Raw genomic sequence first — 229,572 nt, 5'->3', positions numbered from 1 at the left:
CGAATAAGCAGTATAATTTAGGTGGCCTGAAAACCTCTTACGCCATCATTGAGAATGACGAGCTGCGCAAGATCTTCCGCGACCGCCTGACGAAAAATTCCATCACTTCGCCGACGGTGTTCGGCATCCTCGCGCTCGTTGCCTGTTACAACGAGGGCGAGGAATACACCCGCGCGCTGACGGGCTATCTTGGGGAAAATTATCGTTACGCCCGCGAGTCCATCGGGACCCGGATTCCCCGGCTGTCCTACATGGAGATGGAATCCTCCTATCTGCTGTGGGTGAATATTCGGAAAACGGGGATGGACAGCGACACCTTTACCCGCCGCCTTGCAAAGGAAACGGGCGTGCTGGTGGAAAGCGGGAACAATTTTGTCGGCAACGGCGAAGGGTATATCCGCATCAATCTGGGAACGCAGTTCCGAAACGTAAAGGAAGCGTTTGCGCGGATGGAAAAATTCGTCGGCAGGGTTTCTCTGTAATGCGTAAAAGGCCGGGACAACAACGGAAAGGGGTCATTGACTTGGGACCGCTGAAACTCATTGCTCCCTGCAAGGATTATCTTTGGGGAGGAACAAAGCTCAGGACGGAGTACCGCCAGCAAAGCGCCGCGCAGAAGCTGGCGGAAAGCTGGATGCTCTCCTGCCATCCGGACGGACTGTCCGTGATTTCCGGGGGAATCTTCGACGGAATGACGCTGAAAGACCTGATCGCGCAGGAGGGACGGGGGATTCTGGGAACAAACTGCGGCCGTTTTGAGCAGTTTCCGGTGCTGGTTAAGCTGATCGACGCGCAGGACCGTCTGTCCATACAGGTCCATCCCGACAACGAATACGCTCTGGAGCACGAGGGCGAATACGGCAAGACGGAAATGTGGTATATTCTGGAAAACGAGCCGGGCGCCTATCTTTACTACGGTTTCCGGAAGGAAATCAGCAAAGAGGAATTCGCCGGGCGAATCCGCAATCAGACATTGACGGAAGTGTTAAACAAAGTGGAAGTCCATCCGGGCGACGTGTTCTTTATCGACGCGGGAACGCTTCACGCGATCGGCGCGGGGATCGTCCTTGCCGAAATCCAGCAGAATTCCAACACGACCTACCGCATTTACGATTATGGAAGGGTCGGTGCGGACGGAAAACCGCGCGCGCTGCACGTGGACAAAGCGCTGGATGTCACGCAGCTGAAACGGCCCGTCCGCTCGGCGAAGCCGCAGGGCGAACCGGTGAGGGACGGGGACTGTGTCAGAACGCTGCTGGCGTCCTGCCCGTATTTTACCGTATCCCGGATTGCGCTTTCCGGTGAAACGGCAATGACGGCCGACACCTTTAGCTTTCAGTCGCTGCTGTGTGTTTCCGGCGAAGGAACGCTTTGCCGTGAGGAAGAAACGCCGGTTCCGCTTCAAAAGGGAGACAGCCTCTTTATCCCCGCGGGGATGGGCGGTTATGCGCTGAAGGGCAGTCTGGGATTTTTGCTTACCACGCTCTGAACGATTCCTGAACCGTATAGAAAACCGCCGCCGGGATTTGTGATATGCTACCCCCAGATAGGACAGTGAAATAAAAAAGCACTGTTCTTCAGTCTGGGGGTAAAATTATGCCGAATAGGAAGAAGACAACAGCCGAAGAAAAGATCCGTATTGTAGAATTGTATTTGTCAGGCAAAATTGGATACAGCGAAGCAGGAAAACAGGCGGGAGTAGATTGCAAGACGATTGCGCGTTGGGTCAGTCGGTACAAGACGGAAGGGCCTGCGGGGTTTCTGACCCACGGACACGACCGGGCATACGGCAAGGAAACGAAACTATCGGCAGTTTTGGATTATCTTGCTGGGAAAGGTTCTCTTCAGGAAATCTGCGAAAAGTACGGAATCCGTGATACCCGGCAGCTCAGGGATTGGCTGAGGGTATATAATTGTCATGAAGACTTCAGGATACATACGGGAGGGAGTCGCATGACGAAGGGCCGGGATACAACCGCGAAAGAACGGATGGAGATCGTAAAAGCGTGTATCGTCAACGGGAATGATTACGGCGGTACAGCGCTTAAGTATCGAGTTTCTTACCAGCAGGTTTACACCTGGACGAGGAAATACCGAAATATGGGCAGGGCGGGGCTGGAGGACCGGCGGGGACACCGGGCCGGGACGCTTCCGAGCCGGACGCCGGAAGAAGAACTCAGAGACAAGGTTGCTCAGCTTGAACGGAAAAACTATGATCTGGAAATGGAGAACGCTCTGTTAAAAAAAGTGAAGGAATTGGAGAGGAGGCGACGTTGAGCTTCATCAGGCATCCGGCGGCTTACGGCGCGGTAAGCACGCTGTCTGCGGAACGGGTATTCCCTGTTTGGAAACTCTGCGGCTTTCTGCACATCACGCGCTCGGCGTATTACAGATGGCTGAAGCACCCGAAAAGCAGCCGCGAGTTGGAAAACGAACTCATCGCAGGCGAGGTCGAGAAAATCCATAGCCTGCATACGGATATGGGATACCGCAGAATACGGGATGAGTTGGACAGGCATCATGGCATTCATGTCAACGACAAGCGAGTACTCCGCATCGACCGTGCACTTCATATTCAGTCCAGCGTCAAATACCGTCGGCACGGGTGCACAAAAAGTGCGGCATCGCCGGAATACATTGCCAAAAACTATTTGAACCGCAAATTTTATGCGGACGCTCCGAACCGAAAATGGTTGACCGATGTAACGGAATTCAAGTATTTCATCGGCCCGGAAATCCGCAAGGTTTATCTGAGCGCTATTCTGGACTTGTACGACCGGCGCATCGTTGCCTATGCCGTAGGCGATCATAATGACAACAGGTTGGTATTCAATACGCTGGATGCTGCCGTGGCCGCTAATCCGGACGCACACCCGCTATTTCACAGTGACCGGGGGTACCAGTATACCAGCCGTTCTTTTCACTCGAAATTGCATGCCGCCAAGATGAAGCAAAGCATGTCCAGAGTGGCGCACTGTATTGACAATGGGCCGATGGAAGGCTTTTGGGGTATCCTCAAACGGGAAATGTACTATGGACGCAAATTCACCGACCGGAAACAGATCACGCAAGCCATTTCAGAGTATATTTACTTTTACAACTACCGGCGACTGCAGCGCCGATTGTCTGTTATGACACCCATGGAGTTCCATGCACAGTACGCAAAAGCTGCGTAAAAATTGCTGCCCGCCGGTTCCGGCGGACAGCAGTCCTAAAAATCTTTTTATTTTTTCATTGTCCTCTTGACGGGGTGCACACCATTGCTCCCGACGGCGGTTTTTTGCATGTTCCGAAAATTTCTGTACGGCGGTCAACCGGGGTCGCTTTCTTTTTTCGGGGCTGTCTGCAAAACATTCTTGATTTGCGGAATACTGAGTCCATCCTCTTTTAATTTTTTAATCCATTGGGTTCTTTTCACGGTCTCTTCTCTTCGATACCTTCTGGTCAGGTTTTGCTCAGCCTGTTCAAACGGCAGCATGTTTTCTTCCGTGTAAAACTTGAGCGTACTGTAGCGGCACCCGGTAATACGCACCAGTTCACCGATGGAGACATATTCGGAGACCAGGATAGCATCCATAGTACGTTGTCTCGACATGATTTTTTACTCCTTCAAAAAGGGAGGCGGGGCATCAGGCGGACTCCGTGAATCGGAACCCTCCCGTAAATCGCCTGCGGAACTGCCTTATAAACCAGATTGTCTATTTTAATGATCGGAACCGCCCCGGTCTGTAGTACCGTGAATGTATGACCGTATAATTTCAGCCGGTTTTTAACGTCCTCCAGCCTTTTGTCCGAACCGGAAAACCAGGCCTCCGTATCAATAAAAACCGATTGAGAGCGCTCAAGAACAGGGTAAACAAAATTGATACCCGCAGCGAAAGGTCTTTTAAAAACTCTTTTTTTCCAATGCAGGAACTGCTTGACCGCCAGCTCTGCGCCGCGGCGGATACGGATAGGGTATAAGGCTTTCGCAAGAGGATTTTGGTGATAGAGCCCGTTCATTCTGACAGCGACCGTTTCCAGGTCATTGAGGGAAAAGAAGTCGCTGAAACAGCCGCTTTCACGCAAAAGCCAGAGCATACAGACGGTTTCATCCGTTACAGGACCGTTTTCCAGAATTTCCGCCTTTACGTTTTCTGTAATTGCCGCGTATTCCGGAATGTTGCTGCGATATTCCATATACGGGACCCCGGCAGAATCGAAATACAGGTCGCAGCCCAGCAGATTCGGAATCTCTTCGATCAGGTCCTGACTTCTCAGGGAATCGGCGACGTTCTTTTCCAGCTTTTTTAACCTCTTGCCGGACAGCGCGGAAGCCGCTTTCAGGCACTGTTTCAGGCTGAAAGCCCGTGAGGCATTGACTTTTTTATGCTGAATCGGTTCCAGGACAGCTTGACGGTATCCTTCCGAATCGGGGAAAGCGATATTCTGTAAATCCACCGTATTCCAGCCCTTGTCCGTGTGATTGTCCAGAAGCACTTCCAGAATTATGGAAGCGGCCATGCATCGGAGGGCCACCTTTTTTACAGTAGTCAGGTAAAGGCTGTTCTGTGCATTCAGCGCGATCATCGAAAAGCTCTGCGTTAACTTCAAATCCTTCACAAGAAGTCCCCCTATTTATGAAATAGCTGAATTTTACTTACTACTTACTACTTACTACACTATCTTATTCCGGTTTTTCGTATTTGTCAATCTTATCTTTAAACATATTTTATTTGATCGGCAAACTTCTCGGCATGACCAGTAATTTTGCTTATGAAATTTAAAATGATAATCTATGAAGATGTTTCCGCAATAGTAAGAGTCTAAAAAAATTTTTTATATTAAATTTTTAATTTCCTATTGTTTTTTGTACAGGTTTGATATATGATAAAGAAAAGATCGAAATACGAAGGACGATGCACCGTGTCAATAAAAAAAAATCTGGACATGATTGTCTATGAGAAAATAAAAGACAGTCTGATCAGCGGGGAGTATCTGCAGGGGCAGAAAATTTTTGTCGACGAACTGACGGACAAATACGGCGTAAGCCGTACCCCCGTCATACAGGCGGTTAAATTACTTGCGAACGAGCGGATTCTTGAAGTGAAAAGCAACGGGCGCATCATCGTTCCCCAGTACGACGATAAGGAGATCACCGATATCTGTAAGGCGAGAATCCTGATTGAACGATTTGCCGTCACGGAAATATGCGATAGAAAAGACGGTAACGCTGTGGAATCCCTGACTCAGCCCGCACTTCTGTGCGGCGAGTATGTTAAGCAGGGGGAATACGTGAAATCCTGTAAGGAAGACCTCAACTTTCACAAGAAAATGGTGGCTTTGGCGGGCAACGACTGCATTACGGACGTCTACGACTCCATTCAGGGCAGGTTCCTGGTCGCCAGCTACCTTACTATGAATTCCGCAAGCCGAATGCAGGGAGTTGCGTCCGCCGACCATATGGCCTTGCTCGCCTATCTGAAACAGTTTGATGAAGAAAAGGCTATTGCTTTGGTCGAAGAACATATTTTAAGTATTCGCGGCCAACTGCTGGAAATTCGTAAAAAGTCCGGCTTTCCAAGCGTCAATGAAATGTAAATAGAAAAATAAAACATCCCTCCCCAATCGGGAGGGGTTTAAAAAAATAAATAAAAAATTTTTTATTTAAAATTAAAAATAAAGTTATTGCTCGATCTGGCTGATTTTGGGCCGTTTTCTCTGCGGCGGCCCCGGAATTCAGCTTTTGAGATATTACATGGATTTACACCAATTGATCCAGAAATAGGAGGTCACAGAATGTTAGACGGTAACAACATTCAGGTGGGCGCTGGAAGATATGCCCAATGCCACGGCGCGCTGAAGCAGATCGGGCAGGAAGTATCCTTCTGCGGTAAAACAGCCTACATAGTAACTGATTCAACGGTTTGGAGCAAAACCGGCCATATTGTAAAGGAAAGCATGGAAAAAAGCGGAATCCGCTTTACGGTCGACGAGTTCGACGGGCCTTCCACACAAAAATCCTTTGAGTGGATCGCGAAAAGGCTGCGGGACACCGGCTCGGAAGTGGTTGTCGGTCTGGGCGGCGGCAAGGTGATTGATATCGCCAAGGGGGCGGGAAATCTTACGGACAGAAAAATCATCACGGCGCCCACTTCCGCCGCGACCTGTGCGGCCTACGCGGTCCTTTACGTAACCTACGGCGAGGACGGTTCCGTTGCATGCAGCCAGTTTTTAACACATGAAATCAGCGCGGTGCTGGTGGACCTGGATTTTGTCGCCGACGACTGCCCCGCACGCTACCTTGCTTCCGGCATTGCGGACGCAATGGCCAAAAAACCGGAATTTTACTTTACCATGCTCAATCTTGGCGCGGAGGGAATGACGGCAACTTCGGAAGTCGCCACGGGGATCGCGGACTATACCTATAAGAACTATATCAAAAAAGCGCTGCAGGCGATTGAAGACGCGAAAAACAGAGTGGACAGCGCACTGCTCGACGATGTGATCTGTATGAATATCATGCTGACCGGCATGGTCTCCGATTTATCCACCGGAGGAAAGCAGCTGGCCATTGCCCACAACTTCTACGACGCCGTCTGCTGCCTGCACAGGGAAGCGAGAAAAAATTTCCTCCATGGAGAGATCGTCGGCCTGGCCATCCCCCTGCAAATGGCTGTCAACGGTTCGCCTCAGAAGGAGACCGACGAAGCGAAAACCCTGCTCGCCGCCATGGGGATTCCCACCCGGATTGAGCAGCTGGGGATCGACTGCACGCCGGAAACCGTGCGGGAGCTGATCGATTATACGCACCGGAAGACGATCCCGGAAGATAAGGCCCTCTATGAAAAAATCAAGGAATGTATGAAGGTCATTATGTAACCTGTTTTGTTATGAAGGTTGATTCATAACAAAATGCGGATAAATGAAAGGAGATTACCTATGAAAAAAACCAGATTAGTAGCATTTGTTCTGGCATTTTGTATGGCCCTGAGCCTTGCGGGCTGCAACGGTTCTTCTGCCCCCACGGATTCCTCCGGCGCGGCCAGCGCGCAGACCTCCGCCGGTTCAGGTTCCGCGTCCTCCGGCGACACGATCAAGATCGGCCTGATTGCCATGCTGACGGGCGCGAACCCCCTCAACGGACTCAGAATGCAGCAGGCGGTTCAGCTCGCGGTTGATGAGTACAACGAAAAGGGTGGCTTGCTCGGGAAAAAGGTGGAACTTCTGACGGAGGACGACCAGACTTTGCAGGACATGGCGGTCACCTGCGCCAATAAGCTGATCAGCGAAGGGGTCGTAGGGATCGTCGGCCCGCACAGAAGCACGAACGCCATGGCTGTGGAACAGGTTGTGGCTTCCGCCGGGGTGCCGACCTTAACCGGAGGGACAACGCCGAAAATTTCCCAGCTCAACAATAAGTTTTTGTTCCGCTGCCGTGCGTCCGACGCGGTTTTCGCGGAGGTAGCCGCCCAGTATGCGGTTGAAAAGCTTGGCTCGAAAAAAGTCGGCATGTTTTATAATAACGATGAGTTCGGCACCGGAGGCAACGAGGTGGCAAAGGCCTATTGCCAAAAAGCGGGCGTAGAGTATGTTGAGGAAGGTCATAACACCAATGATAAAGACTTTACCGGCCAGATCATGAAGATGAAAAACGCAAAGGTGGACACCGTTCTGATATGGACCCATGACCCTGAGCTTGCCATTCATGCCCGCCAGATCAAGGACCTGGGGCTCAATGTCAATGTTGTCTGCTCACCCGGAATCACCATGCCGCAGGTGATTGAAATGTGCAAGCCCGAGCAGATTGAGGGTTGGTACGGTGTGACGGATTTCGTTTCCACCAGCACGGTCGATGTGACCAAGACTTTTGTCAAGAATTTTGAAGCAAAGTACAATGTCCCCGCGGAGCTCTATTCCGCTTCTTATTACGGGGCGGCCGTTTCTCTGCTGGAAGCCATCAAGACCGCCGGCTCAACGGACAGAACCAAGGTCAGGGACGCGCTTGCCGCTACCAAGGACCTGCAGGTCCCGGTCGGCACTATGACAACGGATGCGACCAACGACATGGTCCATGAGGTCCACGTTGCGAAGATGGTCAACGCCGAGCCCGTCTATCAGGAAACGGTAAAACTGCAGTAACGTTACCCGGGAAGGAGTTTATATGCCTCCCTCACATCGTTTATGGCGGGGAGGCATATAACGATGATCCGCATGTAGAAAAGGAGTGCAAGCCATGTTGGCAATATTGATTCAACTTTTGGTCAGCGGGATCGCGCTGGGCTTTATCTATGCTTTGGTCGGCATAGAATATACACTCGTCTGGAACTCTACAGGCTTGCTTAATTTCAGCCATGATAAGCTGATTACCCTGGGCGCATATATTTTCGGAGGAACTCTGGTGTTGGGGCTGGGCCTTAATTCCTGGCTGTCGGTGATCATCGCGATGATCGTCTCCGGTATCGTCGGGGCGCTGGTCGCATCCACCATCTTCAACCCGCTGAGAAACATGCGTTCCACCATTTTCGCCGTCATGGGCACAATTATGCTTGGCAGAATTCTTTACGAAGCCACCCGTCTGATTTGGGGGCCGATTCCCTTTACCGTCCCTAACTGGCTGACGGGAAATGTGATTATCCATGACATCAGCATTACAAAGGCAAATCTTTACATCTGCATTGTCTCCATTATTGTCGTCGCCTGTCTGCAGACCTTTCTCACTTTTACCAAAACCGGCAAGGCCATGCGCTGCGTCGCACAGAACAAAAAAGCGGCGGCGCTGATGGGAATCAACGTGTCCCAGAACATCTGCATCACAACAGGAATCAGTTCCATTATCTGCTGCATCATTGGTATGCTGATTATCCCGCTGTTCAACATTGATGTGAATATGGCTTCCATGATCGGGCTGAAGGGCTTTTCAGCCGGCGTGATCGGCGGGTTCGGATATATGCCAGGCGCCATTCTGGGCGGCCTGATTATCGGAATTGTTGAAAATCTTTCCGTTGCGGTTTTGCCCGCGGTGTATAAGGATGTCGTATCCTTTGTTCTTCTCATTTTGTTCTTACTGATTCGTCCCGGCGGAATACTGGGCAAGAGAGCATGAAAGGGGTGGCGGTATGACAAAATCAAATATCACAAAACTGGCCGGCATCGTTTTATTGGGCATCTTCACGCTGTTGGTGCCCGTATTTGTCAAAAACGATTATTATATGCTGGTGATCAACCGTCTTCTGATCAACATCGTCATTGTGCTGGGACTGAATTTTATCACCGGCCTGACCGGCCAGATGAATCTGGGGACAGCCGGCATCTTCGCTCTGGGGGCCTATACCTCCGCGCTGCTTTCCAAAAATCTGGGGATTTCCCCGTGGCTCGGGATGCTGGCCGCGGTTTGCATGGGCCTTCTGATCGGCGTTGGCCTCGGCTTTCCAAGCCTTCGCATCAAGGGCGTTTATCTGTCCCTCACCACCATCGGCTTTGCGGAAGTGGTCAGGCTGCTCTGCGCAAACCTGAACGATGTTACCGGCGGCACGCAGGGACTGCGCCAGATTCCCCCCTTTTCCATTTTCGGGTTCAAATTCAACACACAGCAGAGCGTGTATTACCTTTTTCTGATGATTGCCCTGATCGCCTTTTTCATCGCGTGCCGGATTACATACTCCAAGTGGGGCAGGGTGTTTAAATCCCTGCGCGACAATGTGGAAGCGGTGGAAATGTGCGGGGTGAATATCGCGAGCGTAAAAATCAAGGCGTTTACCCTTGCCGCTGTGTTCGGTTCGATAGGCGGCAGCATGTACGCGCATTACATGGGTTATATGAATCCATCCACCTTCAATACGGACCTTTCCGCCAACTTCGTCATCATGCTGATGGTGGGCGGTATCGGCTCCGTGGTCGGCAACGTGGTGGGTGCGGTGATCGTGACCGCCCTGCCGGAGGTTTTAAGGTTTTTGGGGACTTACTATCAGCTGGTTTTCGCCACCATTATCGTCCTCGGCGCGATTTTTCTGCCGAACGGCTGGGGCGACGGGATCAGAAGGCTGTGCCGCTGGCTGAGAAAGAAATGTGCGGGACGAAAAACACAGCAAGGCGGTGCGGAAAATGAGTAGTTTATTGCAGGTCAGCAACATTATAAAACGTTTTCAGGGACTTGTGGCGGTAAACGATCTGTCGCTCACCATGGAACACCGTACGATCCACGCTCTGATCGGTCCGAACGGAGCCGGAAAAACCACCACCATCAACTTGATTACGGGCGTAACTCCACTCACCTCCGGCGAGGTACAGCTGGACGGAAAGACCATTTCCGGGCTTCCCACCTTTCAGGTGGCCCGTTCCGGCATCGGCAGAACGTTTCAGAACATCAAGGTGTTCCCCAGCATGACGCTGCTGGAAAATGTCATGGTCGGCGGGCACGAGATAGCACCCATGGGAATTTTGAAGGGCCTGTTCAACATGCGCGGCGCGCAGAAGGAAGAAAAGCTGCTGAAGGAAAAAGCGGAGCAGATTCTTGACTATATCGGCATGTATAAATGGAAGGACGAGCTGATGGAAAACCTGCCCTACGGCAGACAGAAAATTTCAGAGCTGGCCCGCGCCCTGATGACCGGCCCGAAGCTGATCCTTCTGGACGAACCGGCGGCGGGGCTGAACCCTTCGGAGCGTTCGGAACTGGTCAAGGTTATTATGAAGGTATACGAGGACGGAACCGACTTTTTCCTGATCGAGCACAATATGGACGTTATCATGAAGATCAGCAGCAAAATTACGGTGCTGAATTTCGGCTCAAAAATCGCCGAGGGGACGCCGAAGGAAATCCAGAACAACGACGAGGTCATCAAGGCGTACCTGGGGCGCAAATATCAGGCACAGAGCCGGAACTAATACGGCGGGAGGTGTGAAGATTGCTTAAAATTAACGGAATAGACGCTTTTTACGGCAAGGTGCAGGCGTTACATAATATCTCCATGGAAATCGGTGACGGGGAAATCATTTCGATTATCGGTTCCAACGGCGCGGGAAAAACGACCCTGATGAACTGCATTATGGGAGTGGTAAAGGCCAGAAACGGCACTATCGAGTACCGTGGCGAAAATATCACGGATAAGAAGACCCACATGATTATGCGTAAGGGGATCGTATACATCCCGGAGGGACGCGAGGTGTTCCCGAACATGACCGTGCTGAACAATCTGGAAATGGGCGCGTATTCAAAAACGTTTTCCAAAAAGCAGCTGAACGAGCATCTTGATTCCATGTATGAGCTCTTTCCCAGGCTGAAGGAACGCGCCGGTCAGAAGGCCGGAAGTCTCAGCGGCGGCGAACAGCAGATGCTGGCGATCGCGCGCGGACTGATGAGCGACCCGCTGCTGCTGATGTGCGACGAGCCGTCTCTGGGACTGGCGCCGGTCATTGTGGACGATATGTTCAACGTATTGGTCAAGGTCAATAAAATGATGAATATCCCGATTATTATCGTGGAGCAGAACGCTTATATGGCTCTGAGCGTTTCCAACCGCTGTTATGTGCTGGAAAACGGTCTGGTCACCGCTTCCGGCGACAGCGACACGCTCCTGAACAGCGACGAAATCAAGAAGGCGTATCTGGGCGGCTGACACGCCGCCCGGGTCAAAGGAGAACCGACGATGTATATTGATTTTCCCGAAGTCCATCTGACGGTTCAGGGAATGGAGCATGTCGTCATCCCGAAAATGGTGACCATCCGGCAGAAATATGATGCCGGTAAGATTACGGATCTCGCACGGCACATCCGTTTCCAGATGGAGAACAATCTGGAAAACAGGGAGCGTTTCCGCGGCAGGCGGATCTGCCTGACCGTGGGCAGCCGGGGAATCCCCCATCTGGTGCTGATACTGAAAAGCGTCTGCGGTATTCTGAAAGAATGGGGGGCGGAGCCGTTCCTTGTTCCCGCAATGGGGAGCCACGGCGGTGCGACCGCCGAAGGCCAGAGGGAATTGCTTGCGGGGTACCACGTCACGGAGGAATCCATAGGGGTACCCATCCTTTCTTCCATGGAGGTGGTCCGGTACGGCGAGCTGCCGGACTGAACCCCTCTTTACTGCGACAGAAACGCATGGGAGTCCGACGGGATCGTCGTGTTCAATAAAGTCAAGCCGCACACGAATTTCAGGGGAAAGCACGAAAGCGGGATGGCGAAGATGATTGCCATCGGGCTTGCAAAGCATAAAGGGGCGTCCATGTTCCATATGGAGGGGTTCGGACGCTTTGCGGAACTGATCCCCAAAATTGTGCAGATATTTCTGGAAAAGGCCCCCGTCGTTTTTGCGGTCGGAGTGGTGCAGAACGCATATGACGAAATCTGCAGTCTGGAAGTCTGCGAAAAGGAAGGGCTCCTTCAAAAGGACGCGGAACTGCTGGAGGTCGCCAAAAGGAGGATGCCCAAATTCAAATTCGGGGACTGCGACGTCCTCATCCTTGACGAAATCGGAAAAAATATCAGCGGAAACGGCTATGATCCCAATATTGTGGGGAGGAATACCTCCGAAGGGTTTCCCGGCGAATTCCACGCCAAAAAGCTGTTTATCCGCGGACTGACGCGGGAAACCCATCACAATGGCAGCGGGCTGGCAATGGCGGATATTTCTACCCGCCGTTGCCTGAACGAGGTCGACTGGGAGCCTACCTGGATAAACGCCGTCACCGCGACGGTGCTTAACGCCGGGCGTATCCCGATGTACGCCAACAATGACCGGGAAGCCTTGCTCCTCTGTATCCGGACCTGCAACGGGACCCGCTTCGACCGCGTCCGTATCGCGAGAGTCAGAAATACGCTTTCTCTGGACCGGATTCAGGTGTCGGAAGCGCTGTATGAAGAAATCCGGGACAGGGAAGACGTGGAACTGGCCGGCGGTCCGGAAGAAATGCAGTTTGACGAAAAGGGTTTTCTTCTTTGAGCGGGTTGGACGTTGGATAATACAAAATAAAAAATTTTTTATTTTAAATTTATTTATTGACATGGATATCTGAAAATGCTATGATAAATACATCCTAAGAAAGTTAATGAGTGAGTGTACATGTCAGTAAAAAAGAATCTGGATCTGATTGTAATCGACAAACTGAAGGACTGCATTATCAACGGGGAATGGGTCCCCGGCCAGCAGCTGTTTATCGACGAGATTGCCGAACAATACGAAATAAGCCGCACGCCGATCATTCAGGCGGTCAAGGCGATGAGCGTGGAAGGAATGCTGACGCTTACCAACAGCGGCAAGGTTGTCGTTCCGAAGTTCACCCGGGAACAGATTTATGATATCTGTGCGGTAAGGCTCCTTCTGGAAAAGTTTGCAATCAAACAGATCTGCTCCAATGAAAGCATTCGCATCACGGAACTGACCCAGATTGCCGACCGATGCGCCTGTACGCTGATTGAAGGCAAAATCGCCGAGTCGCGCAAGCTGGATATGCTTTTTCACAAACAGCTTGTCAAATGCGGAGGAAACGAATGTCTGGACAGCGTCTACGTAAAAGTGCAGGGCCAGTTCGAAGTGTCCAGTTACCTGATAGCGCCGCACGGAGAGGATCAGCAGTCCATCGCGGTCGACGAGCATTTTCAATTGCTCCGCACATTAAAAGTTTACGATTACAAGGCGGCGGAGGAAGTGATTGACTTCCATATCAACACGGCCGCCGAAAAAATCGTCAGCCGCCTGAGCGACAGGGAGTAACAGCGCCGCAAAGGCGCAAACCCGTGCGGGCGGTATATCAAAAATCCAGGTGGCGGAAGCCGCTTCATTTTTATAAAATTAAAAATTTTTTATTTTTAATTTTAAATATGTAATTAATCAGCAAGCAGAGAGGCTGATTAAAAATAAAAAAGGAGAGCAACACAATGAAAAAAATCAAAAAGGCTTATGGCTTAACTCCGGCATCCATGACAATCTGGAACGCAGACCAGACCTACAACAAAAAGGGCATGGAAAAATACCTGACCTGGCTTCTGGACAACGGCGCACAGTCCATTTCCGTGTGCGGCAGCACCGGTGAAAACATCGCGATGAATATGGAGGAGCAGAGGGAAATTATCGCTCACGTCGCAAGCTTTCTCGGCGGTCAGGTTCCGCTGGTCTGCGGCACCGGCAGATACGACACGCTGAACACCATCAAGATGAGTAAATTTGCTCAGGAGCAGGGCGCCGACTGCGTCATGGTGATTCTTCCGTTCTACCTCAATCCCCACAAGAAAGCCGTTTTACAGCACTTCCGCGATCTGAGAGCCGCCCTCGACATCGACATCATGATCTACAACAATCCCTGGTTTGCGGGCTACGAGCTCAACCATAACGAAGTACAGTCGCTGGTCGACGACGGCACCATCCAGTCCATTAAAGCCGCCCACGGCGACCCGAACAGAGTCCACGAGCTGAAGTACTACTGCGGCGACAGGCTCAGCGTGTTTTACGGCCACGACTACTGCGCAATGGAGGGCCTGCTCGCCGGCGCGGACGGCTGGCTGTCCGGTTTCCCGGCGGTTCTTCCCAAACAGTGCCGCGCGCTGCTTGACGCCTGCAAGGAAAAGAATGTTGACAAAGCGATCGCCGAGCAATATAATATGCAGGATTACATAGACTACTTCTTCAACGACAAGGTCAACGGCGTTCCGCACTGGCAGGAAATCTGCAAATATACGCTGACCGCACAGGGCTTGGACGTGGGCCTGCCCCGCAAGCCGCTGGGCGATCTGGATGCGGAAAACAAAAAGAAGATCGAAAAGCTTCTTGCAAACATGAAATAAGCTTTCCTTTGTCTTACAGACGGCCTCCCCTGAATACGGCCGGAAAAATTAAAATCTGACACGGCAATACCGGCACCGCTGAAAATCGCGCGTGCCGGTATTTGATTAAAGGAGATATTTTTATGAAGGTGCTGAATTTCGGATCTCTCAATTACGATAACGTGTATTCCGTCGAGCATATCGTTCAGCCGGGGGAAACCATCTTTTCCACCAAACTGGAGCTGTTCTGCGGCGGAAAAGGGCTGAACCAGTCCGTGGCGCTGGCCAGAGCCGGGGCCGAGGTCTGCCACGCGGGGATGGTGGGGCCGGATGGGGAACGGTTGCGGGATGCCTGCCGCGAAAACGGCGTTGACTGCCGGTACATCCGCACGGTGGATCGGAGAACCGGTCACGCGGTCATTCAGGTGAGCGGGGCGGGTCAGAACAGCATTGTCCTGTTCGGCGGAGCTAACCGGCGGAACACAAAAGAATTTGTAGACGAGGTTCTGGCGGACTTCGGAGAGGGAGACCTCGTGCTGCTGCAGAATGAAATCAATCTTGTCGACGATATCATTGACAAGGCCTATGAGAAAAAGATGCAGATTGCGCTGAACCCGTCTCCGTTCGACAGCTCCCTGTCCGTATGTGATTTCCGGAAGGTATCTGTTTTCCTCATTAATGAAATTGAGGGAGCGCAGATTACGGGAAAAAAGGAGCCGGAAGAAGTGATGAAGGAGATGCTGCGCCGTTATCCCAACGCAAAGGTGGTCCTGACGCTCGGAAAAGCGGGCGTTATTTATGGAGATCAGGCGCACAGATACGCGCACGGGACCTATCGGGTGGAGGTGGTCGACACCACAGCCGCGGGAGACACCTTCACCGGTTATTTTTTGGCGTCCTATCTCAACGGAAACACCATTCCGGAAGCGCTGCGCGTCGCGTCCGTCGCGTCGTCCATGGCGGTGTCGAAAATGGGTGCGGCCGACTCCATTCCTTACCGCGAGGATGTGCTGAAATCGCGTTTGGAACCGGTGTGCGGATGAAAAAAACCATGGAAACGCGAGGGACTGTTGCGAAACAGTCCCTCGCGTTATTGGATATATGATTAATTACAAAGCGGGGCGTTCCTGTTTCGGAATGCTTCCGTTTTTTTCTGATACTTCGAGCTGCTTTTGAATCGTTCCGAACTCCCGCAGGAAAGCAAGCTCGTTTTCCGGCACTTCCGAGTATCTTCTGATCCACCTTCGGAAAGCGGAATCGGAAATATCGTACCCGCGCACGGGCCCTTCGGGGCGGGGGTCGATATACTGCAAGGAAATGGGAGCCCCTTCTATGGGGGCGTCCTGCGTTTTCAGAATGAGATAGCCCTTTTGAACCGCGTAATTGACGCCCGGCTGAATGACGCCGTTGACAAACAGATTCAGATAGGCGCTTTGCTTCGGGCCCGGAATGCCTTTGTCGCCGTACATCAGCAGCTGATCCTGACCGGTATAGATCTTTTTCTCGCTGGAGCGGGCGTTGAACTGATACGTTTCCGTCTTGAAAAGATGGCCGTCCGGGTCCCTGATGACCAGCGCCTCCAGAATGACCAGCTGTCCTTTTTCGGGAACGTCCGTCGTGGTCAGTTCCAGAAGCCCTTTGCGGACGATATAGTTTCCGGTCGGCTGCAGCACACCGTTGACATAAAGATTGAAGTACGAGACCTCTTTCGGGTCGGGGATGCCCCGGCCGCCGTATTTTTTCAGTTCATCCCCATTTGTGAAGATCCTTTTCGTGCCGTCGGAAACAGCGTTGTACTGATCGTTGACGACCGTCATCTTCTGATTGGAGTCGTTTCGGAGGGTGACGAACAAAATCATCACCGCCTGCCCTGCGGCGGGCGCGTTTTTCGTTGTCAGCTGCAGAAGGCCTTTTGTGATCACGTAGTTTTTCTTTGGCTGCAGAACCCCGTTCACAAACACGTTGCAGTAGGAGACTTCCCGTGGGGACAGAATCCCCCTGTCACCGTATTGGGTGAGTTCGTCCTGATTGGTGTATGCTTTTTTGACTCCGTCCGATAAAGCGTTGTACTGGTAAATCTCCGCTTTTAAGGTCATGCTCTGATAATACAGGGAGGTTCCGCTTTTGAAAAGGACAGAATCGTAGATTCTGTCGGCATGGATGCAGACCGCGCTTTTTACCGTAAGGGAAGAATCCACCTCCGGAATCCGGAGGTTTACTTTTAATCTGGAATCGACGGCGGTGTCGATATAGATAAAAATTTTGACCCGGTCGGTACCGGCGCCGCTTTTGGGACAAACCGGCACGGCACAGCAATGAAAGCTGCTTACCGCAAAATGGAGCAGAGTCCCTTGGGGCGCGTAAAGGGAAATACACCGGATGATGCTGAACGGAAGAGGGGCCGACATCGTGCTCCCGTCCAGAGACACAGTGACGAAGCCCTCCAGCAGAACGGTCACAATGCTTTGGACGGCTGTTTTCCCGTCCGGGAGCCTGATCTGCTCCTGAGGACGGTCATTTTGGGACGATAGCTCCGTATAGCGAACCGCGCCCGGTTCATATGGGTTTAAGGCGTTTCCGTTTTTATCCGTTAAACGGCAGGTAATCAGGGGGAATTTACTTTTTAACATAGGATTCACTCCATTTTGCAAACGCCGACATTCTCCAGGGGAATTACTTCTATTTTTTATGTGGCGGAATATATTATAGAATAGCGGTAACTTTGTCAGGAGGAATAAGATGAACTTCAATGGGAAAAGAATTCTGGTTACCGGCGCGGACGGTTTTATCGGTTCCCACCTGACGGAAGGTCTGGTCAGAAAAGGAACCTGTGTCCGCGCCTTTGTCTGTTACAATTCGTTTAACTCCTGGGGCTGGCTCGACCAGTCCCCGGCTGAGATTAAAAGCAGTCTGGAAGTGCTGGAAGGGGACATCAGGGATCCTTACCGGGTGAAACAGGCAATGGAAGGCTGCGACGTTGTTTTTCACCTGGCCGCTTTGGTAGCGATCCCTTATTCATATTATTCTCCCGGTGCATATATTGACACGAATATAAAGGGGACCTTTCACGTTTTGCAGGCGGCGCGGGAGCTCGGGACGGAAAAAATCATCCACACGTCGACCAGCGAGGTCTACGGGACGGCCCGGGCGGTTCCCATACCGGAAACCCATCCTTTGCACGCGCAGTCCCCCTACGCCGCGTCAAAGACCGGAGCCGACCAGCTGGCTCTTTCTTTTTATGATTCCTTTCACACGCCGGTCGCCGTCGTCCGTCTGTTCAACACCTACGGACCCAGACAGTCGGCCCGGGCGGTCATCCCGACCGTCATCACCCAGATCGCCGCGGGCAAACGGAAAATCCGCCTCGGCTCCCTGACCCCCACCCGGGATTTCAATTATGTCCGGGACACGGTGCGGGGATTGACAGAAGCCGCCGAGTGCGACGCGACGGTCGGCGAGGTCGTCAATATCGGCAGCAGCTACGAGGTTTCCATAGGGGAAACGGCGCGGCTCATCGCGGAGGTGATGGGGGCCGAAATCGAAATAGAAACCGACCCCGAGCGGGTGCGCCCACAAAAAAGCGAGGTGGAGCGCCTTTGCGCGGATACCGCCAAAGCAGCCGGGCTGTTCGGCTGGAAGCCGGAGTACGCGGGCAGGGAGGGGCTGAAACGGGGACTGAAAGAGACCGCGGAATGGTTCAGCGATCCCGAACATCTGAAGCTGTATAAGACCGACAGGTATAATCTATGAGTACGGCAAAAAACGAGGACCTTTCGGCGATCCTTTCCGCGCTGAAAAAAGTGCTGGACGGGGCGGAGAAGCCCGTTCCGCTGCACGAGCCCTGCTTTCGCGGCAGGGAATGGGAGTATGTGCGGGACTGCCTCGACTCGGGCTTTGTGTCGTCCGCGGGAAGCTATGTGGACCGGTTTGAAGAGCGGCTCGCCCAGTTCACGGGAGTGAGGCGCGCCGTGGCGGTGGTCAACGGGACGGCCGCTCTGTATCTGTGCCTCAGGCTGGCAGGGATCGGGCGGGACGACGAGGTGCTTGTCCCCGCGCTGACCTTTGTCGCCACGGCGAACGCGGTGTGCTACTGCGGGGCCATCCCTCATTTTATAGACAGCGATCCGGATACGCTGGGGGCCGACCCCGCGAAGCTGGACGCCTATCTTGCGAAAACAACCGGCCAGAAGGACGGCTGCTGCCGCAACCGGATCACCGGACGGCCGATCCGGGCCGTGATCGCCGTGCATACGTTCGGCCATCCCGCCGACCTTGACCCGCTTTCAGAGGTGTGTAAAAAATACCGGCTGGAGCTGATCGAAGACGCCGCGGAGTCCCTGGGCTCCTATTATCAGGGCGTCCACACCGGAAATTTCGGAAAGCTTTCCTCCCTCAGCTTCAACGGCAATAAAATCGTCACCACCGGCGGGGGCGGGGCCGTCCTGACGAACGACGAAGAACTCTCCAAACTGGCCAAACATATCAGCACCACCGCAAAGCTGCCACACCGGTGGGCTTTTCTCCATGACTGCGTCGGGTATAATTTCCGGATGCCGAACATCAACGCCGCGCTCGGATGCGCCCAGTTGGAGCAGCTGGACGGGTTTATCCGAAAGAAACGGGCGCTTGCCGAAAAATACCGGCAGGCTTTCTCGGATGTCCCCGGGATTGCCTTTTTCCGCGAACCGTCCTACGCGAAGAGCAATTACTGGCTGAACGCCCTGCTTCTTGACCGGGAGGATATGGCCCTTCGCGACCGTATCCTTTCCGAAACCAACCGGCAGGGAATCCTGACCCGCCCGGCCTGGACTTTAATGAGTGAATTACCGATGTTTCAGGACTGTCCCCATATGGATTTGTCCGCGGCGGAAAGCCTGGAACAGCGGATCATCAACGTTCCCAGCAGCGCCCGTCTGGGGGAAAGCCCATGAGCGCCGCCGTGCGCCGAATCTGCATTGTTACGGGGACGCGGGCGGAATACGGGCTGCTGAATCCCCTTTTAAAGGAACTGGAACAAGCGCCGGAATTTCAGGTGCAGCTAATCGCGACGGGAATGCACCTGTCGCCGGAATTCGGGCTGACATACCGGGAAATTGAGGAGGACGGCTTTTCCATCGATAAAAAGGTGGAGACGCTTCTGTCGAGCGATACCCCGGCGGGAATCGCCAAGTCCGTGGGGCTCGGCGTGATCGGCTTCGCGGACGCTTTCTCGGAGCTGAAGCCAGACCTGTTGGTGGCGACGGGCGACCGCTACGAAATGCTGGCGGCGGCCCAGGCCGCGCTCTTCGCGAAAATCCCCATCGCCCATATCGGCGGGGGGGATACGACGGAGGGCGCCTTTGACGAGGCCATCCGGCACAGTATTACAAAGATGTCCCAGCTTCATTTTGTAACCAACGAAGAAGCTGATCGGAGGGTCAGGCAGCTGGGCGAGGACCCGTCCCGTATTTACAATGTCGGCAGCCTTGGAATCGACCGGATTCTTTCCCTGCCCAAAATGAGCCGCGCTGAGCTGGAAAAGTCGCTTCCCTTCCGGTTTCTAAAAAGGAATCTGCTGATTACGTTTCACCCCGTCACGCTGGACGCCGAAAGCTCCGGGGAGCAGTTCCGGGAGCTGGCGGCGGCCCTGCACAGCCTCGGCCCCGACGTGGGGCTGATCTTCACAAAGCCGAACGCCGACCCGCAGGGGCGGGAAATCATCCGCCTGCTGGACAGTTTTGCGGCCTGCCATCCGAATGCCGCCGTGTTTCCGTCCCTGGGGCAGCCGCGCTATTTCAGCCTGATCGCCCAGGCGGACGCGGTGGTGGGAAACTCCTCCAGCGGGATTTACGAGGTCCCATCCTTTCATAAACCGACGGTCGACATCGGCGACCGTCAAAAGGGCAGGCTTTTTGCTTCTTCCGTTATTCACTGCGCTGCGAAAAGGCAAGAAATAGAGAAAGCGGTTCGGGCCGCGTTTACAAAAAACTGCTCGGACGCGGTCAATCCGTACGGCATGGGCGGCAGCGCGCAAAAAATCGCCGGAGCGCTCCGGTCCGTTCCGGATTATCTGCGCCTGCTGAAAAAGCATTTCTATCAGGCGGGGTGTGCGGAAATCCGGCACGGGGAATCCGGGCTTTCCGGACTGGGAGGAAACAATGGGGACTCTTGAGATCATTCCTTTTGAAAAGCGGGAAAACTGGGACGCAATCGTCCGTTCGTTCCCCCGGTACGACGTGTACTATCTCAGCGGATATGTTTCCGCTTTCCGCTATACGGGGGACGGCGATCCGCTTCTGCTTTCTTATCGCGGGGAAAAGATGCGGCTTTGCTACGTTGTGCAGCAGAGGGATATCGCCGGGTCTCCCCCTTACGGCCAAATTCTGGAGCAGGGGCGGTACTTTGACTGGTCGACGCCCTACGGCTACGGCGGTCCGCTGACAGACGGCTTTGACGGGCGGGAGGTCGGGGATTTTTTCAGGCAGCTCAAGGATTACTGCCGCTCGGCCCGGATCGTGTCGCAGTTCATCCGTTTCCACCCTCTCCTTCAGAATCACAGGATTTTTGAGGGAAGCTGCGAGCTGTGGAAAAACAGGCAGACCGTTTTCATCGATACTTCCGATAAGGCCGTCATCGACGCCAATCTGGAATCGAGGTGCCGGGGCGCTGTTCGTAAAGCGCTGAAAAATCATATCCGGATTGAAAACGGCCAAAATGAGGAAGCGCGGCGGACCTTTGTCCGGCTGTATTACGATACCATGCACAGAAGGAATGCCGCCGGCTATTATTATTTCAGCGAGGAATTCTTCAACGATTTTTTTACCAATATGGCCGACTGCTGCCGCCTGTTTTACGCGGTACTGGACGGTGAAACCATCTGTTCCGCAATCATCCTGTGCTGCAACGGACGGATGCACTATCATCTTTCCGCGGCGCAGAGGGACTCCCTTTCTTTGTCGCCCAATAACCTGCTGCTTTACACGGCGGCGTGCTGGGGGGCTGAAAACGGATACCGGCAGTTTCACCTCGGCGGCGGTGTAGAGGCGCAGGACAGCCTGTTTCTATTCAAGAGATCCTTTCATAAAAAAGGCCTGGCGGATTTTTATATCGGGCGGAATATTTTTTGGGAAGAAGCCTATCGGGAGCTGCTGGATATCCGCGCGGCTTCGGACAAAGACTTCCGCCCGGACAACGGCCGACTGATCCAGTACCGGGCGTAACGGGGGCAGGGCAAATGAAAAAAACACTGATCGTGGCGGAAGCGGGCGTGAACCATAACGGCAGAATCGATCTGGCCTGCCGGCTGATTGACGCCGCCGCGGAGGCCGGGGCGGACTATGTAAAATTCCAGACCTGGAAAAGCGAAGCGATCATATCAAAATACGCAAAGAAGGCGGCGTATCAGAAAGAGACCACCGGCCCGGAAGAATCCATGCTGGACATGGTCAGAAAGCTGGAACTGCCCTTTGAGGATTTCCGGCGGCTCAAGGACCACTGCGACGCGGCGGGGATTGGTTTTTTGTCCACTCCGTTTGACACGGAAAGCGCCCGGTTTTTATCCTCCCTGGGCATAAAAATCCTCAAGATCCCTTCGGGCGAGATCACGAATCTGCCGCTGCTGGAAACCATCGCCGGGCTGCCCGGCTCTGTTTTTCTGTCGACCGGCATAAGCGAGCTCTGGGAAATCCGGGACGCCGTCTCCGTCCTGCAAAGGAACGCGAAAAAAGATATTACGGTGCTGCACTGCAACACGCAGTATCCGACGCCCATGAGGGACGTAAACCTGCGCGCCATGCAGACCCTGAAAGAACAGCTGGGGCTGCCGGTGGGACTGTCGGACCATTCGCAGGGAATCGAGGTTCCCATTGCCGCCGCGGCGCTCGGGGCCCGGGTCATCGAAAAGCATTTCACGCTGAGCCGCGGGATGGAGGGCCCCGACCACCGGGCGAGCATTGAGCCGGATGAGCTTTGCAGGATGGTCAGGGACATCCGCAATATCGAGCAGGCGCTCGGCAGCGGGGAAAAGCATGTGACGGATTCCGAGAGGGAGAACCGCGGCATCGTCAGAAAGAGCATCGTCGCTTCCCGCAAGATTTTCAAGGGAGAGGTGTTTACCGGGGACAATATCACGGCGAAAAGGCCGGGGACGGGGATTTCGCCGATGCGCTGGTATGATGTTCTGGGAGCGAAGGCCGTCCGGAATTTTGAGGAAGACGAAGAGATTGAGTTTTAGGCGGGAGCGGATTTTACGGCCGTATTCGGAAAGGAAATTTGCGATGAAGCTTCTGGTGATTGGTCTGGGCTCCATGGGCAGAAGGAGGATTGGACTGCTCTTAAACCACTTTGACGGCATCACGGTATGCGGGGCCGACATCCGGGAAGAGAGAAGAGCCCAGGCCCAGGCGCTTTTCGGCATTCCCGTTTACGCGGACGCTTCCACGGCGGCCGAACGGGAAAAGCCGTACGCCGCTCTAATCTGCACTCCCCCGGCCGGCCACAGCGCCGTCATTCTGGACTGCGTGAAAAAGGGACTGCACATTTTCAGTGAAATCAATTTGCTTTCGGACCGGTATGAGGAGATTTTGCAGGCCGCAAAAGAGCACCGGGTCAAACTGTTTTTATCCTCCACCCTGCTTTACCGGGGGGAGATCGAAAAGATCAGGGACTGTGTTCTGAAGCAGCCGGAAAGGGTGAATTACCGGTACCATGTCGGCCAGTACCTGCCGGATTGGCATCCGTGGGAAAACTACCGCGATTTTTTCGTGAGCGACCCGCGAACCAGCGCCTGCCGGGAGATTTTTGCGATTGAACTGCCGTGGATTCTGCATACCTTTGGGAAGATAAGGCGGGTTACGGTTTTCAAAGACCATCTCTCCTCGCTGGAGCTCGGGTACCCCGATAATTATTTTGTTGTGCTGGAACATCGAAACGGGAACAAGGGCATCTGGATCGTGGATGTCGTCTCCAGAAAAGCGGAACGGAACCTTCTGGTCTATTCGGAAAAGCTGCACCTTACCTGGGACGGAACGCCGGATAGCCTGTATCAATATAATATAGAGGAAAAAAGGACGGAGAAAATAGAGACCTGCTCCAGCGTGCTCAGGGATGAAAAGTATGCGGAGACGATCACGGAAAACGCTTATCTGAAGGAGCTCAGGGTATTTGTCGATAAAATAACCGGCGGAAAAAACAGGGAACGGTATACCTTTGAGGAGGACCGGAAAACCCTGCGGCTGATCGACAGAATCGAGGGGACAGGGCCTTGAAGGTCTGCTTCTGCGGGCTGGGTTCCATAGGAAAACGGCACCTCTGGAATTTGACCGCCGTTGCCCGCGGGCGGAACCTCCCGCTGGAAATCTACGCGCTGAGAAAAACCGGCGCGGCGCTGGACCGGGAAACGGAAGCGCTTCTCGCCGGACAGCTTTTTGGGGAAGAGGAGCTCGACAGCGATTATGACATCGCCTTCATCACCAACCCCACCAGCCTGCATTATGCCGCAATCCGGGCAATGGCGGGCAGAGCAAAGCATCTGTTCATTGAGAAGCCGCTGTTTGACGGCGGGGATTACCGGCTGGAAGCCCTGCACCTGAACCCCCAGGGCGTGTATTATGTCGCGGGGCCGCTGCGGTTTTCGCCCGTGATTCAAAAGCTTGGGGAAATTTTACCCGGAGAACAGGTTTACAGCGTCCGGGTCATCTGTTCCAGCTATCTGCCGGACTGGCGGCCGGGCACCGACTACCGGCTGGTGTACAGCGCAAAAAAGGAGCTGGGCGGCGGCGTCGCGCTGGACCTGATTCATGAGTGGGATTATCTGGTCGCCCTGTTTGGCTTTCCGCAAACGGTTTCCAGTGTTTTGGGGAAATATTCGCGCCTTGAAATCAATAGCGGGGACCTGGCGGTCTACCTTGCCCGGTACCCGGATAAAGCGGTCGAGGTGCATCTGGACTATTTCGGCAGGGTGCCGAGGCGCGAAATAGAGCTTTTTACCGAAACCGGCACCATTACCGGCGATCTTTTGGCGAACACCGTCTCGTTTACGGACGGCAGGGAACGGCTCCGCTTTGAGGAAGAGGAAAATGAAAGCTATCTCAGGGAAATGCGCTTTTTTATCGATCATATTTGCGACAGAATTCCGTACAGCAATCTTCGCCGCTGTCAGGCAATTTTAAATATTGCTTTGGGAAAGGAGGTCCCATGAACATTCTGATTACGATCTGCGGCAGAGCCGGTTCCAAAGGAATTCCAAATAAAAACATGCGGCTCTTTTTCGGGAAACCGCTGATCGATTATTCCATAGCGGCGGCCTGTCTTTTTAAGAGAAAGCACCGTTTTGATACGGTGGACGTCTGTGTCAGCAGCGACAGCGACCAGCTTTTGAAAATGGCCGAACCTTACGGCCCAATCTGCATCAAAAGGCCGGAGGAGCTTGCCCTGGATGTGTCGCCCAAGCTTCCGGCCATCCGGTACTCGCTTCACGAGATGGAGCAGGAATCCGGAAGACAGTACGATTATGTCGTCGATCTGGATATCACGTCGCCCTTCCGCAAGACCGCGGACATCGAATCCGCGCTGGAGAAAGCCGTGAGAAATCCGGATACGGATGTTGTTTTCTCCGTGGTCCCCTCCAGAAGAAACCCCTATTTCAATATGGTGGAACAAAGGGAGGGGGAAATGAGGAAGGTGCTGGACGGCGGCTTTACGGCGCGGCAGCAGGCGCCGAAGGTCTACGACATGAACGCGTCCATCTACTGCTACCGGCGAAACAGCCTGTACAGCAGGCTGAAGCTGTCCCCCCTTGACGGAAAATTCGATGTTTTCCTGATGCGGGACACCGCGGTGCTGGACCTTGACTGCGAGGACGACTTCAATCTTCTGGAAATACTGGCGTGCTATTTCTTTCAGGAGGAGTTCAAAGAGCTGTACGACTATGTCAGCAGGATGTAAGGCGGAGGAAGATCCGACGACAGGCCCTGTCACCAAAAATGCCCCGAAAAATATAATGGAAACAGAGATTCCGGCATATAATGAACAACCGTTTATTAAAAATACTGCACGGACAGGGGCACGCCATGAACGACTGGGAAAAAATACGAATATCACCGGATACAAAAATTCAGAAGGCCATTGAAATCATCGATGCGAGCTCCCGGCAGATCGCCGTGGTAACGGACCGGGACGGAAAATTGCTGGGTACGGTTACGGACGGGGACATCCGCCGGGGCATCCTGAGGGGTATTCCGCTGAGCTGCCCGGTGGAAGACATTATGAACCCCCATCCGGTTACGATTCCCGAAATGAAGGATCAAACGAGCATCCTGAATATTCTGAAAGTCAATAAGCTCCGGCATCTTCCCGTAGTGGACGGCGCGGGCCGGGTAGTGGGGGTCGAGTGGATCGACGACCTAATTCAATTGTCCAGAAACGAGAACTGGGTCGTGATCATGGCGGGGGGAGAGGGGAAACGGCTCGGCCCTCTGACGGACTGCTGCCCGAAACCGATGCTGAAAATCGGCGGCAAACCCGTGCTGGAAACCATTTTAAACCAGTTTATCAAGCAGGGATTTTATCAGTTCTGCCTTTCGGTCAACTACCTGTCGGAACAGATCCGGGATTATTTCGGCGACGGTTCCAAATGGGGCGCGGAGATCCGGTATATTATGGAAAAGGACGTGATGGGGACGGCGGGCTCTTTGAGCCTGTTTCCGGTAAAAACAGACCGGCCGGTGCTTGTCGTCAACGGGGATATCCTGACAAAGCTGAGCTTTGAGCAGCTGCTCGATTTTCACCTGAGCCGTCGGGCGCGGGCGACCGTCGCCGTGGCGACCTACGATTTTCAGGTCCCGTACGGGGTGGTGAAAGTCAATAAAGACAGGCTGATCGGGTTTGACGAAAAACCCGTTTACGCCAGCTTTATCAACGCGGGGATTTATGTGCTGAACCCCGAGGTTTTGAGCGGCATTCCGAATGCCTATTTTGACATGAACCGTCTGCTGGAAAATATGCTGAAAAACAAGGAACCGGTCTGCATTTTCCCGATTCGGGAATATTGGATCGATATTGGAAAGCCGGAGGATTTTCATCAGGCAAATCTGGATTTTCCCGGGGTGTTCCGATGAAACGCGGCCGGTCCGCAAAGGGGAGCCCCCGGTTACGGAAACGACGGGAGGGAGCATATGAGAATCAGGGAAAATTTTCACGATGGCTGTGAGCTTTATACGGAGGAACTGCGCAAACGGACTGCGGACCTATTTCGGCAAGCGTTTCAGATTACGGAAATGAAGCGGCTGCTGGCTGAAATACGGAAGCAGTCCGTTTTGCTGCGGGAGGTATTTCTGACGGAGGAGGAAATGGAGGAAGAACAGAAAACAGCGGATGATTTCGACGCCAAAATGCGGGGGACGGTCTCCTTTACCCTGAACAATCTGGAAACGTACCAGCAATCCGCCTGGAAAGAATTGATTTACAAAGGAGACGTCGGCCATGAATGAGTTCACTCCGCTCTGTGAGCGGAACGGCCGGTTCCGGGAATCCCTGCGTTCGTCCGTCGGTCATTTCAGAAAGGGAGAGGACCGCTCCGGCTTTGACGAATTTCTGAACAGCCTGGATGATCTGGAAAGCATCCTCGATTATTTACAATGCGTGGGAGAACCCGAAATAGAACTGGAGGAATTGCTGGCGGCCCTGAAAGAACTGCCCGCGTATCTGCACGGGCAGGATGTGACCGCCCTGACCGACGCGCTGGAATTCGCGGTTTATCCGCTGACTGAGAAATGGATCGGGGGTGTGACGGAAAATGACGATAGCCCCAAAAGATAAAACAAGGGAGACGTATGAAAAAAATCTGCGGCTCCTGGCTCCGTGGATACAGGACTCCCTGGCGAAAATAGAGGAAGAGGAGCTGTGGCGGAAAATAGAGGTTCGCTACAACGGGGAGGGACTCCCCGTCTGCCGGTATCATCAGGGGGAGAAAAGCTTCCGGATCACGGGCGCGCGGCCCGCTGAGGAAGCACAGCAGTGGTACGCATCCCTCCGGGAGCGTGAAACGGGTTGCATCTTTCTGTACGGCAGCGGCTTCGGCTATCCGCTGTTTGAGGTGTTCGCGCAAAAAAGGCCCAACACGCTGGTGATCCTGTTCGAGGAAGACCTGTGCCTTTTTAAAGCGATGCTGTATTATTTCGACCTGACGCCGATCATCGAGACACGCAAAATCATGATTTTCATCGGTGACAGCGGCCATTTCGCCAGGGCCTTCGACCAGCTGTTCCTCAGCATTGTTTTTTACAGCTGTACTTATCCCACCCCTGCCTTTACCCTTGCCGCAAGGCGGAATTTCAGGGAGCAGTATCTGAAAATCCACAGGTATGTCTATGCGAGGCTATCCCTGTTTACATTCTATACGGGAAACGACCATATGGACAATCTGATCGGGTTCTGCAACCTGCTGGGAAATGCCGGGGAAGTGCTCCGCAACCCGTATTTAAGCTGTCTGAAGGACCGGTACAAAAATGTTCCCGCGTTCATTGTCGCCAACGGTCCGTCGCTGGATAAAAATATGAAACAGCTGAAAAAAATCCGGGGGAAAGGGCTGGTGATCTCGGTGGAGTCCGCCATCGTTCCGCTGATGAAAAATCACATTGAACCGGATATCCTGACCATCATTGAGCGCACTCCGGAAACCTATACCTATCATTTTGAAAACAGGGATTACCCAAAGGACATGGCCTTAATCTGCCTCGCGCTGGTCGATCAAAGGGTTTTTCCCTCCTTCCCCGGCCCCCGGATTCCCGTGTTCCGGAAAGGGGAGGCCTTAAACGACTGGTTCAACCGGCACCTTGGGGACGAAAGCGCGCTGGAAGCGGGCGCCAATGTGTCCCACCTCGCTTTGGAGCTCGCCGCGTATCTGGGCGCGAATCCCGTCGTGTTTGTGGGGCAGGATTTTGCCTACGGCCCCGGGGGCGCCACCCACAGCAGGGGCGCGGCCTACAATGAGGAAAAAGGGAAAAAAGCGAAGGAAATCTTACAGGCGATGCCCGTCGTCTATGTGGAAGGAAACAACGGCAGGAAGCTTCCCTCCAACTGGCTGTGGTCGGATTTCAAATTAGGGCTGGAAATGAAGATCGCCGCCCATCCGGAAATCCGTTTTCTCAACGCCACGGAGGGCGGGGCCAAAATAGAGGGAACGGCCTGCGAAAAGCTGAGTCAGGTGATTCAGGAATACTGTACGCAGCCCATTCCCTGCCGTATGAATGAATTTATTTTGGAGAATAAGGAAAAGCTGTCTCTTCCCGAAAGGCGGGAACGTCTTGCGCAGTTTATCACGGCGGTGGAAACCTATGCGGGCCTGTACAGGAATCTGGTCGGGGAGGCGGTCGGCGCCCGGCTGGACTGCAAAAGGATGGTCCGGCTGAACGAAGGGGAAGACAGCGAAAAATACCGCGCGCTGCTTGACCGGACATACCGGAAAAATTGGGAGCGGTATCAGCTCTTTCTTTCGGACGCTATGTACCGCTGCTTCCTGCAGCAGGTTTTCTTTGTCTATTATTATCTGATGAACCGGCTGGGACCGCCGGATACGCCGGAGAAGATCACAGAGGTTTTCAAGCTGCAGTATAATTTTTTCAGCCATCTGCAGGTTGTCTGCCAGAGTGTCTCGGTCCATCTGGAAAACGCTGTGGAGGAACTGAACAGGGTGCTGGATGAACTGGAAAACGAAACGGAGGGGGCGGAAAATGAACAGCCTGAATGACCTGCAGCGGAAACTCGGACTTTTCCTGAAGGAGCCGGAAAATCCCCGGCTCCTCAACGGGATCGGGGTGCTGCTCTATCAGATGGAGGATTGGGAAAATGCCGGAAGGTATTTGAAAAAGGCATATGAGCTGGACCCGTCCGATCAGGATATCCTTTATAATTACGCAGCCCTGCTGGGCACCCGGTTCCGGTGGAAGGAAGCCGCCGCCGTCTATGGGGCGTATCTTGCGCTTTGCCCTCATGATGAAGAGGCGATCGAAAAGATGGGGGATTCCTTCTATCAGCTCGGCGAGTACGATTCGGCGGCCCGGACGTATAAACTGCTCCGGGAAACGCGGAAAGGAGCGTCCTGATCATGGAGGAAGGAAAACGGCTGAGCCTGTGCATGGTTACAAAAGACGATGAGGAATTCCTTTCCGCGTGCTTTGAAGAGCTTCAGGGTGTCGCCGACGAAACCATTGTCGTCGATATCGGTTCCCGCGACGGGACGGCCGCGCTTGCCCAAAGGCTCGGCGCGAAGGTTTATCAGATGAAATGGGGGGACAGCTGCGGCGAAGCGAAAAATTTCTGCCTTGATCACGCAAACGGAAGATGGGTCCTGTTCCTGCAGCCGGGCGAAAAGATCCGCGAAGAGCACGTGGAAAGAATCCTTCCGCTTCTGGACAATCCGAACGTGGAAGGGTATCTGTTTCACGTGAACAATCCCTCGGAGGAACATTCCGTTTCCTCCCCCGTACAGTCGCTCCGTCTGTTTCGGAACCGCGGGAAATACCGCTTCCGGTACCGGTCGTTCGAGCAAATTCCGGATGAGCTGCTCGGCGCGCTGGAACTGGCTCCCGTTACGGTTGTACACAGGGATGATTCCGTGCTTTCCAGGGAACTCGATATGCGGGTCCCTCTCCTTTCAAAGGATTTGGAAGAGCATCCGCAGGACGGCTATGTACAGTATCTGGCCGGCATCGAGCTTCTGAACCGCCGGCAGTACGGGGAAAGCGTTCCGTATTTACAGGCTGCGTACGCCGGTGCGAGCTTCGGGGAGCTCTTCGCCCCCCATTTACTGAAATGCCTGGGCTGGGCTTATCTTTGCCTGCGGCGGTATGAGGAAGCGCTGAAAATCCTGAACGAGGGCGTTGAAAACTTCCCTTTTTACTCGGATTTTTTGATTCTGCGCGCGGAACTGCACAAACAGCTGGAACGGTATGGGGAAGCGTTTCAGGACCTGAAAGCCTGTATGAAAATCAGGGAGCAGCCCGATACCTGCGTGCCGGGGCCGGAGATCGACAGCGCCGTTCTGTTTGAAACGCTGGGAGAGCTCCATGAGCGGCTGTGCAACGACCGTCAGGCGCTGCGCTGTTACTGCAGGGCCTGTGAGCGGGACGGTGCGGATGACGGCCTTCTGTATTCCGTCGGGCGGCTGGCCCAAAAGACCGGTTCGCCGGAAATCATGGAAAACCTGTGGGAACAGTCCGTCCGGCAAAAAAATCCGCAGCGGCTGATGATACTGACGGATATTCTTTTCCAGCAGCGGGAGTATCCGAAAATTCTAAAAAATATGGAATGCCTGGAATCGTTGCTGGGAAAAGGGGAGCAGACGGAAAGCATCCGCCTTTCCTGCAGCCTGATGCTGGGGGACGCTATAGAGGATTTTTCGGCCGTTGACGGGAACAGCCCTTTTTACAGCGAGCTTTTGCTGCGGCGGATAGAAAACTGCTGGTTTCGCGACGATTGGCCGCAGGCACAGCGGCTGCTTCTGGAAATGGACGGCGTGCAGGAGATCGACGCGCCGTTAAAGTCCCTGTTCCGGCTGATTCAGGACCTGTTTACCGGAAGGCAGACGGGGACCCGGGCGCTCGGGCAGCCGGAGGCTGAAACGGCGGTCCGGCTTCACAACCATCTTCTCTGGCTGGGCCGGCAGGAAAAAGCGTCGGTCCTTCTGCCGCTTTTGCTTGCGTCGGCGGACGGGGAAGGTATGATGAGCCTTGCGCGGGAATGGGCGCGGCAGGACCGGTTTCCAATGCTCCGGACAATTTTCGGTCATGTTTCCGGTGAAGAACAGCAGATCGCGTTCAAGCGGCAGGTCATAGAGCAGCAGCTGTCCGACGGCCTTCTGGAAACGGCGAAAAAGGTGATGCAGCTGGGCAAACCGCAGTCCATAGGGGATTTGGAGTATGTGCTTTGGGCCAGATTCTTTATGGAGAAGCTGGGAAAATGGATACGGAGTTTGCGGGGAGGGACGCAGGAGAGCGAAGAAGGCGAAGCTTTCCCCGCACCGGACCGGCCGGACGATGCGCTGTTACGGTTTTATCACAGCTTGGATCCGGCGGCGAAATCGGGCGAAGGCGCTTCCGATGAGGACGATGCAAACCTTGCAAACGGGGAGATACACAATCGAATCGGGGATTTTTATGAAAGACAAAAGAAAGAGGAGATGGCCCTGTGCGCTTATCTGCGGGCGCTGCAACGGGATTTCCTGAACGAATACGCACAAAAAAAGGTGAAGGCGCTGTTTAAAGAAGCGCCGGATCGCTTCCGTGACTTTCTGGAACAGACGGAATGGGTGCCGGAAGGAGAATGGTTCTGCCACCGGGAGGAGTTTGTCTACTTCGTTTACGGGTTGATCCATTTCCAGAGCTGCCTGTTTGAACAGTCCTATGCATTCTTTTCCCAGACGGCTGCGGGGGAAAAGAGTTACCCCGCCGCGCTCGCCTACCGGGCCGGGATTCTGTGGCTGGAAGGAAAGGAAACGGAAGCCGTAGCCCTGCTGGATCAGCAGGGGAGAACGGCGGAGCTGATTCGGCTGCTCGACCGGATATGCAGAAGCTATGTTTTGTGCAGGCTGGAGGAAGGACGCCGGAAATACCCGTACAGCGAACGGATATCCAGAGAGAGGGAAGAGATACGCAATGGATAATGAAAAGGATGCGTGGTAAAACGCATCCTCTTCGTGCCTGCGAAAGCGGAACAAGGGGGGGCGGCTGTTCGGTGGGGAAAGCCGTGTACTCCGTTTAGCCGGTGATGGAAGTGACCGGCGCGAAGTTGGTTACACCCAAAGTAATGGGGGAACTGGCCAGAATGGTGACCGGTGCGGTGAGCGCGGCGTTGCCGATGGTAATGCCGGCCGCGGAATCGACGGTGTACATACCGGACTGAGTCAGTGTGCCGTTGATGAATAACATATAGAAACCGTTGTTATCGGTTGCGGTCGTTATCTCGGCTACCGTGGCGCCGTCGTCATCCACCAGACTGCCGGGCGCTATGGTGTAGGAAACAGTGGAGGTGATGGTGATATCCGCAGAGGTTGTTCCAAAATACCTCGACTGTGTCGGCACTGTTTCGGTTGCACCGGCCATAACCAGTTTGAATAACTGTAATGCCATTGATATCCTTCTTTCTTTTTTCAGTGTCAATTTCCCGTTTGCGGGCGGTATCCCGTGTCAGCGGCTGCAGGACCGGGCGGGGGCTTGGGCTTTCCATGCGGTTGGGCAGAAAATATCCTTCTTAATCCCTGCCGCCCGTGTTTCAGGGTACATGACACTAAGCTATATATATAGTATGCGGCGGGCTTTTTGCAGGGAACCGCAAGATGATTTCGACGATAGGGGGAACGAAAATGGACAGCTTTGACCCGGCATGGGAAGAGATTTTTCAAAATCAGGAATGGGGCAGGTACCCCGGCGAAGAAGTCATCCGCTTTGTCGCGAGGAATTTTTACAAAGGCGACCGGGCCCGGATAAAACTGCTGGACGCCGGCTGCGGAACGGGGGCCGTCACCTGGTACATGGCCAGAGAGGGCTTTGACGTTTACGCTTTCGACGGTTCGGAAACGGCCGTCCTTAAAGCCAGGGAAAGAATGCGGGAGGAGGGGCTGCGCGCCCGTATCTGTGTCAGCGATGCCGCCGGCATGCCCTATTCCGATTGCTTTTTCGACGGTTTGGTGGACTCGGCCATGATCAACGGCAATACGGTCCAAAACATAAAAATGATTTTACAGGAATGCTTCCGCGTGCTGAAGCCGGGCGGAAAATTCTTCTCCACCGGCCTGTTCAAGGAGGGAATGACCGGCTACGGTACAGGGAAGAAGCTGGAAGAAAATACTTACCGGGAAATTACCGCGGGGAATCTGGCCCACAGGGGCACGGTCCATTTTTTCGGGGAGCAGGAGATTCAGGCTCTCTGGTCGGAAGCCGGATTCCGGAATATTGTCATTGACTCCATCGAAAGAACCGAGCAGGGCGGGCAAAACAGGATATGGTATTATCTGGCGGAGGCCGAAAAATAACCGCTCCGGCGGCAAAGAAACAACCCCCTCTGCGGACAGTGGCTGTCTGTCCGCTTTGGGGGTCGTTCCTTATTTGCCTGGAAGAGTTTATGACTTCAATTTATGTCATGAATGATTGGAGCTTTCAGATTTCGGGAATCCCCTCCAGCGGCTCCGTGGGGCTGAGGCGGGGAGCGTCCATTGCGGGACTGGCCACAATGATCGTAACCGGCGTGTCGTCCTGCGCCACGGCGACGAAATGGGCCTTGCCGGGATGGATGACGATTTGCGTGCCGGCGGGGACTCTGACGAGCTGGACGCTGTCCATATCGATCTTTCCGTCTTTTATGTCAGCAAACGGCATGATGGCGGTCCCCTGCACAAAATAGAACATTTCGCAGTCCTCATGGTACTCCAGCTCCGCAAAAACCGGCGTATGCTTCCAGATGTTCAGCACGCCGCCCGCCAGTGTGCTCTGTTTCATACCGGCGCGCAGGGTCGTCGCTCTCCACTCAAACCAGTTTTCCCGGTAAACCTGCGCGGCCCCGGGCATCTGGACGTCTACGCCCCTGACCAGGCCGGGGGCAATCTCCTGTATTTTCTGTTTTCTCATTGCGAAACTCTCCTTTTTATTTCATCCGGTTCTGCTGAAAGCCGGATGAGTTCAATCTGTATAAGGCTTTTCTGTCACAGCGTTTTTTTCATACTTTCGGGCTGCAGATTCTTCAGCATTTTCAGGTAATTGATGCGCGAATTGGCGACGTGGACTCTCATCTCCTCCACAGCGGTTTCCACCTGATCGTTTACCATTGCGTCGTACATTTTGCGGTGTCCTTCCTGCGCGTTCAGGCCTTCCCTGTGGCTTTTGAAGGACTCGCGGCGCAGTTCCCGCTGCAGCCAGTTGATATTGTCCATGATGTTCAGGATAAACTGGTTCCGGCTTGTCTCTAAAATTGCCTTGTGAAATTCATAATCGGTTGTTTCCATGACGCTTGGGTCGCCCGATTCCACCGCCTGCTCGAACGCCAGCAGCTTATCGTGTATTTTTTCCATGTCCGCGGGAGTCGCCCGTTCCATCGCCAGCTTGATCGCCAGCGGCTCCATTGCGCCTCTCACGTTGACAAAGTCGGTGATTCTCGTTTTATTCTGCTCATACCAATCCTCGGCGTTTTGCTTTTCGTTTCCGACGGGATTGATGATGAACACGCCTTTGCCGCACAGCACCTCTACGATTCCTTCCGCCTCCAGCACGCGGATCGCTTCCCGGACCGCGGAGCGGCCGATGTTCAGGATTTGTCCGATTTCCGCCTGTGTCGGCAGCCGGTCGCCGATCTGATAGCCTTCGGTCTGTATCAGTTCTTTCAGTTTTTCTACTGTCTGGTCAGTTACAGACACCTTGTGAATGGGTTTCATATTCCTCACTCCCTTTGCTGCAAAGCTTCCTTTTATCGTATTTGGGCGGCTCTCACTGTGTTTGTCAGCCGTCCGATCTGTTCGATTTCCACATCCACCGCGTCGCCGGGACGAATGGGCCCTACGCCGGAAGGGGTTCCCGTCAGAACGACGTCCCCCGGTTCCAGAGTCATGATCCGCGAAAGGTAGCTGACAAGCTCATACGGCTGAAACAGCAGCTGGGACGTGTTGGAGTGCTGGACCAGGCGGCCGTTCAGATAGGTCCGTATTTCCAGATTTGCGGGGTCGGCCTGCGTCTGGATGCAGGGGCCCAGCGGCAGAAAGGTATCAAACCCCTTCGCGATGGTCCACTGCCCGTCCGCCGGCTGATAGTCGCGCGCGCTGACGTCGTTTGCGCAGGTGTATCCCAATATGTATTCCGCCGCGTTTGCCTTTTTAACCTGTTTTGCCTTTTTCCCGATCACGATCGCCAGCTCGCCCTCGTAATCCACGTGGGAGGAAATGGCGGGATACTCGATTTCCTGCTGCGGCGCGATTACCGCAGTGCTCGGTTTCAGGAACACGACCGGCGATTCCGGCGTTTTTGCCCCGGATTCCGCAATGTGGTCCTTGTAGTTCAGCCCGATGCAGACCGCCTTTCCCGGCATGACCGGGCTTAAAAGCCGGACCCGGCAAAGCGGAACCGTTTCCCCGGTTTCGGAAAAGCCGCTCCCGATATCGCCCTTCAGGCGGCGGACGGTCTGTTCTTCCAGGCTTCCGAATTCCGTTTTTTCTTCAAACTGGTAACGGATCAGTTTCATAATGCACCATCTTTCCTTTATCCGCCAAGATACGCTTTTTTGATCGTCGGGCTGTTCAGCAGTTCCTTGCTGTTTCCGCACTGCACCATGTGGCCCACTTCCATGACATAGGTCCTGTCGGAAATGGACATGGCCATAAATGCGTTCTGTTCTACGATGATGACGGGGATTTTGCGGACCTCGTGGATTTTTACGATCGCGTCAAACATTTCGCTGACGGTAACTGGGGCAAGGCCCAGAGAAGGCTCGTCGAACATAATGAGCTTCGGGTCGGACATCATTCCTCTGCAAATGGCAAGCATCTGCTGTTCGCCGCCGCTGAGGGTGCCCGCCAGCTGCTTGGAGCGTTCCTTCAGCCGGGGGAAAAGGGCGTAGGATTCCTCAATGTTTTTGTTCAGTTCCGCTTTGGAAAATTTTCTGTTAAATGCGCCCATTTCCAGATTTTCAAGCACGGACATTTCGGGAAAAACCTCGCGGCCTTCCGGAACATAGACGATTCCCCTGTGAACGATCTTGTGGGCGCGGACATTGCCGATCTCCTCGCCCATGAATTCGATGGAGCCGCTGCTGGCTTTGTTCAGCCCGGCGATCGCTTTCATCAGCGTGGACTTTCCCGCGCCGTTGGCGCCGATGATGGACACGATCTCTTTGTCGTTGATCTCCATGGAAACGTCGAAGAGGGCTTGCACTTTCCCGTAAAATACGTCAATCTTATTAATCTTTAGCACGGTTCAACCTCCTCCTTTAGGCTTTCTCGGACTGGTATCTGTTGCCCAGATATGCCTTGATGACTTCCTCGTTGTTCTTAATCTCATCCGGCGTACCCTCTGCGATTTTTGCACCGAAGTTCAGAACGGTGATCCGGCTGCAAATGTTCATGACGACGTCCATGTTGTGTTCAATCAGGAACAGGTCGATGCCAAGGTCGAAGGTTTTCAGCATGATATTGACGAACTCCACACGCTCGGAAGGATTCAGCCCGGCCGCGGGCTCGTCGAGGAAAAGCAGCTTGGGGTCCATCATCAGCGCGCGGCCCAGCTCGGTCATTTTCTGGCGTCCGTACGGCAGCGACGAGACTTTTTCGTCCTTCAGGTCGTACATGCCGATAAAATCCAGAACCTGCTTTGCTTTTTCCTCCACCTGTTTTTCTTCCTGCCTGCTTTTGGCGGGATCGACCAGAAAGCGGAGAATGCCGGCGGGCATCATCTGGTGGCCGCCCACCATCAGGTTTTCCATCACCGTCATGGAGGTGAACAGCTTCAGGTTCTGGAACGTCCTTCCGATCCCCAGCCGGGCGATCTGGTGGGTGGGCATTCCGCTGATTTCGGTGTCCCCATAGAAAATCCGGCCGCTCGTTACCGGAAAAGCGCCGGTAATCATGTTGATGGTCGTGGTTTTTCCGGAACCGTTCGGCCCGATCAGCGCGTGGATGTTCCGCTCAGCCATTTCGAAGGACAAATCGCGTACCGCGACCAGCCCGGAAAAGTTTTTTACAACATTTTCAGTTCTTAATATTGTCTTCATTTGGCGATCCTTCCTCCCCATATTTCCCGGGCTTTCTTAATGGAATGGAATATATCGAAATGCCTTTCCTGCCTTTCCGATTTTTTGAAAAGCGACACAATGCCGTACGGCAGGAACACTGCGAAAATCAGCGTGATAATACTGAAAATCAGCCAGTAATAATTCTGCATAAAGCGCAGGATTTCCGGCAAAAGGGTTACCATGACGGCGCCCAGTATGTTTCCCGCTACGGAGCCGATGCCGCCGATCATCATCATAACAAGGTAGTTTACCGACAGGTCCTGATTGAACGCCGTCGGATTGATGTAGCCCATCATGTGGGTATACAGGAAACCGCCGATACAGCCGTAGACGGCCGCCATTGTGAAGGCAAGGATTTTCAGGTTTGCGACGTCGATTCCGCACGCTTCCACCGCGTCGCTGTTGTCGCGGATGGCTTTGAAGACCCTGCCCCATTTGGAGGAAACGATTCTTGCCGCCGCGATGGCCATAATAATGGTAAGAGCGAAATAGAGGTAATAAATTTTAAACGGCGTGTTGAATTCAAACCCGAACAGATTCAGGAAAGGGATGTTCTGAACGCCCTGGGAGCCTCCCGTAAAATCGATGGCGTTGGTGAGAATCAGCCTGACGACCTCGCTGAAGCCGATCGTGGTCAGCGACAGATAGACGCCCTTTACACGCAGGCTGGGGTAGCCGAGCCCTCTTCCGATCAGGAAGCCGATCACAATGGCAATCGGGAAGCCGAGCCAGACCGGGGTGCCCAGCTTGGTGCACGTCAGCGCGGAGCCGTAGGCGCCAAGCGCGAAAATGCCCGCCGTGCCCAGATTCATCTGGCCGGTCAGGCCGGTAATAAAGTTCAGGCCCATGACCACAATGATATTGACAAACACCTGATTCATCAGCTGCTGATGGTAAAGGTTGCTGTCGAACAGGGGGAACGCGACCAGCAAAGCGAGGATTAGAGCCATCAGCGCAATTTTAACTTTTTTCATATCCGGCATGCTCCTTTCTAACGCAGGTTTTTCCGGTGTCCCAAAATGCCGGACGGACGGACCAGCAGGAAGATGATCATCAGCACGAAGCCGACACAGTCCTTATAAACGGCCGGAAGCACGATGGTGCTGAAATTTTCCAGGACGCCAAGGAAAACGCCGCCCGCGATGACGCCGGGCAGATAGCCGAAGCCGCCGATGACGCCGGAGGAAAAGCCCTTGAGCCCGATCATATTCGCCATGGCGGTATCCACCGTGAACAGCGGGATGACGAGCATGCCGATGACCGTACATACCAGGGAACTGAGCACGATGGTAAACACGATGTTCTTGCTGACGTCAATTCCCATCAGCGTGGCGGCTTTTTTGTTCTGCTGTACGCAGCGCATGGCCTTTCCCGTTTTGGTCGTCTTGAAGAAAATCTGCAGCGAGGCGACCAGCAGAGACGATATGACAATGATCCAGACATTGACGCGGCCGATAATTATGTTTCCAATCTGATAGGTTCCCGTCAGATAATTCGGAAGGGTGAAGGGAATGGGCCCCCAGATCAGACGCACCAATTCCGAGATGATCCGTCCAAGCACGACGGTGCCCATAACGGCAAAAATAGGAGAGGCCATGCTGCGCAGGGGATTGAAAATCCCGACCGCCACCAGCACGCCGAAAAGAAACATTACCAGCAAGGACGCGAGCACCCCCAGGGCCGGGGGAAGGCCCATCCGGATTACGAAGGTACCCGCAAAGATGTAGGCGCTCAGCATAATGAATTTGTCATGGCTGAAATTCAAAAGACCGGTTGAATTCCAGACCAGAGTGTATTCGATGCCGACCAGAGCATAAATAAAGCCCATGGCAACGCCGCTTACGATTAATTGCAAGACGCTTTCCAGCATTGTTTTTTTCATCTTCTTTCCGTATTGTCATAAAAAATCCGCCTGTTGCTGCGGCGCAAGATGCAACAACAGGCGGGAAGTGCACTTACTTTACGTCGACAGAAATCGTCTTGATAACCTGAGGAACCTTGCTCTTGATCTGAACCAGCTTGCACTCGTGGATCAACTCGTTGTTGCTGTCGGCATGATATGTACCGGATAATCCGGAAACATCCTTGGTGCTGGCCAAAGCCTCGCGGATTGCTTCCCTGTCGGCTTTGCCGGCGCGGGTGATCGCGTCCGCGATCAGGTAAGTGACGCTGTAGTTGTTGCCCGCGTACTGATCCGGGGCAATCCCGTATTTTTCTTTAAAACGTTTTGCAAAATCCTGCACTTCCTCGGACGGATCGGTAATTACGAAGTCGCATACGCTGTAGAAGCCTTCGACGGCCTTTTCGTCGATCAGGTCGAGCACCTGCTGCGTGGAGGTGGCGGTGGAGGTGATGACAGGCTTGTTCAGGTTAAGCTCATAGAACTGACGCGCTGTCAGCGCGGATTCCGCGTCGTCCGTCCAGGAAATCACGACGTCGACATTTTCGTTTTTCAGCTTCATGATCTGACCGGTCAGGTCCTTGTCGCCGGAGTTGTGTCCTTCGGAAACGAAGGGGACGCCGACCTTGGTAAGATAGGCTTCGATCACGCCTTTGCCGCCTACGCCGAAATCGTTGTTGTTGTAGGAGATTCCGACTTTTTTGGCGCCCAGGTCCTCCACCGCGTATTTCGCGGCGACTTCCGCGGAAATCGCGTCGCAGGGCCTGATTTTAAACAGATATTCGTTGCCGATGGTTCTCAGCTTCGGGCTGGTTCCCTGTGACAGGAACGGAACCTTCGCCTTTTTCAGGGTATCGCTGGCCGCCATGACGCTGCCGCTCAGGTGGGGCCCGATAATGGCGACCACGTCGGGGTTGCTGGCCAGCTTGTTGACCGCGTTGATAACGACGCTCTGGTTCGATTGGTCGTCCGCGACCTCAATCACCAGCTCCTTGCCCAGCACGCCGCCCTTGGCGTTGATTTCCTCAACCGCCATTTTTACACCCTGCAGCGTTCTTTCGCCTGCCATCGGGATGCTTCCGGTGATACCTGCGGAAACGCCGATGGTGATTTTGCCGTCAAACTTCTGCTCTGCAGCGGAATTTGCCGTGCTCGGACTGCCGGAAACGTCCGACGACTGTGAATTGCCCGCGCACCCATAGGAAAATGTCAAACATAATGCCATTACCAAAGCCGTGATCTTCCTGAACCAACTCTTGCTGATGGTGGTTGCCCCGTGTGCACTCATGGTTTCGACCTTTTTCATTGTTTTTTTCTCCTCCTAAAATAATACTGAATGGGATCCTCGAAGACCTTCACGCCGATTTGTAAGATCATAAAATCATATGATTGTCTGATAACATATGTAAATTATACGAGAGTAAATTCCATCTGTCAAGAGTGTTTTTAAGTTAATTATATATTTATTTTTAATCTTTTAATTTTTTTATGTGCAATATTTTAAATCATCTGTAAGGAGATCTGACAAAAAATGCAAATTTGGCTTAAGATCATGAAGTTCTTAGTTGCTTTTTTCTTTCAAACATTTTATAATTATTTTTAGTAATACGTTTCCTGTATATTGAGAGGAGTGTTCTGCCGTATGCAGCCAATCACAAAGGTTTCCATCACGGACAAAGTGGTCGAAGCTATTAAAGAATATATTATTACCGGGAACTATTCTTCCGGGGATAAGCTCCCTTCCGAAAACGGACTGAGCCAGCAGCTTCAGGTGGGCCGTTCCACCATTCGGGAAGCCCTTCGCATTCTGCAGGCGATGGGGTATGTGGATATTCAGCACGGGAGAGGCGCGTTTGTCGCTCAGCCGCGCGACATTACCGCCAGCATTGCAAAGAACTGGTTTTCTGTGAACAATTATAAAATTGCGGACATCATGGAAGTACGCCTTGCGGTGGAGCAGATGATGGCAAAGCTCTGCGCCACAAATATGACGGACAGCGAGCTGGCCAGCCTGATGGAAATCCACGAAAATTTTGTGCAGGCCATTCATACCGGACAGATCAACCAGATCATTATGTACGACGAATATTTTCACGCCGGCATCGCGAAAGGCTCGCACAATCCGCTGTTTATCACCATTAACGCGCAGATTTCCGATGCGCTCAGGTCCTACCGCGCCCACTCGTATTCCATTCCGGAAAACCGTACGCACGCGGTGAAGCCTCACCAGGATATCATTCAGGCACTGGTCAGGCACGACCCCGCCGAAGCCTCCAAAGCAATGGAAACGCACATCCTGATCGCGCTGGAAGATATGTCCATGCTGGTGCAGGGGCAGGACAGTTCGGAGACCGCGCACGAGGCTTTTAACAAATAAATCCGGATTTTATCAATCCTGTTTTTCATAAAAGGGTTGTAATTTCCCGATATTGATGGTATTATTTTTACAATCATAGATTGTCTGATATCAGTCAGTATGCTCAACGAACAATGTTACAATACAGAAGGAGTACGGATTTATGAATAATCGGGAAGCGATCCAACTTGGCGCGGGGCGGTACATACAGTATTACGGCGCTTTGGACGAAATCGGCGCCGAAGCTTCGTCCATCGGCCGGAAAGCCTATATTTTAGGCGATGAAACCACACTGGCCAAGGTAATGAAGAAAATGGGAATGAAGCTGCAGCAGGCCGGGGTGGACTATGCGGTAAAGGCATTTGACGGGCCGGCAGTGGATGCAAGCTTTGAACAGATCGCTCAGGAGGTCCGCGGGAGCGGCGCTGACGTTATCATCGGTGTGGGCGGCGGCAAAACCATAGACATTGCAAAAGCCGCCAGCGACCTGACGGACGTGAAGATCATTACGGTCCCCACTTCCTCCGCCACCTGCGCCTCCTACGCCGTCCTTTATGTCGCTTACAATGAAAACGGGTCGGTCAACGGAAGCCGGTTTATGCATCACGAGGTCAGTGCGGTCATTGTCGATCTGGAGATCGTCCAGGACGACTGCCCGCCGCGCTATTTCGCCTCCGGCATCGCGGACGCGATGGCGAAGAACCCGGAAATCATGTTTACCATGATCCGGCTGGGAACCGCCAACAACCGTGCCAATACCGACGCCGCGACGGTCGTTGCGAAATACACCTACGACAACTATCTGGAAAAGGCGCAGAAGGCCTATGAAGCCTTCGTAAACGGGGAACACTGCGATCTGGTGGAAGACATCGTTTGCTGCAACATCATGCTTACCGGGCTGGTTTCCAACCTTTCCACCGGCGGCAAGCAGCTGGCCCTTGCCCATAACTTTTACGACGCGGTCTGCTGCATGTACAAGGAGGTCCGCCGCCAGTATCTGCACGGAGAGCTGGTCGGCCTGGGAATCCCCCTTCAGTTGGGAGTCAACGGGGTTCCGCAGAAGGAGATCGAAGCAATCAAAAAATTCCTGGCAAGTATCCATGTCCCGGTCACTTTGGAAGAAATCGGAATTTCCACGGATGACGCGACTTTGGAAAAGCTGACGGATTATATCCTGAACGCTACCGACAAGGACGATCTGGAGCTCCGCAGGGCGATCCGCGCCAACCTGAAATACATGATGTAACCTGCCGGTCAAGCTGCTTTCTTCTTTTGTCTCCCTCGAACATCCCTTCCGGTAAACGGAAGGGATGTTTTACGCTCCGTCCGCGATGCGGGCAGGGCATGTGAAAAAGCTCACCTCGCATCGGATGACGGATGGCGGAAGCCGTGGTCACAGTATGCGAAAGGTGAGCTTTATGAATAAAATCAGGAACATATCGGTTCGGGGATAAAAATAGAAAGGGGAGTTATGTAAGGATTGTGCCGAAGAATTATTGAATGAAACCGGCCTCTCTGAGAGCGGTTTCAATTTTTTCCTGATCCTGCTCCGCAATATGGGTGATCGGGGAACGGGGATAGCCGGGGTTCCTGCCCAGCAGACGGAGGGCGTGCTTAATCCGGATGGGGAACTGGTTTCCGGCGATGGCCTGCCAGGTGGCGTACATCCTGTTCTGCAGCTTTAGAGCATGGGCGTTGTTTTTATTCTGCACGTCGTTCCACATTTCCACACAGATCTCGGGGAATACGGTCAGAATAGCGGAAATAGCGCCGTCCGCGCCGAGCTCATAGGTGGAATACAGCATGTCGTCCGTCGCGCTGAATATTTTGCCGCGGCTGCCGTTTACCATCTTCATTTCGTAAAATGCCATAATGCCGCCGCAGCTCTGCTTAATGCCGATCACATTCTCAATGTTGAGCAGACGGCTGAACAGGCGGGCGGAAATGGTGTTCTGGGGGACGACATTGTAAATGACGATCGGTAAATCCGCCGCCTTGGAAACAGCCTCGTAAAAACTGTAGTTGCCTTCGTCGTCCGGGACAAGCACATTATAGGAAACCGGGGTAACCATCAGCGCGTCCGCGCCCGCAGCCTTTGCGGCCAGCGCGCCTTTGACGGCCGCCCTGGTGCTGTTGCGGATAATTCCGGCCACAATCGGGATGTCCCTGTCGATCGAACGGATCAGTTCGATCATGCGGACCAGTTCCTCGTCGGTCACAGCGGCTCCTTCGCCGGTGCTGCCGCCGGGGCTGATTCCGTGAACGCCCGCTTTCAGTAAAAATTTGATTTCCTTTTCAACAAGTGCCTCATCCAGCTCGCCGTCTTTTGTAAAGGGAGTGATGAGCGGAGCGATAATGCCATAGAGCTTCTTCTCTGCCACTGGAACTTCCTCCTAATATCATAATCACATGACATCGGACGAATCTGGCCCGCTTTATGCCGAAAGCGGTAACCAACAAGCATAACAATATGATTGTAATATTGTCTGACAATTAATCTTGTGGTTATTATACTTTACTATGCAAAGTCTGTCAATAGAGAAAATCGCCCGCCGCTAAAATAATTTTCCGCGGGCCGTAGCCTATTCTGACATCATCGTTCCCAAAAGCGCGTGCATGTCGGACTCGATCGTCTGCAGATGCCTGATCAGAGTATTGACGCTTCCCTCGACATTCCTTTCCTTCATCTGTTTGAGAATTTCGGTGTGGTAGGGAAGGGCGTTGCTGTAGACTCCGCTGTCAGAGAAGGTGTAAGCGCGGAACTGGCGGAACAGGTTGACCAGGCTCTTGCTGATATTGATGAGCAGTTTATTGCCCGACAGCTTCATGATCTCTTCGTGAAAAGCCTCGTCCAGCAGCAATAGCTGAGCCGCGTCCTTTTTGTCGACGGCCTTGACGAACGCGGAATGAATCGCTTCCAGCTCCCGGTACTTCTCATCCGTCAGCTTTTCTACCGCAAGGCGCATGGCAATCGGCTCAATTCCCTGGCGGACCTGGATATACTCCTGAAAGGTGGCGCGGTTGGCGACAAACAGCGGCTTGCTGTTTTCGATCTTCTTTTTCCAGTCGGCGACAAAGGAACCCTTGCCGGATTTCAGCTCCACATAGCCCATGGCCTCCAGCACTTTGAACGCTTCGCGCAGGGTCGGACGGCTGACATCCAGCTCCTTGCACAGCGCTGCTTCGGGTGCAAATTTTTCTCCCGCTTTGAAAGTTCCCATGATAATCTGTTCTTTGATGGTGTCCACAACGGTGTCCGTTAATGAAATTCTTTTGATTTGTTCCATTTGCTGCATCTCCGTATCATTAGCTTCGGATATGCAACCAGTATACAAATTGCTCAAAAATCTGTCAAGCTAATTATTTTTTTGAAATAATGATTGACATTTTTGTTTTCTTGTATATACTGAAGTTATGACGTCAGACAATCTTACAAGGTGATGATTTATCGAAACGGTCTTCATGCCGGAAGGCTGTTCAATAAAACAAAGAAGGAGTTATTCAAAATGACAAGAAAAGAGTTTACAGCGAAATATGGCCAGATTCTTCTTCCCCTGGTAACCCCTTATGATGAGAACGAAGAAGTCAACTATGGCAGATATGCCGAGCTGATTGAATACCTCATCGCCAACGACCTCTGCGATTCCTTTATCGTAACCGGCACCACCGGAGAAGCTTCCCTTCTGACCTTTGACGAGCGCGTCAGGCTGATGGAGACGGCGGTGAAGACCGTCGCCGGCAGAAAGCCCGTCATCGCCGGTACCGGCTGCGCTTCCACCAAGGAAACGATTGCTCTGACAAAAAAAGCGGTTGAGTGCGGCATCGACCTGTGCATGGTAGTCGCTCCTTTCTACAACAAACCCACACAGGAAGGCATCTACAACCATTACAAAGCGGTGGCGGAAAGCACAACGGCCAATATCCTGCTCTACAATATCCCGATTTTCGTAGGGGTCAACATTGAAGCGGAAACCGTCGCAAGGCTGGCAAAATTCGATAACATCATCGGCATCAAGGACGAAGCCGGCATCAACCCCACCCAGATCACGGACTATTTTATCGCTACCGGGAAAGTCGATCCCAATTTCGTTATTTTCAACGGCGACGACATCATGCTGCTCCCCACCATCGTACAGGGCGCCATGGGCGTTGTCAGCGGCGGCGCGCATATTTTCGGCCACGAAATCAGAACCATTATCAAAGCGTTTGAAGCGGGCGATCATGAAAAGGCCAAGGATTTGTTCGTGCCCCTTTATAAATTCTGCAAATCCTGCGGCCAGAACGGAAGAATTCTTCCCAACTCCATTATGCGTCCCGCCATCGAGCTGGTTACCGGAATCAAGGTCGGCCCGGCCAGAAAACCCCTCGCTCCCATTACGGAGGAGGAGAAGAAGGTTCTCATCGACACCCTTACTTCCATCGGTGTAAAAGTGAAAGCATAGCCGGTTCCGCGATGACCGTTCAGCTGTAGGGAGGAGAAATATGAAAAAGAAACCCAAAATTTTGGTGGTTGGCAGTTTCGTCATGGACCTGATTGTCAGCACGAAAAAATTCCCGAATTCCGGGGAGACGGTTCTGGGAAAAAGCTTTCGCACCGCTCCCGGCGGAAAGGGCGCGAACCAGGCGGTGCAGGCGGCCCGGCTGGGCGCCGAGGTCACTATGGTGGGCAAGGTGGGGAACGACGATTTCGGAAAGCGGCTGATCGGCTCCTGCGAAGAGTCCGGCATCCATACCGGATTTGTGGCGACCGACCCGGAAGTATCCTCCGCGGTTGGAAACGTGCTGCTGGAAGTCGGTGACGGCCGGGCGGCAAAAAACAGGATTATTGTTGTTCCGGGCGCCAATATGACCATTGTCCCCGGGGAAGTCGGCTTCCTCAGGGAAGCCGTCAGCCAGTACGACATGGTCGTCCTGCAGCTGGAAATTCCGATGAGCATCAATGAGCTGGTGGCGAAATATGCCTTTGAAAAGGGCGTCCCGGTGATGCTGAATTCGGCTCCGTCCGCTCCGCTTTCTGAAAAACTGCTTTCCCGTCTGGCGTATATCTCCCCGAACGAGCACGAGGCGGCCGACCTTACGGGCATTCAGATCCGCAGGGAAGGCAGCCGGGTGAACCAGGACGACCTGAAAGCGGCGGTCGGTTCCCTGCTTTCCAGGGGCGTGAAAAATGTGGTGATCACGCTCGGCAGTGCGGGAGCCGTGATTGCCAATCAGAACGAATTTATCTATGAACCGTGTGCCGACGTGGTGGAAGTAAAGGATCCGACCGCCGCGGGGGACTCCTTTGTCAGTGCCTTTATCACCGGCGTCTGCGCGGGGTTGAAGCATTGGCAGGCGCTTCATTTCGCGAACTATACCGCGGCGCTGACCGTTTCCGGAATGGGTGCTCAGCCTTCCCTGCCGCACCTTTCGGAGGTTGTTGAACTGATGAAGCGGGAAGATCGGACGGATTTTGATTTTTCTCTGCTGGAAGTCCTTAAATAAACCCGAAGGGAGCGAGATACCTATGATTAAAAAAGAAAGCCGGGAGGCTTTGCAGGCTTTTGTCAGTGTGGCGAAAGAGGAATTTGACGGGTTTGCCGGGACGATTACAAGCGATGGATATGAAAAAGCGGTGGAATTGATTCTGAATGCGGAGAAGAACGGGAACCGCGTACATATCACGGGGATCGGCAAGCCGTCCCATGTCGCGGCGTATATGGCTTCCCTGCTGTCGTCCACCGGTACGCCGACCTATTTTCTGCACGGCACCGAAGCCGTGCACGGCTCCTGCGGCCAGCTGGTTGCCGGGGATGTGGTAATCTGCATTTCCAACAGCGGCGAAACCGGGGAACTGAAATCCACGGTCACAGCCATCAAAAATAACGGCTGCAAGGTGATTTCCGTAACGGGAAATCTGGAATCCTGGCTTGCTAAAAAGGGCGACGCCTGCCTGTTCGCCGGGGTCGGACAGGAGGGCGGCCCGCTGAACCGTGCGCCGCGCCTTTCCGTCCTTGCGGAAATGGTCGCCCTTCAGGGCCTGAGCGTAGTGCTTCAGGTCAACCGCGGAATCACGCCTAAGGATTATGTGAAGTGGCACCCGGGCGGAACCCTGGGCAGCCTGAGAGAAAACGAGAAATAAGGGGGAACAGCTATGTTAAAAACAGCCTGTATTCATCCGGAAATTATGCGCCTTCTTTCTCTGTGCGGCCACGGCGACAAGATCCTGATTGCCGACGGCAACTATCCGCTCGATTCAAAAAGCGGGAGTGCGGCCAAGGTTTATCTGGGCCTTACCAGCGGGATGCCGGAGGTAACTCAGGTGCTGAAGGTGCTGGGGGAAGTCGTCAATTTTGAAAAAGCGGAAGTCATGACCCCCGAGGGGGAACAGCCGCCGATTTTCAGGGAATTCAAAGAACTTCTCGGCGGAATGGAACTAAGCGGCCTGGAGCGGCACGCGTTTTATAACGCCTGCTGCCAGCCCGACGTCCGCCTTGCCATATTCACGGGGGAAAAACGAACGTTTGCCAATATTCTTCTTACGATTAATGTTGCTTGAATCTTAAAGAAAAAGGATGCCTGCCGCGGGAGCAACCCGCGGCAGGCATTTTGCTTTATATTCCTGAACTGCGTTGCAATCCAAAAGTTCATGCGGTAAAATATACAAATACCTTTTAATACGACAAAATTATCCATTTTAAATGATAAGAATGGAGGGGACATCCTTGCAGGAGATGAACAGAAAAGCTGTGCAGGCGGCCAATGATGAATGCCTAATGAACGATTTTGTCCGGCAGAACGAATCGTTTATCCTGAGATGTGCCTCCTTTACCGTTCACCGCTATGTTTCCAAAAGTGATGATGAATGGTCCGTCGCTCTTTTGGCTTTTTCTCAGGCGGTTCAGGATTATTCGCTGGATAAAGGCGGCTTTGTCGGGTTTGCCAGGATGGTGATCCGCCGAAGGCTGATCGACTACCTGCGCACGCAGTCCAGACACAGCGCCGAAACCGCAGTCAGCCTCTCTGTCCTTGATTCCGACCCGGATGATGAGAATGAGGAATCTGCGGTTGGAAAAGCTGTTTTTCAGCGGGCCGGACAGCTGCCGGACGATTCTCTGAAACTGGAAATTGAAGCCGCCAATCAGGTCTTTTCTTCCTACGGCTTTTCTTTTTATGATTTGATTTCTTGTTCTCCCAAGGCGGAGAAAACGAAAAAATCCTGCGCGAAAGCAATTGCGTATCTGATACGCAGCCCCCTGTTGACGAACGATCTGAGAAATTCAAAATACCTGCCTTTGAAATCAATTGAAAAGGACACAAAGGTGCCCCGAAAAATATTGGAACGCCACCGAAAGTATATAATAGCGGCGGTAGAGATCATGACCGGTGATTATCCCTTCCTCGCAGAGTATATGCGGTTCGTTCGAGAGGAGCTGGACAGATGAAAGCGGTTATTGTGGAAATCAGGGGGTCTTATGCCGCTGCTCTGACGGACGAAGGCTGTATCATCAAAGTGAAAAATCGTCATTACGCGGTTGGGCAAGAGATCGAGATGAAACGGGGATTGAGGAAACCGGGAAAAATCGCTGCGCTGGCATCGGCGGCAGCGGCTGTTGTCATTGTGTCCGGAGCGGGTGTGTGGGCCTATTGCACGCCGTATTCTTATGTCAGCCTTGATGTAAATCCGTCCATAGAATATTCTGTCAACAGATTTAAGAGGGTGCTGAGCGCAGAGGCGGTCAACGGCGACGGCGAGGAGATTATCCAGAAACTGGATTTAAAGAATAAGACCATTGACGAAGCAATTCGGGATACGGTCGGGGAAATTGGCAGGACCGGTTATTTCAGCGCCGAGGATCCAGATGAAATCCTGATTGCGGCCTCCTGCGAAAACGAACAGAATTCCCAAAAGCTGGCGGAGGGGCTGCAGAGTTCTGCTAAACAGGCAGTAGAAGATACAAACACACAGGTCGAGGTGGAGGCCGTCGGCGTTGGGTATGGGCAGGTGCAGGAGGCCCGGTCCCTGGGGACAACTCCCGGAAAATTGAATTTGGTACAGAAGCTGCAGACAAGCGTGAACAGCCCGGAAAGCGTGGATATACAGGAATGGCTGAAAAAACCGGTAAAGGATATCAGGAAGGCAATCGAAACGGCTGAACAGGAGTCCAAAACCGGGGACGGTCAGAATAAAGACCCGACGGGTACTGCTTCCCGCCGCGGTGCCGGTACCTCTTCCGCGTGGCCGAAGATCTCCGCGGAGGGAACTTCTTCCCGGGCGGACGGCAGGTTTAATATTCATCAGGGCCGGTCCGGGACAACAAAGGGCGCGGGGTTAACATCCAATGGAAAATCCTTCGCGGCAAAAAACGGAAATAGCCGGTCAGGGACAGAGACAGATGATAAAGTAAAATCGGCGGGAGAGCCGGCGGGAAATAAAAACAACAGGCCGAAGACGGGCTCGGGCGCCAGTTCCAAGGGCAATGAGCGGTACGATGAGGCGGGCAGGGGAAACAGTGAACAAAAGAAAACCGGAAAATCCGGCGCAGCGTGGAATGGGAACGAAAGTTTCAGAAAATCCGGCAAAAGCAGGAGATAAAGCCAGCCACTTGAAAGGCAGTTTTTGGGTGTTCCCTGCAGACGACCCCAAAAAATTCTTGTTCCGGTCCGAATTACTATAATAGCGGAAAATTTATGGGGGAAATCTGATGAAATATCGTGTTTATTTATGTGTAAAAATGCAAAGCGATAAATGGGTCACCATAGGCGGAGATCATAGCATCTTATGGGACCTCCGCAGTCTGATTGAGGCTTCAAGCGGCTGGACGGTTCTGAATCAGGAAGACATAGGGCCTGCGGATTCCTTTATTCCGCGGCTGGAAAAGGGAATTCTGGAACTGACGCAGCACACAGAGGCCTATCGTAATTATGAAATTTCCTATGGAATTGGTACCATTGATGACGCGTTGGATTTTTACACGGAACTGTTAAAGGACTGCAAAACGCATCCGTTTACGGAGCTTTACGGCTGCATCGTCGCTTAATCCGTATGGGCTTTGGTTCGTATCGTTCTGCCTGAGGCCCTGTTTGATAAAATAGCCCTCCCGGCATTCTGACTGCTGGGAGGGCTATTATCATACCTGAGTTTATTTTCTTGTATCAAACGCCGGATTGAAAGCATAGAAATTCTTCGAATCAAGCTGATCGGTAATGATACGCAGGCCTTCGCCGAAACGTTGGTAATGAACCACTTCCCGCTGGCGCAGGAACTTAATCGGGTCACGGACGTCCGGGTCGTCGGTAAAGCGCAGGATATTGTCATAGGTGGTGCGCGCTTTCTGCTCTGCTGCAATCCTATAAAAACAACTTTGCGCTAAAAGTTCCAATGGATTTCAATAGGAACATCCCTTGTACCGGAAATTCGTTTGCCGATTGATAGGTAATCGATCAATGTATCAACGATCTCCCTGCTGAGGCGTTCAACGCTGGTGTATCGCTCGATCAACTGCCGACGGTTATCACCCGTTTCCGTTTTTTGATCAATTTCGGACAGCCGCCTTTGACCGTCAGCTACAACATGCTCCAACCGCTCTTTTTCAGCGGTGAAACTCTTTGAATATTCCACGAAATCGCTTTCTGTGATAGTGCCCCTCACTCTGTCCATGTACAGATCGCGAATTCCTTTTGCATACTCTGCAATCCTTTTCCCATAGACTGCAATATCGGCAAGGATACGGGATTTTTGTTCCTGCAAATGATCGCAAAATTTGATCCGCTGCGATAATTCGTCCTTGTCAAGATATTCTGCTGTCAAACGATTCAGCTCGGAAATGACAGTTTGCTCCAATTTATCAACGGAAATAAAAGAGCCGGTACAAGCATCCTTTGCTACATGGCGGTTTGAGCACTGCAGGTAGTGTTTCCCACGGTTTTTAGAGGAACGCATGATATAACCACAGTTCGCGCAGCGGGCTTTTCGTGCAAACAGTCCGATTGTACCTACATCGAATGGTTTCGCTCTTTGTGCGATCAGAGCTTGCACTTTATTCCAAAGTTCCCTTTCTATAATTGGCTCATGTGTTCCTTCGACCCTATACCATTCTTTCTTCGGCCGAGGCTTGTTCTGCTTGGTTTTGTAGGATACGCTGCCGTATTTTCCCTGTACCATATTGCCGATATAGATTTCGTTTGTCAGCATATCTGAGACAGCAAAGTATTTCCAAAGAGTACTGTTTTTCATTTTTGGCTGTTGATAACGCAGCCCATGTAAACGCTTATATTCCGTTGGATTGGGTATGCCCCTGTCGTTGAGCATACGAGCGATGGCTGTTTTACCATACCCCTGTGAGAAAAGAACGAAAACTTCCCTGACCACGGCAGCGGCTTCCTCATCAATGATGAGGTGCCCCTTCCGCTCCGGGTCTTTTTGATACCCATAGAGAGCAAAAGCGCCGATATGGAAACCGTTTTTCCGTCTGTTAGTCAGAACACTGCGGATATTGTCAGACATATCCTCCAGATACCACTCATTTACAAGCCCGTTGATTTGCCGGGATTTCTTATTCCCTTTATTAGCGGTATCCGCATTATCGACTATGCTTACAAAACGGATACCCCAAACGGGGAATAAGCCGTGAATGTATTTTTCGACTAATTCCAGTTCGCGGGTAAATCGTGATTGCGTTTTACAAAGGATAATATCAAATTTATGCTGTTGCGCGTCCTCCAATAGGTGATTAAACTCCGGACGTTTTCTATCCGCACCTGTGTAATCGTCATCGCTGTAAATATGATAGATTTCCCACCCCTTTTCCATAGCGTATTGAATCAGCATGGACTTCTGATTCTGGATGCTTTCGCTGTCGTCCGTTTCAGCATGCTTGTTTCTGTCTTCTTCCGATAAGCGGCAATAGATAGCTGTTTTCATATCTTCATATCTCCATAGAGACAGAACAAGCCATTTCTTATATTTTATTTACCAGTATAAGCAAATGGCCTGCATATTACCGCTTTTCGGTTGTTATCCTTTTATTTTTTTCAATTTGATTGATAACCTCAATCCACTTTTGTGTGAATTGTTCTTTTAATGTCGTGTTCCCGCCGCTTTTGAAAACACTTTTGCAAATTACCTGCGTTTCCTTTTTTCCCATTTTATCACCATGCCTTTCGATACAGCTTATGTCCCTTTGCTTGTACGGTATGCTGCATTTAAAGGTCAGAGATCGTAGCAGTCCGAAATTTGTTTAGCTTCGGAAAAAACATTGTAAACAGACAAAAGCTAACTTTGTTTTATGCCTTGACAAGCTAACGCTTATTAGCTATACTTAAAGATAGTATTTAATAGCTTTACTGCAAGGGGAAAAACATAATGAAGGCAGCCTTTCATCTTGAATCGTATTTGACCGACGGAGTTGAAAATATCGTATCGGGTATTCTGAAAGCAACTCTGTGCAACCCAAAAGAGAGTTGTTTTATGGCGAAGTATGCCGCGCAGAGTAAGCGGTCCATCAAACTACGGCAGGCAGCGCGAAAAAATGGACAGCATATTCCGCCGTTTCTGATTGCAAGTATCACTACACAATGTAATTTGCATTGCAAAGGCTGCTACGCAAGAGCCAACCATAGCTGCTATGACCAAGATTCAAACGAAAATGCCCAACAGCTTCTGCGAGCGGAACAGTGGGGAAGCATTTTTCAGGAGGCAGCCGATTTAGGGATAGGGTTTATCCTTCTGGCCGGCGGTGAACCCTTTGTTCGACGCGATGTGCTGGAAACAGCCGGAGAGTATACAAGTATTTTGTTCCCGGTCTTTACAAACGGAACGATGTTTGATCGGGACTATCTGGAACTGCTGGATCGGAAACGGAATTTAATCCCGATTGTAAGCATTGAGGGAAATCGCGAGACGACGGATGCCCGACGTGGGGCCGGGATTTATCAACGATTGCGTACCGCGCTGCAGGAACTACATAACAGGCAGCTGTTATTCGGAGCTTCCGTCACGGTGACAAAACAGAACCTGATGGAGGTTTTATCGGATTCTTTTATCGACGAATTGAGCGCCAACGGCTGTAAAGCAATTATTTATGTGGAATATGTTCCTGTAGATCATCGGACCGCTGATTTGGCGCTGGATGACGAAGCCAGAAAACGGATGGCCCAGAGACTTGATGCTGTCAGGGCCAGCCGTTCGGATATGTTAATGATTGCTTTTCCGGGAGATGAAAAAAGTTCAGGAGGCTGCCTGGCAGCAGGGCGGGGATTTTTTCATATCAATGCATTTGGAGGGGCGGAGCCCTGTCCGTTTTCTCCGTACTCGGATGTCAATGTTTCTGATACCTCTTTGCAGGAATCCTTGCAATCTCCCTTTTTTCAAAAGCTGCGGCAGGGCTACCTGGTGCGGGAGCATACCGGCGGATGTGCCCTCTTTGAACAAGAGACACAGGTCAAGATGCTACTGAAGGAGTCAACATGACAACAAAAGAAAAAATTATCGAAGAGGCCCTGACGCTCTTTTCCACAAAAGGCTACAAAGGAACCAGCGTAAAGAATGTTGCGGATGCGGTAGGAATCAAGGGCAGTTCACTGTATAAGCATTTTAAAAGCAAAAAAGAGATTTTTGACACGATAGTGAAAGAAATGCAAAACCGTATGTCCGGACTCTCTCCTGTGGCCGGGCTGGCCTCAGGGGACTGCAAGGCAGAAGCAAATGCATATGGAAAATTGAACATTGACGGTCTCCGGACTCTTAGCAGACAAATTTTTTTGTTTTATCTGAAAGATGATTTCATTTCACGCTTTTGGAGAATGGCAATGATGGAGCAGTACCACTCTCCAGAGATCTACAAAATTTATCACAGAATATTTATGGAAGAAAGCATTACTTATCAGGCAAATCTATTTCGTGAAATGACACGACAGGGGTATTTTATTTCGATTGATCCTGAAATAATGGCAGTAAGCTTTTATTCTCCCATTTTCTTTTTGCTTACTAAATATATGGGAGAGCCGGAGAAAGAAGAAACTGCACTGATATTGCTTGATAAGCAGGTCGAAGAATTTTGCAGAATATATTGGAATCCAAACAGGTAACATAGCTTTGCATTCTATGAAACTGCAAGCAATACGATAGATACGGACTGGCAGATGCTGATCCGTTTTTCTTATTAAATAGTTACCCCCGGCTGTGCCGGGGGTAACTATTTGCAAAATTTAATTTCAATTTCATATTGACATTTTTCGATTTGATGCATATAATAGTCATATCGAAATTTATAGATTTGAGGTGCCGGCATGGAAAACTATTCGGAATATACAAAAGTATTTAAGGCGCTGGGGGATCCCAAAAGAGCCATGATTGTAGATATGCTTTCCTGTGGGGAGCTCTGCGCCTGCATGATTTTAGAAAAATTTGAGATGTCCCAATCCACTCTGTCCCATCATATGAAGCTCCTGTGCGAGTGCGGGCTTGTCAAGGGCAGAGAAGAAGGCAAATGGACGTACTACTCGTTGGACTCCGATACCATCAGCAAAACAAAACAATTTTTCTGCGCCATTACCTCCGATAAGGAAAACTGTATCTGCAAGGGAGTTACAGGCTGCTGTAAAGGATGCGATAACCATTGAGCGAAAGAAAACGTTGGGACCGGTCTGTTTGAAAAATTCCTGACCCTTGGGTGACGATTGGCTCATGATCTGCCCCGTGATGCCGGCTGCGACGGTTGAAATGCAGGCTGCGATTCCCCTTATGCTCTTGTTGGTGCGGTTTATTATCAAGGCCCGCCGCCGATTCCCGGAATTAAAATCCCAATAAATCTTAGAATGGAGTTGTCTGTTATGAAAAAAATGGAAATATTTGAACCGGCCATGTGCTGCTCCACCGGCCTTTGCGGAGTAGGCGTCGATCCCGAACTGCTCCGTATTTCCGCTGTGCTGAATACGTTGAAAAATCATGGGATTCCCGTCGGACGCTACAATCTGAACAATGCGCCGATGGAGTTTGTCAACAACAGAGCAATCAATACGTATATCAATGCCCATGGCCCAAAGGGTCTCCCGGTTATCATGTTGGACGATAAAATTGTCATGGAAGGCAGATACCCAACCAACGAAGAATTTACAAAGCTGCTCGATCTTCCTGAAGAGCTGCTGGCAAAACAGAGCAAGCCTGTAAAGGTGAAAATCACCCGGAAAAAATCAGGAGACTGTGGCTGCAAGGGGGGCTGCTGCTGATGGAGCTTTTTCATCCCTTGACGATTCCCCTGACGAAATACCTGTTTTTCACCGGGAAGGGCGGCGTCGGTAAAACCAGCATCGCCTGTGCCGCCGCAGTATCGCTGGCAGACAACGGAAAGCGGGTGCTGCTGATTAGTACCGACCCGGCCTCAAACCTGCAGGATGTATTTTCAATGGAACTGACGAACAAAGGAACGCCCATCCCCGGCGTACCGAACCTGATTGTGGCAAACCTTGACCCCATACAGGCGGCCGCCGAGTATCGGGAAAGCGTGATCGCGCCTTATCGCGGCAAGCTGCCCGCGCCGGTGATCTCCAATATGGAAGAACAGCTTTCCGGCTCCTGTACTGTGGAAATTGCGGCGTTCAATGAGTTTTCCGGCTTCATTACAGACGGTAAGGCGCAGCAGGAATACGACCATATTATTTTCGATACGGCCCCCACGGGCCACACCCTGCGGATGCTCCAGCTTCCGTCCGCATGGAGCAATTTTATCAATGAAAGCACGCACGGCGCGTCCTGCCTGGGACAGCTTTCCGGGTTGGAAAGCAAGAAAGCGGTTTACAAACAGGCTATGGAAACGCTGGCAGACGAAAACCTCACTACGCTGATTCTCGTCACCCGTCCCGAAACTGCGCCGTTCAAGGAGGCGGAACGGGCCTCCGGCGAGCTTTCCGCGTTAGGAGTATATCATCAAGTTCTGATTGTCAACGGCGTGCTGACGGAATACAGCGACGCTTTGTCTTTCAGCCTGTATGAAAAACAACGGGCAGCTCTTGCCAAGATGCCGGAAGGCTTACAGGTGCTCCCAATCTATATGGTGCCCCTGCGGGCCTATAATGTCACGGGACTCGCCAATGTGCGTGCCTTGCTGAATACCGACCATGTGGCCACATACAAGGAAACGCTGAACGCCGCCCATGTCCCCGCGCTGAACGTCATCATAGACGAACTGGCGGCAGGCGGCAAGCGTGTCATTTTCACAATGGGAAAAGGGGGCGTGGGCAAAACCACCGTCGCCGCCGCGGTCGCGCTGGGACTTGCGAAGCGCGGAAAGAAAGTCCACCTGACCACCACCGACCCCGCCGCGCATCTTAAATTTGTGCTGGACGAAACCAGCGGTGTTTCCATGAGTCATATTGACGAGGCCGAAGAATTGACGAAGTATCAATCCGAGGTGCTTGCCAAAGCCCGCGCGTCGGGGATGAGCGACGAAGATATTGCCTATGTGGAGGAAGATTTACGTTCCCCCTGCACCCAGGAAATCGCCGTATTCCGCGCCTTTGCGGAGGTAGTGGAAAAGGCCGACGATCAGGTGGTGGTAATAGACACTGCTCCTACGGGTCACACTCTGCTTCTGCTGGAATCCACACAGAGCTATAACCATGAAATCGAACGAACCAAGGGTGAAATCCCCGAATCGGTAAAGCGGCTGCTGCCCCGGCTGAAATCCGACGAAACCGAGGTCGTCATTGTTACCCTGCCCGAAGCGACCCCCTTTTACGAGGCGCTGCGTCTGGAAGAGGATCTGAAGCGGGCGGGAATTGCCGCAAAATGGTGGATAGTCAATCAATCTCTTTATGGTACGGACACCACCGACCCCATGCTGGCGGCAAAAGCGGCGAGCGAGGTGGAATGGATCAACCGTATTGACGAACATGCGGACGGTAAATTTGCGCTGATTGCGTGGAGGGCCGAAGAAGTCAAAGGCGACCGCCTGTTAACGCTGTGAGGAGGAAAAGATGGTAAAAGTTGCATTTATCTGTGTCCACAATTCCTGCCGCAGCCAGATCGCCGAGGCGCTGGGCCGGAGCCTTGCCGGAGATGTTTTTGAAAGCTATTCGGCGGGGACGGAAACAAAGCCGCGGATCAATCCGGATGCCGTTCGCCTGATGAAGCGGCTTTATGGGATCGACATGGAAAAAACACAGCGTTCAAAGTTGCTTTCCGAAATTCCTCCGGTCGATATTGTCGTTACGATGGGATGTAATGTCGCCTGCCCATACCTTCCCTGTCAGCACAGGGAGAACTGGGGGCTGAACGATCCGACGGGAAAAAGCGATGAAGAGTTTGTTAAGGTTATCAGGCAGATTGAAAGCAATATCCTGTCTCTTAAAGAACGGCTGAATGCTTTGTAAGACACAGCATAAAAACAAAATGGAATCAAAGAACCACCGTTTTCTCACCTTGAAAACGGTGGTTCTTTGACAAGATGGATGGCCCCCGTAAACCGGGGGCCATCCTTTATGCGGAGAATGCCCGGAGATTCCGGATCTGGGGCTTTAATGTCCCGTAGCTCCATGCCTGCTCGCTGCGGCTTTTGCTGTTCGGGTCGTTCACCAGAAAATTCCCGTTCTTATGGATTAGTCCGATTGGAATGATGTTTTATTTTTTTCCAATTACTATAATTGACTTAGTTGATAAAATACGATAAAATAATAATAACAGATTAAAAATAATAATAAATTAAAAGAGGGAGCGTATGTTTGTACAAGAGCGACAAGATGCAATTTTATCGATAGTCAATGAAAATGGAAAAGTTCTGGTCAAGGATTTAAGCCAGCAATTTGATGTTACAGAAGATTGCATCCGTAAAGATTTAGCTGTTTTAGAGAAAAAGAGTTTACTCAAACGAGCTTATGGCGGAGCTGTTTCTATAAGAATCAACTCACATCAAGGCGATGTGGCTCAGCGAAGAAATGAATATATTCAGGAAAAGCGTGTGCTGGCACATAAGGCTTTAACACTCATTAAAGAAAGGGATACCATATTTTTAGATATTTCTACTGCTAACGTTGAATTGGCTAAGCTTTTAATAGAACAAAATATGAATGTTACGGTCGTTACTAATATGGTTGATGTGATCATTGCACTCTCTGCCCCATGTAACGTTAGCTTGTTTTTTATTGGAGGATCTTTCAATCGTGGAAGAGATGGTTTTATCGGCAGCTCATCTATTGGGCAGATTTCTCAATTACGCTGTGATTTGGCTTTCATGGGAACTGTAGGGGTTGATTCCTTCAACGATTCTGTTTACACATATGTTCCCGATGATGGTCTCACCAAAAAAGCAATTCTTCGTGTTAGCCGTCAAGCTTACTTATTGGTTGAAAAGCGCAAATTCAATATGGAGGGAAATTTTAAATACGCCGAATTGGAGGACTTCCAAGGTTTGATAATAGACGACACTCCAGATGCTGCCATTCTTGAAAAACTGAAGCATTATGAAATTGAAGTTTTATGAATCAGAGCAACTATTTAAGCATTTGATAAGATGGGGAAAGGGCTTATAGGCCCCCGCACGGGAGTTTATAAGCCCTTTCCATGTCCTGTTCTTATTTGGAAGTGTATCTTCTACTGAAACTTAAATTTGAATCATTTTTATTCTAACTCGCTAAGCGGGATATCCCCCTGCGTGTTTTTCCAGTCCGTATGGAAATCATCGACAGCTTTTTTAATGGCGGCCATTCCAAATGCCTCATGTAACAGGGCAGGTTGTACGGTAACCGTATGGGCGCCGGCCTGCAGAGCACTTGTAACTTGTGCTGTGTTTTTAAAGCTGGCGGCCAGAATTTTAGTAGAAGCCTTATTTTCATCAATCATTTGGCGAAACGCTGAGATTGTTGCACAGGAATCAATATCCATGTTTTCCATTCGGTTATAATAGGGAGCTATGAAATCCACTCCGGCGGCGATTGCCATAAAGCCTTGTAATTTACTATAGATGGCAGTAGCGGTCACCCCCACGCCTTCCGTTTTTAGTATCCGCATTGCCTTAAGACCTTCTTCCGTAGTCGGCACCTTAATGTATACCTTTTGGTCGACATGTTGGAGAATCGCATGCGCATCCGCAAGGATTTCATCGCAGGTCTCTGCAATCACCTGCATATGCAAGGTCTTGGCTTCACCGATTATCTGACGGATTTTACGCATATGCGGGAACACGTCAATTTTCCCTTCTGCTTTCAGGATGCTCGGATTACTGGTTATCCCCGAAATCGGAAAAATGGCGCTGTATTTTTTTATAGCGTCTAAATTTGCACTGTCGAATAGAAATTCCATCTTGATTCCTCCATGAAATTGATTTTCATTAAATTACTATTGCTTATTATTTATTTTTATAGTATTGAATAGAACTTTTCAATATAAAATATTCAGTTTCAAACCTGATTTTTCCTTTTCAGGCGATTTCAAAGGGTAATTTCAGGGGTACGACCGTTTAATCTGCCTTAAGCCCCACGGAGTAACGGAATGCCTCATAATCGATGAACACTGATTTGTATGCTTTTTACAACGCAAGAATATCTTTCTCAAAAAATTGGATCAAAGAATCCATCAGATCGGCTTCATCTTCCCCTTCAACCCGGATGGTGATTTTTGAGTTGTAGCTGACCTGCATGGACAAAATGCCCAATATGCTGTGGGCGTCTGCTTTCACATCACCCTTTATAAGGGTTACGGCAGAATGGTATTTCTTTATCACCTTAAGTAAGGCTGATGCTGGACGGGCATGTAACCCTTCTGCGGCGAGAACAGTAAATTCTTTAGTTAGCATTGATATTTTCCTCCAGATACTTTTTGATTTCAATTGAGCTTGAAAGCGTCATTACATGCTCATACAATTCTTTCGCCCTGGAAAACGCTGTTTTTCTGATGACATCTTTTACATAAGGCACATTGGAGGCGCTCACAGAAAATTCATCAAGGCCCATGCCCAGCAAAAGTACCGCCGCCATTGGGTCGGATGCCATCTCGCCACACATGCCGACGGGGATGCCTGCCCTATGTCCCTCCGTAACGATATTACGCAACAGACGCAGTACCCCCGGGTTAAAGGGCGTATAGAGATTGGCAATCTTCTGATTCATTCGGTCGACCGCCAGCGTGTACTGGCAAAGGTCATTGGTACCTATGGAGAAAAAGTCTGCCTCTCCTGCAAAAACGTCAGCGGCGGCAGCAGCGGATGGAATTTCCACCATCATGCCTGTTTTGATATGATTGTTGTAATCCTGGCCTTCTGTTGTAAGTTCTGTTTTGCATTCTTGGAGTAACTGTTTCGCTCGGCGTAGTTCACTCATCGCGCAAATCATCGGGAACATAATCCGCAGATCACCATAGGCGGATGCCCGAAGAATGGCACGAAGCTGCGTTTTAAAAATTTCGGGATTATCAAGACAGAAACGGATGGCCCGGTATCCCAAAAATGGATTTTCTTCCTTGGGCATAGCGAGATAGGAGAGTCTTTTGTCACCGCCTATATCCAGTGTTCGAATGATAACCGGTTTTCCATTTGCTCGCATGGCGGCCTCGCGGTAAGCCTCAAATTGAGACTCCTCGTCGGGTGCGCTCGTGGAATTCATGTATAGGAACTCCGTGCGAAACAGGCCGACACCCTGCGCGCCGGCAGGTTCAATTTTATTGGCTTCCAGCGGCTGCGCAATATTAATTACGATTTCCACTTTGCGGCCATCCGGCGTCACTGCGGGCAAATTCCGCAGCTTTTTCAGGCGGGCAAGGTTTTCCCGGAATGCAAGTCGTTTTCGGGTATATTTCTGAATCAGCTCTTCATCCGGATTGACAAAATATTCTCCGGAACTTCCGTCGATAATAACAAAATCGCCATCGGAAACACTTCCGCACACTGCACCGACGATAGCTGGAATCTCCATGCTTTTGGCTAAAATGGCAGTATGTGAGGTAGGGGAGCCAATCCGGGTTAAGAAACCCAAAACATGTTTTCTGTCCATGGCAATGGTTTCGCTGGGGGTCAGGTCATTTGCGAAGATGATAACGTCACCCGGAAGGCTGGAAAGATTCACCCTCCGGACACCAAGCAGGATACCCGCAATCCTGTTACCGATATCTCGAATATCGCCTGAACGGGCGGCGTAATATTTATCCTCCAACGCCTCAAATGAAGCGGCCATTTCACCGGAGGCGCGCAGAACGGCGTCAGGGGCGCTGTTTAACGAAAATTCGATATAATGATAGATCTTTTCCAAAAATAAGGGATCTCGGCTGAGCTCAATATGGATTTCAAGCAAATCCGCAGAAGTTGGATTGACCGCTCTGTCGATTTTGTCAAGCATCTGCTCCAATTCCGCCACGGCCGCTGTAATTGCTTCGTCAACCCTCTTTTTTTCTTTTTTCACGTCATTGGTGGTAATGATTCTTTCTTCGGGTTTAATGGGCTTTGTCTGATAGACCAGCGCCCGGCCAAGTTCGATTCCTTTTGAAACACCGATTCCTTTTTCCATAAAAGCTATATTCTCCCTATTCAACGGGCAGCGCACGCTGTACGAATCATTCAACTGCTCCCCGAACTAGTCATTTTGGACTGCCGGAACACAAAACCCCGCAGTTCAAAGCATGGTTACGATTCTTTTCTGTCTTTTAAAAATGCTTCAACTTTATCCAATATTGTATTTGAATGCTTAATCAGGTCGTCAACCCTGACCTTAACGACAGGCAGACCGGCAAATCGATCGGTATCCTTTATCCCCATATCTTTCGTAAGAATCACAACATCCGCTTTTTTCACATCGTCCATCGTAATTTTATTTTCTGTTCCAATGGAACCCTGTGTTTCAATCTTAATTTCTATGCCCCTGGCCTTTGCTTCTTTTTCCAGTGCTTCCGCAGACATATAAGTATGCGCTACTCCCGACGGGCAGGATGTTACCGCCAAAATTTTCATAATTTATGTTTCCTCCTTTAATAATCGAAACAGCAGTTGATAAATTAGGGATAGATATACGCATTTATCTGTATGTATTTACAACAAATGCGTATATCCATCATTGATAAAGCTCCCATTAAACAAAGATATTAGCTTACAAAATGCTTTTTATGAAATGTCCAGTTCGATTTCGTTATCCTGTTTCCCATCGGCTCCTTGCAATTTTGTTTTCTCCGTAACCTCTTTCTTTAGAAGATTGACCATGAAAGCCGTAATTGCGACGCCTACAAGGGTACCAATTATATAGCCCAACCTTCCCGATGCAACCGGCAAGACAATCCAGCCTCCCCATGGTGCCGGATTTTGCGCTCCAAGCAGCATTGCCACAACGGACCCCGCACATGAGCCAACCATAATAGACGGAATAACCCTTAGGGGATCAGCGGCTGCAAAGGGGATGGCGCCCTCCGTAATTCCGATGAGTCCCATCAGGATTCCGGCTTTTCCGGCTTCCCGCTCTTCGCTGGTGTACTTCTTAGGCCTTAAAATGGAAGCTACGCCCATACCGATCGGCGGAACACAGATAGCAACACCGATACACGCCATGATCTTGAGTGCGATAGGGGTTGCCATATTGGTTGTCGGATCTATCGTCCCAACCATTGCGACGCCAAAACTGTACGCGACCTTATTTACCGGTCCACCCATATCAAATGCGATCATCAGGCCAAGAATTACAGCCAGCAATAAAGCATTTCCTGTGCCCATGCTATCCAGTCCGGATTTCATGGCAACCATCAGCGCGGCAATAGGTTTCCCAATGACCCATTCCATCAATCCTCCGATGACAAACGTGCCAACCAACGGAATAACAAAAATCGGCATCACGGAACGCATCACGGGAGGTACTTTAATCTTCTTTAAATAGAAAACAAGAATACCCGTAAGCAGGCCGGAGACAATGCCCCCGAGAAAACCCGCGCCAATCTGCGATGCCAGATAGCCGCCGATTATACCTGGAGCAAGGCCGGGTCTGTCCGCCATTGAATACGCAATAAAGCCGGAAAGGATCGGAACCATCAGCCCCAATCCGGCAGAGCCAATTTGGAATATGTCGTATAATATAGTGCCCTCTGTTGGGACGGCTGCAGATCCAAACAGTAAAACTGAAAGGGCCAGAAGGACGCCGCCGGCAACAACAAATGGGATCATGTAAGAAACACCGCTCATCAAATGCTGTTTGGTGTTTTTCATCAGTTCCTTCAGATCATTCATAAAAACTCACTCCTCAAAATGGTTAAAATTTGATTAAATGGCTATGTGCTGTAAACTCTTCCTGCAAATAATTTATGTAGACAAGTCCGCCAAGTGTCTGCAGTACAACTGGCACTAAAACTGTCTAACCCCTCATTTCTCCCTTCCTCTAAACTTCTCCGATTAATTTTAGAATTTCCTTTGGGGTCTTTGCTTTTGCTATTAATTCACGGAATTCCTCGTGCACAAGTTTCCGTGAGATTGAAGCCAAAATCTGAAGATGTCTGTCTCCTCTGTCTTTGTCAGGAATGGCAAGAAGAAAAATCAGTGAAGCCTTTTCTTCCTCGTCCCATTGGATTTCGTTTTTCAAATGGGCGAACGCAACCGTAGCGGTTTTCACGTTATCGGTCTTTGCATGCGGTGTTGCAACGGAAAAACCCACGCCAGTCGAGAATTCCTTTTCCCTTTCCAGTACCGCAGACACATATGCCTCTTCATTTTTGATACGGCCCGCTGCGTACATCTTTGAAGCAAGAAACTCGATTGCCTCCACCTTGTTTTTTACATCAACGTCAAAATAAATAAGATTTTCTTGGATTAACGCTTCCATAGCATATTCCCCTTTTTATTCAAAGCAGTGTTCCTCAATGATTTTTTTGATCTCGTTCTTAGTTCTTGCCCGCCTCAACAGATCCATGGTGTGTCCATCACTGGTGAGCTGGTAAAAAGCTTTAAAAAATGCTTTCGTGTTTTGTATGTCACCAAAATTCAGTGCCAAAAGAAATATGATGTCCACCGCTTCTCCGCCCCAGTCGATACTTTGATTGAGGAGCGCAAGGGCAATGGCCGGCCGTTTTACAAAGCTCGACAGTCCGTGAGGAATTGCAATTCCCTGGCCAAGGGCCGTGGAACCCATTTGCTCACGCCTAAGGACATCCCCGTGAAATCCATCAATAACGCAACCGCTCTTTTCCATCCTTTCGGTCATCGACCTCAGAATTTTTTCCTTTGCCTTTCCATCGACATCCAAAAAGATCAGATCATCCTTCAGAATGTCCAGTATGGTAATTTTCTGTCCCTCTGCGCCCTCCTCAGCCTGCAGTTCAAGACAGGCCTTTTTCAGCCTATGGATATCATCCTCGTTCAGCACCGGAGAAATCTCCACGGTGGGTCTGTCGCATTTTAAGGATGAAATAGTAGTGACGACCAGCATGGGATTCAGAAGGTCCAGTTTGTGCAGTTCAGAAAAGCTCAGTGTGGACAGAACGTCAATATTGTGAAGGTGATCCCCGATTTTTCTGGCGAGAATCTGCGAAGTTCCAAAGCCGGAAGAGCAGACAATTACCGCTGTCACCTTTTTTTCGGACCGCACAACCGCCCCTCCCACAAGAAGGGCAAGAGATGCCAACTCGTTTTCAGTTGGGAACTTACCGACTTCCTTTTCGTAAAGTCCACCCGCCGCAAAGCAGGCGGAAAAAATAGCGGGGTAGGTTTTTTTGATATTCTCACGGAAAGGGTTCTGCAGGTCTATGCCATATCGGACACGCACCAGCGACGAACGCTCGAACATGTACAGCGATTTCAGCAGCAGCTCGTCTTTTTCAAAATCCAGCCCTACGATGTTGGAGAGATAAGCGATAAGCCGTTTCGTAAAGGCCAGAATTCCCGGATTGGCCTGAGAGAACAACTCGTCTCTTCGTACGGTGGAATTCTGATACTCAAGACAACATGTCACCATCTGCAAAAATTTCTGTTCTCCTTTCGGAAGCTTTAGCGCTTTGACGTACACCGAAAGATAATTGAGAATATTTGGCCGGTCAGCAGGTACGTCTTCGATTTCATCCTCCGCTACGAGAAAGCCCAATGATATGCGCTTTTCCATTACAATCAAATATTCCAGCAGCGTTTCAAATCCACTGTCCGTAAGATCGCGCAAAGTGTTTTGATCAGCTTCCTGAATCAGTGCGATATAATAATCCACATCGCAGTTCCTGTAACATCCATACAGTCTCTGATAGGTCTTCAAGCTGAGACGGTAGTCCAGCGTCTTTTTTGGAAGTTTTACCGACTTCTTAAAGAACTGCCGGTTGATTTCAACGATGGCACGGCGGATATCCAATTCCGCCCCAGTTAAGAAAATACCGGCACCTGCTTTTTTCTGCACCGAAATGCTGAACCTCGACAGCCATTGCTGCACTTGCTTCAAATCGTTCTCTACTGTATTCTTCGATACGCCAAGATCATCCGCAAACAGGGAAAGCGTGTATGTCGTCCAGTTGTTTAACAACAGTTCAATAATGTAGCCGGTGCGGTACTGTGCGCCATAATGCGGTTTTTCTATCCGGGCCAGCATTTGCATCAACTCATCCCTGCGGTTTCCGGCATTGACGCTGATGCCGACTCCTGGCTTATTGATCACCTCGATTTCGTTTTCCGCACAGAATTGATACACTTCTTTTAGGTAAGTGCCGACTGTACGTTCGGAAAGTTCTAAAATTCCGGTGATCTTCTTCACCGTGAGCGGCATTTTGTCGTTATTGAGTAAAAGACTGAAAATTTTTGCCGCTTTGTCGGTCATTACCTTATGCACTCCTCTCCCATATTGTTATTCTATTGTTATTTTGTACAGTTTTCAACCAGACGCTATCCCCATTTTTGCAGTATCCACTGCAAAACATTTCGGACACTATCTTTATTTCGGCTAAAATGCCGATCTTATAATCATTTCTTTGTTTTTAAACTAAAGCGGGCGGCTGGCCAGCCGCCCGCTGATTGTATACCAAAACCACGCGTTAGACGTGTGGTTCGGTAAAAATTATATTAAAGAATATCTGACAGAGGTAAGGTTGCGTTCCGCAATTGATGAGATGCGTTATTCCAATAAGGGATGTATCCAAATCGCTGTCAACAGCGGGTTCTCAGATCAAAAGGGGTCGATATCGCATTAAAGAAGAAATTCGGAATAAGCCCAAACCAATACCGGAAAGAACTGGTAAGCAAGGCAGGCCGATAATAACGGACTCTCCGTTATTATCGGCCTGCCTTTATAAGGTTTTCAGATTTCTGGAAATTCCACGATCCAAAGAGGTGAAGAGACAATCCTAACATTTGAAAGTTATTGACTCCCTGTTTCTAAAGAATGCCTTAGAAATAACAGTCGAATCCATTGTCCAGAAAAACCTGTTGAAATTCCTGAAGGTCCGATTCATGTAAAGCAGGTACTTTATGGAGGAAATAGGGCATGCACAGAAATTCGTATTTTTTCTCTCCAAACTGATGAAATGGTAGCAGGTTTACCCGGTTTGCTCCCGCTTTTTTTAGTACCCGGCAAAAGCCGGATGCATCATTGAGAGAATTGTTGAAGTTCGGGATAACCGGAATGCGAACAATGACCTGTTTTCCCGCCTCAACGGCTGTGCGCATATTAACGAGAATCTGCTCGTTTGGCACGCCAATAACCTCCGCGTGCCTTTTGCTGTCATAATGCTTGCAGTCAAACAGGTACAGGTCAAGGAGCGGCATGAGTTGAGCAAAAGTTTGCGCACCGGAAAATCCGGTTGTTTCAATAGCGGTATGGATATTTTCCGATTTTAAAGCACGCAGCAGCTTCTCAGCGAAACCTGCATGCATCAGTGGCTCACCACCTGACAATGTCACGCCGCCACCCGATTCTTCATAAAAGGCTTTGTCCTGCAGACAGATCTGAACGACTTCTTCAACCGTATATAGCTTACCTGACAGTGTTAACGCCTGTTGCGGACATTCGGCTACGCAGGTTCCACATCCAGTGCAGTTATTATTGGATACAATAGTCCCTTCCTGTTCGGAGAGTGCGCCATATGGGCAAACCTGTACGCAATGCAGGCAGTGAATGCACTTCGTGCGATCCCACATGATCTGTGGTACAGCGCTTTGTGATTCCGGGTTTGAGCACCAGGGGCAATGCAATGGGCATCCTTTAAAAAAAATATTTGTGCGGATACCGGGGCCATCGTTGGTGCTGAATTTCTGAATATTAAAGAGAAGACCTGTGTTTTGCATATCATTCATCCTCTTATGTTAAAGCTGACCTGTACCGCGCGTGTGGCGGTTTCCAATGCGGCAATCACCTGATCACACCAGGTATCGAATTCAGCATCCTCCGTTTGACATTCGGGATGCGCCCGCATGTAATGTACGGCTTCGGTTAGACCATCCCTCATCCCGACTGCAGCGTGAAAATCCGGAACGAGGCGTTTAATTTTTGTGTTGTCGAAAATAAGGGTATTTGCTTTATCACCCAGTAAGGTCCCTCGTAAATCGTAAGTGGAACAAGCTGATAAGAAATCACTGGAAACATGGATTGCCTCTAATGGGACATCGAGAGCGTCGGCAAGAATACCATAAATTTGATCCCAAGTCATGCTTTCGTCACTTGTGATCTGTACCGCCTCGCCAATGGAATGGGGGTTGCCCATTAAACCTACAAATCCTTTTGCAAAGTCTGAACTGTGTGTCATCGTCCAAAAGGATGTGCCGTCACCGTGAATGAGAACAGGTTTATGATCCAACATCCGTTTTAAGGTCTGCCAGCTTCCTTTTTTCCCATGTATTGCTACAGGAACTTTCCGTTCGCAATAGGTATGAGAAGGTCTCACAATCGTAACTGGAAAACTTTCTTTCAGATATCGCTCCATCAGATATTCCTCGCCTGCTATTTTATCTCGTGAATATTGCCAGAAGGGGTTGCCGAGAGGCGTTTCTTCATTCACCAGATAATGAGACGACGGCTTTTGATAGGCGGATGCCGTGCTGATATAGATAAATTGCTTCGTACAGTCTCTGAAAAGCCGCCAGTCACGTTCGAGATCAGGGACGCCGAATGCTATAAAATCCGCTACCACATCGAAATGTGTATTCCGGAGGAGCGCTGCGGTTGCAGCCTCATCACGAATGTCACCTTTTAAAAAGTGCGCAGCTTCAGGGGCAAATTCGGATTTTCCGCTGCGAGTAAGCAAGGTCAAATTCCATCCTCGATTAACCGCCAACTGACTGACAGAGGCACTGATGATTCCGGTGCCTCCTATAAAAAGAGCACGCATAAAGAAACACTCCTTCCAATTAACTGTTCGACTATTATTCTAAGCCAAGATGTTTTATTTGTAAATAAAAATCATTCAAATAAAATAAAATTTATTACCAACATAAAATATATTATTGACATTGTACAAAAATATCTATAATATAAGATTGAGATTTATATATGAAATAAAGTTAATTACATTTGAAATTTACCGGCTGATTGGGGGTGCGAATTAGCCATAGACATTACTGGTAAAATAGCAACTTGTGATGTTTTACCGTTCCAATGTGGCATCATTGGTGTGATGCATAGACTGAAAGGGAGGTTGTTACAAAATGGAAGAATATTCTATTGGTATTGATGTAGGCGGGACGAAAATAGCCTATGGATTATTTGACGGCAGCAGAAATTTAGTCAAGAAATATCGCACTCAATCGGACGCTTCGCTGAGTTCCGAAGCATTTTTTGACAATATAGCACAAATGATCCAAAAGATGATGGAGGACAATGCGCTGACGAAGGATGCGTTGCGTGGTATTGGAATTGGCATGCCTTCCTATATTCTTTACGAGGAAGGGAGAATCATCAAAACTACAAATCTCCCCAAGATCCATGACTTTCCAGCAAAAGAATATCTTTTTACAAAATTGGGTGGAGATGTGCGTATTCTGTTTGACAATGATTCACACACCGGCGCGCTGGCAGAACATCGTTATGGAGCGGGGCGTGGATTTAAGCACATGCTGTATTGCCCTGTCAGTACAGGAATCTCGTCCGGTATCATTATTAACAATGAACTCTTCCGTGGACGCTATGGATGGGCCGGTGAGAGCGGACATATGATTGTCACACCTGGAGAAGGGATAGAATGTGGGTGTGGTAACAAGGGATGCCTGATGTCTTACTGCTCAGGTTCCATGATTGTGAAACACATACAGCAGAGAATCAAAGCAGGGGTCAAAACAATAATGGTAGAGCTCGCGGGCAGCGCTGATAAGATCACGCCGTATACCATACAGATTGCTTTCGACCAGGGGGACGATTTGGCCAAATGGGCATTGGAACAAATGGCGCAGTATATGGCTGTGTGGACTTACAACTTATATGTAACTTTGAACATCAATTGTTTTGTGTTTGGTGGAGGATTGCTAAAATTTGGCGACCGCCTGTTCCCGAGAATTCGCAAACTATTCGATGCATATAACAAAAATAAGATGACGGTTTATTTTAAGAAGGCGGAGCTGGGTGACGACTTCGGTATCATTGGCGCAGCAGAATTGTTGTTTCAGTAATTGCTGATAGCCGTAAGATCCGCAATACCTAACAAAAAATTCATTTTCAGAGCACAGGATTTTCGTTGAATGATTATGGGGTATAAGAATAATATGCATTCCGGCTACACTGGAAAGCACTTCGGCATACCTCGTCGTTGATTTTATATGCAAACATAAATTAGTGTAAATGAATAAAATATTTTTACATATGAAATATAATATGCTGACAAACGCAATTTTGAATTTATAATGAAACTATCAAAAGAGATAAAAACTGCGCGGTTGTGGTGGGCGGTACCTCTATGGCCGGTGGGATCGGAGGAATTTGGCAGTCTGCTATCGGCGTGTTGTTCTTTTCCGTAATTGAGTTCTCACTTAACAACATGGTCCCCAACGCTTATGTGATTATGTTGATCGAAGGCCTTGTAATTGTCGCGATTCTATTTGTTGACAGCTATGACAACAAGCGCAAAAGAGAGCGGGTGTAAGCAGATACCTTAGGAACGTACCCAAAATACTTTCCCCGGAAGAGGCAAATGATTTTTGTTGTTGTAAAGTTCGATATATCGGGATATATTCTTTCAAGCTTGCTCAGGGCTGCCATAATGGGCATCCTGAACAAGCTCTCTTGCTTTGTAATTCCGTCACTTCATAAACATATAAAAAGTGCGTTCCCATGGCACGGAAACGCACTTTCGCCAACTGGTCATATTCGTTTATTCAGCGGTGCAGGGTAGCATCACTGATGTCAAGCTTATATCATTTCCAATCGAAAAATGTTAGTTGTTATGCGGCACCGTGAGTACGGTCACTCCTTGTTTCTCCAAATTCCGCTGTATCTCATTGGGTATATTCGTGTCGGTAATAACTGTTTTGATCCGATCTGTCAGTTGCAGCGGAACCACGCCATGCCGAATGAATTTCCCGCTTTCGGTTAGTACAATCACTTGCTCCGCCTGAGGCGCCATATCACGGACCGCCTGTGCACGCAGATGGTCGCTGTTGGTAAACCCAATTTGTGCCGTGTAGCCATCCGTGCCAATGAACAGTTTGTCCACGCAAAAGTTTCCGGCGCATTGCTTTACCATCGGCCCCACCATTACCTGAGATTCGTTTTGGTAAACGCCGCCAAGCAGAATAACCTTGGCTTCAGCTCTGAAACGCACATAGCCCGCAATAAAAGCACTGTTTGTAATAATCGTCACATCGCGCTTACTGCCTACCAGTTCTTCTGACAGCAGCGCACAGCAGCTGCCGCTTTCAATCATTATCGTCTCACCGTCATGTATCAGTTCATTAGCTTTAGCGGCAATCAAGCGCTTGGTCTCATAATGATAGGCGATGCGCCCGTTGATATCATCGGAGCTGCGCAGCACGGCATAGCCATGTTCACGCCGGATAATGCCTTTGCTTTCTAATGCATCAAGGTCCTTGCGCACCGTCACTTGCGACACGCCAAGCTTCTCTGCCAGCACAGTAACTTCGACTCGCTTTTGTTCCGTTAGCAATTCAAGAATTTCGTTTTCGCGGCCCTTCATTATATTTCACCTCTCTATTATGTTACTATACTTTCTTTTTGAAAGCAACCTTTATTATTTCACTTGAAATAATAAAGGGCTACATCGTAATTATTGAGAAAGTAATTTCCTATCGTGTTAGAGTTCGCTAAATTTATCATACCTTCTCCAGGTTACCTCGCCTTATCAGAATTCCTCCATACATAAGCTGGACACTGTTTTTAGGTAAATATTTATTGCTGGTTTTAATTGAGTTGATCCAAGAACCAATCTTATGAATAAAATATTATTACGAATGAAACTACAATTAATTACAATCATAGAATTTCGCTTGACAAAGCAGCTTTAATATGGTATAAATATTTCATAGAAAAGATTTTATATTTCAAATGAAATAATGCATAAGACGAGCAATTTTTGTTCTATGGCATCGATGTGGGCGTGCAAAAGCTACTTTGCCCTTTAATGAAAACCCGCGGGCATCGGTGCAAATAAACTTTTGCTTTGGCGATGATTTGCATCTACTGAAAGGAGCCTATTTATGAGCTATTTTGGAGAACTGACACCCCGCATGGATGATTTCCGCGAGGGACTACTCAACGCAAAACCCCGGATCTGCGTGGAACGCGCGCTGATCACCACGAAAACGTACAAAGAGAATCAGGATCAGCCGCTGGCCATCAAACGTGCCTTGATGTTGAAAAATGTACTCGCTGGCATGAGTATTTTTATCGAGCCGCAAACGCTGATCGCCGGTAACCAGGCTTCCTCTAATCGCAGCGCCCCCATTTTTCCCGAATATGCAATGAAGTGGGTCATTGACGAGTTGGACCAGTTTGAGCATCGGGATGGCGACGTTTTCTATATCACGGAGGAAAACAAACAGAAGCTGCGCGATATTGCTCCATTCTGGGAGCATAACACCCTGCTGGACAGGGGCCTCGCCGCATTTCCGCCTCACAGCAAGCTCTACTATGATCTTGGCATTATTAAATCGGAGGGCAATATTACTTCCGGCGATGCTCACTGCGCGGTCAATTACGGTCAGATGATGAAGGTCGGGTTAAAGGACTATGCGCGCCGGACAAAGGAAAAGCTGGACGCGCTGGATCTGACTGACTACCGGAATATCCATAAAAGCTATTTCTACCGTGCTATTCTGATCGTCGTAGATGCAGTTCGCGATTTTGCCAAACGCTATGCTGACCTTTCCGAAACTTTGGCAAATAAGGAGCCGGACACCGCGCGTAAGGCGGAACTGTTGGAAATGAGCCGGATCCTGAATAAAGTGCCATATGAACCTGCTGAAAGCTTCCGCGAGGCGGTACAAAGCCTATGGCTGGTGCATCTCATTCTGCAGATCGAATCTAACGGCCACAGCCTTTCCTACGGCCGAATGGACCAGTATCTGAACCCCTATTATGAGGCTGACCTCAAAGCTGGCAAAATCACCGAGGCGGCCGCCGATGAGCTGATGTGTAATCTGTGGCTTAAAACCTACACCATCAACAAGATCCGCTCTTGGAGCCATACGCAGTTCAGCGCAGGCTCTCCGCTCTATCAGAACGTCACAGTCGCTGGTCAGACGCCGGATGGGAAAGACGCCACTAATCCCATGTCCTGGCTAATTCTGAAAAGTGTAGCGCAATGTCATCTGACTCAGCCGAACCTGACGGTGCGTTACCATCATGGATTATCGGATAAATTTATGCATGAGTGCGTGGAAGTTGTTCGCTGCGGTTTTGGCATGCCGGCCTTCAATGACGATGAAGTGATTATCCCCAGTTTTATTGCCAACGGGGTAAAGCCGGAGGATGCCTATAATTACAGCGCTATTGGCTGCGTGGAAACAGCGGTGCCTGGGAAATGGGGTTATCGCTGCACAGGGATGAGTTTTCTTAACTTTCCCAAGGCCCTGCTCATTGCTATGAACGACGGCGTGGACCCGGCTTCCGGTACAAAGCTATGTGAAGGTATCGGCCATTTCCGTGACATGAAATCGTTTGACGAAGTGCTGGCTTGCTGGGACAAAGTCATTCGCGAGATGTGCCGTCAGTGTACCATCATTGATGCGACCTGTGATATGGTGCTCGAACAGGATACGGCGGACATCCTGTGCAGCGCCTTGACTGACGATTGTATCGAGCGCGGCCTGAACATGAAAGAAGGCGGTGCAGTATACGACTTTATCAGCGACTTGCAGGTGGGTATCGCAAACCTGGCAGACAGCTTGGCGGCCATCAAGAAAGTCGTGTTTGAAGATAGGTCTGTCACTCCCGCTCAACTGTGGAGCGGATTGCAGGCGAATTTCGTGGGACTTGAAAACGAACGCATCCGGGCGCTTTTACAGGATGCACCCAAGTACGGCAATGACAACGATTATGTGGATCAGCTTGTGGTGGATGCCTACAACACCTACATCGACGAGATGAAGAAGTACCATAACACTCGCTATGGACGCGGCCCAATCGGAGGGATCTATTACGCTGGAACCAGTTCCATCTCTGCCAATGTTCCACAAGGCGCAGGAACGCTGGCAACACCCGATGGCCGTAAAGCGGGCGAGCCGCTGGCAGAAGGCTGCAGCCCCAGCCATGCCATGGATAAGAATGGCCCGACGGCAGTATTTAAGAGCGTGGCGAAGCTTCCCACCGAGGAAATCACCGGAGGTGTGCTGCTGAACCAAAAGGTCACGCCACAGATGCTGGAGAAAGAGGAAAACAGGGATAAACTGGTATCTTTGCTCCGTACCTTCTTCAATCGCCTGCACGGCTATCATGTCCAGTTAAATGTGGTAAGCCGGGAGACGCTGCTGGATGCGCAGGCTCATCCCGAAAAGCATCGCGATCTTATTGTGCGCGTGGCTGGCTACAGCGCCTTCTTTAACGTGCTTTCTCGTCAGACGCAGGACGATATCATTGAGCGCACGGAACAAACCTTATAACGACGATGAATGAATCTCCGTTTTGGAGATAAGGAGGAATCAATTATGTATGAATTATTACTGGACACTGCAAACCTCACCGACCTCACCGAATACCTTATCAAGTGGCCCGTGGCAGGGGTAACCTTGAATCCCAGCATTCTGAAAAAAGAGGGCAATATTGATGTTTATTCACAGCTTGCCAAAATCAAGAAATTGTGTGGTGCTGACCGAAGCCTGCACGTACAGGTTGTGTCAAATACTACAGAGGCGATTGTGGAAGAAGCACACCGTATTCTTGACAGACTGGGGCGTGATGTATATATCAAAATTCCAGTCAGCGCCGCAGGCTTGCCCGCTATTAAGCAGCTGGCAGACCAAAATATCAATATTACCGCCACAGCCATTTATTCGACATTACAGGGGATTATGGCTGCACTGTCCGGTGCGAAATACATCGCCGTCTATTACAATCGCATGGAAAACAACTGCACAGACCCCAATGCCGTCATTCGGGAAATCCGTAGCTTCATTGACGGCAGTGGCAGCGAAGCCAAGATTTTAGCGGCCAGTTTTAAGAATGTCGGCCAAGTTACCGCCGCTTATGCCAGCGGTGCTCAAAGTGTCACGGTAGGTGTTGATATCATCAAAAGCGGACTTGGCATGGCAAGCATCGACAGCGCAGTAGAGGGATTCGCGAAAGATTTTGAAGCTATTCATGGGTCGGGACAAACCATGAAAACTATCAGTGAATAAGAATTAAGGCGTTTTCGACTTTTTGGTTCCCCTGATAGTAAAAATGTGATGGACGATGGAGTTGATCCGCCGGCCATCACATTTTTATTTTTGGGGAGTTGGTTTTTCTCCCTCCCGGCCACTACAGACCATGCTTGGGCAGATTTTCTTCTAAGGGGGGGGGGATGCCTTTAAAGGCATCAGAATGAATGTTGGGTCTTCACGGAATCAACTACGAGGTTCTTCACGCCTCCTCTGCGGGCAGCTTCATAAAAACGTTCCATTTGCGCTTTTGTGTAAGGCCTGGGATTCTCTGCAAAGCAGAATTTCTGTTCTACCAGATCGTACTTTCCTCTGGCGAGTGGATTGTAATTGAGCAATTCGTAGCGTACCTCCGGGTCGATACCGCTGATAAAACGGGCAATATCCTCTATGTTTTGTTCCGTCGCGGTGAATGCTGGAATCAGCGGGGTGCGGATGATCCTCTCCGGTCCGGCCTGTGTCAACAGGGTTCTTATGTTTTCAAGGATTCCATTATTGTCTACGCCGGTTGCTTTCCTGTGCGTTTCTCTATTCAGGACCTTCACATCGGCAAACACCATGTCCAGGTATGGCAGCACCGCCTGTAATCGGGAAGGCGCTGTGAACAGAGAGGTCTCAATAGTCGTATGGATTTCCTCTTTTTTCAATGCCTGCAACAGCGCCCGTAAGAATTGAAATTGGGAAAAAGGCTCTCCGCCGGAAATAGTCACTCCACCGCCATAGCGAAAAAACGGGAGATCCGCTTTTATGCGTTCCACAACCTCCCGAACCGTAACCAACTCACTGTCTGGCGCAAGAGCTCGGGCAGGGCACACATCCGTGCAGCGCATACAGAGGTTACAATGAGTTCGGTCGATCTTGATTCCTCCTTCATCAACCGGGGAAATAGCATGCTCCGGACAAGCTGATACACAGGTGAAGCATCCGATGCATTTGTTTTTGAAATAAAAAAGATGTGCATCGGGACTGATACCCTCGGGGTTCTGGCACCATCGGCAACGTAATGGGCACCCTTTGAAAAACACCGTTGTTCGGATGCCGTCGCCGTCATGCACCGAAAACCTACGAATGTCAAAAATACGGCCTTCCTGTTCCACCAAATTCATTCTTCTCCTTTAAATATCACCATAAGAAGTTCTGGCGATGATTTCATTCTGCAATTTATCCGCCAGCTCGGTAAAATAAGCGGTGTAACCCGCCACGCGCACCGTCAGGCCGCGATATTTTTCGGGCTCTTTCTGGGCGTTAAGCAGATCCTCCCGGCGCAGTACATTGAACTGGACGTGAGGAATCTTCAAATCCACAAAAGTGCGTAACATCTGTGCGAATTTTTTACGGCCGGTTTCGGTTTCGAAGAATTCCGGAAGAAATTTCATGTTGAGTAGTCCTCCGTTGCTGGCAAACTCACTGGGTAAGCGAGAAACGGATTTCAGTACCGCCGTCGGGCCGTTCACATCTCTGCCATACACCGGTGACATGCCGCCGTCCGCCAAAGGTTCCCGCGCTCTGCGGCCATCCGGAGTTGCTCCCACATTTTCCCCCATGGGAACATGTGCGGAAACGGTGTACATGCCCGTATGGTAGCGGCCACCGCGGTAATTGGTGTACTGTTCCAGATTTCTTCGGAAAAATCCGGCCCATTTGGCGCCGATTTCATCTACCCAAGGCACGTCATTGCCATACTTCGGCGCCCGATTGAGCATAAAAACGCGGAGTGGCTCCTCTCCCTCGTAATTGTTTCGCAGAGCCGCAAGCAGCCTCTTCGTATCGACGCGCTTTTCATCATATACGAACTCTTTCAAAGCGGCCAGAGAATCCGCTACATTAGCCAATTGGATCATCTGAATACCTGATAAATTGTAAACCGCACCACCGGCAGTCACATCCATTCCACATTCCATGCAGTCGTCAATAACGGACGAGAGGAAAGGTGACGGAAGAAGGTCTATATGCGCTTGCTCCACGACTTCGCAGGCCTTTACCATACGGTCAAGGAAATACAAAATGGTCTTTTTGAACGCTTCTTCCAGTTCCTCATAGCTTTGGAAAGTATCCAGACCGCCAAAATCCGGACCGAGCCGCTTGCCCGTCAGCAGGCAGAGGCCGTGATTCATCGTAAGTTCCAGCGCCTTATTCAGGTTAAACATGGCGGCGTCGCTCCAGCCGAGGTTGTTTCCCTGCGTTGTCAGCTCCACGCAGCCGACAACGGCATAATTTAGCGCATCCTCTTTCGAAATGCCCAATCGGGTAAGAGCAGGAATAACCGCGTTATCGTTGAAAAACTGAGGCATGCCGCTGCCGCGTGAGACGACATCCACCGCCGCCAACAGTAAATCTTCGGGTGTACCTTCATGAAGGCGTACTGAAAGATTAGGCTGGGGCAGACCAAGCCTGCGCTGCGCGGCGAGAAAGAGCCAGGAAAGCGCATTAGTGCTGTCGCTGCCGTCCTGGTTCTGGCCTCCGATGACAATATTGAAGCCGATAGGAAAACCGGCAAAATATTTGGCGCTGCCGGAGTTCCTCAGATATACGATCTCATTGAATTTGAGAAACAGGCAATTCAGGATATCCTGTGCCTTGCTTTCCGTCAGAATGCCATGTTCCAGGTCCCTTTTATAATAAGGATAGAAAAGCTGATCCATTCTTCCGGGAGAAAAGGAAGAAGCGTTGCTCTCCATATGCAGGAGAACAAACAGGAACCATTCGGACTGCACTGCTTCATGAAACGTTGAGGGTGGACGTTTGGCGATGTTTTCGCAATTCCGCGCCACCAGAAGCATATCAGCCCTAATATCTGCGCAGGTCTCCGTTTTTACCTTTTCCCGCATCAGCTCGGCATAACGTCTGATAAAACGGACCGCACCCGACATTACAATGGAAACAGCTCTGTAAAAAGCCTTTTTTGTGCCCTCCGCCGTCTTCTCTCTCTGGAGAGCTTCTTTCCGGAGCTCCGCGGGACCCATAGTAAGCCATTTTCTGCTGTCTGGACAGATATGCCCTTGCGCATGATCCGTCTGATTGATTTTGACAACCTTCGAAATTGCAGATATCTCGTCGCCATAACGCGCATGGACGACGTCTTCCAGGGACCTGCCCTTCCAGTAGGGGGCGATCTCGTTTTCGTATACTGCGATATCCGCTTCATTCACGTCAAACTTATCCTGCGGGCGGGACGGAAGAGTCCGGAACTCTTTAGAAATCCAAGAACTTCCGCCCTCCGGGGATACGACGCCATAGCGTACACCGCGCGTACGGTTGCCCACAATAAGCTCCTCGTTTTCTACGCCGATTTCGAGTCTTTCCATCGCAGCTTTTAAGGCTAACGCCCGTTTCACAATAACGGGTTCGTTTTCGTATTTCCGATATATTTCGGTAGTGATTTCCGCCTGTTCTATCGAAACATATCTTTTTTGCGAAAGCATTTTTTTCTTGAGCAAATCCACTCTGTCCATCATGATTCCTCCTTAGAAGAAAAATAGTACATTTCTTAATTTCAATATACATTAATATAGAACGATTGTCAACAATAAAGAACAATAAACTTATCCCTATGTCTATCCAATCAAATAGGCATGCTTGTACTTGAATAAAAAGGCTGACGAAATTTCCAGACACCTTTCCAGATGGATTTTAATCAGCATAAAAGACCGGCAAAAGAACGGTATGTCTTTAGATGATCGGATACCAATAAAGGATGGCCCCCGGTTTACCGGGGCCATCCTTTATGCGGAGAATGCCCAGAGATTCCGGATTTGGGGCTTTAATGTCCCGTAGCTCCACGCCTGCTCGCTGCGGCTTTTGCTGTTCGGGTCGTTCACCAGAAAATTCCCGTTTTCATATCCGTATAAAACAATAAAGTGTCCCACCGTTGTGAAGTCGCCCGGGCGCAGGCTGCAGATAATCGGGTGCCCCTGCGCAAGCTCTTGGGCCATGAGGCTTTCATTCAGAGGGATTTCCCGGGAGGAAAGGCCCAAATCCTTCGCTCCCTTGGACATCAGCGTCCAAAGCGTGCTGCCGGTTGCATCCAGATATCCGTTGTTCTCGCTGAATTCGGCGACCGCTTTGGGGTTTAAGGCGGTATTTCCCGTCAGTCCGACGGCAACCATGGAAAGGCAGGTGGGTCCGCACCCGTCCAGCGCAATGATTCCGTCCCCGTAGGGAGCGTACCCCCAATCTTCGTCCCACTGCATCAGAAGCGGAATCCGGCCCCGCCGATCCTTTTTGGAAAGGTCGATGTTCTTGGCCGAAGTGCCTTTTTTCTCCGGATAATCCAATGTGAAATCGAGAAGCTCCGGGTTTCGGGCCAGCGATTCAAGAAGCCTTTCGGGGTAATGCCCCGGATTTTGCAGGATCGGTCCGGCCTTTGGGTTCTGTGCCGCCATGGCCTGCAGCGTCTCCGCCGTCTCTTCGGGAATGGTTCCCGCTTCCAGCCCGGCGGAAGGGGAGTACTGTGATGCGGACTTGTCTGAAAAAGCATCCCGCTCCAGCGGGATCACCCTGAAATGTACCAGCAGGGCCGCCGCTGCCAGAAGAATCAGCAGCAGGAAAGGATACTTCTTTCGCGGCCTCTTATATTGATATTCTTTTCTGTTCCGGTTGTCCAAATTGAAACTTCCCTTCTTAAGCATATTTCCATAAAGGCATAATACATTGCATTCCCGGGGATGCTTCCACGGGACTTGAGCGGGGATAGGTTCCTAGCCAATTGATTTATTATATCAGATGAAACTGTTTTTTGTTTTAAGAAATTTTGACAAATTTCTTACGAAAATCTTATATTTTTATCGGAAGAACAGCGATGGATTCCGTGCAGACGATAGAAAGGCCTCCGTCTGGTCAGCAAACGGAAGCCTTTCCCTTCGGTTATATTACAAAATGTATTTGCGTTATTTTACGGGAATCTCCACATCACCCACAGCGATTTTTTCGACCTTGTCAAAATCCAGCGGCGTACTGAATTGATAAGTTATAGTAGACTTTTCTTTTTTTCCGGTTCCGGGGCCTGGGAGAATGTTCTTTTGCTACCGTCCTTGAACAGGATCATCAAATTGGGGGTCTCGGGAATCGGACCGGTATTATGGTTTTAGATTGCTATAAACGATATTTACAGAAAGAGACGAAATTTCAACCGTCTGTATGGTGCAATAATTCTCTTTGAAATGTGTTACTTTATCCATCTCGACTTTTTTCGTAAACGTATTATAATTCAGCTTTAAATGAAACTTCCATTCCAACTCTGCAAACGGGCGGAGGGTTAACTTTCCGGTTGGCATGAACAGACTTTTCAACGTAAGATCGATTTCTCTGCTTCAATAACCCTATCAATATGGCCGATTATGATGGCAGAGAGCCTATAACCCTGACATGTATTGGCGTTTATTTCTTGGTCACGGCGGTCATAACATTATGGACTGCTGCAGTAGTTTCTACTCCTCAATTCCAAAACTCATGGAACCAGATGTGTACAGCGATTTCTGGGGGAATAAGCAGAGGTTTGGGTGCTATGGGTGAGTCGATGAGCGGGACAATTAGTTGGGCTTCATCGCAGGCAAATTCCATAGCAAAAAGTATAAGCGATAGTTTTGCGCGGACAAAAATAAGACCTAAATACAGGAACAATTATGAAGTGCATCATATAGTTGCGAAGGCTGCACCAAATGCTGCCTATGCGGCCAGAATACTGCGAGAAGTTTTACCCAGAGGGGTAGAAGATTCGGCCAACAAACTGCTTATAAAAACTGGACTTCATCGCAGAATTCATACAAATACTTATTATGGATGGGCTAATAGCGTAGTGATTAGTGCTTATAATGCGGCAAATGGTAACATTGCTCGACAAAGAACCAATGTATATGGAGCGTTAACAACTATTAGATCGTATGTGCTATCTTTAGATGCTGTATCTCCATATTAAGGGAGGAAGACATTGACTAATAAATTTGATTTTGTAAGCGATATGAATAGTCTTGAGGAGTATCTGAAGTCATCAAAAAACATTAAAATTTGCGAGCCATTCCAAAGGGAATGTCAACGCTTTACTAAAATTGCAGAAGAATATAAAAATAAGGCATCTTGTTTATGCAATCTAGCTGAAGAAAAGGTTGTTAGAGAAGAATATAGTGTTAAGGGAGAAGTGCTCCATAGAGGATATTATTCTCCCAGCCCTATTATTGACATCGTTATAGGAAATTGTAATAGAGGAAAATTGCTGAAGCGGTTAACCACAAGTAGTAAGGTTGTTTTTAGTTATGGATTTGATAGATTAAACAGGCTGATTCTTGTTAAAAATAAAACCGACGATTCCATATCAACAACCGAAGTTATAGAGTATTATCAGAATATCGCTTTGGGAATTACTTTTTCTCCTGATTTTTTAATAACACAAATATGTGAAGAAATATATGAAGACAATAAGATAATGTTTCTTTCACAGGCCTCTTTTGCTGCTGGAAGCAGAATATTTAATTTGCATCATGAAGCCTTTACTTATGGCAGCTTAGGGATTAGAAGCAGTGATTTCTATATATATAACCCCGATATGCCACTGCTTCAACATCAACAATACCATTTCCAACATGATGATGAAGGATATTTGTCTAAGTATACTGTTACTGAATTTCAGGGTGAATCTGTTTGGGAAGATCATGTGTTTGATGTCAGAATCAAACGAAAAATATAGTATTTGTTTTCTCCCACAGTCGTCCCAAAAGGCAGGCTATGGGATTACCCTTTTAACCTAAGCATGAGAAAGGTCAAACACGTAAAAATCGAGATAAGGGAGGAGAAAAAGGCGATGCAAGAAGAAAACCAAATCCAAACAAAAGAAATCCAAGATGATAATTTATTGACATGTTTAGCAGTTTTGAATAGAGATAAAGAGATTGTGCTTATCTATACGAATGCAGAACAGACACAAAATTTTTCGGCAGGGGTAATATCTGAAATATTTGATAATGAAGTTATAATAAGCCACTATCTTCCAAATGGTAAATATGATGGGTATGTTGTGAAACAAATCTCAAATATTTATAAAATTGAAACAGATTCAAAATACGTTAAAAAAATAAAAATATTAGGAAAAATTAACAAAACAAAATATGATCAGTTATGCCGAGTTCAGGGAAGTGGGTTTTTAACTTTATTAACGTATGCTCATGAAACAAAAAAAGTTGTTACAGTTGAACTAATTAATAGTGGCAACAATGATGCAACTGGATTTGTTCAACAGATTAACGATAAATACTGTATCATATTGATGCTTGATGAGTACGGGGAAAATGATGGCGTATCTATGTTTAATATTGAAGATATTTCACACTTATCTTGTGATGGGGATGATGAAATTGTACTCAAGCAATTACATGATGCATTATACGACAATCAAACTCAATGATATGAATTTACGATTCTGATGGTAAAATAAACACAATGTCAGCCTCAATGCGCCGCAGGATCGCTCCGTCACGAATGCCCAGTTTGTTCCGAAGGACATTTGAGTCCTTATAGCAGTAGGCGGACAGCCTTGCGGCTCGGCGTCATCTTTTCCGCCGCATGGGTTGCGAGAGAGTATTTTACGCTTTCTTTTGCTTTTGATTTCATAATATCCGCCTCCAATCTATTTTAGTATTGTATCGCATTTCCGGTTCCATAATCAAGATATCCCGGCAATTCATAATACGATGTGCACATACCCGACGTACTGGAAGTAGATCGTGCTTTTATCTCATTTCTGGGCGTTTCGCGACTCTGTTTTTATCGTAGCAATCCATTGACATGAAAAAATAGATGTAGTATCATATATTTATTTGATACTACATCTATTTTTGGGCGGGAAGTGTGAAGAATGGACAGTACAAGGCGGCAGATTACAAAAATTGCGCGCGAAGTAAGCAAATTTACCGTGCGGATGCTGAAAACAGATGGCGTCGGTACGGCGGAGTATGATTTTATCCACGCGGTGCGGAAGAACCCCGGCATCACGCAGGCGGCGCTGCGGGAGCTTTTCACACTGGACAAGGGCGCGGCCGCGCGCCGCGCGGCAAGTCTGGAAGCCAAGGGCTATCTCATCCGCAAACCCAACCCGGAGGATGGGCGCAGCCAACTTCTATACGCGACGGAAAAGGCGGACAGCCTGAAAAACTCCAAAGCCTCCGTGGAGGCGCTGTATTACGAATGGCTGGAAGAAGCGCTCACCCCGGAGGACAATGCGGAATTCTGCCGTATTTTGAATACGCTCTACGACCGCTCCAAGGCCGAGAGCCGGGCGGGCTTTCCCCACCTGACCCAGCGCTTTTTTGAGGGGGCGGGCAAAAATGAGCCGTCGGCGGATTGAAAAGGTCCCGCATCCGGACCGCATCTGGTCCTACTTCCGGCTGGAGGCAAGGCCGCTTGCGCTCGTCACGGTCTCCGGCATCCTCTACAACGTGGGAATGGTGGCCGGGCCTTATTTCGAGGGGCAGCTTGCGCAGTGCCTGTTTGACATCATGAAGGGCTACAAGACTGTGTCCGCCATGGTATCGCTGGCGGCGGTGTATCTCTCCGTGATCCTGTTCGTGCAGGCCATGCGGGCGGTCAAACGCTTCGGCGTGCGCCGCTTCGCCAACGACACGAGCCGAAATATGCGCCACATGCTTTACAACAGTCTTGTCCACATGAGCCGGGAAGAACTGGAAAAAGAGAACCTCGGCTCCGTCATGACAAAAGCTGTGGCTGACGTGGACGCGTGCGTGGAGGGCATGCGGAAATCCACCACCGAGGTCTTTGACACCGGCGTGGTGCTGGCGGCGTATACCGTCATGCTGTTCTTTTATGATTGGCGTCTGGCGCTGCTCTCCTGCGCGTTTACGCCCTTCGCCTACCTCATCGCCGGACACCTGAAGGGACGGGTCGCCCAAAGCAACGCCGCCTATAAAAAAAGCGCCGGACGCTTAAACGGGGCCACAATGGATCGTGTCTCCAACGCCGTGACCTATCGGGTCTACGGCTGCGAGCAAAACCGGGACGCCGCTTACGAGGTGCGGTTGGGCGACTATGAAAAAAGCGCTGTTGCGGCGAATCTCTGGGAAAACACCATGCAGCCGCTCTACAACATCATCTCCATGTGCGGCGCGGTGCTGATTTTGTATCTGGGTGCGCGGAACGTGCTGGGCACGGGGTGGAAAAGCTGGGACATCGCCGCCTTCACCACCTTCCTCTCATGCTTCACAAAAATGGCTCTCAAATCCTCTCATGCGGCCAAGCTCTTCAACGCCGTCCAGAAGGCCCAGGTGTCCTGGACGCGCATCAAGCCGCTGATGAAGGAATACATAGGGCTGGACGCCGTATCCCCGCCAGATGCCGCAAGATCAGCCGAGTTGACGCTTTCCGGCGTGTCTGTGGGCTGGCCGGATGGAGAAACCGTACTGCGGGATGTTTTCTTCTCTGCCCGCCCGGGGCAGATCATTGGGGTAACGGGGCCTGTGGCCTGCGGAAAATCCACGCTGGGAAAGGCATTCATCGGCGAAGTCCCTTACTGCGGCAGCATCCGTGTGGCCGGGCGGGAGCTCAGAGATCTGAGCCACCGCAAACGCAGTCAACTGATTTCCTACATGGGGCACGAGCCGGAACTGATCAGCGATACGCTGGCGGAGAATATCCGGTTGGGAGAGCCGGGAGAAATTGAGCCGCTTTTACGGACGGTGTGTCTGGACGAAGAGGTGCGACAGATGCCGCAGGGTGCCGATACGCCGGTGGGCAGCGGCGGCGTGCGTCTGTCCGGAGGGCAGCAGGCCCGTGTGGCGTTGGCCAGAACGTTATATAATTCCCGCAGCGTTCTTGTGCTGGACGATCCGTTTTCCGCTGTGGATCAAGGTACGGAGCAAACCATACTGAAAAACCTGCGGACGCTGGCGGAGAATAAAATCGTGATTCTGTTCTCCCACCGGCTGTATCAGTTCCCCACATTTGACCGGGTGCTGTTTTTATGCGGCGGCAGGGGCGTCTTTTCTACCCATGAGGAACTCATGCAGGAGAATCCTGATTATGCGGAGCTTTATTTGGAACAGGTGAATGGGGGCGGCGGACATGAAGCATGAAAAGAGCCTCGGCGCGGTGCTGCGCCGAGTCGTTGCCGCATCCACGGCGACAAGTGTTTTGACCGTATTTGTCATCGTGCTGGCCGTAGTAACGGCACTGTTTCCGCCGCTTGTTCTTGAGCGGGTGGTCAATGACCTTACGGCTGGTCGGGTAATTGCTCTGAGTCTGGCGCTTTCCTATCTGGGGTTTATCGCCCTGTCCGGCTTGCTGGAATCCGGGCAGAACGTGATGATAACCGTATTTGGTCAGAAAGTCACCCACGGCTTGCGCAGTGCGCTCTGCGCCAAACTCCACCGTTTGCCTGCGGCCTATTTCACCTCCCACGAAGCCGGTAAAATTGCCTCCCGCTTCGTGAACGATGTGGATACGGTGGACTCTCTTTTTACGGACGGAATTGTCAGTATGTTTGCCGACGGTTGTAAGGTGGTCAGCATTCTGATCGTGATTTTTTACAAGAGCACGGGGCTTGGCTTTCTGATGCTGCTGGTTACGCCGCTGCTCTTTGCCATGACGCGCCTGTTCCAGAAGCGGATGCTGAAGGCGCAGCTTGAAAACCGTGTGGCTGTAAGCAAGGTGAACAATCATATACCCGAGACAATCCGCAACATCCGTATGATCCATGTGCTGCTCCGGGAAAAGTACATGGAACAGCGCTACGACGATTACATCGGCGAGAGCTACCGCGCAACCGACAAGTCCAACCTCTATGATTCCATCTATTCGCCGATCGTTATTTTTGTCAGCTCCTGCGTCATCGCCGTGATGATGGTCTGCGCCGCCATGGGAGGGGGTATCCGCACGTTCTTCGGCATCAGCGTGGGCACTGCGGTGGCTGTGATCGCCTATGTAGGCCAGGTGTTTGCGCCGCTGGAGAGCCTCGGCATGGAAATTCAGAACATCCAGTCCGCCGTGGCCGGAGTGAAACGGATCAACGAGGTTCTGGCCGAGGCGGAACGGGAGGTGCCGGACGATTCCAACACAGGAAAAAGTTCAGAAGCGGCTCCCATTGTCTGCTTCGACCATGTACGTTTTGGATATGGTGATGACAGCGACGTGCTGCAAGATCTGAGCTTCACAGTGAGCAAAGGAGAAGCGGTTACGTTTGTCGGCCGAACAGGCGCGGGCAAGAGCACCGTCTTCCGCCTGCTGTTGGGGCTGTACCGACCGCTTGAGGGGCGGGTGCTTATTAAAGGATCGAGGGCTTCCGCCATTCCGGACGAAAAAAAGCGTCGTCTGATCGGCTATGTGGAGCAGTCCTTCCATCTGGTAGAGGGCACGGTTGCGGAGCAGATTTCGCTGTTTGACCCAGCCGTTGCTCGAAAGCAGGTTGAAAATGCGGCCAGACTGGTGGGACTGCATGAAAGTATCCTTGCCCTCCCGGACGGATACGATACGCCCGCTTCGGAAGCTGCCTTTTCGCAGGGGCAGTTCCAGCTTCTCTCTATTGCGCGGGCCGTTGCGGCCTCGCCGGAGATTCTGCTGCTGGATGAGATCACCGCGAATCTCGACAGCAACACGGAACAGCGCGTACTTGACGCGCTGGAGCGCGCCGCCAAGGGCCGGACAGTGCTCTCCATTTCTCACCGTCTGCAGGAGCGTGTCAACGGTCAGCGGATAATCCGGGTCGGCGGTCAGTCGTAACCGTTTAAGAAATCAGGCCTTATTTGCCGCTTAAGTCCTATTGTGATAGGGTAACTGCTCGTTTCTCTTATATAGTCGCTCCCATAAGGCAGAGGAAAAAAGCTGGGCGGATCGTCAGGCATACGAGCAGGTCAAATCAGATTATTTGTCCTGGTTGGACAGGCAGCTCAGCTACGCCAAGCGGATTCATATTGATAACGACAGCTTTCTGGAAGAACCCTAAAGCGCAAGAGAGGGAGCGGTAATGACCACTCCCTTAACGCTGCGGCTAACGCTATCCTCAGATTATTTTCTTGCGTCTTACCATCTCGGAAATATATAAAATCAGTTCTTCAGGCGTAGGGATATCTTTTTCGCATGGGACTGCGTCCCAAAACACCTTGACCTTCGGATCGGTGCTGCACAGGCCGTTCAGCATGGCAATCTAATCTGCTTTCTTACGTATTCCATTGAAACGCCGTCACGCTCGGCGATTTTCCTAATGGAGAAGGGCCTCCGTCTGGTCAGCAAACGGAAGCCTTTCCCTTCGGTTATATTACAAAATGTAGTTGCGTTATTTTAAGGGAATCTCCACATTACCCACCGCGATTTTTTCGACCTTGTCAAAATCCAGCGGCGTACTGAATTGATAAGTCATACTAATGCCTACAAAAGAATTGCTACGAGTAAACTAACTGATTTGGTTAGAAAGAGTTATTATTAATTTTTAGAGCGCAGATGAGAAATCATTTGCGCTCTCTTTTATGGAGGGATTATTTCGCCCGGAGCAAGAACCGTCTTAAACTCCCGCTACTTTCACATTGCCCGAGCCGGCGAGAAAGCGGACGAAAAACATGTCATGACAAAGGATGTCGTTATGAGCCTTGTAAATTACGTTGGAATGCGGGAAAGTGTGGAGCTGACCGCTGGGCAATAAAAAAACACCTTCGTCAAAAGGTGCCTTCATTCCCGTATTCGGTTTTGGATAAATCCTTGAGCATGTTCAGTATAGCATGTGGGGATTTACATGTGAATCGCAAAACTTTTCACTTTCATTTCTTTTCACGCCATTTTACTGCCATCCGGATTGTCGGGGAAGAACTTTTCCAAAACCTCCATACAGACTTTCTAAAAAGTAGAGACATAAAGTACCGGGCTCGTCAACACCGATTCAAACTTTTGGGGTGCAGCTCACTACAGGGGTAACTATTATAATATTTTTTATTAATTTACCTTTAAATACGGGTATTCCACATTGATATACTGTTCGTTTTCGTTTATTATAAATCTTAATGAAATCTTTATATGTTTTTTCTTTTTTTGTAAACTGAGAATATCAGGTAATGAAGACACTGAATTTGGGGGTGATATATTGGCTAATCAGGCGATAGAAACCATTCGTCAGGCCGAGCGTAAGTCTCAGGAGCTTGAGCAGCAGACCGCTCTTCGGGCAGAGGAAGTCATCCGCTCTGCGAAAGAACGGGCTTCGGCTTTGACCGAAAAAGCTGTGTCCCGGGCACGGGAACAGGCGAAAGAGGAATTGGAGAATGCCCATCGGCAGGAAACGGACGTGTTCCGGCAGGCTCTTGAACAGGCCGAACAGGAGATCGCCGCTCTGCGCGAAACGGTCAGGGAGAGGGAGGCACAGACGGTACAGACTGTTTTGTCGGAGCTGATCTGATTTTATTTTGATAAAAGGAGGGATTGCATTATGGCTGTGGTGCCCATGCAGCGAATAGAATTGTGCGCTCTGAAAAAAGATCGTAAAAAAATACTGGAAATGCTGCAGCGGCGTGGAATCGTTGAAGTCAGCAACGGGCCGGACGAAGACGATGTCTTCCGGAAAATGGATACCGCTCCGGCCCGGGCGACACTGGAAAAGGGAATTTCGGCTTCTCGGGAAGCGTTAAGCATTCTGAACCGTTATTCGCCGGAGTCAAAATCTCTGCTCTCTGCTCTGGAAGGCAGGCGGGTAACGACGGTTGAACATTATGACTCTTTTGCAAAGCAGCGCGAATCCATGCTTCAGCTCGCGTACCGGCTGAATACCCTTTCGGAGGAAATCGAAGAAAATCAGGCGGAAATTCCGAAGCTGAAAATTCAGATGGAGGCCCTTGCTCCCTGGGAAAGCTTCGATCTGCCGCTGAATTTTTTCGGGACGGGCAAAACAACCGCTTTTGTTGGGGGTTTGCCGCCCGGGCTGGAGCAGGAGGCTTTGGAGGAACAGCTCAGTGGTTCGGGGGCGGATGTCGTTTCCGTGGAAATCGTAAGCAGTTCTCCGGAGCAGACGTGCGTGATGGTCCTCTGTCTGCGTGCCGGCGCGCGTTCGGTAGAAGACCGGCTGCGGGAGCTGGGGTTTGCGAAGCCCGCCGTCGTCCCGGCCGTACCGCCCGCAGAACAGATCAAAAAGCTCCGGGGCAATATTGAAGAGCTGACGCAAAAAGTCAAGAAAGCGCAGGATGAAATCAGGAGCCATGGCGGCGCGCGGGAAGATCTGAAATTCATGCTGGATTACTATACCATGCGGCTTGAAAAATATGAAGTTATCAGCCGGCTGAATCAATCGCGGCGTACTTTCTGCCTGAAGGGCTATGTGCCGAAGCGGGAAACCGGCGCTCTGGAAGAGAAACTGGCCGCGAATTTTCCTGTTACAGTCGCTTTTACAGACCCCTCCGAAGAGGAGGACGTGCCGGTTCTGCTGAGCAACAACGGTTTTGCCGCGCCGGTCGAGTCGGTGGTGGAAAGCTACAGCCTGCCCGGCGCCGGTGAGGCCGACCCTACGGCGGTCATGTCCATCTTTTACTATGTGCTTTTCGGCATGATGCTTTCCGACGCCGCCTACGGAGCTCTTCTGACCGTTATCTGCGGAGTTTGTCTTTCGCACTTCAAAAATATGGAGAAAAGCATGCGGAATACGCTGAAAATGTTCTTCTTCTGCGGGATCTCCACCGTCTTCTGGGGTGTAATGTTCGGCAGCTATTTCGGCGATGTGGTGGATGTGGTCTCCAAAACGTTTTTCGGAACCCGCCTGACGATTCCGCCGCTGTGGTTCGCGCCATTGAACCAGCCGATGCGGATGCTGATGTTCTGCTTTGTCGTTGGTCTGGTTCATTTGTTTACGGGTCTCGCTATGAATTTTTATCAGCTGGCGCGCGCCGGAAAATACAAAGATGCTCTTTATGACGTCGTATTTTGGTACTTACTTCTGATCAGTCTGATGATTCTTCTCCTTGGTCAGAAGATGTTTGCAGATATCGCGGGTGTTTCTGTCGCGATCCCGTCGCCGCTGAGCAGCGCGGCCTCTTATACCGCAGTCGCGGCTGCGGTCGGTATTATCCTGACCGGCGGACGGGAGTCCCGGAACTGGTTTAAGCGTATTCTCAAAGGTCTGTACAGCCTTTATAATATTACGGGTTATCTGAGCGACGTACTGTCCTATTCCCGGTTGCTTGCGCTCGGCCTTGCCACCGGAGTCGTCGCCACCGTCATCAATCAGATGGGAAGCATGGTCGGAGGAAACGCGGTCGGTGCGGTGGCATTTGCAATCATCTTCCTTTTGGGTCACACAATGAATATCGGGATCAATCTGCTTGGTGCCTACGTCCATACCAACCGTCTGCAGTTTGTGGAGTTTTTTGGGAAATTTTATTCCGGCGGAGGCCGGAAGTTTCATCCGTTCGCTGTAAATACTCAATATTTCAAATTCAGGGAGGATCATAAAAATGGATAAAATGGGGATTGCTTTTGCTCTGCTTGGTGCAGTTTTGGGTGCTTTGATGGCTGGTGTCGGTTCCGCGCGCGGTGTCGGTCTGGCAGGGGAAGCCGCCGCCGGTGTTGTCACGGAGGATCCCGGTAAATTCGGTAAAGTCCTTGTCCTGCAGCTTCTTCCGGGTACACAGGGCATTTACGGCCTTCTGGTAGCGTTTATTACTCTTTCCCAAATCGGCGTTCTGGGCGGCAACGCGGACATATCGCTTACAAAGGGGCTTCTTTATTTTCTTGCCTGCATGCCTATCGCCGTTGTGGGTTACTGGTCCGCGCTGCGGCAGGCCCGCGCCGCGGTCGCCAGCATTGGTCTGGTTGCCAAACGCCCGGACCAGTTCGGTAAAGCCATGATTTTTCCGGCGATGGTAGAGACATATGCCATTCTTGCGCTGCTGGTCTCCATTCTTGCGGTTTTCGGGATCGGCGGAATCAATGTTTGATAGGAGAACTTGTCAATGACAGGATTAGAGAAAATCGTCCAGGAGATTCTGAACGAAGCGGAATCCGCCGCCGGGCAGGCCATCTCCGCGGCGGAGCGGGAAGTAGCCGGCATTGAGGAAGAAGCCGGGAAATCGTCCGGCCGGCAGGCCGAAAAGATCGTCCGGGGCTCCAAAGAGGCTGCTGCGGAAATTCTGAAACGGGCGCAGTCTTCGGCGGAACTGAAAAAACGGCAGAAGGTGCTGCAGGCCAAGCAGGAGATGATCCGTGACGTTATCGGAAAGGCCCGTCGGACCCTGTCCGAGCTGCCGGATGACTCCTATTTCGATGTGATTCTGAAGGTAGCCGCCAAAGCCGTCCTGCCACAGGAGGGAGAAATGATTCTCTCTCCGGAGGATCGCAGCAGGGTACCGGAGGGCTTTGCCCAACGGCTGGAAGAAACGGCAAGGGATAGGGGTGGTTCCTTGAAAATTTCCGAGGAAACCCGCAATTTAAGCGGGGGATTTGTATTGGTTTACGGCGGTGTTGAGGAGAACTGTTCCTTCGACGCCTTATTTGCAGCGGAGCACGAGCGGCTGACCGACCGGGTCAATGAGCTGCTGTTTCGCTGAAAGCAAAGGAGGGTGATCTGATGTCCGACACGCAGTACGCTTATGCGGTGGCGCGTATTCGTTCAAAGGAACTTTCTCTGCTGAACGCACAGGCACTGGAACAGCTTCTTTCCGCCAAAGACGAGGAAGAGTGCCTTTCACTGCTCCACAGCAGGGGCTGGGGAGACTCGGAAAGCTACGACAGCCCGGAAAAGATGCTAAAGGCGGAGAGGGAAAAGACGTGGGCTCTATTAAAGGAGTTGCTGGATGACCTGTCCGATTTTTCGGTGTTTTTCTGTGCGAACGATTACCATAACCTGAAAGCCGCCATCAAGGCTGTCTATTCAGGCACGGATCCGCAGGGGATTTTTCAAAGCGGCGGAACGTTGGAAACGCAAACGGTCCTGCAGGCTGTCAGGGAGCGCGACTATTCGCTTTTGCCGGAACCGATGCGCGCCCCGGCACAGGAGGCTTTTGATGTGCTCCTTCACACCGGCGACGGCCAGCTGTGCGATTTTATTCTGGACAGGGCGGCTCTTCTGGCTGTGAAAAGTGCGGGAGAAGGTTCCAAAAACGAGCTTATGCGCGAATACGCGGAGATGACGGTCGCCGCCGCGGATATTAAAGTCGCCGCGCGCGCCTGCGCTACCGGAAAACCGTATTCGGTGATCCTTCGCGCCCTGGCGCCGTGTGATTCTGTGAATATCGAGGAGCTTGCACAGGCCGCCGCGCAGGGAGGAGAGAAGCTTTATCAATACCTGCGCTCCACCCCCTATGCACAGGCGGAAGACGCGCTTCGGGAATCGGTATCCGCGTTTGAGCGCTGGTGCGACGACCGGATCATGCGGGCGATCCGTCCGCAGAAATACAATCCGCTCACCATAGGGCCGCTCGCGGCTTATTTCCTCGCACGGGAAAACGAAATCCGTGCGGTGCGCATTATTTTGTCCGGCAAGCGGAATCGGCTGCCGGAGCAATCCGTGCGGGAAAGGTTAAGGGAAATGTATGTATAAGATTGCAGTGATGGGCGACCGCGACAGCGTTTATGGTTTTGCGGCCCTTGGACTTGACGTTTACCCGGAGGCGGAATCCATACAGGCTGCGAAAACCCTGCGCAGGCTGGCGGAAAGCGGATATGCGGTCATTTATATAACAGAAGCGCTCGCCGCCGCGCTGGAACCGGAAGTCGACCGGTACCGCGCGCAGCGTGTCCCCGCGATTATTCTGATTCCCGGCATTTCGAGAAATACGGGAGCCGGAATGGCGCATGTCCGCAAATCGGTGGAACAGGCTGTTGGTTCCGATATTATCTTTAACGATGAAAACGAAAAGAGCAGGTGACAATATGAGTAAAGGGACAATCCGGAAAGTCGCCGGGCCGCTGGTCATTGCGGAGGGAATGCGCGACGCCAACATGTTCGACGTTGTGCGTGTCAGCGATCAGCGGCTGATCGGCGAGATTATAGAAATCCATGGGGACCGCGCCTCCGTACAGGTTTACGAGGAGACCTCCGGTCTGGGTCCGGGAGAACCGGTTGAATCCACCGGGGCCCCGCTGAGTGTGGAGCTTGGGCCTGGACTGATCGGCAGTATTTTCGATGGGATTCAGCGCCCGCTGGACGATATTATGAAAGCTTCCGGCAACAACCTGCACCGCGGTGTGGAAATTCCCGCGCTCAAGCGCGAAGTAGCGTGGCATTTTGTTCCCTGCGTTTCCGCGGGAGACGAAGTAGCAGCCGGAGACATTCTGGGCACCGTGCAGGAAACGGAAATCGTGGTACACAGGATTATGGTTCCCAACGGTGTGAGCGGAACTGTCTCCGGTATTTCGGAAGGCGATTTTACCGTAACGGATTCTATTGCGACTATACGCTCTGCCGACGGAGAAGAACATGCGGTGCCGCTTATGCAGAAATGGCCGGTCCGTGTAGGCAGGCCGTATCTGGAAAAGCTGTCGCCCGAAATGCCGCTCGTCACCGGACAGCGCGTGATCGACACGCTGTTTCCCATTGCGAAGGGCGGTGTGGCGGCGGTCCCCGGCCCGTTCGGCAGCGGAAAAACCGTTGTGCAGCATCAGCTGGCCAAGTGGGCGGAGGCGGATATCGTTGTCTACATCGGCTGCGGGGAGCGCGGCAACGAAATGACAGACGTTTTGAATGAGTTTCCCGAGCTGAAGGACCCGAAAACGGGTTATTCGCTGATGAAGCGCACCGTCCTGATCGCAAATACCTCCGATATGCCGGTTGCCGCCCGTGAAGCTTCTATTTATACGGGCATTACGATCGCGGAGTATTTCCGTGACATGGGATATTCCGTGGCGCTGATGGCGGACTCCACCTCACGCTGGGCGGAAGCGCTCCGTGAAATGTCCGGCCGTCTGGAAGAGATGCCCGGCGAAGAAGGCTACCCCGCTTATCTGGGCAGCCGTCTGGCGCAGTTCTACGAACGGGCGGGCCGGGTACGCTCGCTTGGCCACGCCCCGAGAGAGGGCGCGCTTTCGGTCATCGGAGCCGTTTCGCCTCCCGGAGGCGATATCTCAGAACCGGTTTCCCAGGCAACGCTCCGTATCGTCAAGGTGTTCTGGAGCCTTGACTCCGCGCTGGCGTACCGCAGGCATTTTCCGGCGGTCAACTGGCTGACCAGCTATTCCCTTTATGTGGACGCAATGGAAAAGTGGTTTAACTCCCATGTGCATCCCGACTGGATGGAGCAGCGAAGCCGGATCATGCGTCTGCTTCAGGAAGAGGCCGAGCTGCAGGAAATTGTGAAGCTGGTCGGTATGGACGCCCTTTCCGCGCCGGACCGCTTAAAGCTGGAGGCCGCCCGTTCCATCCGTGAGGACTTTCTGCATCAGGACGCTTTCCATGAGGTGGACACCTACACGCCGCTGGAAAAGCAGTACACCATGATGAAGCTGGTGCTCGAATATTATCAGGAAGCCGTGGAGGCGCTGGCGCGGGGTGTTTCCGCCGACAAACTGGTCTCTATGGCGGTGCGCGAGCGGATCGGCCGCTTTAAATATATTCCTGCCGACCGCATGGAGCAGGAATACAAGGATATTCTGCAGGTTATGCACAAAGAAATCCAGAGCCTTGAGCAGAAGGAGGAGTACTGATGCCGAAGGAATACAGAACTATCCAGGAAGTGGCCGGCCCTCTGATGCTGGTACAGGGCGTGGAAAATGTAAACTATAACGAATTGGGCGAAATCGAGCTTGCCAACGGGGAAAAGCGCCGCTGCAAGGTGCTGGAAATAGACGGCGGAAACGCGCTGGTACAGCTGTTTGAAAGCTCGACCGGCATCAACCTGAGCAACAGCCGCGTGCGCTTTCTGGGCCGCAGCATGGAACTGGGCGTGTCGCGGGATATGCTCAGCCGCGTATTCGACGGCCTTGGCCGTCCTATCGACGGGGGGCCGGAAATACTGCCGGACCGCCGCATGGATATTAACGGGCTTCCCATGAATCCAGCCGCGCGCAATTACCCGCAGGAATTTATCCAGACCGGGGTTTCCGCCATCGACGGGCTGAATACGCTCGTACGCGGGCAAAAGCTGCCGATCTTTTCGGCCAGCGGTTTGCCTCACGCAAATCTGGCCGCCCAGATCGCCCGTCAGGCAAAGGTGCGCGGTACTTCGGAACCGTTTGCCGTTGTGTTTGCGGCCATGGGTATCACCTTTGAGGAATCCAACTTCTTTATTGAGAGCTTCCGGGAAACGGGCGCGATCGACCGTGCGGTACTGTTTGTAAACCTCGCGAACGACCCCGCCGTCGAACGCATCGCGACCCCCAGAATGGCCCTTACCGCAGCGGAATACCTTGCTTTCGAAAAAGATATGCACGTTCTGGTCATTCTGACCGATATTACCAACTATGCGGACGCCCTGCGCGAGGTCTCCGCCGCGCGGAAGGAAGTCCCCGGCAGACGCGGGTATCCCGGATATATGTACACCGATCTTGCCTCGCTTTATGAGCGCGCTGGCAGACAGAAAGGAAAACCCGGCAGTATTACGCTGATTCCGATTCTGACCATGCCGGAAGATGATAAGACGCACCCCATCCCGGACCTTACCGGGTACATTACGGAAGGACAGATCATCCTCAGCCGCGAACTGTACCGCAAGGGCGTTACGCCGCCGATCGACGTTCTGCCGTCGCTTTCCCGGCTGAAGGACAAAGGAATTGGCGAAGGAAAGACACGCGCCGACCACGCGAACACCATGAATCAGCTGTTCGCCGCCTATGCGCGCGGAAAAGAAGCAAAGGAGCTCATGGTCATTCTGGGCGAAGCCGCTCTGACTGACATTGACCGGCTTTACGCGAAGTTCTCCGACGAATTTGAGAAGGAATATGTGTCCCAGGGATATCAGGCCAACCGTGATATTGAGGAAACGCTTGCCATCGGCTGGAGGCTGCTCTCCATCCTTCCCCGCAGCGAGTTGAAGAGAATTAAAGATGAATTTCTGGATCAATACTACGGAAAGTAGCCGTCCGGAAAACACTTGCAAAGGAGGGCTCACTTTTGGCAACTGTTCATGTAAATCCAACGCGAATGGAACTGACCCGTTTGAAGAAGAAGCTAATCACGGCGCTGCGCGGGCATAAGCTTTTGAAAGACAAACGCGATGAACTGATGCGCCGCTTTCTTGATCTTGTTCGGGAAAACAAAACGCTTCGGGAAAAAGTGGAGCAGGGGATTGCGGCGGCCAACCGGAATTTTGTGCTGGCGCGGTCCGTCATGTCGGATGAAATTCTGAATGTGGCGCTGATGACCCCCAAACAGGAGGTCACCTTGGAACTGGAGACCCAAAATGTGATGAGTGTGGAAATTCCAAAATATCACTACAAAACAAGGACATCCGACGCCAATGATATTTATTCCTACGGGTATGCCTTTACTTCCGGCGATCTTGACTCGGCGGTAAAGTCCCTGTCCGACCTGCTGCCGGATATGCTCCGGCTGGCGGAATGTGAGAAAGCCTGCCAGCTGCTCGCGGCGGAAATCGAAAAGACCCGGCGCCGGGTCAACGCCCTTGAGCATGTGATGATTCCGGAAATGCAGGACAGCATCCGCTACATTACGATGAAGCTGGACGAAAACGAGCGCAGTACCCAAATACGCCTGATGAAGGTCAAGGACATGATGCTGGAACAGGCACATCATTACAAAGAAAAGCTTGGATAAGAAGCATATTAAGGCTTTTACAAACAAAGTGATAAAATTGATAAGATTAATGCGCATTCAGAGAAAGTCTGAATGCGCATTAATACTTCGAAATTTAGCGTAGCAGGGGGTATGCTCATACCCTGTACATGAATAACAAGACACATGCACATGCATTTTATCAATAACTTCAATAAGGTACATGTGGTCTAAACACCTGTTCTGCTTATGACAAAGGTGTATCAGTTTTCATTCCCAGACGGCAAAGTTTGCATGAGGGCAAAGAAATGTTCAGGCTCACCGGTACTGAAATATTCATACCAAGCTTCCAGTGTGTTTGATTGAAAAACGCCTAAATGTTCAATTATTTGTTTCGCCCACAACAAGGCTCCGGTGCAACTTGCAGTAATCAGGTTGTTATCCTCCACAGACGGCTTGTCTATATAAAAGCTTTGCCCTTTATAACAGGGAGAAACCATTTCAAAAAATCCCGCTCCATTACTGGTATGCGGACGCTTATCCAGTATTCCAAAGTTCGCAAGCGCAGCGGTAGCCCCGCATATTGCACACACCGTAGCGTCTGCAGAGAGAAGCTCGCTTGCTTTTTCGATGATCGCGCCATGCTTTGGGTCGTTCCACGTATCTGCGCCCGGTAATAGCAACATGCTTGTTTCACTCACAACAATATCATCCATTAAGCAATCGGGCACGATTGTCAGCCCGCCCATTGTATGGATCGGCTCTTTGGAATAACTGACCGTTTTGAGCGATACACGCTGCGCGCCCTTTTTAAAAAATCGACCAGAATTCAGCTCCGAAGTTACGTACCCCAGTTCCCAGTCGGCTAAAGTATCAAGAACGTAAACATAGATCGTAAACATATAGTTCCTCCGTTTTCATTGTTATATTGATTTGTCTGCGTCCTTATTGTACTATGTAATTGTTGACAGCGTTGTGGAAACAATGGGAATGATGAAAAGATTATTTGAAAGGCGGCTGTCAGATGAAAGTAGACAGGCTTGTCAGCGTTATTATGATACTCCTTGATAAAGAGCGGATAGGCGCACAGGAGTTAGCAGATATGTTTGAAGTTTCGCCCCGCACAATCTACCGTGACATAGACACGATCAACATGGCGGGCATTCCTATCCGCTCAACCCCGGGAGTTGGCGGCGGCTTTGAAATTATGCAGAAATACAAAATTGATAAAAAAGTTTTTTCGACTTCCGACCTTTCCGCTATCTTGATGGGACTTTCCGGCCTTTCAAACGTGATACGAGGTGATGAACTGGTAAACGCCCTTGCGAAAGTCAAGAGCTTTATCCCCGCCGACAGAGCAAAAGACATTGAATTAAAAGCAAATCAAATCTATATAGATTTAAGTCCGTGGATGGGTAACAGAAACATACAACCATATTTAGAAATTATCAAAACAACACTGCAGGAAAGCAAGCTGCTTTCGTTTGAATATGCAGACCGCTACGGGAATAGAACCTCACGAACAGCCGAGCCATATCAGCTTGTATTGAAAAGCAATCATTGGTATTTGCAAGGGTATTGCCATAAAAGAAATGATTACCGCTTATTCAAGCTATCCCGCATGTCAAGCCTGCAAATGCAAGAGGAAACTTTTACACCGCGAGATTATCAAAAACCGACTTTAGACTTCGCTGATATTTTGGAATCGATGCAAACAGAAATTAAAATCCGTATTCATAGATCTGTGATGGATCGGGTACTTGATTTTTGCTCTTATGAACACTTTTGGCCAGACGGCGATGAGCATTACATTGTTCGTTTCCCGTTCATAGAGAACGATTACTACTACAATATTCTTTTGGGTTTTGGGGATAAATGCGAATGTTTAGAGCCGCTACATATCCGCACAGAAATGAAGCGCAGGATATACGATATAGCTGCCTTATACGAAAACTAAAACACGGAGTTTATTCTCATATTCAAAAGATACCGCCCATACCGATGTTCCAAATCCCGGTTTGTCGAGCTTCCGCGATTGCAAATCCTACGTTTTGGAAGATCGTCTCGGCGATATCATGATCGAACTGTACGAAGCGGCTGAAGAAATAAAGAAGGCTCGTGAGGCCCGCGAAGAAGCGGAACGCAAGCGACAGGAGGAAGAACTTCGTGAAGAAGAGCGCCGAAAGCGCTACAATGTTGAGGTCGACCGAACCCTCGCACTGACGAACGCTGAGAAAAAGAAATTAGAGTACAAAGGCTATTGGTGGTGACCATATTGTTCTGCTCGAGGTGAGACAATGCGTTTATGGACAGTACAGCCCAAAGAATTGTACGAAAAACTGAAAACTGAAAAAGTGCTACACTGTGAAACCGCCCTTTTTTTACGGTTCGCAGTTACCGTTTTCAACGTGTCTTACTTATGTCTCCTGCGTTTTGAAGTCATCCTCCGTACATTTCCGAAGAATGCTTTTCACTTTATCCAGCGAAAGCGGAACCTTATCTTCCGAAAAATACTCAATATTCACGATTTCCACAACAGCGGAATGGTCGTCTTTTCCCACGGGAACAACTACCAGATCGCCGACGGAAAGCGTATCGTCGTCAGTGAGGTAGTAATAGCTTTTGCCGCTGTCTTCAAATTCAACACTGCAAAAAATATAGTCGCCGGTTTTGCGCCTTGCTTTCCCGTACACGGAGGGGTTAAGGCTTTCACCGAGGCCGTAGAAACGAATGAAGTCGGAAATACGCTCCGCCAGCTCCGGCCAGTCTTCCGGCAGGCCGTTTTTATCGTATGTGCCGCGGATGACAAGTTGCGGCCGCTTATAAAAGTCTGCGGTAATTTCATAATCTTTCGTTTCGTTGGGGTCTGTCACGACATCCGGGCCGTTGCCAATAATATGCTCGAACAAGCTGTCGGCATCAAGCCCATCCAGCAGGTCGGAAACGCCGCCCGGAACAGAATACTTGTGCGAGATGACGCAGCCGGAACCGACCCGCTGGGTTTGCTCGATGGTTTCCGTCTCCCTGTCGATGATCAGCTGCTCGGAATAATCCCAGAGGCAATATTCTGCTGTGTCGCTGATGGGCACCTTGGGCCTGATTTTTGTCACCCGATGGTAGTTCAAGGCGATTCTGTCCACTCTGTCCGGCTTGCAGTTCCCGTCAAACAAAAATAGATCCGGCATATCCAGCGTGCCGCGGATGAGATCGGACAGATCGACGCCGTCAACGTCAAAATTGCAGCAAAGAGAGCCTTCGAACCGATACGGCTTTCCGTCTGTATTGGTGATAATCATCTCCCAAGTCCCGATATCAGTTGCAAATTCGGTCTGATACTCATTGCTGAAATATGCGCCGACCGCATTCAGAATACGTGCGGCGGCGTCCCGCCCGATACTGAAACCCTTTGTGCGCCCGCGTTCATACCTCCCGCCGCCCTGACCGTAATTGTAACCGGAGAACCACACCCGGCCGTCGGCGGCGATGGTGAGATGCTGCTCCACTTCCTTGTACGGCGCCGGGAAGAGGCCAAAGCCGATGTTATTTGACTCGATCCGTATCTTTTGGACTTGTCCCCGAAATACAAACGGACTGGCTCCGTCCTCTGAGGTCAGAACGATCAAACGGGAGAAAGCAAGAATGAACCACGGACGGTTTTTATCGGAAAGCAGAGATTCTCCGTAAGACCAATGGGTAATATACCTCCACTGTGAAAAAATCGCCGAACCCAAAAGGTCAATGTCGTCTACTTGCCCGATCATTCTATCCAATGACTCATAATCTTGAAACGCATTCGCATCCGGAAACGCATTCTTGAAAGAGTGTCCGCAGTCCATTTCAAAGCCGAGAGAAAAGCACTCTTCGGAAAAGCCTTCCGCGACTTCATGCTCGGTCGTTTTCTCACCGCGATACTTTTCAAACCACTTGATCGCAAATTCGTAAATTTCTCGTTTTGTTGCCACCGGAGCGCCTCCTCTATGAAAGCCATTTTCTCTGCTTGAACCATCGCTCAGCCCGGAAAGGCATATTTGTTTCTTTTTGCTATGACTGCTGATCTGTTGCTGTAAGAATCAGTAATTCAGTTTTCTTCGCTGATTTTCCCAATCCGAAATAACTGTCAGAGCATTGGAAAGCGCGCCTGCACCAATCGCCAGATCCCAAGAAATGTGTCTGAGGGAACTTCCATACGACAGATGCGCAAATATTTCACGTATCATTACGCCGCCTTTCAGTTTACTCAGACTCGGAGGTACAAGTTGAATTGGCTGCTCCGCGAGAAATGTTTCTGCCGGTAACCGAAGACAGAGCTTGCTTTCTGCGCCAGTACTTTCCTCACCCCGGACAATGATAATGAATTCTATTGGGAAATTAGCAGCGGTGATAAAATCATACATGATTCTATACCAATCAAATCCAGCCGAAAAGATACGGAAAAACATTTCTTTAGTTGACGCATCCGTATGATACATACCACCATAGCGAGCCCGCAGAAACTCTTGGTTTAGTTCAGCGGCAACCTCGCCGCACAAGGCGGCTAAATCCAGTTTTTCTGTGGGAATTGCCTTGATTTCTTCTGCGTGTGCTTTGACAAATTCCTGCGACAGGGGGCAATCGGGCTTTTGAAAAAGGGAGTCAGGCGCATTAGAGATAACATCGCCGTCAACAGAAACAGAAGTTATCCATGCTGCGATCGTTTCCAGCGCAAGCTGCTGGGATTCCTCATGCCGTGTATTGGCATACAGCCATTCCGCCGCAAGTAAAGTCTCGCCCATATTTTCGGGGTTCGCGCAAATATACTGTGGGCAAGGAAAGGCCTTGCCGTCATTGCGAATCATCCATGCGGTATTCATTCGTTTACCTCTTCTTTCTATCAGAAGTTGTGATTTATTACAAAATTAGCCGGCAGTGATCTTTTCGGGTAAATCATCAACCGCATCAAGGCCGTTTTCATAAACGATTAAATCATCGCCAAGCTTTGTATGTATTGCCTCAAGTGATTTACGGCTATTGGTAGAATTGCACTTCCCATAAACCAGCAGTTTGGTACGTTTATATAGTGAAAGCTTTCCCGAATAAATCTCACAACCGAAAATCTCTCGCATAATATCAAAATAGTCTTGATAGGCAGTAAGAATTTGATCCTCTCTTGCCGCCAGATTTGCATCATACTTTTCAAGCTGCTTTGCAATTTTCAAGCTGTTATACAATTCGGGTTCAGATTGTCCCGTAAATCTCCGTTTGATTTCCGGATTTCCGGCATCCTTTGCTTCGATAAAGTAGAGCATACCGGTGTCCTTGTCAAGAAAAAGCAAATCGACCTGTGTATTGTTATAAATTTTTTTATTTTCTATGTAAAGACAGGGGAACCCAACCTCAACATCCAATAAAACCATACTGGGAGCCGGTTGGACATAGGGCGTAAACTTTCTGTAAAGCGTGGAGAGTTCTGCGCGTTCCCTGGAGTCACCGCTCGTCTTTTTCGCCCATGAGTCGCTCTCTTCTTTTCTCTTTCTATAAGCATTCTGATCCATACTATCCAAAAGCAGCTCACCACTGGTGTTTCCTTGAAAGGCATAAATTCGCGAACCCTGGTAATAAAAGTGAATTTCTCCACCATATCGGAGAGCCGGGAACACCTCTCCCCGTTCGACATCTTCTTTCAGCAGTCTAAACCAAGGCATTTTCTGTAATTGCTCAATTCCTTTACGCCGATCACATGCCGTTTGATAAAAAGAACGCTCAAACTTTTTCATATTAACAACCCCAGTATGTAAGATATTATGACAAAAGTTTATCATATTCTGCAAAAAAAGCAATCTGTATCGCGCCATTACGTGTGTCTGAAGATAGGAAACAGCCTGTGGTATACTCCCTTCAAAAGCTAATGATTTTTGCTATTGGAGGATATCAAATGATGGACAATCCCTTTGCGGCGTACAGCACAAAAATATTCACCGTATTTCTTTGGGCATACAACGATTGTATGTGCGAGCGGTGTGATCCTTCATCTTTTTTCTGCGAAGTATATGATCGGATGGAGCTTGCCGTTCAGGCGGGAAAGGAGGAGCTTACCCGTCAAATCGAACGGCTGAAAGAAGAATTCACCGCAGATCAAAACAAATCATTCGATGTTTTTGTCAAGGACAAGGTTAATTATTTGTTTATGGTCAAAGAGCAATATCCCAAACGCGTGTTGTTTTCAGATCCCAGTAATGACATAGAAACCCAAGAGCGGATCAAGGAATGCCAAAATTGGAGCAGGCAGTTCATCTGTTCCAGCACCCCTTTTCCAATCACACCGGAAACGGATCTGTATCAGCTTTGCAGCCAGCAGAGCGAATACATAGAGTACCGGCTCGATTATACCGGCGCTTTAATCAGCCGTTTAGAATCGAGAGGCGGGGGCGGATATTATCGCATGCCCTCGGATTACGAGGAAGACGCCGGAGTGAAATTCGCGGTCGGACAGGTCGTTCGCCTGAAAAACGAGCCGAAAAAACTTTATTTGGTGGCCGCGAACGCAGGACGCCTTTGCGATGCTAAAAATGTGTTTACATGGGAAAATGAATATCTTTTATATCCCTTCGAACAAATCGAATGCGATTGTATACCAGACTATGATCATATTCATGAGAGTGAGCTTGAAGCGCATGATGGTCAGGAATACAGCGATTTACAGAAAATGCAGCTTCAGTTTCTTCAGCAATATTTGTAGGGGTTGTGCAATGAAGGATAAATTTTGCGACAATACGTATGTCTTTTATTAGTAAATGTGGTATGATAAACTCATAACAGCAAGGAGGAAAACCTCATGGAATTGACCAAGACCTCCCGCATTCTTTCCGTCTTTCATTTATTCCGGTATTGCAGCGAGGTTTGTTTCCAAGAAATCACCGATTTACTGCCGGTCAGCGAAAAGACCGTTTCACGGGATATTCTGCTGCTTAAGCAGGCGGGGGTCTTGCACATCCGCTACTCCAATAAGAGAAAGGCGTTTGTTTTAACCGATACGCAGTTTCATGCGCCGCAGTTTCCTGAAAACAAAACGCGCAAATTGTACCTTGAAAAAATCATACGGTTATGCACATTAATGGTAGAGATGGACGGAGCAAATCCCGTGGTTTGGTACCGGGAGCATTACCCGGCTTTATCAGACCGCACACGGCAGCGGGACTTTGCCGAGCTTTTCAAAATCGGATACCATATCCGCTACATGCCGGCGGACCCTTGGGGCGAACCCGGTCATTATGATTATGAGATTCCAGACACCTATGGCTTGGAAACCTTTAGGAGGAGATAGTATGGATCATAGAAAAGAGTGCCGTATTTACACAATGACCGGAGAAGCTGTCGGCGGGTTCCTTTCCGGCAGCCACGTTTACCCGGATTCAGAAGTTGATCTATATCATGAATTTTTAAGTCTCTATTTGCTGCAGATAGAATCCGGCGGAAAATGGGGCTTGATGAACGTTGAGACCAATGAACTTGCGATTTCCCTGCAATTTGACTATATCCACCCGATGTTCAGTGCTAAGAACCCTCCAAAAACCAACCATGCAAAAACGAGCCACGCTGTAAAAAATGCTTTGCACGGATATATCAATGTACTGGGAGAGACGGTAATTCCGTTTGTGTATGAAGATGCCTGTCACTATGCTTCTTCAAATGGATATTTTGCGGTCAAACGTGGAAAATGGGGGGTGGTGAATAGGGAAAATGAGCCGATACTCCCCTTTGTTTTCGATAGAATTGACCTGGATAGCTGTTTTGACCGCTATGCAGGGGGGCTTCAGCCTTATGCAGGAATCAGCGCCATTCGAGATGGATACATGGTTCTGTTCGATATGGATGGTGAGATATTGGAGGATCATCTGACCGCCCAGCCATGCGGATATAGTACGCACGGGTTTGGAGATTATATGCTGCTACAGCGCAAGCGAAAATTCGGCGTGGCCTGCCGGGATGGACGGCTCATTACCAACATTACGATGCTCAAACGGGAAGCCATGCATTTGATTCGGAAATTGGAGGGAGCTTGCTGATGAAAGACTTATCCTACTTTTCCGCAAGGCTGCCGTGCAGTCATGAAGAAAAAGCTGAATGTCTGCAAACCATAAGAAAGCTCAGCCATTTTCTTATGGTGGCGCGGGCAGACGGTTTTTTAGCTCTGGAGCCTTTTCTGGAGCAGGAAACAGACCCGCTGATGAAGGCTTGCTTGCTGGACATTCTGGACGGACTGGATGGCGCGGAACTGGAACAACGCTTTGAAGGTTATCTGGCAGCAGGTGATTACCACGGCAAGGCTTGTTTGCAGGCAATGATCGTGTTAGAGGGATTTTTGCTTCTGCAAGCCTGCCAGACACCGGAGGTTTTGTGGACGGAAATGCAGGGCTACTTTGGTGCGGATTTCGCAGAGGAGTACCGAAAGGCCTCCCTGCGGGAGCAGGAAATGAGAAAGCAGTATGAAGCGAATCAGACGTAAAATTGAGGGAGAAAGGCAATGCTGACAAAAAGGAGAGTAGTGAATGTACATAAAAATTCATCGTGGAACAGCACAAATCGGCGGAAACCTGATTGAAATCGGAACCGATCAGACCAGAATTTTGTTTGACGTGGGAGCCAACCTGCCGCCTCTTGACGGAAAAGGAGCAGAAGATTCTATCGAAATAGAAGGACTTACTTGCGGCAAATCTGCGTTTGACTGGGTGTTTCTCAGTCATCATCATAACGATCATTGTGGGCTGGCGGATCGGATTTTGCCCGGCATTCCGATTCTTTCGGGAGAAGAGACCCACCGTATTTTGGATGTGATCTCCGACTTTACCGGTTCGCCCCGCCCGGAAATCCATCTTCATTTCAAAAGCGGTCAGCCGATTCAACTGGATGATATACGGGTAACACCGATTGGGGTAGAGCATTCTGCAGCAGATGCCTATATGTTTTTGGTTCAGGCGGATGGGAAGAGCGTGCTTTATACCGGGGATTACCGGGCAGCGGACTCTATTCCCACACAAATCCGGCAGTTGCTTGGGGGACAAAAGCTGGATCTCCTGATCAGCGAGGGAACCAATGTCCGTATAGAAAAACAGGGCAGAAACGCCCCGCAGAACGAAAACCAGGTGGAGCAGCGTGCCTGCGAGTTGATGAAGCAATATGAGGGCACAGTGTTTGTCCTGTGTTCCTCTACGAATGAAGAACGAATCCGCGCGATACACCGGGCGGCAAAGAGCGCCGGACGAGCTGTATGCGAGGATTTGTTTTTAACGGCGGTTCGCACGCAAAGGGAGGAAAATACCCTGCGCTTTGTAGCACATTATACCAGCGAGGAAAAAACGCCGCGTACATACGCCTATTTTCAGCGTTATTTTGAACGGCGTAAACTCCTGGGCGCAGAGAGCCTTGCAAAGATTTCGGGGAAAAAGGTGATTTTTGTGCGAACCTCTATGCTTCCCTTTTTAAAGAGCTATTTGGCTTGCCGCCCTGATGAAAAAAATCTGCTCATCTATTCCATATGGCAGGGATACCGGGAAACTCGCCCTGTCAAAGACCTGCTGGCCTTTTGCGGCACTCATGGAATCGAGGTAGCAGACCTGCATTGCAGCGGACACGCTTACCGAAACGCCATACAAGAGTTGATTGGCGTACTCAATCCTCAAGCGCTGATTCCCATTCATTGTGAAGCACAAGACCGGGAGCAATTCAAGGCACTTCATCCGAACTGCCTGATGGTACGCGATGGCGAAAGATGGGAGGTATCAAAATGCTGGAAGGCTGGCTTGCAATTTTATCAGTGATTGGTGTCGTATCGTTCGGTGTGTATTATAATTCATGGTTACAGCGTACCCGCGGGTGCTCCGCGCTCACTTTTTGGCGGGTGATCGGCGGCATTGCAGACTTGGTTTTGTGGCTGGCTGTGCTTGATGCCGACAGCACCATGCATGGGATTATTCTGTTCCTGATTGCGGCGGGCATTTTTCTTCTGCTGTTTTTAGTGAACTACCAGGACTCCAAAAGCGTACTGCACGCTTTTCTCATGACACTGTGGCTGATTTTAATTGGCGGAGCTATCACATGGCTTTTGAGCGCATTGAGCAATCGGAGCAAAAAACACTGAGCAGCGACAGGAAAGCCCACCCCTCGGAAAGAAAGATCAGAGAAGACGAAGCGGGAAAGCTGGCGGATTATTTGCGCCGGAACGCGGTAAAATCTGTAGCGGTTTGCGTCCATTGCTGTGAAAACGAAACACTGGACGAAGTGGCCATGATGCTTTCCCCTTTTTCCGCTTTGCCGGGCTTTTCATGGGAGGCGGTTCGGCGTGATTTCGTGTCTGGAACGAACAGCTACATGGTAGTTCGCTATGTTTTATGACATGAGAATACGAATATGAGCCTTGACATTTATTCCGGTTGTCCAAATTGCAACTTCCCTTCTTGAGTATATTTCTGTAGCGATATAATCCATTGCATCCCCGGGGATGCTTCCGCGGGACTTGAGCGGGGATAGGTTCCTAACCAATTGATTTATTATATCAGATGAAACTGTTTTTTGTTTTAAGAAATTTTGATAAATTTCTTACGAAAATCTTATATTTTTATCGGAAACGCGAATTGTTGACTCCATTAATTTACGGATTCGGATTGTGGCGGAAACGGCTTGTCCTATCATAAATTTTTTTATAAGTCGTTCTTTCGCAATCGCAGCATCTGCGGCAAGGTCCTCGTGAATATCGGTGATCGGGTCGCCCTTTACCTGTAAATAAGCAGCGGTGAACGGAGTTCCGCTGGAATCGGCGGGGTAAACCCCGGTTGTATGATTCACAAAATATGCGTCGAATCCCCCTTCTTTGATCTGCTCTTCCGTCAGATTTCTGGTAAGCTGGTGGACAATGGTTCCGACCATTTCCAGATGAGCGAGCTCTTCAGTCCCGATATCTGTCAAAATTGCTTTCAACTCCGGATACGGCATGCTGAAGCGCTGGCTCAAATAGCGCAGCGAGGCTGCCAGCTCTCCGTCCGGACCACCGTACTGGGCGATGATAATCTGCGCCAGCTTCGGATTGGTATTTTTGATATTGATCGGATACTGCAGGTTCTTCTGGTAATTCCACATTATTTGTTTCCCCCCTTGTTAACATCCCACGGCCATGGGTTGCTGATCCATGCCCAGCGGCTGGTGTCTGAACTGTTCTGATTCATCGGCCCGTAGGCCGCTTCGTACTGTGCGGTTAATTCCTCTGCCATCCTGCGGTATTCCTCTTGCTGCTTTGCTGCCTTACAATCGCCGGGATGGGTGTCCAAAAAAATATGAAGCTCCCAGGTCGCAAAACGGTAGGCGTTAATCCTGCGCATCAGCTTTTCCTGTTCGCTCATTTCCTCCTGCCTCCCAAAAACGGTTTGTCAAGCTCAGGGAAGATGGTTCCCATCTCCAGCCCTTTTTCAGGAGTGTAAGTGGAATTGAATTGTTGGAATGGAACATAGGCCATTGCTACGACCGGCATCGCCGGAAGGGGAGTCGGATTCATTTCACAGCCCTGTCCGTCCATATCCATCATATTATCTGTCATTGTTTTTCTCCTCTCGTGAGCATTGGTATTATCTCACAATATATTATGTATTAGGATTTCAAATGGTGTAATTGCTTATTTCGTAACTTGACATTTTCAATACACGGGATTAATATTAGCTTACTAACAGTTAGTTTCCTAATTGACAGGAGGAGTTTTTATGCCGGTTACGCTGCATATGGCAATCCATCGGGTATTTCACGCGCAGAAAAATGTGACGCGGCCCGGAATGGCGAAAATCGGCCTTTCGCCCGGACAGCCGAAAATTCTGAACCACCTTTCACGGCAGAACCACTGCATGCAGAAGGATATTGCTTCGGCGCTGGACATTGAACCAGCCACCGTGTCGCAGATTCTGAACAATATGGTGCAGGCCGGCCTGATCCGGCGGTCCAACCCCGCGGAAAGAAGAAGGGCGGAGTCGGTATCCATAACGGAAAAGGGCCGTGAATATCTGGAAAAATGGCAGCAGCTCTGTAAGGAAATCGAGGATGTGTCCATGAAAGGGTTCACGCGGGAGGAACAGGAGCAATTTCTGGATTACCTCTATCGCATGTATTGGAACCTGACTGGGAAAGAGATTGAATAAAGGCCTGTTTCGCCGTTTGGAGGGGAATGAGTGTTAAACCGTTTTTTCATTTATTTTGATAAGTATCGCAGGCATTTGATTGGCGCAGTCGTCTGTGTCGTTTTGGAAACCGTATTTGAATTGGTAATACCGCTCATTATGGCCGATATTATCGACGTGGGCGTTGCCAACCGTGACACGAACTATATCCTGCGGAAAAGCCTTACCATGATTGGCTGCGCGCTGATTTCTCTGCTCCTGGGCGCGCTGTACGCACATCTGGCAGCCAGAGCGGGCCAAGGCTTCGGAGCGGAGCTGCGAAAAGCGGAATACCGCAAGATACAGGACTTCTCTTTTTCCAACATGGATCATTTCAGCACCCCGTCGCTGATTACCCGCCTTACCAGCGACATCACCATTTTACAGAACGCAATCTGCAATGGGATCCGGCCGATGGTCCGTAGTCCGGTCATGTTGGTGATGGCGCTGGCTATGACGATTAGGATGAGCGCGAAGCTGGCGGTGGTTTTTCTGACAGCGATTCCCGTGCTGGCCATCTGCCTGGCCCTGATTCTCCGCAAGCTTCGTCCGATGTACGGAAAGATGCAGAAGGCGCTGGACCGGGTGAACTCCATTGTACAGGAAAATCTGACGGCGATCCGTACGGTAAAATCCTATGTGAAGGGCGACAGCGAATGCCTGAGATTCAAAGCCGTCAACGAAACGTTCCGGGCTTCCTCGGAAACGGCCTTCCGCTACGCGGCCCTGAACATGCCCTGTTTGCAGCTTGTCATGTATTCCACCATTCTGTGCATCCTCTGGTTCGGGGGAAACTTTATCCACACGGGTACCATGCAGGTGGGACAGCTGACCGGATTTTTAAGCTATGTTCTGCAGATCCTGAATTCGCTGATGATGATTTCCAACGTATTTCTGATGCTCAGCCGTTCCATGACCTCCGCTTACCGTATTGCGGAGGTGCTGGACGAACCGGTGGGAATCACCGGCGGCACAGGCAGCGGGACGGTGGAGCATGGAAGCATCGACTTTGAGCATGTGTACTTCAAATATCAAAAGACGGCCAGGGAATATGTGCTGTCCGACATCAGCCTGCATATCGGCGCCGGTCAGACGGTGGGCATCATCGGCGGAACGGGCTCCGCGAAATCCTCGCTGGTACAGCTGATTCCCCGGCTTTACGACGTTACCTCCGGCAGCCTGAAAATAGACGGCCGCGACGTAAAGGAGTACCCGCTTGCGCATCTGCGCGACGCCGTGGGCATGGTGCTGCAGAAAAATACCCTTTTCAGCGGGACCATCCGCGAAAATTTGAAATGGGGCAATGAAAACGCCACCGACGAAGAGCTGGACTGGGCGTGCCGGATCGCCTGCGCGGACGAATTCCTTTCCCGGATGCCGGAGGGCTACGACACCGACCTCGGGCAGGGCGGCGTGAATGTTTCCGGCGGGCAGAAGCAGCGGCTCTGCATTGCCCGCGCGCTGCTGAAACGTCCTAAGGTGCTGATTTTTGACGATTCCACCAGCGCGGTGGACACCGCCACCGAGGCGAAAATCCGCAGAAGGCTGGCGGAAAACCTGAAGGATACGACAAAGATCATGATTACCCAGCGCATCAGCTCCATTGAAAACGCGGATCTGATCGTGGTGCTGGAGGACGGGAAAATCAACGAGGCCGGCACGCATGAAAGCCTGCTGGCGCACAATCCGATTTACCGCGATATTTATGAATTTCAGCGGAAGGGGGCCACGGCGTAATGGCGAGAACAACGCTGTATGAAAAGCCCAAGGATATTCGGAAAACGCTGAAATTCCTCCGGCGCTACCTGAAAAAGCACGGAACCGCTCTGCTGCTGATTACCGTCATGGTGGCCGTCAGCGCCGGGGCGAACGTTTTCGGCACCTATCTGCTGAAACCGGCCGTCAACGACTACATTCTCCCCGGGGACATCCGGGGGCTTATGAAAATCCTGATCTTTATGGCCGCCGTTTATTTCGCAGGCGTGGCCGCGTCCTACGGATATTCCCAGCTGATGGTAAAGATCGCGCAGAAGATCGTACAGGAAATCCGCGACGACCTTTTCCGTAAGGTGCAGACGCTGCCCCTGAGCTTTTTCGACGCGAAGACGCACGGCGAACTGATGAGCCGGTTTACAAACGATATCGATACCATCGCCGAGGCCCTGAACAACAGCCTTGCGGTGCTGATCCAGAGCTTCATCGTCATCGTCGGCACGTTTACGGTGCTGATTATCCTGAATGCCGAGTTGTCGGCGATCGTGCTTCTGTCCTTCCTCGGCATGTTCCTGTTTCTGCGGTACAGCGGAAAGAAAAGCCACGCGTATTTTTCCTGCCAGCAGAAGTTTATGGGCAGGCTGAACGGCTTTATGGAGGAGATGGTGGAGGGGCAGAAGGTCGTCAAGGTTTTTAATCGCGAGGACAAAAACTTTGAGGAATTCTGCGACCGCAACGACAAGCTGCTGGATGCCGCCACGGGCGCGCTGACTTATTCGGGGCTTCTGATTCCGGTGGTGGTCAGCATTTCCTATTTCAACTACGCGCTTTCCGCCTGTATCGGCGCTTTCTTTGCCATTGCGGGCAGAATCGATCTGGGAAGCCTTGCCTCCTACCTTGTTTATGTCCGCCAGACGGCGATGCCCGTCAACCAGTTCTCCCAGCAGCTCAACTTTATTCTGGCCGCCCTGTCCGGGGCGGAGCGGATTTTTGAAGTCATGCAGGAAGCGCCGGAAACGGACGACGGCAACGTAACCCTTGTGCGTACCGCGGAAGGGAAAAACGGCGAGCTGAAGGAATGCGTGGAGCGCACGGGCCGGTGGGCCTGGCGCGTGCCGGACGCGGACGGGACCGCCCGGCTGGTGCCTCTTTTGGGCGACGTCCGTTTTCACGATGTGGTGTTCGGCTACGTTCCCGGCCGTCCCGTTTTGAAGGGAATCAACCTTTACGCGAAGCCGGGCCAGAAAATCGCCTTCGTGGGCTCGACCGGCGCGGGAAAGACGACCGTTGCCAACATGATCAACCGTTTTTACGACGTCACCTCCGGAAGCATTACCTACGACGGGATCGACGTCCGGAAGATCAAAAAGGACGACCTGCGTCATTCGCTCGCCGTCGTTTTGCAGGATACCCATCTGTTTACGGGCACGATCGCCGACAATATCCGCTACGGCAATCCGGACGCGGACAGGGAGCAGGTGATCAGGGCCGCCAAGCTGGCGAACGCGGACTCCTTTATCCAGAGGCTGCCGGACGGCTACGACACCATGCTTTCCGGCGACGGCGGAAACCTGAGCCAGGGCCAGCGCCAGCTGCTTGCCATCGCGCGCGCCGCGGTCTCCGACCCGCCGGTGCTGATTCTGGATGAGGCGACCAGCTCCGTGGACGCCCACACGGAAAAGCTGATTGAAACCGGCATGGATCACCTGATGGAAAACCGGACGGTTTTTGTCATTGCCCACCGGCTTTCCACCGTGCGCAACGCCAAGGCCATCATCGTGCTGGAAAACGGCGAAATTCTGGAGCGCGGCAGCCACGAGGAGCTGATTGCCCAGAAAGGGCGGTATTATCAATTGTACACCGGTCAGTTTGAATTGTCCTGAGAGGTCCGACCCCAGATTTCGGCTGTTTCATAGACCGGCATATCCTCCAAATCGATGCGTAAATGCGAAAGAGCCCTGCTTGCGTGAGTGTACGAAAGCAGGGCTCTTTCGGGCATTTTCCGGCTCTTGAAAAATTCTTGCGGAAAGAATAGAATTTAAGAAAAGAAACGGCTGAGGCCGCGGAAAGGAGACGTCATGAAATTTTTAATTGTTCAGGGAGATATTACAAAGCAAACGGCAGATGCTATTGTAAACGCGGCAAACACTTCCCTGCTGGGCGGCGGGGGAGTGGACGGGGCCATCCACCGCGCGGCGGGGCCGGAGCTTCTCAGGGAATGTCGGACCCTGCGCGGCTGTGAGACCGGAAAGGCGAAAATCACAAAGGGGTACCGCCTTTCCGCAAAGTACGTCATCCATACGCCCGGCCCGGTGTGGCGGGATGGAAAAAGCGGCGAACCGGAGCTGCTGGAAAGCTGTTACCGTTCCTGCCTTGCGCTGGCGGAGGAATACCGGTGCCGCACGGTTGCGTTTCCTTCCATCAGCACGGGCGTTTATCGTTTTCCGCCGGAACTTGCGGCCCAAATCGCCGTAAGGACGATTCTGGAATTTCTGGGCGGGAGCAACGCTGTGGAAACGGTCACCATGGTCTGCTTTGACCCGGCAACCAAGGCGGCGTACGACCGCGCGCTGGCGGCCGCCTTACAGGTAGCATTGTGAATTTGGAAAGGGGGATGTTTTATGTCGATTGCAGGTGCGTTTATTATGCCGCACCCTCCCATTATCCTGCCGGAGGTGGGGAAAGGGGAGGAACGGAAAATTCAGAGGACCGCCGACGCGTGCCGGGAGGCCGCGGGCAGGATCGCGGCGCTGAAACCGGATACGGTGGTAGTGACTTCGCCGCATTCCGTCCTGTACGCGGATTATTTCCATATTTCTCCCGGTGAGCGCGCCCACGGGGATTTTGCGCGTTTCGGCGCGCCGCAGGCCGCCGTCGACGCCCCGTACGACAGCGAATTTGTACGGGCGCTGACCGACGCGGCCGGGAAAGCGGGATTGCCCGCCGGAACCTTTGGCGAGCGGGAAAAATCCCTTGACCACGGCACCATGATCCCGCTCCGCTTTTTAAACGAACGCTGCGCCGACTATCGGCTGGTGCGCATCGGGCTTTCCGGGCTGCCTGGGCCGGACCATTACCGGCTGGGAAAATGCATCGCCCAAACGGCGGAGACCCTGGGGCGGAAGGTCGTTTTTATCGCGAGCGGGGACCTCTCCCACCGGCTCAGAGAGGACGGGCCCTACGGCTTTGCAAAGGAAGGCCCCGAATTTGACAGCCGGGTGACCGACGCGATGGCAAAGGGGGATTTCCTGCGCTTCCTGACTTTTGACCCCGATTTCTGCGACGCGGCGGCGGAGTGCGGGCTGCGCTCGTTTATCATCATGGCGGGCGCGCTGGACGGAAAGGCCGTCCAGCCCGAATTGCTTTCATATGAAGGGCCGTTCGGGGTCGGGTACGGCGTCTGTGCTTTCCGGATCACCGGAGACGACGAAAGCCGCCGGTTTGATTCGGCCTTTGAAGCTGAAGAGAAAAAAAGACTGGAGCTGATCCAGTCGCAGGAGGATGAATATGTCAGGCTGGCCCGGCTGTCGCTGGAAACCCATGTCCGGACAGGGAAAAGGGCGGAGCTTCCCGCCGGGCTGCCGGAAGAAATGCTGCGTCACCGGGCGGGGACTTTCGTGTCGCTGAAAAAGAACGGGGAGCTTCGGGGGTGCATCGGCACCATCGGGCCGGTGACGTCCTGCGTAGCGGAGGAAATCGTAAGGAACGCGGTCAGCGCCGGCACGGAGGATCCTCGCTTTGCGCCCGTGACGGAGCAGGAGCTGCCGAGCCTTGTCTACAGTGTGGACGTGCTGGCGCGCCCGGAACCGATCGACACAATGGAGGAACTGGATGCCGGGCGCTACGGCGTCATTGTCACCAGCGGGTACAAGCGCGGACTGCTGCTGCCGAATCTGGAAGGGGTCGATACCCCGGAGCGGCAGGTGTCCATCGCCATGCAAAAAGCAGGGATCCGCAAAGGGGAGCCCTGCTCTCTGGAACGGTTCGAGGTGGTGCGCCACAAATGAAAACCATCTGTGCAATCTGTCCCCATCACTGCGCGCTGGAGGAAGGGCAGACCGGCCTTTGCCGCGCGCGCAGAAACAGCGGCGGCAAAGTGATTTGTGACAACTACGGAAAAGTGACCGGCCTTGCGCTTGACCCCATCGAAAAGAAGCCGCTGCGCCGGTTCTGCCCCGGCGGGAAAATCCTGTCCGTCGGCAGCTACGGCTGCAACCTGCGCTGTCCGTTCTGCCAGAACAGCTCCATTTCCATGGCGGACGGGGAACACGCGGAAACCGCCGCGGTTTCGCCCGCGGCTCTGGCCGAAAAGGCGGAGGAGCTCGTGCCGCGCGGGAATATCGGCGCCGCGTATACCTACAACGAGCCGCTTGTCGGCTATGAGTTTGTCCGGGACTGCGCCGCCCTCGTCCGGGCGCGCGGGCTGAAAAATGTCGCCGTGACCAACGGCTGCATCTGTGAAGAGCCGCTGAAAGACCTGCTCCCGCTGATCGACGCGGTGAATATCGACCTGAAGGGCTTTACCGAACGTTTTTACCGGATGGTCGGCGGCGACCTGAAAACGGTGATGCGCGCGATTGAGCTGTCGGCACAAAGCTGCCACACGGAAGTGACCACTCTGGTGATTCCCGGGGAAAATGACAGCGACGGGGAAATGGACGCGCTCTCCGGATGGCTTGCTTCAGTGGATGCGGAAATCCCGCTGCACGTCACCCGGTTCTTCCCGTGCTTTCAGATGACCGACCGCGGCCCGACTCCGGTGGAAACCGTTTACCGGCTGGCGGAAATCGCCCGCGGGCATCTGCGGTACGTTTATGTGGGAAACTGCTGACCGGCGGTGCCGTTAAGGAGTCCGCCCCTTCCACGCGGGCAGCTTCGCCAGCGTTCTGACCGCCAGCTCGCGGGCGGCTTTTTCGTCGATCCCCTGTGTGCGGATCAGGAACCGGACGGTACCCTCCAGCTTTTCCGGGTAGGACTGCATGGAACCGTCCGGTCTGGCACAGTAAATGCAGTAATCCCTGCTTTCGTCCTGCAGGGGATAATCGGACGGCTTTGTCATGGGCATTCCGCAGGCAATACATGTTTTCATATTTTTCACACCTTTCGATCGCTTTCATAGGCTTCCAGCGCGGGGATCAGGCAATGGGTGATTCCCTGTACGCCGGATACGGTCATTGTCATCAGAATCGTATCCCTGATTTCGTCCCGCGATGCGCCGGCCATTCTGGCCATGGGAACATGAGCGGCAACGGCTTTGGCGTCTCCCTGGGACGCCTTGATTCCGATATAAATCAACTGCCGGGTTTTGGCGTCGAGCGCACCGGAAGAGACCGCCCTAATGAGTCCGTCAAACGCTTCGGAGACCTGGGGCGCCTCCTCTTTCAGTACTGCAAACGGGTTTTGATTGATCATGCCGGTTACCTCCTTTTATAAATATCGACATTCAGCTTGCGGAGCTCCCGTTTTCCGAGCTCCGTCAGGGAAAAGACGGTCGCTTTGCCGGCGTCGCGTTCAAACCATCCCAGTTCCAGCAGCCGCGAAAAAAGCCGGTTGCCCAGCGTGCCGCCAAGGTGCCCGTAACAGGATTTTGCTTTCAGCATTTCCGGGGAATGTTCGTTCATTGTCTTCAGCTCCTTTTTGTTTGTGCCATTTTCAGATAGCTGTCGATCAGCGTTTCGCCGTACCTGTCGATGACCTTCCCGCCGGGGGCGAACAGGTCCGCGTTGGCAAGATAGTGGTGGATCAGCCCCAGCCATAGATTGAAAAGCAGGGAAACAGGCATCCGGAGGATTTTTCCGGCTTCCATTTCCCGCTCCGCTGCACGGCTGAAATGCAGGGAGATCACGGACTGCAAAGAAATCCAGGCGTCCCGGGCCTGTGTGGGAAGCTGACGGTTTTCCGTGACAAGCGCGGTGTAAAACGGCTCGTATTCCCGAATGCCGTCCAGGTGGGCGCGGAGCACTTCCCGCAGGGTTTGGCCGGAATCCGCAAGCTCATGTGTACGCTGTGCTGTTTTCCCGACATACACTTCGATCACTTCCGCCATGAGGGCGTCCAGCGACGGGAAATGAACGAATACCGTGCCGTGGGAAACTCCCGCTGCCCCGGCGATGTCGGAAATTCTGGTGCTGAGAAAGCCGCGTTCGGAAAACATTTCAAAGGCTGTTTTGATTAAAAGCTCCCTTGTCTGCTCCTTTTGCAGCTGGCGGGCTGTTTTTTTCATTTCAATGACTCCTGAATCAGTGAATTTACAGTCATTATATAGCCGCAAATGGATTCTGTCAAGCAGGCAGAACACTTTTAAGCCCCTTTTCTTGACTAATCTGCAAAATTGCCGTAAAATTTATGGCAGTACGCCGCTGATCGGCAAAACCGGAGGATGATAACCTTGCGTTCGATACGAATTGACCCCGTCCTGTATACGTCAAAGCCCGCGGATGAACGGCTTCCGAGAGAGACGGCGGTCTATGACCTGCTTGGCAGGCTGGAAATCCCTTATACCCGCATTGACCACGACGCCGCCGGTCATGTGGACTTCTGCGACGAGGTAGGGCAAATCCTCGGGGTGGATATCTGCAAAAACCTGTTCCTGTGCAACCGGCAGAAAACGGACTTTTACCTTCTGATGATGCCGGGCAAGAAGGAGTTTCGAACGAAAGATCTTTCCGCGCAGATCGGCAGTTCCCGCCTGTCTTTTGCGGACGCCGAACGCATGGAGGAATATTTGAAGGTCACGCCGGGTTCCGTCAGCGTGATGGGCCTGATGAACGACGCCGGAAAGCGAGTCCGGCTCCTGATTGACCGGGAGGTGGCGCAGTCTGAATATTTCGGGTGCCATCCGTGCATCAATACCTCCAGCCTGAAAATCAGGACGGCCGACCTGCTTGAAAAATTCCTTCCCTTTGTGGAGCATGAACCGGTCTTTGTCACACTGTAATTTTGCAATCTGCCTGTGTATCACATAAGTGAAAAAAATTCACATTATAAAATTTCATGAAATCCAACCGCACCCGGAACGGCCTGAAAACCCGTCCGGGTGCGTTTTTTATGCGATGTTTTCCCTCTGAAAATTACGGCATGCCATTCTTTGTAAGCGATAAAAAACATTTCAAAAATTAGCCTGAACAGTACCATTTTATCCTGAATATTACTGTGATATAGAGTGATTTGAATGGAGGGCAACCATGAGGGGTATCGATGTCAGCAAGCATAACGGCACCATTGACTGGGGCAGGGTGGCGGCTTCCGGAATCGAATTTGTAATGGTCCGCGCCGGATACGGAAACCGGATCAGCCAGAAGGACCCAAAATTTGAAGAGAATGTCCGGGGTGCGCTTTCCCACAGTCTGCATGTCGGCGCATACTGGTTCAGTTACGCGGTGTCCGCGGCGGACGCTCAGACCGAGGCGGAGGTCTGTAAGAAGGTCCTTGCGTCCTATAAAGGGAAGCTGGACTTTCCGATCGCGTTTGATTACGAGTACGATTCGATCCGCTACGCAAACGAACAGGGCGTCGATCCGGACAATGCTCAGATCGACGGCATGGGCCGCGCGTTTCTGGAGCGGATGAAGGCGGACGGATGGTATGCCGCGCTTTATACGAACAATGATTTCATCCGGTCCGGCAGATTCAGCGCGGCTACTTTAAAGGCCTATGACGTGTGGCTCGCCGATTACAGCGGGGAGCCGGATTACCCCTGCGCCATCCGGCAGACCGGCTCGACGGGAACGGTTCCGGGCATCGGCGGAAAAGTGGACACGGATGAGTCCTTCCAGAATTATCCGGCCATCATCCCCGCCGGGGGCTATAACGGTTATCCGGTGCAGGTCAGTACCATTGTGGAGATCGATACCACAATGGATATTTCCTACGCGCACGGGACGTACTATGTTGTAAAAACCGCCTCCCCCCAGCCGGTGACTCTTACCGCCGGGACGGGCGGGGTCGCGGCCATCGTGCCGTTCCCCCGCACCGGGAACATTCAGCTGTTTGCGGTGGTGGCCGTGGGACAGTCCGGACAGGAGACGGGGATCTATACCTCCGTATCCGGCGAAAAGCCCCTGCGGCGATTCAAGTTCAAAATTCAGTAGAGAGGGGATAAGAAATGGAAAAATGGAAAGCGGCCGTGATCGCGATATTCGCCGCGCTGTCCGCATGGCTGGGCGTGCTGGCCGTTCCGGTGCTGCTGCTCGCAGCGGTAAACGTCATTGACTACGCTACCGGCCTGGCCGCGGCGAAATTCCGCGACCAGAAGATCAGCAGCTACAAAAGCTTTCGCGGGATTGCGAAAAAGATAAGCATGTGGCTTCTGGTGGCGGTGGGCGCAATTCTGGACTGCCTGCTTGCGTATGCGGCGCAGCGGGCCGGAACGGAGCTGCATTTCGGCTTTGCTGTCGCGTCGCTTGCCGCGGTGTGGCTGATCTGCAACGAGGTCATCAGCATTCTGGAAAACATATCCGATATCGGCGTGGCGCTGCCGCCGTTTTTGATGAAAATAGCGAGCGCCTTAAAATCACAGGTGGAAAGCAAAATCGATTAGAACCGTTTATAACAGATCAGGCGCAGGCCCCGGAGTCCGAAAGGACCACCCGAAGCCCGCGCCTGTTTTTTTGTCCGGAAAGTCTTTTATAAGGCACAGTCCTTACTTACGACTGCTGAAAGCAGTAGAGGGAGTAAGACGACTGTGTGCCGGACGCGGAGGACCCGGTGTCACCGCCGTATTCGGACGGGTCAACGAGCACCGCATTTTCCTTCACATAGGAGGTGATTTCGGAGTTGGAACCTCTCGCCATACCGCTTTGCTCCGACACAAGGAAGTAGGTGACTTTCCCTTCGCTGACCAGCTGTTTCAGCTTGTCGAGAGTCAGCGCCTCATCGGATCCCAGAAAACCGCCGTAGGCGACCGCGGGCAGCCCCGTGTCCACGATAAAGGCCGCGACGTCGTTCGCTTTCTGGCCAACGACCAGATAGCTGCCTTCCCTGTAATGGGCTACCAGATAGTTTTCAAGGGCGAGGGTATTACTGTCGCTTACGGTGAAGGTCTCCTGGTTCGGCGTCATGCCCAAAGTCTCTTCCGTCGAGGCAAGCTCCGGCCCGGCGTAGGGCATGGTCACGTTCTGGGGAACATAGAGCACCGCGGTGAGCGACCAGTAGAGCGGCCCCGCCAGCACGGCGGCCAGCATACATCCCGCCGCGGCAAAAAGCGTAAGCCGTTTCGGGCGGAAGAAAGAAAGGAGCATCAGAATCAGCGCGGCGGAGCCGGCGACAACCATAATGGGAATCAGCCATGTCCTCAGATCGGAGTAGCTCCACACATACCACCCTTCTATGGCGAAGGCCGCAAGAAAAGAGATGGGGAGCAGCCATTGCCTCCAGCCGGATTTCGAGCGGTAAGCTTTCAGCATTTCAACAAAGCCGATTCCGACCGGCGCGGCGATTCCGGGCGCCAGCATGCACAGGTAATACCGATGGTAGAAACTCGCAAAGCTGAAGAAAATCAGCATGGTAACAAGCAAGAGGACCCAGAAAAGCAGTGCGCCCTGCCGGATGTCCGGCCTTTTCAGGCTCCATTTCCGCAGGGAGGCCGCAATGCCGAACAGAGCCAGCACGATCAGCCAGGAAGCCTGACCGTACATGCTGTCGGTCCACAGCCGCAGCACGCCCGCGGTGCCGATGTCATTGCCAACCGCGCCCCGTGTCTGGCCGCCCCGCGCCATCCCGCCGGTCCGGCCCGTGCCGTCCTGCCCGTTCATGGACGGCGGCGCGCCGTTGCCCGTGCTGCCGTCCCGGGAGCGGTTCGGCGCCCCCTGTCCGTTTCCGTCAAAACGGCCGCCGCCCTGGAAACCGCCGTCGGTCCCGGTTCCGCCAAAGTTTCCGTCCCCGCCGCCGTAAATCCGCTCAAGGCCGTTATGGCCGACGATCAGCTCCATGACCGTGTTGTCCGTAGAGCTGCCGATGTAAGGGCGGCTTTCGGACGGATACAGGTCCACCGCGATCACCCAGGCAAACGATACGGCGGCGACGATGACAAGGCTGATGACGCTCGCCAGAATCCGACGCCAGACCTTTTCTCTGGAGAACAGGAGATAAACGATACCCATTGCCGGAAGGATCATATAGGCCTGCAGCATTTTGATGTTGAAGCCCAGCCCTACAAACAGGGCGGCCGCAAACAGGCTGTGCCATTTTCCGGTCTCGATTCCTTTAAAAAGGTACCGGACCGTAAGGAGCAGGACAAAGACGAGCTGCATATCCATAGTGTTGTTGCGCGAAGCCACGACGACGGCGGGGGTCAGCGCAAGGACCAGAGCGGAAATCAGACCCGCCGGACGGCCGGAATATCTGGAGACCAGAACGTACATCATCAGGCACGCCCCGGTTCCGGCAAGCGCCTGCGGCAAAAGCATCGCCCAGCCGTGGTAGCCGAATACCAGCACGAAAAGCGCCTGTATCCACAGGGCAAGCGGCGGCTTGTCGACCGACACCATCCCCGCCGGGTCAAAAGAGACGAAGAAAAAATTATGAAAGCTCTGCGTCATGCTTTTGATTGCGGCCGCGTAGTAGGCGTTTCCGTATCCCAGCCGGGAGATCGCGTAAAAATTCAGTCCGAAGGACAGTGCGGCAATCGCCGCCAGCGCGTAAACGTATCGGTATTTTTTCTGAAAGGGGCTTCTGATAAAGTCCCTGAAAACCCGTAGATTTTTCATACTTTCCCTTCACAATCCAATCCATGTTGATACTGTTTAGGATATCCTGCCGCTGTGACCGGAAGGTGAAGCCGGGTTGAATTTTTCGTGAGAGTGCTGATTCAGGGGAAACTCAGCCCTCGCTGTCGTAATCGTCCAGAAAGCTGTGCTGCTTTCCGCCTTTGCGGTAGCCGATGACCGTTTCCAGATTGACGTTGTGAATGCTGTGGAAGATATTCTGATCGATGTGCGGGCTGGTCTTCCGGAACTTTTTGATCAGCTCTTTCATCTCCTGCCGCTTGGAAACGCCGCCGTTGTCGCCCAGCACGCAGTTTTCCGTAAACCGGCAGGCGCACTGGATGAACTGAAGGTCGTTGTAGCGCCTCCAGGCAAGGATGTCGGCCTCCTTGACCCTGTACAGCGGGCGGATCAGCTCCATCCCGGCGAAATTGGTGCTGTGCAGCTTGGGCATCATGGTTTTGATTTCCGCGCCGTACAGCATGCTCATCAGAATCGTTTCGATGACGTCGTCAAAATGGTGCCCCAGCGCGATTTTGTTGCAGCCCAGCTCCTGCGCCTGCTTATACAGGTGCCCTCTGCGCATTTTGGCGCACAGGTAGCAGGGCGACTGTTCCGTTTTTGCCACGATATCAAAGATTTTTGTCTCAAAAATTCGAATCGGAATCCGGAGCGCTTCGGCGTTGTCGACGATCCGCTGCCGGTTTCCCTGATTGTAGCCCGGGTCCATCACCAGATATTCCGCCCCGAACGGAAAATCGCTGTACTTCTGTAAATGCTGGACGCATTTCGCCATCAGCATGGAGTCTTTTCCTCCGGATATGCACACCGCGATCCGGTCGCCCGGCTGAATCAGACGGTAGTCCTTAATGGCCGCGATGAACGGAATCCAGATTGCCCTGCGGTATTTTTTGATGATACTGGTTTCCACCTGTTGATATTTTTCCATATTGTCCCTCTATTTTACAAATTGCCGGTAGCATTCGTCAAAGGCCTTCAAAAAAGTCCCGATTTCCTCCTGCATGGTCAGGTGGCTCAGGCTGATGCGCAGGGTCGAGAGCGCCGCGCGCCGGTCCTTTGTCAGCGCGTAGACCGGGCGGGAAGGGGTGTTTGCCGCGCAGCAGGCCGATTTGGTGGAAAGGCAGATGCCCCGCCCGGCCAGCGCCGACTGAAACTGCTCCGCCTTCGCTCCCGCAATACTGATATTCAGGATGAACGGGACGGATTCCTTTGTACTGTTGATGCGGACCCTGGGGTATTTTTTGAAAGCGTCCCGCAGCTGCCGGTTCATGCCCGACACCGTTTCGTAGCGTTCTTCCCCGTTTTCCACCGCCGTTTTGAGCGCCTGCGCCGTGGAGGCGATCAGGCCCAGCGCGGGGGTGCCGCTGCGGAACGGGGTGATGCTTGTCCCGCCGTGAATCTGCGGCTCCAGCAGCACGTTTCCCTTTTTCACCAGTACGCCGCAGCCGTTCAGCCCGTAAAATTTGTGGGGCGCAAAGGTCATTAGGTCCACGTTTTCTATTTCCAAGGGAATTTTTCCCGCCGCCTGCGTGGCGTCCACATGGAACAGGCAGCGGGGATAGCCGGACAGGGCTTCGGCGATTTGGCCGATCTGCTGGCGGATTCCGATTTCGCTGTCCACATAGCAGACGGAAACCAGAATGGTGTCGTCCCGCAGAAGCTCTTTCAAATGCTCCAGGTCCACAAGGCCGTTTTCATCGATGTCCACATATTCGATCTCAAAGCCGCGGTTCTGCAGGGCCGCCATCGCCCCGTTTACCGAAGAGTGTTCCAGCCATGTGGTAATAATGTGTTTGCCGTATGCCTGATACTGTCCGGCGGCGCCTTTCACGGCAAGGTTGTTGGACTCGCTTGCGCCGGAGGTATAGATGATCTCCTCCGCTTTTACATGCAGGATGCCGGCGATCTCCTCCGTCGCCCTGTCCAGCCGTTCCTTTGCCGCCAGCCCGAGCGGGTGGGGCGAATTCGGGTTCGCAATATACTCCCGCGTCACGTCGCAGAACGTCCGCAGGGCTTCTTCGCAGGCCGGTGTGTTGGCCGCATAGTCAAGATAAATCATAAAAGTCCTCTCTTCTTCCAGGTGCGCAATTTCTCGACGCTTGACAAGTTTTTACACTTTATACACGTTACTATAGTAACACGGATTTCATTTTTTTCAACCGGATATTTCCCCCGCTCCTTCGGCAGAAAGCGCTTTCTTTCGACGTCGTTTTTTCCGGGAGCATAAAAAACGGAAGAGAAATTCTTCGTTTTATGAGGACGCGCGGGCAGATGTATTTTCACAAATCTCTCTATTTTACATATTTTATACCAAAGGCGAACTATTTTTACTGCGCACATGTCCCTTGAAAAAATGAACGCAAAGATGAGGTGATACCGTTGGACGTACTCCGGGTTCAGAATATAGAGGCGACTTATCAGGCGGAAAACGGAGAAATAACCGCTCTGGACAATATCAGCTTTGTTGTGGAAAAAGGAGAATTTGTCAGCATTGTCGGGCCAAGCGGCTGCGGAAAGTCCACCTTGCTTTCAATTATCGCCGGCCTGTTGAAACCGACTGCCGGCGAAGTGTTTGTAAACGGAGAAAAAATCGTGGGGACTTCTCCCCACATCGGGTATATGCTTCAGCGCGACAATCTGCTGGACTGGCGGACCATTTACAGGAATGTGCTTTTCGGCCTGGAAGTAAGGAAGATGCTCTCCCCCGAAAACAGGGAAAGGGCGGTCCAGCTTTTAAAAACCTACGGGCTCTATGAGTTCCGGGATAAATATCCGGCGCAGCTGTCGGGAGGAATGCGGCAAAGAGTGGCGCTGATCCGCACTTTGGCGATCAATCCCGATATTTTATTGCTGGATGAGGCTTTTTCCGCATTGGATTACCAGACGCGGCTGACTGTAACCGACGACGTCTACCGGATTTTAAAAAAGGAAAAGGTTACGACCGTCATGGTGACGCACGACATTCCCGAAAGCATCAGCATGGGCGATAAGATCATGGTTCTGAGCGCCCGGCCCGCCCGGGTAAAGGAAATCCTTGAAGTCGATTTTGAGGACGAAAACAGAACGCCTCTGAGCTGCAGAAACAACCCAAAATTCAGAGTGTATTTCGATCATATATGGAAAGAGCTGTCAGCCGATGAATAAACCTGTCCTTTCTCAAGAGCGTACAAAATACCTGAAGAAAAAAAAACGCAGGAAGCAGATGATCCGCTTCTGTCAGATCGCCGTTCTGGTCATTTTTATTGCCCAATGGGAAATCACCGCAAGGCTGGGCTGGATCGACAGCTTTATTCTGAGCCAGCCGTCCCGCATCTGGCAGACCTTTCTGAACATGGCGCAGAACGACCTGTTCCTGCACATGGGCGTAACGGTTTATGAAACGCTGGTTGGCTTTCTGCTGGGGGTCGTTTTCGGCACCCTTTTGGCGATTGCCCTGTGGTGGAGCAGCTTTGCGTCCAAGGTGAGCGAACCGTATCTGGTGGTTTTGAACAGCCTGCCGAAAATCGCGCTCGGCCCGGTGATCATTGTGATCGTCGGCGCGGGGACGAGAGCCATTATTTTTATGGCTCTGGCCATTTCGCTGATTGTCACCGTGCTGGAAATGCTCAACGGATTCCGCCATACCGATAACGAATATATCCGGATGGCCGCGACCTTCGGCGCCAACAAAAGGCAGATTTTTACGAAAGTGGTCTTTCCCTACAATATTTCCACTTTATTCAATTCTTTGAAAATCAATATCGGACTTTCCCTGGTGGGCGTTATTGCCGGCGAATTCCTTGTGTCAAAGGCCGGGCTGGGCTATCTGATCGTCTACGGCGGCCAGGTTTTCAAGCTGGATCTTGTGATGGCCAGCGTGATTATTCTCTCCGTTGTTGCGGCGGTGATGTATGAGGCGGTGGCGCTTCTGGAAAAGCTGGTCCTGAACTGGTACGGCCATTAAAAGAATACCGTAATCTGGTACAAAGCAGATTATTCGATAGGAAAGGGGAATTTCCCCGAATACAGTTTACGAAAGGGGTCAAGAGTATGAAGAAGGTGTTGAAATGGTCCGCCGCAGCACTCTGCCTTGCAGTCATGCTGGCAGCGGTCGCGGGATGCGGGAAGGCCGCGACGGAAAATAAGGAGAAGGTAAAAGTAAGGGTATGCGAAGTGACTCACTCCGTTTTCTACGCGCCGCAGTACGCGGCAATCAACCTCGGATTTTTCGCCGAGGAAGGAATTGACCTTGAACTGGCCACTGCGGAGGGAACCGATAAGGTGATGTCGACGGTCCTGTCCAACAACGCCGACATCGGCCTGGCCGGGCCGGAGGCCGCCATCTATGTTTACAACGAAGGAAAGGCGGACAGCGCGGAGATTTTTGCGCTGGTAACGCAGCGCGACGGTTCTTTTCTGCTCGGACGCGAGCCGGACCCGAATTTTACCTGGGATAAGATCCGGGGCAAGGTAGTGCTTCCCGGCAGAAAGGGCGGCGTGCCGTACATGACCCTGCAGTATGTCATCCGCAAAAACGGGCTGGACCCGCAGAAGGACACCAAGCTGGACGACAGCATCCAGTATGCGCTGATGGGGCCGGCGTTCACCAACGGCACAGGAGACTATGTGACGATGTTTGAACCGGCGGCTTCCCAGATCGTAGCGCAGGGAAAAGGATACATCGTCGCTTCCATCGGCAAGGAAAGCGGGGAGATTCCCTACACGGGCTACTGTGCCAAAAAGAGCTATATCGAAAAGAATTCGGACCTGATCGCCCGTTTTACAAGGGCGGTCTACAGGGGACAGAAATGGGTCTACTCGCATACCCCAGAGGAAATCGCGAAGGCAATCGCGCCCTCCTTCCCGGATTCGGACGTCAAGCTGCTGACCACGGTCGCGAAGAACTATAAGGATATCGAGGCGTGGAGCCCCAATCCGATTTTAAAACAGGAAGAATTCTCCCTTCTGCAGGAGGTTATGACCCAGGCCGGCGAGCTGAAACAAACGGTACCGTACGACAAGCTGATCAATACCTCTTTTGCCGAGCAGGCGATCAAAGACGTAAAATAAGCGGAAGCTTCCGCGGGGCCGTTTCGGCGTGATGCTGAAACGGCCCTGTTTTTCTGCCGCCGTGAAATATCTTTCAGGAAAAATAAGGGACAGAGTATTTAAATTTACCTGCATCTTTCCGTCCGCACTGCTATAATATTGGACATGGAATATTGCATACGAGCATTTTGCAGCACCTCCGCCGGGGACGGGAAACGCCTGTGACCATTACGGACAGGCGGCCGAAAGGCTGCCGGGCCGTTTCGATGGAATATGAAATTGGAGGGAATGTTATGTCCTATCGTACCGTGTTGAATGAAACGTCTTATTTTGGCCCGGGGGCCATCGCGGAGCTGGCTCCGGAGGTAAAGAACCGCGGCCTGAAGAAGGTGATGCTTGTTACCGACAGGGATCTCATCAAATTCGGGGTCGCCACGCGGGTAATGAAGGTGCTGGACGACGCCTCTGTTTCCTACGAGGTGTTCGATAACATCAAGGCGAACCCCACAATCCGGAACGTGCAGGACGGCGTGAAAGCCTGCAAAAAGATGAAGGCGGACTGCCTGATCGCCGTGGGCGGCGGCAGCGCCATCGACACCAGCAAGGCCATTGCCGTGATTATGACCAATCCCGGGCACGCGGACGTCCGCAGCCTGGAGGGGGCCGTGCAGACAAAAAACAAGTGTCTTCCCATTCTGGCTGTTTCCACCACCTCCGGTACCGCCGCGGAGGTGACGATCAACTATGTGATCACCGACGAGGAAAAGCACCGTAAATTCGTGTGCGTCGATCCCCATGACATTCCCGTGGTCGCCGTTATCGACCCCGAGATGTCCGCCTCCATGCCGAAGGGCCTCTGCGCCGCGACCGGGATGGACGCGCTGACCCACGCGATCGAGGGATACATCACCAAGGGTGCATGGGAGCTGACCGACATGATGCACCTGAAGGCGATCGAAATCATTTCCCGCGCGCTGCGCAGCTCCGTGGCCGGAGACCCGGAGGGGCGCAGCGAGATGGCCCTGGGCCAGTATGTGGCGGGCATGGGCTTCTCCAATGTGGGCCTCGGCATCGTGCATTCCATGGCGCATCCGCTCAGCGCGCTGTACGATACGCCCCACGGGGTGGCCTGCGCGACCATCCTGCCCACCGTGCTGGAGTACAACGCGGAGTGCACCGGCGAGAAATACCGTGAAATCGCGCGCGCGATGGGTGTGCAGGGTGTGGACGACATGACGCAGGCGGAATACCGCAGGGCGGCCATTGACGCGGTCAGGCAGCTTTCCAGGGATGTCGAGATTCCGCAGAAGGTCTCCGAGGTGGGCGTCAGGGAAGAGGACATCCTGTTCCTTTCCCACTCCGCCATGGCGGACGCCTGTACGGGCGGCAATCCGAAGGACCCCACGGTGGAGGATGTTATCGCCCTCTATCAGTCCATGATGTAGGCGCTTTTCCAGCGCTTCAGGCAGTACGCTCCGGTGAAAGCCGGATTCATCAGCGCGGCCGGAGTTTTCCGGCCGCGCTGATTTGCTGTTTTTGTAAGACGGCGGAAAACCTTTGCAGAATCCGGCACCTTTTAAATTTACTGGGAATTGGTTTGTTTTGTGTTATGGATACATTTTGCTCCATGATAGTATATATTAATAGGATTTCCATTTTCGTTTGAAAAGAAGGATTTTTGTGAAACTGGTTGATTTGGAGCAATCCAACGGCAAGCTGATGCGGATCGTGCAGGAGATTGTACCGGGCAAGCAGATTACCATGGCGCATGTGATCGCGAGCCCCAATACGGTGATCTATCAAAAACTGGGACTGGACCCCAGAATCGACTATGCCAAGGCGGCGATCGGCATTCTGACCATGTCCCCCAGCGAAACCTCCATTATCGCCGCGGACATCGCCCTGAAAAAATCCGGCATCGATATCGGCTTTATAGACCGGTTCAGCGGCACGCTGATTATTACCGGGAAAATATCGGACGTGACCACCGCGCTGGAGGCCGTCCTGGATTACGCGGAAAACGTCATGGGCTTTACCGTGTGCAATCTGACGAAAGCGTAGGCGCGGGATGAAAAAAATCATGCTGGTGGGCAGGACCGGCTGCGGAAAGACAACCCTGACGCAGGCGCTCAGGGGAGAAAAAATACGGTACCATAAAACGCAGTATGTCAACCGTTACGACGTCATCATCGACACGCCCGGAGAGTACGCGGAGAACAGGGAGCTGGCGCGGGCGCTGATTATTTATTCCTATGAGGCGGACGTGGTGGGCATGCTGCTGAACGCCAGGGAGAATTACTCGCTGTACAGCCCCAACATCGTGGCGGGGGCGACCAGAGAGGTGATCGGGATCGTCACGCAGATCGACACCGAGGGCGCGAGGCCCGATCTGGCGGAAAGCTGGCTGAGGCTTGCGGGTTGCAAAACGGTCTTTCACGTCAGCTCCGTAACGGGGGAAGGCATCCCGGACATTTTAAACCATCTGAGGGAACCCGGCGACGTTCTGCCGTGGGAAGAAGGTCTTAATTTTGCAGGAAATCAGTCTTGATTTTACCTGTGGGTCAGGAGGAGAAAAATATGGACAAAATGCAGAAAAAAATACTGATTCTGGCGGGGGACTTTACAGAGGACTACGAGGTGATGGTTCCTTTTCAGGCCTTGGGCATATTCGGGCTTCACGCCGAGGTGGCGTGCCCGGGCAAAAAGGCCGGGGAATCCATCAAAACGGCCATCCATGACTTTGAGGGCGACCAGACCTACACGGAAAAGCCGGGGCACCGGTTTGTGCTCAACGCCACCTTTGCCGGCCTGCAGATCGAGGAATACGCGGGGCTCTATCTGACGGGAGGGCGGTCCCCGGAGTATCTGCGGCTGAACGACGAGGTGCTGGACATTGTACGGTATTTTATGAAGCTGAGCAGGCCGGTGGCAGCCATCTGCCACGGGGTCCAGCTTCTGACCGCGGCGGACGTGGTGCGGGGCAGAAGGCTGACGGCGTACCCGGCGGTCCGGCCGGAAGTGGAAATGGCGGGGGGGATTTATATCGAAAAGCAGGCGGACGAATCGGTTGCGGACGCCAATCTGGTGACCTCGCCCGCGTGGCCTGGAAATACGGCTATCCTGAGGGATTTTGTCGGTTTGCTTGGAATTTCGTTTTCCTCTTAAATGTCGGATTTTTAGGAAGAAAAGATTTTTCTGTAAAATAAGAAAGGCTTTGCAGACGATAAAATGCCAAAAATTTTATCTATATTTCATAAAATGTACCTGCTTTAAAAAACATTTTGGTTTCAATTTTACATTTTTTGGGTTTGGATAGTATTGTGCGGTCAAGCAGACGCGGGTATATAATCAAACAAGAAATCGGACTTCGGTGTTTAAAAATTCGTCGATCAAATTTTTTTAAGGAGGTATTTAAAGTGATAGAAAAAGGATTTTCCAAACCAACGGCAAGGGTTGAAAAGCTAAAGAAAATGATTTTGGACGCAACCCCTTATGTTGAGTCGGAAAGAGCGGTTCTGGTTACGGAGTCTTATAAGGAAACGGAAGGACTTCCCCCGATTATGAGACGCGCCAAGGCGGACGAGAAGATCTTCAACAATCTTCCCGTTACCATCCGTGACGACGAGCTGATCGTCGGCGCCATCACCAAGCATCCCCGCTCAACGGAAATCTGCCCCGAATTTTCCTTTGACTGGGTCGAGAAGGAATTCGACACCATGGCCACAAGACTGGCGGACCCGTTCGTGATTCCGAAGGAGACCGCCCAGAAGCTGCACGAGGCCTTCAAGTACTGGCCCGGGAAGACGACAAGCGAGCTTGCTTCTTCCTACATGTCCCAGGAAACAAAGGACTGCCAGGCGGCCGGCGTATTTACGGTGGGCAATTACTTCTACGGCGGCGTAGGCCATGTGTGCGTGGACTACGGCAAGATTTTGGAAAAAGGCTTCCGCGGGATCATTGCAGAAGTGGTCGACGCCATGATGAAGATGGACCTGTCGGACCCCAGCTACATAAAGAAGCAGCAGTTCTACAACGCTTTGATTATTACTTATAACGCGGCCATCAATTTCGCCCACAGATATGCCGACGAAGCAAGAAGGCTGGCCGCTTCGGAAACAAACGCCACAAGAAAGGCCGAGCTTCTGCAGATCGCCGCCAACTGCGACAGAGTGCCGGAAAACGGCGCCCGCAATTTCTACGAGGCCTGCCAGTCCTTCTGGTTTATCCAGAGCATGATGCAGATCGAGTCCAGCGGACACTCCATTTCTCCCGGCCGCTTCGACATGTATATGTATCCGTATCTTGCCGCGGACAAGAATATCTCGAAGGAATTCGCGCAGGAGCTGATCGACTGCATCTGGATCAAGCTCAACGACGTCAACAAGACCCGCGACGAGATTTCCGCTCAGGCATTCGCCGGCTACGCGGTGTTCCAGAACATCGGCGCAGGCGGCCAGACCGAAGACGGGCTGGATGCCACCAATGACGTTTCCTACATGATGATGGAAGCGTGCGCGCACACAAAGTTGCCGGCGCCTTCCTTCTCCATCCGCGTGTGGCAGGGAACCCCGGACGAATTCCTCTACAGAGCGTGCGAGCTTGCCCGTCTCGGGCTGGGCTTCCCCGCAATGTACAATGACGAAGTCATTATTCCGGCGCTTGAAAACAGGGGCGTATCCCTGGAAGACGCCCGCAACTATTGCATCATCGGGTGTGTCGAGCCGCAGTGCCCGCACAAGACCGAGGGCTGGCACGACGCCGCGTTCTTCAATGTCGCCAAGGTCCTGGATATCACCATCCACGGCGGCAAGGCCGGCGACAAACAGCTCGGTCCGGTCGTCCCGGATATGAGCCAGTGGAAATCCATTGACGAGTTCTACGATGCATTCAAGAAGGAAATGTCTTATTTCGTACGGCATCTGGCGGAAGCCGACAACTGCGTCGACCTGGCCCATGCGGAAAGATGCCCGCTCCCGTTCCAGTCGGCTATGGTTGACGACTGCATCAAGCGCGGCAAGTCCGTACAGGAAGGCGGAGCCATTTACAACTTCACCGGCCCGCAGGCGTTTGGTATCGCCGATTCCGGCGACTCCGTCTATGCGATGGATAAGCACGTGTTCCGCGACAGGGACATCACCGCCGCCCAGCTGAAAGAAGCTGTGGACGCGAACTTCGGCCGCCCGGTCGGCGCCAAAGCCGGCGGAGCGGATCCCTGCAGCAGCACGGCGGATGCCCTTACGGAGCAGAAGATCTATGAGGCCGTCAGAAAGGTCCTCGGCAATTCCAGCAATATCGATATGGCCGACCTGCAGAAGATGTGCGGCGTAAAGGATTCCTGCGCGACCTCCTCCTGCAGCGGCGACTATGAGAATATTTTCAGACTGATGGACAACACGGAATGCTTCGGAAACGATATTGACGAAGTCGATATGGTTTCCCGCAAGATCGCCAGAATCTACTGCGAAGAGGTTCAGAAGTACACCAATCCGCGCGGCGGCCAGTTCCAGGCGGGCGTATACCCGGTATCGGCCAACGTGCTGTTCGGGAAAGACGTCGGCGCGCTGCCGGACGGCAGACTTGCAAAGCAGCCTTTGGCGGACGGCGTGTCGCCCAGACAGGGCAAGGACGTAAAGGGACCCACCGCGGCACTGAATTCCGTCGCCAAGCTGGACCACTTTATCGCGTCGAACGGAACACTGCTGAACCAGAAATTCCTGCCCTCCGCGCTCGCAGGGGACACGGGGCTGCAAAACTTCGCCTCCGTTGTCAGAAGCTACTTCGACCACAAGGGCATGCATGTGCAGTTCAACGTTGTTGACAGGGATACCCTGCTGGCCGCCCAGAAAAACCCCGACCAGTATAAGGACCTGGTAGTACGCGTTGCCGGATACAGCGCACAGTTTGTCGTGCTGGCAAAAGAAGTGCAGGACGATATCATCAGCCGTACGGAGCAGACCTTCTGATTGCGGTGATATTGCTCCCTGCGCTGATGAAATGTAACTAAGGGAGTTGTAGGTGGTGGATTCTATCAATTATAGCGCATCGGGACTTGTCTTCGACATACAGAGGTTTTCCGTACATGATGGTCCTGGTATCCGCACGATCGTATTTTTAAAAGGATGTCCTTTGTCATGCCAATGGTGCTGTAATCCTGAATCCCAAAAGCTGAAACCGGTGATTACTTATCAGAAAATGCGTTGTATTCATTGTGGAAGATGTATCAAAGCCTGCAGGCAGGGAGCGATCGATCCAAACAACAAGGGCCTGATCAACCGGGAGCTCTGTATTGGATGCGGAGAATGCGCCAATGTCTGCCCCACGGGCGCGCTGGTGCTGAAAGGCGCCGCAATGACCGTGCAGCAGGTGGTGCTGGAGCTGAGAAAGGACGCGACGACCTACCGGCGCTCCGGCGGCGGAATCACCGTTTCAGGAGGGGAACCCCTGGTGCAGTCCGATTTTACAATGGAACTGCTCAGGGCCTCCAAAGAACAGGGATGGCATACGGCAATCGAAACGACTGCGTATGCGGCCGGCGAAGCGATCGAAAAGGTGCTTCCCTATGTGGATTTGGCCCTGATGGATATCAAATCAATGAATCCTGAGGTGCATAAAAAATACACGGGGGTAAGCAACGAGCTCATTCTGCGAAACGCCGTCAGGGTATCCGAAATCACCCAGACAGTGATCCGGGTCCCCACCATCCCCGGGGTAAACGCCACGGAAGAGGACATTCTCGCAATCAGCAGGTTCGCGAAAACATTACACAATATCAAGACAATCCATTTGCTGCCGTATCACACCTACGGGGAAAACAAATACGAGCTTTTGGGCAGGGACTATCTGATGAAGGATGTGAAGACACTGACTCCTGATAAGATACAGGCATTAAAAACCGTGGTTGAAGAGCAGGGCTTCGAATGTATTATTGGTGGTTAAAAAATTTAATGAAACGGAGGATAGGCAATGGACCAGCAATTAATCAATAAGGTAGTGCAGCAGGTTGCCGATGAACTGAAAATAAAACCTGAGGAAAAAGCAGCGGAAACCGGTACACCTTGCAGTTCACTGGGAGTGACAGAATTTGTGGGTACCTCTGTAGGCGATACGATCGGATTGGTCATCGCCAGCGTGGACCCGATGCTTGTCGACGTGATGAAGCTCGGTAAATACCGTTCAATCGGGATTATCGGCGGCAGAACGGGGGCAGGCCCGCAGATTATGGCGGTGGATGACGCCGTCAAAGCAACCAATACGGAAGTGATCACGATCGAGCTGCCCAGAGATACGAAGGGCGGGGCCGGTCACGGCGACTTGATCTATATCGGAGCGGAGGATGTTTCGGACGCGAGAAGAGCGGTGGAAATCGCCCTGGCCAGCCTTCCGAAATACTTCGGCGATGTTTACGGGAACGATGCCGGACATCTGGAATTCCAGTATTCGGCAAGAGCCAGCCAGTGCCTTGAAAAGGCGTTCGGATCCCCTCTGGGCAAAGCGTTCGGCATGACCTGCGCGGGCCCCGCCGCGATCGGCACGGTTCTGGCGGATGTGGCCGTCAAGGCGGCGAGTGTGGACGTGGTCTGCTACAGCTCTCCGGGCAACGGCGGAACCAGCTACTCGAACGAAGTGATTCTTATCTTTACGGGAGATTCCGGCGCCGTACGGCAGGCGGTCAGAGCGGCCAGAGATGTCGGTCTGAAGCTGCTTGGCGCGTTGGGCTCCGAGCCAAAATCAACCACTCATCCATATATTTAACACTAACGCTACAATGAAGGAGGTTTACACATGAACTCTGATGCACTGGGTATGATCGAAACACATGGACTCGTACCGGCAATTGAAGCAGCCGATGCCATGGTCAAGGCGGCGAACGTCACCCTGGTCGGCTACGAAAAGATCGGTTCCGGACTGGTAACGGTTATGGTACGCGGAGACGTCGGGGCCGTCAAGGCCGCGACGGACGCCGGAGCGGCTTCCGCCAAAATGGTCGGCGAAGTGGTCTCCATCCACGTCATTCCCCGTCCTCATTCGGACACTGAGAAGATTATCCCTCATATGGACTAATTCATCACCACTCAATTCTTCTTCCACACGTGACGGTGTAGGGCGTTAATGGTACGGAAGGGTCGGGGAAAGCTCTTCCCTGATTCCTTCCTATCATGACCGCCTTTTCATTAGTCCGGATAAAAAGTTTTGGAAAGCAAAGGAGGGGTACCGTGGAAATCAATGAAAACAATCTGTATCAGATTATCTTAAAAGTGATACAGAAAATGCAGGCTGAAAATTTGCTGCCCAATTCCTCCGTACCCGGACAGAAATTGTATGTCATCCTTACCGAAGGATGGAGAGAGGAATACCGTTCCCTTTTTGAAAAGCTGAAGGACCGGCGCGAATACCGGGTCGTTACGGTGGTTCCCCCTTCCATGACAAACGACTATCACATGAAAAAGCTCAGGGAATGCCAAGGCTGCGGCACTGTCCTCAGGCAGGAGGAAGCCGATCTGGCAAAGCTGTCGGACGGCACGACCGTTTTCCCGGCCGCTCCGAGAGAGCTTGTAGTCAAAACCGCGCTGTGCATCGGCGATACCTTCGAGACAAAATGGGTACAGAGCTGCATGGCGAACGGCCAGAAAATCGTGCTGCTGAAATCGGGTCTGGAACCGCTTACGGGGAAGGAACCCGCGGCGTATGCCGCCAGAATACGGGAATATTACAAAATCATCGCTCAGTACGGCATTGAAATCAAAGAGGAACTTTTTGACGGAGAACCGGTTCCAAGAAATCCCGGGATCACACGGGTCCAGCCGACGCCGCGCGCGGGAAGCGGGCACAAAGTGATTACGGAAGGCGATATCGACAGATTTGCGCAGGAAGGACGGATCGTGCTGCGCCCGGGTGATCTTCTGACCGCTCTGGCGAAGGAGAAGGCGTCCCGGCTGGGCATTGAAATCGTCAGACAGTAATTTGAAAAATGGAAAATCAGGTAACGAAATTTGATTTTGTTTACATTTTATATATTTTCAGAAGAAAAAAAGAAGTAAGGTGACAAAATGAAAAACGCATTGGGGTTAATAGAAATACGGGGACTGGCAACGGCCGTTTTAGTAGCGGACACCATGGTGAAAACAGCGAATGTGACGATTATCCAGATCGAAAAAGCAAGAGGACACGGCTGGATTACCGTGAAGATCACTGGCGATGTGGCAGCCGTAAACGCCGCCGTCAGCGCGGGCAAGCAAGTCGGCGAGACCTTCCAGCACTATATTTCTTCCAAAGTGATTCCCAGACCTGCGGACAGCGTTGAAAGAGTATTTTGTCAGACTGAGAAAAAAGAGGATGAAAAAACGCCGCCGGATCAGCCGGAACCTCCCGCGCCGAAGCCGCCGAAGCCGCCGGAGCCCGAACCCGAACCGGAGCCGGAAGTTCCTGCAGCGCCGGAAATTCCGGAAGCGAAGCCGGAAGAACCTGTTCAGGAGCCCCCCACGGCACCGCAAACGGAAGAAACTGTTCCGCCGGAGCCCGCACAGGAAGCGGCTGCAGTTCCCGCGCAGGAAGCCGTCCTGACGGAGCCGGAAACGGTTTTGCCCGTGGAAGCAGCCCCTCTGCCCGGACCGGAAGCGGTTGTCCCGGCAAAGGAAATCCCCGCGCCGGTGCCGGAGACGATTCAGACGGAAGCAAAAACGGAGAGGAAAGCCCCCGCCAAATTCCCGGCGGAGGAAGAAAAGCCGCAGGATCCGCCCGCTGTTTCCCCAGGGAAGGAACCGGCCGTTTCCCAGCCGGAAGTCAAAGCCAAACCGTCCGGCAGAACGGGGACGAGAAAATCCACGGCAGCGGGAAGCACCGGCCCCAGGAACACGGTAGTGAAAGAAAAGGGGACATCCAAACAGCCGCCCAGAAAGCCAAGGGCCAAAAAAGAGAAATAATCCTTAGGAACTAAGGTCAGGAAAGGATTGTGATTACCATTTATATGGCAAAAGTGGTGGGTAATGTTGTTGCGACGCGGAAGGAAGAATCCCTGGTCGGCTTTAAGCTGATGATTATTCAGAAAATCGATTCCCAGAAGCGCAACATCGGCTCCGAAGAGGTTGCCGCCGATTATGTGGGGGCGGGCATCGGGGAGTATGTCCTGGTCTGCTCCGGGTCGGCCGTGCGTGTTCAAAAGCATAATGTCTCCGTTGACATGGCCATTGTAGGCATTATCGATACGATGGATATTTAGGCTTTGCTTGTAAAATCAAGAGTCTTGTCTTATTCGGCTAAAATCGCGTCTGACCGCGTCAAAAATGCTCGGCATACGGGCAGGCTGAGCCTGCATGCACATTTCGCATAAGGTTCCTTTGAAGCGTATTCAAAACGAGGCGTACAGAAACCTGTATGGAATAAGCTGCGGTCGTGGGCGCCGTAGGCGGGGTAAGACACTTTGTGTCCGGAAATCCGTCGATTTTTGATTTATAAACAAGGCCAAGAAACAGGCAGTGTCATATCCTGAATTTATTTAACTGAAAGCCTGAGGAATCGGGCGAAAGAGAGGTTAAGATGAATACTGCACAAATTGGAGAATTGGTGAAGAAATACCTGACCTGCAGCGATACGGTAAGAAGCGGGGTCTTCCGTTCGGTGAATGATGCTGTTGCGGTAGCCCAGGGGGCCTACGCCCAGTATTCCAGGTTTACGCTGAATGAACGTCAGGAAGTCATCGACGCGATAAAAGAAGAGCTTTTGCCGCTGGTGAATATGATCGCTGAAATGGCGGCGGAAGAAACCGGAATGGGCAATGTCGAAGATAAGGTCAAAAAGCTCCTTCTGGCCATTCGGAAAACGCCCGGCGTGGAGGATTTGATCACCGAGGTGAAAACGGGAGACAGCGGGATGACCCTGTATGAACTGTCCTCCTACGGCGTCGTCTGCGCCGTGCATCCCTGCACCAATCCGTGCGCCACACTCATTAACAATACCATCGGCCTGCTGGCCGCGGGCAACGCCGTCGTGCATGTCCCGCACCCCAGAGCCATCAAGGTTTCCCAGTTCGTAACGGAAATGATCAACGTCGCCATCCGTGACACCTGCGGCATCGACAATCTGGTCGTCACGCTGGGGGATACCTCCATGGCGGTGACCCGCGAGCTGATGACGCACCCCGATATCTCCATGGTGGTGACTACGGGCGGCAGCGGCGTTCTGAGAGAGGCGCTTGCCAGCGGCAAAAAAGTGATCGGCGCGGGGCCGGGGAATCCGACCGCCATCGTCGACGAAACGGCCGATCTGAAGCAGGCGGCAAGGGATATCGTCGAGGGCGCTTCCTTTGACAACAACGTCATGTGCATCTCGGAAAAGAGCATCGTCGTCGTCGCGGCTGCCGCGGATGAATTTGTGGAAGAGCTTAAGAAAAACAACGTTTACTATATCCATAACGAGGAAGAAATGCTGAAGCTGACCTCCGTGACCGTCACACAGGACATGGGCATCAACAAAGCGTTTGAAGGCAAAAGCGCCAATGAAATTTTAAAGGCGGCCAAAATCCCCTGCAGTGAAACCGTCCGGCTGATCGTGGTCGACACCATTCAGCATCATCCGTTTGTCACGCTGGAAATGCTGATGCCGGTTGTCCCCCTTGTCAGGGTGGCCGACTTCGACGAAGCGCTGGAAACCGCCTTTGAAATCGAACAGGGGTTCCGCCACACCGCGACCATCCACTCCCAATCCATTGAGCGGCTGAACCGGGCGGCAAAGAAAATGCAGACCTCCGTCTTCGTGAAAAACGGCTCTTCCCTGGCCGGGATCGGCTACAAAGGGGAGGGCGACACCAGCTTTACCATTGCGACAATCACCGGGGAAGGAACCACGACCGCAAGACATTTCGCAAGAAGGAGAAGATGCACGCTGATGGACGCCTTTACCATTCGTTAGAAAGCGGGGATGAAATTGGAACGTATCTATCTGAGAACCAAAATTTATTACGGGGAAAACTCGCTGGAACATCTCGCGGCCATCACGGGAAAAAGAATCTGGATCATCTGCGACCGGTTCCTGATTGAAAACGGGAGCATCCGGAAAGTGCTGGAAGTCATCGACAACAGCAACGAGGTAAAGCTGTTTAACGGGGTCCTGCCCGATACGCCCCTGACCGTCATCGGGAAAGGGGTCGCGATTTTCAAGCAGTTCCGGCCCGAGGTCATGATCGCGTTCGGGGGAGGCTCCGCCATCGACACCGCGAAGGGAATCCTCTATTTTGCGCGGGAGATGAAGATAGCCGCCGGCGTGCCGCTGATTGCGATTCCGACCACAAGCGGAACGGGCTCGGAGGTAACGGCCGCAACGGTCGTGGTGGACCACGAAACCAAGAAAAAACATATCTTTTTCGACGACAGCATCTATCCCGACGAAGCGATTCTCGACGCAAAGCTGACACTGTCGCTTCCGCCGGAAATTACGGCGAACACCGGCATGGACGTCATGACCCACGCGATGGAGGCCTATGTGGCCAAGGGCTCCAGCGTTTATACGGACGCAATGGCCGAAAAAGCCGTGGAGCTGATTATGAGATCGCTCCTGCAGTGCTACCGCCACGGCGGCGACGAGCAGGCAAGGGTGGAAATGCTTTTGGCTTCCAGCCTCGCGGGCATCGCGTTCAGCATCGCGGGACTTGGCATGAGCCACAGCATCGCGCATCAGGTGGGGGGAACCTTTCATATCGCGCACGGACTTGCAAACGCCCTTCTGCTCAATGAAGTGATTCTGTTTAACAGCCTGGACGACCGGGTCGCGGCCAAATATGCGCAGATGGCCTACCGGACGGGGATGGTGGAAAGAAGCGCCGACCCCAAGCTTGCCGTAGCGGTCCTTCTCGCGTGCATCACCTCCCTGAAGAAGCTGATGAATATGCCGCTTACCCTCAGCGAGTGCGGCGTGTCGCAGGAGAATTTCGACCAATATGTCCATTATGTGGCCCAAAATGCGGTGCAGGACGGATGTACTCCGATGAACCCAAGGGGAATAACAGAGCAGGATGTCGAAACATTATTGAAAAAAATACACTAAAAATCCCCAAAGTCAAAGAATATATTATATAATATGGGCAGTGTGGTATATTAGAGTAGTATATTCTTGATTTAGGAGGTTGCTTTCATGGATGAGTTCTTAAATACCAAAATTAAAGATTTGGTGCAGGATGAAGACAGTGTGTTCAATAATTTCGATATCAACCATCTTTTTGGGAAAGAGAAGTTAGAAGATATCCAGGAAAAGATTTCCAAAGCGACGGGTCTGGCGTTTGTCACGGTGGATTTTAAGGGCGAACCGGTCACGGAAATGACCTCTTTCACCGAATTCTGTCAAGAAATCAGGAGGAATGAAGGAGAAAAACGCCTTTGCTGGTCCTCTGATGCGTTCGGCGCGATCCAGGCCGCGGTGACACAGAAAACCTCGGTGTATTTCTGTCCCTGCGGGCTGATGGAGGTCGCCATTCCGATTATCGTCCGGGGGCACTACCTCGGAGGCTTTATCGGGGGGCAAATCCGGTGCAACGACGCCCCTACGAATGTATGCAGGCTGGAAACCGTGATGCACCACGCGGAGGATTATAAAGTCAGCAAGAGCAACCTGTTCAATAAAATACAGGAAATGTCCTACGAACAGTTTGTCAATATAGCGGACATGATTTCTCTGATTGTCAACCAGCTTGGCGAAAAGGAACTGTCCAGGCTGATGCTCAAGGAAACTTTAAACAAGGAAATGGAAAACCTGAGTGAGAAGCGAAAAAGAATGGAACTGGAGTACAGCCTTAAGAACGCCGAGCTGACCGCGCTGCAGTCGCAGATGAACCCCTCCTTTTTATTCCGGTGTCTGAACTCCATTTCCAATCTGGCGGTCATTGAAAAGGCCCCGAAGACCAATGAAATGGTGACGCTGTTCGCGGAGTTCTTACGGTATAATCTTATCAATACCCAAAATTCCATCTCCGTAGCGGATGAAATGGAAAATATTGAACGGTATCTGAAAATACAGAAGGTCCGGCTGGGAGAGCGGCTGAACTATTCCATTGGCATTGCGGAAAATATACATATGCAGCGGATTCCGAAATTTATCGTTCTTCCCTTTGTGGAAAAGGCGGTTTTTTACGGGATTGACCAAAAGCGGGAAGGCGGCACCGTACGGATTTCGGTTTCTTATAGGGACAGCGACGTGGCTATTTCCATAGAGGACAGCGGTCTGGGACTGAACGAGGAAAAAATTTCGCAGAGGTTCAAATCGTATAAAGAAGGCGGTTACGAAGGAGATACCATAGAAACGGGGATCTCCAGTATCAGACAGAGGCTGGTCAGTTCCTTTGGCCCGCAGTACGACGTTGTTATGCAATACAGCGAGAAAAGCGGAACAAAGTGTCTGATTAAATATCCAAAAAACTTTGATGAAAAGGTACTGTAAATGTATCGGGTAATGATTGCTGATGATGAAGAACTGATGAGAGAAGCCATGCGGATCATGGTGTCCGACGTGAGTGGCTTTACTGTCGTGCGCACTGTTGCCAATGGAGAGGACGCCGTAGAGGTTTGCAAAACGGAAAAAATCGATATTGTATTTATGGATATTATGATGCCGGGGATCTCCGGGATCGAAGCGAGCAAACAGATTTATACGAGCAACCACAACATTACGATCTATATTGTTTCCGCCTATAACAATTTCGAGTTTGCACGCGAGGCTTTGAAAGCGGAGGTCCGGGAATATATTTCAAAGCCGGTTACCGGGGCCCTTATTAAGAGCCTGCTCGACGGCTATTCGGAATCTCATAAAAAATACGGAAAGCAGACGGACTCCCTTTTCTCCATCCTTAAAGAAAAAGATTTCAAAAAAATGTACTACCGGATTCCGCAGATTGTGAATGAAATTTACTCCGATACGGGCAGTGACCCCGAACAGCTGAAAGCCACGTTTATGAAGCTGGGACAGAGCCTGATGAGCATGCTGGACTGGCTGAATGAGGAGCAGATAAAATGCGAAGAGCTGTTCCCGATGACGGAGGTTCTGCTCTCCGAAAAAAAGAGCCTGGAATTCTGGCTGTTCAATGTCATGAATTACATTTTCCAGCAGGTCAGCATTAAAAAGTACAAGGTGCTGGAATCCGTGTTCCGCTACATCGATGAAAACATCAAAAAGGATATCGGCCTGAACCAGATTGTGGACCACTGCAATATCAGTCAGGGGTACCTGAGCCGCATCTTTATGCAGCAGATGGGAGTAAGCGTCATTGAATATCTGCATATGCGGAAGCTGACCATCGCAAAAGGGTATTTTTCCTTTACCGACCTGAACATTATCGACGTCGCGTTCCGCCTTGGCTATAACGAGAGCAGCTATTTCAGCAAGGTCTTTAAAAAATATGAACATGTGACCGTGTTCCAGTATAAAAAATCGCTGGCTCTGGAACAGGACAACGCTTTGAAATCAAGGTAGGGAAGAGAGAATGGATGAGTATTTGGTAACATCGGAATCTGTCACGGAAGGGCATCCGGACAAAATATGCGATCAGATTTCAGATGGGATATTGGATGCGTATCTGGCGGAGGACCCGGAGTCCCGGGTAGCCGTGGAGACCATGATTTCACCCGGCACGATTATGATTGCGGGCGAGGTAACGTCCGAAGCAAAGGTGGATGTTCCCGGCGTCGCAAGGGAAATCGTGAAAAAGATCGGCTACACGCGTCCCTGTACCGGCTTTGACTGCCAAAACGCCGTCGTTCTGACCAACCTTACTTCCCAGTCGCCGGATATCGCCCGGGGAGTGGATTCTTCACGGACGGCGGATTGCGGAAAAAAAGTTTTCGGCGCGGGGGACCAGGGGATGATGTACGGCTACGCGTGCGACGAAACGGAGCACTACATGCCGGCGACCATCGATCTGGCGCACCGGCTGGTTATGAAGCTTGCGCAGGTCCGAAAGGACGGAACCGTTCCCTGGCTGTACCCGGACGGGAAAAGCCAGGTGACCATGAAGTACGGCGCAAAGGGAGAGCCCCTCTGCCTTACCGGGATCGTCGTGTCCGCGCAGCACGAGGCGGACGTCGGCTATGAAACCGTATACAACACCATTTTACATAAAGTCATCCAGAGCGAGGTAGACCCCAAATGGATGAACGGCGAGACCAAAATCTACATTAATCAGACCGGCCGCTTCGTCATCGGCGGCCCGGCTGCGGACGTAGGGCTGACCGGCCGCAAGATCATGGTCGATACTTACGGCGGGGTCGGAAAGCACGGCGGCGGCGCCTTTTCCGGGAAGGACCCGACAAAGGTGGACCGTTCGGCGGCCTATATGGCCCGCTACGCGGCAAAAAACATCGTCGCGGCTAAGCTGGCCGGAAGATGCGAAGTGGCGCTGGCCTACGCGATCGGCATGGCCGACCCCGTTGCCGTCACCATCAACACGTTCGGTACGGAGCGGATCAAAAAGAAATATATTGATTCCGCAGTCAGGCAGACCTTTTCCTTTTCCGTAGCCGATATTTTGGAGCAGCTGAAGCTTCGGAAACCGCAGTTTTTAAAGACCGCGGCGTACGGGCACTTTGGCCGGGAGGACCAGGATTTTCAGTGGGAAAAGCTTGACAAAGTGCAGCTGCTGCAGGAAAAAGCAATTCAATCGGCCGCAAGGCTGATTTGTAATTGACCGAAGAGCCGATTTCTATTTTTTTGAACAATCTTTCCAAAGGAGGCTTCCCCTATGAGGAAATACGTTCCGCCCAACCAAATCAACCGAAGTCCGGCAGACCGGGACTGAACAGAAACCGGCAGATCAAGCAGAAGGTGGCTGATACAGAGATGCAAACGGATGTCCTTGAAACAATTGCAAAACTGGTCGTTGAAAAGATTCAGAATCTGGAAAACTGCAAAATTCCGGTTGGCGTGTCAAACCGCCATGTGCATCTGAACCAAAGCGATCTGGAAAAATTATTCGGCCCGGGTTACCGGCTGACGCATATGAAAACGCTGAAGCAGCCCGGTCAGTTTGCGGCAAAGGAAACGGTCAATATCCGCGGACCGAAGGGTGAATTTCAGAATGTGCGTATTTTAGGGCCCTTGAGAAAAGAGAGCCAGGTCGAAATTTCCCTGGCCGACGGGTTCCGTTTGGGGGTCAAGGCCCCGATCCGGGAATCGGGCAGGCTGGACCATACGCCGGGACTGGAGCTGATTGGGCCGAAAGGAAGCGTTACGCTGCCCTACGGCACCATTGTGGCGCTCAGGCACGTTCATATGACCCCCGTGCAGGCGGCGAAAATGGGCGTAAAGGATAAGGAGATCGTGGAGGTGGAGACCTGCGGGGAGCGCAGATGCGTTCTTGGAAATGTCCTTGTGCGGGTTTCCGAGAAATCCTCGCTGGAAATGCATGTGGATTTGGATGAGGCAAACGCGTGCGCGTTAAAGAATGACGACTTCGTCATTCTGCGAAAGATCAAAGCGCCGGACCCCCGCGCATAAGCGGATGGAGCAGGGCGTGTCCTATATTGTGCTATTGATGAATAAGGGGTGGAAAATCGATGGATATAGATGCGAATTTAATTGAAAAAATGGTCAAACAGGTACTGAACGAAATGGACGCGGGCAAAGCCAAAGCGGAAAAAACCGCCGCTCCCGAAATAAAAAAGGAAGAAAAAGGCGGTTCCTGCGGAATTTTCAATACCATGGAAGAGGCGATCGACGCCTGTGACATCGCCCAGAAGCAGTACTTGTTCTGTTCCATGGCCGAAAGGCAGAAATATGTCCAGACCCTGCGGGACGTGGTCCTGAAACAGGAGAATCTGGAACTGATCTCCCGGCTGGCCGTGGAAGAAACCGGAATGGGAAATTATCCCCACAAATTGATCAAAAACAGGCTGGCCGCGGAAAAGTCACCCGGCATTGAGGATTTGGAAACAACGGCCCTGTCCGGAGACGACGGCCTTACCCTCGTGGAATATTGCCCGTTTGGGGTCATCGGCGCGATTACGCCCGCGACCAACCCGACGGAAACCATTATCTGCAATTCCATAGGGATGCTTGCGGCGGGAAATTCGATTGTGTTCAGCCCGCACCCGAGGGCAAAGGACGTTACCATCAGGCTGGTCACCATGATCAACAGGGCGCTGGAAGAAGCCGGCGCGCCGAAGAACCTGATCGTTACCGTCATGGAGCCGTCCATTGAAAATACCAACGTCATGATGAAGCATCCGAAAATCAGGATGCTGGTCGCGACGGGCGGCCCGGGAATCGTCAAGCTCGTCATGTCCACCGGGAAAAAGGCCATCGGCGCCGGCGCGGGAAATCCGCCCGTCGTGGTCGACGAAACCGCGGACGTCAAAAAGGCGGCGATCGATATCGTCAACGGCTGCAGCTTTGACAACAACCTTCCCTGCATCGCGGAGAAAGAGGTCATCGCGGTCGACCGGATCACCGACGAGCTGATCCGCAGCATGAAGGAAAACGGCGCCTATCAGGTGACGGATCCCGCCGTGATCCAAAAGCTTGCCGATCTGGTCAGGAAGGAAGGCGGCGGGCCCAAAACATCCTTTGTCGGCAAGAGCGCCGTTTATATCCTTGATAAAATCGGGATTCAGGCCGGGCCGGAGGTCAAGGTCATCATCATGGAAACGCCGAAGGACCATCCGTTCGTGATGGAGGAGCTGATGATGCCGATTCTTCCGATCGTCCGGACGAGAAACGTAGACGAAGCGATCGACCTTGCCCTCATCGCGGAAAGGGGCAACCGCCACACCGCTATGATGCACTCCAAAAATGTCGATAAGCTGACCAAGATGGCAAAGCTTTTGCAGACCACCATCTTTGTCAAGAACGCCCCGTCCTACGCGGGCATCGGAGTGGGCGGCGAGGGCCACACCACCTTTACCATCGCGGGGCCGACCGGCGAGGGCCTGACCAGCGCGAAATCCTTCTGCAGAAAACGCAGATGTGTTTTGTCGGACGCGTTCCACATCAGGGATTTTTCCAAAGGATTATAAATAACGACCCAACATGGAATTTAAAATATGCTGAAGCGGGATTAGTCTCACCGGCAAACAAATCACAGATAGAATCCGTTGGGGGCCGCGGCGTTCGGTTAGGCTGCGGCCCCCAACCGCAAAGGAAACCTGTTCCGCTGCGTGATGTTGATTGTTTCAGGAGTCTGACCGGCAAGAGCGGTTTTAAATGAGAAGCATGAAAAAGCGGAAAGGCGGCCTGTATATGATGGATTTAGACAGAGTGGACAGCTATATGGCGCGGGTGGAGGAGTCCGAGACCAAAACCTTTCAGCCCGTCGGCGATAAACTGAAGGTCGGCGTCGACCTCGGCACCGCGTACATCGTCCTCGTCGTTCTGGACGAAGAAAACAATCCTGTCGCGTGTGAAAAAAAGGCGGCGCGTGTCCTGAGGGACGGCGTTGTCGTGGACTACCTCGGAGCGCAGCGCATTGTCAAGGAGCTGAAAGCGAAGCTCGAAGAACGCCTGGGCAGGGAGCTTGCCCACTGCGCGATTGCCATGCCCGCGGGGACCCAGTCCAGCACCAAAACCCACGTTTATGTGGCGGAGGGCGCGGGGCTGGAGGTGGTCAACGTGCTGGATGAGCCGACGGCGGCGAATTCCGTTTTTCAGATCAGCGACGGCGTTGTCGTGGATATCGGCGGCGGGACGACCGGGCTTGCCATCTTCAAAGACGGCAAGGTGGCCGAAATCGAGGACGAACCGACGGGGGGAACCCATCTGACGCTGGTTCTGGCGGGGAATATGCATATTTCCTTTGAAGAAGCCGAGCAGATCAAGCTGGATTACGCCCGCCACCGTGAAATTTTTCCGGTGATCAAGGCCGTTCTTGAAAAAATGGCGGCGATTGTCAACAAGTACATTCAAAAAGACGATACACAGGCAATCTATCTCTGCGGAGGAACCTGCTGCATGACGGATATTGAAAAGGTGTTTGAGAAGGAAACGGGCATTCAGACGATCAAACCCCATTATCCGTTCCTGATTACTCCGGCGGGTATCGCGATGAACTGCGAAAGCAGGTAGAAGATAGGAGGAGCTATGGACATTCAGGGGGGAAACCATACAAGGCCCGGCCTTCTGATATTGACGCAGAAGCATGACCAAAGCACCGGGTGCCACCGGATGCTGGAGAGCGGCCGGCTGACGGCCCGCTACCGGACGGAGTGCGCCCTGAAGGACGAATACGGCTGTTCCGTGGACGAATTTTCGGCGGTCGTTCTTTTCAACCTGACGAACGATATGCTGGTCCGGATCGCGGGCGGAACGGAGGACACTCCGTATTCGAAAGCGGCGGTTCAGGCCATTTTGAAGGGGAAGACCGTCTTCGCGGTCGAGGAAGAAGTCGAGCTGTTCGATTATAAGAGGACGGCCCCGGCGGTTTATTACAACATGATGCTGGAGAAGATCCATTTCCTGAAAGAATCCGGCGTGATTTTCTGCCCGCTGAGTCAGCTGGAAGACGGCGTGCTGGGCGAGACGACGGACGCGGCGCCCGCCGAGGCGCCTGCCGCGCAGCCGGGTCCGCGGCGGAAACGGCCGGGCGGAACAGGACGGGAAATTGTGACGGCAAGGGATTTGGCCCTGCTGAACAACGACAATATTCTTGTCATGCGGGTGGCGGCCGACAGCATCATTTCTTCCGAGGCCTGGGACTATGCCCGGGTCAACGGGATGCGGATCATCCGGGAATAATGAAAGCAGGTCTGGAATGTTTTATTTAGGACGGTGATACCATGAATCTGACAGAAGCGATCAAGGACGCCGGCGTCGTCGGAGCGGGCGGAGCGGGTTTTCCCACCCATGTGAAGCTTTCGGCGAAAGCGGACTGCTTTATTATCAACGCCGCCGAGTGCGAACCGCTGATCGAGACGGACAAATATATTTCCCGTACTTATCCCGACAGGATTGTCGAGGCCGCGCAGGCCGTTTCCGCCCATCTGGGCGCAAAGCGTACGGTGATTGCCCTGAAAAGAAAATATACGGCGGAGATCGCCGCGCTCAGGGGCGCGATTGAAAAAGCGGGAGCGCCGGTCGAGCTGTTTGAAATGCCCGCTTTTTATCCTGCCGGAGACGAGCAGGTAATGGTGCAGCTGATCTGCGGAAAATCCGTCCCGGAACGGGGGATTCCCCTGGATGTGGGAGCGGTCGTGGACAATGTGGGCACGATGCTCAATATTTACGACGCATTGCAGGGCAGGCCGGTAACGGACAAATATCTGTCCGTTGTGGGGGAGGTCAGGGAACCGGTCCTTCTCCATGTGCCTGTGGGGACCCCCGTAACCGAATGCATTGACAAAGCAAAGCCCACTGTTTCCGATTACGATATCATTCTGGGCGGGCCCATGATGGGGAAGGTGTTTACGGACCCCGTCCGGATAAAAGAACTGAGCGTTACCAAGACGACGGGAAATATCATCGTCCTGCCGAAGGATCATTATCTGATCCGCCGGGCGACCATGCCGCTCCGCCGCATCCGGCTGCAGGCAAAAAGCGCGTGCGTCCAGTGCAGGATGTGCACGAGCCTTTGCCCCCGGAATCTGATCGGCCACAATATGAAGCCGCATCTTGTCATGCGCAGCCTCTTCCGGGAGCCCTTTATCACCGATAACGAGGAATATCAGAAAGCCTTCGGAACGGCGGTGAACTGCTCGGAATGCGGCGTCTGCGAGATGTTTTCCTGCCCCATGGGGCTGTCTCCCCGGAAGGTGAATATTTATCTGAAGGGCCGGCTCAGGGAACGCGGCATCAAGGTGGAGCAGAACAGGAATCCCGTTCCCAGCGAGGCTGCCCGGTACGGCCAGGTGCCTACCGGCAGGCTGGCGGCCCGGCTGAATATTATGGACTATTACCGGCTTCATGCAAAGGAATGCTGTGAGCTTGCCCCGGAAAGGGTGTTCATTCCTTTCCAGCAGCACATTGGCAAACCGGCTGCTCCGGTCAAACAGGTCAATGACCGCGTCGCAAAGGGCGAGCTGCTGGCTGCGGCGGCGCAGGGCGGATTGTCCGCGAACATCCACGCGAGCATTGACGGTGTGATAGAAAAAATCGACGGGACCGGCGCGGTCATCCGTCGGAGCATGGAGGAGTGAGCAGCATGAGCAAGGCAATCGGTATGATTGAATTTTCCAGTATTGCCAGAGGAATTGAAACAAGCGATTATATGATCAAGGCCGCGAACGTGGACCTGCTGAAAGCGTCCACCGTCTGCCCCGGCAAGTATATTGTGCTGATCGGCGGGACGACCGGGGACGTCAAGGTTTCCATGGCCGTGGGAGAGAAGTACGCCGGAGAGTATCTGGTGGATACCCTGCTGATTCCGAACATCCACTCCCAGCTGATTCCCGCGATCTGCCTGACGAACCAGGTGGAAAATCCGGGGGCGGTCGGCGTGCTGGAGTTCTATTCCGTCGCTTCGGCGGTAACGGCCGGGGATGTGGCGGCAAAAGCGGCGAACGTTACGCTGATTGAAATCAAGATCGGTTATTCCATCGGCGGAAAAGGCGTGGTCGTCCTGACCGGAGACGTGGGGGCCGTGCGCACCGCCGTGGAGGCGGCAAAAAAGCAGTGCGAGCTTCTGGTGCAGACAACGGTGATTCCGAAGCCGTCTCCCAAGCTTTACGAAACGCTGCTTTAGTTTCCCATCGTTCCGTTCCCTTTCCATTCGCAGCATCAACAAATACATCCTTTTTTTAATCTTTCAGGCTTGAATCCATCTTTGTGCCCCGCGGAAAGAAGCCCTTACTGGAAAGATTGACCACGCCGGAAGGCTTGGACGATCTGCAGTCGGGCTTCTTTTTTTGTGAAAATTGTAAAAATTTCACATTAATATTCTTGCAATTTAACAACAGCGAAAGCGTTTTATGCTATTATATAGAAAATAATGGCAATTGTTTGTTCAAAAGGTAAATTTCAATCGATCCGTTTAAGCAACTCACAAATAATGGAAGCAATCCTGACGGCAATGGAAAAGCATCCGGGAAAGTGCTTTGTCAATAGCCGTATATTTAGGAAAAGACTGAAAAGGGGATTTCAAAATGACAAAAAAACATTCGCTGCACCTGAAAGGGAAATTGGTCCTGTTTATCGGAGGTCTGCTGCTTAGTTTGATCGTGGTGCTGTCCGGTATTTCCTATCTCTGCATGGACCGGGCGTTCAATCTTTCCATTGCCGCCACCAAACAGGCGTATGACAAGGAAATCAAGGTCGCGGTTGAAAACATCATCAGCGCCCTGAATGCGAACTACCAGAGCTATCAGGACGGGACAATCACGGAGCGGCAGGCGCTTGACAATGCCAAAAAAATTGTCCGGGATACCCGCTATAACAACGGGGAAGGGTATTTTTGGGCGGACGAGGCCAACGGGCTGTGCGCGGTGCATATGAACAAGGAATATGAGGGCGCCATGCGCTATGACGCCAAGGACTTGGCGGGCAATTATTACATACGGAATGTGATTGCCGCGGGCGATCAGGACGGCGGCGGATATACCGAGTTTTATTTTACCAAGCCCGGACAGCAGGGAACGTTCCAGAAGCGTGCCTTTACCCAAAAATTTGAACCCTACGGCTGGTATGTCAGCACGGGAAATTATTATGACGATATCAACAAGGCGGTGGCCAGCCAAAACCAGCAGAAAATGTGGTCCCTTTTCATTCTGCTTCTGGCCAGCGCGGCCCTTGCCGTCTTCGGCATGCTGCTGATGTACCGGTGGGCGGGAAAGATCACCGGGCCGATTCAGAACGTTACCAAACGTCTGCACGGCCTTTCCTTAGGCGACGTTCAGTCTCCGCCTTCGCCGGTCGTCATGACGCAGGACGAGACGGGCGTGCTGACCCAGGCGACGGAACAGCTGATCGTCATGATGCGCAGTATTGTTCAGGACATTACCGACCATTTGCTCAGAATCGCCCAGGGGGACGTCACCTCCTCCGTCGAGCAGGAATATATCGGGGATTTTATACCGATCAAAGAGTCCCTGCAGACCATTTATACCTCTTTGAACCGGACGCTGGCAACGATGAACGAATCCGCTCAGCAGGTGAAGTCCGGGGCGGATCAGGTTTCCTACGCTTCTCAGGCGCTGGCTTCGGGCGCGTCGGAACAGGCCGCCACCATTGAGGAGCTGTCCCAGTCCACCGCCAATGTGTCCGAGCAGGTAAATCACAACGCCTCCAGCGTCGATCAGGCGACGGATTACGTCGTTCAGACGGTTTCCAGTATTGAGGAAAGCAACCGCCACATGGGGCAGATGCTCTCCGCGATGAACGAGATGAAGGTGTCCTCGGACCAGATCGGCCAGATCATCAAGGCCATCGAGGACATTTCTTCCCAGACGAACATTCTGGCGCTCAACGCGGCGATTGAGGCGGCGCGCGCGGGGGAAGCCGGGAAAGGTTTTGCCGTTGTCGCCGATGAGGTCCGCGTTCTGGCCGCAAAGTCCGCCGAGGCGGCAAAGCAGACATCCTCGCTGATCAACGCTTCGATCCAGGCGGTGGGGGACGCCTCCCAGACCGCCGAAAATACGGCGGCGGAGCTGAGCAGGGTGACCGAAACCGCCGAACAGGTCAAAATTTCCATTGAAGAGATTGATAAAGCTTCTCGGGAGCAGGCTGCGGCAATCGCTCAGATCACCCAGGGCATCGAACAGATTTCCGCGGTGGTACAGACAAACGCAGCGACCGCGCAGGAAAGTTCCGCTTCCAGCGAGGAGCTTTCCGCTCAGGCGGCGATTCTTCACGATGAGGTCGGCCGGTTTCAGCTGGCGGGTGAGACGTCCGATTTATAAATGATATCAGAAGGAGCCGGTTTCCATGGAAACCGGCTCCTTCTTTGTCTGTAAAATACGTGCCTGACGTTGCCCTTTCCATTAAAAATAACGATTAGTATTATTGTGATTAAATATACATACAGTCAATTATCTTAAGGAGTATTATTAATATTTTCTAAATCAGAACGGAGATATCTGGAAGCGCTTTGTTGATTTTCAACAAAACGGCAGAGCATATTATTTCGTTATTAACGAAATTGATTCTATATTACAGAATTCGATTGACTTTTCCTGAATCTTATTCTAAAATATAGCCGTCTGAAAGTTTGCTTTTTAACATATCATATCTATGCTTTTAATGTTTTACAGAAGGAGATTTTGCAATGACAGGCGAAACGGGCGTTTTCGTACAGTCTGTTGTCCGTGCGCTGGATATTCTGGAGTGTTTTGACGGACAATTGGTTGAGCTTGGAATTTCCGAAATTTCAGATCAGATGAAATTAAGCAAGAGCACCGTTTACGGGCTCGTGAATACATTGGTCAGCAAGGGTTATCTGGAACAAAATGTGCAGACAAAACGGTACCGTTTAGGCATAAAGCTTTTCGAACTGGGCAGTCTGGTATATAAACGCATGGATTTGCGCAACGAAGCAAAGCCGTTTTGTGAAGAGCTGGTCAGCAAGCACAATGCTACGGTCCATCTGGCCGCCCATTATGGGGATGAAATCGTCTATATTGATAAGGTGGATGCCCCGGGCGCCATGATCGTCTATTCTCAGACCGGTAAACGGGCCCCGATGCACTGCACGGGAGTGGGAAAGGCGATTCTTGCGTTTTTGGGCGACGAGGCGCTCAGGCGTCTGTTTGTGAAAGGGAATCTTGAGCAGTATACGGAGCATACCCTTACCTGTTTAGAAGATTTAAGTCGGGAAATGAATCATGTGCGTTCCTGCGGTTACGCGATCGACAACGAAGAAATCGAAACCGGCCTGCGCTGCGTGGCGGCTCCTATTTTCAATCACCTGAACCAGCCGGTTGCGGCAATCAGTGTATCGGCCCCTACGGCAAGACTGCCGATGGAAAATATCGCATCCATCGCAAAGGATGTGCAGAGCTGCGCGCTACAGATTTCTCAGAGGCTGGGTTATAGATAGCCCGGCATGAGATTTTTCTAAAAAATATTATGAACGGTGTTCGTTTATAACGAATGCCATTCTTGAATTAATAAATACGAACGATGTTCGTTAATGACGAAAATGGAGGAGAGTATGGAAGATATCCGGGATATTATATTCAAAGAAATCGCTGACAAGGAGTTCCGGGCCCTGCTGATCCCCGAGCGCGACGGATGCCTGTCCGGCGCGGAGGAGGCGCAGCGGCTGACAGGGGAAATCGGCGCAAAGCTCAGACTGTTTCTACACGAGGGGGACAGCATAAAGACGGGAGAACCAATCGGCGAAGTGCTCGCTGCCCCGAAAATCATGGCTATGGCGGAAGAAAGAGTCATTGGAACACTCTCCAAATTTTCCGGTATCGCTACGGCCTCGCAGAAAGCCGTCCGGCTGGCGCAGGGGAAAATACGGATTGTGTCCGGGTCCTGGAAAAAGATGCCTCCTGCCATTAAAAACGGTGTACGGCAGGCGATTACCGCGGGTGGCGCTTCCTTCCGCATCAGCAGTACGCCGATGGTCTATCTCGATAAAAACTATATCCGTATGCTCGGCTCCATTCCCGCCGCGCTGGAAAGCGTGCGCGGCTGCGGGGATCTAACGAAGGTGATTCAGATAAAGGGTAAAGAGAATTCCATTGAGGAAGAAACGAAGCAGGCAGTGGAAAACGGCTGCAGCATCCTGATGGTTGACACGGGCAATCTGGAGGATGTGGTCCGCTGCACCAAAAAGGTCGGGGAGATGGGGATGAGCGGAAAGCTGCAGATTGCTTTTGCGGGCGGCGTCAGGCTGGAAGATATTCCGAAATTCTTTGATTACGGAATAGAGATGCTCTGCATTGGGAAAGAAATTGTTGACGCGCCGCTTCTGGATATCAAGATGGATGTCCAGCTGCAAAAAATTGAGACGGAAAGAGGATCCTGAAAATGGGCTTGAATCTGCTGGAAAAAACGGAGCTCTGGGTCAATCATATCAGACTCGATCATGTGAACCTGACCCTGCTCGCAAAAACCGTGGCGGATGTGCTTGGGCTGGAGAGCAGCAAGGTGCTGGTGGTCGACGTCCGCCCGGACCATATCACGCTGGACATTATGGAGAACGATATTCCCACCGAAAACATTGTGGGCAAGGAGCGCGCGCTGCTGGAAGCGCTTGCGAAGCTGGACGGTGTGCATCTGACCGCGGATTCCTGCATCCATTCCAATGGGATTCTGGGACTGATCTGCCTGGAAGGGGAGAACCCCGCCAGGATGAGCCAGAAGGTCGATAGCATGGTGGATGAAATGAGGGAGCGCATTGCCAAACGGGCGATCATCTTCCCGACCGGCTTTGAGCTGAAGCAGAACCTGATTGAAGATACCAACACTCCCTATCTGAAAGAGCTTCTGGAGTCCGAGGGCTATCAGGTGACCGTCGGGGATGTGATTGAAGATGATCTGGACGACATGGAATATAAGCTGTCCGACGCGGTCTCGCGCGCGTTCGGGCTGATTATCACCACCGGCGGGGTCGGCGCCGAGGATAAGGATAAATCGGTCGAGAGTATGCTCAGAATCGATCCGCAGGCGGCAACGCCTTATATTGTAAAATTCCGGCAGGGAACCGGGCGGCACGTCAAGGACGGGGTGCGCATTGCCGTCGGAACGGTCGGGCCGTCCATGCTGGTATCCTTCCCCGGACCGAACGACGAGGTCAGGCTGGCGGCGGGCGTGCTGCTGGAATGCCTGAAGAATCATGACGGCAAAGAGGAAACCGCTCAGAAAATCGCCGCGGTGCTGGCGGAAAAGCTGATGAAAAAGTCTTTCCACCATGAACACTACGGGTATGATCATCATTCATAAAAAGGAGTAAGATTTATGGACCGCAAAAAAATTGCTCGGGACTTATTTGAGGCAGAAAAAGAATGCCGTCAGATTGCGATGCCTACGGCATCCAATCCGGACATGACCGTCGAAGACGCCTATGCCGTTCAGCTTGAAAATGTGGCGAAAAAAGTTGCCGCGGGGGAAAAAATCATCGGCATGAAAATCGGTCTTACCAGCAAGGGCATGCAGAACCTTCTGCATGTAAATGAGCCGGATTACGGCCATCTGACCGACAAAATGCTGGTACTGGAAGGGGAAGCCTGTCCCATTGACGAGCTGATCCAGCCGAAGGTCGAGGGTGAGCTTGCCTTCTGCCTGAAAAAGACTTTACGCGGCCCCGGCGTGACCGTCGCCGACGTATACAATGCCACGGAGTACGTGGTTCCCGCGATTGAAATTGTTGACAGCCGCATCAAGGACTGGAAGATTACCCTTCCGGACACCATTGCGGACGATGGTTCCAGTGCAAGGTTCATCATCGGCGGACGCATGACTCCCATTGCCAATGTGGATATGCGCCTGACCGGCATGACGCTGGAAAAGAACGGCGAGCTTGTGAACAGCGGTACCTGTGCCGAGGTTCTGGGCAACCCCGCGGCTTCCGTCGCGTGGCTGGCAAATAAACTTTCTGCTTTTGACATTGAACTGAAAGAAGGAAATATTGTAATGGCGGGCGCATTGACCGCCGCACAACCGGCTGCAAAAGGCGACAGCTTTACTGTGAGTTTTTACGGCATGGGCAGTGTGACAGCCAAATTCAAATAACATTCTTGAAAGGAAATGAAAATGGAGAAAATTAAGGTAGGCATCATTGGTCCCGGCAATATCGGGTCCGACCTGATGTATAAGGTTATGAAGAGCAAACATCTGCAAATGCATATGATGGCCGGCATCGTAGAGTCCGAGGGCATCAAAAGAGCTGCAGGGCTGGGCTTTAAAACATCGCTGAACGGCGTTGACGCGGTAGCCGCGGATCCGGATATCAAAATCGTATTTGACGCAACCAGCGCGAAAGCGCATTTACATAACGCGCCGATCCTGAAAGCTGCCGGAAAGATCGTCATGGATATGACCCCGGCCGCGGTGGGACCCTATGTGGTCCCCTGCGTCAACCTGGACCACCTTGCCCACGTGGATAACTTCAATATGGTGACCTGCGGCGGGCAGGCGACGATTCCGATTGCCTATGCCATCGATAAGGTGGCGGATTCGTCCTATACGGAGATCGTCGCGTGCCTTTCTTCCAAGAGTGCGGGTCCCGGAACCCGTGCAAACATTGACGAGTTTACCCAGACGACGAAAAAAGCGCTCGAAATCGTCGGCGGCGCGGACAAAGCCAAGGCGATTATCGTTCTGAATCCCGCGGAACCGCCGCTGATGATGACGAACACCATTTATTCCATTGTAAAGAATCCCGATGAAAAAAAGATCATTGAATCCGTGCACGAATATGTGAAAAGGGTTCAGGCCTATGTGCCGGGCTACAAGCTGCGTGTCCCTCCGGTGATCGATGGAAACAAGGTTACCGTGATTGTACAGGTTGAGGGTGCAGGCGACTTCCTGCCGAAATATTCCGGCAATCTCGACATCATCAATCAGGCGGCAACCGCCGTTGCAGAAAAAGTAGCAGAAAATCTGCTGAGCAGGGAGGGCTAACCGCTATGGAAAAAAGGAAAATTAAGATTGTAGATACCACGCTGCGTGACGGAAGCCATGCAGTCAGCCACAGCTTTACGGTGGAACAGGCCACCGCGATTGCAGGGGGACTGGACAAGGTGGGCGTCAGCCTGATCGAACTGAGCCACGGCGACGGCATTGCGGGCTCCTCCATCAACTACGGGATGTCCAAGGTCCCGGAAATGGAACTTCTCAGCGCCGCGAGCAAAGTGGTGAAAAACGCGAAGCTGACCGTTTTGCTGCTCCCCGGCATCGGAACCATTGAAGACCTTCAGGAAGCAAAGGACAACGGCGCGCAGGCCGTCCGTGTCGCCACCCATGTAACCGAGGCGGATATCGCCATTCAGCATATCAAATACGCAAAGAGCATCGGTATGATGGCGGTGGGCTTTTTGATGATGTCCCACATGGGTTCTCCGGAAAAAATTGTCGAGCAGGCAAAGATTTTTGAGGAATGCGGTGCGGACTACATCAATCTTGCGGATTCCGCCGGACATATGGTGCCGGACGACGTCCGCGCAAGAATCAGCGCGCTGAAAAATTCCATTGGGATTCCGATCGGGTTCCATTCCCACAACAACCTCGGCCTTTCCGTCGCAAACTCTGTTGCGGCTGTCGAGGAAGGTGCTTCTTATATCGACGTCACCTGCCGCGGGCTGGGCGCGGGCGCCGGAAATACGCAGAATGAGGTGCTTTGCGCGGTGCTTGACCGCCTTGGGTACGACACCGGCGTTGACCTGTACGGCATTATGGATGTTGCCGAGGAGATCGTGGAGCCGATTATGCAGCGTCCGCAGGTCGTCAACACGGCTTCCCTGATGCTCGGTTACGCAGGTGTTTACTCCAGCTTCCTGCTCCACACTTACAGGGCGGCGGAAAAATTCCATCTGAATCCCCGTGATATTCTTGTCGAACTGGGCCGCCGCGGGATGGTCGGCGGACAGGAGGACATGATTATAGACGTAGCATTTGAACTTTCTCAGCAGAAAACCCGGTAAAAAGGAGATGAGGGAGAAAAGCACTCTACTTCCAGAAGGAGGCAATTGATTGGATGAATCCAGACAAAACCGTATTGAAAAGGTCCGCAGTCAAGAAAACAGAAACAGGAGAGGAGAGGTTTAACGGATGAAAAGAGTGACTCTTTTGGCCGAAGTGCAGCAGGACGTATGTCGCGGCTGTAAGGTTTGTGAAAAAGTGTGTCCTGTTTACGCCATTTCGGTAACCGACAGAAAAGCAAAAGTAAAAGAGGACGCGTGCCGCGGCTGTACCAACTGTGAATCCCGCTGCCCGTTCCACGCGATCAAAATGGTGAAGAGGGAGAAACCGTTTACCATCGGGGTGGATGCTTCCCAATACGATTCCGGAAAAATCCGCGAATTGTGTGAAAAGGCGCATCTGAATCCGGAGCAGGTCATCTGCTACTGCGTAGGCGTTCGCGCCGAGGAGGTTGCCGCGGCGATTATGGCCGGTGCCAAAACCCCGGACGAAATTTCTTCTGTGACGGGAATCCGCACAGGCTGCACCATCGAGTGCATTCAGCCGCTGCTCCGTCTGATTCAGGCGGCGGGAATCGAGCTGAAGCGCGACGAAAACGGCTGGCAGTGGTACGGCGTAACGCCTACCGCATGGACGCTTCCCGAAGATGTTGTACAAAAGTACAATAAGAGAGGGTTCTACTTCGAAGAGGATAAACAACTGCTGGACCGCGTTGTGCACACAAATCCGAAAGGGGAGGAAAAGAAATGAATTACACGGAATTGATGCATGAACCCATTAAGCCGATTTTACCGAAGCCTTCCCAGTACGGCATTGACCCTTCGCTGGTGAAAGCGCGTGTTTCCGAGATGCCGGGAATGGTATCCCTTTATCTGCGCGAGCTCTTCCCGGACCTTCCTCCCGTGCTGCTGCCGGGCGGCCCGGACGCCATCAAAAACGTCCGCAAAGCGGCGGAAGAGGCCCTGATGAAGGTCGACATGAGCATGATTAAGCCGGAGCATTCCGTGAATGTGCTGGCTTCCCACCATGGCTTTACCCTGTTTGGCGGCGAACCGTACGCCGAGCTTCTGAAAGCGATCAGGGATGTTGTGGAAAAGAGAACCGGATGCAGGGACATCCGCCTGCGTGCCGGCGTGGGCATGCGCTTCCGCGAGACGGAGGAATACATCAAACGGTACGGCCTTGATACCTATTATAACGGCAAGGCGATCGGCGTTGCCCCGATTGACGAAGGCATTCCGATTGAAACCGAGATCGGCACCCTGTACGGAATCAAGAAGGTCTACGACGCCGACTGGATCATCCACGCGCATCACACCGACGTGCGTGAGGTGCATTTCCACAGGCAGGTAGACAAGGCTGTAAAGCCGTTCGGCATGTCCTATGCCCGCTGCGAAACCCGCAGCACCTATCACCAGAACCTCGGCCCCCGCGCGGCAAATTTCACGGCCCGTGCGATCTTTGAATCAAAATTCGTCCAGAGCAAATTCGCCTTTGCTGCTTTCCTCAACTGCGGCCCCCACGGCGTCATCGGCGCGGACTGCGACAACGATCTTTATGCGCTGAATGACCGCGCAACCTTTGTCGGCTGCCAGCTGTACGGCAAGATCATGACGCTGTTCGGTGAAATTGACAAATGCATCGCGGTTCTCGACTTCCCCTGCCCGGTGCCGTATGTTTTCTCCGCAGGCGTTATCTACGCCAACTTTACCGGCGCGAACACGGACCTTTACGATATGGAAAGCCCGCTTCCGCCCTACACCTGGTACACCGAGGCGTTCTACCGCAGGAACGGTCAGCCCCTGCTGGAGGAAACGCCGCCGATGAACCCGGCTATCAGGATGTGCGTGCACAACTATGCCTGGACCGGCTATCCGTCCGAGTTCTTCTCCAAGAATATCCCCACGGTGGTCGTCGGGGAGGAACAGGGAAAGCTGTTCGACACCGACTCCATGAATATCGGTTATATGGATTATGCGGTCACCGCAAGATCCACTGAACAGGCGATGCAGTTCGCTTACAATGTCACCGGAACGGATAAGGTCATCATCTTCGATGGAGCAATGGGCGGCATGAACGTCAGCGAATCCCTTGCAAAGCTCCTGATTGAAAAAGCACCCGAAGTCAGCGAAAGGGTTGACAACGTGTTGCTGCCGAAGTGGCTTAAGCAAAGAGGCGTCGATATTTCCATTTTAAACAGAAACAAATAATAATTGGATGAGGAGAAATGATTTATGGCGTCTGTAAGTAGAGGATTGTCATTTTTTGAAAAGGGTCCCGGCTTTGGTTCAGGATTATCCGATCTGGGCAAAAATCTGAATTCCAAGACAATTACCGCGGGTGTTGTCGCAGCAATTTTCGGATGCACCGGCCCCGCGCTGGTCACCATCAAAGCCAGTACGACGGCTGGCTACACCACGGAGCAAACTGTCTCCTGGCTTTTCGGCATTTATGTTTTAGGCGGTTTAATCAGCCTGGTTATGGGCCTTTATTACAAAATTCCGATCGTCGGCGCGTATTCCATTCCGGGCGCTTCCATGCTGGGGGCTGCTCTGACCGGCTTCACCTTCAATGAAGCCGCCGCTTCTTTCATCATGGCCGGTATTATCGTCCTTCTGCTCGGTGTCACCGGCCTGATGGGCAAGGTTATGAAATGGCTTCCGCTTCCCATTGTCATGGGGATGATCGCGGGCTGTATGCTGCGGTTCGGTACGAGCATCGTGACCTCTACCGGGGAATCCCCGATTGTCTGCGGCGCGGCCTTGATCGGTTTCTTCTTCGTCCCGAAGCTGATTAAGAAATTCCCGCCGGTGCTCGCGGCTTTGATTTTCGGCATCATCGCCCTGCTGGCCACGGGCGGCATGGCGGCCAACGCTGTTGACCTCAAGTACATACCGCCGCAAATTGTCGTTCCCAAGTTCAACATCGCAACAGTTCTGTCCGTTTCTGTTCCGCTCGCCGCGCTGGTAGTCGGAGCGGAAAACGCCCAGGCGGTCGGCGTTCTGATGGCACAGGGGTATAAAGTGCCTGTCAACGGTATGACCATTATCAGCGGGATCGGCGGTATCCTTTCCGGTATGTTTGGCGCCCACAACGCGAATATCGCGGGCCCGATGACCGCGATCTGTTCGTCGGAAGAAGCCGGCGAAAATAAGGAAGGGCGCTATGCGGCAGGTATTGTAAACGGTGTTTTGTTTGCTTCCTTCGGCCTTTTCGCAAGCTTTGCCATGGCATTTGTCAAAGCAATCCCCGCTTCTCTCATTAACGTTCTCGCGGGCGTCGCGATGATCAACGTTCTAATCAATGCGTTTCAAGACGGTTTCGGAAGCAGAAAGTTCAGAATGGGCGCGTTTGCCGCGCTGGTCATCGGTGTCAGCGGCGTCAGCATTTTCAGCATCGGTTCCGCTTTCTGGGCTTTGGTAGGCGGCGTTGTCGTTTCTCTGATCTGTGAGAAAGCAGATTTTGACACTCAGGAAGCAAAATAATCAGTGATCCTAAGTTAATAATAGTAATATTAAGTAAGGAGGGGGCCGGTCACGCCCCCTTCCTGCGATTTAATAGGGAGGAGAAGTGTAATGGAAGGAATTGTTGTAGGCAGAATTACCGCGCTGCAGCAGGAGCTGCAGAAAGCTGATCTGGACGCGGCGGTCATCATGGACAGGGAAAACCTGATTTACTTTGCCAATGTGGATGATATTGAAGGAGGTTCCTTGATTATTCCGGCGAAAGGGGAACCGAAGATGCTGTGCCTCTGGCTGGAGGCACGCCATGTGCGCGACCGGTCGGGCCTGGAAGTCATCCCTTATTTCTTTCCCAAGGACAATGTCAGCCAGAAAACAGCGGACATGATTCTGGAAATGGGCATCCCCAACCCAAAAGTCGGATTCACGCGTTATTTCATCAGTCTGAAGGATTACCAATGCCTGCGGGATACCGTCCCCGGCATCTATTTCGGTGATATCGCGACAATTTGCTATAAAATCCGCTCTGTTAAAGAGGAGCAGGAGATCGAGTATATCAAAAAGGCCGCACGGTTTGTCTCCATCGGCATGCGGGCGGGAATCGAGGCCGTCCGTCCCGGCGTAAAGGAGACGGAAATCCTTGCGGAGGCGGAGTACGCCATGCGCAAGGCGGGTTCGGAAGGCAGCACGTTCCGTATGCAGGTGCTGCGTCACGACCGCCAGCAGCTCGTACACCCTTACGCGGGAGACTATGTGATCGACAACAATCAGCCCGTGGTCATTCATCTGGGGGCTTCTTACAAGGGCTATGCCGCCAAGATGTGCCGTACGGTCTTTTTGGGCGACGTCGCGCCGGAGTCGGTGGAAATCTACAAAATCCTGATGGAGGCGCAGAAGGCCGCCATGGAGGCGATCAAACCGGGCGCGGTATCCGGCGAGATTTACGACAGGGTGTTCAAGGTCATCCACGACCACGGCTACGCCAGAATGTTTATGGACCATATCGGCTACGGCGTGGGAATTCGCCAGTCGGAATTTTACCCGATTCTGGGCAGGGGCCTTGACCATGTGCTGGAAAAAAATATGGTGGTGGACGTTCTTCTGCCGACTCTGTACGATCCGAAATTCGGCGGTCCGCGTATAACGGATACGGTGCTGGTGGAAAATGCAGGCGCTGTGGCTCTGACAGATCTAAACGAAGGCGCATCACGCCGTTATGGAGATATCCTATGCAGATAGTAGTGATCGACGGCCAGGGCGGCGGAATGGGCAGAAGCATTGTGGAACGGCTGAAAGACGCGCTGCCCGAAGCGGAAGTGATCGCGGTGGGTACCAACGCGCTGGCTACCTCCAATATGATGAAGGGCGGAGCAAACGCCGGGGCAACCGGGGAAAACGCGGTGGTTTACAACTGCGCCCGCGCGGATGTCATTGTCGGCCCGCTCGGGATCATCCTTCCGAACGCCATGTACGGAGAAGTTAGCCCGAAAATGGCGATGGCGGTGTCCGGCTGTTTGGCGGACAGGGTGTTTTTGATCCCCGCTGTAAAAAGGCATGTCCATATTATCGGAATGCAGGATAAGACCATTTCGCAGTATATCGACGAAGCCGTTACAGAGATAAAAAGGCATTGCTGCGGCAAACCGCCCGGCCGGTAAGGAGCAAAAAGAGGGTACCGAATCTATGATTCGGTACCCTCTTTTCATGCGTATTTGGCATTCCGTTTACTTTCCGGGATAAGGCGGGTATAATAAAAAGAAAAGCATGCGCCGCTCTACAGCGGCACACGTACGGCAGAATGGCTTTTCAGTTTGATCAAGAGGAGGACGGCAGATGCTGATAGGGACGGCACAGATTACGCTTTACGCGCCGTGGGTGCATTCGTTGAAAGAAAAGCGCATGGTGGTAAACAGCCTTCTGGCGAAAGTGCGGAATCAGTTCCATGCGTCCGCCGCCGAAATCGACTGTCAGGACGTCCACCAGACGATCGTCATCGGCATCGCCTGTGTGGCGGGGACCGCCGCGCTGGCGGACAGCGTGATCGACCATGCGGTGAATTTCATTGAAAGCAGCACCGAGGCGGAAATCACCGATGTGCTCAAAGAAATCAGGTGAACAAAATGCGTCTTTTTATAGCGGTTAATTTTCAGAACGAAGTGAAGGACAGCCTGTGCGGCTGTATCGAAAGGCTGAAAGAAAACTCGGTACGGGGGAATTTCACCCGGCGTGAAAACCTGCACCTGACTCTAACTTTCCTTGGCGAGACCCCGCGGGCCGATTCGGCAAAGCAGGCGATGGACGCGGCTGCCGGGGTGCCTTTTGAGCTGAGGATCGGGGGCTTTGGGCACTTTCGCCGCGGCGGGGACATTTATTGGGTCGGCGTTGAGCACAGCGCCGCGCTCACGGCCCTTCAGGCAAGCCTGTGTACGGAACTGCGCAGGAAAGGATTTTCCCTTGAAACGCGCGAATTCAAACCGCATCTGACCCTTGGCCGTGAGGTTTCGCTTGTTCCGGGCTTTGACCGGGAAGCGTTTGCGCGGGCAATTCCTCCCATGCACATGCGGGTGGAAAAGATCAGCCTGATGAAGTCGGAACGGCTGAACGGGCGGCTCACCTATACGGAGATTTACGCAAAGCAGTTGGAAAATAGGTGAAATCCCGCAGGCTTTACAGGAGTGTGTCTATCAGCAGATAGACATTCAGGCCGGTTACCGCGATTCCGACCGCCCAAAGCATCGCGTTGTGGAGCGGCGTGTTTTTGTATTCGCCCATCACCTTCCGGGAGGAAGTCAGGTACAGCTGCAGGAAAATGGTGATGGGAAGCTGAATGCTCAGCAGCATCTGGGAAATGAGAAGGCCGTTGAACGGGTCGCTGATGAACAGAATGGCCGCCATGGCGGCAATCAGGGTCCCCAGTACGCCGATGCGGGTGTGCCTGTCGCTGATGCTGTAGGGCTCGCCAAACATGCCCGCCAGAATGCTGCCGCCGGTCATTCCGGCGGTAATCGACGAGGAGAATCCGGCGAAAAGCAGGGCTACGGCGAAGATGACGGCGGAAGCGTTTCCGATCAGCGGCGTCAGCAGCGTGTGCGCCTGGGAAAGCTCGTCCACCGGGATGTGCTGCTGAAAAAAGGTGGCGGCCGCAAGCAGGATCATTGCGCTGTTGATGGCCCAGCCCACGATCATGGAGAAAAGGGTATCCGTAAATTCGTATTTCAGCTGTTTTTCCAAAACAGCTTTGTCTTCCAGATTAAATTGCCTGCTCTGAATGACTTCCGAGTGCAGAAACAGGTTGTGCGGCATTACCACCGCGCCCAGCACGCTCATAATGATAAACGCGGAGTTTTCCGGGAAAACAGGCGTCACCCATCCCGCGGCCGCCGCGCCCCAGTCGATTTTCACCATGGTCAGCTCGTACAGGAAGGACAGCCCGATCACGGAAACAAATCCGATGATGATCTTTTCAATCTTCTTATAGGAGTTGCTGAAAAGCATTGCCGTGACCGCCGCGAAAACAATCAGGGAACCGGCCTTCACCGGGATATGGAACAGCATATTCAGCGCGATGGCCCCGCCGAGCAGCTCCGCAAGGGCGGTGGAGGCGCAGGCCAGCAGCGCGGTAATCAGCACGGGAACGCTGATTTTTTTATGCAGGTGCCGGGTAGCCGCCTCCGCAAGACAGTCGCCGGTTACAATTCCCAGATGGGCGACATTGTGCTGAAGAAGAATCAGCATAATTGTGGAAAGCGTGATTACCCAGAGCAGGCCGTAGCCGAAATCCGACCCGGCGGCGATATTGGTCGCCCAGTTGCCCGGATCGATAAAGCCCACCGTCACCAGAAGCCCGGGCCCTATGTATTTAAACAGGCTGAGTGAAATGTCCGGCCGTTTATGGTCCTTTGCAAAGAGCTGACTGATTTTTTGTTTGACTGCATTCATGAAAAGCGCACCCCAGATTCTGTCATTTTCTTACAATATAAATAACAGTATATCTGAAAATGGCGTTTTTATCAATCCCCGGAAAATGGGCTGGACTTTTTTTTGACTGCAGCGGTCAGCGTGACGCCGGATATTTTATCAATACTTTCTTCCGAGAGATCGCACAGGGAGAATATCGCGTCCCGGCGTGCGTTTTCCGGGGAAACCTGAAGGGTTTCGGAAAAAAAGGCGTACAGCAGCAGATAACGGGTATACAGCTCGTTCGCGATTCGGACTCCGCGCGCGGTGAAACGCACGGTCCCGTAATATTCTTTATCAATCAGCCCTTCCAAAGCAATGGCTTTTAGCATTTTGGAGGCGCTGGGACATTTAATTCCGAGGGAGCGCGCAATGTCTTTGCAGTGGACCTCGCGGCCGTCGAATCCCAGCTCGTAGATTGCAAACAGATATCGTTTTTTGCAGGAAGAAAACATTTTTACTCTCCTTATTCTACCTATTTACTTTCATGGATCAACTCTGTTCAATAAATTTATAAAAAAAGCGCAGGTTTCAAACCTGCGCTTTTCCTATCAGGCCCTGTGACTTTCGTCCGTCCCGGCGCAGTGGTCGCAGTGACCGCCGCACCCGGAACATCCGACACATTTTCCGGCCTTGTGCGCTTTGTAAGTGTACCGCGCGGACGCGGCGAGAGCCGCGAAAAGAATAACCGAAATAATGAATGTTGCCATAAAAACGCCTCCTTTAGGCTGCGCGCGCTCCTTTCAGGGAATGAGCGCTTGTTGGTTTATAGCTGCGGAACAGAAGATAGAGAAGACCGATAGAGAGGAGAGTGGCAACGGCTGTTCCGACACCGAAGCCGCCGCCCATAAACAGGGTGCCAAACTGGTAAACAATCAGGGACAGGATATAGGCAAACACACACTGATACCCAACGGAGAACAGCGTCCATTTTGCGGAGCCCAGCTCGGTCTTGGCCGCGCCGATCGCCGCAAAGCACGGAGCGCAGAGAAGGTTGAACATCAGGAAGGTATAAGCGGAAAGCTGGGTAAAGGAGCTCTGCAGGTTGGTCCAAACCTCCGCGCCGTCTTCCGCCACTTCTGCGAAGCCGTACAGAATACCAAAGGTACCCACAACGTTTTCTTTCGCGATCAGGCCGGTAACGGTAGCAACGGCGGGTTTCCACTGCCCCCAGCCGAGAGGTGCAAAGATCGGGGCGATCACACGTCCGAGGGAAGCCAGAATGGATTCTTCGATATCGACCATCTGAAGGTTCCACCCAAAGGTGCTGAGGAACCAGACGCCAAACGTAGCGAGCAGAATGACGGTCCCCGCTTTTTTGACGAACGCCTTGCCGCGGTCAAGCATATGAATCAGAACCGTCTTGGCACCCGGAATGTGGTATGCGGGCAGTTCCATGACAAAGGGCGCCGGATCACCCGCAAACAGCCTGGTCTTTTTCAGGATGATTCCCGAAATGATAATCGCCGCAATACCGAGGAAATAAGCGGAGGGACCGACCCAGGGCGACTCAGGGAACAACGCGCCGGCAACCAGCGCAATCACGGGCAGCTTGGCGCTGCACGGAATAAAGGTGGTTGTAATAATGGTCATCCGACGGTCTTTTTCACTTTCAATGGTACGGGTCGCCATAATGCCGGGCACGCCGCATCCGGTGCCGATCAGGATGGGGATAAAGGACTTGCCGGACAGGCCGAAGCGCCGGAAGATCCGGTCCATAATAAAGGCGATACGAGCCATATAGCCGCAGTCCTCTACGATTGCGAGGCAGAGGAAAAGCACCAGCATCTGTGGTAAGAATCCCAACACAGCGCCGACACCGGCTACAATGCCGTCCAGAATCAGCGAACTGAGCCATTCAGCGGCGCCGACGGAAGTTAAAAAGCCACCGACTGCATTCGGTACGATATCACCGAACAGAACGTCGTTGACCCAATCCGAACCCATGGTTCCGACAGTTGAAATGGAGATGTAGTAGACCAGGAACATTACCACGGCAAAGATGGGAAGTGCCAGCCAGCGGTTGGTCACCACACGGTCGATTCTGTCCGATGTCGTCATTCCGGCATGTTTCTTGTGCAGACATTTGGCAACTAATTTGCCGATGTAATTGTAGCGCTCATTGGTAATGATGCTTTCAGAGTCGTCATCCGCCTCTTTTTCACTGGCGGCAATAACTTCTTCGATCTTATCCTGTACCTCTTTTGTAAAATGGAGCTGCTCCAGAACCTTGGAATCTCTTTCAAAAAGTTTTACCGCGTACCAGCGGGAAAAGTCGGCGGGAATAAAGCTTTTGCTCAGCTCTCCGACTTCTGAGATTGCCTTTTCGACCGATTCGCCGAAAGAGTGCTGGGGAACGGTCCGGGCCTTCGCTTTTGCCATTTCATAAGCTCTTTCCGCGACCTCTTTGGAGCCGGTTCCCTTTACCGCAGAGGTTTCCACCACTTCGCAGCCGAGCGCTTCGCTCAGCTTTTTGGTGTCGATCTTATCGCCGTTTTTCTTTACCACGTCGATCATGTTCAGCGCGATAATCACGGGGATGCCGATTTCCACAAGCTGTGTGGTCAGGTACAGGTTGCGCTCTATATTGGAACCGTCAACCAGATTGATAATCACATCCGGATGCTCGTTGATCAGAAAATTTCTGGTAACAACCTCTTCCAGCGTATACGGGGAAAGAGAGTAAATACCGGGAAGGTCAACAATGGTAACATCCTTGTGCCCCTTCAGTTTTCCTTCTTTCTTTTCCACGGTTACGCCTGGCCAGTTGCCAACGTACTGCGAACTGCCTGTCAGGTCATTGAACATTGTCGTCTTGCCGCAGTTCGGGTTGCCGGCAAGCGCTATTTTAATAGACATTGTGCGTACCTCCTTCATAATAGTTAGCCACAGCTAACTTATCGCCATAAAAATTTGGCCTCGCCGTACGGCTACGCCACTTCGATGTTCTGCGCATCTGCTTTCCGAATGGACAATTCGTAATTTCTGACGGTAATTTCCACCGGATCGCCTAAAGGAGCTACTTTCCGCACATAAATCTGTACGCCCTTCGTGATTCCCATATCCATAATCCTGCGCTTGATTGCTCCGCCGCCGCTTAAGGCGGTAACCGTTACGGTAGTACCGCATTTCGCATCTTTCAGTGTCATTCTGTTTCCCTCCTGTCAATTTTGCATATGAAATGAAGACCATCGGGCCTTCTATGCCACCATAATCCTGTTTGCCATGCTCTTGCTGATTGCAATGCGGGTATCCTTTACATTTACGATCATGTTGCCGCCGATTTCCGATACAACGGTAACATTGCCTCCGACAACAAAACCCAGACTTTCCAGAAAACGCCTGGTTTCGTCTTTGCCGTGAATTTCATGGATAATACTTTGTACACCGGACTGTGCCATTGTGAGCGGCATAATGAATCCTCCTTTTTATCAAAACAACAAGGGAATAATTTTTGGTAGTTAGCATACACTAACTATTTATAATTTACTCCGCAATCGGGGATTTGTCAATACTTAGAGCCAAGAAAGAGAATAAAAGCCTCAATTTTATGAAATTTGTTTAACAATACAAAAAATCAGGGTGTGGAACTGTGCAAGATGGAAAAATGCAGAATGGATTGCTCCGATAGCTCCGTTCCGCATATAATCAGAAAGCGGTATCAGCTTTCGACTGCCAATGGCTTGAATGCTGAAAATTTTAGCCAAAGATAACATGAAGAAAAACAGTTGACAAAGCGAAAAACGCATGTTATGATGTTTTCAGTTAGCGGACGCTAACCAAAACAAAAAACGAGGTTCCATCATGACAAACCGCCAACTGGATTCTATGCTTGCGTTCCACTGTTCGCCAACGCTGGCCGGAATAAAATCAGCAAGCCTGTTTACCGTAAAAAGAAAAGACAGTGATGGGCTGCTAAATTTGCTTTCGGAATACAATCGGTGTCTGGAACGGGCTGACGTCAGGCTGGAAGTGCTGTGCGAATGTGAAACGCACTTTTTGGTGCTGGTTTACCGCAGCAGTCTCCTTTGGCCGGAACTGCAGAACCCACGGGTCCGCCGCTTTTTGGAAGCGTACGGATACACGGATTGGACGGAGCTGGCCGCGGTTCTGAGCCGACTGAAATCCCGTTGCCGGGAATGTTGTTTTCCCCATGAAATCGGCCTGTTTCTGAGTTACCCTCTGGACGATGTGATCGGTTTCATTGAGCACGGAGGAAAGAACTGCAAAATGTGCGGATACTGGAAGGTTTATTCGGACGAAGAGGCCGCGTGCGAGCGTTTCAGAAGGTATACGCTGTGCAGAGACGATTTTTACCGGCGTGTGCAGAGCGGAGTATCCCTTTTGGCCTTGTTTCATGCCGCATAATTCTTCAGAAGCGGAGAGGATTCCCGCGCGGACCTGCCGCTTGTCCCTGATTTTGCCGCGCGGAGAAAGATCGGTTGACTTATGAGTAATGTTTACATTGTTTATTGGAGCGGTACCGGAAATACGGAGACCATGGCGAATCTGATCGCCGAGGGCGTACAGCAGGCGGGCGGCCAGGCAGAAGTCACTGCGGTTTCGGACGCTGACCGTGCAAAAATCGAATCCAGCTCCGTGATCGCCTTCGGATGCCCCGCGATGGGGGACGAGGTTCTGGAAGAATCCGAATTCGAACCCTTTTTCACGGAAATTGAGAGCGGGCTCAAGGACAAAAACGTTGCCCTGTTCGGCTCCTACGGCTGGGGCGACGGCGCGTGGATGCGCGAATGGCAGGACCGCGTACAGGCGGTGGGGGCCAGACTGGCAGACGACGGCCTGATCGTACAGTCCACGCCGGACGCGGACGGGGAGACACAGTGCAGAGAGCTTGGGAAAAGCCTCGCATCCCTTTAATTTACTCATTCCTTCATTTGAATCCATATAGAACATACAGCAAAACGGCGTACCTGCTTTTCGGCGGTGCGCTGTTTTGTTGTTTATCGCACGGCGGGACTTGTGCCGGGGCTTATCAAAGGGTATACTAAGAACTATGAAAAACGGATATCCGCGGCAGCGGGCATTCTGAAAAGCGGGTGAAGACATGGACGGAAAAATCAGGGCCAATATCAAGATCGGCGCGCTGGTGGACATTGTGCTGAAAAAGGACCAGCCCACGGGGAAGCTGACCCGCGGTCACGTCAAGCGGATTCTGACCAACAGCCCCACGCACCCCCACGGCATCAAGGTGATGCTGGAGGAGGACGATCTGGTGGGACGGGTACAGAAAATCATAGAAGAACAGGAGTGAAAGCCATGTGTTTATTTGTATGCTATCCCAAATGCACGACCTGCCAGAAGGCGAAAAGATGGCTGCAGGAAAACGGCATTGCGTATGAGGAACGGAATATCAGGGAGCAGAACCCTACCGCGGAGGAATTAAAGGAATGGCGCCGGAAAAGCGGGCTGGAGCTGAAAAAGTTCTTTAACACCAGCGGCCTGCTCTATAAGTCCCTGGGCCTTTCCAAAAAGCTGCCCTCCATGAGCGAGGAGGAGCAGTTCGCCCTGCTGGCCACGGACGGAATGCTGGTGAAGCGGCCGATTCTGGTGGACGGCGATACCGTGCTGGTGGGTTTCAGGGAAACGCAGTGGGAGATTTTAAAATAAAACAAAAGGTTCAAAAGGAAGATCGTAACAGCACAGAACCGTGCGCTTCAAGAGGAAAGGAATGTCAGTCCGGCCCTCTCAGGGGGCAGAAAAGCGAAACCGCCCGGAAATTTCCGGGCGGTTTCGCCTGCCGCGGGTCAATCTGTTAAAAGAAAGTCCCGGGCGGGGATCTGTTAAGTTGAAAGCAGGGCGTTGATTGCGCCGGTGTAGCATTCCACCGCTTTTTGCAATTGATCGATTTCAATAGATTCGTTGATGGTATGGGCCAGCGATTCCAGCGAGGGTCCCAGACCGATGGTTTTGATTCCGGCTTCCCCGGCGTAGTGGCTGCCGTTGGTGCAGAACTGATACTGCGTGATTTCCGGCTGAAAGCCCATGCGCCGAAGCTCCCTGACAACGTTCTGAACAAAGGGCTCCTCCCGTGCGAACAGCCAGCCGGGGAAAAAGCGCTCGCCGCTGATTGCCGCGCCGGTATAGCATTCTTCCTTCCCTTGAGCGTAGGAGACCCGCGCCCTCAGGGCAGGATCCCTGCCCATTTCCTCTTCCAGCAAGGTTTGCAGGGGAGCCAGTACGCTTTCCTGGGTTTCCCCCACCAGAAGCCTTCTGTCGTAAGTCGCGCAACAGTATTCCGGTACCACCGAGGCGCCGGGGTAGGGGGTGGACTTGATATCCGTCAGCTCTAGAATTCCTTTCCCCAGGACCTCCTGCTCGGGCGGGGGAAGACGGCGGATCCGGTCGATCAGGCCGCAGATCCGGTAAACCGCGTTTACACCCTTTTCCGGGTTCGCGGAGTGGGCGGGGACGCCGAAGGTTTCCAGTCTGATTTCCGCTCGGCCCCGCTGGCCGATTTTTACGTTCAGGTTGGAAGCTTCCCCGATGACCACATAGTCCGGTTCGACCAGGGAACTGACGGAACGCGCCGCCACCCCCTCGAAGCACTCCTCGTGCACGACCCCGGCAACGTACAGCTCACCCGCGAAATCTCTGCCGCTGCTCCGGGCGAAATTGCTCGCCGCGCACGCCATGGCGGCGACCGCGCCCTTCATATCCGACGCGCCGCGTCCGTAGATTTTGCCGCCGCGGATTTCCGCGCCGAACGGGTCGCTGTCCCACGCGGAAGGGTCGGTGACCGCAACGGTGTCGATATGTCCGTCGAACAGAATTCTGTTGCCGGGCCTGTTTCCTTTGATGCAGCCGATGACATTGCCGTAGGAATCCGTCTGGACGCTGTCAAAGCCCTTCGCTTTCAAAAAAGTTTTCAGCACCTGCGCGGCGGAAGATTCTTCGCCGGAGTAGCTTTTTTCGCGGATCAGGCTTTGGCACAATGCGATGACTTCCTGCTTCTGCTCCTGTGTCAGCATCGGTTTTCCTATCCTTTCCTTATATCATTTTTTCCTGATGAAGGATCGGAAGCTACGCGCTGAGCACCTTGGCGAGGAAGTCCCTGCACCGGTCGTTCTTGGGCGCCGTAAAGATTTCCTTTGCGGAGCCCTGTTCCACAATGTAGCCGCCGTCCATAAAAATCACGCGGTCGGCCACGTCGCGGGCAAAGTTCATTTCATGGGTTACGATCACCATGGTCATGCCCTCCTGCGCGAGGTTCTTCATGACCTTGAGCACTTCATCGACCATTTCCGGGTCAAGCGCGGAGGTCGGCTCGTCAAACAGCATGATTTTCGGGTTCATCTGCAGCGCGCGGGCAATCGCCGCTCTCTGCTTCTGCCCGCCGGAAAGCATCTGGGGATAGACGTCCTTTTTGTCCTCCAGCCCGACCTTCTTCAGAAGGGCCAGGGCTTTCTCCTCGGCTTCCTTCCGGTTCATTTTTTTCAGCTCCAGCGGGGCAAGCAGCATGTTTCCCAGCACGGTGTAATTGGGGAAAAGGTTGAACGACTGGAAAACCATGCCGATGTTCTCTCTCAGCCTGTTGATGTTTTTGGTGTGGGTAACGTCCTCGCCCAGCACGGCCACGCTTCCGGCCTGAATATCCTCCAACCGGTTCAGGCAGCGGAGCAGCGTGCTTTTTCCGGAACCGGACGGGCCGATGATGCAGAGCACCTCGCCTTCGTCCACGGTCAGGGAAATGTCGCGTAAAACCTGCAGCTTTCCAAAGCTTTTCCTGATTTTATTCGCCTCGATTATCATAACTCAGCTTCCTTTCCATCTTTTTTGAAATCATGGTCAGAATCGTAATAAAGATAAAATACATGATGGCTACGATCGCGTATACCTCGAACGGGCGGTAATTGTTCGCAATGATGATCTGTCCGCTCAGGGTGAGCTCCCTCACACTGACGACGGAAAGAATAGAGGTGTCCTTTATGGTGGTAATGAACTGATTCATGATGGACGGAATCATGATCTTTACCGCCTGCGGCAGGATTACCCGCTTCATCGCCTTGAAATAGTTCAAACCAAGGCTCCGGGCCGCTTCCATCTGGCCGAAATCGATCGCCTGGATACCCGCGCGGAAAATCTCCGCCATATACGCGCCCGCGTTGATGGTCAGCGCAATAACGGCGGCAACCATGGGGTCAAAGCGGATCTGCAGCGCGGCGCCGACGCCGAAATACAGAAACAGGCCGAGAATCATCAGCGGAATCCCGCGAATGACGTAAATATATGTAGTGGAAATGGCTTTCAGCAAGCGGAATCTGCTGATGCTGAAAATGCACATAATCAGTCCTACGATTGACGCGAAAAACAGGGATAGAATTGCCATGATAATGGTGATCCGCAGCCCGCTCAAAAGGCTGGGCAGCGATTCCTGCAATATCTTCAAAAACAAATCCAAACTCCATACCTCCTATAATCTGCCCCATGGAAAACGCAGCGGCCCGCGCAAGCGCGGGCTGCCGCTTTATTTTGCTCTTTTTATAAGTACTGGTTGACGATTTTGTCGTATGTTCCGTTTTCCTTTACTTTTTTCAGGCCTTCGTTGAACATTTTCAGCAGGTCCTGATTCTTGCCTTTATCTACGGCAAAGGCGTCGTACGGGGCTTCGCCAATGGACTCGACCGCTACCTTCAGCTTGGAACCGGCGTTGATCTTGATGGAGTAGGAAATAACCGGGAAGTCTTCCACCAAAAAGTCCGCGTTTTTGTTTTCCACGGCCTGGAACATGGAGGGAGAGTCGTCGTAAACGTTGACCTTCAGGCCGTATTTGTCCTTGTTTTCTTCGGCAAACGAAGCGCCCGTGGTGCCCTTCTTAACGGCGGCGGTTTTGCCCTTCAGATCATCCAGGGACTTGATGCTGTCGTCGTCCTTGTTCACAACGATGGAGGAACCCGCCTGAATATATCCGTCGGAGAAGTCAACGGATTCTTTTCTTTTTTCGGTGATGTTCATTCCGGCGATCGAACCGTCGATCTGACCGGCCTTGATCGCGGGGATGATGCCGCTGAAATCCATCGGCTTCAGTTCATACTGGAAACCCTCCACTTTCGCAATGGCGTCCAGCAGTTCCACGTCGATCCCCTTGTATTTGCCGTCTTCTTCAAAGGAAAAGGGAGCGTACTTTGCGTCGCACGCAATCAGATATACTTTTGAACTGGCGGCCGACGCAGCGGATGAGCCCGCATCCGTTGATGCGGCGGGAGCGGCGGAACTGGCTGCGGTGCCGGAGCTGCAGCCCGCAAACACAGTGGCCGCCATCAGCACCCCCGTCAGCATCCCCGCGATGATTTTCTTCTTCATAGCCTTCAATCCTCTCAATCAAATACTTTAATCCGGTGTGGGTAAAACAAAACAAAGAGGCCCGCTGCCGAAGCAGTGAACCTCTTTGTTCGTATGTCCACCATTATACCCGACGAAACGGCCCGCGTCAATATGCAAGCTCACCTAAGTTTCAAAAATCAATTCGCGTTTTCTTGTCGTTTGCTATAATCTTTTCGGATTATAATTGGAGGATTGAAAATAGAAACTTGCAAAAACATTCCAGCGACAAATGAATTGTCCCGAAAAACGGGTTGACAATGCAGGAATCAGGATTTATAATTCATAATAATAGCAAGGGCGCTGTGGATTTTATCATCCGCGGCGTCCTTTTTTTACCAGGTTTGAGGTGTGCAATATGTATCCGAAAGTGTCCGTAGACACAAAAAAACTGCTGAAAAATGTCAGAACCGTCCGTGCGCTGTGCGACCGGCACCATATCCGGATTACGGCGGTTACCAAAATGTTCGGCGGGGATCCGCGCCTGGCGCAGGTTTTTCTGGACGGGGGAATCCGCATGCTGGGGGATGCCCGTATCCAGAACCTGGAGCGGATGGAACAGCTGAAAGCGGAAAAATGGCTGATCCGCATCCCCATGCTGAGCGAAGCGGCCGACGTGGTGCGCTGCGCCGATGTGTCGCTGAATTCGGAGCTTCTAACCGTGCGGGCTCTGCAGAAAGAAGCCAAAAAGCAGAACAGGGTACATAAAATCATATTGATGGCGGATCTGGGAGATATCCGCGAAGGGTATGTGGAGGATGACCAGCTGATGCGCACCGCGGAAGAAATCCTGAAAATGGATTCCCTGCTGCTTTATGGAGTAGGGACCAACCTGACCTGTTTTTCCTTTGTACAGCCGGATACCGAAAAGCTGGAGCATCTGGAGCTTTTAAGCCGGGCGATGGTGGCTGCCGGGGGAAACGGCATTGTCAGCGGCGGAAATTCCGCGACAATCGACCTGATGCTGCACGACGGCATTCCGCGGGGGGTCAACAACCTGCGTCTGGGCGAGGCGCTGCTTTTCGGCAGGGAGCGGGCGCATTACCAATATCTGGATCGTACCTGTTCGGACGTGTTCATCCTGCAGGCGGAAATTGTGGAAATCAAGGACAAGCCATCCCAGCCCTGGGGAGAAATCGGCGTGAATTCCTATGGGAAGAGGCCCGCTTTCGTCGATCGGGGTGTGCGCACCAGAGCCATCTGTGCGATAGGACGTCAGGACGTGGATACCGGCACCATGGAACCGCTGGACCCCGGGGTGATCCTGCTCGGCGCCAGCTCGGACCATTTGATCCTGGATGTGAGCGACAGCTGCCGCGCCTATCGTGTCGGCGGTATCGTCGAGTTTAAGCTGGGATATTTCGCGGCTATGCGCGCCTTTCATTCCCGGTATGTACAGAAGGAGTATCATTGAATTCCAGCCGCGTTCCTTTCCTCCTTCCCGGCAAAATACAGCGTTTCCAGTTGATTCTGAAACAAGGTTGCGTTCCTCCCCCGCCTTCGGCGGGGGAGGAACGCGTTTGATCTGCAAACGGAAACGAAATTGCTATAGTAGTTTTCCGGAAGATGAATTTTATTCTTATACAGAAATTATAGAAAAGCAATATTATGTAAAATAAGGATAAATTCAGGAACGGCAGTCATAATAGGAAGGATGGGCGCGGTGAAAAATTTATTTTTTTATGACACGGATATCGGGCGGATCGCGATCGCCGAAGACGGTACGGGAATTACCGACCTTTGTTTTGAGGGAGCCGCCGTTCCCCGCGGCGCTGCCGTCCGGGAAACGGAGCTGCTGAAGCAGGCGGCAAAAGAGGTGCGGGAATATCTGGCGGGGATCAGAACGGAATTTACCGTCGCGCTGTCTCCGTCGGGAACGGAATTCCAGCGCAAGGTGTGGCACTGCCTGTGCGGCATCCCTTACGGAGAAACCCGCAGCTATAAGGAAGTTGCCGAAAGCGCCGGCAGCCCGAAGGGATTCCGCGCGGTGGGAATGGCGAACAACAGAAATCCGATTCCGATCCTCATTCCCTGCCACCGCGTCATCGGCGCGGACGGGTCGCTTGTTGGGTACGGCGGGGGCGTGGACATCAAGGTGCGGCTCCTGGCTCTGGAAAAACAGGCGCGCTGAAGAAAGCTTCGTGTCAGGTCGTTACCTTTGCGTACGGCACAAAACGCCGGAAAAGTCGGGGAAGAACATGAGTATCAAACAGAATTTATTTGAATCGATGGAACAGCACCTGCTTGCGGATGAAAAGCCTTCGCTGTATTTTGAGGAGCTGGACAAAACCGCCGCTTTGCGGGAGGTTCCCTTTGCCATGCTGCACGATCTGAAAAACGCCGAGCAGTCGCCGCAGCATCATCCGGAGGGGAATGTCTGGAACCACACCATGCTGGTGGTGGACGAGGCCGCGAAGGTGAAGGGGAAAAGCAGCGACGCAAGGTCCTTCATGTGGGCGGCGCTGCTGCATGACGTCGGCAAACCGGGAACGACCAGAATCCGCAGGGGAAAGATCACTTCCTACGACCATGACAAGCTGGGCGCAAGAATGGCGGCTGAATTTTTAAAGCAGTTCAGCGGGGACGAAGCGTTCATTGAGAAAGTGACCGCCCTTGTGCGCTGGCACATGCAGCTTTTGTTTGTGGTAAACAACCTTCCTTTCGCGGATGCGGAGCAAATGAAAAGGCAGACCTCCGTCCGGGATGTGGCGCTGCTGGGCCTTTGCGACCGGCTGGGGCGGCTGAACGCGGACAGGGAAAAGGAAGAGGAAAACGTCCGTATCTTTCTTGAGAAAACCAGATAAAAATTGCTGCAAAACATCTTTGAAAAAGCGGGACAGTCATGCCCAACAGTGTGACTGCCCCGCTTTTTCACTTGGCTTACAGACTGCGGTATTTTCAGATACGGAAACATATTTACAGAATATTGTTACTGTGCTATGCTGGTATCAGGAATCAGAACTTGATACTTTTAAGGAGGGGTTTCATGGAAGATTTGAAAGCAGAATATCCTGTCAGAAACAGAGCGGTAAACATCGTGGCATATGTTTTTGTGTTTTTTGCGGCGATATCGGTTGGGTATTCTATTTACGTCCTGATAAACAAGGAATCTTTCGGAATGTACTTCATCTTTGAGCCTGTATTTATTTCTTTTTACCTATTGAAACCATTCAATTTTTTGAGTATTTCCTATCTTGTCATGTGGATGTTATGGAAACGCTTGCCTGCTATCAATCAATTGCACATTACTAAAAAAGCAACAAGAATTTTGCTTCTGCTTTTCAGCCTCTTTGTGATTGCCTTTTATTTTTTTAACATTTTAGCGTTAAGTTTTGGTTTTATAACAATTCCGATTTTGTTCCACAATGCAACAATTTTTCTCTCAAAGGCCAGTTATATTTTTGCTCCCGTTGGCGTCCTTCTGTTTTTTGGGCTCAAATCATAAGTAAAATTTCTTATGATCTTATTTCTAAAACAAAAAAAGGCAGCCGCAGAAGAAAGATTTTGCGGCCGTCTCTTTTATATGGAGATCAATTCTGCGGTTTCAGAACCGCAAGCACATTTTCCTGAAAGAATCTTTTGGCGGTGGCGCCGGTAACGCTTTGCACTTCTCCGGAGTCGATTTTTACGCAGACTCCCTGATGAGTGCAGTGCCCCATGCAAAAGGCCGCTTTGATTTTCACGCTGTCGTGCAGGCGGTATTTTTCGATCATCTGCTGAAACGCGGCGATCACGTTATAGCTGCCCTCCAAGTGGCATGCCGTTCCAATACAGACACTGATAACCATTCCAATCACCGATTCCTCTCATTATATTCGACGTGGAGAAGCTCGTGTACCCTTCCCTTGAGTAAATCGGAATAAAGCGACATCACGACCGGATTTTCTTCCGAGCGCTTGATGCTGCACATTTTGTCGGCCGCGTAAAGGCCGCTGCCGCGCTTCGTTTTGCCCTGCGCGTCGGTAATCGGCTGTCCGGCTCCGCAGACGCAGCCGCCCGGGCATGCCATGACCTCTACGAAATCATAGCTTGCCTCCCCGCTCTGCATGCGGCGGATCAGGTTCTCCGCGTTTTTCAGCCCGCTGACGATGGCGATTTTCAGTTCGCGGTCGCCGTAGGGGACAACGGTTTCCTTGGTGCCTTCCATCCCTCTTACGCCGTTGAACGCGATTGCGCGCAGCTCGGTGGTGGATTTATTTTCGGCAAGACGGCGGATAACCGCCTCGGTCACGCCGCCGGTCACACCGAAGATGACGCCGGCGCCGCTCCGGTTGCTGAACGGCATGTCGATGGCTTCCGACTCCAGTTCGGAAAAATAGATGCCGGATTCCTTAATCATCTGAATCAGTTCCTGCGTGGTGATGACGTAGTCCACATAGGGAACGCCGTCTTTTTTGAATTCCTCTCTTGTCGCCTCAAATTTTTTGGCCGTGCAGGGCATGACGGCCACGCTGACGACACGGCGGCTGGAATGACTGTATTCTTCCTTTAAAACGGAAGCGAACATTTCCATGGGGGAACGGCAGGTGGAAATATTGGGCAGAAGCTCCGGGTGCTTTTTCTCGGCGTACTGTATCCACGCCGGGCAGCAGGAGGTAAACAGCGGAAGCTTTCCGCCGTTTTCCAGGCGCTCCAGCAGTTCGTTCGCCTCTTCCATCACGGTCAGGTCGGCGCCCGTCGCGGTGTCGAACACCTCGTCCGCGCCCATGCGTTTGAGGGCCGCGACGATTTTGCCCATCAGGTCCTCGCCGGCCTTCTGGCCCATTTTTCCGCCGATGCCGACGCGCACGGCGGGAGCGATCTGTACGACCACTTTGGTGTCCGGGTCGCTCAGGGCGTCCCAGACGCTGTCGGTATCCTTTTTCACCACAATGGCCCCGGTGGGGCAGACGGCGGCACACTGGCCGCAGCCGACGCAGTTGGAGTCCGCGATCGGCACATGGAACGCGGTGCTGACCGTCATTTTCGCCCCTCTGGACATGAAGTCGATCGCGCCCACGTTCTGGACCTCGTTGCACATTCTCACGCAGTCGCCGCAGAGAATGCATTTATTGGTATCGCGGATGATGCACAGGGAAGAGGTGTCCAGCTTCGGCTCCTCCGCGGTGTTCTTGAAACGGATCTGCCGGATTCCGAAGCGTTCCGCCAGCTCCTGCAGCCTGCATTCCCCATTTTTCTCACAGGTGGTGCAGTCGCGGCAGTGGTCGGCCAGCAGCAGCTCCAGAATCATTTTACGGTATCTTCTCAGCTTCGGCGTATTGGTGTAGATCTCCATCCCCGCGCGGGGCGGGGTGGAACAGGCGGCTTCCATACCGCCGCGCTTGTTTTCCACCATGCACATGCGGCAGGCCCCGTAGACGGAAAGCTCGGAATGGTAGCAAAAGGTCGGCAGTTCGATTCCCGCCTTGCGGATGAGGCTGAGCAGGTTCTTTTCACCCTCTATTTCCACCGGGATGTTGTCAATCAGCATAAATTCTCCGGTCATTAACTTTAGTCCTCCTTTACCGCGTGGAAGGCGCAGGCTTCCACACACGCGCCGCATTTGATGCATTTCGCGCCGTCGATCACAAACGGCGATTTGATCTGGCCGGTAATCGCGCCCACGGGACAGTTCCGCGCGCACTTGGAACAGCCCCTGCACAAAGCTGCGTCTATGTAAATCTTTTTCAGTTTCTGGCAGTTCCTGGTGGGGCAGCGCTTTTCAATAATATGGTTTTCGTATTCCTCACGGAAATATTTGATCGTGCTCAGCACCGGGGACGCGGCAGTCTTGCCCAGCCCGCAGAGCGCGGTTGCGGAAATGGTTTCCGCCAGCTCTTCCAAAAGATCGATGTCGCCCGGCTCTCCGTTTCCGGCCACGATGCATTCCAGAATTTCCAGCATCCGCTTGGTACCTTCGCGGCAGGGTACGCATTTTCCGCAGGATTCGTTCTGCGTGAAGCTCATGAAGAAACGCGCCACCTCGACCATGCAGGTGTGGTCGTCCATGACGACCAGTCCGCCGGAGCCGATCATCGCGCCGACTTTTTTCAGGTTGTCAAAGTCCAGCGGCAGGTCGAGATGCTCTTTTGTCAGGCATCCGCCGGACGGGCCGCCGATCTGTACGGCCTTGAACTCCGCGCCGTCGCGCATTCCGCCGCCGATATCGTAAATGACCTCGCGCAAGGTGGTGCCCATGGCGACTTCGATCAGTCCGGTATTCATGATGTTGCCGGTCAGCGCGAACGCCTTGGTCCCCGGGCTGTTTTCCGGGCCGATGCCGCGGAACCATTGACCGCCGTTTGTGATAATCGCCGGTACGTTCGCAAAGGTTTCCACGTTGTTCAGTACGGTCGGGCTGTCAAACAGTCCGTGCTCCACCGTTCTGGGCGGCTTTACGCGCGGCATACCGCGCTTGCCCTCAATGGAAGCGGTCAGCGCGCTGCCCTCGCCGCAGACGAAAGCGCCCGCGCCGCGGCTGATTTTGATATCGAAGCACAGGTCGGTGCCGAGAATATGGTCGCCCAGAAGCCCGAGCTTCCTCGCCTGATCGATGGCAATGCCGAGACGGGTAACGGCGAGCGGGTACTCCGCGCGGACATAAATGTAGCCGTTCTGCGCGCCGCAGGTATACGCCGCAAGGATCATGCCCTCCAGCATTTTATGCGGGTCGCTTTCCATCACGCTTCTGTCCATAAACGCGCCGGGGTCGCCCTCGTCGCCGTTGCAGACGATATATTTGTTTTCGGCCTTCCGGCGTTTTACCTGGGACCATTTTCTCGCGGTGGGGAATCCGCCGCCACCGCGTCCGCGCAGGTTGGAAATTTCCACTTCCTGCAGCACTTCTTCCGGAGTCATTTCGAACAGGGCCTTTTCCAGCGCCGAGTACCCGCCGTTCGCTATGTATTCGCCGATGGAGGTGGCGTCGATATGTCCACAGTGCTCCAGCACGACGCGCTTCTGCCGCTCGTAAAACGGAATGGATTCCTGATGCTTGTGGAACTCGCCCCCCTTATGATAGGTGAGCCGTTCCACACAGGTGTCGCTGACCACGCTGGCTTCCAGAATTTCCTCACAGTCTTCGGGTTTTACTTTTACATATAAATAGCCCTTTGGTTCGATACGCACCAGCGGGCCCATTTCACAAAATCCGTGACAGCCGCTTTTCTTTACGCCCAGCGGTTCCCCCTCCGGCTCATGCTCTAAATCAACCGCACAGTTGATTCCTTTTTCCTCGATGAGCTTCATAAATGTATCGTATAATACGAGGGACCCGTTCGCAACACACGCGGTGCCGGCACAGATCAGAATTTTCACTTTCTGTTTTTCAAGGCGGGCCTGATACAGGCTGCGGATATTCTGCAAATCTTCTCTACATTTCAGCATCTGTTTTGCCCTCCCTGAGTGTTACAAGTAAATCGGTTACCTTCTGCGGGGTCATCATTCCCATGACCCGGTCATTCACCGTCAGCGTGGGAGCAAGTCCGCAGGCGCCGAGGCAGGATACCGTTTCAACGGTAAAAAGCAGGTCTTCCGTTGTTTTCTTCGCTGAAGAGAGGCCCAGCTCCTTGCGCAGCTGATCCAGAATAGCAGCCGATTTTCTCACATGGCAGGCCGTGCCGTCACACACCTTGATGACATATTTTCCTTTGGGCTCCAAAGAGAAATTCTCGTAAAAGGTCGCAATGCTGAAAATCTGCGCCTGGCTGATCCCAAGCCTGTCTGAATAATAGGGGAAAATATCCTTTGGAAGATAGCGGTACACCTCCTGTGTATCCTGAAGGATCGCAATGATGTTGCCGGGGTTGTACTGGTGTTTTTCCAGTATTTCATCCAAAATCTTGTGGTCGCACTGAGTATCCATTGATTTTTCTCCTCGCAATTCGTTTCGGTTTACCTGTTAAAAAATCTCTAAGGTTACAAAAAAGATAACATATCGTTATTTTATTGTCAATGATTTTTGGGAATATCGATGAAAAAAATAAGCTATAGCTATCTTTTTGTAAATTTATCCCATTGACTCTCTTTATTAAATGAAAAAGAGACTAAGGTTTTATGAAACATTTCCGCCTTGACAATTTACGGGCTGAAAGATATGATTGGTACCGATCAAGAAATCAAATTCAGGCTGAAAGGACGGGAAAGCAGATGATGAAAACCACAGCCGTTATTTATCGCTCGAAATCCGGGTTCACCGAAAAATATGCGCGCTGGATAGCAGAGGAGGCGGATGCCGACCTGCTGGAAGCGGACGGGGCAAAGCTGGAAAATTTGCTGCGGTACGGTACCATCGTCTACGGCGGCGGGCTGTACGTCGGCGGAATCAACGGCGTAAAGCTCATTACCGGCCATATGAAGGAGCTGGCGGATAAAAAGCTGATCGTGTTCGGCGTGGGTGCGTCGCCCTGCCGCCCGAATACGGTTGAAGAGGTTCGCAGGACCAATTTCTCCAAAGAAGCGATGGAAAAGATTCATTTTTTCCTTCTTCGCGGCGGATTTGACCTGAATAAATGTAACCTGAAGGATAAAATGCTGATGAATCTGCTCAAAGTCAAACTGGAAAAAGCCCCCGAAACGGATGAAGACGCAAAAGGAATGCTCGCCTGTTACGACCATCCGGCGGATTTTACCAGCCGGGACGCAATAAGGCCGATTCTGGACTGCATAAAAAAATACGCAATCATAAAAAAACGATGATATTCATCCCCGCTTTGTCAATACTATGGGCGAGGTGATGATCGATGGCAAAAGCCAGCGCTTATTTTGATATAGAAAATATGACCGATCGAAGAGACGTTCAGACCATTCAGAAGGAGCTTGACACTCTGCACGGAGTCATCTCCGTCAGCACCAATACGCACACGGGAAGAGTTGCCGTGGACTACGACACCACAGGGGTGGAGCAGAGCCGGATTGAGGATACGCTCCGGCGGCTCGGCTATCAGATCCGGGCGGAAAAAAACGAAGACCATGTGATGTAGGAGGAAGAAAAATGGACGAGAAGAAAGTTCCGGAGAAAAACGGCCTGAACGGGGAAAACCGGATGGAAGCCGTAAACGAAGCGGGCCGGTCCAAAAAACCGGAGAACCAGAACCAGTCGCACAACACAAAAAAGGAATCGCTTGGGCCAAATACCAAGCGATCATAAAATTTATGCGTCGGGATCTTTTCCGTTATTTACTTTTGGGCGCTGTTTGTGTATAATGGGATGAACGAAAAATATCGAAGCAATGATCCGGTAAAAAATGTTGAATGCGGAATAAAATTCCGCGATCAGGCGACAATACAAAGAAATATCGTAATATCCCTCCAATAGAAAATGACGAAAATATTTTGGTCATGTTTGACCGGAAAGAAGGATGTTATTATGAAAGCGACTCTTGACAGAAGCGGATGCATTTCCTGCGGACTCTGCCCCGAAACCTGTCCCGAGGTTTTCAGAATGGGCGACGACGGTGTGGCCGAGGTTTACAGGGAGGATGTGCCGCCCGAGGCTGAGGACAAGGCAATCCAGGCGCAGGAAGGCTGTCCGGTTTCGGTCATTACGGTGGAATAAGCAGAACAGACAAAAAGAGAAGGCCCGTAAAACGGGCCTTCTCTTTTTTACCGGGTTACGTCGGTCAGTTCAGATCGATTTTATCGAGAATTCCGGACAGATACGCGATCACCACGCCGTAGTTGGACATGGGAACGCCCTGCGCGCGGGCGCGTTCCACGCGGGACAGGACATATTTCCGGTTGAACATGCAGGCGCCGCACTGAATCACCAGATCGTACGGGGAAAGGTCCTCCGGAAAATCGGAACCGCTCACCACGTCGACCGTCAGGGCTTCCCCCGCCTTTTTGCGGAGCATACGCGGGAGCTTTTCCCGCCCGATATCCTCTGCCAGCGGCGCGTGCGTGCAGGCTTCCGCAATCAGCACCCTGGACCGCTCCGTCAGGCGGTCGATCGCACCTGCGCTTTCCACATAATACGGGAGGTCGCCCTTGTAGTTGGCGAACAGAACCGAAAAAGAGGTCAGCCTGCTTTCCTTCGGCTTTTTCTCATATACGGTCTTGAATACCTGCGAATCGGTGATAATCAGCTTGGGCGGTTCTTTCAGACAGGCCAGCGCTTCGTCCAGCTTGTCGGTGGTCGCGCTGAGGACGACACACTTTTTGTCGAGCAGTTCCCGCAGCGTCTGTACCTGCGGCAGAATCAGGCGGCCCTTCGGCGCCTGAATATCCTGCGGCATCACCAGCAGGATCAGGTCCCCGTTGTCCGCCAGCCCGCCGGTGATGCTCTTCGCCTCGTAATCCTCGGGCAGCTGGCGGATGAGCTCTTCGCGGATTTTTTCAATCCCCGTTTTTGTCTTTGCGCTGACCACAATGGGGCTCAGCCTGCCGGTTTTCCGGACCTTCGCGGCGATTTCAGCCGCGTCGGCAAGAATATCGGCCTTGTTGACGACGGCGATGACCGGGATTTTATGCTCGCGCAGGGTGTCTGTCCAGCGGATTTCCTCCGTAATGTCTTCGCCGCTGAAAACAACCAGGGCAATGTCGGTTTTATCAATGACTTTTTTCGTTTTCTCCACCCGCATTTGGCCCAGCTCGCCCACGTCGTCGAACCCGGCGGTGTCGATGAACACACAGGGGCCGATGCCGTAAATCTCCATGGACTTATACACGGGGTCCGCCGTTGTTCCGGCAACGTCCGAAACCAGCGCGGTCTCCTGCCGGGTGAGCGCGTTGATCAGGGAGGACTTTCCGCTGTTGCGCTTCCCAAAAATGCCGATGTGAAGCCGGTTGGCTCTTGGGGTATCCGTCAGACTCATTTTTCGCACCCTTTCTTATGGATTCCTCTTTAAAACCGGAAGTCCCGTTTGCCCGCTTTCATCTCCTGCAGATGCTCCATGGCAATCGAGCGGACTTTTTCATTCGGAATATTGAAAACTTCTCTGGCAATCAGCGCTTCGCCTTTTTGTCTGGTATCCTTGGAAGCGTAATCCTCCAGATATTCCTTGAGCGTCATCAGGGCGTTCGGATGACAGCAGTTCGCGATCTGCCCGGCCTTTACCAGGGTCATGAAGCGGTCGCCGGTCCGTCCCGCGCGGTAGCAGGCGGTGCAGAAGCTGGGGATAAAGCCGAGGTCCAGCAACCAGCCGACGATTTCGTCCAGCGTACGCTTGTCGTTTACCTCGAACTGCGCAGAGTTGTCCTCCTCCTCTTCCGGCTCGACGTACCCGCCGACGCTGGTGGAGGAAGCGCCGCTGATCTGGGAAACGCCCAGCTCCAGCACGCGTTCCCTCGTTTTCTGGGATTCCCTGGTGGAGATGATCATGCCGGTATAGGGGACCGCAATGCGCAGCACGGCGACGATTTTGGCAAAAATATCGTCCGAGATGGCGTTTGTGAAGTTTTTGGGGTCAATGTCGTCGGCGGGGCGGATGCGCGGCACGCTGATGGTGTGCGGGCCGACGCCCATGGCGGCTTCCAGATGCTCCGCGTGCATGAGCAGCCCGACAAAATCGTAGCGGTACATATTTAATCCGAACAGCACGCCGATCCCCACGTCGTCAATACCGCCTTCCATCGCGCGGTCCATGGCCTCGGTGTGGTAGGCGTAGTCGTGCTTCGGGCCTGTGGGATGCAGCTCCTCATAGCTCTTTTTATTGTAGGTCTCCTGAAAAAGAATGTAGGTACCGATCCCGGCTTCCTTCAGCTTCCGGTAGTTTTCCACGGTCGTCGCCGCGATGTTGACGTTGACGCGGCGGATAGCCCCGTTTTTATGTTTGATTCCGTAGATGGTCTGAATGCTTTCCAGCACGTACTCGATCGGGTTGTTCACCGGGTCCTCGCCGGTTTCCAGCGCCAGACGCTTATGGCCCATGTCCTGCAGGGCGACGACCTCGCGGGCGATCTCTTCCTGCGTCAGCTTTTTCCGGCAGATTTTTTTATTCTTAAAATGATAGGGGCAGTATACGCAGCCGTTAATGCAGTAGTTGGAAAGGTAGAGCGGGGCAAACATCACGATCCGGTTGCCGTAGAATGCCTGCTTGATTTTTTTGGCCAGCCTGAACATCTTTTCATTTTCGTCCGGCAGGTCGCATTCCAGAAGGACGGCCGCTTCCCGGTGGGACAGGCCCTTACAGTCCTTCGCCCGCTCGAGCAGCCCGTCGATGAGCGCGCGGTTCTGTTTGTTTTTCCGGGCGTAGTCCAGAGTATCCAGAATTTCCTCGTCGTCGATAAATTCGGTCGCTGTTTTCGATTTGCAGTTATACATGATAAAAACTCCTTAATCGTTCAGATTGGCGGGGCGGAAATCTCCCCGGTCGACCACAATCCGGTATCCGATGCTCTCCATCCGGTTCTGCAGGCAGAACCGGCATTCGGCCGCTTCCTCGCCCGTACAGATTTTGTTGTCGTACAGCTCGTATTTTTTCCGCACTCTTACGGGGGAAAGATTGGGCATGACGACATTCGCCCCGGCTAAAATCCCTTTTTCCCGCCCGCTCGGATGAATGGTGCCCAGCGCGGTCGTCGCGGGAATCAGCGCGTTCGGCAGCATCAGCCGGAGGATGCCGATCAGGAACAGCGTCAGTTCCAGGCTTCCCGCGGGCTGATCGGCAAACGGTGTGCCGTGGTGGGGGATATATGGCCCGATTCCCACCATCTCCGGCTCGAGCTGCCGGATAAAAAGCAGATCCTCCGCAAGGTTTTCCACCGTCTGGTAGGGCGACCCGACCATAAAGCCGGTGCCCACCTGATAGCCGGTTTTCTTCAGCGCCCGCAGGCATTCCATACGGGTCTGCAGCGTCTGGCTTTCCGGGTGGAGCCTGCCGTAGTGGCGCGCGTTGGCGGTCTCGTGCCGCAGCAGATAGCGGTCCGCCCCCGCCTGAAAGTATTTCCGATAGGCTTCCTCGCTTTTTTCGCCGATGGAAAGAGTGACGGCGCAGTCGGGGTAGCTTTTTTTGATGGAGCTTACCAGACCAATGATGTCCCCGTCCGTATAAAACGGATCTTCTCCCCCTTGTAAAACGAAGGTACGGAAGCCGAGCCCATAGCCGTTTTCACAGCAGGACAGGATTTCTTGTTCCGTCAGGCGGTAACGCTCCGCCCTGTGGTTGCCGCACCGGATCCCGCAGTAGTAGCAGTCGTTGCGGCAGTAGTTGGTAAACTCGATCAGCCCGCGGACGTAAATCCAGTTCCCGAAATATTTTTTGGACACGCTCCGGGCCCGCTGAAAAAGGTATTCGCTGTTTTCCGGTGTGCAGTGGCTTAAAAGGAGGCAGAAATCTTCTTTGCTGAGCGTTCTTTCCGTGTAAAGCCTGTCGATCAGTGCCCTCATTCGTAATCTCCGTTCTTATTACTCTTCCGTTGGGGGAACTTTTGAGTAGACTGTCTTGATGTTGACGTGGGGGATCATTCCCAGTTTCCCGGAAAGGGCGCTGATGACGTCCCCCGGCGCGTCCATCACGATGCTGATGACCGAAATGTGCCGTTTATGGTAAGGAATGCCCATCCTTCCCACAATGTACTCCCCGTATTCGTGGAGGATGGCGTTGATTTTTTCCACCGAGTCGGTGTTTTCCACGATAATTCCGACCAGGGCGATTCTGGATTCCATTGGATAGCCTCCTTTCCGTGCAAAAAAATCCCTGCGCCGAAAAGGCACAGGGATAGCATATCAAAACAAAGGCACACAGACGTGCCTTTTGAATTTCCACTATTCTCTCGCCTTCTCATTCGGGACGAACCCTCCTGTATTCAGTACGATCACTTTTTGAAAAGTTTCCCCATGGTTTGCCGCAAGATGAAAAGCTCCGTCTCAGCCGGCGCACCGAAAACCTATTTGTTAATATTATATCATGGTTCTGAAAAAAAGCAAGATGGATTTCACAAAGGAAACTGTCATATTTACTATAAACCGAAGAATTGTATTTCATTTCCTGTCTGTTTTATCAAAACGAAAATGTATCCCGCTCTTTCACGGCGCCGGCCGGCAGGCGGCGGTTGGGTTCATGACGTTTTTATGCAAACGGCGGACGAAAGAGAGAATACCAAAAAGTTTATATTACAGAACGATTTTCATTTTTTCCGTTCCGTGTTATACTGTTTTAAGCCTTAATGTTTACTCTAAGTCGAGCAAAACAAAGATTTACAATTTGTATAATAGATGGAGGAATTTCCAATGGGTTATACTATTAAACAGGCGGCGGAAAAAATGAATCTGACGGCGCACACGCTTCGTTATTATGAAAAAGAGGGCCTTCTGCCGTTTGTTGAACGGACGGAGAACGGAATCAGAGTCTTTACGGATTCCGATTTGGAACGGCTGTCCGTGATCTGCTGCCTGAAAGGTACGGGAATGCCGATCAAGAAAATCAAGGAATATATTGATCTTTCGCTCGAAGGGGACGCGACGCTGGAGGAAAGACGGCAGATTTTCATCCGGCAGCGGGAAAGCGTGCTGGAGCAGATTCAGGAGCTGCAAAGGCATCTGGCCAAAGTAAATTATAAGATTCAGTTTTACGATCAGGCTTGTTCTGTCCGTCTGTCGGGGTCAGATTGCATGAACAAACCGCTCAAGCAGTCCGTCTGACGATGATCCCAGGAGGAAACATGTTTATCAGAGGAACATTTTGTGAGTGCTTCATAAGATGAATCGTATTCCTACAGCATTTCCAGTTGATTCTGCAACAAGATTGCGTTTCTCCCCCGCCTCTGGCGGGGGAGAAACGTGTTTTATCTCGCAAACTGAAATGGAATTGCTGTAGTTTTGATGTATTGAGTAAATTCATGAAATTATTGATACATAAAGTATAATGTGATTATTTTAATTAATTAGTCTTGGAAATTGCTCCAATGATTGTAATAAATACATGACAATATACTATTGGTATTAATGTGGAAAAGCGCACGGCTGTTAATTCAGCCGTGCGCTTTTCGATTTGTCAGTCCAAAGGCCCTTGGAGCGAGGCGGAATTTTATTTTGGTGTATCTTCGGTTCCGCTTCTTCTTCCAAAATCAGTTCCACGCCGGTTACAGTAATAAACAATAGCACCGTCCAGCCCAACTGCGGTCAGACCGGCGAGAGAGTAAAAAGCGCTGCGCAATCCAAATGTGCTGGTCAAAGCGCCGGTTACAACCGGGAGCGCGGTCATACCGGCCGCATAGACCGACTGATAAAATCCCATCGCGGTCGATTTCGTTTTTGAGGGGATGTTTTTCATCGCCTCCGAGGTACAGAAGGAAAACAGTATCCCGGTGGAAAGTCCCGATAAAATCTGTGTGGGGTAAAACCACTCTATGTTCGGAAGATTTGGAATCAACAGGCAGTAGAGCGTCAGACAGGCCAGAATCACAGGAATCCAGAAGGAAGGGCCGAGCTTCTGAGACGCTTTTGAAGCGGCAAAATAAGAACTGAGCACCGCAGCGACAATGTAAATGACGGAGCATAAGCCGATCTGTGTGCTGTCCGCACCGCGCGCCTGCGCCGCCTGTGCTGTAAAAGACATGGAGGTGGAAATCTGTACCCCCTGCTGAATCAGCGCAAGCAGGGAAAAAAGAATGAGCCGCCTGTCCGTGCATATCTTCAGCAAATCCCTTACGGGCGGCGCCTGTCTTTCATGAGATGGTTCGGTGACGAACAGAGACAGAAAAAGCGCCGGAAGCGCGGCGGCGGCGCTCAGCACGCACAGCAGATGCATTCCAAAATGCCGGTAAAGCAGGGTGCCCATGGAAAATCCGAGAAAAATCCCCAGATTATTCGCGCCGACAATCAAGCCGGAAGCTTTTTGTAAACTACTTTCCTGAAAGTGGCTGAAAAACAGGATCATAAAAGAAATCCAGGTGGCCGAAGCGAAGCCGGAAAACAGGTTGCCGAGGAAAAAACCGGATTCGTTCGGCAGAAAGATCCGAAACAGGGAAGCGGTTCCTGCACTGAAAATTCCAAGCATGATAAAGAGCCTGTGCCTGCCGCGGCGGTCGGCCGCTACGCCCAGCGGCAGGCGCAGAATCAACTGCGTGAATCCGTAAGCGCCTGTTACAACGCCGATCAGAGTGGGTGCCGAGCCGATTCCCGACAGGTAGACCGTTTGATAGGGAATATAAACATACTGGCAAAACCAAAAAAGAGACACGATCACGGACAGGAGAAGGATCTGCGGCGTGTCCTGCGCTTTCTTTTCTGCTGCGGTTATCATAATGGGAAATCCCCTTTGATCTGATGATTTGGCGGTTAGATTGACAGAAAGACGGAATGCTTTATTCAGTCTCGCCGTTTGACGGCATTTTGGGTGCAGGTCCCGGGCGGCCCGGGACAGATTCCGCCGATATTAAATGGAGAAGCAAAAGGCTTTACATGAACGGTAAGCCTTTTGCTTCTGTGGAGGGAGGAATTGTCGCCGGGAGGAACGGGGCAGCGTCCTTCCGGCTTCTGCGCCGGTTCTGCTGCCGGCTATGTACAAACGGGTTTCGGCTCAGATGGTGCCGTCCCAGGTGCTTACAGTCGTGGATTTGGATTCTTCCTCATCAAACCAGCGGGTGGTGACGACCTTGCTGTCCGTATAGAACCGGTAGCCGTCTTTTCCAAGGCAGTGCAGGTCGCCGAAGAAAGACTTTTTATGCCCGGAGAAGGTGAAGTATCCCACGGGTACCGGGATGCCGACATTCACGCCGACCATGCCGCCGTCGGTGTGGCGGACAAATTCCCTGGCGTAATGCCCGTTCTGGGTAAAGATGACGGAGCCGTTCGCAAACGGATTCTCGTTCATAACGGCAAGGCCTTCTTCAAAGGTTTTTACTCTCTTAATGCAGAGCACAGGCCCGAAGATTTCTCTTTCACCGACCGTCATGCCGGGCTTTACGTGGTCAAAGATGGTTGGCCCAAGGTAAAACCCCTTTTCAAAGCCTTCTACTTTGACATTCCTGCCGTCAAGCACAAGCGTGGCCCCCTCGTCGATCCCCTTCTGAATCCAGCTTGATACGGACCGGCGATGCGCCTCGTTGATCACTGGGCCTAACTTCGTGGTTTTGTCATAGGCAGGTCCTATTTTCATCTTACTGGCCTGTTTTACAATCTCAGCGACCAGCCGGTCGGCAATCCCTTCCTGGACGACGACGACGGGAAGCGCCATGCAGCGCTCGCCGGCGCAGCCGAAAGAGGAGTTAATGATACCGGCCGCGGTTCTTTCAACCGGTGAGTCGTTCAAAACCAAAGCGTGGTTTTTTGCTTCGCAAAGCGCCTGTACGCGCTTGCCGCTCGCCGCCGCAGTGGAATAAATATGCTGGCCGACATCGGTGGAGCCTACAAAAGTAATGGCTTTTACATCGGGATGGGTCAGAAGGATTTCGGCTTCGTGCCGGGAACAGGTGACAATATTGATGACGCCGTCCGGAAGGCCGGCCTCTTTGTACAGCTCCGCAAACCGGAGGGCGGACTGCGGGGTAAACGTCGCCGCTTTTAAAACGATGGTGTTGCCGCACGCAATGCAGATCGGCGTCATCCAGCCCATTGGGATCATGGACGGAAAGTTGAAGGGGATAATTCCCGCACACACGCCCAGAGGGACGCGGTACAGAACGGTATCGTAGCCCTTGCTGGCATCCATCAGGCTTTCGCCCATCATCAGCGAAGGCGCCGAGATTGCCTGTTCGGTACCTTCCTTCGCCTTCAGCACGTCGCCCTGCGCCTCCGACCAGTTCTTGCCGTTTTCCTGCGCGACCAGATAAGTCAGTTCGTCGAGGTGCTCCTCGATCAGCTGCCGCATCTTATAAAGAATCTGCACGCGCTTTACGACCGGAGTGGACGACCAGCCCGGGTAAGCCGCCTTGGCGCTTGCGACCGCTTGTTCCACCTCATCCGGTGTGCAGCAGGGCACCTTGGCGATCACTTCGCCGGTACTCGGATCATAGGCGTCACTGTATTTTTCCGTCTTTGACTCGATGAATTCTCCGTTGATATAAGGTCTCAGTTTCTTGACTTCACTCATTCTTTTTCCTCCTTAAAAATGATAAACTTATGAGTAAGTTATGAATCTTTTAATCATTATATCTTTGAATAATAAAAAAATCAAGTCAATTACCAAATAAATATCGAAAATTGTTATTTATATATGCAAAATGATTTCATTGATCGGCAGAAAGAAAATAGATTATGAATCAATTTTATCAATTCGTTGAATACCGCGTCATTTAGCAAGAAGAATTCTGCCGCCGGAGCCCGTTATAAAGCTGCGGATCTCTTTGGGCGGTTCGGCTTCGGTAATCAGGGCGTTTACCTGGCTCAGATCACAGTAAGTAATCAGGGAAACCGCACCGAATTTACTGCTGTCGGCTAAAAGATAAACCTGCTGGCTGCGCTTTACGGCCATGCGTTTGATATCGGACTCCGAAGGAGAGGAATTCGTCACGCCGTTGGCGATGGAAAACCCGGTCGTGGCCATAAACGCCTTGCTGATATTGTAATTCTGCAGCACCTGCGCGGAGCTGGTGCCGGTAAAGGACAGGGTTTTGCGGTTGAGCGTGCCGGAAAGGGAAATGATGTTGATGTTGTCATACGGGATTGCGCGCAAAATGATTTCCACGTTGTTGGTAAGGATGGTGATTTTCTTTTTATCCCGTATATAGTCGACGATGTGCAGCGTTGTCGTCCCCGAATCAATGAAGACGATATCGCCGTCCTCCACCAGCTCGGCCGCGGCTGCGGCGATTTGTTCCTTTGCCGCCGAATTCGAGATATTCCGCTCCTCAAAGGAAGTCAGTTCCCTTTTGGGAATCGCCGTCACACCGCCGTAAATTTTTTTAATGTCGCTTTCCATCAAAATCTCGTCCAGGTCCCTGCGGAGCGTGCTCTTTGAGACCTTGAACCTTTCACAGATCTGGTCGAGCGTCACCGTTTTGTTGTCATAAATGTAGGCTTTGATTTCTTCAATTCTTTTAGACCGCATCATTTTAACTCCTAATCATATGTTATTCGCGGGAAATCATAGAGCAATATACAGAAAATGGTTACATTGTTCCTTTATTATATAGAACTTAGTCAAAATTTGCAATTCATAAATTTGTCGAATTCAGAAAGCTTTTAGCTGATTTTTTATTAAAATAGTATTTGATTATAATATAGAAATATAATCACAAAACTCAATGCAAATTTATTCTTTCTGGGACTAATTAGTTGTGAATTATTGATAAAGGAATTATTTAAATATTGTAAGTTATTATAAATAAATAAAAATTGCCTAAGTTTTCGCAAAAATCTATTGAATAATTTGCAGCATAGTGATAACATATCGTCATAACATATCCAAAACATTACAGAGAGAAGGATGAAACATGTCTATCCGTCCTATGAAGGAACTCATTATGGACGCTTCCAGAGAGGATAGGGCAGTCGGAGCCTTCAACGTAGGAAATATGGAAATGCTGATTGGCGCGGTCAAGGCGGCGGAAGAACTGAACACCCCTATTATCCTGCAGATTGCGCAAATCCGGCTGAAACATTCCCCGTTGGATTTAATGGGGCCCATGATGGTTCATGCGGCCAGGGATGCGAAAGTGGATGTCGCGGTCCATCTGGACCACGGCCTGACAGTGGATACCGTACAGCAGGCGCTCGATCTGGGATTTACGTCCGTCATGTTTGACGGCTCCAAATACGAGCTGCCTGAGAACATAAAGGTTACCGGACAGGTGATACGGATGGCCGAAAAGTGCGGAGCGTCCACGGAGGCTGAGCTTGGGGTTGTAGGCGGGAGCGAGGACAACAGCGTCAACCATAAAATGGTCTGCACCGATCCGGACGTCGCCCGCGATTTTGTAAAGGAAACAGGGGTGGACGCCCTGGCCGTTGCAATCGGGAACGCACACGGTCACTATACCACAGAGCCGAAAATCCGTTTTGATATTCTGGAAGAAATCCATCAGAAGGTCGCGGTTCCTCTGGTGCTTCACGGCGGTACGGGAATCAGCCCTCAGGATTTCAGGACCTGTATTCAGCACGGTATCCGCAAAATCAACATTGCCACGGCCAATTTCGACGCTCTGACACGGGGAGCGGAAAAGTATTTCCAGACGGAGGCTCCCTACAATTACTTTGCGCTCAATGAAGCGATGGTGCGGGAAGTATACGGGAACGTAAAAAAACATATCGAAATCTTCAACAACAGAATACCTCTGGAGCAAATTTCATAAAACGCGCACAGGGAAAGGGACGGCATGATGAAATACATAGAGTTTGACGCAAACAGAAAATTCGACCTTACGCCTTTGGGCAGAATTACGATTGACCTGAATCCGGTTGACTATTATAAAACGCTGGCGGAGAGCACGACCTATAGGAAATATCTGGGCGGTTCTCCCGCAAACATTGCGGTGGGCCTTTCGCGGCTGGGAAAGAAATGCGGCTTTTTCGCGCGGGTATCCGACGACCGGTTCGGTGATTATGTGACGGATTATTTCAAAAAAGAGGGAATCGACACTTCCCGGATCCGCCGCTGTGAAAATGGGGAAAAGCTGGGGCTTACCTTTACGGAAATTCTAAGTGAAAAAGAAAGCAGCATTTTAATGTACCGCAATAAAATTGCGGATTTACAGTTAAATGTGAACGATATTGACGAGGAATACATTAAGCAGAGCAAGGCGCTTCTAATCTCCGGAACGGCGCTGGCCGAAAGCCCGTCCCGGGAAGCGGCCTTAAAGGCGCTGTTCCTTGCAAAAAAAACCGATACGCCGGTTATTTTTGACATCGATTACCGCGCGTATAACTGGCAGTCAGAGGATGAGCTCGGCGTTTACTACGGGATTGCCGCCGGCCAGGCAGATGTGATTTTGGGTTCCAGAGAGGAATACGACCTGACCCAGAGTCTGATCCGGCCCGGTCTTTCGGACGGGGAAACCGCGGCACTCTGGCACAGCCGCTGCGCCAAAATCGTTGTCATCAAGCACGGGAAGGAAGGCTCCACCGCTTACACCTGCGACGGCCAGAGCTATACCGTGAAGCCGTTTCCGATTAAAAAGCTGAAGGGCTTCGGCGGCGGCGACGGCTACGCTTCCGCGTTCCTGTACGGGCTGCTGGAAGGCTGGGAAATCATCGACTGTCTGGAATTCGGCAGCGCGTCTGCTTCCCTGCTCGTCGCCAGCCATTCCTGTGCGGACAGCATGCCGGACGTGAAGACCGTTCGGGATTACATTGCCGACTGCAAACAAAAATACGGCGAAATGATCGCCAGAGCATAAAGGTTACGAAAGGAGTTCGGCTATGGGTACGACCAGAATGACAATGGCACAGGCGCTTGTGCGTTTTTTGGATCAGCAGTACGTCAGCGTGGACGGGGCGGAAAATAAATTCGTAGAAGGAGTTATCACGATTTTCGGGCACGGGAACGTGTGCGGGCTCGGGCAGGCGCTGGATGAAAACCGGGGAGAATTAAAATATTTTCAGGGTAAAAATGAGCAGGGCATGGCTCACCTGGCCACCGCCTTTGCAAGGCAGAACAACCGCAAAAGGATGATCGCCTGCTCTTCCTCCATCGGCCCGGGCGCGGCAAATATGGTCACCGCCGCAGCCTGCGCTTCCGTCAACAATATTCCGCTGCTGCTTTTGCCCGGCGACACCTTCGCCAGCAGGCAGCCTGATCCGGTCCTGCAGCAGGTGGAACAGTCAGGCAGCCTGCAGACCACCACGAACGACGCGTTTAAAGCGGTCTGCAAATACTGGGACCGGGTGGAGCGCCCGGAGCAGCTGATGACTGCCATGATCAACGCCATGCGGGTCCTGACCGACCCGGCGGAGGCCGGCGCGGTGTGTGTCGCGATTCCGCAGGACGTGCAGGGCGAAAGCTACGATTATCCGGACTATTTCTTTCAGAAGCGCGTACATAAAATCACAAGGTGCCTTCCTGCGAACGAAGAGCTCGAAGATGTCCTGAACGCGGTGACGGCCAGCAAAAAACCGCTGGTGATCTGCGGCGGCGGCGTGAAGTATTCCGGAGCCGGAGACGTTCTTCAGAGTTTCTGCGAACAGTTCCATATTCCTTTCGGTGAAACGCAGGCCGGAAAAAGCGCCTGCTCCTCCAGCTCTCCCTATAATCTGGGCGGGATCGGCGTGACCGGGAATCTGGCCGCGAATACCATCGCGCGGGAAGCCGATCTGATTCTTGCAGTCGGTTCCAGACTGTCCGATTTTACCACTTCCTCCAAATGGCTGTTCCGGAATCCGGGTGTAAAAATGGTTTCCATCAATGTGTCCCGGTTCCACGCCTATAAAATGGACAGCATCAAAGCGGTCGGCGACGCAAAGGCGTCCCTGGAGGTGCTCACCGTCCTGCTGAAAAACAGAGGCTACCGCAGTGCGTACGCCAATGAGATTTCAGACGCCAGAGCAGCCTGGAACGAAGAGATGAAACGGCTGGCAGCCTATTCCTACGGGGAGGGCTTTGAGCCGATGGTCGCGGACCGCGCCCCGGACAGCATTGAAAAATTTGTTGGGATGACGGGCAGCAGCCTGACCCAGACGGCGGCGATCTGCGCCATTCGCGGCGGTATCGCGGACGATGCGATCGTTGTCGGCGCCGCGGGCAGCCTTCCGGGCGATCTGCAGCGCATGTGGACGACCGAGGCACGCGACTCCTACCACATGGAGTACGGTTTTTCCTGCATGGGCTATGAGATCGCCGGCGCGCTCGGCGTCAAGCTTGCGGAGCCAAAGCGGGAGGTTTACGCCATGGTCGGTGACGGCAGCTTCCTGATGCTGCATTCGGAAATCGTCACCGCGGTTCAGGAGCATCAGAAAATCAATATCCTGCTGTTTGACAATGCCTCGAACGGCTGCATCAATAATCTGGAAATGTCCAACGGCATCGGAAATCTGGGGACGGAATTCCGTTTCCGCGATCCCGAAACGGGAAATCAGACCGGAGATTTTGTTCCGGTCAGCTACGCTGCGGTCGCCGCCGGTTACGGGGCGAAAACCTATACCGCGCGCAGCATGGAGGAACTGAAGGCCGCCCTTGCCGACAGCAAAAAACAGACGGTTCCCACTTTGATCGATATCAAAGTCCTGCCCAAAACCATGACGCATGATTACGAATCCTGGTGGCATGTCGGCGTCGCCGGCACGACGCGGAGCGAGGACGGCAGGGAAGCGTTTGAACGCAAGGAACAGCATAGAAAAACTGCGAGAAGCTATTGATGAGGAGTTGTTTTTAATGTTTGATAAAAAGAATGTTTTTCTCGGCATCGCCCCCATTGCATGGACCAACGACGATATGCCCGACCTCGGCAAGGAAAATTCGTTTGAGCAGTGTATCAGCGAAGCCGCGCTCGCGGGTTTTTCCGGCACCGAGGTCGGCAATAAATATCCGCACGATGCCGGTGTGCTGAAAGGCTATATGGAGGAAAGGAACCTGCGCATTGCCAGCGCGTGGTTCAGCTCTTTCCTGACGACGCAGCCTTATGAGGAAACCGAAAAAGCGTTTATCCGGCACCGCGATTTTCTATACGACCTTGGCGCGAAGGTGATTGTCGTTTCCGAACAGGGGCACAGCGTACAGGGGCAGATGGATACCCCGATTTTCGACGGGAAATATGTTATGAACGATGCGGAGTGGAAAATACTCACAACGGGGCTGGAAAAGCTGGGAAGGCTTGCCGCCGAAAAGAACATGAAGCTTGTTTATCACCATCATATGGGCACGGTTGTGCAGACCACACAGGAGATTGACCGGCTGATGGAGAATACGGACCCCTCCGCGGTTTCTCTGCTGTACGATACCGGTCATCTGGTGTTTTCCGGCGAAGACGCGCTGGCCGTCCTGAAAAAATATGCGGGCCGTATTAAGCATGTGCATCTGAAGGATGTCCGGCCGGCAGTTGTTGCTCGTGTAAAAGCGGAAAAGCTCAGCTTCCTTCAGGCGGTGCGTCTGGGCGCGTTTACCGTTCCCGGCGACGGCGCAATCGATTTCCAGCCGGTTTTTGACATCCTTTCTCAGAATCATTATGAGGGCTGGCTGCTTGTAGAGGCGGAACAGGACCCCGCCATTGCGAATCCGTTTGTTTACGCAAAGAAAGCGCGGGAATACATCCGCAGTATGATCAATATGTAATTTTTACGCGTTTGTCATTATGGTTCGTTTGCAATCGCTGCGTGCGTCGCAGGAGGTATCGTAAATAGGGGAAAATGAAGGAAGGAGCATTACATGGAGGATCAGTATATTGTCCAGATGGAAGATATTACCGTCCGCTTCCCTGGAGTATTGGCGCTGGATAAAGTGCGCCTGGATGTGGAGCCGGGTGAGGTTCATGTTCTAATTGGTGAGAACGGCGCGGGAAAGTCCACCATCATGAAGGTGCTGGCAGGTGTCAACACGGACTATGAAGGGAAAATCATCTACAAAGGGGAAGAAATCGTTTCGCGTAGCGTAGACGAACAGCGAGCAAGAGGTATCAGCATTATTTTTCAGGAGATGAACTTACTGAGGAATCTGACTGTCGCAGAAAACATCTTCATGGGGCGACAGCCGACAAAACGGGGAGGGCAAGTCGATTGGAAACGGATGTACAGTCAGGCACGTGAACTCCTCGACTCCATCAATTCCGATATTTCCGAAAGAGCTCTGGTCTCCACTCTTTCTGTGGGGCAGATGCAGATGGTTGAGATTGCGAAAGCACTTTCCTTTAAGTGCGACATCATTATCATGGATGAACCTACTTCCGCACTGACCGAAAGGGAAGTAGACAGCTTATTTGCTATCATTAAAAAACTGAAAGAGCAGGGTGTGGCGGTTATCTACATATCCCATCGTTTAGAAGAAATCCTGAGAATCGGAGACCGAGTGACAGTTTTTCGTGACGGTAAGTATATTGATACGGTTAACATCAGTGATACCACAATCGATCAGATGGTCGCGATGATGGTCGGACGTGAATTAAATGAATATTATCCCAAGGTCTCGGTCGCTCCGGGCGAAAAATTGTTGGAAGTGAGCGACCTTATACAGGGCAACACGCTTAAAGGAATTTCCTTTTACGCACGGGCTGGCGAAATTACCTGCTTTTATGGACTGATGGGTGCCGGCCGCACCGAACTACTACGTGCAGTGTTCGGCGCGGATCCGTATGACAGTGGAGAGATTCGCGTCAAGGGTAAGACGGTCAAGATTGCGAGCTGCGAGCAAGCGAAGAACATTGGCCTCGCGCTGCTGACCGAAGACCGGAAGAACCAGGGTCTGATCCTGAGCTTCTCGCTTAACCAGAACATTTCACTTACAAACATGGCCACGGCGATGACACCTTTCGGGTTTAATCGCGCGAAGGAGACCGCCCATAATCAGAGAATCGCCGACTCCATACATGTTAAGACTCCATCGCTTGAGCAGAAAGCAAAGAATCTGTCCGGGGGTAACCAGCAAAAGGTCGTTATTTGCAAATGGCTTAACACCGATTCCGACATCATCATGTTCGACGAGCCGACCCGCGGTATCGATGTCGGCGCGAAGGCGGAAATCTATAAGATTATGAACTCGCTCAAGGAGCAAGGCAAGGCGGTCATCATGGTAACATCCGAGCTTTCGGAATGCATGGGCATCAGCGACCGTATCTATGTCATGCACGAGGGTGCACTGACCGGCCTGATCGAGGGCGAGGAAATCAGAAATGTCACGGAGGAAATGGTTGTCGGCTATGCAACCGGTACGAAAACCAATCTATTAATGAGGGAAGAGTAAGATGAAAGAGAAATTTCAGAAGATTGACCTGTCGAATATGTCGGCATTGTTTGTATTGATCATACTTTGCGCTGTAATGTCTATTATCGAGCCGGCGTTCCGTACATTTGCCAACATGGTCAACATCCTGCAGCAGGTAACCGTGATGGCGGTGCTGGCGCTGGGCGTGAACCTGGTCATTTTTACCGGTGGTATTGATATTTCGGTTGGTTCGATCGTAGCATTCAGCGGTATCGTCATGGGCAAAATTGTTGTGGAAGGGAAAATGTCTACCTTTTTTGGTGTCGTCGTTGCTCTGGCGATCGGCTTGGTATGCGGTGCTTTCAACGGTGTTATGATCGCCAAGTTTAAGCTGCAGCCGATGATCGCGACACTGGCCATGATGTCCATGGCGCGTGGCGCGGCGCTGACCATCGCCGACGGCCAAACCATCACCGGTTACTCAGAATCCTTCCGATGGATCGGCCAGGGCACCATTCCGGGCACCGGGTTTCCAGTACAGATTCTGTTCATGATCGTGCTGTTCATCGTGTTCTATTACATCATGAAGTACCGAAAATTCGGCCGCTATATTTACTCCATCGGCGGCAACGAGGAGGCCACCCGGCTGTCCGGTATCAATGTTGACAAGTACAAAATATTTGCTTACACGCTATCCGGTCTGTGTGCTGCAATCGCTTCTATTATTCTGGTAGCAAAGCTTAACTCCGCACAGTCTACAGCTGGCCTGGACTATGAAATGGATGCAATCGCTTCGTGCGTTATTGGCGGCACCAGTTTGCTCGGCGGTTTTGGCAGCGTATGGGGTACTTTTTTCGGCGCGATCATAATGGTCGTCATCCGTAATGGTCTGAATCTGCTTAATGTTTCCTCTAACCTACAGAAGCTTGTTGTTGGCATAGTCATCCTACTGGCGGTTCTGGTAGACTCTATCCGCCATAAGGCATCTGTGGGCAAGAAGTAAGACATCTCGTATTTTGAAGAACAATTTTTTAGATATAGACCCATAAAAGGGGTTTATATAGAAAAAGAGAGGAGCAAAGACTATGAGCATCAAGAAAATTTTAGCAGCATTACTGGTAGGTGTGATGGCAATCGGACTGACCGCTTGCGGTCCATCCAGCACAATGCAGGCCTCCGCATCCCCTTCCGGTGAAGAGACCTCTGAGGCCCCTTCTTCCCCCAACAAGCAGATCAAAATTGCCTACATTGTAAAAGCGAAAACTGACGCATTTTGGACCGACATGGAAAAGGGTTCGGATGACTACGCCAAGGAAAAAGGAATTGAAGTGGATTTCCAGGCACCGGCAAAAGAAACCGATGTGGAGCAACAGGTCAACATGGTATCGAATGCGGTTGTTAAGGGATATAACGCAATTATCCTGTCCGCAGCAGATTCCAAAGCTCTTATCCCGGCAATCGTACAGGCCAACAAGGCCAATATTCCGGTCATTCTGGTAAACGACACCATCGATAACGATGCATTGGAGCAGGCTGGCGGCAAGGTGGAAACTTATGTCGGTATCGACCAGTCTGAAGCAGCATCTCTTGCAGGAAAATACGCGGCAGAGCATATTAAAGATGGTAAAATCGCGTATCTGGAAGGCATTTCAGGCGTAGCTGCACATGCCGATCGTCTCAATGGTTTTAAGGGTCAGTGTAGCGCATTCCAAGTCATTGCGTCCCAGACAGCAAAGTGCGACCGTAACGAAGCATTTAACGTTATGCAGAACATATTGTCCGCTCATCCAGATGTAAACGTTGTCTGGGCGATCAATGCAGAGATGGGGCAGGGTGCGCTGCAGGCAATCGAGCAGGGCGGCTTCAAGGGAAAAGTTTCCGTATTTGATTTTGATGCGTCTCCAGACGACGTTGCTGCAATTGAGGCTGGTACTCTGACCGGCACTGTTGCGCAGTATCCGAATCTGCAGGCGAAAGGCGCAATCCAAGCTTGTCTGGATGTCTTGGACGGTAAGAAGCTGGAATCGCACACCAAGACTCCGGCAGCTCTGGTTACCAAAGACAACGTTGCCGACTTCAAAGCTGGTAAGGATATTACTTAATCCTGATTAAGACTATGCGATCCCCTCTTCATTTAATAAGCAATGGTCGGTGTGGAAATACGCCACACCGACCCTGATAAAAACAAGCAGGAGGAAAAAAGATGTTGAAACTTGCAAAATCGGCTTGTATCGAACCTATGTATGCGGAAATTCCGTTCATAGACCGCTTTCAAGCGGCAAAGAACGATGGTTTCGGATTTGTAGAATTCTGGGGCTGGACTGATAAAGATCTGGACGCAGTCAAGGCGGCGGCAGAAAAAGCCGATATCGGAATTTCTGCCTTCAACGGCGACGCGGACTTCTCTCTGGTTGACCCGACCCATAAACAAAAGTATCTTGCTTTCTTAAAGAAATCTGTTGCAGCTGCAAAGAAGATTGGCGCGAAGTCGGTCACGATACACTCCAATGCGTTGGGTGAAGGAGGTGTCGTCGTTGACCACTACGCAAAGCTTTCCGACACAATCAAGATCTGCTCGATGTATGATATGCTGATAGAATGCGCAAAGGTCGCGGAGGAAAGTGGTATCGCGATGAATCTCGAACCTCTGAATATCACCACTGACCACGTAGGAAATTTCCTCGCACATACCCGGATGGCTGCGGAGATGACCCGCCTCATCGGCTCGCCGATGCTCAAAGTGTTATACGATATATACCATATGCAGCTCAATGAAGGCAGCATCTGTGACACCATCACCAAGTACAGCGATCAGTTCGGTCATATCCATGTGGCGGATGCACCGGGCCGTCATGAGCCTGGTACCGGCGAGATCAATTACCACAAGGTGTTTGAATGCTTGGAGAGTATTGGTTATAAAGGCCGTGTGGGTTTTGAACTGATGCCTAAAACTACGACGGCGGAGGCTGTCAAGGCAATCATGAGCTATTAATCAATGAAAGCAAGCACTTGGGGTGATGACTTACTATGACCACCAGTTTCCGGAACCAGTATCCCGGGGGATTTGAAAGGCAGTTTCGCTTTGATGGCCCTCTCTAAAGTGCAGAATAGATAAATTCTGAAATGTGGGCGAATATTGTCCGAGATTTGCATCGTTCGTTTGAACAAGGGGGAGTGAACTGGGTGAAACAGCTGAAAATAGGGAAAAAATTATTTGTCCTTTCGATAAGTCTATTGTTCTGTATGGCTGTTATTGCGGGCGTTTCCCTGCTGCTGATGAGCAGGATCGATGGCGCGGGGAACGAGATCAGTAAACAGTGGCTTCCGTCCGTAGTTGCCGCGGAAGAGGTCAATACGCTGACACAGGATTATCGAATGAACGAACAGGGATATATTTTAGCTACTACCAGCACGATGCGACAAAAATACAAAAACCAGATAGAAAAAATAAGAGAACAGGTTGAAACAGACGTTTCCGCTTATACTGTTGCGGATAGAAATGATAAGGATCGGAAGCTTGTGGCGGACGTCAAGGAGAAGTGGAATCAGTATTTGCAGCTGAGTCAGAAAATGCTGTCATATGTCGATCAGAATAAGAACAGTCAGGCACTTCTGCTGTTGGACGGTCAGACAAGTACGATTTTTGACGACATTACCTACTCTTGTTCCAAACTGGTGGATTTCAATAAGCAAGGCGCGAAACAGGCCAGCAATGAGGCGGATAGCCTGTATCACTTTTCAATTTTGCTGATGCTATGCACGCTGGCCGTGGGAATTGTTTGTGCGGCGGTGCTTTCGATTTATATTGTGCGTATGATCGTAGGACCAGTGAAGATGTTGCATCGCGCGACAGAGGAAATCAGTAATGGCAATCTACATATCCAGATAGACTACCTCTCTAAGGATGAGATTGGGCAAGCCACTGCTGCATTTTTGGCCATGAGCGAGACCTTGCGATCAATCATTGAAGACATCAGATATCTGATGGGCGAAATGGCGAATGGGAATTTTGTGTCGAGAACAAGCTGTGAAGAACAATATGTTGGTGAATTTAATAAAATTTTGTTTTCGATGCAAAAACTGAATAGTAAGCTTAGTTCGACGCTTCGCCAAATTAGCACAGCATCGGAGCAAGTAGCAATTGGAGCGAATCAGATGTCTGCCGGCGCCCAGGTGCTTTCGCAGGGAGCGACGGAGCAGGCGAGTGTAGTCGAGGAGTTTTCGGCATCTGTTTTGGAGATGTCCATGCAGATCAAGCAGAACGCTGAAAACGCAGAACTGGCAAGCAGCAGTGCTGATACGGCAGGCAGGGAAATCTCCAACTGCAATGATAAAATGAAAATCATGGTTGGTGCTATGGAAGGAATTACAGCAAAATCTTCAGAAATCTCGAAAATCATCAAGGTCATTAAGGATATTGCATTTCAAACGAATATTTTAGCCCTTAATGCCGCAGTGGAGGCTGCACGGGCAGGCGTGGCAGGAAAAGGATTTGCCGTAGTAGCGGATGAGGTAAGAAATCTTGCAACAAAAACGGCAGAAGCGGCAGCCAGTACGACAAAGTTGATAGAGGAAACCATAGGAGCGGTGAAAGAGGGTTCTAGTTTGGTATCGTCCACCGCGGGTCTGTTGGAAGATAGCGCGGCAGCAACCGCGAAAGCGGTGTCTTTAATTGATACCATTGCTGGGGTATCTGCACAACAGGCGCAGTCAGTTTCACAGATCGATATTGGAATTGGGCAGATTTCCACCGCTGTACAGACCTATAGCGCTACAGCGCAGGAGAGTGCAGCTGCCAGTGAAGAGCTTTCCGGGCAGGCACAGATGCTCAAGGAGTTGATTAGCCAGTTTCGATTGCGTGGGGAGGAATCCCTTGAAAAGACAGTGCTGGAAATCAATGCCGCGAAAGGATCTGTAGAAGAAACAGCAGAAAGCTGCGACATCGAAGCCGCGGAGAATACGGGTAGAGGTATTTAGGCCGCCAATTGGCCATAAAAATAATGTATTAAGGAAGGCTTTCCATGGATAATATTTTTGGCTATCCAGAATTTAATCGAAATGGAGAAAAGGTTTTAACACAAACAAAAGGGCTTTATGCGGATACCATGATGAACATTACAGTCTATCGCATGGAAAAGGGGAAACGCCTTAACTTCTCCTCAAAATCTGAGGAAAAGGCGGTGTTGCTGATTCAAGGCAGTGTGATATTTTCATGGCCCGATGACAGCGTATCAGCTTCTCGCGAAAATTTTCTGAAAGACGGGGCGTTCTGTTTGCACGTTTCAAAGGATGTGCAGGTAGAGGTTACAGCACTCAGTCAAAGCGAAATTCTTGTTCAGAGCACAGGAAATGAAAAAAATTTCGAAAATAGACTCTATACGCCTCAAAACTGCTTGGAAGAAACCTTCGGTCAGAACCAGTTTGATGGTAAAGCACAAAGGACGGTTCGCACATTTTTCGACTACCATACAGCGCCGTATTCTAACATGGTAATGGGAGAAATTATTGTTCCACAGGGAGGCTGGTCCAGCTATCCTCCGCACCAACACCCGCAGCCAGAAGTTTACTATTACCGCTTTGAAAAACCGCAGGGATTCGGTGCATGCTTTATCGGTGACGAGGCCAGAGAGATTAAGGACGGTAGTTTTTGCGCGATCCCCGGAGGCTTGGTGCATCCACAGGTGAATGCGCCTGGGTATTCTATGTATTACGTCTGGATGATTCGCCATTTTGATGGTAATCCATGGACGGACCGGATTTTCGACCCGGCACATGCTTGGCTGCTGCAGGAAAGCTGAATTGGTGAGCTTTCAGTGTTGCCTAAATGGATTTGCCTGACATGGTTTTGATGACTGATTAGGCAGACGTGGCGACGCGCTATTTGGACTACCCGCCAAGAAGAGTCTGCATATTGCGGGCTGATAATGAAGCTCATACGGTGATGGGATGGTTTCCTTCATGTCCTTTGGAAGAACAATTGCGTTTTTCTATAGAGTCACCATAAATATCAAACGAAGGGGATAAGTAATGTTCAAAAATGTAAAACTTGGCATTGCGCCGATTGGATGGACGAACGACGATATGCCGCAGCTTGGCGGCGAGTTAACATTTGAGCAGATGATTTCGGAAGCTGCACTTGCGGGTTTCCTAGGAACCGAAGTTGGGGGAAAGTTCCCGACCGACCCTAAAACGCTCAAAAAAGCTCTTGATTTGCGAGGATTGCAAATTGCAAGTCAGTGGTTTTCGAGTTTTTTATGTTCGACGCCATATGAAGAGAACGAAGCGGCATTCGTAAAGCAACTTGCTTTTCTGGAGGCGCTTGGCGCAACACGCATTAATGTATGTGAATTAACTCGTTGCCTCTTTGCCAAAGAGTGTTCGATGTTTGGTGACAAAAAACCGGTGGCAAGCGATGAAGAATGGGAGAAGTTGTGTGATGGCCTTAATAGGTTAGGTAAGATTGCTGCGGATCGTGGTTTCAAACTATGTTACCATCATCACATGGCAACTGTTGTACAGACATTTGAGGAAACCAAGCGGCTGATGAATCATACGGATCCGCGTTATGTCTGGCTCTGTTTTGATACGGGCCATTTCACTTTTTCAAAAGAAAATCCAGTTAAGGCCGCAAAGGAGTTTGCCCCCCGCATCGGCCATGTACATTTGAAGGACATTCGTCCGACAATGATGGAGCGGGCTTACGCCGAGGGCTTTAAATTTCGCAAGGCGGTTCTGGAAGGATGCTTTACGATTCCCGGTGATGGATGCGTTGACTACCCTGGCGTTTTCAAGGAATTGGCTCGATCCGGTTATGAAGGATGGTTCATTGTTGAAGCTGAACAAGATCCTGCCAAGGCCAACCCGTTTGAGTATGCGTTGCGGGCCCGTGATTACATCCGAAAAACGGCAGGAGTTTAAAGAAAGTTGATCTCCTTTCTTTTTGTTTGGAATATGTGGACGATAGCCAAATATTTGATAATTGTCACCAAACAGAAATCATAGCACGGAGAAATTACGGAAGAGGGGGTTGAACTGTTGCCAAAAATCAATGGCGGAGGCCATAACACAATCATGTCCAATTATATAAAATTTAAAGATGAAAGGTAAGGAATGTTATTATGCTTAAAGTTGGTATTGTCGGTGTCGGTTCGATGGGCACACAGCATTTTCTGCGTTTGATGACCAGAATCAATAATGCTACGGTTACGGCGGTTTCGGATATAAACGCGGCTCATGCCAAAGATGTTATTACGCCTTATAAAAATGTGCGTTTTATTGCAGATCCTATTTCTTTGATCAATGATTCGGAGGTAGACGCAGTTGTTATTGTCAGTGCAGACAAAACCCATGAGGAATTCTGCTTGGAAGCGCTACGTCTGAAAAAATTTGTTTTCTGTGAAAAACCGCTGTCTGCTTCCTCAGAGGGCGCAAAAAAGGTTGTTGATGCGGAAATAGCAGGCGGAAAGCGACTGATACAGTTAGGCTTTAATCGCCGATTTGATCCGGCATATCAGGAACTAAAGGAGATTGTTGTAACTGGAAAGATAGGTCAACCCTTGGTTGCACATTGTGCACATCGCAATGCGACCTATCCTGCACCGTCTGACGATGTTGTTGCAATTACTGGTACGGCGATACATGAAATTGATACTATGAGTTGGCTCGTAGGCGATTATTTTACTAAGGCACAGGTGATTTTCCCAAAAACTACGAAGTATTCTCAAAATTCTAATCTGCATGATCCCCAGATTGTGTTGCTGACCACTTCCTCTGGTATGGTAATTACAGCTGAAATTTGGGTGAATTGCCAGTATGCCTATGATATCCGCTGTGAGGTTCTGTGTGAGGATGGAACCGCAACGTTGCCCCGCCATGCACGTGTCAATGTTTGCACAAAGAACAGTTCATCAATTGGCATGACCTCAGATGGCCTTGCATTTTTCGAAGATTCCTATAATGCTGAATTTCAGGCATGGGCTGATGCGTGTAACAACAATACTTATTGTGCTGCTGCGGCCTCTGCATGGGATGGCTACTGTGCAGCGGTAACGACTGACTCCTGTCTTAAGTCGCAAAAAACTGGTGCAATTGAATCCGTTCCGCTAACAGATCGTCCTGCCTTTTATCGGGACTGAAGACAGATAAATAAAAACCAAGACTCCATTTAATAAAATAATAAGTGGGAAAGAAAATACCAAAAACTTTTCTTTATCAGTAGCGGAGGAGATCGTGTGCCGAAGGACCTGAGTAATAATACAATCGTCTTAGGGCGTAACTAAACGTTAAAATCATTAAGATATGGAGGTGATGGCTATGAAGATTGCATTTGATGTCGATGTATTGGCAAAACAGATGAGCATCAGCGACATGGTCCATCAGGTTGCGGACTGGGGTTATAAATACATAGAACAGTCTCCGCATCCTCGTATTAATCCCTTCTATAAGCATCCATTGTTTTCCAGGGAATGTGAGGCGGAATACCGCAAGGCGCTGAGAGAAACCGGGGTGGAAATTTCTTCCTTTATTTGCGTTTACCGCTGGTCCGGTCCAACTGAAGAGCAGCGCAGGATGGCGGTGGACAACTGGAAAAAAATTGTGGAAATCGCCGTCAACATGGGCGTACAGGTTATTAACACGGAATTGTCCGGGGATCCGAATCAGCCGGAGCTTTGCAACGGAATGTGGTTCCGTTCCATGGATGAATTGCTTCCGCTGTTTGAAAAGGAAAATATCCGCGTGGAGATTCAGTCTCATCCGTATGATTTCTGCGAGTTAAACGACGAAACCTGCGACATGGTAAAATCCTATCACAGCGACAACCTGAAATATGTGTATTCTTCGCCGCACGGTTTCTTTTATGACAAGGGAAAGGGGGACGTCCGCCACATGCTTGAATATGCGGGAGACGATCTTTCCCATGTCCTGTTCGCGGATACCATGAACCAGACCATAGACTGCCGTTATATATTGAATCCTCCGGGAGTAAACGCCACCATCCATCAGCACATTGGTTTAGGCGAGGGGGAAGTGGATTTCGCCGGCATCTTTGAGACGCTGCGCAAAATGGATTTTGCCCATAAAACGTTCCGTGTCGGCGGGGAATCCATTGCCTGCGTATCCCTTTTCGGATACCCGGAAAAGATGGCGAAGCAGGCCCCAGAAACGCGGGAACGGATCGAGAAAGAACTGCTGGGCAGATAAAAGAGGGAATCCCTGCCCGGAATGCTGAATATTTTGTTTTTTACAGGAGGGCTTCATGGAAACATCTTCTAATATCTTCGGTTATCCGGTGTTTGACCGGACCGGTAAAAAAATTTTGACGCAGACACAGGGGCCCTATGCGGACAGTCTGATGAACATTACGGTTTATCGCGTGGAGCAGGGGGAATCGCTTACCTTTTTCTCTGAAGACGAGGAAAGGGCGATATTGCTGGTCGAGGGAAGCGTATCCTATCTCTGGCCGAACGGCAGTGTCGCGGCATCCCGGGACAGCTTCCTGCGGGACGGGCCGTATTGCCTGCATGTTGCCAAAGGCGTGAAAGTAAGAATCACCGCGCTCCGCCAGAGCGAAGTCCTTGTGCAAAGCACCGGGAACGAAAGGGACTTTGAAAGCAAGCTTTCTACACCGCAGAACTGTGCCGAGGAAACCTTTGGACAGGACCAGTTTGAAGGAAAAGCGCAGCGGACGGTCCGCACTTTTTTCGATTATCACACAGCGCCCTATTCCAATATGGTCATGGGCGAAATTCTTGTGCCGCAAGGGGGCTGGTCCAGTTATCCCCCGCACCATCATCCCCAGCCGGAGGTATACTACTACCGCTTTGAAAAGCCGCAGGGCTTCGGCGCCTGCTTTATCGGCGACGAGGTTTGCAAAATCAAGGACGGCAGCTTCTGCCTCGTTCCCGGAGGGCTGACCCATCCTCAAGTGAACGCGCCCGGCTATCCCATATATTATGTATGGATGATCCGCCATTTTGACGGCGACCCATGGACGGACCGCATCTTTGATCCGGCGCACACATGGCTGTTGGAAGAACCGTAACGGTCAGGATGAAAACGGCGGAAAATTATTTTTCTGCCTGAATCTCAGTTTTTTTCATTGAAAATGCCTTTTTCTTTTTCATACATATCTCCTACCCATTTTCTGCGGTCATTGCGGGTATTCTCCAATCGTCTTGCGGTTCATCAGGAATAACAAGGCCGTTCCCGGAGAATCCCGCAATGGCCCTTTCTGTTTTGAACGAAAAATAAAAGCGCAAACGCGAAAATGCTTTTGACGGCGCAAGACGACCCTCTATCAGACAAGATTCGAACTACCGTAGATGCTTTATTTAGCGAAAAGACAACAATGGGGAAGCAGACAGCCATACATCTTAACACTCAAGAAAGCCAAGCTAACAGCATTGTTTTTTTAATAATCCTGATTTCGTTTTGTATCTCTCTGGTCATTGCGCTGCGTATCTCACGCAGTATCGGCAGACCGGTAAAAAAGATGGCCGAAGCCGCGCAGAGATTGGCGCAGGGGGATCTGAGCGTGCAGGTCAGCGTGGATTCCGGAAATGAAATAGGACAGCTTGCTGCTTCCTTTTCTGAAACGATCGAATCCATTCGAATGTATATTACGGACATATCAGCCAACCTTGCGAAAATGGCGGAAGGGGACCTGAACATCTTCCGTTCTGTGGAATATAAAGGGGATTTTATCGCGCTTCAGGAGTCAATTTTTCACATCGACCAGTCTTTTCATCACACGCTGTCCGAAATCAATCAGGCTTCGGAGCAGGTGTTGAGCGGTTCCAACCAGGTTTCCGACGGCGCGCAATCCATGGCGCAGGGAGCCGCCGAACAGGCGGAAGAGGTGGAAAGGCTGGCATCGTCCATCGCGGCAATCTCCGAACAGGTGAAAAGCAATGCCGAACACACCGCCAATGCCGGTCAGAACGTTTCCCAAGTCCGTTGCGAAATTGATTCCAGCAGCCGCCATATGAGCGAAATGATGGAAGCAATCTCGCAGATCAGCGATTCGTCGAGTCAAATCGGAAAAATTATCCGGGTCATTGACGATATTGCTTTCCAAACCAATATTCTTGCATTGAACGCCGCTGTTGAGGCCGCAAGGGCAGGCGCCGCGGGAAAGGGCTTTGCCGTAGTTGCCGACGAGGTGAGAAATCTGGCGGGCAAGAGCGCGCAGGCGGCAAAAAATATTACTTCCCTGATAGAAAAGTCGGTTCAGCAGATTGAAAACGGAACCGTGATTGCGAATCAGACGGCGGAATCGCTGTTTCAGGTGGTCAACGCAACAAATGTTGTTTTTAACGCGGTTGAGAAAATATCGCAGGCATCCGGTTACCAGTCGGATGCGGTCGGTCAGATCAAAAGGGGAATCGACAACATTTCCAGCGTCGTGCAGACGAATTCCGCGACAGCGGAAGAAAGCGCGGCGGCCAGCGAGGAGCTTTCCGGACAGGCAAGGGAGCTTAAAAAGCTTGTGGACCGTTTCCGTTTGATTGAAGACGAACCTGTTTCCGCGGATTGTTTAAAAGAGAATGAAGATGAATTTCAGTGCAATCAAAAAAATAGCATTGCCTGAAATGAGCAAAAAAAAGTATTGCCGCTCCCTGTATTATGGTGTGCACCCCGTCAAGAGGACAATGAAAAAATAAAAAGATTTTTAGGACTGCTGTCCGCCGGAACCGGCGGGCAGCAATTTTTACGCAGCTTTTGCGTACTGTGCATGGAACTCCATGGGTGTCATAACAGACAATCGGCGCTGCAGTCGCCGGTAGTTGTAAAAGTAAATATACTCTGAAATGGCTTGCGTGATCTGTTTCCGGTCGGTGAATTTGCGTCCATAGTACATTTCCCGTTTGAGGATACCCCAAAAGCCTTCCATCGGCCCATTGTCAATACAGTGCGCCACTCTGGACATGCTTTGCTTCATCTTGGCGGCATGCAATTTCGAGTGAAAAGAACGGCTGGTATACTGGTACCCCCGGTCACTGTGAAATAGCGGGTGTGCGTCCGGATTAGCGGCCACGGCAGCATCCAGCGTATTGAATACCAACCTGTTGTCATTATGATCGCCTACGGCATAGGCAACGATGCGCCGGTCGTACAAGTCCAGAATAGCGCTCAGATAAACCTTGCGGATTTCCGGGCCGATGAAATACTTGAATTCCGTTACATCGGTCAACCATTTTCGGTTCGGAGCGTCCGCATAAAATTTGCGGTTCAAATAGTTTTTGGCAATGTATTCCGGCGATGCCGCACTTTTTGTGCACCCGTGCCGACGGTATTTGACGCTGGACTGAATATGAAGTGCACGGTCGATGCGGAGTACTCGCTTGTCGTTGACATGAATGCCATGATGCCTGTCCAACTCATCCCGTATTCTGCGGTATCCCATATCCGTATGCAGGCTATGGATTTTCTCGACCTCGCCTGCGATGAGTTCGTTTTCCAACTCGCGGCTGCTTTTCGGGTGCTTCAGCCATCTGTAATACGCCGAGCGCGTGATGTGCAGAAAGCCGCAGAGTTTCCAAACAGGGAATACCCGTTCCGCAGACAGCGTGCTTACCGCGCCGTAAGCCGCCGGATGCCTGATGAAGCTCAACGTCGCCTCCTCTCCAATTCCTTCACTTTTTTTAACAGAGCGTTCTCCATTTCCAGATCATAGTTTTTCCGTTCAAGCTGAGCAACCTTGTCTCTGAGTTCTTCTTCCGGCGTCCGGCTCGGAAGCGTCCCGGCCCGGTGTCCCCGCCGGTCCTCCAGCCCCGCCCTGCCCATATTTCGGTATTTCCTCGTCCAGGTGTAAACCTGCTGGTAAGAAACTCGATACTTAAGCGCTGTACCGCCGTAATCATTCCCGTTGACGATACACGCTTTTACGATCTCCATCCGTTCTTTCGCGGTTGTATCCCGGCCCTTCGTCATGCGACTCCCTCCCGTATGTATCCTGAAGTCTTCATGACAATTATATACCCTCAGCCAATCCCTGAGCTGCCGGGTATCACGGATTCCGTACTTTTCGCAGATTTCCTGAAGAGAACCTTTCCCAGCAAGATAATCCAAAACTGCCGATAGTTTCGTTTCCTTGCCGTATGCCCGGTCGTGTCCGTGGGTCAGAAACCCCGCAGGCCCTTCCGTCTTGTACCGACTGACCCAACGCGCAATCGTCTTGCAATCTACTCCCGCCTGTTTTCCTGCTTCGCTGTATCCAATTTTGCCTGACAAATACAATTCTACAATACGGATCTTTTCTTCGGCTGTTGTCTTCTTCCTATTCGGCATAATTTTACCCCCAGACTGAAGAACAGTGCTTTTTTATTTCACTGTCCTATCTGGGGGTAGCATATCATTAAACAGCGAACGGCAATTTTTATAATATCTTCATTATATGGGACAAGCAGTGCAGGCCTTTACTGAGGCCTTGATTTTTGCGGGGTGGCGCTCAGCACACAGCAGCTCGTGCAGAGAATAAAAAGGAACAAGAATTACGAACGGTCGATCGATGCGTCTACGACTTCAAAGTGGTCCTGAATCGCGCGGACCGCGTCATCCTCGTCGTTGCGGCTCAGGGCGTCCACCAGCTTTTCGTGCGACAAATAGAGCTGCTCCGCCTGTTCGTCGTCCTGCACGATGCGCCCGTACATGATGCTGATAAAATCATTGATGGTCGAAAGCATAGCCATGAAAATTGCGTAGATCAGCTTATTGCCGGCGGCTTCACAGAGAAGCGTATGAAATTTCTGGTCGAGCAGGGAACCCTTTTCGGCGTCCGGCTCCTCGCGCATCCGGCGTACCAGATCCGCCAGCTTGGCCGTCTGCCGTGGCAGGATGCGGCTGGCCGCCAGGCGCGCCGTCTCGGATTCCAACCCCCTGCGCAGCTGGCTCACCTGCCGAAAGTTGGTTTCTCCCATCATCATCATGATCCGGAGCGTCTCGCTCAGATTCTGCTCCAGGTCGCACGATATGAAATTCCCTCCGCCGTGTACGCTGGAGATGAAACCCATCATGCTCAGTGTGCGCATCGCCTCTCTTACGGAGTTGCGGCTTACCCCGAGCAGCTCCGCCAAATCCCGCTCTGAAGGCAGCCGTTCTCCCCGCTTGAGGTTCCCGCGCCAGATCTCGTCCTTTACGTAGTCGATCACCCGTTCATAGGCTTTTTCGCTTTTTTCCGCTTTTGCGTCCATAGAAACATCTCCCTGCAGCCAAGCTGCCTTTCCGTGGTTTTCCGCCAAAAATCCCTTTGATAATTTATGCAGAAAAGCGCAGAATTTATTTATTTTTAAATTTGATTTTTAGTTCCATATAACTATGTATTATAGCATTTTTGTGTGTCTTAAACAAGGGTCAACTGCAAGCCGCAGAGACAGCAAGGCCGCCGGCTGGTTTCAGCCGACGGCCTGCTGTTAGTATGGATAAACGAGTATGGATAAAAAGGAGTAAGTGAATTTATTTGACGCCCATCCAGCCCGAGATGACCATGCGCTGTACTTCGCTGGTTCCTTCGTAAATCTCGGTGATTTTTGCGTCGCGCATCATGCGCTCAAACGGATATTCACGGGTGAAGCCGTAGCCTCCGACCAGCTGCACACAGCGGCGGGTCACGTCGCTGGCGGTGTCGGCGGCAAAGAGCTTCGCCATCGCGGCAAGGTGGCTGTATGGGTCGCCGTCCTGCTTGGCCTGCGCCGCGCGGTACGTCAGCAGGCGGGCCGCGTCGACATGCGTCTGCATGTTGGCCATTTCAAACTGCGTGTTCTGGAACTGGCTGATGCGTTTGCCAAACTGGATGCGCTGGGTAATATAGGGAATGGTCTGATCGATACAGCCCTGAGCGATGCCGACAGCCTGTGCGGCAATGCCGATCCGGCCGCCGTCCAGCGTCATCATGGCAACCTTGAAGCCCTTGCCGATTTCGCCCAGAAGATTCCCCTTGGGAATCTTGCAGTCTTCAAAGACCAGCTCGCAGGTGGAGGAGCCGCGGATTCCCATTTTCTTTTCATGGGAACCGATGCGGAAGCCGGGAGTGTCCTTCTCGACAATAAAGGCGGAGATGCCCTTGGTTCCCAGACTCTTATCCGTCATTGCGAAAACAACAAAGACGGACGCAAAACCGGCGTTGGTGATGAAAATTTTCGAGCCGTTAAGAAGCCAGGAGTCGCCCTTGTCCTCGGCGACCGTGCGCTGCATGGCGGCGTCGGTTCCGGCGCCGGGCTCAGTCAGGGCAAAGGCGCCCAGTTTTTCGCCGGAGCACAGGTCCGGCAGGTACTTTTGTTTCTGCTCCTCCGTGCCAAAAGCGAAAATCGGCCAGGCGCACAGGGAGGAATGCGCGGAAAACATGGTGCTGGTGGCCGCGCAGTGCTTTGAGATTTCCTCAACCGCGGCAATATAGGAAAGGTAGCTCAGGCCGGCTCCGCCCGCTTCTTCCGGGTAGGCCATGCCCATCATGCCCATTTCGGCCAACTGATGCCAGGTTTGCTCGGGAAATTTCTCCTGCTCGTCAATCTCCGCAGCAATCGGAGCGACCGACTTTACGCAGAAATCATGCAGCATATCTAAGATATCCTGTTCTTCACCGGTAAATTTAAAATCCATATTGAAAGACCCCTTTTCTTGTTAATCGATCTCAGGCTTTTGCTTTTTTGATCTCGGCAGTCAACGCGGGGACGATCTCAAAAAGATTGCCCACAAAGCCGTAGTCCGCGACACCGAAAATCGGGGCGTCAAAGTCCTTGTTGATCGCCACGATGACGTCGGAGGAGCTCATGCCGGCCAGATGCTGGATAGCGCCGGAAATGCCGCAGGCAATGTACAGCTTCGGACCGACGGTTTTGCCGGTCTGACCGACCTGATGGGAATGGGTGATCCAGCCCTCGTCCACCGCCGCGCGGGACGCGCCGACGGTAGCGCCCAGCGCGTCCGCCAGCTCGCGGAGGATAGTAAAGCCCTCCGGTCCGCCGACACCGCGGCCGCCCGAGACGATGATGTCCGCGCCTTCAAGGTCGACGATCTCGCCCGCTGCTTCGCGGATGGTTTCCAGCAGTCTGGTGCGGATCTGGTCCGCGGATACATGAAAGTCCTCGCGGAGAATCTCCGCCTTGTCCTCGCAGACGTCGGGCTTCTTAAAGACTCCCGGCCGCACCGTACCGAGCTGCGGGCGATGGTCCGGGCAAAGGATTACCGCCATCAGGTTTCCGCCGAATGCCGGTCGGGTCCAGGCGATATTGCCGCTGGCTTCGTCGATGTCCAGCGCGGTGCAGTCGGCGGTCAGGCCGGTGCCGAGGCGGCAGGACAGGCGCGGCCCGAGGTCGCGGCCGTTCGGGGTCGCGCCGATCAGCATGCTCGTAGGCGCATATTTTTCAAGCAAATGCGCCAGCGCGGCGGTGTAGGCGTCCGTGGTGTAGCGCTGAAATTCCTCGCTGTCCACCACGATCACCCGGTCCGCTCCGTGCGTGCCCGCTTCTTTTACGGCTGCATCCGTGTGGCAGCCGATGACAACGGACACCAGCTTTCCGCCCTGCTTGTCGGCCAGGCGGCGTCCGGGGTTCAGTAATTCTATTCCGACATTCTTGGCAGTGCCGTCTTCATTGGTTTCCAAAAATACCCAAAGGTCTTTGGTTTTGGCTTCCATTTCCCGATCCCTCTCTTTCAAATCACGTGCGCTTTGCTCAGTAGCTCATACAGCTTGTGAGCGGACGCTTCGGTGGTTTCTTCCTTGACCACAACGCCGGCTTCTTTGCGCGGCGGCACATAGGTGCGCTTCACTTTTGTGGGCGAACCTTTCAGGCCGGCGTGCTCCGGGTCGATGTTCGTCAATTCAGCCGCGGTGAGCTGAGCGATCTGCGCTTTGCGTGCCGCCATCTTGCGTTTGATGGTGGGGAAACGGGGATCGAAAGAGGGTTTGGTAAAGGTGATCAGGCAGGGCGTCTGTACACCGATGACTTCCTTGCCGTCTTCCGCCTCGCGGTAGACATGAAGGCCGTCTTCCGCCGATTTTACTTCCAGCGCGTAGGTTACCTGCGGGTAGCCCAGGTGTTCCGCGATTTCCGGGCCAACCTGTGCGGTATCGCCGTCGATCGCCTGCTTGCCGCAGAAGATCGCGTCAAATTTCGCGCCTTCCAGCTCTTCGACCTTTGCGATTGCCCTGCTCAGGATATAGCTGGTGGCCAGCGTATCGGATCCGCCGAAGATGCGGTCCGTCACCAGGTAAGCGTTGTCGGCAGCAATGGCCAGACACTCCCGCAGCGCGTTCTCCGCCTGCTTCGGGCCCATGGAAAGCACCGTGATTCTGGTGTCCGGCGCGTCGTCCCTCAGGCGTGCCGCCGCTTCCAGCGCGTAGCCGTCGAATGGGTTGACGATACTTGGCACACCGTCGCGCACCAGGGTGTTGGTGACCGGATCGATCTTGATTTCATTGGTATCCGGTACCTGTTTGACACATACAAGAATGTTCATATCGTTACTCCTTTTAAATGATTCTCCTGAAACTATTCTCCCTTTCTCGTCAGGTCCATACAAACCTTGCCGGGGTTCAAAATCAGCTTCGGATCAAATACCTTTTTAATACCGCGCATCAGCTCCATGTTCACCGGGCCCATTGCGCTTTCCAGGAAATGCACCTTTCCGTAGCCGATGCCGTGCTCGCCGGAAATCTGGCCGCCGAGCTCCACCGTCTTCCGGTAGAGAGCGCTCAGGAACTGATCGACCTGCTTCTTGAATGCTTCCTCTTCCATTTCCGTGGAGCAGGTGTAGATATGCAGGTTGCCGTCGCCGGCGTGACCAAAATATTTTACCTCAAAATCATAGTTTTGCTTGATCTCATTGACATATGCGACATAGGATGCAATTTTATTCACCGGAACGACCACGTCGCACTCATCCAGCAGCTTGGTCTGCTCCTCGATACCCTCCAGGAAAGAGGAACGGGTCGCCCAGATGTCTTTCAGTTTCGGCGCCGTATCCGCCACAAGGACGTCCAGCGCGCCTTCTTCCACCAGCATTTCGGAAGCGCTCTCGACGATCGGGTCCAGCTCATCCATGGAATCGCCGTCAAAAGTAACCAGCAGATAAGCGCCGACCTCCGTGCCGTCGATCTTGCGCGGGAAGACCTGCTTGCCCAGATACTCTTCGGAGGAAATCAGGATTTCTTTCTCAAAGAACTCCAGTGCCTGCGGACGGAAATGCTTCATAAAGAATTTCGGTACGGCAGAGATGCAGACCTCCAGGTCCTCGAACGGGGCCATCAGGCTTACGGTGGCCTGCGGGGCGGGGATGAGCTTCAGGGTCAGTTCGGTGATGATGCCCAGCGTGCCTTCCGAGCCGATCATCAGGTTCGTAAGACTGTAGCCGGAACTCGTCTTGGAAACCGTGCCGCCGAACCGGGTGATTTCACCGTTCGGGAGGACCACGGTCATGGCGCGGACATAGTCGCGGGTAGCTCCGTATTTTACGGCGCGCATGCCGCCCGCGTTTGTGGCCACGTTGCCGCCCAGAGTCGCCATCTTCTCACCCGGGTCCGGGGGATACATGCAGCCGTGCTTCAGCGCGTCGTCGGCCAGCTGCTGCAGCAGGACGCCGGGCTGCACCGTGACCGCGAAGTTTTCAAGGTCGTAGGACAGAATCTTGTTCATGCGCATGGTGCAGAGCACGACTCCGCCGCAGACCGGGGTGCAGCCGCCCACCAGACCGGTGCCGGCGCCGCGGGTCGTGACCGGAATGTTGTGCTCATAGCAGATTTTCATGATGGCGGAGACTTCTTCCGTGCTCTGCACGTCAATGGTGACGTCCGGCATGCGGGTACCGTAAATGGGCATTTCGTCGCGGGAGTAGTCCGGGTTGACATCTGCGCCGGTGACCACGTGACCGGGCGCCGCTTTTTCCAGTTCGGCAAGAATTTCCTGTGTGACCGGATTATAATTTGCCATGATAAATCCTCCTGATAAAATATTTTTATAAAAGCTGATAGGCCATGTTTGTAAAATCAAGAGTCTTGTCTTATTCGGCTAAAATTGCGTCTGACCGCGTCAAAAATGCTCGGCATACGATAAGTATTCCTGCGCTTTTTTCCTTGTCAGGCACAATTTTATCACGAAAATCCGTCGATTTTTAATTTGCAAACAAGGCCTAAGCCGATTCTCTCACCATAACGGAGATGCCGTTGGGGATCACGACCAGATGGGCGTCCGCGCCTTTGATGTCCCTTGCTTCCTTCAAAGCGGTGTCCACATCCGGGGCCCACGCGATCTTCATGTCTTCAATGGTCTTCCGCTGTTCGGGTTCCGTGACATAGATGACATGGTGCTTGCACAGCACGCGGCAAAGGATCTGGAATTCCCACTGGTCGGGCCGGGTCCGGTCCTGCGGGGTGGCGAGAATCTGTTCCGCCAGCTTCTCCGGGGAAACGCAGTCGCGCAGCGCACGGTAAAAGCTTTCTCCGCCGTGCCCGTCGCTGCAGGAGCTGACCATGATCAGCACGGCGTCCGGCGCCGCCGCGGCTTCCGCCGCGGTAAGGCCTTTTACGCTTTGGTAAATATTCTGGTCCAGCGGGTAGCCTCCGTTGCTGGAAATCACGATATCGCCGCGTTTTTCCGGCTGTACCTGACAGTATTTCAGCAGCAGGTCGCAGCCCCGGCGGTGAGCGGTGACGGCGTCCCCGGCAAAGGCGGCAACCACATGCTTATCTTCGTCAATAATGACGTTTACTATGTATGCAAGATGCGCCATTTTTGCCGCGGCGAGCATATCCTTGTGCAGCGGGTTGCCGTTCAGGACGCCGGTGCGCGCATAAGGCGAAGCGATAAATTCGGAGCAATGGTTGCCAAGCACCGTCACCTGATCGCAGACACCCGGCAGCACGCTCTTGCGCCCGCCGGAAAAGCCGGCGAAGAAATGCGGTTCGATAAAGCCCTCGGCAACAAGTAAATCTGTTTGTGCCGCTATTTTGTCGATCACGCACGCCGCTCCGGAAGGAAGCACGCCAATCTGCACATTGCCCGACGCGTCCCGGCTATCATGGATTACGATCTTTTCCCGCTCCACGATATCCCGGCCGAGCTTCGCCACCAGCTCTTCCTTGCCGGTCGGACGGTGAAAGCCGGTAGCCACCAGCAGCGTCACATCGATGTCCGGGCTGCCTTCGCGCAGTTCGGCCAGCATGGCGGGAAGAATGTGTTTGCTCGGGACCGGACGCGTGTGGTCGCTGATAATGATCGTGCAGGTCTTTTTGCCGGCAGCCAGCTCCCGCAGGCGGGGGGAATCGATCGGATTGGCCATGGCGGCCAGCACCAAACCGTCCTCCGTGTCGGCGGCTTTGAGTTCTTCCACATGGGATTCCAGAATTTCCGCATCGCTGAGATCCGCGTGCAGCGGCATCCCGGATTTGCCAAAGGGAATCATGATGGACATGAAAACGCCTCCATTCTGATTTTACACCAACCGTTTACAGATGCAAGCGGCCAAAAACTACCCCTGAAATTGGTAGCTCCACTTATTTATGCTATCATCTTACCACATTTTATTTTTAATACAATGCCAAATCGAGTGATTCTATTTTTCTGACAAAATTGAAGTTTGATATTCGTCAAATATACCAAAATATAATTTTGGATATAACTTCATATGGACTTTATGCTGATTTAAGGATATAATGTGTCCAGTATAGAAATATCCATTTCCGAGAGGATTCTTTTTTGCTGCCGTTCGTTTTCATATATCGCCGGAATGTTTGTCGAAACTGGTAGAACCAAAAGCAGGTAAACTGTGACTATTGCAGCCACTGAAATAAATAGGGGAGGTCTCTTATTATGCTTCAGTCCTATCTTGCTCTGGTACCGATCGTCTGGCTGATTATCGCGCTTACTTATCTGAAGATGCCCGGCCACAAGGCGTGCCTCAGTGCGCTGGCCGTTGCCGCGGTCCTGGCGCTGACGCTTTGGCGCATGCCGGCGGTGGATTGCGCCACCTCCGCCCTGGAAGGTTTCGCCACCGCGCTGTGGCCGATCATTCTGGTCATCATCGCAGCTATTTTTACTTATAATCTTTCTTTAAAAACCGGCGCGATGGACATCATTAAGCGGATGCTCACAGGCGTTTCCGCCGATAAGCGCCTTCTGATCCTGTTGGTGGGGTGGTGCTTCGGCGGATTTCTGGAGGGCATGGCCGGCTTTGGCACGGCAATCGCCATCCCGGCCAGCATGCTGGCCGGGATGGGCATGAATCCGATTGAGGCATGTGTGGTCTGCATGATCGCCAACGCCTTTCCCACAGCGTTCGGTTCCGTCGGCATCCCTACCGTTACCCTGCAGGCAGTGACCGGGCTGGATGCGCTGCCGCTGGCTTTTACGACGGTGTTTCAGATGGTGCCGTTTATGATTCTGGTTCCGTTCCTGATGGTCATCGCGGGCGGGGGCGGCGTCAAAGCGCTGAAGGGCGTTGTGGGCATCACGCTGGTGTCCGGCCTGTCCTTCGTCCTGCCGGAGCTGGTTGTTTCCAGGTTCCTCGGGCCGGAACTGACCGTCATCGTCGGCTGTGTCGTCTCGCTGGCCTGTACCTTCCTGATGGTCAGGGCACGGAAAAATAAGCCGGTTCCCAAGGAGTACGATATGAGTGCGGGGATTGCCGGAACGGCGCAAAAGCAGGACGAACCGGCAATGCCGCTCGCGGTGGCCGGCCTGCCGTTTATTCTTATTTTCGTGCTTCTTCTTCTGACCTCCAAGCTGGTTCCGCCGGTCAACGGTTTCCTTTCTATTTTCAAGTCCACCGTAAAGATCAGCACGGCCTCCAGCGCCGGTCCTGTTTCTTTCAGCTGGATCAATACGCCCGGCATCATCATTTTCGTTGCCACGGTGATCGGCAGCCTCGTGCAAAAGGCCAGCGGCAGGATGATGTGGCAGGCGCTGACCGGCACGGTGAAGCAGATGTCCAAAACGATCATTACCATCATGTCCGTGCTTGCCGTTGCCAAGATTATGACATATTCCGGGATGATCGCCGATATGGCGCACCTCTTTGTCGTTCTTACCGGCCGCTACTATCCGTTTGTGGCGCCGATCATTGCCGCGATCGGTGCGTTTGTCACCGGCAGCGGCACCAACACCGAGGTGCTGCTGGGTACCTTGCAGACGGCTGCCGCACAGCAGATCGGTGTTTCCAAGTACTGGCTCGCCGCGGCGAATTCTCTGGGCGCCGGCGTTGGCAAAATCATGTCTCCCCAGTGCGTTGCCACTGCGGTCGCGGCTGTCGGCCTCGTCGGTCAGGACAGCAAAGCGCTGCGTGCGGTCCTCAAGTGGGCGCTCATTATGCTTGCGATTACCTGTGTGGTAGTCGGCTTCGGCGTTCCTCTTTCTCCTGCCTGAGCACTGCTGACGGATTCCGGGTGTTTTTGGATACAGTCCGGACATAATTTCAGCACATCAGAATTCCTAATTACAAACAAGGCTTGGCATGCGTTGTCATATATCTCCTTCCAGCGAACAAAGGAGCCCTTCTTCCGCCGATGTTTCAGCGGAAGAAGGGCTTCCCGCTGTTCTACGGGACACACGAAACGATGATATTGCCTTTTCAGTTGGGGCTATAGAATAGTTTGTTGTTTCTATTCGGTATTTGCAGTATAATAAACCGGATGATGTCAGATAGAACCTTTACGGTATGGCGGTAATCATTTTCTTTGCTAATAAGCATAGCGGGACGTCTCATCTTTCTTTATAAACTGCACATTATGTTTATTTTTATAAATTGGGAGAAAAAATCTAAAATGGATACAGAATTAAATTTCCGTTTTGCAGACGAAGGGGATATATCAAAGATTTTATACTTCATAAAGGAACTTGCAGCATATGAGAAGATGGCAGATGAAGTAGTTGCCACGGAAGAATTGATAAAGGAGTGGTTGTTCGAGAAGAAAAAGGCAGAAGTGATTTTTGCTGTTCAAAACGGAGTAGAAGTAGGATTTGCATTGTTTTTTCACAACTTTTCCACCTTCCTTGGCCGTGCCGGAATCTATCTCGAAGATTTATATGTTCTTCCAGAGTGCAGAGATAAGGGCTATGGGAAGGCATTATTAAAGCAACTCGCGAAGATAGCGGTTGAGCGCGGATGTGGGCGGCTGGAATGGTGGTGCCTTGATTGGAATAAGCCAAGCATAGATTTCTATCTTTCTCTTGGTGCTGAACCCATGAGTGATTGGACAGTTTATCGAATTGCAGGAATGACCCTTAAAGAACTGGCTGAATAATTTTGGCGTGGTACTGAGGTACTATTCTGCGGGAATTATCAACTTCGCGTGATGTTTATTAAGTGCACTTAGAGCATTCTTCCGGCTCATATAAGACTGCTTATAATAGAGGAATATATTAGACAAATGCCGAATTCAGGAGAAATACAATGATCTATAAAGTTGAAAAAGTCCCTGTGGAGGAAAAGGAAAATGCGCTTGAAATTTATGAATCTCTAAAAGGCAGTTATGGTTGTACATGGGACGTTCATTATCCGGTTATGGAAGATGTCGTCAGGGATATTCAGAGCGGTTCCCTGTATGGTGTTTTTAAAGATCGGGAATTGATTGCCGTAGCCGCCGCGGGGAAAGATGATGAATTAGCGCATTTATCCTGTTGGGATCGATCTCTGCAAAACGCGTGCGATCTGGCACGTGTTGCGGTAAGGGCGGATTATCAAAATCAGGGAATTGCGAAAATGTTGATTACAGGTATCGAAAAAAACGGAATGGAAAGAGAATTCGACGGCATTCATTTAATAGTTGGTAAAACGAACCCTTATGCGATAAGGCTCTATGATTCGTTAGGTTACCTGTGCTGTGGGGAAACTTCCATGTACGGCAATGAATGGTTCTGCTACCAAAAGAAATTATGACGGAGCCGGGCGGGATGGAATAAACTCCAATCCTCCGCCGGAGCACCGGACCGAAACAGCTCCATGGCCGAAAGGCCATGGAACTGTTTTTATGCCGGATGTCCACGCTTCCCTGAATTTTACATATCAGCAGGATGGGCGGGCGCTTTTGCGGTACTCATTCGGGGAGATGAAGAGATGCTGCTTAAAGACAGTACAATAGTAGCTTTGATTGCAGAAATGATAAAAGCTTGCGATATCCGCGATCTCATAGTCTGTGTAAGCGATGAAATAGGTTGATTCCTCAATCCTCCGCCGTGCGATAAAATCGGTAAGCGAGCATCCGACCTCTTTTTTGAAGATACTGCTCAGATAATTCGGATGCACATACGCGTGTTTCGCAATATCGGCCAAACTCAGTTTTTGAGTCAGATTGTTGTTAATATACTGCAGCGCGGAAAAGATGGGGCGCGAATATTTTGCCGAGGTTTTATCCTTTGCCAGCTTGATAAACTCTTTCAACATTTCCTGCTCAAAGTTGCGCACTTCGGAAATGCCGGTCATCTTTTCGATCTGTTGAATAAAAGTGTCGCTGTAGGTAAAAGCGATATCCGGGAACACCCCTGCTTCGATCACCGCGCGCGTGAAAAAGGAGCAGGAACAGATGATCGAGTTCTTGAGGGAGCGCAGCGGATCCTTTGCCAAAACCGCGCGGCTGAGCAGGTTGATTTCCATCAGTGTGTTCAGCGCGCCGTCCGTATCGTAAATCTTGATTTGGTTGACGATCTTTTTTTCTAAAAAAAACGGTGGATGCGAAAACATCTTTTCCTGATTTTTATGGGTATTCTGAAAGTATTCCTGAATAAATCCGACTTCCTTGCCGATCGGGCGGGAATCCGGCGTCCTGTTCATGTTTCTGGCGTTGAAAAGCGATGCGATCAGTTTTCCGCAATAATAATATGTCTGGGGAGTAATTTCGTTTATGCCGTGATAATAGGACTCCAGCTTCTGCTTCCATTTAATCGGGATTTTTTCATTTTGGATCATGTTTACGATCATACCGTCCCGTACCGGCTCTGTCAGAAAAGGCCCGGCCGCTACGACATAAGTATCGTCGAATACATATACAATGAAAAGCTCGCCAAACTCACTGGAAAGATATTGCACGGTATTGTATTCATGGGGACTGTATTGGGTATGTAAGCCTGATTCCCCTGTAATGATTTGCCCGGCTGTCACCAGAATTTCGGGAAAGGATTGCTCGATTCGATCATTTTTTAATATACTGACAGGAAGCTGTGTTGCATAATAAAAAACCTTCACTTGCTCAGATAAATCAAATTCGAGCATAATTTACACCTGTTTAAATTTATTTTAGATATATTTTTATATCTTATTAAGATTATAACACTAATCTTAATATTTTGAAATACTGATTTCCTTTTTTACGTTATGATAAGATCATTCTTAATGGGCGTACAAAACCAAATTTAGGAGGATTGCAATGATGAAAAAGATAATAGCGGCATTTTTGGCAATTGCCATGGCAGCCGGCATGACCGCCTGCGGGAGCCAGCCGGCAAGCTCCTCAAAACCGGCCGATACAGAGAGCCAGACCGCCGAATCCCAAACAGAGGCGGCAAACGGACCCGTCACATTGAAGTTCGGGGCGCAGGCAGATTCCACCCCCGCCACACAGGCTGTTGTAGATGCATTTAACTCGTCACAGACAAAGTATAAAGTGGAGTGGGAACAGTTCACAAACGATTCCGCACAAATGCACGACCAGCTTTTAACTTCCCTTTCCTCCGGTTCCTCCGATTACGACGTCATTTCACTGGATGTCGTGTGGGCCGGCGAATTTGCCGCGGCAGGGTACCTTTCGCCGCTGGATGTCAAGATGAGCGAGGCAGGCTACAAAAAGACGGATTTTAACAAAGGCTCCATGGACTCCGGCAATTACCAGGGCAAGCAGTACACTCTGCCGTTTTTCCCCGATGTCGCCATGCTGTATTACCGTTCCGATATTGTCTCGAAAGAAGACGGTGAGAAACTTGTCGGCGGCAGCTATACATATGACGACCTTTATCAAATGGCGGCAAAATACAAGGGCCAGAAAGGCGCTGTCGACGGTTACGCGTTTCAGGCGAAGCAGTACGAGGGCCTGACCTGCAACGCAAATGAATTTACCGCGAACTTCAAAGATATTAAGGGCGGGCTCCAGATGATGAATAAATTCATTGCTTCCAAGGTTGCGCCCAGCGACGTTCTTAACTACAACGAAGGCTCGACCGACGCCAGCTTTAAAGACGGCAAGAGCGTATTTTCCCGCAACTGGCCGTATCAGTACGGTTTGATCAAAGCCGGGGACGTGGCTGTCAAAACGGAACAGGTCGGGATTGCGCCGCTGCCGGAGGGCGGCTGCGTAGGCGGCTGGCTGCTCGGTATGAACGCGAAATCCAAGAATGCAGACGGCGCATGGGAATTCATCAAGTACCTCGCGGGGCCCGACGGGCAGAAAATCATGTCGACAAAGGGTTCCTATCTTCCGGGCTACAACGCGGTGCTCAAGGATGAGGAAGTCATCAAGGCAAATCCGCTGCTTACCATGGAAGGTTTTCAGAAGGCGCTGAACACGACTATCGCAAGACCGGTTTCCGCCCAGTACTCCAAGACAAGCGACACAATTCAGATTCAGATTCATAAGTATCTTTCCGGAAGTCAGGATGTCGACACCACCGAAAAGGCTGTGCAGGACGCATTGAAATAAATTTGGTAGGCGTGCACCAAAACTGATGCACGCCTTTTTTGTATTACCGGCACAGTCGGGCATGATTCCGAATTTCTGAGATTGTGAGGCTTATCTATGAAAAAGAAGATGACATTCAAAGAATTCTTATTTATCGTACCGCTGTTGGTTATCATCGCCATATTTTCAATCTGGCCGATTTTAACCTCCTTTTCGTACACTTTTTTTGATTATCAGCTCAATAACGCGCAAAAGTCGAAGCTTAGCTTCAGCGGCAGCTTTTCAGCTGATAATTTTAAGGAGAACAGCGAGTATATCAAGATTTTTTTGAATGATGACGCAGCCGTGGCGGCAAAGGACGAGGCGGCCGCAAAAGATTTTGCAGCGGCGCTTTCCGACACGGAGGCTTATACAAAACAATTTTCCACCCTGCAAAGCGGAAAAATCTCCGCCCGGCAAAGCAATGATTTTACCGCTGCAACCACCGGGCTGCAGGCAGAGGTAGAGGCGCTGTATCAAAACCACCCCAATGCAGAGTACGCCAACACGGAATCCCTTCCGAAAATTTTTGAAGAAATAAACAAGGCGATTGCCCCCTCGAATTTCATCGGACTGCAGGGATATCAGAAAATTTTCAGCGACAGCAGGCTGTTTGCCGCGCTTGGACATACGGTGTATTTTACACTGATCTCCGTTTCCATTGAATTTATTCTCGGGCTGGGCCTTGCGCTCGTTATGAACCGGGCGATCCGGGGAATCGGGATCATCCGGGCAAACGCGCTGATCCCATGGGCGATTCCGACTGCGGTTTCCGCGCTGATCTGGAGCTATTTGTACGATGGGTCCAACGGCATTATTTCTCATATTTTTGCCGAAATGGGGCTTGTATCCGAACCGGGAGCGATGCTGCTGACAGGTCCCGGGGCCATGTCGGCCGCCATTCTTACGGATGTCTGGAAAACGACGCCCTATATGGCGCTGCTGCTGCTGGCAGGCCTGCAGGTGATCGACAAAGGGCTGTATGAAAGCAGCGCCATCGACGGCGCCAACCGGATACAGACTTTCTTCAAAATTACGCTTCCGCTGCTAAAGCCTTCCATTCTCGTGGCGGTTTTGTTCCGGATGCTGGATGCTTTCCGCGTGTATGACCTGATCGCCGTTTTGACCGGCGGCGGCCCCGGCGGTTCCACAGAAACGCTTTCCGTTTACGCTTACAAGACGATGTTCTCCCAGACGAATTTCGGATACGGCGCCGTAGTCGTGATGTTTATGTTCGTCTGTGTGCTGATGATCGCGGCTTTGTTCGTTAAGGTGCTGGGCGCCAATATCTTGTCTTCGGATTAGGAGGGACGCATGATGAAAAAAGCAGAAAATAGTATCTTCTATTTGGTGACGGCCGTTTTCCTGGTGATTATCCTGTTTCCGTTTTTCTGGATCCTGATCACCTCCTTCAAACCCTCCAATGAAATTTTCGGTGCCGGAGCGTTCCGCGTGTTGAGCGATCATTCCACCCTGCGCAATTACGGTGCGGTGCTGACGGGAAAGAACATCCTGAGCTCCATCAAAAACAGCCTGGTCGTTTCAGCCACCACCACGCTCTATGTGATTGTTGTGTCAACCATGGCCGCCTATGCGATTTCCCGCTTCCATTTCCGTTTTAAAAATATCCTGCTGGGTCTGATCCTCGTGATCTCGATGTTCCCGCAGATGATCATTGTCGGCCCGGTTTTTAACCTGTTTACCTCTTTGCACTGGACAAATTCCTATTTTATCGTCCTTCCCTACTCGACCATTACCATTCCGATGGCGGTCTGGATCATGGTCGCCCATTTTGGGAAAATCCCGCTGTCCATAGAGGAATCGGCGAGAATCGACGGCGCGTCCGCATTCCGCACGCTGTGGAGCGTGGTGTTTCCGCTGGCGGCGCCGGGTGTGTTTACAACCGCCATTATTACCTTTATCGCCGCGTGGAACGAATATTTGCTGACGGCGACTTTGAACACGGAAATCTCCATGCAGACGGTGCCTGTCGCCATTTCTTTTTTGCGGACACAGTTCCAGATCCTCTGGGGCGAGGTTGCGGCGGCGACGGTGATTGTGACGATCCCCACAATGATGATTGTACTGATTTTTCAAAAGAGAATTGTTTCCGGGCTCGTTTCCGGGGCAGTGAAGGAGTAACTATGGATGAAAGTAACTATGTCTATGAAGTCAGTGATTTTAGTCTTGAAAATGATGAGCTGATGCTGTACGAAACGCTTTTTCATAATGCGAACGGTTACCTTGGCGTCCGTTCCAATTTTGAAGAAGGGTATCCCATCGACTTCCAGTCGATCCGGGGCGAGTACATCAACGGCTTTTATGATTTTGTTGAAATGAAGCAGGCGGAAAGCCTTTGCGGCCTTACCGAAGAAAAGCAGACCATGCTGAATGTAGCCGATACGCAGGGGATCAAACTGTATCTGGGGGACGAGGAGTTCAGCATGTTTGCGGGCAAGGTCCTGAAAAGTTCCCGGGTGCTGGATATGGAAAAGGGCGTGACCCGGCGCAGTGTGGTATGGCGTTCCCCCGGCGGGAAGGAGGTTGAAATCACGATTCTGAGAATGGCCTCCTTCGTGATGCTTCCGCTTTTCACGATAGAATACCGTGTAAAGGCACTGAATTTCAGCGGGACACTGCGCTTTCAATCCACCCATATCGGCAGCGTTCTGAACTATTGCGATCCCAGTGATCCCCGTGTGGCAAACGAGACCTTCCAGCATCTTCTTTCCGCGAAAGCGGAGTTTGTGGACAATGCCTCCGTGATTTCCTCCCGCACCTCAAAATCCTCGCTGGAGGCAGCCAGCGCGGTAAAAAATCTGCTGTCGAAGCCGGCCAAAGAAGAACGTTTGAAAAGAGACAGCACCGCTGCACAAAAGTTTACGGCGGAGGCGGAAGCCGGCGAAACCGTCACGCTGACCAAATATACGGTTTTGTGCGACTCCATCCGGTACCCGGATTGCCGCGCGGCCGCACTGGAACATCTGGAACAGGCCTGCTCGGTCCCGCTTGCGCACTGGTACCGGATGCAGGAACAATATCTGAAGAAGTATTGGGAAAGCTGCGCCGTCCATGTAAAAGGCAATGACGAGCTGAGCAACGCGATTACCTATAACCTGTATCAGCTCATTCAGTCCGTCGGCAAAGACCCCCACAGCAATATCGCCGCGAAGGGGCTTTCCGGCGAGGGCTACGAGGGACATTATTTCTGGGATACCGAAATGTACATTCAGCCTTATTTTCTGCTTACCCAGCCCCAAATTGCGAAAAATCTGATCGAATACCGTTACACCACCCTGGACGCGGCAAGGGAAAACGCGCGTATTCTGGGACACAAAAACGGCGCTCTGTTTCCGTGGC

The 229,572-nt window shown here is 51.8% G+C and carries 230 protein-coding genes and 1 pseudogene (2 of these 231 only partly in view); 158 read left to right on the top strand and 73 right to left on the bottom strand.

Translation table 11 applies throughout. The features are described from left to right. From VXK30_RS13975 to VXK30_RS13960, 4 genes are all read left to right on the top strand, one after another. Positions 1 to 482: the 3' portion of a MalY/PatB family protein gene (locus tag VXK30_RS13975; protein WP_275717987.1), read on the top strand. The gene continues 703 nt to the left of window position 1, outside the view; only the last 482 of its 1,185 coding nucleotides appear in the window; the start codon falls outside the window, past its left edge; it ends in the stop codon at positions 480 to 482. Between the two features lie 41 nt (positions 483 to 523). Further along, complete coding sequence (locus tag VXK30_RS13970; RefSeq protein WP_275717988.1) at positions 524 to 1,489, top strand: type I phosphomannose isomerase catalytic subunit; 966 nt, start codon at positions 524 to 526, stop codon at positions 1,487 to 1,489. 107 nt (positions 1,490 to 1,596) lie between these two features. Further along, the gene (locus VXK30_RS13965) at positions 1,597 to 2,277 is read left to right on the top strand and encodes a helix-turn-helix domain-containing protein (RefSeq protein WP_329493119.1); all 681 of its coding nucleotides are present in this window, start codon (positions 1,597 to 1,599) and stop codon (positions 2,275 to 2,277) included. Then, positions 2,274 to 3,176, top strand: coding sequence for an IS3 family transposase (locus tag VXK30_RS13960; RefSeq protein WP_329493117.1), 903 nt, complete (start codon positions 2,274 to 2,276; stop codon positions 3,174 to 3,176). The genes VXK30_RS13965 and VXK30_RS13960 overlap by 4 nt, the downstream gene beginning before the upstream one ends. 134 nt (positions 3,177 to 3,310) lie before the next feature. On the opposite strand, the gene VXK30_RS13955 is transcribed toward VXK30_RS13960, so the two are convergent. Next, on the bottom strand, positions 3,311 to 3,595 hold the full coding sequence (locus VXK30_RS13955; RefSeq protein WP_275715186.1) for a helix-turn-helix domain-containing protein: 285 nt from the start codon (positions 3,593 to 3,595) through the stop codon (positions 3,311 to 3,313). A gap of 14 nt (positions 3,596 to 3,609) precedes the next feature. After that, positions 3,610 to 4,602 (bottom strand): hypothetical protein, encoded by a 993-nt coding sequence (locus tag VXK30_RS13950; RefSeq protein WP_275715188.1) that lies wholly within the window; start codon positions 4,600 to 4,602, stop codon positions 3,610 to 3,612. Between the two features lie 303 nt (positions 4,603 to 4,905). Between VXK30_RS13950 and VXK30_RS13945 the strand changes: the two genes are divergently transcribed. The 12 genes from VXK30_RS13945 (at position 4,906) to VXK30_RS13890 (ending at position 15,777) form a co-directional block, all read left to right on the top strand. Continuing rightward, positions 4,906 to 5,580 (top strand): GntR family transcriptional regulator, encoded by a 675-nt coding sequence (locus VXK30_RS13945; RefSeq protein ID WP_275715190.1) that lies wholly within the window; start codon positions 4,906 to 4,908, stop codon positions 5,578 to 5,580. Between the two features lie 198 nt (positions 5,581 to 5,778). Continuing rightward, positions 5,779 to 6,861 (top strand): iron-containing alcohol dehydrogenase, encoded by a 1,083-nt coding sequence (locus tag VXK30_RS13940; RefSeq protein WP_275715192.1) that lies wholly within the window; start codon positions 5,779 to 5,781, stop codon positions 6,859 to 6,861. Positions 6,862 to 6,921: 60 nt separating this feature from the next. Continuing rightward, positions 6,922 to 8,121 carry an ABC transporter substrate-binding protein gene (locus VXK30_RS13935; protein WP_275715194.1) on the top strand — a complete coding sequence of 400 codons (1,200 nt, stop codon included), beginning with the start codon at positions 6,922 to 6,924 and terminating at the stop codon, positions 8,119 to 8,121. A 94-nt stretch (positions 8,122 to 8,215) separates the two neighbouring features. Further along, complete coding sequence (locus tag VXK30_RS13930; protein WP_442867990.1) at positions 8,216 to 9,085, top strand: branched-chain amino acid ABC transporter permease; 870 nt, start codon at positions 8,216 to 8,218, stop codon at positions 9,083 to 9,085. A gap of 13 nt (positions 9,086 to 9,098) precedes the next feature. Beyond that, positions 9,099 to 10,091, top strand: a complete 993-nt coding sequence (locus VXK30_RS13925) for a branched-chain amino acid ABC transporter permease (RefSeq protein ID WP_275715196.1) — start codon at positions 9,099 to 9,101, stop codon at positions 10,089 to 10,091. After that, complete coding sequence (locus VXK30_RS13920) at positions 10,084 to 10,866, top strand: ABC transporter ATP-binding protein (protein WP_275715198.1); 783 nt, start codon at positions 10,084 to 10,086, stop codon at positions 10,864 to 10,866. Before VXK30_RS13925 ends, VXK30_RS13920 begins: the two co-directional genes overlap by 8 nt. A 20-nt stretch (positions 10,867 to 10,886) precedes the next feature. After that, a complete protein-coding gene (locus tag VXK30_RS13915; protein ID WP_275715200.1) occupies positions 10,887 to 11,597 on the top strand; it encodes an ABC transporter ATP-binding protein in 711 nt (236 codons plus the stop codon). 30 nt (positions 11,598 to 11,627) lie between these two features. Then, positions 11,628 to 12,050: a hypothetical protein gene (locus tag VXK30_RS13910; protein WP_275715202.1), complete on the top strand. Its 423-nt coding sequence runs from the start codon at positions 11,628 to 11,630 to the stop codon at positions 12,048 to 12,050. Positions 12,051 to 12,098: 48 nt separating this feature from the next. Further along, entirely contained in the window at positions 12,099 to 12,917 is an 819-nt protein-coding gene (locus tag VXK30_RS13905; protein WP_275715204.1) for a hypothetical protein, read from the top strand. Between the two features lie 120 nt (positions 12,918 to 13,037). Then, positions 13,038 to 13,688 carry a GntR family transcriptional regulator gene (locus VXK30_RS13900; protein WP_275715206.1) on the top strand — a complete coding sequence of 217 codons (651 nt, stop codon included), beginning with the start codon at positions 13,038 to 13,040 and terminating at the stop codon, positions 13,686 to 13,688. Between the two features lie 164 nt (positions 13,689 to 13,852). Continuing rightward, positions 13,853 to 14,755, top strand: coding sequence for a dihydrodipicolinate synthase family protein (locus tag VXK30_RS13895; RefSeq protein ID WP_275715208.1), 903 nt, complete (start codon positions 13,853 to 13,855; stop codon positions 14,753 to 14,755). A 122-nt stretch (positions 14,756 to 14,877) separates the two neighbouring features. Beyond that, positions 14,878 to 15,777: a ribokinase gene (locus VXK30_RS13890; RefSeq protein WP_275715210.1), complete on the top strand. Its 900-nt coding sequence runs from the start codon at positions 14,878 to 14,880 to the stop codon at positions 15,775 to 15,777. A 66-nt stretch (positions 15,778 to 15,843) separates the two neighbouring features. Here VXK30_RS13890 and VXK30_RS13885 read toward each other — a convergent pair whose 3' ends face one another. After that, positions 15,844 to 17,364: a DUF4183 domain-containing protein gene (locus tag VXK30_RS13885; RefSeq protein WP_275715212.1), complete on the bottom strand. Its 1,521-nt coding sequence runs from the start codon at positions 17,362 to 17,364 to the stop codon at positions 15,844 to 15,846. A gap of 109 nt (positions 17,365 to 17,473) precedes the next feature. On the opposite strand from VXK30_RS13885, the gene VXK30_RS13880 reads away from it, so the two are divergent. The 14 genes from VXK30_RS13880 (at position 17,474) to VXK30_RS13815 (ending at position 32,372) form a co-directional block, all read left to right on the top strand. Then, entirely contained in the window at positions 17,474 to 18,484 is a 1,011-nt protein-coding gene (locus VXK30_RS13880) for an NAD-dependent 4,6-dehydratase LegB (RefSeq protein WP_275715214.1), read from the top strand. Continuing rightward, positions 18,481 to 19,665 carry a LegC family aminotransferase gene (locus VXK30_RS13875; protein WP_275715216.1) on the top strand — a complete coding sequence of 395 codons (1,185 nt, stop codon included), beginning with the start codon at positions 18,481 to 18,483 and terminating at the stop codon, positions 19,663 to 19,665. Before VXK30_RS13880 ends, VXK30_RS13875 begins: the two co-directional genes overlap by 4 nt. Next, positions 19,662 to 20,885: a UDP-N-acetylglucosamine 2-epimerase gene (gene neuC, locus VXK30_RS13870; RefSeq protein ID WP_275715218.1), complete on the top strand. Its 1,224-nt coding sequence runs from the start codon at positions 19,662 to 19,664 to the stop codon at positions 20,883 to 20,885. The genes VXK30_RS13875 and neuC overlap by 4 nt, the downstream gene beginning before the upstream one ends. Next, positions 20,872 to 21,933: a GNAT family N-acetyltransferase gene (locus tag VXK30_RS13865; RefSeq protein ID WP_275715220.1), complete on the top strand. Its 1,062-nt coding sequence runs from the start codon at positions 20,872 to 20,874 to the stop codon at positions 21,931 to 21,933. Before neuC ends, VXK30_RS13865 begins: the two co-directional genes overlap by 14 nt. A 14-nt stretch (positions 21,934 to 21,947) precedes the next feature. Beyond that, the gene (neuB, locus tag VXK30_RS13860; protein ID WP_275715222.1) at positions 21,948 to 22,946 is read left to right on the top strand and encodes an N-acetylneuraminate synthase; all 999 of its coding nucleotides are present in this window, start codon (positions 21,948 to 21,950) and stop codon (positions 22,944 to 22,946) included. Continuing rightward, positions 22,936 to 23,979: a Gfo/Idh/MocA family protein gene (locus VXK30_RS13855; RefSeq protein WP_275715224.1), complete on the top strand. Its 1,044-nt coding sequence runs from the start codon at positions 22,936 to 22,938 to the stop codon at positions 23,977 to 23,979. Before neuB ends, VXK30_RS13855 begins: the two co-directional genes overlap by 11 nt. Then, a complete protein-coding gene (locus tag VXK30_RS13850) occupies positions 23,976 to 24,911 on the top strand; it encodes a Gfo/Idh/MocA family protein (RefSeq protein ID WP_275715226.1) in 936 nt (311 codons plus the stop codon). Before VXK30_RS13855 ends, VXK30_RS13850 begins: the two co-directional genes overlap by 4 nt. Then, positions 24,908 to 25,657: an acylneuraminate cytidylyltransferase family protein gene (locus tag VXK30_RS13845; RefSeq protein WP_275715228.1), complete on the top strand. Its 750-nt coding sequence runs from the start codon at positions 24,908 to 24,910 to the stop codon at positions 25,655 to 25,657. Before VXK30_RS13850 ends, VXK30_RS13845 begins: the two co-directional genes overlap by 4 nt. A 125-nt stretch (positions 25,658 to 25,782) precedes the next feature. Next, positions 25,783 to 26,829: a nucleotidyltransferase family protein gene (locus tag VXK30_RS13840; protein ID WP_275715230.1), complete on the top strand. Its 1,047-nt coding sequence runs from the start codon at positions 25,783 to 25,785 to the stop codon at positions 26,827 to 26,829. Between the two features lie 57 nt (positions 26,830 to 26,886). Next, positions 26,887 to 27,201 (top strand): hypothetical protein, encoded by a 315-nt coding sequence (locus VXK30_RS13835; RefSeq protein ID WP_275715231.1) that lies wholly within the window; start codon positions 26,887 to 26,889, stop codon positions 27,199 to 27,201. After that, entirely contained in the window at positions 27,194 to 27,529 is a 336-nt protein-coding gene (locus VXK30_RS13830; RefSeq protein WP_275715233.1) for a hypothetical protein, read from the top strand. The genes VXK30_RS13835 and VXK30_RS13830 overlap by 8 nt, the downstream gene beginning before the upstream one ends. Next, on the top strand, positions 27,507 to 29,459 hold the full coding sequence (locus VXK30_RS13825; RefSeq protein ID WP_275715235.1) for a motility associated factor glycosyltransferase family protein: 1,953 nt from the start codon (positions 27,507 to 27,509) through the stop codon (positions 29,457 to 29,459). The genes VXK30_RS13830 and VXK30_RS13825 overlap by 23 nt, the downstream gene beginning before the upstream one ends. Next, positions 29,443 to 29,814, top strand: coding sequence for a tetratricopeptide repeat protein (locus tag VXK30_RS13820; protein ID WP_275715237.1), 372 nt, complete (start codon positions 29,443 to 29,445; stop codon positions 29,812 to 29,814). Before VXK30_RS13825 ends, VXK30_RS13820 begins: the two co-directional genes overlap by 17 nt. Positions 29,815 to 29,816: 2 nt before the next feature. Continuing rightward, positions 29,817 to 32,372 (top strand): glycosyltransferase, encoded by a 2,556-nt coding sequence (locus tag VXK30_RS13815; RefSeq protein ID WP_275715239.1) that lies wholly within the window; start codon positions 29,817 to 29,819, stop codon positions 32,370 to 32,372. Between the two features lie 94 nt (positions 32,373 to 32,466). Here the strand turns inward: VXK30_RS13815 and VXK30_RS13810 are convergent, their stop codons facing one another. Then, positions 32,467 to 32,838: a DUF4183 domain-containing protein gene (locus tag VXK30_RS13810; protein WP_275715242.1), complete on the bottom strand. Its 372-nt coding sequence runs from the start codon at positions 32,836 to 32,838 to the stop codon at positions 32,467 to 32,469. Positions 32,839 to 33,071: 233 nt separating this feature from the next. Between VXK30_RS13810 and VXK30_RS13805 the strand changes: the two genes are divergently transcribed. Further along, the gene (locus VXK30_RS13805) at positions 33,072 to 33,740 is read left to right on the top strand and encodes a class I SAM-dependent methyltransferase (protein WP_275715244.1); all 669 of its coding nucleotides are present in this window, start codon (positions 33,072 to 33,074) and stop codon (positions 33,738 to 33,740) included. 124 nt (positions 33,741 to 33,864) lie between these two features. Here the strand turns inward: VXK30_RS13805 and VXK30_RS13800 are convergent, their stop codons facing one another. The 8 genes from VXK30_RS13800 to VXK30_RS13765 all read right to left on the bottom strand — a co-directional run bounded on the left by VXK30_RS13800 (position 33,865) and on the right by VXK30_RS13765 (position 40,683). After that, the gene (locus tag VXK30_RS13800; protein ID WP_275715246.1) at positions 33,865 to 34,332 is read right to left on the bottom strand and encodes a hypothetical protein; all 468 of its coding nucleotides are present in this window, start codon (positions 34,330 to 34,332) and stop codon (positions 33,865 to 33,867) included. A gap of 74 nt (positions 34,333 to 34,406) precedes the next feature. Then, positions 34,407 to 35,132, bottom strand: a complete 726-nt coding sequence (locus VXK30_RS13795) for a FadR/GntR family transcriptional regulator (RefSeq protein ID WP_275715248.1) — start codon at positions 35,130 to 35,132, stop codon at positions 34,407 to 34,409. Between the two features lie 32 nt (positions 35,133 to 35,164). Continuing rightward, positions 35,165 to 35,932, bottom strand: coding sequence for a fumarylacetoacetate hydrolase family protein (locus VXK30_RS13790; protein ID WP_275715250.1), 768 nt, complete (start codon positions 35,930 to 35,932; stop codon positions 35,165 to 35,167). A 17-nt stretch (positions 35,933 to 35,949) separates the two neighbouring features. Further along, positions 35,950 to 36,660: an ABC transporter ATP-binding protein gene (locus VXK30_RS13785; protein ID WP_275715252.1), complete on the bottom strand. Its 711-nt coding sequence runs from the start codon at positions 36,658 to 36,660 to the stop codon at positions 35,950 to 35,952. A 16-nt stretch (positions 36,661 to 36,676) separates the two neighbouring features. After that, positions 36,677 to 37,456: an ABC transporter ATP-binding protein gene (locus VXK30_RS13780; protein ID WP_275715254.1), complete on the bottom strand. Its 780-nt coding sequence runs from the start codon at positions 37,454 to 37,456 to the stop codon at positions 36,677 to 36,679. Then, a complete protein-coding gene (locus VXK30_RS13775; protein ID WP_275715256.1) occupies positions 37,453 to 38,451 on the bottom strand; it encodes a branched-chain amino acid ABC transporter permease in 999 nt (332 codons plus the stop codon). Before VXK30_RS13775 ends, VXK30_RS13780 begins: the two co-directional genes overlap by 4 nt. Positions 38,452 to 38,468: 17 nt before the next feature. Continuing rightward, positions 38,469 to 39,359: a branched-chain amino acid ABC transporter permease gene (locus VXK30_RS13770; protein ID WP_275715258.1), complete on the bottom strand. Its 891-nt coding sequence runs from the start codon at positions 39,357 to 39,359 to the stop codon at positions 38,469 to 38,471. Positions 39,360 to 39,432: 73 nt separating this feature from the next. Beyond that, entirely contained in the window at positions 39,433 to 40,683 is a 1,251-nt protein-coding gene (locus VXK30_RS13765; protein ID WP_275715260.1) for an ABC transporter substrate-binding protein, read from the bottom strand. A 336-nt stretch (positions 40,684 to 41,019) separates the two neighbouring features. Between VXK30_RS13765 and VXK30_RS13760 the strand changes: the two genes are divergently transcribed. Beyond that, positions 41,020 to 41,754, top strand: coding sequence for a FadR/GntR family transcriptional regulator (locus VXK30_RS13760; RefSeq protein ID WP_275715262.1), 735 nt, complete (start codon positions 41,020 to 41,022; stop codon positions 41,752 to 41,754). A gap of 142 nt (positions 41,755 to 41,896) precedes the next feature. Further along, the gene (locus VXK30_RS13755) at positions 41,897 to 42,979 is read left to right on the top strand and encodes an iron-containing alcohol dehydrogenase (protein ID WP_275715264.1); all 1,083 of its coding nucleotides are present in this window, start codon (positions 41,897 to 41,899) and stop codon (positions 42,977 to 42,979) included. Positions 42,980 to 43,226: 247 nt separating this feature from the next. Here the strand turns inward: VXK30_RS13755 and VXK30_RS13750 are convergent, their stop codons facing one another. Together VXK30_RS13750 and VXK30_RS13745 are read right to left on the bottom strand one after the other, a co-directional pair. Further along, positions 43,227 to 44,114, bottom strand: a complete 888-nt coding sequence (locus VXK30_RS13750) for a dihydrodipicolinate synthase family protein (protein WP_275715266.1) — start codon at positions 44,112 to 44,114, stop codon at positions 43,227 to 43,229. 201 nt (positions 44,115 to 44,315) lie between these two features. Continuing rightward, the gene (locus tag VXK30_RS13745; RefSeq protein WP_275715268.1) at positions 44,316 to 45,020 is read right to left on the bottom strand and encodes a FadR/GntR family transcriptional regulator; all 705 of its coding nucleotides are present in this window, start codon (positions 45,018 to 45,020) and stop codon (positions 44,316 to 44,318) included. A gap of 219 nt (positions 45,021 to 45,239) precedes the next feature. Between VXK30_RS13745 and dapA the strand changes: the two genes are divergently transcribed. From dapA to VXK30_RS13710, 7 genes are all read left to right on the top strand, one after another. Beyond that, the gene (gene dapA, locus VXK30_RS13740) at positions 45,240 to 46,175 is read left to right on the top strand and encodes a 4-hydroxy-tetrahydrodipicolinate synthase (RefSeq protein WP_275715270.1); all 936 of its coding nucleotides are present in this window, start codon (positions 45,240 to 45,242) and stop codon (positions 46,173 to 46,175) included. Between the two features lie 40 nt (positions 46,176 to 46,215). Further along, on the top strand, positions 46,216 to 47,217 hold the full coding sequence (locus tag VXK30_RS13735; protein WP_275715272.1) for a ribokinase: 1,002 nt from the start codon (positions 46,216 to 46,218) through the stop codon (positions 47,215 to 47,217). Positions 47,218 to 47,239: 22 nt separating this feature from the next. Further along, positions 47,240 to 47,854, top strand: a complete 615-nt coding sequence (locus VXK30_RS13730; RefSeq protein ID WP_275715274.1) for a KpsF/GutQ family sugar-phosphate isomerase — start codon at positions 47,240 to 47,242, stop codon at positions 47,852 to 47,854. A 12-nt stretch (positions 47,855 to 47,866) separates the two neighbouring features. Next, entirely contained in the window at positions 47,867 to 48,271 is a 405-nt protein-coding gene (locus VXK30_RS13725; RefSeq protein WP_275715276.1) for an RbsD/FucU family protein, read from the top strand. Positions 48,272 to 48,446: 175 nt separating this feature from the next. Then, complete coding sequence (locus VXK30_RS13720; protein WP_275715563.1) at positions 48,447 to 49,157, top strand: sigma factor; 711 nt, start codon at positions 48,447 to 48,449, stop codon at positions 49,155 to 49,157. Next, positions 49,154 to 50,308 carry an anti-sigma factor domain-containing protein gene (locus VXK30_RS13715; RefSeq protein WP_275715277.1) on the top strand — a complete coding sequence of 385 codons (1,155 nt, stop codon included), beginning with the start codon at positions 49,154 to 49,156 and terminating at the stop codon, positions 50,306 to 50,308. The genes VXK30_RS13720 and VXK30_RS13715 overlap by 4 nt, the downstream gene beginning before the upstream one ends. Before the next feature lie 109 nt (positions 50,309 to 50,417). Continuing rightward, positions 50,418 to 50,753: a hypothetical protein gene (locus VXK30_RS13710; protein ID WP_275715278.1), complete on the top strand. Its 336-nt coding sequence runs from the start codon at positions 50,418 to 50,420 to the stop codon at positions 50,751 to 50,753. A 102-nt stretch (positions 50,754 to 50,855) separates the two neighbouring features. Here the strand turns inward: VXK30_RS13710 and VXK30_RS13705 are convergent. Next, positions 50,856 to 51,062: pseudogene (locus VXK30_RS13705) on the bottom strand (manganese catalase family protein); the annotation flags it as partial. Positions 51,063 to 51,082: 20 nt separating this feature from the next. After that, entirely contained in the window at positions 51,083 to 52,636 is a 1,554-nt protein-coding gene (locus VXK30_RS13700; RefSeq protein ID WP_275715280.1) for a recombinase family protein, read from the bottom strand. A gap of 441 nt (positions 52,637 to 53,077) precedes the next feature. On the opposite strand from VXK30_RS13700, the gene VXK30_RS13695 reads away from it, so the two are divergent. The 7 genes from VXK30_RS13695 to VXK30_RS13665 all read left to right on the top strand — a co-directional run bounded on the left by VXK30_RS13695 (position 53,078) and on the right by VXK30_RS13665 (position 59,189). Continuing rightward, positions 53,078 to 54,184 carry a radical SAM protein gene (locus tag VXK30_RS13695; protein ID WP_275715282.1) on the top strand — a complete coding sequence of 369 codons (1,107 nt, stop codon included), beginning with the start codon at positions 53,078 to 53,080 and terminating at the stop codon, positions 54,182 to 54,184. Continuing rightward, the gene (locus tag VXK30_RS13690) at positions 54,181 to 54,801 is read left to right on the top strand and encodes a TetR/AcrR family transcriptional regulator (RefSeq protein ID WP_275715284.1); all 621 of its coding nucleotides are present in this window, start codon (positions 54,181 to 54,183) and stop codon (positions 54,799 to 54,801) included. Before VXK30_RS13695 ends, VXK30_RS13690 begins: the two co-directional genes overlap by 4 nt. Before the next feature lie 201 nt (positions 54,802 to 55,002). Next, positions 55,003 to 55,335 (top strand): ArsR/SmtB family transcription factor, encoded by a 333-nt coding sequence (locus VXK30_RS13685; RefSeq protein ID WP_275715286.1) that lies wholly within the window; start codon positions 55,003 to 55,005, stop codon positions 55,333 to 55,335. 210 nt (positions 55,336 to 55,545) lie between these two features. Then, positions 55,546 to 55,941 (top strand): arsenite efflux transporter metallochaperone ArsD, encoded by a 396-nt coding sequence (arsD, locus tag VXK30_RS13680; protein ID WP_275715288.1) that lies wholly within the window; start codon positions 55,546 to 55,548, stop codon positions 55,939 to 55,941. Continuing rightward, on the top strand, positions 55,941 to 57,677 hold the full coding sequence (gene arsA, locus VXK30_RS13675) for an arsenical pump-driving ATPase (protein ID WP_275715290.1): 1,737 nt from the start codon (positions 55,941 to 55,943) through the stop codon (positions 57,675 to 57,677). Before arsD ends, arsA begins: the two co-directional genes overlap by 1 nt. 10 nt (positions 57,678 to 57,687) lie before the next feature. Then, a complete protein-coding gene (locus VXK30_RS13670) occupies positions 57,688 to 58,083 on the top strand; it encodes an arsenate reductase ArsC (protein ID WP_275715292.1) in 396 nt (131 codons plus the stop codon). 344 nt (positions 58,084 to 58,427) lie between these two features. Continuing rightward, positions 58,428 to 59,189 carry a DeoR/GlpR family DNA-binding transcription regulator gene (locus VXK30_RS13665; protein WP_275715294.1) on the top strand — a complete coding sequence of 254 codons (762 nt, stop codon included), beginning with the start codon at positions 58,428 to 58,430 and terminating at the stop codon, positions 59,187 to 59,189. Positions 59,190 to 59,326: 137 nt separating this feature from the next. Here the strand turns inward: VXK30_RS13665 and VXK30_RS13660 are convergent, their stop codons facing one another. The 9 genes from VXK30_RS13660 to VXK30_RS13620 form a co-directional block, all read right to left on the bottom strand. Continuing rightward, entirely contained in the window at positions 59,327 to 60,007 is a 681-nt protein-coding gene (locus VXK30_RS13660) for a fructose-6-phosphate aldolase (RefSeq protein WP_275715296.1), read from the bottom strand. Between the two features lie 226 nt (positions 60,008 to 60,233). Then, positions 60,234 to 60,500, bottom strand: coding sequence for an HPr family phosphocarrier protein (locus VXK30_RS13655; protein ID WP_275715298.1), 267 nt, complete (start codon positions 60,498 to 60,500; stop codon positions 60,234 to 60,236). Next, a complete protein-coding gene (ptsP, locus tag VXK30_RS13650; RefSeq protein ID WP_275715300.1) occupies positions 60,490 to 62,202 on the bottom strand; it encodes a phosphoenolpyruvate--protein phosphotransferase in 1,713 nt (570 codons plus the stop codon). Before ptsP ends, VXK30_RS13655 begins: the two co-directional genes overlap by 11 nt. A 116-nt stretch (positions 62,203 to 62,318) precedes the next feature. Further along, complete coding sequence (locus tag VXK30_RS13645) at positions 62,319 to 62,642, bottom strand: PTS fructose-like transporter subunit IIB (RefSeq protein WP_329493533.1); 324 nt, start codon at positions 62,640 to 62,642, stop codon at positions 62,319 to 62,321. 150 nt (positions 62,643 to 62,792) lie between these two features. Further along, positions 62,793 to 63,899: a PTS fructose transporter subunit EIIC gene (locus VXK30_RS13640; protein WP_442867992.1), complete on the bottom strand. Its 1,107-nt coding sequence runs from the start codon at positions 63,897 to 63,899 to the stop codon at positions 62,793 to 62,795. Between the two features lie 148 nt (positions 63,900 to 64,047). Further along, on the bottom strand, positions 64,048 to 64,488 hold the full coding sequence (locus VXK30_RS13635; RefSeq protein ID WP_275715302.1) for a PTS sugar transporter subunit IIA: 441 nt from the start codon (positions 64,486 to 64,488) through the stop codon (positions 64,048 to 64,050). Positions 64,489 to 64,503: 15 nt separating this feature from the next. After that, complete coding sequence (locus tag VXK30_RS13630; RefSeq protein WP_275715304.1) at positions 64,504 to 66,456, bottom strand: BglG family transcription antiterminator; 1,953 nt, start codon at positions 66,454 to 66,456, stop codon at positions 64,504 to 64,506. A 566-nt stretch (positions 66,457 to 67,022) separates the two neighbouring features. Continuing rightward, entirely contained in the window at positions 67,023 to 67,928 is a 906-nt protein-coding gene (locus tag VXK30_RS13625) for a glycyl-radical enzyme activating protein (RefSeq protein WP_275715306.1), read from the bottom strand. Further along, positions 67,925 to 68,959, bottom strand: coding sequence for an NAD-dependent epimerase/dehydratase family protein (locus VXK30_RS13620; protein WP_275715308.1), 1,035 nt, complete (start codon positions 68,957 to 68,959; stop codon positions 67,925 to 67,927). The genes VXK30_RS13625 and VXK30_RS13620 overlap by 4 nt, the downstream gene beginning before the upstream one ends. 316 nt (positions 68,960 to 69,275) lie before the next feature. Between VXK30_RS13620 and VXK30_RS13615 the strand changes: the two genes are divergently transcribed. Continuing rightward, positions 69,276 to 70,232, top strand: coding sequence for an ROK family protein (locus VXK30_RS13615; RefSeq protein WP_275715310.1), 957 nt, complete (start codon positions 69,276 to 69,278; stop codon positions 70,230 to 70,232). Positions 70,233 to 70,516: 284 nt separating this feature from the next. Continuing rightward, complete coding sequence (locus tag VXK30_RS13610; RefSeq protein ID WP_275715312.1) at positions 70,517 to 70,702, top strand: hypothetical protein; 186 nt, start codon at positions 70,517 to 70,519, stop codon at positions 70,700 to 70,702. Positions 70,703 to 70,993: 291 nt separating this feature from the next. On the opposite strand, the gene VXK30_RS13605 is transcribed toward VXK30_RS13610, so the two are convergent. Beyond that, complete coding sequence (locus VXK30_RS13605) at positions 70,994 to 71,752, bottom strand: DeoR/GlpR family DNA-binding transcription regulator (RefSeq protein WP_275715314.1); 759 nt, start codon at positions 71,750 to 71,752, stop codon at positions 70,994 to 70,996. A gap of 520 nt (positions 71,753 to 72,272) precedes the next feature. On the opposite strand from VXK30_RS13605, the gene VXK30_RS13600 reads away from it, so the two are divergent. Both VXK30_RS13600 and VXK30_RS13595 read left to right on the top strand, forming a co-directional pair. Beyond that, a complete protein-coding gene (locus VXK30_RS13600; protein WP_275715316.1) occupies positions 72,273 to 74,675 on the top strand; it encodes a glycyl radical protein in 2,403 nt (800 codons plus the stop codon). 45 nt (positions 74,676 to 74,720) lie between these two features. Beyond that, positions 74,721 to 75,410: a fructose-6-phosphate aldolase gene (locus VXK30_RS13595; protein ID WP_275715318.1), complete on the top strand. Its 690-nt coding sequence runs from the start codon at positions 74,721 to 74,723 to the stop codon at positions 75,408 to 75,410. 179 nt (positions 75,411 to 75,589) lie between these two features. On the opposite strand, the gene VXK30_RS13590 is transcribed toward VXK30_RS13595, so the two are convergent. From VXK30_RS13590 to VXK30_RS13580, 3 genes are all read right to left on the bottom strand, one after another. Further along, a complete protein-coding gene (locus tag VXK30_RS13590) occupies positions 75,590 to 76,528 on the bottom strand; it encodes a glycyl-radical enzyme activating protein (protein ID WP_442867997.1) in 939 nt (312 codons plus the stop codon). A gap of 18 nt (positions 76,529 to 76,546) precedes the next feature. After that, positions 76,547 to 78,886, bottom strand: coding sequence for a glycyl radical protein (locus VXK30_RS13585; protein ID WP_275715322.1), 2,340 nt, complete (start codon positions 78,884 to 78,886; stop codon positions 76,547 to 76,549). Between the two features lie 267 nt (positions 78,887 to 79,153). Further along, complete coding sequence (locus tag VXK30_RS13580) at positions 79,154 to 80,035, bottom strand: C39 family peptidase (RefSeq protein WP_275715324.1); 882 nt, start codon at positions 80,033 to 80,035, stop codon at positions 79,154 to 79,156. An 899-nt stretch (positions 80,036 to 80,934) separates the two neighbouring features. Between VXK30_RS13580 and VXK30_RS13575 the strand changes: the two genes are divergently transcribed. The 15 genes from VXK30_RS13575 (at position 80,935) to VXK30_RS13505 (ending at position 97,101) form a co-directional block, all read left to right on the top strand. Continuing rightward, positions 80,935 to 81,345, top strand: a complete 411-nt coding sequence (locus tag VXK30_RS13575) for an AHH domain-containing protein (RefSeq protein WP_275715326.1) — start codon at positions 80,935 to 80,937, stop codon at positions 81,343 to 81,345. 12 nt (positions 81,346 to 81,357) lie between these two features. Further along, on the top strand, positions 81,358 to 82,110 hold the full coding sequence (locus VXK30_RS13570; RefSeq protein ID WP_275715328.1) for a hypothetical protein: 753 nt from the start codon (positions 81,358 to 81,360) through the stop codon (positions 82,108 to 82,110). Between the two features lie 114 nt (positions 82,111 to 82,224). Continuing rightward, positions 82,225 to 82,824 carry a hypothetical protein gene (locus tag VXK30_RS13565; RefSeq protein ID WP_275715330.1) on the top strand — a complete coding sequence of 200 codons (600 nt, stop codon included), beginning with the start codon at positions 82,225 to 82,227 and terminating at the stop codon, positions 82,822 to 82,824. A gap of 450 nt (positions 82,825 to 83,274) precedes the next feature. Further along, positions 83,275 to 83,763, top strand: a complete 489-nt coding sequence (locus VXK30_RS13560; protein ID WP_275715332.1) for a MarR family winged helix-turn-helix transcriptional regulator — start codon at positions 83,275 to 83,277, stop codon at positions 83,761 to 83,763. Next, positions 83,744 to 85,504 carry an ABC transporter ATP-binding protein gene (locus VXK30_RS13555; RefSeq protein WP_275715334.1) on the top strand — a complete coding sequence of 587 codons (1,761 nt, stop codon included), beginning with the start codon at positions 83,744 to 83,746 and terminating at the stop codon, positions 85,502 to 85,504. Before VXK30_RS13560 ends, VXK30_RS13555 begins: the two co-directional genes overlap by 20 nt. Further along, complete coding sequence (locus VXK30_RS13550; protein ID WP_275715336.1) at positions 85,494 to 87,146, top strand: ABC transporter ATP-binding protein; 1,653 nt, start codon at positions 85,494 to 85,496, stop codon at positions 87,144 to 87,146. Before VXK30_RS13555 ends, VXK30_RS13550 begins: the two co-directional genes overlap by 11 nt. Positions 87,147 to 88,497: 1,351 nt before the next feature. Continuing rightward, on the top strand, positions 88,498 to 88,806 hold the full coding sequence (locus VXK30_RS13545; RefSeq protein WP_275715338.1) for a hypothetical protein: 309 nt from the start codon (positions 88,498 to 88,500) through the stop codon (positions 88,804 to 88,806). A gap of 30 nt (positions 88,807 to 88,836) precedes the next feature. Beyond that, on the top strand, positions 88,837 to 90,855 hold the full coding sequence (locus tag VXK30_RS13540) for a V-type ATP synthase subunit I (protein ID WP_275715339.1): 2,019 nt from the start codon (positions 88,837 to 88,839) through the stop codon (positions 90,853 to 90,855). Continuing rightward, the gene (locus tag VXK30_RS13535) at positions 90,848 to 91,330 is read left to right on the top strand and encodes a V-type ATP synthase subunit K (RefSeq protein ID WP_038325591.1); all 483 of its coding nucleotides are present in this window, start codon (positions 90,848 to 90,850) and stop codon (positions 91,328 to 91,330) included. The genes VXK30_RS13540 and VXK30_RS13535 overlap by 8 nt, the downstream gene beginning before the upstream one ends. Positions 91,331 to 91,345: 15 nt before the next feature. After that, positions 91,346 to 91,939 carry a V-type ATP synthase subunit E gene (locus tag VXK30_RS13530; protein WP_275715343.1) on the top strand — a complete coding sequence of 198 codons (594 nt, stop codon included), beginning with the start codon at positions 91,346 to 91,348 and terminating at the stop codon, positions 91,937 to 91,939. 20 nt (positions 91,940 to 91,959) lie between these two features. Then, entirely contained in the window at positions 91,960 to 92,931 is a 972-nt protein-coding gene (locus tag VXK30_RS13525; RefSeq protein ID WP_275715345.1) for a V-type ATPase subunit, read from the top strand. Continuing rightward, positions 92,924 to 93,259: a V-type ATP synthase subunit F gene (locus tag VXK30_RS13520; protein ID WP_275715347.1), complete on the top strand. Its 336-nt coding sequence runs from the start codon at positions 92,924 to 92,926 to the stop codon at positions 93,257 to 93,259. Before VXK30_RS13525 ends, VXK30_RS13520 begins: the two co-directional genes overlap by 8 nt. Before the next feature lie 4 nt (positions 93,260 to 93,263). Next, a complete protein-coding gene (locus VXK30_RS13515; RefSeq protein WP_275715349.1) occupies positions 93,264 to 95,033 on the top strand; it encodes a V-type ATP synthase subunit A in 1,770 nt (589 codons plus the stop codon). After that, positions 95,033 to 96,403, top strand: coding sequence for a V-type ATP synthase subunit B (locus VXK30_RS13510; RefSeq protein WP_275715351.1), 1,371 nt, complete (start codon positions 95,033 to 95,035; stop codon positions 96,401 to 96,403). The genes VXK30_RS13515 and VXK30_RS13510 overlap by 1 nt, the downstream gene beginning before the upstream one ends. Positions 96,404 to 96,438: 35 nt before the next feature. Continuing rightward, a complete protein-coding gene (locus VXK30_RS13505) occupies positions 96,439 to 97,101 on the top strand; it encodes a V-type ATP synthase subunit D (protein WP_275715353.1) in 663 nt (220 codons plus the stop codon). Between the two features lie 221 nt (positions 97,102 to 97,322). Here VXK30_RS13505 and VXK30_RS13500 read toward each other — a convergent pair whose 3' ends face one another. Next, on the bottom strand, positions 97,323 to 97,961 hold the full coding sequence (locus VXK30_RS13500; protein WP_275715355.1) for a type 1 glutamine amidotransferase family protein: 639 nt from the start codon (positions 97,959 to 97,961) through the stop codon (positions 97,323 to 97,325). Between the two features lie 122 nt (positions 97,962 to 98,083). On the opposite strand from VXK30_RS13500, the gene VXK30_RS13495 reads away from it, so the two are divergent. Both VXK30_RS13495 and VXK30_RS13490 read left to right on the top strand, forming a co-directional pair. Further along, positions 98,084 to 99,016, top strand: coding sequence for a helix-turn-helix transcriptional regulator (locus tag VXK30_RS13495; RefSeq protein ID WP_275715357.1), 933 nt, complete (start codon positions 98,084 to 98,086; stop codon positions 99,014 to 99,016). A gap of 118 nt (positions 99,017 to 99,134) precedes the next feature. Then, a complete protein-coding gene (locus VXK30_RS13490) occupies positions 99,135 to 99,329 on the top strand; it encodes a hypothetical protein (protein WP_275715359.1) in 195 nt (64 codons plus the stop codon). A 147-nt stretch (positions 99,330 to 99,476) separates the two neighbouring features. Here the strand turns inward: VXK30_RS13490 and VXK30_RS13485 are convergent, their stop codons facing one another. The 3 genes from VXK30_RS13485 to VXK30_RS13475 form a co-directional block, all read right to left on the bottom strand. Further along, positions 99,477 to 101,021, bottom strand: a complete 1,545-nt coding sequence (locus tag VXK30_RS13485; RefSeq protein ID WP_275715361.1) for a hypothetical protein — start codon at positions 101,019 to 101,021, stop codon at positions 99,477 to 99,479. Between the two features lie 108 nt (positions 101,022 to 101,129). Continuing rightward, positions 101,130 to 101,909, bottom strand: coding sequence for a hypothetical protein (locus tag VXK30_RS13480; RefSeq protein ID WP_275715363.1), 780 nt, complete (start codon positions 101,907 to 101,909; stop codon positions 101,130 to 101,132). Between the two features lie 45 nt (positions 101,910 to 101,954). Next, positions 101,955 to 102,812 (bottom strand): hypothetical protein, encoded by an 858-nt coding sequence (locus VXK30_RS13475; RefSeq protein ID WP_275715365.1) that lies wholly within the window; start codon positions 102,810 to 102,812, stop codon positions 101,955 to 101,957. Positions 102,813 to 102,919: 107 nt separating this feature from the next. On the opposite strand from VXK30_RS13475, the gene VXK30_RS13470 reads away from it, so the two are divergent. The 7 genes from VXK30_RS13470 to VXK30_RS13440 all read left to right on the top strand — a co-directional run bounded on the left by VXK30_RS13470 (position 102,920) and on the right by VXK30_RS13440 (position 107,427). After that, positions 102,920 to 103,774, top strand: coding sequence for a hypothetical protein (locus VXK30_RS13470; RefSeq protein WP_329493515.1), 855 nt, complete (start codon positions 102,920 to 102,922; stop codon positions 103,772 to 103,774). 96 nt (positions 103,775 to 103,870) lie between these two features. Beyond that, a complete protein-coding gene (locus VXK30_RS13465; RefSeq protein ID WP_275715369.1) occupies positions 103,871 to 104,359 on the top strand; it encodes a hypothetical protein in 489 nt (162 codons plus the stop codon). Between the two features lies 1 nt (position 104,360). Then, entirely contained in the window at positions 104,361 to 105,101 is a 741-nt protein-coding gene (locus VXK30_RS13460; RefSeq protein WP_275715371.1) for a WG repeat-containing protein, read from the top strand. Then, complete coding sequence (locus VXK30_RS13455) at positions 105,101 to 105,541, top strand: hypothetical protein (RefSeq protein ID WP_329493513.1); 441 nt, start codon at positions 105,101 to 105,103, stop codon at positions 105,539 to 105,541. Before VXK30_RS13460 ends, VXK30_RS13455 begins: the two co-directional genes overlap by 1 nt. Before the next feature lie 43 nt (positions 105,542 to 105,584). Continuing rightward, positions 105,585 to 106,853, top strand: a complete 1,269-nt coding sequence (locus VXK30_RS13450; protein WP_275715375.1) for an MBL fold metallo-hydrolase — start codon at positions 105,585 to 105,587, stop codon at positions 106,851 to 106,853. After that, positions 106,820 to 107,173 (top strand): hypothetical protein, encoded by a 354-nt coding sequence (locus tag VXK30_RS13445; protein WP_275715376.1) that lies wholly within the window; start codon positions 106,820 to 106,822, stop codon positions 107,171 to 107,173. Before VXK30_RS13450 ends, VXK30_RS13445 begins: the two co-directional genes overlap by 34 nt. Beyond that, entirely contained in the window at positions 107,131 to 107,427 is a 297-nt protein-coding gene (locus tag VXK30_RS13440; RefSeq protein ID WP_275715378.1) for a hypothetical protein, read from the top strand. The genes VXK30_RS13445 and VXK30_RS13440 overlap by 43 nt, the downstream gene beginning before the upstream one ends. 204 nt (positions 107,428 to 107,631) lie before the next feature. On the opposite strand, the gene VXK30_RS13435 is transcribed toward VXK30_RS13440, so the two are convergent. From VXK30_RS13435 to VXK30_RS13425, 3 genes are read right to left on the bottom strand one after another with little or no spacing between them, the layout of a single operon-like run. Beyond that, positions 107,632 to 108,168 (bottom strand): manganese catalase family protein, encoded by a 537-nt coding sequence (locus VXK30_RS13435; RefSeq protein ID WP_275715380.1) that lies wholly within the window; start codon positions 108,166 to 108,168, stop codon positions 107,632 to 107,634. Further along, positions 108,168 to 108,428: a spore coat protein CotJB gene (locus VXK30_RS13430; RefSeq protein WP_275715382.1), complete on the bottom strand. Its 261-nt coding sequence runs from the start codon at positions 108,426 to 108,428 to the stop codon at positions 108,168 to 108,170. The genes VXK30_RS13435 and VXK30_RS13430 overlap by 1 nt, the downstream gene beginning before the upstream one ends. Continuing rightward, a complete protein-coding gene (locus tag VXK30_RS13425) occupies positions 108,425 to 108,622 on the bottom strand; it encodes a spore coat associated protein CotJA (RefSeq protein ID WP_275715384.1) in 198 nt (65 codons plus the stop codon). The genes VXK30_RS13430 and VXK30_RS13425 overlap by 4 nt, the downstream gene beginning before the upstream one ends. Positions 108,623 to 108,782: 160 nt before the next feature. Between VXK30_RS13425 and VXK30_RS13420 the strand changes: the two genes are divergently transcribed. The 6 genes from VXK30_RS13420 (at position 108,783) to amrS (ending at position 115,773) form a co-directional block, all read left to right on the top strand. Then, entirely contained in the window at positions 108,783 to 109,211 is a 429-nt protein-coding gene (locus VXK30_RS13420) for a MarR family winged helix-turn-helix transcriptional regulator (protein WP_275715386.1), read from the top strand. A 30-nt stretch (positions 109,212 to 109,241) separates the two neighbouring features. After that, a complete protein-coding gene (locus tag VXK30_RS13415; protein ID WP_275715388.1) occupies positions 109,242 to 110,966 on the top strand; it encodes an ABC transporter ATP-binding protein in 1,725 nt (574 codons plus the stop codon). Continuing rightward, a complete protein-coding gene (locus VXK30_RS13410) occupies positions 110,966 to 112,825 on the top strand; it encodes an ABC transporter ATP-binding protein (protein WP_275715390.1) in 1,860 nt (619 codons plus the stop codon). Before VXK30_RS13415 ends, VXK30_RS13410 begins: the two co-directional genes overlap by 1 nt. A gap of 195 nt (positions 112,826 to 113,020) precedes the next feature. Then, a complete protein-coding gene (locus VXK30_RS13405) occupies positions 113,021 to 113,542 on the top strand; it encodes an O-acetyl-ADP-ribose deacetylase (RefSeq protein WP_275715392.1) in 522 nt (173 codons plus the stop codon). Positions 113,543 to 113,563: 21 nt separating this feature from the next. Continuing rightward, positions 113,564 to 114,949, top strand: coding sequence for an AmmeMemoRadiSam system protein A (gene amrA / locus VXK30_RS13400; protein ID WP_275715394.1), 1,386 nt, complete (start codon positions 113,564 to 113,566; stop codon positions 114,947 to 114,949). Beyond that, positions 114,946 to 115,773 carry an AmmeMemoRadiSam system radical SAM enzyme gene (gene amrS, locus VXK30_RS13395; RefSeq protein WP_275715396.1) on the top strand — a complete coding sequence of 276 codons (828 nt, stop codon included), beginning with the start codon at positions 114,946 to 114,948 and terminating at the stop codon, positions 115,771 to 115,773. Before amrA ends, amrS begins: the two co-directional genes overlap by 4 nt. A gap of 12 nt (positions 115,774 to 115,785) precedes the next feature. Here the strand turns inward: amrS and VXK30_RS13390 are convergent, their stop codons facing one another. The 4 genes from VXK30_RS13390 to VXK30_RS13375 are packed head-to-tail and all read right to left on the bottom strand — an operon-like array spanning position 115,786 to position 117,165. Further along, positions 115,786 to 116,031 carry a zinc ribbon domain-containing protein gene (locus tag VXK30_RS13390; RefSeq protein WP_275715398.1) on the bottom strand — a complete coding sequence of 82 codons (246 nt, stop codon included), beginning with the start codon at positions 116,029 to 116,031 and terminating at the stop codon, positions 115,786 to 115,788. 5 nt (positions 116,032 to 116,036) lie between these two features. Further along, the gene (locus VXK30_RS13385; protein ID WP_275715400.1) at positions 116,037 to 116,354 is read right to left on the bottom strand and encodes a carboxymuconolactone decarboxylase family protein; all 318 of its coding nucleotides are present in this window, start codon (positions 116,352 to 116,354) and stop codon (positions 116,037 to 116,039) included. A 5-nt stretch (positions 116,355 to 116,359) separates the two neighbouring features. After that, on the bottom strand, positions 116,360 to 116,563 hold the full coding sequence (locus VXK30_RS13380) for a hypothetical protein (protein WP_275715402.1): 204 nt from the start codon (positions 116,561 to 116,563) through the stop codon (positions 116,360 to 116,362). Between the two features lie 5 nt (positions 116,564 to 116,568). Continuing rightward, positions 116,569 to 117,165 carry a TetR/AcrR family transcriptional regulator gene (locus VXK30_RS13375; RefSeq protein ID WP_275715404.1) on the bottom strand — a complete coding sequence of 199 codons (597 nt, stop codon included), beginning with the start codon at positions 117,163 to 117,165 and terminating at the stop codon, positions 116,569 to 116,571. 165 nt (positions 117,166 to 117,330) lie between these two features. Between VXK30_RS13375 and VXK30_RS13370 the strand changes: the two genes are divergently transcribed. From VXK30_RS13370 to VXK30_RS13360, 3 genes are all read left to right on the top strand, one after another. Then, positions 117,331 to 117,879 carry a prolyl-tRNA synthetase associated domain-containing protein gene (locus VXK30_RS13370; protein WP_275715406.1) on the top strand — a complete coding sequence of 183 codons (549 nt, stop codon included), beginning with the start codon at positions 117,331 to 117,333 and terminating at the stop codon, positions 117,877 to 117,879. 247 nt (positions 117,880 to 118,126) lie between these two features. Next, entirely contained in the window at positions 118,127 to 119,032 is a 906-nt protein-coding gene (locus VXK30_RS13365; protein WP_275715408.1) for a glycoside hydrolase family 25 protein, read from the top strand. Between the two features lie 14 nt (positions 119,033 to 119,046). Next, positions 119,047 to 119,481 (top strand): phage holin family protein, encoded by a 435-nt coding sequence (locus VXK30_RS13360; RefSeq protein ID WP_038325429.1) that lies wholly within the window; start codon positions 119,047 to 119,049, stop codon positions 119,479 to 119,481. A gap of 106 nt (positions 119,482 to 119,587) precedes the next feature. On the opposite strand, the gene VXK30_RS13355 is transcribed toward VXK30_RS13360, so the two are convergent. The 3 genes from VXK30_RS13355 to VXK30_RS13345 form a co-directional block, all read right to left on the bottom strand. Beyond that, positions 119,588 to 121,648, bottom strand: coding sequence for an ArnT family glycosyltransferase (locus VXK30_RS13355; RefSeq protein ID WP_275715411.1), 2,061 nt, complete (start codon positions 121,646 to 121,648; stop codon positions 119,588 to 119,590). A gap of 112 nt (positions 121,649 to 121,760) precedes the next feature. Continuing rightward, positions 121,761 to 122,594: a tRNA lysidine(34) synthetase gene (locus VXK30_RS13350; RefSeq protein WP_275715413.1), complete on the bottom strand. Its 834-nt coding sequence runs from the start codon at positions 122,592 to 122,594 to the stop codon at positions 121,761 to 121,763. A 9-nt stretch (positions 122,595 to 122,603) separates the two neighbouring features. Further along, the gene (locus VXK30_RS13345; protein WP_275715414.1) at positions 122,604 to 123,725 is read right to left on the bottom strand and encodes a cysteine desulfurase family protein; all 1,122 of its coding nucleotides are present in this window, start codon (positions 123,723 to 123,725) and stop codon (positions 122,604 to 122,606) included. A gap of 320 nt (positions 123,726 to 124,045) precedes the next feature. Between VXK30_RS13345 and VXK30_RS13340 the strand changes: the two genes are divergently transcribed. The 39 genes from VXK30_RS13340 (at position 124,046) to thpR (ending at position 163,292) form a co-directional block, all read left to right on the top strand. Beyond that, positions 124,046 to 124,810, top strand: a complete 765-nt coding sequence (locus VXK30_RS13340; protein ID WP_275715415.1) for an ABC transporter ATP-binding protein — start codon at positions 124,046 to 124,048, stop codon at positions 124,808 to 124,810. Further along, positions 124,803 to 125,609, top strand: coding sequence for an ABC transporter permease (locus VXK30_RS13335; RefSeq protein ID WP_275715416.1), 807 nt, complete (start codon positions 124,803 to 124,805; stop codon positions 125,607 to 125,609). The genes VXK30_RS13340 and VXK30_RS13335 overlap by 8 nt, the downstream gene beginning before the upstream one ends. A gap of 86 nt (positions 125,610 to 125,695) precedes the next feature. Then, the gene (locus VXK30_RS13330; protein ID WP_275715417.1) at positions 125,696 to 126,715 is read left to right on the top strand and encodes an ABC transporter substrate-binding protein; all 1,020 of its coding nucleotides are present in this window, start codon (positions 125,696 to 125,698) and stop codon (positions 126,713 to 126,715) included. Positions 126,716 to 126,987: 272 nt separating this feature from the next. Next, positions 126,988 to 128,139, top strand: coding sequence for a lactaldehyde reductase (gene fucO / locus VXK30_RS13325; protein WP_275715418.1), 1,152 nt, complete (start codon positions 126,988 to 126,990; stop codon positions 128,137 to 128,139). 235 nt (positions 128,140 to 128,374) lie between these two features. Beyond that, positions 128,375 to 128,755, top strand: a complete 381-nt coding sequence (locus VXK30_RS13320; RefSeq protein ID WP_275715419.1) for a BMC domain-containing protein — start codon at positions 128,375 to 128,377, stop codon at positions 128,753 to 128,755. A gap of 7 nt (positions 128,756 to 128,762) precedes the next feature. Continuing rightward, the gene (locus VXK30_RS13315) at positions 128,763 to 129,242 is read left to right on the top strand and encodes a EutP/PduV family microcompartment system protein (RefSeq protein ID WP_038326300.1); all 480 of its coding nucleotides are present in this window, start codon (positions 128,763 to 128,765) and stop codon (positions 129,240 to 129,242) included. A gap of 38 nt (positions 129,243 to 129,280) precedes the next feature. Continuing rightward, positions 129,281 to 129,859 (top strand): DJ-1/PfpI family protein, encoded by a 579-nt coding sequence (locus tag VXK30_RS13310; RefSeq protein ID WP_275715569.1) that lies wholly within the window; start codon positions 129,281 to 129,283, stop codon positions 129,857 to 129,859. Positions 129,860 to 130,110: 251 nt separating this feature from the next. Further along, the gene (locus VXK30_RS13305; protein ID WP_275715420.1) at positions 130,111 to 132,657 is read left to right on the top strand and encodes a glycyl radical protein; all 2,547 of its coding nucleotides are present in this window, start codon (positions 130,111 to 130,113) and stop codon (positions 132,655 to 132,657) included. A gap of 52 nt (positions 132,658 to 132,709) precedes the next feature. Continuing rightward, positions 132,710 to 133,630, top strand: a complete 921-nt coding sequence (locus VXK30_RS13300) for a glycyl-radical enzyme activating protein (RefSeq protein ID WP_442867995.1) — start codon at positions 132,710 to 132,712, stop codon at positions 133,628 to 133,630. 27 nt (positions 133,631 to 133,657) lie between these two features. After that, on the top strand, positions 133,658 to 134,446 hold the full coding sequence (pduB, locus tag VXK30_RS13295) for a propanediol utilization microcompartment protein PduB (RefSeq protein WP_141825983.1): 789 nt from the start codon (positions 133,658 to 133,660) through the stop codon (positions 134,444 to 134,446). Between the two features lie 30 nt (positions 134,447 to 134,476). Beyond that, entirely contained in the window at positions 134,477 to 134,755 is a 279-nt protein-coding gene (locus VXK30_RS13290; protein ID WP_141825982.1) for a BMC domain-containing protein, read from the top strand. A 152-nt stretch (positions 134,756 to 134,907) separates the two neighbouring features. Continuing rightward, on the top strand, positions 134,908 to 135,654 hold the full coding sequence (locus VXK30_RS13285) for a hypothetical protein (RefSeq protein WP_275715422.1): 747 nt from the start codon (positions 134,908 to 134,910) through the stop codon (positions 135,652 to 135,654). Between the two features lie 87 nt (positions 135,655 to 135,741). Then, entirely contained in the window at positions 135,742 to 136,614 is an 873-nt protein-coding gene (locus VXK30_RS13280) for a BMC domain-containing protein (RefSeq protein WP_275715423.1), read from the top strand. Positions 136,615 to 136,643: 29 nt separating this feature from the next. Next, positions 136,644 to 136,910 carry a EutN/CcmL family microcompartment protein gene (locus VXK30_RS13275; protein ID WP_347562417.1) on the top strand — a complete coding sequence of 89 codons (267 nt, stop codon included), beginning with the start codon at positions 136,644 to 136,646 and terminating at the stop codon, positions 136,908 to 136,910. Between the two features lie 317 nt (positions 136,911 to 137,227). After that, positions 137,228 to 138,598 (top strand): aldehyde dehydrogenase family protein, encoded by a 1,371-nt coding sequence (locus VXK30_RS13270; protein ID WP_275715424.1) that lies wholly within the window; start codon positions 137,228 to 137,230, stop codon positions 138,596 to 138,598. Positions 138,599 to 138,607: 9 nt separating this feature from the next. Beyond that, the gene (locus VXK30_RS13265; RefSeq protein ID WP_275715426.1) at positions 138,608 to 139,729 is read left to right on the top strand and encodes a 1-propanol dehydrogenase PduQ; all 1,122 of its coding nucleotides are present in this window, start codon (positions 138,608 to 138,610) and stop codon (positions 139,727 to 139,729) included. Between the two features lie 87 nt (positions 139,730 to 139,816). Next, positions 139,817 to 141,115 (top strand): sensor histidine kinase, encoded by a 1,299-nt coding sequence (locus tag VXK30_RS13260; protein WP_275715428.1) that lies wholly within the window; start codon positions 139,817 to 139,819, stop codon positions 141,113 to 141,115. After that, positions 141,116 to 142,144 (top strand): response regulator, encoded by a 1,029-nt coding sequence (locus tag VXK30_RS13255; protein WP_275715429.1) that lies wholly within the window; start codon positions 141,116 to 141,118, stop codon positions 142,142 to 142,144. 10 nt (positions 142,145 to 142,154) lie between these two features. Continuing rightward, the gene (metK, locus tag VXK30_RS13250; protein ID WP_275715431.1) at positions 142,155 to 143,354 is read left to right on the top strand and encodes a methionine adenosyltransferase; all 1,200 of its coding nucleotides are present in this window, start codon (positions 142,155 to 142,157) and stop codon (positions 143,352 to 143,354) included. A gap of 152 nt (positions 143,355 to 143,506) precedes the next feature. Then, on the top strand, positions 143,507 to 144,163 hold the full coding sequence (locus VXK30_RS13245; RefSeq protein ID WP_275715571.1) for a phosphate propanoyltransferase: 657 nt from the start codon (positions 143,507 to 143,509) through the stop codon (positions 144,161 to 144,163). Positions 144,164 to 144,222: 59 nt separating this feature from the next. After that, positions 144,223 to 145,680, top strand: a complete 1,458-nt coding sequence (locus tag VXK30_RS13240) for an aldehyde dehydrogenase family protein (protein ID WP_275715433.1) — start codon at positions 144,223 to 144,225, stop codon at positions 145,678 to 145,680. Between the two features lie 223 nt (positions 145,681 to 145,903). Further along, the gene (eutJ, locus tag VXK30_RS13235; protein WP_275715435.1) at positions 145,904 to 146,725 is read left to right on the top strand and encodes an ethanolamine utilization protein EutJ; all 822 of its coding nucleotides are present in this window, start codon (positions 145,904 to 145,906) and stop codon (positions 146,723 to 146,725) included. 15 nt (positions 146,726 to 146,740) lie between these two features. After that, entirely contained in the window at positions 146,741 to 147,394 is a 654-nt protein-coding gene (locus VXK30_RS13230; RefSeq protein ID WP_275715437.1) for a hypothetical protein, read from the top strand. 41 nt (positions 147,395 to 147,435) lie between these two features. Continuing rightward, complete coding sequence (locus VXK30_RS13225) at positions 147,436 to 148,791, top strand: 4Fe-4S dicluster domain-containing protein (protein ID WP_275715439.1); 1,356 nt, start codon at positions 147,436 to 147,438, stop codon at positions 148,789 to 148,791. Positions 148,792 to 148,796: 5 nt separating this feature from the next. After that, complete coding sequence (locus VXK30_RS13220; protein WP_275715441.1) at positions 148,797 to 149,336, top strand: BMC domain-containing protein; 540 nt, start codon at positions 148,797 to 148,799, stop codon at positions 149,334 to 149,336. 400 nt (positions 149,337 to 149,736) lie between these two features. After that, the gene (locus VXK30_RS13215) at positions 149,737 to 151,488 is read left to right on the top strand and encodes a methyl-accepting chemotaxis protein (protein WP_275715443.1); all 1,752 of its coding nucleotides are present in this window, start codon (positions 149,737 to 149,739) and stop codon (positions 151,486 to 151,488) included. Positions 151,489 to 151,853: 365 nt separating this feature from the next. Beyond that, positions 151,854 to 152,624 (top strand): IclR family transcriptional regulator, encoded by a 771-nt coding sequence (locus VXK30_RS13210; protein ID WP_275715445.1) that lies wholly within the window; start codon positions 151,854 to 151,856, stop codon positions 152,622 to 152,624. 114 nt (positions 152,625 to 152,738) lie between these two features. Further along, positions 152,739 to 153,563, top strand: coding sequence for a quinolinate phosphoribosyl transferase (locus VXK30_RS13205; protein WP_275715447.1), 825 nt, complete (start codon positions 152,739 to 152,741; stop codon positions 153,561 to 153,563). 2 nt (positions 153,564 to 153,565) lie between these two features. Then, on the top strand, positions 153,566 to 154,480 hold the full coding sequence (locus tag VXK30_RS13200) for a molybdopterin-binding protein (protein ID WP_275715449.1): 915 nt from the start codon (positions 153,566 to 153,568) through the stop codon (positions 154,478 to 154,480). Between the two features lie 15 nt (positions 154,481 to 154,495). Beyond that, positions 154,496 to 155,269 (top strand): 2-keto-4-pentenoate hydratase, encoded by a 774-nt coding sequence (locus VXK30_RS13195; protein ID WP_275715451.1) that lies wholly within the window; start codon positions 154,496 to 154,498, stop codon positions 155,267 to 155,269. A gap of 21 nt (positions 155,270 to 155,290) precedes the next feature. Continuing rightward, entirely contained in the window at positions 155,291 to 156,160 is an 870-nt protein-coding gene (locus tag VXK30_RS13190) for an acetaldehyde dehydrogenase (acetylating) (protein WP_275715453.1), read from the top strand. Positions 156,161 to 156,165: 5 nt separating this feature from the next. After that, complete coding sequence (gene dmpG, locus VXK30_RS13185) at positions 156,166 to 157,179, top strand: 4-hydroxy-2-oxovalerate aldolase (protein ID WP_275715455.1); 1,014 nt, start codon at positions 156,166 to 156,168, stop codon at positions 157,177 to 157,179. Positions 157,180 to 157,306: 127 nt separating this feature from the next. Beyond that, positions 157,307 to 157,927 (top strand): 4Fe-4S binding protein, encoded by a 621-nt coding sequence (locus VXK30_RS13180; RefSeq protein WP_275715457.1) that lies wholly within the window; start codon positions 157,307 to 157,309, stop codon positions 157,925 to 157,927. Continuing rightward, entirely contained in the window at positions 157,924 to 159,387 is a 1,464-nt protein-coding gene (locus VXK30_RS13175) for a hypothetical protein (protein WP_275715458.1), read from the top strand. The genes VXK30_RS13180 and VXK30_RS13175 overlap by 4 nt, the downstream gene beginning before the upstream one ends. A 24-nt stretch (positions 159,388 to 159,411) precedes the next feature. Beyond that, positions 159,412 to 160,662: a benzoate/H(+) symporter BenE family transporter gene (locus VXK30_RS13170; protein ID WP_275715460.1), complete on the top strand. Its 1,251-nt coding sequence runs from the start codon at positions 159,412 to 159,414 to the stop codon at positions 160,660 to 160,662. Between the two features lie 90 nt (positions 160,663 to 160,752). Further along, positions 160,753 to 161,877, top strand: coding sequence for a M24 family metallopeptidase (locus tag VXK30_RS13165; protein ID WP_275715462.1), 1,125 nt, complete (start codon positions 160,753 to 160,755; stop codon positions 161,875 to 161,877). Then, the gene (locus VXK30_RS13160) at positions 161,868 to 162,296 is read left to right on the top strand and encodes a DUF3842 family protein (protein WP_275715464.1); all 429 of its coding nucleotides are present in this window, start codon (positions 161,868 to 161,870) and stop codon (positions 162,294 to 162,296) included. The genes VXK30_RS13165 and VXK30_RS13160 overlap by 10 nt, the downstream gene beginning before the upstream one ends. A gap of 175 nt (positions 162,297 to 162,471) precedes the next feature. Next, positions 162,472 to 162,753, top strand: a complete 282-nt coding sequence (locus tag VXK30_RS13155; RefSeq protein WP_275715466.1) for a DUF503 domain-containing protein — start codon at positions 162,472 to 162,474, stop codon at positions 162,751 to 162,753. Positions 162,754 to 162,758: 5 nt separating this feature from the next. Continuing rightward, positions 162,759 to 163,292 carry an RNA 2',3'-cyclic phosphodiesterase gene (gene thpR, locus VXK30_RS13150; RefSeq protein WP_275715468.1) on the top strand — a complete coding sequence of 178 codons (534 nt, stop codon included), beginning with the start codon at positions 162,759 to 162,761 and terminating at the stop codon, positions 163,290 to 163,292. A 13-nt stretch (positions 163,293 to 163,305) separates the two neighbouring features. Here thpR and VXK30_RS13145 read toward each other — a convergent pair whose 3' ends face one another. From VXK30_RS13145 to VXK30_RS13120, 6 genes are all read right to left on the bottom strand, one after another. Continuing rightward, the gene (locus VXK30_RS13145) at positions 163,306 to 164,577 is read right to left on the bottom strand and encodes an Nramp family divalent metal transporter (protein WP_275715470.1); all 1,272 of its coding nucleotides are present in this window, start codon (positions 164,575 to 164,577) and stop codon (positions 163,306 to 163,308) included. 71 nt (positions 164,578 to 164,648) lie between these two features. Further along, a complete protein-coding gene (locus tag VXK30_RS13140) occupies positions 164,649 to 165,050 on the bottom strand; it encodes a metal-dependent transcriptional regulator (RefSeq protein WP_042082127.1) in 402 nt (133 codons plus the stop codon). A 96-nt stretch (positions 165,051 to 165,146) separates the two neighbouring features. Further along, complete coding sequence (locus tag VXK30_RS13135; protein ID WP_275715473.1) at positions 165,147 to 165,305, bottom strand: FeoB-associated Cys-rich membrane protein; 159 nt, start codon at positions 165,303 to 165,305, stop codon at positions 165,147 to 165,149. Between the two features lie 13 nt (positions 165,306 to 165,318). Continuing rightward, positions 165,319 to 167,454, bottom strand: coding sequence for a ferrous iron transport protein B (gene feoB, locus VXK30_RS13130; protein ID WP_275715475.1), 2,136 nt, complete (start codon positions 167,452 to 167,454; stop codon positions 165,319 to 165,321). 71 nt (positions 167,455 to 167,525) lie between these two features. After that, positions 167,526 to 167,744, bottom strand: a complete 219-nt coding sequence (locus tag VXK30_RS13125) for a FeoA family protein (RefSeq protein WP_038325394.1) — start codon at positions 167,742 to 167,744, stop codon at positions 167,526 to 167,528. 51 nt (positions 167,745 to 167,795) lie between these two features. Then, entirely contained in the window at positions 167,796 to 168,008 is a 213-nt protein-coding gene (locus tag VXK30_RS13120; RefSeq protein WP_038325393.1) for a FeoA family protein, read from the bottom strand. Between the two features lie 391 nt (positions 168,009 to 168,399). Here VXK30_RS13120 and VXK30_RS13115 point away from each other — a divergent pair, with 391 nt between their 5' ends. From VXK30_RS13115 to VXK30_RS13100, 4 genes are all read left to right on the top strand, one after another. Continuing rightward, positions 168,400 to 168,963 (top strand): DUF3793 family protein, encoded by a 564-nt coding sequence (locus tag VXK30_RS13115; RefSeq protein WP_275715482.1) that lies wholly within the window; start codon positions 168,400 to 168,402, stop codon positions 168,961 to 168,963. Between the two features lie 81 nt (positions 168,964 to 169,044). After that, on the top strand, positions 169,045 to 169,473 hold the full coding sequence (locus VXK30_RS13110; protein WP_275715484.1) for a flavodoxin: 429 nt from the start codon (positions 169,045 to 169,047) through the stop codon (positions 169,471 to 169,473). 187 nt (positions 169,474 to 169,660) lie between these two features. After that, a complete protein-coding gene (locus tag VXK30_RS13105; protein ID WP_275715486.1) occupies positions 169,661 to 169,867 on the top strand; it encodes a YwbE family protein in 207 nt (68 codons plus the stop codon). A gap of 5 nt (positions 169,868 to 169,872) precedes the next feature. Continuing rightward, a complete protein-coding gene (locus VXK30_RS13100) occupies positions 169,873 to 170,223 on the top strand; it encodes an arsenate reductase family protein (protein ID WP_275715488.1) in 351 nt (116 codons plus the stop codon). 173 nt (positions 170,224 to 170,396) lie between these two features. Here VXK30_RS13100 and VXK30_RS13095 read toward each other — a convergent pair whose 3' ends face one another. From VXK30_RS13095 to VXK30_RS13080, 4 genes are all read right to left on the bottom strand, one after another. Beyond that, on the bottom strand, positions 170,397 to 171,584 hold the full coding sequence (locus VXK30_RS13095; protein ID WP_275715490.1) for a YgeY family selenium metabolism-linked hydrolase: 1,188 nt from the start codon (positions 171,582 to 171,584) through the stop codon (positions 170,397 to 170,399). 52 nt (positions 171,585 to 171,636) lie between these two features. Then, positions 171,637 to 172,365: an amino acid ABC transporter ATP-binding protein gene (locus VXK30_RS13090; RefSeq protein ID WP_275715492.1), complete on the bottom strand. Its 729-nt coding sequence runs from the start codon at positions 172,363 to 172,365 to the stop codon at positions 171,637 to 171,639. After that, entirely contained in the window at positions 172,346 to 173,014 is a 669-nt protein-coding gene (locus tag VXK30_RS13085; protein WP_275715494.1) for an amino acid ABC transporter permease, read from the bottom strand. The genes VXK30_RS13090 and VXK30_RS13085 overlap by 20 nt, the downstream gene beginning before the upstream one ends. A gap of 80 nt (positions 173,015 to 173,094) precedes the next feature. Then, positions 173,095 to 173,916 carry a transporter substrate-binding domain-containing protein gene (locus VXK30_RS13080; protein ID WP_038325384.1) on the bottom strand — a complete coding sequence of 274 codons (822 nt, stop codon included), beginning with the start codon at positions 173,914 to 173,916 and terminating at the stop codon, positions 173,095 to 173,097. A gap of 376 nt (positions 173,917 to 174,292) precedes the next feature. Here VXK30_RS13080 and VXK30_RS13075 point away from each other — a divergent pair, with 376 nt between their 5' ends. From VXK30_RS13075 to VXK30_RS13060, 4 genes are all read left to right on the top strand, one after another. Next, entirely contained in the window at positions 174,293 to 175,348 is a 1,056-nt protein-coding gene (locus tag VXK30_RS13075) for an alanine/ornithine racemase family PLP-dependent enzyme (protein WP_275715496.1), read from the top strand. A 249-nt stretch (positions 175,349 to 175,597) separates the two neighbouring features. Further along, positions 175,598 to 176,065 (top strand): methylated-DNA--[protein]-cysteine S-methyltransferase, encoded by a 468-nt coding sequence (locus tag VXK30_RS13070; RefSeq protein ID WP_275715498.1) that lies wholly within the window; start codon positions 175,598 to 175,600, stop codon positions 176,063 to 176,065. A 67-nt stretch (positions 176,066 to 176,132) separates the two neighbouring features. Continuing rightward, complete coding sequence (locus VXK30_RS13065) at positions 176,133 to 176,738, top strand: HDIG domain-containing metalloprotein (RefSeq protein WP_275715500.1); 606 nt, start codon at positions 176,133 to 176,135, stop codon at positions 176,736 to 176,738. Positions 176,739 to 176,920: 182 nt separating this feature from the next. Then, positions 176,921 to 177,379: a hypothetical protein gene (locus VXK30_RS13060; RefSeq protein WP_275715502.1), complete on the top strand. Its 459-nt coding sequence runs from the start codon at positions 176,921 to 176,923 to the stop codon at positions 177,377 to 177,379. An 85-nt stretch (positions 177,380 to 177,464) separates the two neighbouring features. Here the strand turns inward: VXK30_RS13060 and VXK30_RS13055 are convergent, their stop codons facing one another. The 4 genes from VXK30_RS13055 to VXK30_RS13040 are packed head-to-tail and all read right to left on the bottom strand — an operon-like array spanning position 177,465 to position 181,777. Then, a complete protein-coding gene (locus tag VXK30_RS13055; protein ID WP_275715573.1) occupies positions 177,465 to 177,722 on the bottom strand; it encodes a (2Fe-2S) ferredoxin domain-containing protein in 258 nt (85 codons plus the stop codon). 5 nt (positions 177,723 to 177,727) lie between these two features. After that, complete coding sequence (locus VXK30_RS13050) at positions 177,728 to 179,419, bottom strand: [FeFe] hydrogenase, group A (RefSeq protein ID WP_275715504.1); 1,692 nt, start codon at positions 179,417 to 179,419, stop codon at positions 177,728 to 177,730. A gap of 5 nt (positions 179,420 to 179,424) precedes the next feature. Continuing rightward, positions 179,425 to 181,299, bottom strand: coding sequence for an NADH-quinone oxidoreductase subunit NuoF (locus VXK30_RS13045; RefSeq protein WP_275715506.1), 1,875 nt, complete (start codon positions 181,297 to 181,299; stop codon positions 179,425 to 179,427). Next, positions 181,286 to 181,777: a complex I 24 kDa subunit family protein gene (locus VXK30_RS13040; RefSeq protein WP_275715508.1), complete on the bottom strand. Its 492-nt coding sequence runs from the start codon at positions 181,775 to 181,777 to the stop codon at positions 181,286 to 181,288. Before VXK30_RS13040 ends, VXK30_RS13045 begins: the two co-directional genes overlap by 14 nt. A gap of 284 nt (positions 181,778 to 182,061) precedes the next feature. On the opposite strand from VXK30_RS13040, the gene VXK30_RS13035 reads away from it, so the two are divergent. The 4 genes from VXK30_RS13035 to VXK30_RS13020 all read left to right on the top strand — a co-directional run bounded on the left by VXK30_RS13035 (position 182,062) and on the right by VXK30_RS13020 (position 183,469). Then, the gene (locus VXK30_RS13035; protein ID WP_275715510.1) at positions 182,062 to 182,610 is read left to right on the top strand and encodes a flavodoxin domain-containing protein; all 549 of its coding nucleotides are present in this window, start codon (positions 182,062 to 182,064) and stop codon (positions 182,608 to 182,610) included. Positions 182,611 to 182,654: 44 nt separating this feature from the next. Next, positions 182,655 to 182,894: a heavy-metal-associated domain-containing protein gene (locus VXK30_RS13030; protein ID WP_275715512.1), complete on the top strand. Its 240-nt coding sequence runs from the start codon at positions 182,655 to 182,657 to the stop codon at positions 182,892 to 182,894. A gap of 11 nt (positions 182,895 to 182,905) precedes the next feature. Further along, a complete protein-coding gene (locus VXK30_RS13025; protein WP_275715514.1) occupies positions 182,906 to 183,061 on the top strand; it encodes a hypothetical protein in 156 nt (51 codons plus the stop codon). Between the two features lie 219 nt (positions 183,062 to 183,280). Beyond that, positions 183,281 to 183,469: a ferredoxin gene (locus VXK30_RS13020; RefSeq protein ID WP_275715516.1), complete on the top strand. Its 189-nt coding sequence runs from the start codon at positions 183,281 to 183,283 to the stop codon at positions 183,467 to 183,469. A 64-nt stretch (positions 183,470 to 183,533) separates the two neighbouring features. Here VXK30_RS13020 and hydF read toward each other — a convergent pair whose 3' ends face one another. The 4 genes from hydF to VXK30_RS13000 are packed head-to-tail and all read right to left on the bottom strand — an operon-like array spanning position 183,534 to position 187,519. Next, positions 183,534 to 184,727 carry a [FeFe] hydrogenase H-cluster maturation GTPase HydF gene (gene hydF, locus VXK30_RS13015; RefSeq protein WP_275715518.1) on the bottom strand — a complete coding sequence of 398 codons (1,194 nt, stop codon included), beginning with the start codon at positions 184,725 to 184,727 and terminating at the stop codon, positions 183,534 to 183,536. A gap of 29 nt (positions 184,728 to 184,756) precedes the next feature. Continuing rightward, positions 184,757 to 186,175, bottom strand: coding sequence for a [FeFe] hydrogenase H-cluster radical SAM maturase HydG (gene hydG, locus VXK30_RS13010; RefSeq protein WP_275715520.1), 1,419 nt, complete (start codon positions 186,173 to 186,175; stop codon positions 184,757 to 184,759). A 12-nt stretch (positions 186,176 to 186,187) separates the two neighbouring features. Next, positions 186,188 to 187,240: a [FeFe] hydrogenase H-cluster radical SAM maturase HydE gene (gene hydE, locus VXK30_RS13005; protein ID WP_275715522.1), complete on the bottom strand. Its 1,053-nt coding sequence runs from the start codon at positions 187,238 to 187,240 to the stop codon at positions 186,188 to 186,190. 18 nt (positions 187,241 to 187,258) lie between these two features. Further along, positions 187,259 to 187,519, bottom strand: a complete 261-nt coding sequence (locus VXK30_RS13000; protein WP_275715524.1) for a TM1266 family iron-only hydrogenase system putative regulator — start codon at positions 187,517 to 187,519, stop codon at positions 187,259 to 187,261. A gap of 564 nt (positions 187,520 to 188,083) precedes the next feature. On the opposite strand from VXK30_RS13000, the gene VXK30_RS12995 reads away from it, so the two are divergent. Next, positions 188,084 to 188,494 (top strand): MerR family transcriptional regulator, encoded by a 411-nt coding sequence (locus VXK30_RS12995; RefSeq protein WP_275715526.1) that lies wholly within the window; start codon positions 188,084 to 188,086, stop codon positions 188,492 to 188,494. A gap of 385 nt (positions 188,495 to 188,879) precedes the next feature. On the opposite strand, the gene VXK30_RS12990 is transcribed toward VXK30_RS12995, so the two are convergent. From VXK30_RS12990 to VXK30_RS12980, 3 genes are all read right to left on the bottom strand, one after another. Continuing rightward, positions 188,880 to 190,097 carry an MFS transporter gene (locus VXK30_RS12990; protein ID WP_275715528.1) on the bottom strand — a complete coding sequence of 406 codons (1,218 nt, stop codon included), beginning with the start codon at positions 190,095 to 190,097 and terminating at the stop codon, positions 188,880 to 188,882. Positions 190,098 to 190,373: 276 nt separating this feature from the next. Further along, positions 190,374 to 191,885, bottom strand: coding sequence for a CoA-acylating methylmalonate-semialdehyde dehydrogenase (locus VXK30_RS12985; RefSeq protein ID WP_275715530.1), 1,512 nt, complete (start codon positions 191,883 to 191,885; stop codon positions 190,374 to 190,376). Positions 191,886 to 192,083: 198 nt separating this feature from the next. Further along, complete coding sequence (locus tag VXK30_RS12980) at positions 192,084 to 192,842, bottom strand: DeoR/GlpR family DNA-binding transcription regulator (RefSeq protein ID WP_275715532.1); 759 nt, start codon at positions 192,840 to 192,842, stop codon at positions 192,084 to 192,086. A 385-nt stretch (positions 192,843 to 193,227) separates the two neighbouring features. Here VXK30_RS12980 and VXK30_RS12975 point away from each other — a divergent pair, with 385 nt between their 5' ends. The 15 genes from VXK30_RS12975 to VXK30_RS12905 all read left to right on the top strand — a co-directional run bounded on the left by VXK30_RS12975 (position 193,228) and on the right by VXK30_RS12905 (position 211,167). Then, a complete protein-coding gene (locus VXK30_RS12975; RefSeq protein WP_275715534.1) occupies positions 193,228 to 194,085 on the top strand; it encodes a class II fructose-bisphosphate aldolase in 858 nt (285 codons plus the stop codon). A gap of 27 nt (positions 194,086 to 194,112) precedes the next feature. After that, complete coding sequence (gene iolC / locus VXK30_RS12970) at positions 194,113 to 195,129, top strand: 5-dehydro-2-deoxygluconokinase (protein ID WP_275715575.1); 1,017 nt, start codon at positions 194,113 to 194,115, stop codon at positions 195,127 to 195,129. A 22-nt stretch (positions 195,130 to 195,151) separates the two neighbouring features. Further along, on the top strand, positions 195,152 to 197,083 hold the full coding sequence (gene iolD / locus VXK30_RS12965; protein WP_275715536.1) for a 3D-(3,5/4)-trihydroxycyclohexane-1,2-dione acylhydrolase (decyclizing): 1,932 nt from the start codon (positions 195,152 to 195,154) through the stop codon (positions 197,081 to 197,083). Between the two features lie 16 nt (positions 197,084 to 197,099). Beyond that, on the top strand, positions 197,100 to 197,996 hold the full coding sequence (gene iolE / locus VXK30_RS12960) for a myo-inosose-2 dehydratase (RefSeq protein ID WP_275715538.1): 897 nt from the start codon (positions 197,100 to 197,102) through the stop codon (positions 197,994 to 197,996). 93 nt (positions 197,997 to 198,089) lie between these two features. Then, positions 198,090 to 199,616: a sugar ABC transporter ATP-binding protein gene (locus VXK30_RS12955; RefSeq protein ID WP_275715540.1), complete on the top strand. Its 1,527-nt coding sequence runs from the start codon at positions 198,090 to 198,092 to the stop codon at positions 199,614 to 199,616. Position 199,617: 1 nt separating this feature from the next. Next, the gene (locus VXK30_RS12950) at positions 199,618 to 200,580 is read left to right on the top strand and encodes an ABC transporter permease (protein ID WP_275715542.1); all 963 of its coding nucleotides are present in this window, start codon (positions 199,618 to 199,620) and stop codon (positions 200,578 to 200,580) included. Between the two features lie 82 nt (positions 200,581 to 200,662). Next, positions 200,663 to 201,679: a sugar ABC transporter substrate-binding protein gene (locus tag VXK30_RS12945; RefSeq protein WP_275715544.1), complete on the top strand. Its 1,017-nt coding sequence runs from the start codon at positions 200,663 to 200,665 to the stop codon at positions 201,677 to 201,679. A 101-nt stretch (positions 201,680 to 201,780) separates the two neighbouring features. Continuing rightward, a complete protein-coding gene (locus VXK30_RS12940; protein ID WP_275715546.1) occupies positions 201,781 to 202,569 on the top strand; it encodes a TIM barrel protein in 789 nt (262 codons plus the stop codon). A gap of 191 nt (positions 202,570 to 202,760) precedes the next feature. Further along, entirely contained in the window at positions 202,761 to 204,554 is a 1,794-nt protein-coding gene (locus VXK30_RS12935; RefSeq protein WP_275715548.1) for a methyl-accepting chemotaxis protein, read from the top strand. A 44-nt stretch (positions 204,555 to 204,598) separates the two neighbouring features. Continuing rightward, positions 204,599 to 205,375: a 5-deoxy-glucuronate isomerase gene (locus VXK30_RS12930; RefSeq protein ID WP_275715549.1), complete on the top strand. Its 777-nt coding sequence runs from the start codon at positions 204,599 to 204,601 to the stop codon at positions 205,373 to 205,375. A 229-nt stretch (positions 205,376 to 205,604) separates the two neighbouring features. Then, a complete protein-coding gene (gene iolE, locus VXK30_RS12925; protein ID WP_275715551.1) occupies positions 205,605 to 206,495 on the top strand; it encodes a myo-inosose-2 dehydratase in 891 nt (296 codons plus the stop codon). Positions 206,496 to 206,695: 200 nt separating this feature from the next. Next, positions 206,696 to 207,712, top strand: coding sequence for a Gfo/Idh/MocA family protein (locus tag VXK30_RS12920; RefSeq protein WP_275715553.1), 1,017 nt, complete (start codon positions 206,696 to 206,698; stop codon positions 207,710 to 207,712). Between the two features lie 178 nt (positions 207,713 to 207,890). Further along, entirely contained in the window at positions 207,891 to 208,778 is an 888-nt protein-coding gene (locus tag VXK30_RS12915; protein ID WP_275715555.1) for a sugar phosphate isomerase/epimerase family protein, read from the top strand. A 55-nt stretch (positions 208,779 to 208,833) separates the two neighbouring features. Then, positions 208,834 to 209,619, top strand: coding sequence for a 5-deoxy-glucuronate isomerase (locus VXK30_RS12910; protein WP_275715557.1), 786 nt, complete (start codon positions 208,834 to 208,836; stop codon positions 209,617 to 209,619). Positions 209,620 to 209,925: 306 nt separating this feature from the next. After that, positions 209,926 to 211,167 carry a methyl-accepting chemotaxis protein gene (locus tag VXK30_RS12905; protein WP_275715559.1) on the top strand — a complete coding sequence of 414 codons (1,242 nt, stop codon included), beginning with the start codon at positions 209,926 to 209,928 and terminating at the stop codon, positions 211,165 to 211,167. A 120-nt stretch (positions 211,168 to 211,287) separates the two neighbouring features. On the opposite strand, the gene VXK30_RS12900 is transcribed toward VXK30_RS12905, so the two are convergent. From VXK30_RS12900 to larA, 8 genes are all read right to left on the bottom strand, one after another. Continuing rightward, a complete protein-coding gene (locus VXK30_RS12900) occupies positions 211,288 to 212,190 on the bottom strand; it encodes an IS3 family transposase (RefSeq protein ID WP_329493117.1) in 903 nt (300 codons plus the stop codon). Continuing rightward, complete coding sequence (locus VXK30_RS12895) at positions 212,187 to 212,867, bottom strand: helix-turn-helix domain-containing protein (RefSeq protein ID WP_329493119.1); 681 nt, start codon at positions 212,865 to 212,867, stop codon at positions 212,187 to 212,189. Before VXK30_RS12895 ends, VXK30_RS12900 begins: the two co-directional genes overlap by 4 nt. 203 nt (positions 212,868 to 213,070) lie before the next feature. Continuing rightward, a complete protein-coding gene (locus VXK30_RS12890) occupies positions 213,071 to 213,769 on the bottom strand; it encodes a FadR/GntR family transcriptional regulator (RefSeq protein WP_275716395.1) in 699 nt (232 codons plus the stop codon). Positions 213,770 to 214,031: 262 nt separating this feature from the next. Beyond that, the gene (locus tag VXK30_RS12885) at positions 214,032 to 215,174 is read right to left on the bottom strand and encodes an acyl-CoA dehydrogenase (RefSeq protein ID WP_275716397.1); all 1,143 of its coding nucleotides are present in this window, start codon (positions 215,172 to 215,174) and stop codon (positions 214,032 to 214,034) included. Positions 215,175 to 215,205: 31 nt separating this feature from the next. After that, positions 215,206 to 216,210 (bottom strand): electron transfer flavoprotein subunit alpha/FixB family protein, encoded by a 1,005-nt coding sequence (locus VXK30_RS12880; RefSeq protein ID WP_275716399.1) that lies wholly within the window; start codon positions 216,208 to 216,210, stop codon positions 215,206 to 215,208. Between the two features lie 17 nt (positions 216,211 to 216,227). Then, positions 216,228 to 217,034 carry an electron transfer flavoprotein subunit beta/FixA family protein gene (locus VXK30_RS12875; protein WP_275716401.1) on the bottom strand — a complete coding sequence of 269 codons (807 nt, stop codon included), beginning with the start codon at positions 217,032 to 217,034 and terminating at the stop codon, positions 216,228 to 216,230. Positions 217,035 to 217,066: 32 nt separating this feature from the next. Continuing rightward, positions 217,067 to 218,503 (bottom strand): FAD-binding oxidoreductase, encoded by a 1,437-nt coding sequence (locus tag VXK30_RS12870; RefSeq protein WP_275716403.1) that lies wholly within the window; start codon positions 218,501 to 218,503, stop codon positions 217,067 to 217,069. 199 nt (positions 218,504 to 218,702) lie between these two features. After that, a complete protein-coding gene (gene larA, locus VXK30_RS12865) occupies positions 218,703 to 219,983 on the bottom strand; it encodes a nickel-dependent lactate racemase (protein WP_275716405.1) in 1,281 nt (426 codons plus the stop codon). A 398-nt stretch (positions 219,984 to 220,381) separates the two neighbouring features. On the opposite strand from larA, the gene VXK30_RS12860 reads away from it, so the two are divergent. From VXK30_RS12860 to VXK30_RS12850, 3 genes are all read left to right on the top strand, one after another. Then, the gene (locus tag VXK30_RS12860; protein WP_275716407.1) at positions 220,382 to 221,932 is read left to right on the top strand and encodes an L-lactate permease; all 1,551 of its coding nucleotides are present in this window, start codon (positions 220,382 to 220,384) and stop codon (positions 221,930 to 221,932) included. Between the two features lie 398 nt (positions 221,933 to 222,330). After that, a complete protein-coding gene (locus VXK30_RS12855; RefSeq protein ID WP_275716409.1) occupies positions 222,331 to 222,810 on the top strand; it encodes a GNAT family N-acetyltransferase in 480 nt (159 codons plus the stop codon). Positions 222,811 to 222,959: 149 nt separating this feature from the next. Next, positions 222,960 to 223,445 (top strand): GNAT family N-acetyltransferase, encoded by a 486-nt coding sequence (locus VXK30_RS12850; protein ID WP_275716411.1) that lies wholly within the window; start codon positions 222,960 to 222,962, stop codon positions 223,443 to 223,445. A gap of 126 nt (positions 223,446 to 223,571) precedes the next feature. Here VXK30_RS12850 and VXK30_RS12845 read toward each other — a convergent pair whose 3' ends face one another. Beyond that, positions 223,572 to 224,591 carry an AraC family transcriptional regulator gene (locus VXK30_RS12845; protein WP_275716413.1) on the bottom strand — a complete coding sequence of 340 codons (1,020 nt, stop codon included), beginning with the start codon at positions 224,589 to 224,591 and terminating at the stop codon, positions 223,572 to 223,574. A 337-nt stretch (positions 224,592 to 224,928) separates the two neighbouring features. Between VXK30_RS12845 and VXK30_RS12840 the strand changes: the two genes are divergently transcribed. The 4 genes from VXK30_RS12840 to VXK30_RS12825 all read left to right on the top strand — a co-directional run. After that, positions 224,929 to 226,194: an extracellular solute-binding protein gene (locus VXK30_RS12840; RefSeq protein WP_275716415.1), complete on the top strand. Its 1,266-nt coding sequence runs from the start codon at positions 224,929 to 224,931 to the stop codon at positions 226,192 to 226,194. 96 nt (positions 226,195 to 226,290) lie between these two features. Next, positions 226,291 to 227,517: a carbohydrate ABC transporter permease gene (locus VXK30_RS12835; protein ID WP_275716418.1), complete on the top strand. Its 1,227-nt coding sequence runs from the start codon at positions 226,291 to 226,293 to the stop codon at positions 227,515 to 227,517. A 9-nt stretch (positions 227,518 to 227,526) separates the two neighbouring features. Beyond that, the gene (locus VXK30_RS12830) at positions 227,527 to 228,354 is read left to right on the top strand and encodes a carbohydrate ABC transporter permease (protein ID WP_275716420.1); all 828 of its coding nucleotides are present in this window, start codon (positions 227,527 to 227,529) and stop codon (positions 228,352 to 228,354) included. A gap of 2 nt (positions 228,355 to 228,356) precedes the next feature. After that, positions 228,357 to 229,572: the 5' portion of a glycoside hydrolase family 65 protein gene (locus VXK30_RS12825; RefSeq protein ID WP_275716422.1), read on the top strand. It continues 1,082 nt past the right edge of the window; 1,216 of the gene's 2,298 nt are visible here — the first part of the coding sequence; its start codon is at positions 228,357 to 228,359; its stop codon lies off the right edge, out of view.

The organism is Caproiciproducens sp. CPB-2 (genome assembly GCF_036287215.1).
Lineage (GTDB): Bacteria > Bacillota > Clostridia > Oscillospirales > Acutalibacteraceae > Caproiciproducens.
This window is presented reverse-complemented; position numbering and strand designations above follow the sequence as displayed.

Coding starts and splice junctions, on each gene's coding strand:
- VXK30_RS13600 (WP_275715316.1), top strand. CDS start 72,273: ATGAGCTATTTTGGAGAACTGACACCCCGCATGGATGATTTCCGCGAG.
- VXK30_RS13050 (WP_275715504.1), bottom strand. CDS start 179,419: ATGACCGGAGAATTTATGCTGATTGACAACATCCCGGTGGAAATAGAG.
- VXK30_RS13220 (WP_275715441.1), top strand. CDS start 148,797: ATGAGCAAGGCAATCGGTATGATTGAATTTTCCAGTATTGCCAGAGGA.
- VXK30_RS12955 (WP_275715540.1), top strand. CDS start 198,090: ATGGAGGATCAGTATATTGTCCAGATGGAAGATATTACCGTCCGCTTC.
- arsA (WP_275715290.1), top strand. CDS start 55,941: ATGGAGCTTTTTCATCCCTTGACGATTCCCCTGACGAAATACCTGTTT.
- metK (WP_275715431.1), top strand. CDS start 142,155: ATGGATGAGTATTTGGTAACATCGGAATCTGTCACGGAAGGGCATCCG.
- VXK30_RS13565 (WP_275715330.1), top strand. CDS start 82,225: ATGCAAGAAGAAAACCAAATCCAAACAAAAGAAATCCAAGATGATAAT.
- VXK30_RS13640 (WP_442867992.1), bottom strand. CDS start 63,899: ATGAATGATCTGAAGGAACTGATGAAAAACACCAAACAGCATTTGATG.
- VXK30_RS12940 (WP_275715546.1), top strand. CDS start 201,781: ATGTTGAAACTTGCAAAATCGGCTTGTATCGAACCTATGTATGCGGAA.
- VXK30_RS13445 (WP_275715376.1), top strand. CDS start 106,820: ATGCTGGAAGGCTGGCTTGCAATTTTATCAGTGATTGGTGTCGTATCG.
- VXK30_RS13615 (WP_275715310.1), top strand. CDS start 69,276: ATGGAAGAATATTCTATTGGTATTGATGTAGGCGGGACGAAAATAGCC.
- VXK30_RS12980 (WP_275715532.1), bottom strand. CDS start 192,842: ATGCGGTCTAAAAGAATTGAAGAAATCAAAGCCTACATTTATGACAAC.
- VXK30_RS12860 (WP_275716407.1), top strand. CDS start 220,382: ATGCTTCAGTCCTATCTTGCTCTGGTACCGATCGTCTGGCTGATTATC.
- VXK30_RS13790 (WP_275715250.1), bottom strand. CDS start 35,932: ATGAAACTGATCCGTTACCAGTTTGAAGAAAAAACGGAATTCGGAAGC.
- VXK30_RS13460 (WP_275715371.1), top strand. CDS start 104,361: ATGGATCATAGAAAAGAGTGCCGTATTTACACAATGACCGGAGAAGCT.
- VXK30_RS13175 (WP_275715458.1), top strand. CDS start 157,924: ATGAATTACACGGAATTGATGCATGAACCCATTAAGCCGATTTTACCG.
- VXK30_RS13665 (WP_275715294.1), top strand. CDS start 58,428: ATGTTTGTACAAGAGCGACAAGATGCAATTTTATCGATAGTCAATGAA.
- VXK30_RS13700 (WP_275715280.1), bottom strand. CDS start 52,636: ATGAAAACAGCTATCTATTGCCGCTTATCGGAAGAAGACAGAAACAAG.
- iolC (WP_275715575.1), top strand. CDS start 194,113: ATGAAATACATAGAGTTTGACGCAAACAGAAAATTCGACCTTACGCCT.
- VXK30_RS12995 (WP_275715526.1), top strand. CDS start 188,084: ATGGGTTATACTATTAAACAGGCGGCGGAAAAAATGAATCTGACGGCG.
- VXK30_RS13550 (WP_275715336.1), top strand. CDS start 85,494: ATGAAGCATGAAAAGAGCCTCGGCGCGGTGCTGCGCCGAGTCGTTGCC.
- VXK30_RS13110 (WP_275715484.1), top strand. CDS start 169,045: ATGAGTAATGTTTACATTGTTTATTGGAGCGGTACCGGAAATACGGAG.
- VXK30_RS13645 (WP_329493533.1), bottom strand. CDS start 62,642: ATGAAAATTTTGGCGGTAACATCCTGCCCGTCGGGAGTAGCGCATACT.
- VXK30_RS13315 (WP_038326300.1), top strand. CDS start 128,763: ATGAAAAAAATCATGCTGGTGGGCAGGACCGGCTGCGGAAAGACAACC.
- VXK30_RS13420 (WP_275715386.1), top strand. CDS start 108,783: ATGCCGGTTACGCTGCATATGGCAATCCATCGGGTATTTCACGCGCAG.
- iolE (WP_275715538.1), top strand. CDS start 197,100: ATGTTTGATAAAAAGAATGTTTTTCTCGGCATCGCCCCCATTGCATGG.
- VXK30_RS13210 (WP_275715445.1), top strand. CDS start 151,854: ATGACAGGCGAAACGGGCGTTTTCGTACAGTCTGTTGTCCGTGCGCTG.
- VXK30_RS13635 (WP_275715302.1), bottom strand. CDS start 64,488: ATGGAAGCGTTAATCCAAGAAAATCTTATTTATTTTGACGTTGATGTA.
- VXK30_RS13895 (WP_275715208.1), top strand. CDS start 13,853: ATGAAAAAAATCAAAAAGGCTTATGGCTTAACTCCGGCATCCATGACA.
- VXK30_RS12930 (WP_275715549.1), top strand. CDS start 204,599: ATGGATAATATTTTTGGCTATCCAGAATTTAATCGAAATGGAGAAAAG.
- VXK30_RS13800 (WP_275715246.1), bottom strand. CDS start 34,332: ATGAGAAAACAGAAAATACAGGAGATTGCCCCCGGCCTGGTCAGGGGC.
- VXK30_RS13935 (WP_275715194.1), top strand. CDS start 6,922: ATGAAAAAAACCAGATTAGTAGCATTTGTTCTGGCATTTTGTATGGCC.
- VXK30_RS13900 (WP_275715206.1), top strand. CDS start 13,038: ATGTCAGTAAAAAAGAATCTGGATCTGATTGTAATCGACAAACTGAAG.
- larA (WP_275716405.1), bottom strand. CDS start 219,983: ATGTCCATCATGATTCCCTTTGGCAAATCCGGGATGCCGCTGCACGCG.
- VXK30_RS12880 (WP_275716399.1), bottom strand. CDS start 216,210: ATGGAAGCCAAAACCAAAGACCTTTGGGTATTTTTGGAAACCAATGAA.
- VXK30_RS13610 (WP_275715312.1), top strand. CDS start 70,517: ATGGCCGGTGGGATCGGAGGAATTTGGCAGTCTGCTATCGGCGTGTTG.
- VXK30_RS13215 (WP_275715443.1), top strand. CDS start 149,737: ATGACAAAAAAACATTCGCTGCACCTGAAAGGGAAATTGGTCCTGTTT.
- VXK30_RS13385 (WP_275715400.1), bottom strand. CDS start 116,354: ATGATCAATCAAAACCCGTTTGCAGTACTGAAAGAGGAGGCGCCCCAG.
- hydG (WP_275715520.1), bottom strand. CDS start 186,175: ATGTATAACTGCAAATCGAAAACAGCGACCGAATTTATCGACGACGAG.
- VXK30_RS13030 (WP_275715512.1), top strand. CDS start 182,655: ATGGCAAAAGCCAGCGCTTATTTTGATATAGAAAATATGACCGATCGA.
- VXK30_RS13260 (WP_275715428.1), top strand. CDS start 139,817: ATGGATGAGTTCTTAAATACCAAAATTAAAGATTTGGTGCAGGATGAA.
- VXK30_RS13845 (WP_275715228.1), top strand. CDS start 24,908: ATGAACATTCTGATTACGATCTGCGGCAGAGCCGGTTCCAAAGGAATT.
- VXK30_RS13265 (WP_275715426.1), top strand. CDS start 138,608: ATGAAATTGGAACGTATCTATCTGAGAACCAAAATTTATTACGGGGAA.
- VXK30_RS13135 (WP_275715473.1), bottom strand. CDS start 165,305: ATGGCAACATTCATTATTTCGGTTATTCTTTTCGCGGCTCTCGCCGCG.
- VXK30_RS13440 (WP_275715378.1), top strand. CDS start 107,131: ATGGCTTTTGAGCGCATTGAGCAATCGGAGCAAAAAACACTGAGCAGC.
- VXK30_RS13920 (WP_275715198.1), top strand. CDS start 10,084: ATGAGTAGTTTATTGCAGGTCAGCAACATTATAAAACGTTTTCAGGGA.
- VXK30_RS13690 (WP_275715284.1), top strand. CDS start 54,181: ATGACAACAAAAGAAAAAATTATCGAAGAGGCCCTGACGCTCTTTTCC.
- VXK30_RS12915 (WP_275715555.1), top strand. CDS start 207,891: ATGAAGATTGCATTTGATGTCGATGTATTGGCAAAACAGATGAGCATC.
- VXK30_RS13940 (WP_275715192.1), top strand. CDS start 5,779: ATGTTAGACGGTAACAACATTCAGGTGGGCGCTGGAAGATATGCCCAA.
- VXK30_RS13430 (WP_275715382.1), bottom strand. CDS start 108,428: ATGAGCGAACAGGAAAAGCTGATGCGCAGGATTAACGCCTACCGTTTT.
- VXK30_RS13045 (WP_275715506.1), bottom strand. CDS start 181,299: ATGCTGAAATGTAGAGAAGATTTGCAGAATATCCGCAGCCTGTATCAG.
- VXK30_RS13190 (WP_275715453.1), top strand. CDS start 155,291: ATGGAGAAAATTAAGGTAGGCATCATTGGTCCCGGCAATATCGGGTCC.
- VXK30_RS13020 (WP_275715516.1), top strand. CDS start 183,281: ATGAAAGCGACTCTTGACAGAAGCGGATGCATTTCCTGCGGACTCTGC.
- VXK30_RS13530 (WP_275715343.1), top strand. CDS start 91,346: ATGACAGGATTAGAGAAAATCGTCCAGGAGATTCTGAACGAAGCGGAA.
- VXK30_RS13620 (WP_275715308.1), bottom strand. CDS start 68,959: ATGCGTGCTCTTTTTATAGGAGGCACCGGAATCATCAGTGCCTCTGTC.
- hydE (WP_275715522.1), bottom strand. CDS start 187,240: ATGAGGGCACTGATCGACAGGCTTTACACGGAAAGAACGCTCAGCAAA.
- VXK30_RS12910 (WP_275715557.1), top strand. CDS start 208,834: ATGGAAACATCTTCTAATATCTTCGGTTATCCGGTGTTTGACCGGACC.
- VXK30_RS12890 (WP_275716395.1), bottom strand. CDS start 213,769: ATGGACGCAAAAGCGGAAAAAAGCGAAAAAGCCTATGAACGGGTGATC.
- VXK30_RS13825 (WP_275715235.1), top strand. CDS start 27,507: ATGACGATAGCCCCAAAAGATAAAACAAGGGAGACGTATGAAAAAAAT.
- VXK30_RS13475 (WP_275715365.1), bottom strand. CDS start 102,812: ATGAAAAAGTTTGAGCGTTCTTTTTATCAAACGGCATGTGATCGGCGT.
- VXK30_RS12850 (WP_275716411.1), top strand. CDS start 222,960: ATGATCTATAAAGTTGAAAAAGTCCCTGTGGAGGAAAAGGAAAATGCG.
- VXK30_RS13120 (WP_038325393.1), bottom strand. CDS start 168,008: ATGCCGCTCACAATGGCACAGTCCGGTGTACAAAGTATTATCCATGAA.
- ptsP (WP_275715300.1), bottom strand. CDS start 62,202: ATGGAAAAAGGAATCGGTGTTTCAAAAGGAATCGAACTTGGCCGGGCG.
- VXK30_RS13660 (WP_275715296.1), bottom strand. CDS start 60,007: ATGGAATTTCTATTCGACAGTGCAAATTTAGACGCTATAAAAAAATAC.
- VXK30_RS13670 (WP_275715292.1), top strand. CDS start 57,688: ATGGTAAAAGTTGCATTTATCTGTGTCCACAATTCCTGCCGCAGCCAG.
- VXK30_RS13060 (WP_275715502.1), top strand. CDS start 176,921: ATGGAAGATTTGAAAGCAGAATATCCTGTCAGAAACAGAGCGGTAAAC.
- dapA (WP_275715270.1), top strand. CDS start 45,240: ATGACAAGAAAAGAGTTTACAGCGAAATATGGCCAGATTCTTCTTCCC.
- VXK30_RS13075 (WP_275715496.1), top strand. CDS start 174,293: ATGTATCCGAAAGTGTCCGTAGACACAAAAAAACTGCTGAAAAATGTC.
- VXK30_RS13360 (WP_038325429.1), top strand. CDS start 119,047: ATGGAAAAATGGAAAGCGGCCGTGATCGCGATATTCGCCGCGCTGTCC.
- VXK30_RS13695 (WP_275715282.1), top strand. CDS start 53,078: ATGAAGGCAGCCTTTCATCTTGAATCGTATTTGACCGACGGAGTTGAA.
- VXK30_RS13040 (WP_275715508.1), bottom strand. CDS start 181,777: ATGGATACTCAGTGCGACCACAAGATTTTGGATGAAATACTGGAAAAA.
- VXK30_RS13575 (WP_275715326.1), top strand. CDS start 80,935: ATGGGTGAGTCGATGAGCGGGACAATTAGTTGGGCTTCATCGCAGGCA.
- VXK30_RS13230 (WP_275715437.1), top strand. CDS start 146,741: ATGGACATTCAGGGGGGAAACCATACAAGGCCCGGCCTTCTGATATTG.
- VXK30_RS13515 (WP_275715349.1), top strand. CDS start 93,264: ATGAGTAAAGGGACAATCCGGAAAGTCGCCGGGCCGCTGGTCATTGCG.
- VXK30_RS13125 (WP_038325394.1), bottom strand. CDS start 167,744: ATGACACTGAAAGATGCGAAATGCGGTACTACCGTAACGGTTACCGCC.
- VXK30_RS13605 (WP_275715314.1), bottom strand. CDS start 71,752: ATGAAGGGCCGCGAAAACGAAATTCTTGAATTGCTAACGGAACAAAAG.
- VXK30_RS12835 (WP_275716418.1), top strand. CDS start 226,291: ATGAAAAAGAAGATGACATTCAAAGAATTCTTATTTATCGTACCGCTG.
- VXK30_RS13765 (WP_275715260.1), bottom strand. CDS start 40,683: ATGAAAAAGGTCGAAACCATGAGTGCACACGGGGCAACCACCATCAGC.
- VXK30_RS13520 (WP_275715347.1), top strand. CDS start 92,924: ATGTATAAGATTGCAGTGATGGGCGACCGCGACAGCGTTTATGGTTTT.
- VXK30_RS13080 (WP_038325384.1), bottom strand. CDS start 173,916: ATGAAGAAGAAAATCATCGCGGGGATGCTGACGGGGGTGCTGATGGCG.
- VXK30_RS13480 (WP_275715363.1), bottom strand. CDS start 101,909: ATGAATACCGCATGGATGATTCGCAATGACGGCAAGGCCTTTCCTTGC.
- VXK30_RS13930 (WP_442867990.1), top strand. CDS start 8,216: ATGTTGGCAATATTGATTCAACTTTTGGTCAGCGGGATCGCGCTGGGC.
- VXK30_RS13490 (WP_275715359.1), top strand. CDS start 99,135: ATGATCGAACTGTACGAAGCGGCTGAAGAAATAAAGAAGGCTCGTGAG.
- thpR (WP_275715468.1), top strand. CDS start 162,759: ATGCGTCTTTTTATAGCGGTTAATTTTCAGAACGAAGTGAAGGACAGC.
- VXK30_RS13875 (WP_275715216.1), top strand. CDS start 18,481: ATGAGTACGGCAAAAAACGAGGACCTTTCGGCGATCCTTTCCGCGCTG.
- VXK30_RS13780 (WP_275715254.1), bottom strand. CDS start 37,456: ATGAAGACAATATTAAGAACTGAAAATGTTGTAAAAAACTTTTCCGGG.
- neuB (WP_275715222.1), top strand. CDS start 21,948: ATGAAAAAAACACTGATCGTGGCGGAAGCGGGCGTGAACCATAACGGC.
- VXK30_RS13555 (WP_275715334.1), top strand. CDS start 83,744: ATGAGCCGTCGGCGGATTGAAAAGGTCCCGCATCCGGACCGCATCTGG.
- amrS (WP_275715396.1), top strand. CDS start 114,946: ATGAAAACCATCTGTGCAATCTGTCCCCATCACTGCGCGCTGGAGGAA.
- VXK30_RS13140 (WP_042082127.1), bottom strand. CDS start 165,050: ATGTTTTCTTCCTGCAAAAAACGATATCTGTTTGCAATCTACGAGCTG.
- VXK30_RS13330 (WP_275715417.1), top strand. CDS start 125,696: ATGAAGAAGGTGTTGAAATGGTCCGCCGCAGCACTCTGCCTTGCAGTC.
- VXK30_RS13105 (WP_275715486.1), top strand. CDS start 169,661: ATGGACGGAAAAATCAGGGCCAATATCAAGATCGGCGCGCTGGTGGAC.
- VXK30_RS13805 (WP_275715244.1), top strand. CDS start 33,072: ATGGACAGCTTTGACCCGGCATGGGAAGAGATTTTTCAAAATCAGGAA.
- VXK30_RS13355 (WP_275715411.1), bottom strand. CDS start 121,648: ATGAAAAATCTACGGGTTTTCAGGGACTTTATCAGAAGCCCCTTTCAG.
- VXK30_RS13035 (WP_275715510.1), top strand. CDS start 182,062: ATGATGAAAACCACAGCCGTTATTTATCGCTCGAAATCCGGGTTCACC.
- fucO (WP_275715418.1), top strand. CDS start 126,988: ATGTCCTATCGTACCGTGTTGAATGAAACGTCTTATTTTGGCCCGGGG.
- VXK30_RS13685 (WP_275715286.1), top strand. CDS start 55,003: ATGGAAAACTATTCGGAATATACAAAAGTATTTAAGGCGCTGGGGGAT.
- VXK30_RS13630 (WP_275715304.1), bottom strand. CDS start 66,456: ATGACCGACAAAGCGGCAAAAATTTTCAGTCTTTTACTCAATAACGAC.
- VXK30_RS13375 (WP_275715404.1), bottom strand. CDS start 117,165: ATGAAAAAAACAGCCCGCCAGCTGCAAAAGGAGCAGACAAGGGAGCTT.
- VXK30_RS13180 (WP_275715457.1), top strand. CDS start 157,307: ATGAAAAGAGTGACTCTTTTGGCCGAAGTGCAGCAGGACGTATGTCGC.
- VXK30_RS13465 (WP_275715369.1), top strand. CDS start 103,871: ATGGAATTGACCAAGACCTCCCGCATTCTTTCCGTCTTTCATTTATTC.
- VXK30_RS13240 (WP_275715433.1), top strand. CDS start 144,223: ATGGATATAGATGCGAATTTAATTGAAAAAATGGTCAAACAGGTACTG.
- VXK30_RS13525 (WP_275715345.1), top strand. CDS start 91,960: ATGTCCGACACGCAGTACGCTTATGCGGTGGCGCGTATTCGTTCAAAG.
- VXK30_RS13100 (WP_275715488.1), top strand. CDS start 169,873: ATGTGTTTATTTGTATGCTATCCCAAATGCACGACCTGCCAGAAGGCG.
- VXK30_RS13365 (WP_275715408.1), top strand. CDS start 118,127: ATGAGGGGTATCGATGTCAGCAAGCATAACGGCACCATTGACTGGGGC.
- arsD (WP_275715288.1), top strand. CDS start 55,546: ATGAAAAAAATGGAAATATTTGAACCGGCCATGTGCTGCTCCACCGGC.
- VXK30_RS13835 (WP_275715231.1), top strand. CDS start 26,887: ATGAGAATCAGGGAAAATTTTCACGATGGCTGTGAGCTTTATACGGAG.
- VXK30_RS12950 (WP_275715542.1), top strand. CDS start 199,618: ATGAAAGAGAAATTTCAGAAGATTGACCTGTCGAATATGTCGGCATTG.
- VXK30_RS13500 (WP_275715355.1), bottom strand. CDS start 97,961: ATGTTTACGATCTATGTTTACGTTCTTGATACTTTAGCCGACTGGGAA.
- VXK30_RS13760 (WP_275715262.1), top strand. CDS start 41,020: ATGCAGCCAATCACAAAGGTTTCCATCACGGACAAAGTGGTCGAAGCT.
- VXK30_RS13025 (WP_275715514.1), top strand. CDS start 182,906: ATGGACGAGAAGAAAGTTCCGGAGAAAAACGGCCTGAACGGGGAAAAC.
- VXK30_RS13925 (WP_275715196.1), top strand. CDS start 9,099: ATGACAAAATCAAATATCACAAAACTGGCCGGCATCGTTTTATTGGGC.
- VXK30_RS12840 (WP_275716415.1), top strand. CDS start 224,929: ATGATGAAAAAGATAATAGCGGCATTTTTGGCAATTGCCATGGCAGCC.
- VXK30_RS13535 (WP_038325591.1), top strand. CDS start 90,848: ATGGATAAAATGGGGATTGCTTTTGCTCTGCTTGGTGCAGTTTTGGGT.
- VXK30_RS13965 (WP_329493119.1), top strand. CDS start 1,597: ATGCCGAATAGGAAGAAGACAACAGCCGAAGAAAAGATCCGTATTGTA.
- VXK30_RS13595 (WP_275715318.1), top strand. CDS start 74,721: ATGTATGAATTATTACTGGACACTGCAAACCTCACCGACCTCACCGAA.
- VXK30_RS12975 (WP_275715534.1), top strand. CDS start 193,228: ATGTCTATCCGTCCTATGAAGGAACTCATTATGGACGCTTCCAGAGAG.
- VXK30_RS12830 (WP_275716420.1), top strand. CDS start 227,527: ATGATGAAAAAAGCAGAAAATAGTATCTTCTATTTGGTGACGGCCGTT.
- VXK30_RS12895 (WP_329493119.1), bottom strand. CDS start 212,867: ATGCCGAATAGGAAGAAGACAACAGCCGAAGAAAAGATCCGTATTGTA.
- neuC (WP_275715218.1), top strand. CDS start 19,662: ATGAGCGCCGCCGTGCGCCGAATCTGCATTGTTACGGGGACGCGGGCG.
- VXK30_RS13725 (WP_275715276.1), top strand. CDS start 47,867: ATGTTAAAAACAGCCTGTATTCATCCGGAAATTATGCGCCTTCTTTCT.
- VXK30_RS13910 (WP_275715202.1), top strand. CDS start 11,628: ATGTATATTGATTTTCCCGAAGTCCATCTGACGGTTCAGGGAATGGAG.
- VXK30_RS13955 (WP_275715186.1), bottom strand. CDS start 3,595: ATGTCGAGACAACGTACTATGGATGCTATCCTGGTCTCCGAATATGTC.
- eutJ (WP_275715435.1), top strand. CDS start 145,904: ATGATGGATTTAGACAGAGTGGACAGCTATATGGCGCGGGTGGAGGAG.
- VXK30_RS13890 (WP_275715210.1), top strand. CDS start 14,878: ATGAAGGTGCTGAATTTCGGATCTCTCAATTACGATAACGTGTATTCC.
- VXK30_RS13715 (WP_275715277.1), top strand. CDS start 49,154: ATGAAAGCGGTTATTGTGGAAATCAGGGGGTCTTATGCCGCTGCTCTG.
- VXK30_RS13160 (WP_275715464.1), top strand. CDS start 161,868: ATGCAGATAGTAGTGATCGACGGCCAGGGCGGCGGAATGGGCAGAAGC.
- VXK30_RS13335 (WP_275715416.1), top strand. CDS start 124,803: ATGAATAAACCTGTCCTTTCTCAAGAGCGTACAAAATACCTGAAGAAA.
- VXK30_RS13510 (WP_275715351.1), top strand. CDS start 95,033: ATGCCGAAGGAATACAGAACTATCCAGGAAGTGGCCGGCCCTCTGATG.
- VXK30_RS13775 (WP_275715256.1), bottom strand. CDS start 38,451: ATGAAAAAAGTTAAAATTGCGCTGATGGCTCTAATCCTCGCTTTGCTG.
- VXK30_RS13435 (WP_275715380.1), bottom strand. CDS start 108,168: ATGTGGAATTACCAGAAGAACCTGCAGTATCCGATCAATATCAAAAAT.
- VXK30_RS13410 (WP_275715390.1), top strand. CDS start 110,966: ATGGCGAGAACAACGCTGTATGAAAAGCCCAAGGATATTCGGAAAACG.
- VXK30_RS13735 (WP_275715272.1), top strand. CDS start 46,216: ATGAAAAAGAAACCCAAAATTTTGGTGGTTGGCAGTTTCGTCATGGAC.
- VXK30_RS13540 (WP_275715339.1), top strand. CDS start 88,837: ATGGCTGTGGTGCCCATGCAGCGAATAGAATTGTGCGCTCTGAAAAAA.
- VXK30_RS12855 (WP_275716409.1), top strand. CDS start 222,331: ATGGATACAGAATTAAATTTCCGTTTTGCAGACGAAGGGGATATATCA.
- VXK30_RS13200 (WP_275715449.1), top strand. CDS start 153,566: ATGGGCTTGAATCTGCTGGAAAAAACGGAGCTCTGGGTCAATCATATC.
- hydF (WP_275715518.1), bottom strand. CDS start 184,727: ATGAGTCTGACGGATACCCCAAGAGCCAACCGGCTTCACATCGGCATT.
- VXK30_RS13225 (WP_275715439.1), top strand. CDS start 147,436: ATGAATCTGACAGAAGCGATCAAGGACGCCGGCGTCGTCGGAGCGGGC.
- dmpG (WP_275715455.1), top strand. CDS start 156,166: ATGGAAAAAAGGAAAATTAAGATTGTAGATACCACGCTGCGTGACGGA.
- VXK30_RS13830 (WP_275715233.1), top strand. CDS start 27,194: ATGAATGAGTTCACTCCGCTCTGTGAGCGGAACGGCCGGTTCCGGGAA.
- VXK30_RS13405 (WP_275715392.1), top strand. CDS start 113,021: ATGAAATTTTTAATTGTTCAGGGAGATATTACAAAGCAAACGGCAGAT.
- VXK30_RS12985 (WP_275715530.1), bottom strand. CDS start 191,885: ATGAGTGAAGTCAAGAAACTGAGACCTTATATCAACGGAGAATTCATC.
- VXK30_RS13195 (WP_275715451.1), top strand. CDS start 154,496: ATGGACCGCAAAAAAATTGCTCGGGACTTATTTGAGGCAGAAAAAGAA.
- VXK30_RS13270 (WP_275715424.1), top strand. CDS start 137,228: ATGAATACTGCACAAATTGGAGAATTGGTGAAGAAATACCTGACCTGC.
- VXK30_RS13095 (WP_275715490.1), bottom strand. CDS start 171,584: ATGCTGACACAGGAGCAGAAGCAGGAAGTCATCGCATTGTGCCAAAGC.
- VXK30_RS13290 (WP_141825982.1), top strand. CDS start 134,477: ATGAACTCTGATGCACTGGGTATGATCGAAACACATGGACTCGTACCG.
- VXK30_RS13350 (WP_275715413.1), bottom strand. CDS start 122,594: ATGGAAAAATATCAACAGGTGGAAACCAGTATCATCAAAAAATACCGC.
- VXK30_RS13795 (WP_275715248.1), bottom strand. CDS start 35,132: ATGAAACCCATTCACAAGGTGTCTGTAACTGACCAGACAGTAGAAAAA.
- VXK30_RS13145 (WP_275715470.1), bottom strand. CDS start 164,577: ATGAATGCAGTCAAACAAAAAATCAGTCAGCTCTTTGCAAAGGACCAT.
- VXK30_RS13755 (WP_275715264.1), top strand. CDS start 41,897: ATGAATAATCGGGAAGCGATCCAACTTGGCGCGGGGCGGTACATACAG.
- VXK30_RS12920 (WP_275715553.1), top strand. CDS start 206,696: ATGCTTAAAGTTGGTATTGTCGGTGTCGGTTCGATGGGCACACAGCAT.
- iolD (WP_275715536.1), top strand. CDS start 195,152: ATGGGTACGACCAGAATGACAATGGCACAGGCGCTTGTGCGTTTTTTG.
- VXK30_RS13885 (WP_275715212.1), bottom strand. CDS start 17,364: ATGTTAAAAAGTAAATTCCCCCTGATTACCTGCCGTTTAACGGATAAA.
- VXK30_RS13560 (WP_275715332.1), top strand. CDS start 83,275: ATGGACAGTACAAGGCGGCAGATTACAAAAATTGCGCGCGAAGTAAGC.
- VXK30_RS13165 (WP_275715462.1), top strand. CDS start 160,753: ATGGAAGGAATTGTTGTAGGCAGAATTACCGCGCTGCAGCAGGAGCTG.
- VXK30_RS13495 (WP_275715357.1), top strand. CDS start 98,084: ATGAAAGTAGACAGGCTTGTCAGCGTTATTATGATACTCCTTGATAAA.
- VXK30_RS13055 (WP_275715573.1), bottom strand. CDS start 177,722: ATGGTTATCAGTGTCTGTATTGGAACGGCATGCCACTTGGAGGGCAGC.
- VXK30_RS12945 (WP_275715544.1), top strand. CDS start 200,663: ATGAGCATCAAGAAAATTTTAGCAGCATTACTGGTAGGTGTGATGGCA.
- amrA (WP_275715394.1), top strand. CDS start 113,564: ATGTCGATTGCAGGTGCGTTTATTATGCCGCACCCTCCCATTATCCTG.
- VXK30_RS13865 (WP_275715220.1), top strand. CDS start 20,872: ATGGGGACTCTTGAGATCATTCCTTTTGAAAAGCGGGAAAACTGGGAC.
- feoB (WP_275715475.1), bottom strand. CDS start 167,454: ATGTCTATTAAAATAGCGCTTGCCGGCAACCCGAACTGCGGCAAGACG.
- VXK30_RS13880 (WP_275715214.1), top strand. CDS start 17,474: ATGAACTTCAATGGGAAAAGAATTCTGGTTACCGGCGCGGACGGTTTT.
- VXK30_RS13155 (WP_275715466.1), top strand. CDS start 162,472: ATGCTGATAGGGACGGCACAGATTACGCTTTACGCGCCGTGGGTGCAT.
- VXK30_RS13840 (WP_275715230.1), top strand. CDS start 25,783: ATGAACGACTGGGAAAAAATACGAATATCACCGGATACAAAAATTCAG.
- VXK30_RS13625 (WP_275715306.1), bottom strand. CDS start 67,928: ATGAATGATATGCAAAACACAGGTCTTCTCTTTAATATTCAGAAATTC.
- VXK30_RS12875 (WP_275716401.1), bottom strand. CDS start 217,034: ATGAACATTCTTGTATGTGTCAAACAGGTACCGGATACCAATGAAATC.
- VXK30_RS13380 (WP_275715402.1), bottom strand. CDS start 116,563: ATGAACGAACATTCCCCGGAAATGCTGAAAGCAAAATCCTGTTACGGG.
- VXK30_RS13455 (WP_329493513.1), top strand. CDS start 105,101: ATGAAAGACTTATCCTACTTTTCCGCAAGGCTGCCGTGCAGTCATGAA.
- VXK30_RS13390 (WP_275715398.1), bottom strand. CDS start 116,031: ATGAAAACATGTATTGCCTGCGGAATGCCCATGACAAAGCCGTCCGAT.
- VXK30_RS13090 (WP_275715492.1), bottom strand. CDS start 172,365: ATGATAATCGAGGCGAATAAAATCAGGAAAAGCTTTGGAAAGCTGCAG.
- VXK30_RS13345 (WP_275715414.1), bottom strand. CDS start 123,725: ATGATTTATCTTGACTATGCGGCCAACACACCGGCCTGCGAAGAAGCC.
- VXK30_RS13205 (WP_275715447.1), top strand. CDS start 152,739: ATGGAAGATATCCGGGATATTATATTCAAAGAAATCGCTGACAAGGAG.
- VXK30_RS13115 (WP_275715482.1), top strand. CDS start 168,400: ATGACAAACCGCCAACTGGATTCTATGCTTGCGTTCCACTGTTCGCCA.
- VXK30_RS13000 (WP_275715524.1), bottom strand. CDS start 187,519: ATGGAATCCAGAATCGCCCTGGTCGGAATTATCGTGGAAAACACCGAC.
- VXK30_RS12870 (WP_275716403.1), bottom strand. CDS start 218,503: ATGGCAAATTATAATCCGGTCACACAGGAAATTCTTGCCGAACTGGAA.
- iolE (WP_275715551.1), top strand. CDS start 205,605: ATGTTCAAAAATGTAAAACTTGGCATTGCGCCGATTGGATGGACGAAC.
- VXK30_RS13770 (WP_275715258.1), bottom strand. CDS start 39,359: ATGAAAAAAACAATGCTGGAAAGCGTCTTGCAATTAATCGTAAGCGGC.
- VXK30_RS13065 (WP_275715500.1), top strand. CDS start 176,133: ATGAGTATCAAACAGAATTTATTTGAATCGATGGAACAGCACCTGCTT.
- VXK30_RS12990 (WP_275715528.1), bottom strand. CDS start 190,097: ATGATAACCGCAGCAGAAAAGAAAGCGCAGGACACGCCGCAGATCCTT.
- VXK30_RS13710 (WP_275715278.1), top strand. CDS start 50,418: ATGAAATATCGTGTTTATTTATGTGTAAAAATGCAAAGCGATAAATGG.
- VXK30_RS13310 (WP_275715569.1), top strand. CDS start 129,281: ATGCAGAAAAAAATACTGATTCTGGCGGGGGACTTTACAGAGGACTAC.
- VXK30_RS13170 (WP_275715460.1), top strand. CDS start 159,412: ATGGCGTCTGTAAGTAGAGGATTGTCATTTTTTGAAAAGGGTCCCGGC.
- VXK30_RS13815 (WP_275715239.1), top strand. CDS start 29,817: ATGGAGGAAGGAAAACGGCTGAGCCTGTGCATGGTTACAAAAGACGAT.
- VXK30_RS13255 (WP_275715429.1), top strand. CDS start 141,116: ATGTATCGGGTAATGATTGCTGATGATGAAGAACTGATGAGAGAAGCC.
- VXK30_RS13655 (WP_275715298.1), bottom strand. CDS start 60,500: ATGCTAACTAAAGAATTTACTGTTCTCGCCGCAGAAGGGTTACATGCC.
- VXK30_RS13450 (WP_275715375.1), top strand. CDS start 105,585: ATGTACATAAAAATTCATCGTGGAACAGCACAAATCGGCGGAAACCTG.
- VXK30_RS13720 (WP_275715563.1), top strand. CDS start 48,447: ATGAACAGAAAAGCTGTGCAGGCGGCCAATGATGAATGCCTAATGAAC.
- VXK30_RS13810 (WP_275715242.1), bottom strand. CDS start 32,838: ATGGCATTACAGTTATTCAAACTGGTTATGGCCGGTGCAACCGAAACA.
- VXK30_RS13425 (WP_275715384.1), bottom strand. CDS start 108,622: ATGACAGATAATATGATGGATATGGACGGACAGGGCTGTGAAATGAAT.
- VXK30_RS13820 (WP_275715237.1), top strand. CDS start 29,443: ATGAACAGCCTGAATGACCTGCAGCGGAAACTCGGACTTTTCCTGAAG.
- VXK30_RS13745 (WP_275715268.1), bottom strand. CDS start 45,020: ATGGAACAAATCAAAAGAATTTCATTAACGGACACCGTTGTGGACACC.
- VXK30_RS13245 (WP_275715571.1), top strand. CDS start 143,507: ATGCAAACGGATGTCCTTGAAACAATTGCAAAACTGGTCGTTGAAAAG.
- VXK30_RS13730 (WP_275715274.1), top strand. CDS start 47,240: ATGATTAAAAAAGAAAGCCGGGAGGCTTTGCAGGCTTTTGTCAGTGTG.
- VXK30_RS13280 (WP_275715423.1), top strand. CDS start 135,742: ATGAAAAACGCATTGGGGTTAATAGAAATACGGGGACTGGCAACGGCC.
- VXK30_RS12905 (WP_275715559.1), top strand. CDS start 209,926: ATGGGGAAGCAGACAGCCATACATCTTAACACTCAAGAAAGCCAAGCT.
- pduB (WP_141825983.1), top strand. CDS start 133,658: ATGGACCAGCAATTAATCAATAAGGTAGTGCAGCAGGTTGCCGATGAA.
- VXK30_RS13585 (WP_275715322.1), bottom strand. CDS start 78,886: ATGATGGACAGAGTGGATTTGCTCAAGAAAAAAATGCTTTCGCAAAAA.
- VXK30_RS12885 (WP_275716397.1), bottom strand. CDS start 215,174: ATGGATTTTAAATTTACCGGTGAAGAACAGGATATCTTAGATATGCTG.